This is a genomic window from Rahnella sp. PD12R (genome assembly GCF_019200965.1).
Classification (GTDB): domain Bacteria; phylum Pseudomonadota; class Gammaproteobacteria; order Enterobacterales; family Enterobacteriaceae; genus Rahnella; species Rahnella laticis.
This window is the reverse complement of record NZ_JAHTMS010000004.1, coordinates 1-230686: the sequence shown is the minus strand read 5'-3', so window position 1 is coordinate 230686 and position 230686 is coordinate 1. Positions and strand designations below refer to the sequence as shown.

The 230686-nt window shown below is 53.6% G+C and carries 204 protein-coding genes, 5 tRNA genes, 3 rRNA genes, 2 pseudogenes, 1 riboswitch and 1 other annotated feature (1 of these 216 cut by a window edge); of the genes and pseudogenes, 87 read left to right on the top strand and 127 right to left on the bottom strand.

Annotated features, from left to right (window positions below; all coding sequences use genetic code 11):
• From parC to ftsP, 3 genes are all read left to right on the top strand, one after another.
• Window positions 1-2124, top strand: partial view of a DNA topoisomerase IV subunit A gene (gene parC / locus KWG64_RS10340; RefSeq protein ID WP_218521843.1) — the 3' portion only. It extends 150 nt beyond the left edge of the window; 2124 of the gene's 2274 nt are visible here — the last part of the coding sequence; the start codon falls outside the window, past its left edge; the stop codon is at window positions 2122-2124.
• Between the two features lie 218 nt (window positions 2125-2342).
• Complete coding sequence (locus KWG64_RS10335) at window positions 2343-3080, top strand: 1-acylglycerol-3-phosphate O-acyltransferase (protein WP_195825681.1); 738 nt, start codon at window positions 2343-2345, stop codon at window positions 3078-3080.
• Window positions 3081-3225: 145 nt separating this feature from the next.
• Entirely contained in the window at window positions 3226-4641 is a 1416-nt protein-coding gene (gene ftsP / locus KWG64_RS10330) for a cell division protein FtsP (protein ID WP_152324043.1), read from the top strand.
• A 69-nt stretch (window positions 4642-4710) separates the two neighbouring features.
• Here the strand turns inward: ftsP and dkgA are convergent, their stop codons facing one another.
• Entirely contained in the window at window positions 4711-5535 is an 825-nt protein-coding gene (gene dkgA / locus KWG64_RS10325) for a 2,5-didehydrogluconate reductase DkgA (protein ID WP_195815648.1), read from the bottom strand.
• 135 nt (window positions 5536-5670) lie between these two features.
• Complete coding sequence (locus KWG64_RS10320; protein WP_218521842.1) at window positions 5671-6711, bottom strand: NAD(P)-dependent alcohol dehydrogenase; 1041 nt, start codon at window positions 6709-6711, stop codon at window positions 5671-5673.
• 294 nt (window positions 6712-7005) lie between these two features.
• On the opposite strand from KWG64_RS10320, the gene KWG64_RS10315 reads away from it, so the two are divergent.
• Window positions 7006-7941 carry an AraC family transcriptional regulator gene (locus tag KWG64_RS10315; RefSeq protein WP_218521841.1) on the top strand — a complete coding sequence of 312 codons (936 nt, stop codon included), beginning with the start codon at window positions 7006-7008 and terminating at the stop codon, window positions 7939-7941.
• 9 nt (window positions 7942-7950) lie between these two features.
• Here the strand turns inward: KWG64_RS10315 and KWG64_RS10310 are convergent, their stop codons facing one another.
• The 5 genes from KWG64_RS10310 to KWG64_RS10290 form a co-directional block, all read right to left on the bottom strand.
• Window positions 7951-8610 (bottom strand): DedA family protein, encoded by a 660-nt coding sequence (locus KWG64_RS10310; protein WP_195815650.1) that lies wholly within the window; start codon window positions 8608-8610, stop codon window positions 7951-7953.
• 215 nt (window positions 8611-8825) lie between these two features.
• Window positions 8826-10019 carry a cystathionine beta-lyase gene (gene metC, locus KWG64_RS10305; protein WP_218521840.1) on the bottom strand — a complete coding sequence of 398 codons (1194 nt, stop codon included), beginning with the start codon at window positions 10017-10019 and terminating at the stop codon, window positions 8826-8828.
• 167 nt (window positions 10020-10186) lie between these two features.
• Entirely contained in the window at window positions 10187-11479 is a 1293-nt protein-coding gene (locus KWG64_RS10300; protein ID WP_195815652.1) for a TRAP transporter large permease, read from the bottom strand.
• A 13-nt stretch (window positions 11480-11492) separates the two neighbouring features.
• A complete protein-coding gene (locus tag KWG64_RS10295; protein ID WP_195825676.1) occupies window positions 11493-12005 on the bottom strand; it encodes a TRAP transporter small permease in 513 nt (170 codons plus the stop codon).
• 57 nt (window positions 12006-12062) lie between these two features.
• Entirely contained in the window at window positions 12063-13040 is a 978-nt protein-coding gene (locus KWG64_RS10290) for a TRAP transporter substrate-binding protein (RefSeq protein ID WP_218521839.1), read from the bottom strand.
• Between the two features lie 525 nt (window positions 13041-13565).
• Here KWG64_RS10290 and exbB point away from each other — a divergent pair.
• Window positions 13566-14492: a tol-pal system-associated acyl-CoA thioesterase gene (gene exbB / locus KWG64_RS10285; protein ID WP_255562160.1), complete on the top strand. Its 927-nt coding sequence runs from the start codon at window positions 13566-13568 to the stop codon at window positions 14490-14492.
• 9 nt (window positions 14493-14501) lie between these two features.
• Window positions 14502-14933, top strand: a complete 432-nt coding sequence (exbD, locus tag KWG64_RS10280) for a TonB system transport protein ExbD (RefSeq protein WP_104924428.1) — start codon at window positions 14502-14504, stop codon at window positions 14931-14933.
• Window positions 14934-15083: 150 nt separating this feature from the next.
• On the opposite strand, the gene KWG64_RS25665 is transcribed toward exbD, so the two are convergent.
• The 12 genes and pseudogenes from KWG64_RS25665 to csrD all read right to left on the bottom strand — a co-directional run bounded on the left by KWG64_RS25665 (window position 15084) and on the right by csrD (window position 32451).
• Complete coding sequence (locus KWG64_RS25665; RefSeq protein ID WP_255562152.1) at window positions 15084-15482, bottom strand: type IV secretion protein Rhs; 399 nt, start codon at window positions 15480-15482, stop codon at window positions 15084-15086.
• Between the two features lie 386 nt (window positions 15483-15868).
• A complete protein-coding gene (locus tag KWG64_RS25885) occupies window positions 15869-17833 on the bottom strand; it encodes an RHS repeat-associated core domain-containing protein (protein WP_370628646.1) in 1965 nt (654 codons plus the stop codon).
• A gap of 2 nt (window positions 17834-17835) precedes the next feature.
• A pseudogene (locus KWG64_RS25880) lies at window positions 17836-18360 on the bottom strand (type IV secretion protein Rhs); the annotation flags it as partial.
• 105 nt (window positions 18361-18465) lie between these two features.
• Window positions 18466-19563 (bottom strand): annotated as a pseudogene (locus tag KWG64_RS25875) (DUF6531 domain-containing protein); the annotation flags it as partial.
• A gap of 249 nt (window positions 19564-19812) precedes the next feature.
• Window positions 19813-21258, bottom strand: a complete 1446-nt coding sequence (tldD, locus tag KWG64_RS10265; RefSeq protein WP_165061332.1) for a metalloprotease TldD — start codon at window positions 21256-21258, stop codon at window positions 19813-19815.
• Between the two features lie 139 nt (window positions 21259-21397).
• Window positions 21398-25225, bottom strand: a complete 3828-nt coding sequence (yhdP, locus tag KWG64_RS10260; RefSeq protein WP_218521837.1) for an AsmA2 domain-containing protein YhdP — start codon at window positions 25223-25225, stop codon at window positions 21398-21400.
• A 98-nt stretch (window positions 25226-25323) separates the two neighbouring features.
• Window positions 25324-26793: a ribonuclease G gene (rng, locus tag KWG64_RS10255; protein ID WP_013577287.1), complete on the bottom strand. Its 1470-nt coding sequence runs from the start codon at window positions 26791-26793 to the stop codon at window positions 25324-25326.
• Window positions 26783-27376 (bottom strand): nucleoside triphosphate pyrophosphatase, encoded by a 594-nt coding sequence (locus KWG64_RS10250; RefSeq protein ID WP_218521836.1) that lies wholly within the window; start codon window positions 27374-27376, stop codon window positions 26783-26785. The genes rng and KWG64_RS10250 overlap by 11 nt, the downstream gene beginning before the upstream one ends.
• A 7-nt stretch (window positions 27377-27383) precedes the next feature.
• Window positions 27384-27872, bottom strand: a complete 489-nt coding sequence (mreD, locus tag KWG64_RS10245; protein WP_218521835.1) for a rod shape-determining protein MreD — start codon at window positions 27870-27872, stop codon at window positions 27384-27386.
• Window positions 27869-28861: a rod shape-determining protein MreC gene (gene mreC, locus KWG64_RS10240; RefSeq protein WP_195816276.1), complete on the bottom strand. Its 993-nt coding sequence runs from the start codon at window positions 28859-28861 to the stop codon at window positions 27869-27871. The genes mreD and mreC overlap by 4 nt, the downstream gene beginning before the upstream one ends.
• A 256-nt stretch (window positions 28862-29117) precedes the next feature.
• Window positions 29118-30161: a rod shape-determining protein MreB gene (gene mreB, locus KWG64_RS10235; RefSeq protein WP_013577291.1), complete on the bottom strand. Its 1044-nt coding sequence runs from the start codon at window positions 30159-30161 to the stop codon at window positions 29118-29120.
• Window positions 30162-30516: 355 nt separating this feature from the next.
• On the bottom strand, window positions 30517-32451 hold the full coding sequence (csrD, locus tag KWG64_RS10230) for an RNase E specificity factor CsrD (RefSeq protein ID WP_218521834.1): 1935 nt from the start codon (window positions 32449-32451) through the stop codon (window positions 30517-30519).
• A gap of 397 nt (window positions 32452-32848) precedes the next feature.
• Between csrD and msrP the strand changes: the two genes are divergently transcribed.
• From msrP to fis, 11 genes are all read left to right on the top strand, one after another.
• The gene (msrP, locus tag KWG64_RS10225) at window positions 32849-33850 is read left to right on the top strand and encodes a protein-methionine-sulfoxide reductase catalytic subunit MsrP (RefSeq protein WP_195816278.1); all 1002 of its coding nucleotides are present in this window, start codon (window positions 32849-32851) and stop codon (window positions 33848-33850) included.
• Between the two features lie 16 nt (window positions 33851-33866).
• Window positions 33867-34469 carry a protein-methionine-sulfoxide reductase heme-binding subunit MsrQ gene (gene msrQ, locus KWG64_RS10220; RefSeq protein ID WP_218521833.1) on the top strand — a complete coding sequence of 201 codons (603 nt, stop codon included), beginning with the start codon at window positions 33867-33869 and terminating at the stop codon, window positions 34467-34469.
• Window positions 34470-34710: 241 nt separating this feature from the next.
• Window positions 34711-35163 carry a type II 3-dehydroquinate dehydratase gene (aroQ, locus tag KWG64_RS10215; RefSeq protein ID WP_013577295.1) on the top strand — a complete coding sequence of 151 codons (453 nt, stop codon included), beginning with the start codon at window positions 34711-34713 and terminating at the stop codon, window positions 35161-35163.
• Window positions 35164-35195: 32 nt separating this feature from the next.
• Window positions 35196-35660, top strand: coding sequence for an acetyl-CoA carboxylase biotin carboxyl carrier protein (gene accB / locus KWG64_RS10210; protein ID WP_104924226.1), 465 nt, complete (start codon window positions 35196-35198; stop codon window positions 35658-35660).
• An 11-nt stretch (window positions 35661-35671) separates the two neighbouring features.
• Window positions 35672-37021, top strand: a complete 1350-nt coding sequence (accC, locus tag KWG64_RS10205) for an acetyl-CoA carboxylase biotin carboxylase subunit (RefSeq protein WP_101074928.1) — start codon at window positions 35672-35674, stop codon at window positions 37019-37021.
• Window positions 37022-37096: 75 nt separating this feature from the next.
• The gene (locus KWG64_RS10200; RefSeq protein ID WP_104924224.1) at window positions 37097-37345 is read left to right on the top strand and encodes a YhdT family protein; all 249 of its coding nucleotides are present in this window, start codon (window positions 37097-37099) and stop codon (window positions 37343-37345) included.
• Window positions 37335-38780, top strand: a complete 1446-nt coding sequence (gene panF / locus KWG64_RS10195; protein WP_218521832.1) for a sodium/pantothenate symporter — start codon at window positions 37335-37337, stop codon at window positions 38778-38780. The genes KWG64_RS10200 and panF overlap by 11 nt, the downstream gene beginning before the upstream one ends.
• Window positions 38781-38824: 44 nt before the next feature.
• Entirely contained in the window at window positions 38825-39709 is an 885-nt protein-coding gene (gene prmA / locus KWG64_RS10190; protein WP_218521831.1) for a 50S ribosomal protein L11 methyltransferase, read from the top strand.
• A gap of 147 nt (window positions 39710-39856) precedes the next feature.
• Window positions 39857-40594 (top strand): carbonic anhydrase, encoded by a 738-nt coding sequence (locus KWG64_RS10185; RefSeq protein ID WP_218521830.1) that lies wholly within the window; start codon window positions 39857-39859, stop codon window positions 40592-40594.
• A 400-nt stretch (window positions 40595-40994) separates the two neighbouring features.
• Complete coding sequence (gene dusB / locus KWG64_RS10180) at window positions 40995-41960, top strand: tRNA dihydrouridine synthase DusB (protein WP_104924220.1); 966 nt, start codon at window positions 40995-40997, stop codon at window positions 41958-41960.
• Between the two features lie 21 nt (window positions 41961-41981).
• Complete coding sequence (gene fis / locus KWG64_RS10175; protein ID WP_004097144.1) at window positions 41982-42278, top strand: DNA-binding transcriptional regulator Fis; 297 nt, start codon at window positions 41982-41984, stop codon at window positions 42276-42278.
• Window positions 42279-42340: 62 nt separating this feature from the next.
• On the opposite strand, the gene KWG64_RS10170 is transcribed toward fis, so the two are convergent.
• Window positions 42341-43420: a GGDEF domain-containing protein gene (locus tag KWG64_RS10170; protein WP_218521829.1), complete on the bottom strand. Its 1080-nt coding sequence runs from the start codon at window positions 43418-43420 to the stop codon at window positions 42341-42343.
• Window positions 43421-43837: 417 nt separating this feature from the next.
• Here KWG64_RS10170 and KWG64_RS10165 point away from each other — a divergent pair, with 417 nt between their 5' ends.
• The 8 genes from KWG64_RS10165 to KWG64_RS10130 all read left to right on the top strand — a co-directional run bounded on the left by KWG64_RS10165 (window position 43838) and on the right by KWG64_RS10130 (window position 51300).
• Window positions 43838-44269 carry a DoxX family protein gene (locus KWG64_RS10165; RefSeq protein ID WP_370530280.1) on the top strand — a complete coding sequence of 144 codons (432 nt, stop codon included), beginning with the start codon at window positions 43838-43840 and terminating at the stop codon, window positions 44267-44269.
• A 420-nt stretch (window positions 44270-44689) separates the two neighbouring features.
• Complete coding sequence (gene lpxP, locus KWG64_RS10160; RefSeq protein ID WP_152327375.1) at window positions 44690-45610, top strand: kdo(2)-lipid IV(A) palmitoleoyltransferase; 921 nt, start codon at window positions 44690-44692, stop codon at window positions 45608-45610.
• A gap of 85 nt (window positions 45611-45695) precedes the next feature.
• The gene (locus tag KWG64_RS10155) at window positions 45696-45881 is read left to right on the top strand and encodes a hypothetical protein (RefSeq protein WP_195816284.1); all 186 of its coding nucleotides are present in this window, start codon (window positions 45696-45698) and stop codon (window positions 45879-45881) included.
• Window positions 45882-46026: 145 nt separating this feature from the next.
• On the top strand, window positions 46027-46713 hold the full coding sequence (locus KWG64_RS10150; RefSeq protein WP_218521828.1) for a CTP synthase: 687 nt from the start codon (window positions 46027-46029) through the stop codon (window positions 46711-46713).
• Window positions 46714-47085: 372 nt separating this feature from the next.
• On the top strand, window positions 47086-48111 hold the full coding sequence (locus tag KWG64_RS10145) for an amino acid ABC transporter substrate-binding protein (RefSeq protein WP_101074918.1): 1026 nt from the start codon (window positions 47086-47088) through the stop codon (window positions 48109-48111).
• A 121-nt stretch (window positions 48112-48232) separates the two neighbouring features.
• Window positions 48233-49411 (top strand): amino acid ABC transporter permease, encoded by a 1179-nt coding sequence (locus tag KWG64_RS10140; RefSeq protein WP_195816286.1) that lies wholly within the window; start codon window positions 48233-48235, stop codon window positions 49409-49411.
• Between the two features lie 9 nt (window positions 49412-49420).
• Entirely contained in the window at window positions 49421-50530 is a 1110-nt protein-coding gene (locus KWG64_RS10135; protein WP_370530281.1) for an amino acid ABC transporter permease, read from the top strand.
• Window positions 50531-50538: 8 nt separating this feature from the next.
• The gene (locus tag KWG64_RS10130; RefSeq protein WP_101074916.1) at window positions 50539-51300 is read left to right on the top strand and encodes an amino acid ABC transporter ATP-binding protein; all 762 of its coding nucleotides are present in this window, start codon (window positions 50539-50541) and stop codon (window positions 51298-51300) included.
• Window positions 51301-51622: 322 nt separating this feature from the next.
• On the opposite strand, the gene KWG64_RS10125 is transcribed toward KWG64_RS10130, so the two are convergent.
• From KWG64_RS10125 to KWG64_RS10115, 3 genes are all read right to left on the bottom strand, one after another.
• Window positions 51623-52417, bottom strand: coding sequence for a YaeF family permuted papain-like enzyme (locus KWG64_RS10125; protein WP_218521827.1), 795 nt, complete (start codon window positions 52415-52417; stop codon window positions 51623-51625).
• Between the two features lie 457 nt (window positions 52418-52874).
• Window positions 52875-53564, bottom strand: a complete 690-nt coding sequence (locus tag KWG64_RS10120) for an LrgB family protein (RefSeq protein ID WP_195816288.1) — start codon at window positions 53562-53564, stop codon at window positions 52875-52877.
• On the bottom strand, window positions 53557-53979 hold the full coding sequence (locus KWG64_RS10115; RefSeq protein WP_218521826.1) for a CidA/LrgA family protein: 423 nt from the start codon (window positions 53977-53979) through the stop codon (window positions 53557-53559). The genes KWG64_RS10120 and KWG64_RS10115 overlap by 8 nt, the downstream gene beginning before the upstream one ends.
• A gap of 142 nt (window positions 53980-54121) precedes the next feature.
• Between KWG64_RS10115 and KWG64_RS10110 the strand changes: the two genes are divergently transcribed.
• Complete coding sequence (locus KWG64_RS10110; protein ID WP_218521825.1) at window positions 54122-55006, top strand: LysR family transcriptional regulator; 885 nt, start codon at window positions 54122-54124, stop codon at window positions 55004-55006.
• A 195-nt stretch (window positions 55007-55201) separates the two neighbouring features.
• Entirely contained in the window at window positions 55202-56545 is a 1344-nt protein-coding gene (locus tag KWG64_RS10105; RefSeq protein ID WP_255562150.1) for a glutamine synthetase family protein, read from the top strand.
• A gap of 117 nt (window positions 56546-56662) precedes the next feature.
• Here KWG64_RS10105 and KWG64_RS10100 read toward each other — a convergent pair whose 3' ends face one another.
• The 3 genes from KWG64_RS10100 to KWG64_RS10090 form a co-directional block, all read right to left on the bottom strand.
• Window positions 56663-58312: a Na+/H+ antiporter gene (locus tag KWG64_RS10100; protein WP_104924212.1), complete on the bottom strand. Its 1650-nt coding sequence runs from the start codon at window positions 58310-58312 to the stop codon at window positions 56663-56665.
• Between the two features lie 806 nt (window positions 58313-59118).
• Window positions 59119-60486: an NCS2 family permease gene (locus tag KWG64_RS10095; RefSeq protein ID WP_195825247.1), complete on the bottom strand. Its 1368-nt coding sequence runs from the start codon at window positions 60484-60486 to the stop codon at window positions 59119-59121.
• A 427-nt stretch (window positions 60487-60913) separates the two neighbouring features.
• A complete protein-coding gene (locus KWG64_RS10090) occupies window positions 60914-61582 on the bottom strand; it encodes a glutathione S-transferase family protein (protein ID WP_218521823.1) in 669 nt (222 codons plus the stop codon).
• 266 nt (window positions 61583-61848) lie between these two features.
• On the opposite strand from KWG64_RS10090, the gene KWG64_RS10085 reads away from it, so the two are divergent.
• On the top strand, window positions 61849-63942 hold the full coding sequence (locus KWG64_RS10085) for a bifunctional diguanylate cyclase/phosphodiesterase (RefSeq protein ID WP_218521822.1): 2094 nt from the start codon (window positions 61849-61851) through the stop codon (window positions 63940-63942).
• A 19-nt stretch (window positions 63943-63961) separates the two neighbouring features.
• Here KWG64_RS10085 and KWG64_RS10080 read toward each other — a convergent pair whose 3' ends face one another.
• Window positions 63962-65530, bottom strand: a complete 1569-nt coding sequence (locus KWG64_RS10080) for a methyl-accepting chemotaxis protein (protein WP_195825250.1) — start codon at window positions 65528-65530, stop codon at window positions 63962-63964.
• 224 nt (window positions 65531-65754) lie between these two features.
• Window positions 65755-66561: an inositol monophosphatase family protein gene (locus KWG64_RS10075; protein WP_255562149.1), complete on the bottom strand. Its 807-nt coding sequence runs from the start codon at window positions 66559-66561 to the stop codon at window positions 65755-65757.
• A gap of 152 nt (window positions 66562-66713) precedes the next feature.
• Here KWG64_RS10075 and KWG64_RS10070 point away from each other — a divergent pair, with 152 nt between their 5' ends.
• From KWG64_RS10070 to modA, 3 genes are all read left to right on the top strand, one after another.
• Window positions 66714-67346 carry a LysE family translocator gene (locus tag KWG64_RS10070; RefSeq protein WP_104924206.1) on the top strand — a complete coding sequence of 211 codons (633 nt, stop codon included), beginning with the start codon at window positions 66714-66716 and terminating at the stop codon, window positions 67344-67346.
• Between the two features lie 111 nt (window positions 67347-67457).
• On the top strand, window positions 67458-68546 hold the full coding sequence (locus tag KWG64_RS10065) for an ABC transporter substrate-binding protein (protein ID WP_218521821.1): 1089 nt from the start codon (window positions 67458-67460) through the stop codon (window positions 68544-68546).
• A 49-nt stretch (window positions 68547-68595) separates the two neighbouring features.
• On the top strand, window positions 68596-69336 hold the full coding sequence (gene modA / locus KWG64_RS10060; RefSeq protein ID WP_218521820.1) for a molybdate ABC transporter substrate-binding protein: 741 nt from the start codon (window positions 68596-68598) through the stop codon (window positions 69334-69336).
• Between the two features lie 7 nt (window positions 69337-69343).
• Here the strand turns inward: modA and KWG64_RS10055 are convergent, their stop codons facing one another.
• Window positions 69344-70201, bottom strand: a complete 858-nt coding sequence (locus tag KWG64_RS10055; protein WP_195825253.1) for a PA4780 family RIO1-like protein kinase — start codon at window positions 70199-70201, stop codon at window positions 69344-69346.
• Between the two features lie 448 nt (window positions 70202-70649).
• Between KWG64_RS10055 and KWG64_RS10050 the strand changes: the two genes are divergently transcribed.
• Window positions 70650-71765: an SDR family oxidoreductase gene (locus tag KWG64_RS10050; RefSeq protein ID WP_218521819.1), complete on the top strand. Its 1116-nt coding sequence runs from the start codon at window positions 70650-70652 to the stop codon at window positions 71763-71765.
• A 133-nt stretch (window positions 71766-71898) separates the two neighbouring features.
• Here KWG64_RS10050 and KWG64_RS10045 read toward each other — a convergent pair whose 3' ends face one another.
• From KWG64_RS10045 to KWG64_RS10035, 3 genes are all read right to left on the bottom strand, one after another.
• A complete protein-coding gene (locus KWG64_RS10045; RefSeq protein WP_218521916.1) occupies window positions 71899-72522 on the bottom strand; it encodes a glutathione S-transferase family protein in 624 nt (207 codons plus the stop codon).
• Between the two features lie 24 nt (window positions 72523-72546).
• Complete coding sequence (locus KWG64_RS10040) at window positions 72547-73077, bottom strand: GNAT family N-acetyltransferase (protein ID WP_218521818.1); 531 nt, start codon at window positions 73075-73077, stop codon at window positions 72547-72549.
• Between the two features lie 97 nt (window positions 73078-73174).
• Window positions 73175-74053: an AraC family transcriptional regulator gene (locus KWG64_RS10035; RefSeq protein WP_195816302.1), complete on the bottom strand. Its 879-nt coding sequence runs from the start codon at window positions 74051-74053 to the stop codon at window positions 73175-73177.
• Window positions 74054-74241: 188 nt separating this feature from the next.
• Between KWG64_RS10035 and KWG64_RS10030 the strand changes: the two genes are divergently transcribed.
• Window positions 74242-75150 (top strand): DMT family transporter, encoded by a 909-nt coding sequence (locus KWG64_RS10030; protein ID WP_218521817.1) that lies wholly within the window; start codon window positions 74242-74244, stop codon window positions 75148-75150.
• Here the strand turns inward: KWG64_RS10030 and KWG64_RS10025 are convergent.
• Window positions 75147-76076, bottom strand: coding sequence for a LysR family transcriptional regulator (locus tag KWG64_RS10025; RefSeq protein WP_255562148.1), 930 nt, complete (start codon window positions 76074-76076; stop codon window positions 75147-75149). The two genes, KWG64_RS10030 and KWG64_RS10025, sit on opposite strands and share 4 nt — an antisense overlap.
• 74 nt (window positions 76077-76150) lie before the next feature.
• Between KWG64_RS10025 and KWG64_RS10020 the strand changes: the two genes are divergently transcribed.
• Window positions 76151-77077, top strand: coding sequence for a carbon-nitrogen hydrolase family protein (locus KWG64_RS10020; protein WP_218521816.1), 927 nt, complete (start codon window positions 76151-76153; stop codon window positions 77075-77077).
• Window positions 77078-77125: 48 nt separating this feature from the next.
• Here the strand turns inward: KWG64_RS10020 and KWG64_RS10015 are convergent, their stop codons facing one another.
• The 3 genes from KWG64_RS10015 to KWG64_RS10005 form a co-directional block, all read right to left on the bottom strand.
• Window positions 77126-77470 (bottom strand): type II toxin-antitoxin system PemK/MazF family toxin, encoded by a 345-nt coding sequence (locus KWG64_RS10015; RefSeq protein ID WP_101074892.1) that lies wholly within the window; start codon window positions 77468-77470, stop codon window positions 77126-77128.
• Window positions 77470-77718 carry a transcriptional regulator gene (locus KWG64_RS10010; protein ID WP_195825261.1) on the bottom strand — a complete coding sequence of 83 codons (249 nt, stop codon included), beginning with the start codon at window positions 77716-77718 and terminating at the stop codon, window positions 77470-77472. The genes KWG64_RS10015 and KWG64_RS10010 overlap by 1 nt, the downstream gene beginning before the upstream one ends.
• A 121-nt stretch (window positions 77719-77839) precedes the next feature.
• On the bottom strand, window positions 77840-78595 hold the full coding sequence (locus tag KWG64_RS10005) for an SDR family oxidoreductase (RefSeq protein WP_195825262.1): 756 nt from the start codon (window positions 78593-78595) through the stop codon (window positions 77840-77842).
• A 112-nt stretch (window positions 78596-78707) separates the two neighbouring features.
• On the opposite strand from KWG64_RS10005, the gene KWG64_RS10000 reads away from it, so the two are divergent.
• Entirely contained in the window at window positions 78708-79631 is a 924-nt protein-coding gene (locus KWG64_RS10000; protein WP_218521815.1) for a LysR family transcriptional regulator, read from the top strand.
• Here the strand turns inward: KWG64_RS10000 and KWG64_RS09995 are convergent.
• Both KWG64_RS09995 and KWG64_RS09990 read right to left on the bottom strand, forming a co-directional pair.
• Window positions 79606-80511: an AraC family transcriptional regulator gene (locus tag KWG64_RS09995; protein ID WP_255562147.1), complete on the bottom strand. Its 906-nt coding sequence runs from the start codon at window positions 80509-80511 to the stop codon at window positions 79606-79608. The genes KWG64_RS10000 and KWG64_RS09995 overlap by 26 nt on opposite strands.
• Before the next feature lie 7 nt (window positions 80512-80518).
• Entirely contained in the window at window positions 80519-81940 is a 1422-nt protein-coding gene (locus KWG64_RS09990; protein WP_218521813.1) for an aldehyde dehydrogenase family protein, read from the bottom strand.
• 130 nt (window positions 81941-82070) lie between these two features.
• Between KWG64_RS09990 and KWG64_RS09985 the strand changes: the two genes are divergently transcribed.
• Entirely contained in the window at window positions 82071-82556 is a 486-nt protein-coding gene (locus tag KWG64_RS09985) for a hypothetical protein (RefSeq protein WP_165061269.1), read from the top strand.
• Window positions 82557-82607: 51 nt separating this feature from the next.
• On the opposite strand, the gene KWG64_RS09980 is transcribed toward KWG64_RS09985, so the two are convergent.
• Both KWG64_RS09980 and hpxO read right to left on the bottom strand, forming a co-directional pair.
• A complete protein-coding gene (locus KWG64_RS09980) occupies window positions 82608-84179 on the bottom strand; it encodes a hypothetical protein (protein WP_218521812.1) in 1572 nt (523 codons plus the stop codon).
• A 142-nt stretch (window positions 84180-84321) separates the two neighbouring features.
• Window positions 84322-85479 carry an FAD-dependent urate hydroxylase HpxO gene (gene hpxO / locus KWG64_RS09975; protein WP_195816313.1) on the bottom strand — a complete coding sequence of 386 codons (1158 nt, stop codon included), beginning with the start codon at window positions 85477-85479 and terminating at the stop codon, window positions 84322-84324.
• A gap of 246 nt (window positions 85480-85725) precedes the next feature.
• On the opposite strand from hpxO, the gene KWG64_RS09970 reads away from it, so the two are divergent.
• Together KWG64_RS09970 and KWG64_RS09965 are read left to right on the top strand one after the other, a co-directional pair.
• Window positions 85726-86580 (top strand): LysR family transcriptional regulator, encoded by an 855-nt coding sequence (locus KWG64_RS09970; RefSeq protein ID WP_218521811.1) that lies wholly within the window; start codon window positions 85726-85728, stop codon window positions 86578-86580.
• Window positions 86581-86676: 96 nt separating this feature from the next.
• Window positions 86677-88095 (top strand): amidohydrolase family protein, encoded by a 1419-nt coding sequence (locus KWG64_RS09965; RefSeq protein ID WP_218521810.1) that lies wholly within the window; start codon window positions 86677-86679, stop codon window positions 88093-88095.
• Window positions 88096-88180: 85 nt separating this feature from the next.
• Here the strand turns inward: KWG64_RS09965 and ssb1 are convergent, their stop codons facing one another.
• On the bottom strand, window positions 88181-88726 hold the full coding sequence (ssb1, locus tag KWG64_RS09960; RefSeq protein ID WP_195825267.1) for a single-stranded DNA-binding protein SSB1: 546 nt from the start codon (window positions 88724-88726) through the stop codon (window positions 88181-88183).
• Window positions 88727-89073: 347 nt separating this feature from the next.
• Between ssb1 and uvrA the strand changes: the two genes are divergently transcribed.
• Window positions 89074-91929, top strand: a complete 2856-nt coding sequence (gene uvrA / locus KWG64_RS09955; RefSeq protein ID WP_152327413.1) for an excinuclease ABC subunit UvrA — start codon at window positions 89074-89076, stop codon at window positions 91927-91929.
• A gap of 77 nt (window positions 91930-92006) precedes the next feature.
• Here uvrA and KWG64_RS09950 read toward each other — a convergent pair whose 3' ends face one another.
• From KWG64_RS09950 to KWG64_RS09940, 3 genes are all read right to left on the bottom strand, one after another.
• Window positions 92007-92762: a hypothetical protein gene (locus tag KWG64_RS09950; protein ID WP_218521809.1), complete on the bottom strand. Its 756-nt coding sequence runs from the start codon at window positions 92760-92762 to the stop codon at window positions 92007-92009.
• Window positions 92741-93781, bottom strand: a complete 1041-nt coding sequence (locus KWG64_RS09945) for a hypothetical protein (protein ID WP_218521808.1) — start codon at window positions 93779-93781, stop codon at window positions 92741-92743. The genes KWG64_RS09950 and KWG64_RS09945 overlap by 22 nt, the downstream gene beginning before the upstream one ends.
• A gap of 96 nt (window positions 93782-93877) precedes the next feature.
• Window positions 93878-94798 (bottom strand): LysR family transcriptional regulator, encoded by a 921-nt coding sequence (locus tag KWG64_RS09940; protein WP_218521807.1) that lies wholly within the window; start codon window positions 94796-94798, stop codon window positions 93878-93880.
• Window positions 94799-94899: 101 nt separating this feature from the next.
• Here KWG64_RS09940 and KWG64_RS09935 point away from each other — a divergent pair, with 101 nt between their 5' ends.
• Window positions 94900-95520, top strand: coding sequence for a glutathione S-transferase family protein (locus KWG64_RS09935; protein ID WP_218521806.1), 621 nt, complete (start codon window positions 94900-94902; stop codon window positions 95518-95520).
• Window positions 95521-95526: 6 nt separating this feature from the next.
• Window positions 95527-96447, top strand: coding sequence for a pyridoxamine 5'-phosphate oxidase family protein (locus tag KWG64_RS09930; protein ID WP_218521805.1), 921 nt, complete (start codon window positions 95527-95529; stop codon window positions 96445-96447).
• On the opposite strand, the gene KWG64_RS09925 is transcribed toward KWG64_RS09930, so the two are convergent.
• Window positions 96429-96782, bottom strand: coding sequence for an MmcQ/YjbR family DNA-binding protein (locus KWG64_RS09925; protein ID WP_101074872.1), 354 nt, complete (start codon window positions 96780-96782; stop codon window positions 96429-96431). The genes KWG64_RS09930 and KWG64_RS09925 overlap by 19 nt on opposite strands.
• Window positions 96783-96932: 150 nt before the next feature.
• A complete protein-coding gene (locus KWG64_RS09920; protein WP_195816320.1) occupies window positions 96933-98126 on the bottom strand; it encodes an amino acid aminotransferase in 1194 nt (397 codons plus the stop codon).
• 227 nt (window positions 98127-98353) lie between these two features.
• Between KWG64_RS09920 and KWG64_RS09915 the strand changes: the two genes are divergently transcribed.
• Window positions 98354-99103 (top strand): 3-oxoacyl-ACP reductase family protein, encoded by a 750-nt coding sequence (locus KWG64_RS09915; RefSeq protein ID WP_218521804.1) that lies wholly within the window; start codon window positions 98354-98356, stop codon window positions 99101-99103.
• A gap of 66 nt (window positions 99104-99169) precedes the next feature.
• Here the strand turns inward: KWG64_RS09915 and KWG64_RS09910 are convergent, their stop codons facing one another.
• The gene (locus KWG64_RS09910; RefSeq protein WP_218521803.1) at window positions 99170-99802 is read right to left on the bottom strand and encodes a YitT family protein; all 633 of its coding nucleotides are present in this window, start codon (window positions 99800-99802) and stop codon (window positions 99170-99172) included.
• Window positions 99803-100066: 264 nt separating this feature from the next.
• Window positions 100067-100531: an Lrp/AsnC family transcriptional regulator gene (locus KWG64_RS09905; RefSeq protein WP_165061242.1), complete on the bottom strand. Its 465-nt coding sequence runs from the start codon at window positions 100529-100531 to the stop codon at window positions 100067-100069.
• Window positions 100532-100781: 250 nt separating this feature from the next.
• Between KWG64_RS09905 and KWG64_RS09900 the strand changes: the two genes are divergently transcribed.
• Window positions 100782-101561 (top strand): transporter substrate-binding domain-containing protein, encoded by a 780-nt coding sequence (locus tag KWG64_RS09900; protein WP_218521802.1) that lies wholly within the window; start codon window positions 100782-100784, stop codon window positions 101559-101561.
• 3 nt (window positions 101562-101564) lie between these two features.
• Here KWG64_RS09900 and alr read toward each other — a convergent pair whose 3' ends face one another.
• Complete coding sequence (gene alr / locus KWG64_RS09895; protein WP_218521801.1) at window positions 101565-102644, bottom strand: alanine racemase; 1080 nt, start codon at window positions 102642-102644, stop codon at window positions 101565-101567.
• A gap of 107 nt (window positions 102645-102751) precedes the next feature.
• Window positions 102752-104158 (bottom strand): replicative DNA helicase, encoded by a 1407-nt coding sequence (gene dnaB / locus KWG64_RS09890; protein ID WP_101074864.1) that lies wholly within the window; start codon window positions 104156-104158, stop codon window positions 102752-102754.
• Between the two features lie 193 nt (window positions 104159-104351).
• Here dnaB and KWG64_RS09885 point away from each other — a divergent pair, with 193 nt between their 5' ends.
• Window positions 104352-105341 (top strand): quinone oxidoreductase, encoded by a 990-nt coding sequence (locus KWG64_RS09885; protein WP_218521800.1) that lies wholly within the window; start codon window positions 104352-104354, stop codon window positions 105339-105341.
• Between the two features lie 528 nt (window positions 105342-105869).
• Here the strand turns inward: KWG64_RS09885 and pspG are convergent.
• Window positions 105870-106106 (bottom strand): envelope stress response protein PspG, encoded by a 237-nt coding sequence (pspG, locus tag KWG64_RS09880; protein ID WP_152327427.1) that lies wholly within the window; start codon window positions 106104-106106, stop codon window positions 105870-105872.
• A gap of 204 nt (window positions 106107-106310) precedes the next feature.
• A complete protein-coding gene (dusA, locus tag KWG64_RS09875) occupies window positions 106311-107354 on the bottom strand; it encodes a tRNA dihydrouridine(20/20a) synthase DusA (protein ID WP_370628640.1) in 1044 nt (347 codons plus the stop codon).
• A 242-nt stretch (window positions 107355-107596) separates the two neighbouring features.
• Here dusA and zur point away from each other — a divergent pair, with 242 nt between their 5' ends.
• Complete coding sequence (gene zur / locus KWG64_RS09870) at window positions 107597-108106, top strand: zinc uptake transcriptional repressor Zur (protein ID WP_152327434.1); 510 nt, start codon at window positions 107597-107599, stop codon at window positions 108104-108106.
• A 194-nt stretch (window positions 108107-108300) separates the two neighbouring features.
• Here zur and KWG64_RS09865 read toward each other — a convergent pair whose 3' ends face one another.
• From KWG64_RS09865 to KWG64_RS09855, 3 genes are all read right to left on the bottom strand, one after another.
• Window positions 108301-108510 carry a CsbD family protein gene (locus KWG64_RS09865; protein WP_101074856.1) on the bottom strand — a complete coding sequence of 70 codons (210 nt, stop codon included), beginning with the start codon at window positions 108508-108510 and terminating at the stop codon, window positions 108301-108303.
• Window positions 108511-108900: 390 nt separating this feature from the next.
• Window positions 108901-109509: a transcriptional repressor LexA gene (lexA, locus tag KWG64_RS09860; protein ID WP_047605531.1), complete on the bottom strand. Its 609-nt coding sequence runs from the start codon at window positions 109507-109509 to the stop codon at window positions 108901-108903.
• Window positions 109510-109628: 119 nt separating this feature from the next.
• Window positions 109629-109997 carry a diacylglycerol kinase gene (locus tag KWG64_RS09855; RefSeq protein ID WP_152327435.1) on the bottom strand — a complete coding sequence of 123 codons (369 nt, stop codon included), beginning with the start codon at window positions 109995-109997 and terminating at the stop codon, window positions 109629-109631.
• A 138-nt stretch (window positions 109998-110135) separates the two neighbouring features.
• On the opposite strand from KWG64_RS09855, the gene plsB reads away from it, so the two are divergent.
• The gene (gene plsB / locus KWG64_RS09850; protein ID WP_195816327.1) at window positions 110136-112616 is read left to right on the top strand and encodes a glycerol-3-phosphate 1-O-acyltransferase PlsB; all 2481 of its coding nucleotides are present in this window, start codon (window positions 110136-110138) and stop codon (window positions 112614-112616) included.
• Between the two features lie 86 nt (window positions 112617-112702).
• Here plsB and ubiA read toward each other — a convergent pair whose 3' ends face one another.
• The 4 genes from ubiA to pgi form a co-directional block, all read right to left on the bottom strand.
• Window positions 112703-113581, bottom strand: coding sequence for a 4-hydroxybenzoate octaprenyltransferase (ubiA, locus tag KWG64_RS09845; RefSeq protein WP_255562145.1), 879 nt, complete (start codon window positions 113579-113581; stop codon window positions 112703-112705).
• A gap of 29 nt (window positions 113582-113610) precedes the next feature.
• Complete coding sequence (gene ubiC / locus KWG64_RS09840; RefSeq protein ID WP_195816328.1) at window positions 113611-114150, bottom strand: chorismate lyase; 540 nt, start codon at window positions 114148-114150, stop codon at window positions 113611-113613.
• 89 nt (window positions 114151-114239) lie between these two features.
• Window positions 114240-114647: a phosphate-starvation-inducible protein PsiE gene (gene psiE / locus KWG64_RS09835; RefSeq protein ID WP_195816329.1), complete on the bottom strand. Its 408-nt coding sequence runs from the start codon at window positions 114645-114647 to the stop codon at window positions 114240-114242.
• Window positions 114648-114898: 251 nt separating this feature from the next.
• The gene (gene pgi, locus KWG64_RS09830) at window positions 114899-116545 is read right to left on the bottom strand and encodes a glucose-6-phosphate isomerase (protein ID WP_195816330.1); all 1647 of its coding nucleotides are present in this window, start codon (window positions 116543-116545) and stop codon (window positions 114899-114901) included.
• A 232-nt stretch (window positions 116546-116777) separates the two neighbouring features.
• Window positions 116778-116966: riboswitch (Lysine riboswitch) on the top strand.
• 112 nt (window positions 116967-117078) lie between these two features.
• Between pgi and lysC (KWG64_RS09825) the strand changes: the two genes are divergently transcribed.
• A complete protein-coding gene (gene lysC, locus KWG64_RS09825) occupies window positions 117079-118467 on the top strand; it encodes a lysine-sensitive aspartokinase 3 (protein WP_218521799.1) in 1389 nt (462 codons plus the stop codon).
• 95 nt (window positions 118468-118562) lie between these two features.
• A complete protein-coding gene (panS, locus tag KWG64_RS09820; protein WP_195816332.1) occupies window positions 118563-119480 on the top strand; it encodes a ketopantoate/pantoate/pantothenate transporter PanS in 918 nt (305 codons plus the stop codon).
• 66 nt (window positions 119481-119546) lie between these two features.
• Here panS and KWG64_RS09815 read toward each other — a convergent pair whose 3' ends face one another.
• The 7 genes from KWG64_RS09815 to KWG64_RS09785 form a co-directional block, all read right to left on the bottom strand.
• Window positions 119547-121199, bottom strand: coding sequence for a Na/Pi cotransporter family protein (locus KWG64_RS09815; RefSeq protein ID WP_195825283.1), 1653 nt, complete (start codon window positions 121197-121199; stop codon window positions 119547-119549).
• A 15-nt stretch (window positions 121200-121214) separates the two neighbouring features.
• Complete coding sequence (locus KWG64_RS09810; RefSeq protein WP_218521798.1) at window positions 121215-121871, bottom strand: HAD family phosphatase; 657 nt, start codon at window positions 121869-121871, stop codon at window positions 121215-121217.
• Window positions 121868-122860, bottom strand: a complete 993-nt coding sequence (locus tag KWG64_RS09805) for an ABC transporter ATP-binding protein (protein WP_218521797.1) — start codon at window positions 122858-122860, stop codon at window positions 121868-121870. Before KWG64_RS09805 ends, KWG64_RS09810 begins: the two co-directional genes overlap by 4 nt.
• 2 nt (window positions 122861-122862) lie before the next feature.
• On the bottom strand, window positions 122863-123648 hold the full coding sequence (locus KWG64_RS09800; RefSeq protein ID WP_195816337.1) for an ABC transporter permease: 786 nt from the start codon (window positions 123646-123648) through the stop codon (window positions 122863-122865).
• Window positions 123649-123669: 21 nt separating this feature from the next.
• Window positions 123670-124512: an ABC transporter permease subunit gene (locus KWG64_RS09795; RefSeq protein WP_104924160.1), complete on the bottom strand. Its 843-nt coding sequence runs from the start codon at window positions 124510-124512 to the stop codon at window positions 123670-123672.
• 26 nt (window positions 124513-124538) lie between these two features.
• On the bottom strand, window positions 124539-125336 hold the full coding sequence (locus KWG64_RS09790; RefSeq protein ID WP_218521796.1) for an alkaline phosphatase family protein: 798 nt from the start codon (window positions 125334-125336) through the stop codon (window positions 124539-124541).
• Window positions 125337-125416: 80 nt separating this feature from the next.
• On the bottom strand, window positions 125417-126475 hold the full coding sequence (locus KWG64_RS09785) for an ABC transporter substrate-binding protein (RefSeq protein ID WP_195816340.1): 1059 nt from the start codon (window positions 126473-126475) through the stop codon (window positions 125417-125419).
• A gap of 204 nt (window positions 126476-126679) precedes the next feature.
• Between KWG64_RS09785 and KWG64_RS09780 the strand changes: the two genes are divergently transcribed.
• On the top strand, window positions 126680-127390 hold the full coding sequence (locus tag KWG64_RS09780; RefSeq protein ID WP_218521795.1) for a UTRA domain-containing protein: 711 nt from the start codon (window positions 126680-126682) through the stop codon (window positions 127388-127390).
• A gap of 86 nt (window positions 127391-127476) precedes the next feature.
• Here the strand turns inward: KWG64_RS09780 and metH are convergent, their stop codons facing one another.
• Window positions 127477-131160, bottom strand: a complete 3684-nt coding sequence (gene metH, locus KWG64_RS09775; RefSeq protein WP_370628638.1) for a methionine synthase — start codon at window positions 131158-131160, stop codon at window positions 127477-127479.
• Window positions 131161-131425: 265 nt separating this feature from the next.
• Between metH and iclR the strand changes: the two genes are divergently transcribed.
• Window positions 131426-132268, top strand: coding sequence for a glyoxylate bypass operon transcriptional repressor IclR (gene iclR / locus KWG64_RS09770; protein WP_195825290.1), 843 nt, complete (start codon window positions 131426-131428; stop codon window positions 132266-132268).
• A gap of 40 nt (window positions 132269-132308) precedes the next feature.
• Here iclR and aceK read toward each other — a convergent pair whose 3' ends face one another.
• The 11 genes from aceK to rluD form a co-directional block, all read right to left on the bottom strand.
• A complete protein-coding gene (aceK, locus tag KWG64_RS09765; protein WP_218521793.1) occupies window positions 132309-134021 on the bottom strand; it encodes a bifunctional isocitrate dehydrogenase kinase/phosphatase in 1713 nt (570 codons plus the stop codon).
• 46 nt (window positions 134022-134067) lie between these two features.
• Window positions 134068-135390 carry an isocitrate lyase gene (aceA, locus tag KWG64_RS09760; protein ID WP_195816345.1) on the bottom strand — a complete coding sequence of 441 codons (1323 nt, stop codon included), beginning with the start codon at window positions 135388-135390 and terminating at the stop codon, window positions 134068-134070.
• 40 nt (window positions 135391-135430) lie between these two features.
• A complete protein-coding gene (aceB, locus tag KWG64_RS09755; RefSeq protein WP_218521792.1) occupies window positions 135431-137029 on the bottom strand; it encodes a malate synthase A in 1599 nt (532 codons plus the stop codon).
• 368 nt (window positions 137030-137397) lie between these two features.
• Window positions 137398-138327 carry a homoserine O-succinyltransferase gene (gene metA, locus KWG64_RS09750; protein WP_218521791.1) on the bottom strand — a complete coding sequence of 310 codons (930 nt, stop codon included), beginning with the start codon at window positions 138325-138327 and terminating at the stop codon, window positions 137398-137400.
• Window positions 138328-138595: 268 nt separating this feature from the next.
• Window positions 138596-138711 (bottom strand): 5S ribosomal RNA (rrf, locus tag KWG64_RS09745).
• A gap of 123 nt (window positions 138712-138834) precedes the next feature.
• Window positions 138835-141742 (bottom strand): 23S ribosomal RNA (locus KWG64_RS09740).
• Window positions 141743-141965: 223 nt separating this feature from the next.
• Window positions 141966-142041: transfer RNA gene (locus tag KWG64_RS09735), tRNA-Glu, on the bottom strand.
• 142 nt (window positions 142042-142183) lie between these two features.
• Window positions 142184-143726 (bottom strand): 16S ribosomal RNA (locus KWG64_RS09730).
• Together the 16S, 23S and 5S rRNA genes with 1 tRNA gene alongside form the textbook arrangement of a ribosomal RNA operon.
• Window positions 143727-144212: 486 nt before the next feature.
• A complete protein-coding gene (gene clpB / locus KWG64_RS09725) occupies window positions 144213-146786 on the bottom strand; it encodes an ATP-dependent chaperone ClpB (protein WP_218521790.1) in 2574 nt (857 codons plus the stop codon).
• A gap of 130 nt (window positions 146787-146916) precedes the next feature.
• On the bottom strand, window positions 146917-147654 hold the full coding sequence (yfiH, locus tag KWG64_RS09720) for a purine nucleoside phosphorylase YfiH (RefSeq protein ID WP_218521789.1): 738 nt from the start codon (window positions 147652-147654) through the stop codon (window positions 146917-146919).
• On the bottom strand, window positions 147654-148631 hold the full coding sequence (gene rluD, locus KWG64_RS09715; protein ID WP_152323970.1) for a 23S rRNA pseudouridine(1911/1915/1917) synthase RluD: 978 nt from the start codon (window positions 148629-148631) through the stop codon (window positions 147654-147656). The genes yfiH and rluD overlap by 1 nt, the downstream gene beginning before the upstream one ends.
• Before the next feature lie 130 nt (window positions 148632-148761).
• On the opposite strand from rluD, the gene bamD reads away from it, so the two are divergent.
• The 4 genes from bamD (at window position 148762) to pheA (ending at window position 151623) form a co-directional block, all read left to right on the top strand.
• A complete protein-coding gene (gene bamD, locus KWG64_RS09710) occupies window positions 148762-149496 on the top strand; it encodes an outer membrane protein assembly factor BamD (protein WP_195816484.1) in 735 nt (244 codons plus the stop codon).
• Window positions 149497-149809: 313 nt separating this feature from the next.
• A complete protein-coding gene (gene raiA, locus KWG64_RS09705) occupies window positions 149810-150154 on the top strand; it encodes a ribosome-associated translation inhibitor RaiA (RefSeq protein ID WP_152323971.1) in 345 nt (114 codons plus the stop codon).
• Window positions 150155-150289: 135 nt separating this feature from the next.
• Window positions 150290-150414 (top strand) — a sequence feature (Phe leader region).
• Complete coding sequence (locus tag KWG64_RS25870) at window positions 150291-150338, top strand: hypothetical protein (protein ID WP_369794779.1); 48 nt, start codon at window positions 150291-150293, stop codon at window positions 150336-150338. (Overlaps the previous feature by 48 nt.)
• Window positions 150415-150468: 54 nt before the next feature.
• On the top strand, window positions 150469-151623 hold the full coding sequence (gene pheA / locus KWG64_RS09700) for a bifunctional chorismate mutase/prephenate dehydratase (RefSeq protein WP_101078507.1): 1155 nt from the start codon (window positions 150469-150471) through the stop codon (window positions 151621-151623).
• A 72-nt stretch (window positions 151624-151695) separates the two neighbouring features.
• Here the strand turns inward: pheA and tyrA are convergent, their stop codons facing one another.
• From tyrA to KWG64_RS09685, 3 genes are all read right to left on the bottom strand, one after another.
• The gene (tyrA, locus tag KWG64_RS09695; protein ID WP_101078506.1) at window positions 151696-152817 is read right to left on the bottom strand and encodes a bifunctional chorismate mutase/prephenate dehydrogenase; all 1122 of its coding nucleotides are present in this window, start codon (window positions 152815-152817) and stop codon (window positions 151696-151698) included.
• Between the two features lie 6 nt (window positions 152818-152823).
• A complete protein-coding gene (locus KWG64_RS09690; RefSeq protein WP_195816483.1) occupies window positions 152824-153900 on the bottom strand; it encodes a 3-deoxy-7-phosphoheptulonate synthase in 1077 nt (358 codons plus the stop codon).
• A 297-nt stretch (window positions 153901-154197) separates the two neighbouring features.
• Complete coding sequence (locus KWG64_RS09685; protein ID WP_195816482.1) at window positions 154198-154788, bottom strand: phage repressor protein CI; 591 nt, start codon at window positions 154786-154788, stop codon at window positions 154198-154200.
• Between the two features lie 200 nt (window positions 154789-154988).
• Here KWG64_RS09685 and KWG64_RS09680 point away from each other — a divergent pair, with 200 nt between their 5' ends.
• The 24 genes from KWG64_RS09680 (at window position 154989) to KWG64_RS09570 (ending at window position 170262) form a co-directional block, all read left to right on the top strand.
• Window positions 154989-155264 carry a DUF5347 family protein gene (locus tag KWG64_RS09680; protein WP_218521788.1) on the top strand — a complete coding sequence of 92 codons (276 nt, stop codon included), beginning with the start codon at window positions 154989-154991 and terminating at the stop codon, window positions 155262-155264.
• On the top strand, window positions 155264-155485 hold the full coding sequence (locus KWG64_RS09675) for a TraR/DksA C4-type zinc finger protein (protein WP_218521787.1): 222 nt from the start codon (window positions 155264-155266) through the stop codon (window positions 155483-155485). Before KWG64_RS09680 ends, KWG64_RS09675 begins: the two co-directional genes overlap by 1 nt.
• A gap of 106 nt (window positions 155486-155591) precedes the next feature.
• Window positions 155592-157481, top strand: coding sequence for a replication endonuclease (locus tag KWG64_RS09670; protein ID WP_255562144.1), 1890 nt, complete (start codon window positions 155592-155594; stop codon window positions 157479-157481).
• Between the two features lie 139 nt (window positions 157482-157620).
• The gene (locus KWG64_RS09665; RefSeq protein WP_152323979.1) at window positions 157621-157815 is read left to right on the top strand and encodes a hypothetical protein; all 195 of its coding nucleotides are present in this window, start codon (window positions 157621-157623) and stop codon (window positions 157813-157815) included.
• Between the two features lie 201 nt (window positions 157816-158016).
• On the top strand, window positions 158017-158220 hold the full coding sequence (locus KWG64_RS09660) for a tail protein X (protein WP_195825636.1): 204 nt from the start codon (window positions 158017-158019) through the stop codon (window positions 158218-158220).
• Entirely contained in the window at window positions 158211-158432 is a 222-nt protein-coding gene (locus KWG64_RS09655) for an HP1 family phage holin (RefSeq protein WP_152323981.1), read from the top strand. The genes KWG64_RS09660 and KWG64_RS09655 overlap by 10 nt, the downstream gene beginning before the upstream one ends.
• Window positions 158413-158925, top strand: a complete 513-nt coding sequence (locus KWG64_RS09650; protein WP_195825637.1) for a lysozyme — start codon at window positions 158413-158415, stop codon at window positions 158923-158925. The genes KWG64_RS09655 and KWG64_RS09650 overlap by 20 nt, the downstream gene beginning before the upstream one ends.
• The gene (gene lysB, locus KWG64_RS25650) at window positions 158922-159347 is read left to right on the top strand and encodes an Rz-like lysis system protein LysB (protein WP_255562143.1); all 426 of its coding nucleotides are present in this window, start codon (window positions 158922-158924) and stop codon (window positions 159345-159347) included. Before KWG64_RS09650 ends, lysB begins: the two co-directional genes overlap by 4 nt.
• Window positions 159238-159480 (top strand): Rz1-like lysis system protein LysC, encoded by a 243-nt coding sequence (gene lysC / locus KWG64_RS09645; protein ID WP_255562142.1) that lies wholly within the window; start codon window positions 159238-159240, stop codon window positions 159478-159480. Before lysB ends, lysC (KWG64_RS09645) begins: the two co-directional genes overlap by 110 nt.
• Window positions 159443-159907, top strand: a complete 465-nt coding sequence (locus KWG64_RS09640; RefSeq protein ID WP_218521785.1) for a phage tail protein — start codon at window positions 159443-159445, stop codon at window positions 159905-159907. Before lysC (KWG64_RS09645) ends, KWG64_RS09640 begins: the two co-directional genes overlap by 38 nt.
• Window positions 159908-159988: 81 nt before the next feature.
• Window positions 159989-160630: a phage baseplate assembly protein V gene (locus KWG64_RS09635; protein ID WP_195816476.1), complete on the top strand. Its 642-nt coding sequence runs from the start codon at window positions 159989-159991 to the stop codon at window positions 160628-160630.
• Window positions 160627-160977, top strand: coding sequence for a GPW/gp25 family protein (locus KWG64_RS09630; RefSeq protein ID WP_218521784.1), 351 nt, complete (start codon window positions 160627-160629; stop codon window positions 160975-160977). Before KWG64_RS09635 ends, KWG64_RS09630 begins: the two co-directional genes overlap by 4 nt.
• Window positions 160978-160981: 4 nt before the next feature.
• The gene (locus tag KWG64_RS09625) at window positions 160982-161890 is read left to right on the top strand and encodes a baseplate assembly protein (RefSeq protein WP_218521783.1); all 909 of its coding nucleotides are present in this window, start codon (window positions 160982-160984) and stop codon (window positions 161888-161890) included.
• Entirely contained in the window at window positions 161883-162410 is a 528-nt protein-coding gene (locus KWG64_RS09620) for a phage tail protein I (RefSeq protein ID WP_218521782.1), read from the top strand. The genes KWG64_RS09625 and KWG64_RS09620 overlap by 8 nt, the downstream gene beginning before the upstream one ends.
• Window positions 162411-162421: 11 nt before the next feature.
• Window positions 162422-163942: a phage tail protein gene (locus tag KWG64_RS25645; RefSeq protein ID WP_255562141.1), complete on the top strand. Its 1521-nt coding sequence runs from the start codon at window positions 162422-162424 to the stop codon at window positions 163940-163942.
• Window positions 163939-164484, top strand: coding sequence for a tail fiber assembly protein (locus KWG64_RS09610; protein ID WP_218521781.1), 546 nt, complete (start codon window positions 163939-163941; stop codon window positions 164482-164484). The genes KWG64_RS25645 and KWG64_RS09610 overlap by 4 nt, the downstream gene beginning before the upstream one ends.
• Before the next feature lie 150 nt (window positions 164485-164634).
• Entirely contained in the window at window positions 164635-165804 is a 1170-nt protein-coding gene (locus tag KWG64_RS09605; RefSeq protein WP_218521780.1) for a phage tail sheath protein, read from the top strand.
• A gap of 14 nt (window positions 165805-165818) precedes the next feature.
• Window positions 165819-166328 (top strand): phage major tail tube protein, encoded by a 510-nt coding sequence (locus tag KWG64_RS09600; RefSeq protein ID WP_152323991.1) that lies wholly within the window; start codon window positions 165819-165821, stop codon window positions 166326-166328.
• Window positions 166329-166386: 58 nt separating this feature from the next.
• Window positions 166387-166668 (top strand): phage tail assembly protein, encoded by a 282-nt coding sequence (locus KWG64_RS09595; RefSeq protein ID WP_218521779.1) that lies wholly within the window; start codon window positions 166387-166389, stop codon window positions 166666-166668.
• Between the two features lie 32 nt (window positions 166669-166700).
• Window positions 166701-166823, top strand: coding sequence for a GpE family phage tail protein (locus KWG64_RS09590; protein ID WP_104924478.1), 123 nt, complete (start codon window positions 166701-166703; stop codon window positions 166821-166823).
• The gene (locus KWG64_RS09585; RefSeq protein WP_218521778.1) at window positions 166816-168447 is read left to right on the top strand and encodes a phage tail tape measure protein; all 1632 of its coding nucleotides are present in this window, start codon (window positions 166816-166818) and stop codon (window positions 168445-168447) included. The genes KWG64_RS09590 and KWG64_RS09585 overlap by 8 nt, the downstream gene beginning before the upstream one ends.
• Entirely contained in the window at window positions 168444-168914 is a 471-nt protein-coding gene (locus KWG64_RS09580; protein WP_218521777.1) for a phage tail protein, read from the top strand. The genes KWG64_RS09585 and KWG64_RS09580 overlap by 4 nt, the downstream gene beginning before the upstream one ends.
• Before the next feature lie 2 nt (window positions 168915-168916).
• Entirely contained in the window at window positions 168917-170011 is a 1095-nt protein-coding gene (locus KWG64_RS09575; RefSeq protein WP_218521776.1) for a contractile injection system protein, VgrG/Pvc8 family, read from the top strand.
• Window positions 170012-170082: 71 nt separating this feature from the next.
• Window positions 170083-170262 (top strand): ogr/Delta-like zinc finger family protein, encoded by a 180-nt coding sequence (locus KWG64_RS09570; RefSeq protein WP_104924474.1) that lies wholly within the window; start codon window positions 170083-170085, stop codon window positions 170260-170262.
• A 92-nt stretch (window positions 170263-170354) separates the two neighbouring features.
• Here KWG64_RS09570 and rplS read toward each other — a convergent pair whose 3' ends face one another.
• The 5 genes from rplS to ffh form a co-directional block, all read right to left on the bottom strand.
• Window positions 170355-170702, bottom strand: coding sequence for a 50S ribosomal protein L19 (rplS, locus tag KWG64_RS09565; RefSeq protein WP_013574038.1), 348 nt, complete (start codon window positions 170700-170702; stop codon window positions 170355-170357).
• A 54-nt stretch (window positions 170703-170756) separates the two neighbouring features.
• Window positions 170757-171524: a tRNA (guanosine(37)-N1)-methyltransferase TrmD gene (gene trmD, locus KWG64_RS09560; protein WP_104924473.1), complete on the bottom strand. Its 768-nt coding sequence runs from the start codon at window positions 171522-171524 to the stop codon at window positions 170757-170759.
• Window positions 171525-171591: 67 nt separating this feature from the next.
• On the bottom strand, window positions 171592-172140 hold the full coding sequence (gene rimM / locus KWG64_RS09555; protein ID WP_152323996.1) for a ribosome maturation factor RimM: 549 nt from the start codon (window positions 172138-172140) through the stop codon (window positions 171592-171594).
• 18 nt (window positions 172141-172158) lie between these two features.
• Window positions 172159-172407: a 30S ribosomal protein S16 gene (gene rpsP, locus KWG64_RS09550; RefSeq protein ID WP_152324071.1), complete on the bottom strand. Its 249-nt coding sequence runs from the start codon at window positions 172405-172407 to the stop codon at window positions 172159-172161.
• Window positions 172408-172585: 178 nt separating this feature from the next.
• Window positions 172586-173947: a signal recognition particle protein gene (gene ffh / locus KWG64_RS09545; protein WP_218521775.1), complete on the bottom strand. Its 1362-nt coding sequence runs from the start codon at window positions 173945-173947 to the stop codon at window positions 172586-172588.
• A gap of 164 nt (window positions 173948-174111) precedes the next feature.
• On the opposite strand from ffh, the gene KWG64_RS09540 reads away from it, so the two are divergent.
• Both KWG64_RS09540 and KWG64_RS09535 read left to right on the top strand, forming a co-directional pair.
• Window positions 174112-174903 carry an inner membrane protein YpjD gene (locus KWG64_RS09540; protein ID WP_195816464.1) on the top strand — a complete coding sequence of 264 codons (792 nt, stop codon included), beginning with the start codon at window positions 174112-174114 and terminating at the stop codon, window positions 174901-174903.
• Window positions 174904-174919: 16 nt separating this feature from the next.
• The gene (locus KWG64_RS09535) at window positions 174920-176209 is read left to right on the top strand and encodes an HlyC/CorC family transporter (protein WP_152323998.1); all 1290 of its coding nucleotides are present in this window, start codon (window positions 174920-174922) and stop codon (window positions 176207-176209) included.
• A 68-nt stretch (window positions 176210-176277) separates the two neighbouring features.
• On the opposite strand, the gene luxS is transcribed toward KWG64_RS09535, so the two are convergent.
• The 14 genes from luxS to mltB form a co-directional block, all read right to left on the bottom strand.
• A complete protein-coding gene (gene luxS, locus KWG64_RS09530) occupies window positions 176278-176793 on the bottom strand; it encodes an S-ribosylhomocysteine lyase (RefSeq protein ID WP_152323999.1) in 516 nt (171 codons plus the stop codon).
• Window positions 176794-176950: 157 nt separating this feature from the next.
• Window positions 176951-178525, bottom strand: a complete 1575-nt coding sequence (gene gshA / locus KWG64_RS09525) for a glutamate--cysteine ligase (RefSeq protein ID WP_218521774.1) — start codon at window positions 178523-178525, stop codon at window positions 176951-176953.
• 85 nt (window positions 178526-178610) lie between these two features.
• Window positions 178611-179039: a YqaA family protein gene (locus KWG64_RS09520; RefSeq protein WP_195825648.1), complete on the bottom strand. Its 429-nt coding sequence runs from the start codon at window positions 179037-179039 to the stop codon at window positions 178611-178613.
• On the bottom strand, window positions 179036-179602 hold the full coding sequence (gene yqaB / locus KWG64_RS09515; protein ID WP_218521773.1) for a fructose-1-phosphate/6-phosphogluconate phosphatase: 567 nt from the start codon (window positions 179600-179602) through the stop codon (window positions 179036-179038). Before yqaB ends, KWG64_RS09520 begins: the two co-directional genes overlap by 4 nt.
• A gap of 189 nt (window positions 179603-179791) precedes the next feature.
• Window positions 179792-179868: transfer RNA gene (locus KWG64_RS09510), tRNA-Arg, on the bottom strand.
• 180 nt (window positions 179869-180048) lie between these two features.
• Window positions 180049-180125: transfer RNA gene (locus KWG64_RS09505), tRNA-Arg, on the bottom strand.
• Window positions 180126-180235: 110 nt separating this feature from the next.
• A tRNA-Arg gene (locus KWG64_RS09500) sits at window positions 180236-180312 on the bottom strand.
• Between the two features lie 8 nt (window positions 180313-180320).
• Window positions 180321-180413: transfer RNA gene (locus KWG64_RS09495), tRNA-Ser, on the bottom strand.
• Between the two features lie 325 nt (window positions 180414-180738).
• Complete coding sequence (csrA, locus tag KWG64_RS09490) at window positions 180739-180924, bottom strand: carbon storage regulator CsrA (RefSeq protein WP_013574027.1); 186 nt, start codon at window positions 180922-180924, stop codon at window positions 180739-180741.
• Between the two features lie 254 nt (window positions 180925-181178).
• A complete protein-coding gene (gene alaS, locus KWG64_RS09485) occupies window positions 181179-183806 on the bottom strand; it encodes an alanine--tRNA ligase (RefSeq protein WP_218521772.1) in 2628 nt (875 codons plus the stop codon).
• Between the two features lie 138 nt (window positions 183807-183944).
• Window positions 183945-184511, bottom strand: a complete 567-nt coding sequence (gene recX, locus KWG64_RS09480) for a recombination regulator RecX (protein WP_218521913.1) — start codon at window positions 184509-184511, stop codon at window positions 183945-183947.
• Window positions 184512-184714: 203 nt separating this feature from the next.
• Window positions 184715-185779, bottom strand: a complete 1065-nt coding sequence (gene recA / locus KWG64_RS09475; protein ID WP_152324006.1) for a recombinase RecA — start codon at window positions 185777-185779, stop codon at window positions 184715-184717.
• Between the two features lie 107 nt (window positions 185780-185886).
• A complete protein-coding gene (gene pncC / locus KWG64_RS09470) occupies window positions 185887-186381 on the bottom strand; it encodes a nicotinamide-nucleotide amidase (RefSeq protein ID WP_218521771.1) in 495 nt (164 codons plus the stop codon).
• Window positions 186382-186544: 163 nt separating this feature from the next.
• The gene (gene mltB / locus KWG64_RS09465) at window positions 186545-187648 is read right to left on the bottom strand and encodes a lytic murein transglycosylase B (RefSeq protein ID WP_218521770.1); all 1104 of its coding nucleotides are present in this window, start codon (window positions 187646-187648) and stop codon (window positions 186545-186547) included.
• Window positions 187649-187910: 262 nt separating this feature from the next.
• Between mltB and mutS the strand changes: the two genes are divergently transcribed.
• Entirely contained in the window at window positions 187911-190457 is a 2547-nt protein-coding gene (mutS, locus tag KWG64_RS09460; RefSeq protein WP_218521769.1) for a DNA mismatch repair protein MutS, read from the top strand.
• A 104-nt stretch (window positions 190458-190561) separates the two neighbouring features.
• Here mutS and rpoS read toward each other — a convergent pair whose 3' ends face one another.
• The 13 genes from rpoS to cysG form a co-directional block, all read right to left on the bottom strand.
• Window positions 190562-191548 carry an RNA polymerase sigma factor RpoS gene (rpoS, locus tag KWG64_RS09455; RefSeq protein WP_095923512.1) on the bottom strand — a complete coding sequence of 329 codons (987 nt, stop codon included), beginning with the start codon at window positions 191546-191548 and terminating at the stop codon, window positions 190562-190564.
• A gap of 51 nt (window positions 191549-191599) precedes the next feature.
• A complete protein-coding gene (gene nlpD / locus KWG64_RS09450; protein ID WP_195816447.1) occupies window positions 191600-192619 on the bottom strand; it encodes a murein hydrolase activator NlpD in 1020 nt (339 codons plus the stop codon).
• Between the two features lie 233 nt (window positions 192620-192852).
• Window positions 192853-193479, bottom strand: a complete 627-nt coding sequence (locus KWG64_RS09445) for a protein-L-isoaspartate(D-aspartate) O-methyltransferase (RefSeq protein ID WP_195825652.1) — start codon at window positions 193477-193479, stop codon at window positions 192853-192855.
• Window positions 193469-194233, bottom strand: coding sequence for a 5'/3'-nucleotidase SurE (gene surE, locus KWG64_RS09440; RefSeq protein WP_218521768.1), 765 nt, complete (start codon window positions 194231-194233; stop codon window positions 193469-193471). The genes KWG64_RS09445 and surE overlap by 11 nt, the downstream gene beginning before the upstream one ends.
• Window positions 194214-195260, bottom strand: a complete 1047-nt coding sequence (gene truD / locus KWG64_RS09435; RefSeq protein ID WP_218521912.1) for a tRNA pseudouridine(13) synthase TruD — start codon at window positions 195258-195260, stop codon at window positions 194214-194216. Before truD ends, surE begins: the two co-directional genes overlap by 20 nt.
• Before the next feature lie 22 nt (window positions 195261-195282).
• Window positions 195283-195756, bottom strand: a complete 474-nt coding sequence (gene ispF, locus KWG64_RS09430) for a 2-C-methyl-D-erythritol 2,4-cyclodiphosphate synthase (RefSeq protein ID WP_101078465.1) — start codon at window positions 195754-195756, stop codon at window positions 195283-195285.
• The gene (gene ispD, locus KWG64_RS09425; protein WP_218521767.1) at window positions 195756-196475 is read right to left on the bottom strand and encodes a 2-C-methyl-D-erythritol 4-phosphate cytidylyltransferase; all 720 of its coding nucleotides are present in this window, start codon (window positions 196473-196475) and stop codon (window positions 195756-195758) included. Before ispD ends, ispF begins: the two co-directional genes overlap by 1 nt.
• 2 nt (window positions 196476-196477) lie before the next feature.
• Window positions 196478-196798 carry a cell division protein FtsB gene (gene ftsB / locus KWG64_RS09420; RefSeq protein ID WP_152324014.1) on the bottom strand — a complete coding sequence of 107 codons (321 nt, stop codon included), beginning with the start codon at window positions 196796-196798 and terminating at the stop codon, window positions 196478-196480.
• A gap of 224 nt (window positions 196799-197022) precedes the next feature.
• A complete protein-coding gene (locus tag KWG64_RS09415; protein WP_218521766.1) occupies window positions 197023-197388 on the bottom strand; it encodes a DUF3561 family protein in 366 nt (121 codons plus the stop codon).
• Window positions 197389-197447: 59 nt separating this feature from the next.
• Complete coding sequence (gene cysC, locus KWG64_RS09410) at window positions 197448-198071, bottom strand: adenylyl-sulfate kinase (RefSeq protein WP_218521765.1); 624 nt, start codon at window positions 198069-198071, stop codon at window positions 197448-197450.
• Between the two features lies 1 nt (window position 198072).
• Window positions 198073-199500, bottom strand: coding sequence for a sulfate adenylyltransferase subunit CysN (gene cysN / locus KWG64_RS09405; protein WP_165061531.1), 1428 nt, complete (start codon window positions 199498-199500; stop codon window positions 198073-198075).
• Between the two features lie 13 nt (window positions 199501-199513).
• On the bottom strand, window positions 199514-200422 hold the full coding sequence (gene cysD, locus KWG64_RS09400; protein WP_101078459.1) for a sulfate adenylyltransferase subunit CysD: 909 nt from the start codon (window positions 200420-200422) through the stop codon (window positions 199514-199516).
• Window positions 200423-200432: 10 nt separating this feature from the next.
• Window positions 200433-201857, bottom strand: a complete 1425-nt coding sequence (cysG, locus tag KWG64_RS09395; protein ID WP_218521764.1) for a siroheme synthase CysG — start codon at window positions 201855-201857, stop codon at window positions 200433-200435.
• A gap of 343 nt (window positions 201858-202200) precedes the next feature.
• Here cysG and KWG64_RS09390 point away from each other — a divergent pair, with 343 nt between their 5' ends.
• A complete protein-coding gene (locus tag KWG64_RS09390) occupies window positions 202201-203238 on the top strand; it encodes an aminopeptidase (RefSeq protein ID WP_218521763.1) in 1038 nt (345 codons plus the stop codon).
• A gap of 161 nt (window positions 203239-203399) precedes the next feature.
• Here KWG64_RS09390 and KWG64_RS09385 read toward each other — a convergent pair whose 3' ends face one another.
• The 4 genes from KWG64_RS09385 to KWG64_RS09370 all read right to left on the bottom strand — a co-directional run bounded on the left by KWG64_RS09385 (window position 203400) and on the right by KWG64_RS09370 (window position 209090).
• Complete coding sequence (locus KWG64_RS09385; protein ID WP_104924446.1) at window positions 203400-204137, bottom strand: phosphoadenylyl-sulfate reductase; 738 nt, start codon at window positions 204135-204137, stop codon at window positions 203400-203402.
• A gap of 24 nt (window positions 204138-204161) precedes the next feature.
• Window positions 204162-205898, bottom strand: coding sequence for an assimilatory sulfite reductase (NADPH) hemoprotein subunit (gene cysI / locus KWG64_RS09380; protein ID WP_218521762.1), 1737 nt, complete (start codon window positions 205896-205898; stop codon window positions 204162-204164).
• A 39-nt stretch (window positions 205899-205937) separates the two neighbouring features.
• On the bottom strand, window positions 205938-207740 hold the full coding sequence (cysJ, locus tag KWG64_RS09375) for an NADPH-dependent assimilatory sulfite reductase flavoprotein subunit (protein WP_218521911.1): 1803 nt from the start codon (window positions 207738-207740) through the stop codon (window positions 205938-205940).
• Between the two features lie 345 nt (window positions 207741-208085).
• A complete protein-coding gene (locus KWG64_RS09370; protein WP_218521761.1) occupies window positions 208086-209090 on the bottom strand; it encodes a hypothetical protein in 1005 nt (334 codons plus the stop codon).
• Window positions 209091-209258: 168 nt separating this feature from the next.
• On the opposite strand from KWG64_RS09370, the gene queD reads away from it, so the two are divergent.
• Window positions 209259-209618 carry a 6-carboxytetrahydropterin synthase QueD gene (gene queD / locus KWG64_RS09365; protein ID WP_218521760.1) on the top strand — a complete coding sequence of 120 codons (360 nt, stop codon included), beginning with the start codon at window positions 209259-209261 and terminating at the stop codon, window positions 209616-209618.
• Between the two features lie 136 nt (window positions 209619-209754).
• Here the strand turns inward: queD and queE are convergent, their stop codons facing one another.
• The 6 genes from queE to rlmD all read right to left on the bottom strand — a co-directional run bounded on the left by queE (window position 209755) and on the right by rlmD (window position 218462).
• Window positions 209755-210426: a 7-carboxy-7-deazaguanine synthase QueE gene (gene queE / locus KWG64_RS09360; protein ID WP_101078526.1), complete on the bottom strand. Its 672-nt coding sequence runs from the start codon at window positions 210424-210426 to the stop codon at window positions 209755-209757.
• Between the two features lie 165 nt (window positions 210427-210591).
• Window positions 210592-211896 carry a phosphopyruvate hydratase gene (gene eno / locus KWG64_RS09355; protein ID WP_101078452.1) on the bottom strand — a complete coding sequence of 435 codons (1305 nt, stop codon included), beginning with the start codon at window positions 211894-211896 and terminating at the stop codon, window positions 210592-210594.
• 75 nt (window positions 211897-211971) lie between these two features.
• On the bottom strand, window positions 211972-213609 hold the full coding sequence (gene pyrG / locus KWG64_RS09350; RefSeq protein WP_152324024.1) for a glutamine hydrolyzing CTP synthase: 1638 nt from the start codon (window positions 213607-213609) through the stop codon (window positions 211972-211974).
• A 349-nt stretch (window positions 213610-213958) separates the two neighbouring features.
• Entirely contained in the window at window positions 213959-214762 is an 804-nt protein-coding gene (gene mazG / locus KWG64_RS09345) for a nucleoside triphosphate pyrophosphohydrolase (RefSeq protein ID WP_218521759.1), read from the bottom strand.
• An 82-nt stretch (window positions 214763-214844) separates the two neighbouring features.
• A complete protein-coding gene (gene relA, locus KWG64_RS09340) occupies window positions 214845-217082 on the bottom strand; it encodes a GTP diphosphokinase (RefSeq protein ID WP_195816435.1) in 2238 nt (745 codons plus the stop codon).
• A gap of 9 nt (window positions 217083-217091) precedes the next feature.
• Window positions 217092-218462 carry a 23S rRNA (uracil(1939)-C(5))-methyltransferase RlmD gene (gene rlmD / locus KWG64_RS09335; RefSeq protein WP_218521758.1) on the bottom strand — a complete coding sequence of 457 codons (1371 nt, stop codon included), beginning with the start codon at window positions 218460-218462 and terminating at the stop codon, window positions 217092-217094.
• A 63-nt stretch (window positions 218463-218525) separates the two neighbouring features.
• Between rlmD and barA the strand changes: the two genes are divergently transcribed.
• Entirely contained in the window at window positions 218526-221276 is a 2751-nt protein-coding gene (gene barA, locus KWG64_RS09330) for a two-component sensor histidine kinase BarA (RefSeq protein ID WP_218521757.1), read from the top strand.
• 57 nt (window positions 221277-221333) lie between these two features.
• Here the strand turns inward: barA and KWG64_RS09325 are convergent, their stop codons facing one another.
• From KWG64_RS09325 to garL, 4 genes are all read right to left on the bottom strand, one after another.
• Entirely contained in the window at window positions 221334-222641 is a 1308-nt protein-coding gene (locus KWG64_RS09325) for an amino acid deaminase (RefSeq protein WP_218521756.1), read from the bottom strand.
• Window positions 222642-222758: 117 nt separating this feature from the next.
• The gene (locus tag KWG64_RS09320) at window positions 222759-223898 is read right to left on the bottom strand and encodes a glycerate kinase (protein ID WP_195825666.1); all 1140 of its coding nucleotides are present in this window, start codon (window positions 223896-223898) and stop codon (window positions 222759-222761) included.
• A 120-nt stretch (window positions 223899-224018) separates the two neighbouring features.
• A complete protein-coding gene (garR, locus tag KWG64_RS09315; protein ID WP_255562155.1) occupies window positions 224019-224957 on the bottom strand; it encodes a 2-hydroxy-3-oxopropionate reductase in 939 nt (312 codons plus the stop codon).
• Window positions 224941-225711: a 2-dehydro-3-deoxyglucarate aldolase gene (gene garL / locus KWG64_RS09310; protein WP_218521754.1), complete on the bottom strand. Its 771-nt coding sequence runs from the start codon at window positions 225709-225711 to the stop codon at window positions 224941-224943. The genes garR and garL overlap by 17 nt, the downstream gene beginning before the upstream one ends.
• Before the next feature lie 652 nt (window positions 225712-226363).
• Between garL and garD the strand changes: the two genes are divergently transcribed.
• From garD to KWG64_RS09295, 3 genes are all read left to right on the top strand, one after another.
• Window positions 226364-227935 (top strand): galactarate dehydratase, encoded by a 1572-nt coding sequence (gene garD, locus KWG64_RS09305; RefSeq protein ID WP_218521753.1) that lies wholly within the window; start codon window positions 226364-226366, stop codon window positions 227933-227935.
• A 247-nt stretch (window positions 227936-228182) separates the two neighbouring features.
• Window positions 228183-230348 (top strand): type VI secretion system tip protein VgrG, encoded by a 2166-nt coding sequence (gene tssI / locus KWG64_RS09300; RefSeq protein WP_218521752.1) that lies wholly within the window; start codon window positions 228183-228185, stop codon window positions 230346-230348.
• A gap of 20 nt (window positions 230349-230368) precedes the next feature.
• Window positions 230369-230686, top strand: a 318-nt coding sequence (locus tag KWG64_RS09295; protein ID WP_218521751.1) for a DUF6531 domain-containing protein, incomplete at its 3' end; no start/stop codon positions are given.

The window sequence follows — 230686 nt, the reverse complement described above, 5'->3', positions numbered from 1 at the left end:
TATGCGATGTCCGAGCTGGGCCTGAGCAATAACGCCAAATTCAAAAAATCAGCACGTACCGTCGGTGACGTGCTGGGTAAATACCATCCGCACGGCGACAGCGCCTGCTACGAAGCGATGGTGCTGATGGCGCAGCCGTTCTCTTACCGTTATCCGCTGGTTGACGGACAGGGGAACTGGGGTGCGCCGGATGACCCGAAATCCTTCGCCGCGATGCGTTATACCGAATCGCGTCTGTCGAAATATGCGGAAGTTCTGTTACGCGAATTAGGTCAGGGAACGGTCGACTACGTCCCGAACTTTGACGGCACCATGCAGGAGCCGAAAATGCTGCCTGCGCGTCTGCCGAACATTCTGCTTAACGGCACCACCGGTATTGCCGTGGGTATGGCGACAGATATTCCGCCGCACAACATCCGCGAAGTCGCCGCTGCGGCGGTCGCACTGCTGGAAAAACCGGACAGTTCTCTCGAAGATTTGCTGGAATTTGTTCAGGGGCCGGACTTCCCGACCGAAGCTGAAATCATCACGCCGCGCAGCGAAATCCGCAAAATGTACGAATCGGGCAAAGGCTCGGTGCGCATGCGCGCGGTCTGGCATAAAGAAGACGGCAGCGCGGTCATCACCGCATTGCCGCATCAGGTTTCCGGCGCAAAAGTGCTCGAGCAAATCGCCAGCCAGATGCGTGCCAAGAAACTGCCGATGGTGGAAGATCTGCGCGACGAATCGGATCACGAAAACCCGACGCGTCTGGTCGTGGTGCCGCGTTCCAACCGTATCGATCTTGATCAGGTCATGAACCATCTGTTCGCGACCACCGATCTGGAACGCAGCTACCGTATCAACATGAACATGATCGGCCTGGATCACCGTCCGCAGGTGAAAGGGCTGGTGGAAATCCTGACCGAATGGCTGGCGTATCGTCGTGATACCGTCCGTCGCCGTCTGAATTTCCGTCTCGATAAAGTGCTGAAACGCCTGCACATTCTCGAAGGTTTGCTGGTCGCTTTCCTCAATATCGACGAAGTGATCCACATCATCCGTACCGAAGATGAGCCGAAACCGGTGCTGATGCAGCGTTTCGAATTATCGGATACGCAGGCGGAAGCCATCCTTGAGTTGAAATTACGCCATTTGGCAAAACTCGAAGAAACCAAAATTCGCGGCGAGCAGGATGAACTGGCGAAAGAGCGCGATCAGCTTCAGGCGCTGCTGGCGTCCGAACGCAAACTCAGCACGCTGATCCGCAAAGAAATCCAGGCCGATGCCGAAGCCTTTGGTGACGAGCGTCGTTCGCCAATCACCGAGCGTGAAGAAGCCAAAGCCATGAGCGAGCACGACTTTGTGCCGTCTGAGCCGGTGACCATTGTGCTTTCCGAATCTGGCTGGGTGCGCAGTGCGAAAGGCCACGATATTGATGCGTCCGGCCTGAGCTACAAAGCGGGTGACAGTTTCCGCGCCGCAGCGAAAGGTAAGAGCAATCAGCCGGTGGTGTTTATGGATTCCACCGGACGCAGTTACGCGCTTGACCCGACGACGCTGCCTTCGGCACGCGGGCAGGGCGAGCCGCTGACCGGCAAACTCACGCCGCCGCCGGGTGCGACTATCGAACACGTTCTGATGGCGTCCGACGATCAGAAACTGCTGATGGCCTCCGATGCCGGTTACGGTTTCGTGTGTACCTTCAGTGATTTAGTGGCGCGTAACCGTGCCGGTAAAGCCATGATTACTCTGCCGGATAACGCCAAAGCGTTCGCGCCAATTGAAATTAACGGCAACGATGACATGCTGCTGTCGCTCACCGCTGCAGGCCGTATGTTGCTGTTCCCAGTGGCTGATTTGCCGCAATTGTCGAAAGGTAAAGGTAACAAAATTGTTTCCATTCCTTCGGCGCAGGCAGCGAGTGGCGAAGACAAACTGGCATGGCTGCTGGTTCTGCCGCCGCAAACGTCCATCACGCTGCACGTTGGTAAACGCAAACTGGTGATCCGTCCGGAAGAGTTACAGAAATTCCGTGCAGAACGCGGTCGCAAAGGCACGCTTCTGCCACGCGGCCTGCAACGGGTTGATCGCGTTGAAGTGGACGCGCCTGTCCGCGCTTCCGGCGGTGACAGCGAAGAATAAAACGGCTGTTGACCTTATCCAGTCAGGGCACATTTGTGCCCTGAACTCTTTTTAAGGGAATGCAGTGGCCTGAGACTGTTGTGCAGTGCAAAGATTTTACATTTGTATTAATAAAACCGTTGTGCGGCGTTGAATGAGGCTTGAGAATAGTTCTCCGCACAGGGAGCGAAACTGCACAGGTTTCTTACCGGCTTCGGCTGTAGTTTTAAGAGGATGTTATGTTATTTATTTTGCGTCTGATTATCGTGGTGGTTTACTCGATTCTGGTCTGTGTTTTTGGCTCCATATATTGTCTTTTCAGCCCGCGTAACCCGAAACATGTGGCGACGTTTGGTAAGCTGTTTGGTCGTCTGGCACCGGTCTTTGGTCTGACCGTAGAAAAGCGTATTCCGGCTGAAGCGGCAACAAATGGCAAATGCATCTACATTGCCAACCATCAGAACAACTACGACATGGTGACCGCGTCATCTGTTGTGATGCCGGGTACGGTGACCGTCGGCAAAAAAAGTCTGGCGTGGATCCCGTTCTTTGGCCAGTTGTACTGGCTGACCGGTAACCTGCTGATTGACCGTGATAACCGCGCAAAAGCGCACGGGACTATTGCTCAGGTCGTGGCGCAGATTAAGAAAAAGAACCTGTCGATCTGGATGTTCCCGGAAGGTACCCGCAGCCGGGGTCGTGGCCTGATGCCGTTTAAAACAGGGGCATTCCACGCCGCTATCGCCGCCGGTGTGCCGATCGTGCCGATTTGCGTATCGAACACCAGTAACAAGGTGAAGCTCAACCGCTGGTCTAACGGACTGGTGATTGTGGAAATGCTGCCACCTATCGATACCACCGGTTACACCAAAGATCGTCTGCGCGAACTGTCCGAACACTGCCGTCAGATCATGGCCGATAAAATCGCCGAGCTGGACGCCGAAGTCGCACAGCGCGAAGCCGCAGCAAAAAAATAATAGCGTTTTTTATTTACGCCCTGATGACGACGGGTTGCAGGTTTTTACTATCCCTGCGGCCCGGCGGCATCAGAGCAGAAATTCTGTTGCCATTGATGGCGATGGTTATTAACACAGCTCTTGATTTTGTTTTCATGGAGAAGATATGTCACTCAGTCGTCGCTCGTTCCTGCAAGCCTCCGGCGTGGCTCTTGCCGCAGGTGCTCTGCCATTTAAAGCAGAAGCGAGTGGTTCGCAACCGGCATTACCCGTTCCCCCGCTGCTGGAATCCCGCCGTGGACAACCTCTGTTTCTGACGTTACAGGCGGCTCACTGGTCATTCCTTGGTGGCGCTAAAGCGCCGGTGTGGGGCATCAATGGCATGTATCTTGGCCCGACGGTCAAAGTGCATAACGGTGATGACGTAAAACTTATCTACAGCAACCGCCTGGCTGAACCCGTTTCGATGACCATCAGCGGATTGATGGAGCCGGGAACGCTGACCGGCGGCGCGGCGCGCATGATGCAGCCTGGCGTTGACTGGTCGCCGGTATTGCCCATCCGTCAGGCGGCCGCTACCTGCTGGTATCACGCGAATACGCCCAACCGCATGGCGCCGCACGTCTATAACGGGCTGGCGGGGATGTGGATTGTTGAGGATGAAGTCAGTAAAAATCTGCCGTTGCCCAACCATTATGGTGTTGATGATTTCCCGCTGATCATTCAGGACAAACGTCTGGACGGTTTTGGCGTGCCGCAATATGACACCCCGGCTTCCGGCGGTTTCTTTGGCGATACCATGCTGGTCAACGGCGTACAAAGCCCGTATGTCGAAGTGTCCCGCGGCTGGGTACGTTTACGTTTGCTGAATGCGTCGAATGCACGCCGGTACGAACTGAGCATGACCGACAACCGTGCTTTTCACGTCGTGGCTTCCGATCTCGGTTTCCTGCCTGCGCCGCTGACGGTGAAACGTCTGTCGCTCGGGCCGGGTGAACGTCGCGAAGTGCTGGTGGATATGTCGCAGGGCGAAGAAGTGTCGATTACTGCGGGCGATGCGGCGGGCGTTATGGACAGACTGCGTGGCCTGTTTGAGCCCTCGAGCATTCTGGTTTCTACCATCGTCCTGACGCTCAAACCAACCGGCCTGTTGCCGCTGGTCACCGACAATCTTCCGATGCGTTTACTGGCCGATCAAATCATGACCGGCAATGTGGTTCGCAGCCGCGACCTGCGTCTTGGCGACAGCCAGCCGGGCATTAATGGCGCGATGTGGGACATCAACCGCCTCGACCTGACCGCGCAGCAAGGCACGTGGGAACGCTGGACCGTGCATGCGGATATGCCGCAGACCTTCCATGTCGAGGGCGTGTCTTTCCTGGTGAAAAGCGTGAACGGTGCGGCTCCGCTGGTGGAAGATGCCGGATTCAAAGACACCGTCTGGGTTGATGGCGACGTGGAATTGCTGGTGTTTTTCAATCAGCCTTCATATGACCATTTCCCGTTCACCTACCGCAGCGGAACGCTGGAGCTGGCCGATCGCGGTTCCGCAGGGAACATGCTGGTTCAGCCGTCGATGTAATGGCAGAACGCCTTCGCACCAAAAGAAAACCCGCCAGTGGCGGGTTTTTTGTTTACAGCAGCGGGAAAATTACAGGTCTTTCGCCGGATCCGGCCCCAGACGCTGCTCTTTATCCAGCTTGGTGACTTCCGCCAGTTCTTCTTTCTCCAGCCTGAAATCAAACACTTCGAAGTTTTCGCGGATGCGTTTTGGCGTCACGGATTTCGGGATAACAATCAGCCCGTTGTCCAGATGCCAGCGGATGACAATCTGCGCCGGCGTTTTGTTGTATTTCTCAGCCAGTTTCTGAATCAGTGGCTGATCAAACACACCTTCGCCGCCCTGTGCCAGCGGGCTCCAGGATTCGGTAGCGATAGTGTGCGTGGCGTTCCAGGCGTGCAGCTGGCGCTGTTGCATCAGCGGGTGCAGCTCAATCTGATTCACCACCGGAAAAATGCCGGTTTCATCTTTCAGTTTCTGCAAATGTTCCAGCGGAAAATTACAGACGCCGACGCTTTTCGCCAGCCCTTGTTCTTTCAGTTTCAGCAGCGCTTTCCACGCATCGACATAATGGCCCTGCGCTGGCTGCGGCCAGTGGATCAGATACAAATCGACGTAATCAGTTCTCAGCTTTTTAAGGCTGGTTTCCAGCGCTTTTGGCGCATTCAGTTGATCGTCATTCCACAGTTTGGTGGTAATAAACAGCTCTTCGCGGGGAACGAGATTGGCGGCAATCGCTTCGCCGACGCCTTCCTCGTTTTTGTAGATAGCGGCCGTATCGATATGACGATAGCCGGTTTCAATGGCCGTTTTCACCGCGCTGGTGGCTTCCTGATTACTGGCTTTCCATACGCCAAGCCCTAACTGCGGCATCAGGTTGCCATCGTGAAGTTTAATGATGGGTTGCGTTGCCATGAGGTTCTCCTTTCAGGGCAGAGTGCCCGCCGCAAAGCACGGGCACAGAGTAGTGAAGGCTTCAGCCTGACGTTAAGTCTAGTTAACGAAACGTCATCTTGCTGAGCAGGCTACTTATTTTATTGCGAACGCTTGTTACGCATTCATATCCAGAACGACGCGGTAACGCGCTTTTCCTTCGTGCAGATGTTCAACCGCATCGTTAATTTTGCTCAGCGGGAAGTGCTCAACCTGTGGCGTAATCTGGTGACGGGCGCAGAACGCCAGCATGTCTGCCAGACGGGAAGGCGCGCCGGTCGGTGAGCCGGAAACTTCAGCCTGTTTGCTGATTAACGCCATAACGTGCAGCGGTACGGCTTCCGGTACGACGCCTACAAAGTGCAGGCGGCCTTTCGGTGCCAGCGTGCCGATAAAGGCATCCCAGTCCAGGGAGGCGTTCGCCGTCACCATGATGAAATCCAGTTCACCGGCGATTTTCTTCAGTTCATCGCTGTCGCGGGTGGCGACAACACGGTGTGCGCCGAGTGACAGAGCTTCGTCACGTTTTGCCAGAGACGATGTAAACGCCGTAACTTCGCAGCCCCACGCATTCAGGAAGCGCAGCGCCATGTGGCCTAAACCGCCGATACCGACGACGCCCACGCGGTGCGTTGGCAGAACGCCAAACTGCAACAGCGGGTTAAACACGGTGATGCCGCCGCAAAACAGCGGGCCTGCGCTGGTGACGTCCACGCCTTCCGGAAGCGGGATCGCCCACGCCCAGTGACTGCGGATACGATCCGCGAAGCCGCCGTGATGACCGATAATCGTGGCTTCAACATCGTGGCAAAGATGCTGGTCGCCGGACATACAAGGGTGGCAGTGCATACAGCTGCCACGGTTCCAGCCCACGCCCACAATCTGGCCGACTTTCAGCCCTTTGTTGTGCGCATGGTCGCCGATTTTGACAATTTTACCGACCACTTCATGGCCCGGTACGAACGGATATTGGGTGATGCCCCAGTCGTTATTGAGCATCGAGAGATCGGAGTGGCAGACGCCGCAGTAATCAATGGCGACTTCAATTTCTTCGTCACCGATCGGACCAGCGTCGAATTGGAAAGCTTCAAGAGGCTGATTCGGACCGGCGGCGGCCCAGGCGTTAAACGTATTTTCGGCAGCGGTAGGTGCAGACATAATTCTCTCCTGACATTGAGTTTTTGAAAATTAGGGAGTTATTGAGAAATCGGGCCGGTGACAAAACGTTTGTCACGAACAGCGTATGAAAGGTGCGTTCATACAGACTAGCAGTTCACTGCATTTGTGCAGGAAGATGCGCCTGCGGAAAGAGGGATTAACTGTAAGAGAAAATCGCTGCAAGGAAGATGCACATTTCTGCCAGAGTCTTGCCTGATCCTGCAAGTCTGTGTAGAAAATGAAATGCCTGTGGCAAAATCGATGCCAGTTTATCGTCTATCCGGAGCAGGAATAATGGAAAATGTGGACAGCTTGTGCGCCCGTCTGGCGGCAAGAGTGGCGCATCTTAGCGGGAGTAACAAACTCAGTCCGTCGGCGGTGCCACAGGTTACGCTGATGTACACCACACGTTACCATCCGCGCCAGCCGGTTTTGTACAATCCTGGCGTGGTGATCCTCTTTCAGGGCCGCAAGGTTGGTTATCTGGGCAAGAAAACCTTCTCTTATGATCCGCATAATTACCTGATGCTGACCGTTCCGCTGCCGTTCGAATGTGAAACGTTCAGCAGCCCCGAAGAGCCGCTGGCAGGGATCCAGATCAGCATCGATACGCTGATGTTGCAGGATTTGCTGATGGACATGGGGGATGAATCCGTGGCGCGTCAGAAAGATTCTTCAACCGGCATCAATTCAGGCGTGCTGGACGATGATATTTTATGCGCGACCGAACGCCTGCTGAGCGTTCTGGATAAACCGCTTCACGCCCGCGTGCTGGGGCCGAAGATCATCCGCGAAATCCTGTTCTTTATCCTGACCAGTGAAAACGGCGGCGCACTTCAGGCGCTGGTTAACCGCCACACGCATTTTAGCCAGATTGCCAAATCCCTGCGCCGCATCGAAGCGCAGTATGCGGATAACCTCAGCGTGGAAGCGCTGGCGAGCGAAGTGAACATGAGTATTTCGGCATTTCACCACAACTTCAAAGCGGTGACCAGCACGTCACCTTTGCAGTATCTGAAAACCTACCGGCTGCACAAAGCGCGAATGCTGATGATTTATGACGGCGTGAAAGCCAGCGTGGCGGCGTTGCAGGTGGGATATGAAAGTGCATCGCAGTTTAGCCGCGAGTTTAAGCGCTATTTTGGGGTGACGCCGAGCGATGAAATGGCCCGCCTGCGCGAAGGCAGTTCGGGCGTTTTAGCGCTGGCGGATGTGGCCTTTAAAGCGTGATCTGCGTGTTCAGAAACGGCATTTACGTTTCTTCCACACCACCAGCAATCCACCGGCAAGCCCGATAACCAGCAGCAGGACCGGTAAAATCATCAGACCCGCCATGACCTGATCCTCATGGCGTTTCACGACCGGAATATGGCTCAGTGCAAAGCCCAGCGAAATCACCACGCCCACCCACAAAATCGCGCTCAGCCAGTTAAAGAACTGGAAGCGCGCATTGTTCAGGCCGGAGATACCGGCAATGGTCGGTAACAGCGTGCGGACAAACGCCAGAAAACGGCCAGCGAGCAGCGCCATCAGCCCGTGACGGGTGAACATCTGGTGCGCGCGCTGATGATAATGTGCGGGAAGCTGTAGCAGCCAGCCTTTGACCATCTTGGTGTGTCCGAGCCAGCGCCCCTGAATGTAGCTCAGCCAGCAGCCGAGACTGGCGGCGGTCACCAGAATAATCATCGTTGGAATGAAGCTCATCACGCCTTTGGCGATGAGCGCACCGGTCAGCAGCAGAAGGCTGTCGCCCGGCAGGAAAGAAGCGGGAAGAAGTCCGTTTTCAAGAAACAGCGTCGTGAACAGTACAGCGTAGATAACCCAGAGAAGATTCGGGTCGGCGAGCATACTGAAATCATGCCGCCAGAGTGCATGAAAAATGTCGCAAATAACTGCCATATTCTGTCCTGTTGCTAATCATTAAAAACTGTCACTTGCCAGTGTACCAAGGATCCCTTGTCCGTATGTTGATCTGAGGCGGCTGTAAAAAGACAGAACACTCCGGCGATAGTTCGCCGGAGCTATAGGTAGAGCTTACAGATTATTCTCATTTTGCGAATGAAAATCCGACAGATACCTTACCGATCTGCGCGGTGTGTCGCAATCTCTCCCGCTCAGGCTGCCGCAATTCTTTCAAATGCAGCAGAAAGGTCAGCGATCAGGTCATCGCTATTTTCCAGCCCGATGTGAAGGCGCACCAGTGTACCGGCAAAATCAACGGTTTCTGCCGGACGGATCGCCTGAATTTCTTCCGGCTGATTGGCCAGAACCAGCGATTCAAAACCGCCCCAGGAATACGCCATGCTGAAATGTTCGAAGTGATCGAGATAGTCGGAAAGCTGCTGTTTGCTCAGGCGCTGCTTGAGGATGAACGAGAACAAACCACAGCTGCCGGTGAAATCGCGCTTCCAGAATTCGTGGCCTTTACTGCCCGGTAACGCCGGATGATTCACGGTTTCCACTTCCGGGCGTTCCGCCAGCCATTGCGCAATACGAATGCTGCTTTCTTCATGCTGTTTCAGCCGCACGCCCATTGTCCGCAGCCCGCGGCTGGCGACGTACGCGGTGTCGGCGTCAACCATTTGCCCCATCAGATAAGAGTGCTCGCGCAACTGTTCCCAGCAACGTTCGTTGGATACCGCTGTACCAATCATGGCGTCGGAATGGCCGACGATATATTTGGTCCCGGCCTGAATGGAAATATCGATACCAAACTCCAGCGCTTTGAACAGAATGCCCGCCGCCCAGGTGTTGTCGATCATGATCACCACGTCCGGAGACACGGCGCGCACGGCTTTCACCATCGCCGGGATATCCGGCACTTCCATCGTGATGGAGCCCGGTGACTCGAGGAAAACGACTTTGGTGTTGGGCTGCATCAGCGAACCTAACTCCGCGCCAATGTCAGCGCGGAAATAGGTGGTAGAGACGCCGAGTTTTTTCAGCACTTTTTCGCAGAAATCTTGGGTGGGTTCGTAAGCGGAACCGGCCACCAGAATGTGGTCGCCAGTGCCGACAAACGACAACACCGCATTACTGACCGCCGCCGCCCCGCAGGGATAAAGCGCGCAACCCGCGCCGCCTTCAAGCTCAACCATGGCCTGTTGCAGGGAGAAATGCGTCAGGGTTCCGCGGCGTCCGTAAAACAGTTCGCCGTTGGCGCGGTTGGCGGTGGCGTGCTTTTTATCGGCCACGGTTTCAAACACCAGCGATGAAGCACGCTGGATCACGGCATTCACTGAACCTTGTGTGTACTTTTTGTCCCGTCCGGCGCTGACCAGCGCGGTTTCGATTTTTTTAGACGACATAATCCGCATTTCACCCTGTTTAGCCTTGTAGACCCGCGCTCTGTGGCAGCGGCTGATATGCAATTAACTTAACATGATGAATTTGACGGGTCAGGTTTTTGCCGGTTGGATGAGAAAATTTCAGCCAAAACAAAAGCCCGTCGCGAAAGACGGGCTGAAAGGAGCGGTTATCCGGTGTAAACACCGAAAAGTTTGGGCAGGAACAGCGAAATCGACGGAATGTACGTTACGACCATCAGCACCATAAACAGCACGCAGTAAAACGGCAGCATGGCTTTCACGACTTTCTCGATGCTCTGCTTGCTCACGGCGCTGGCAACAAACAGCACGGAGCCGACCGGTGGGGTGATCAGGCCGATCCCGAGGTTCACCAGCATAATCATCCCGAAATGTACCGGGTCGATGCCGAGCGATAAAATCACCGGCAGCAGCACTGGCGTGAGGATCAGAATGATCGGTGCCATGTCCATCAGCGTGCCAATCAGCAGAAGCATGATGTTGATCCACATAAGGATCACGTACTTATTATCTGAGATCGACGTGAAGAATTCGGTGATCCGCATCGGCAGCTGCATGTACGTCATGACCGCGCCAAAGCTGGCGGCGAAGCCAATCAGGATCATCACGATACTGACGGTTTTCACCGTGCGGTACATCAGTTTTGGCAGTTCGCTCCATTTATAGTCGCGGTAGATGAACATCGTCACGAAGAATGACCACAGGCAGGCGATGGCGGCGGATTCTGTGGCGGTGAAAATCCCGCTGAGGATCCCGCCCATGATGATGACCACCGTCATCAGCCCCCACAGCGTGTCGATGAAAATCTTCAGCGCCTGACGGAACGGCACCCGTTCGCCTTTCGGATAACCGCGTTTATGTGCAAATACCACACACATCACCATCAGCGTCAGGCTGAGCAGCAAGCCGGGCAGAATACCGGCGATAAACAGCGCCGCAATTGAAACCGTGCCGCCGGTGGCCAGCGAGTAAATCACCGAGTTATGGCTCGGCGGCGTCAGGATCGCCTGCACCGAACCGCTGGCGGTGACGGCGGCGGCGAAATCGCGCGGATAGCCCTTTTTCTCCATCTCCGGGATCATCACGGAACCAATCGATGCGGTATCTGCCACCGAAGAACCGGAAATCGCCCCGAAAAATGTTGATGCCACGATGTTCACCAGCGACAGGCCGCCGCGGATAAATCCGACAAAGATATACGCAAAACTCACCAGCCTGCGGGCAATGCCGCCTTCGGCCATAATCGCACCCGCCAGAATAAAGAACGGGATCGCCAGCAGCGAAAACTTGTTCACGCCGTTGGTCAGCTGAATCATGAGCGCTTCAAACGGCAGGTCAATCCACCAGGCACCGGCCAGCGCGCTGAGCCCGACGGCGTACGCCACCGGCACGCCGACAGCCAGCATGACGCCGAGCGTTAACAGTAAAATTAATGCATCCATAAAAGGCTCCGGCTCAGGCTTCAGAATTGCCCAGCATCACCACCGGCCGCTTGTGCTGCGGGCCTGAGATAATCTGCTCAATAATAAATAAGAGGGTCAGCGCCGAACCCACCGGCAGGGGAAGGTAGGTTTGCCCGGCGGTCAGCAGCGGGAATTCCGCCACGGGTTGCTGCCAGAGTTCGCTGCACAGTTGCAGGCTGTACCAGAAAATAAATATGCTGATAGCCAGCATCATCAGGTCAGAAAGCAGGGCAGAAAACTTTTGCAGGGCAGGCGGCAGGCGGTCCGTGACCATCGCCACCACAATATGCGAACCCGCGCGGTAGCTGACGGCGGCACCGATAAAGGTGAATGTCACCATGCACATAATCGCGATGGGTTCAGGCCAGGAGAGGGCGCTGTTCAGGACGTAGCGGGCGAAAATACCGATGGGAATGACCGCCACCATCAGCAATAAAGCCAGCCCGGCCAGCCACATTGCGCCGCGGTAAAAGATGTCCATTAGAGTGTGATAACCGGAAACCATAAGTTCCTCCGCTGAAGTGTCGGGAAAGAGGCAGCGGACGCTGCCCGGTTCAACGAATTACTGAACGTCAGCGATTTGCTGCATCAGTTCCTGATGGTCTTTACCGAATTCATCGCGCACGGATTGTGTGGCTTTCACGTAGGTGGACGGATCGATCTCCTGGAATTTCACGCCGCCCGCTTTCATCGTCGCCAGCGCTTTCTCGTTATAGGCTTTCCAGAGTTCGCGCTGCTCGTCCTGCGCTTCTTTGGCCAGTTTGAGGATCAGCTGCTGGTCTTCGGGTTTCAGCTTGTCCCACTTCACTTTTGAATACAGGAACAGCTCAGGAATGATGAAGTGGCGGCTGTAGGTGTAGTTTTTCACCACCGGCAGATAGTTGTGCGCGACAAACGTTGGCGGGTTGTTTTCCGTGCCGTCGATAACCCCGGTTTGCATCCCGCTGAACACCTCACTGACGCCCATCGCCACCGGGTTTGCGCCCATGGCTTTCAGCGTCGCCAGCGCAATCGGGCTGCCCTGAACGCGGATTTTCATGCCGTGCAAATCTTCCGGTTTCACCACCGGTTCTTTGGTGATCAGGTTTCGCGTTCCGCCGTCCATCCAGCCGAGAAACACCAGACGCGAGTTGGGATTGCTGGTGATCTTATCGCCGATGGATTTCCCAATCTGGCCGTCCAGCACCTTATGCATGTGGTCTTCATCGCGGAAAATATACGGCAGGGTGAAGACGTTGATTTCAGGGAGAATTGAGGCAACCGGCGTCATGGATACGCGGATGATATCCAGCGCGCCCAGCTGCGCCTGCTCGATTTCCTGTTTTTCATCGCCGAGCACGCCGCCGGGGAACGTTTTGATTTCCAGGCGCCCGTCGGTTTGTTGTTGCAGTTTTTCGCCCATGTGCTGAACGGCGACGACATTGGGATAGCCCTGCGGATGCACATCGGCGGCTTTCAGCGTTTGCGCGGCAAGAACAGGCGTAAATAACAGGGTGGCGGAACTCAGGCAAAGGCTGAGAAGTGCTTTCTGCATTTTCATCAGTTTGTCTCCAGGGTACTCGGTAAGGGAATGGAAAAATGACAGCAAAAGTGAACCGGTCTGACGCACGAGGTCGCGCCTGTTTTTTTATTAAAAAAGGGCAAATCACCTTGTAAATGAAACGGATAACAGCCGCGCCCTTTCAGGGTCTTCGTCTGTGGCAGGAACCTTATCCTATTTATAACTGTGCGGTATTTGAGCGTTATCACAATCTCGCAACAGATGTAAAATACTGTTACTTAATATTTAAAATATTGTTTTAACTTTAGTAATTGCGATTAGCTGATTGATTTACCGCGACATTTTTATGAAAAGTGTGACGGGGATTAAATTGTTCACGCTGTGTTCAAACGGGAAAAACCTTGTCATCCATCAAGGACTCTCGTGTCTTGAAGCGCGACAATGTAAATAATAATGAGAACGACTATCAATTAGGGCTTTTTCTTTGATATCATTCGGCGTTATTAATTCCTTCTACACACTGATTCTGGCTGGAGGCGACGCGTGAAAACGGCTCGCAATAAGATGAAAGAGGCGACTTCACTCCTGATGTCGTTAATGTTGGTTGCTGGCTTAAGTGGCAACGCGATGGCAGCACCTGCGACGCCTGCGGCACAAGCCGTGACTTCTGCGGCGACTCAACCTGCAACGGCTGACACCCCGGCACCGGCTTCGGCTGATGCGACGCCTGCCCCGGTAATGCAGCCTGCACCGACCGAAGCAACGCCTGTCATTCCGACCGATTTGTCTGTATTAGGCATGTATCACCACGCTGACGTGGTGGTGAAAACTGTGATGATTGGCCTGCTGCTGGCTTCCGTCGTCACCTGGGCGCTGTTGTTTAGCAAAGGCGCTGAAGTCTTCAGCGGTAAACGCCGCATGCGTCGCGAATTTGATGCGCTGTCTTCCGTACGTACGCTGGATGAAGCCGCTGAGCAGGCTGAAAGCTTTGCCGCCAGCAGCATCAGCGCGCAGATGATTCGCGATGCGCAGAACGAACTCGAGCTTTCCGCCGGTTCAGCTGACAACAACGGCATCAAAGAACGTACCGGTTTCCGCCTTGAGCGCCGCGTCGGTGCCGCTGGCCGTTATATGGGCCGTGGCAACGGCATACTCGCGACCATCGGGGCCATCTCCCCGTTCGTCGGCCTGTTCGGGACGGTCTGGGGCATCATGAACAGCTTCATCGGCATCGCGCAGACGCAGACCACCAACCTTGCAGTCGTCGCACCGGGTATCGCTGAAGCCTTGCTGGCAACGGCTGTCGGCCTGATTGCTGCGATCCCCGCCGTGGTTATTTACAACATTTTCGCCCGTACCATTACCTCTTACCGTCATCAGGTAGGCGATGTGGCGGCGCAGGTTATCCTGTTACAGGGCCGTGATCTGGACCTGGCTGCCAGCGAAGGCGATGCGCCACGCGGTCAGACGGGTCAGTTACGCGTAGGGTAAGAACAGATTATGGCTATTCGGTTAAACGACGATATCGACGAAAGCGGTGAAATGCATGACATCAACGTCACGCCTTTTATCGACGTCATGCTGGTGTTACTGATTATCTTCATGGTGGCAGCGCCGCTGGCCACCGTCGATGTGCGGGTAGACTTACCGGCCTCGACGGCAAAAGCGCAGCCACGTCCTGAGAAGCCGATCTTCCTGACGGTGAAATCTGACAAGCAGCTGTTCCTCGGCGATAACCCGGTAAACAGCGACAACCTGACGGCGATGCTCGACCAGCGCACGCAGGGCAACAAGCAGAGTACGATTTTCTTCCGTGCGGATAAGACGGTGGATTACGAAACACTGATGAGCGTAATGGATAACCTGCGCAAAGCCGGTTACCTGAAAGTCGGTCTGGTCGGTGCAGAACAGACCGGTGCTGCGGCGAAATAAATCCTGACGCCTCAGACGCACAAAAACAGAAAAGGCCAGCATATGCTGGCCTTTTGCTTTCCCGAAACCCTAAAACTCAGGTCACCGGTGCCGGGTTGAATACGGCGAGGGCAAGAGTCGCTGTAGCTTCAGCATCATCTGAAAATTAGCCTAATTGATGGAGGTGTAGTTATATCCTTTTAGTTTCAATTCACCATCTACTATAATGAACAAAAATGTTTCATTTACGTTTCTCTTCGAAAACTCAGAGGTATAAATCAATAGCACTTCGTTATCAGCTATTAGATGATAAATTTTCTTTTTAGAGATGAGTGTGTTTTTTTTGAAAACACCTAAGTCTTTATCCTTAGCCTCTGTTAATAATTTAATAAATCCTTCTTCTGAAATAGACTTCCTCAGAATTTCTGATGAGTCTACGTATATATTTGAGTATTTGTTTTCTTGATACATCTGATGAAAAGTATCAACATTATTTTGTGCTGCATCTATATCAATCGGACTGCAGGCGCAGAGTATTATTGCAACTATTACAATATAAATAAAACGCATAAATTCACCAGTTAGTTAACAACACATATTTGTGCAGTACCGCATATTAGTGTGTCTCCAAAGAGATTTATTCTAGTTTTTCTCACTGTTAAATATACCTTTTGGGGAATGTGCACCCTTTGCTTTCAGCCCAAAAGCTAATACCAATAACAATAAGCCCCAACAACGCGCCCCCATATATGCAAAGTAGCATTAAGATGGAAAATGCTTTATCTTTAAAAGAAAATACATATCCATACATTTCAAACATACCATCTACAGAATTGAAATTTATGTTGTTTTTTTTGCAAAATCTCCATCCTGAAAAAATGGCTATCGAGATAATTGCCACTGCAAAAAAGAAAAAAGAAATTCTGAGTATCTTTATACCTTCGCACATATAAACCTCAATAATTTATCGGTCCCGATACACTTGGTGTATATGGGATATTTATTTCAGGGCCAGCGCCAGCACCAAAACCAATGTATATTTCTGGCCACGTTGATGTTTGCACTGCTTCAATACTAAATTCCCCCAACCCCAGCGCAAACCCAGCGCCTACTTTTAAGTCCTTAGCGTCAGGGTCTCTAAACTTTAATCCACATGTTGCCGATGCTCTTAGGCCAACAGCTGCTATTGGTACACTCCATAAAGCAGAGGCACCTGATTTTTCATTAAGTGACGCAGTAGCTGACAAACCTGTACCCACTGCAACAGTTCCAGTAACTCGACATTCTCCCGTTGCAATTGGGCTGGTTGGAGCTGGTGCCATCGCAGTAGTAATATCTTCTGAAGATGCGCCATTTTGTGTCATTGATATACCTAACGAACCCTTTTCGCTAATTCCTGGCATATTTACCATCGAGCCCACACCATTCAGCCCTCGAGGGTCGAAGTATCGCCCTGGCTTGCTATAAACATACGCGTATAAATTCCACCCCCCTCTCAACCCAATCGGATCCTGCGTAATATATCGTCCCAGCGCCGGGTCATAATAACGGTGGCGGTTATAATGCAGCCCTGATTCCTCGTCGTCATGCTGGCCCTGCATTTTAATTGGCTGCCGCAGTTTGTACGGATTGAAAATATCTACCGCGTTGCCCCAGACGTCTGAAATCGCGTCCCATTCTACCTTGCCGGTTTTGTGATTAATCAGCGCCACCGGCGTGCCGAGGTGGTCGCAGTGGTACAGGTGCAGTTTGAGTTCACCGGCGTCCGGCAGCGGTTCGAGCCACGGCGCGAGGTTTTCGGTTTTCAGGCCCACGGAGTCCAGCCACTGCAGGTGCGCGTCGCTGACGTCGTTACGGCGGATTTCCTTTTCGATGTCGTTAAAGCGCTGATGAATGTCGGCGGGGAACGGGCTGCCGGCGTCTTCCTCGAGCTTTTCCGCCAGCGTGCGGTGGCTGTCTTCCATCCGCGCGTGCTCCGCGCGCAGCAGCGGGACAAAGCTGCCCGGGTGATAAACCGTGTGCAGCTGGGTGTCGCGGTTTTCAGTCAGCACCAGCCGGTCGCCGTCCCAGCCAAACCAGGTATTCTGCGTTTGCGTTTCGCCGGATTGCGGGTTTATCTGGCTGACGTGTTTGCCCACCCGCCGCCCGAGCGGGTCGTAGATATAGCGCGCCCGCGTCAGCGTCTGGCCGTCCTCTTCCGTCATCAGGCGCGTCAGGCGGTGCGCCTGGTCGTAAGCCATGTGGGTAACCGCTCCGCCGCCGTGCGGGGTGTGCATCCGGCCCGCGTGGAACGGACGTTTTTCGGTCATGTTGCCGAATTTATCGTATTCATAAAGGTAACATTCATCGCGCTGCACGCGGTTGTGGTACCAGACCGGCCGCGCATCTTCCGGCGGAACGTTCAGGTCGTGGTGCGTGACGTTGCGGTTGCCGGCGGGGTCGGTCAGGGTGGCGAGAAAGCCCTCCGGGGAGCTGACGCTTTGCAGGCGTCCGGCTGGCGTATAAGCGTAGTGATGGTCGCCAAGCCCGGTGGTCATCTTCGTCATCTGCCCGGCGTCGTTGTAGTCGTAGCGGCGCATCAGGTTCGGGTGCCCGACGTCCGGCGTTTGCTGGGCGGCGAGCTGCCCGGTCAGCGAATAGGCGTTTTCGCTCTGCCAGTTCTGGCTGAACCGGCGGATGGTTTCGCGGTGCAAACGGTCGCGGCCGAGTTCGAGCACCACGTCGTGCCCGAGCTTCACGCCCAGCAGGTGGCCGGGGCCGTAGGTCTGCCAGTGGATTTCCGGCAGGCCGTCGTAACGGGCCGAGACCTCAAAACCGCGCGGGTCGAACTGGTGGCGGACGGTGTGCTGCCACAGTAAGTCTGCGTGGACTGCGTGCCGTCCGGGCGGGTGACGGTGATGACGTCGCCCGCGGCGTTGTATTCCCAAAGCGTTTTGGCTCCACTGGCATCTTCCCGCGCAATCATTCGCCCGCGCACGTCGTACGCTAAACGGCTTTTCATCCCTTCTTCGTGCAGGATTTCAACCGGCTGCCCGTCGCGGTTGTAGCGGTATGACGTCTTAAACCCGGAGCAGTCGGTAAAACTCTCCAGCAAGCCGGCCGCGTTCCATTCCAGCGTCTGCCGTCCGCCTGCCGCGTCTTCGGTAGCGCACGGCTGCGCGCTCTTATCGTCCGCGTAGTGATAGCGGCGGGTCTGGTTCATGGCATCGGTCTCAGCCGTCAGGCGCCCCAAAATATCGTAGGTTTTCTCTACGCGGCGTCCGTCGGGCGCGGTGGCCGAAATCAGCTGCCCGGCGCGGTTATAGCTGAACCGGCTGCGCTTTTCGCCGCCGGGGTGGACGATTTCGGTCAGGTCGCCGCTGGCCGGATTGAGATGAAATTCGGTGGGGCGCCCGGCGGCATCGGTCTGCGATATTAACCCGCCACGGCTGTCGAAGGCGCTTTGCACACAACTGCCGTCGGCGTTGTCGAGCCTGACCACGCGGCGCAACCCCTTCTCGCCCTCAAAATGATACACGCGCAGCCGCCCGAGGCTGTCGGTGACGCGGGTCTGATTTTTACTGTATTCAAACTGGTAGCTCAGGCCGCCCGGGTTGACCTGCGAAATGACCYTGCCGGAYGCRTCGTAMACGTAGCGCGTGGCCGGRCGTCCGGCGTAGCGGTGCGCGACCATCAGGCCGGTGCCGGCAGGTTCCGGATGCCAGTCAAACTGGCGGACAATTTCACCGGCGCGGTCGTACACGGTTTTCAGCTCGCCGCGCGGGGTGTAGTCATAGCGGGCCAGCGGTTTTGACGGCAAATCMGGAAACGCCGCATCCTTCGTCAGCCAGACGGCGGAMAGSCGCACGCCACARTCAGAACCCCAGCCGGTATTCAGGGCGGGTTTGAAAYCCGGCAGCGTGACTAATTCAAGGCGRAAACGYCGCCCGCAGCTGTCGGTGACGCCGGTGATCTGCCCGGCGAATTCGCCTTCTGCGTCGCGGTGATAGTTAAGCTGATTGCCGAAACGGTCGGACAAACCCAAAAGCACGCGGGACGACGGCAACGGGCGCGGCAGCACGTCTTCAGCGGTTGCGGGTAACTGCACGCAGCCCAAAATCCACCAGGGGCCGGTGGCGTCATTGGCCACAAAATAATAATGCGGGCTGTTGCGCAGTGCTTCCGGCAGGGCCTGCCAGAGCGGACTGAGCGGATGGTTTTCAGGTTGTTTATCGGTGCCGCCGCGCGCCAGCCAGAGTTTTTCGCTGTGGCTGAAGGCAATCTGGCCGGGCGGAAGCAGGTGGAAATGAATGCTGCGCCCGGCATTRTCGTTAAGGATAAGTTCGTCWGCACGGATTTGCAGGCGGATATCCGCNGCCGCCGACCAGCCGGGGCCGAACATCCCGACCGGCGCGGGCGTATCCGTTTTATAGCTGCTGTAAGAACGCGAAAGTACAAAAGGCAAAGAAGCGGGCAGCGCGATATCGGTCTCGCCTGACTGAACTTTGGCGCCGAGCGAGGGGTTTACGGGGTTGCCGACCAGCACGCCGCCGGGGCAGACGGAACATGCCACGCCGGTAGGCGCACCAATCATTACGCCCAGCGAGCCCTGCACAACCGGGCCGCCAATGGCGGTCATATCATGCTGACGTGCAGCGGGAAATCCGGGCATGGGTAAAGTCCTTTTAGGGAAAGCGTCCGTGGAATAATTGATTTGAAGATGGGGTATTTATTGTTTTATTCATCAAATAAATACAACAAAATCAAAATGATGACAGAAGCTAAACCTTAAAAGGAGTGCGCGTTGTGAGGCGGTTCACAGGTATGAGGAATGCAGAATAAGTGAAGGAGAGCAGACAAAAAAATCCCCGGCACTTTGACCGGGGTAGATTAAATGGAGCACGAATGTATGGGGAAGGTATTAAGCCGTACCGCCCACCGTCAGATTGTCCAGTTTCAGGGTTGGCTGGCCGACGCCGACCGGAAGGCTCTGGCCTTCTTTACCGCACACGCCCACGCCTTTATCGATGGCCAGATCGTTACCGACCATGGAAATCTGCTGCATCGCTTCGATGCCGGAACCAATCAGCGTTGCGCCTTTCACCGGTTTGGTGATGCGGCCTTTTTCAATCAGATAGGCTTCAGAGGTGGAGAACACGAATTTGCCGGAGGTGATATCGACCTGACCGCCGCCGAAATTCGGTGCGTACAAGCCGTATTCCACGCTGCTGATAATATCTTCCGGGGTCGATTTCCCGGCCAGCATGTAGGTGTTGGTCATGCGCGGCATTGGCAGGTGCGCATAGGATTCGCGACGGCCATTACCGGTTGGCGCAACGCCCATCAGACGCGCGTTCAGTTTGTCCTGCATGTACCCTTTCAGCACGCCGTTTTCGATAAGCACGTTGTATTGCCCCGGCACGCCTTCATCGTCGATGGCCAGCGAGCCGCGCAGGCCTGGCATTGTGCCGTCATCAACAACCGTACACAGCTCAGAGGCCACGAGTTTACCCATCTGGCCACTGAAGACTGACGTCCCGCGACGGTTGAAATCGCCTTCGAGGCCATGCCCGACCGCTTCGTGCAACAGCACACCCGGCCAGCCCGCGCCGAGTACCACAGGCATGCCGCCCGCAGGTGCCGCAACGGCGGTCAGGTTCAGCAACGCCATACGCACTGCGTCACGCGCAAAAGCTTCTGCGCGCACTTCACCGTTGACGGTTTCGAGGAAATAATCATAACCGACGCGGCCACCGCCGCCGCTTGAACCACGCTCGCGACGACCGTCCTGCTCGACCAGCACGCTGACAGACAAGCGCACCAGCGGACGGATATCTGCCGCCAGCGTGCCATCGGTTGCGGCGACCAGTACGGTTTCGTAGACACCGGTAATGCTGGCGCTGACTTCCTGAACACGTTTATCGGCAGCGCGGGCAATTTTATCGACACGGTGCAGAAGCTCAATTTTCGCTTCACGCGGCAGGCTTTGCAGCGGATCCAGTGGCGTATAAAGGGATTTGTAAGCGATTTCGCCCAGCGTATGCGCTTTGCCATTTCCCTGCTCGCGGACGATGCTTCGCGCCGCCGTCGCGCTTTGATTCAGCGCGTTCAGCGTGATCTGATCAGCATAGGCAAAACCGGTTTTTTCACCACTGACTGCACGAACACCGACGCCCTGATCGATATTGTAAGAACCATCTTTGATGATGCTGTCTTCGATCACCCAGGCTTCGTGGAAGCTGGACTGGAAAAAGAGATCGGCATAATCGAGGCGACGTTCTGACAACTGGCCCAAAACGGAAAACAGATCCTGATGACTCAGATTATTGGCAGTTAGTAACTGCTCACTGACTAAGGCCAGACTCATAGATTCACTCTCTTTTAGACGAAAATCCGGCAGCGCTGACACTGAGATAATCAGTCAGCCTGCCGGACAATCCATTGTTACAAGGTTATTAACAGCCTAACACAGCCCGAACGAGCTTTCCTGCGCCGTCACGGAAACGTCACTGCGCGGTGGCCTCTTTTGGCGGTACAGCGGGTTTACGCAAAATTTCATTGATATGTGGTTCAGCAATCGTGCCGCTAATCTGGTAGCGGATCAGCGAGATTTTATTCCACAGCGGTGCCAGCACTTTACTGGCCGCAAAGACCGCCACGCCAACCACCGGGTTAATCACGAATGCCGTCGCCACGCCCACGGTGGCTGAAATTTCCGGTGCGATCACCGCTTCTAAATCCAGCTGCTGGTTCACGAAATTCACTTTACCTGTTATGGCGATATCCGCCGCCAGCCCGTCAACCAGCAGGTCATCGGTGTGCAGCGTGCCATCTTTAATCCACGCGGTGGATTTAATGGAATCAAAATAGAATCCCTGACCAAAGGTGTCGCTGAAATCCAGACGCAACTTGCGCAGCAGCGCGTCGAAGCTCACCAGACGAAGCAGCTGCCCGGCGCGACCGCCGCCGATGTCAGCAATTTCGCCTTTGCCCAGCTCGTTTTTCAGCGTGCCGTTCAGCGTGCTGATATCCGGCTTCCACGGCACCGATTTCCAGTGGAGATCGAAGTTCACATTAAAAGGCGCGTCTTTGAGCGGCGTAGTCACGCCAAAGAAGGACATCGCCTGTTCGATATTTTTGCCCGACAGTTTTCCTTTCAGGCCGGTATTTTCGCCCTGTTCGTCCTGCTTCCAGTCGCCCTGCACGTCCAGTTTCGCCACGCCGGTATCAATCAGGCCATTACGCAGCATCAGCAAATTGCCCTGCGGCGTCAGGTCAGCATTCACCTTGCGGAAGTTCTGCCCGAGGAACCAGCACGCTTCGCACCGGAGCTGCAATGCAGGCCAGTTCGCGAAAGAAATCTTACTCGTAGCAAACGGGTTCCCGCCCGGCTGGCCGCTGCTGGCCACGTCGTCCACGGTCCACTGCGGGTTGAAATACAGATAATGCAGATTCGCCAGCCACGGACCGTTGTCATTCATGTTCAGCGTGCCGTCGATTTCTTTACCTTTGGCGGTCACTTCCATGCCCTGATGGCTCTGAACCGACTGAATCGTCAGGTCATTCCAGACCTGCCCGCCCAGCGTCAGCGCCGGTGTGGTCAGGATAATCTGGTGCGGGAAACTGAAACCGGACAGTTTAGTACTGGCGCTTTGCGTCGCTTTGTCCGGCGACAACAGACCAAGCCAGTTTTCGCCATCCAGCGGTGGCAGATGCAGCGTCAGGCTGCTGTCATCCGGCAACGGCGGCGTTTTTTTGGTGTTTTCCTGCCACGAGGCGCGGTCCAGTTTCAGCTGTTTGCCCAGCAACCAGCGGCTGTTGAAATGGTTTTTACCCGCCAGCACACCTTCCAGATTAAAGCTGTGCAAATCCCCTTTGACGTTCACCACCAGCGGCATCGAATGACCCGGCTTTTTGTTCAGCGGATCAGGTAAGTGACTGCTTACATCTTTCAGGTCGGCATTCACGTCTACGGTATACGTCGGCGTACCTTTATGCGGAAGGGTAATATTGACGTTGCCTTTCCACGGCGTACCCCCGGAAATTTTGCTGGCTGCCGCGGCAGGCATGCCCGGAATTTTTGACAACTGCCAGTTAGCATCCAGACCGACCTGCACTTTGAAATCGTCCGGCAGTTCCTGCGTGCTGAACATCACGTTGATTGGTTGCCCGAACCAGTTACCGGTTAACTGATTGCTTTGAAGATTACCGTTGTCATAGCTGAACTGGCCGCTGAGATGGCTGATTTTGCTGTCCAGCGGTTTGATAAACAGGCTGTTGTCATTAAGCGTTACGCCACCGGATGCGCGCACCAGTTCCCCGTCCAGCGGGATATCCAGATGTAAGCGGCCATTCACTTCTCCGCCAATCTGGAGTTCCTGCAATGCAGAACCCAGCGTGTCGTGAAGCGGCGTATCCATGAAGTAATCGCCGATATCTTTACCCTGCCCGCGCAGGTCAGAATCGATGAACAGTTTTTCTTTCAGATAATCCGGAATATTGGCCACGACGTTGTTGCCATCGACATTGCCCAGTTTGGTGTGCGCGGCTTTCATAAACAGGCCGTCATTCAGGAAGTCGAGGTCAATATCCAGATCGGTCAGCGCAGGCCATTCCGGCTGGAACTGGAAGGTCGAATGGCGCAGCGGAACCCAAACCTGGAACTGCCCTTCGTTCTTTTTAAACGGGAAATCATGCGGATTGCCGTTAAAGGTCAGCGTCGCGTTATCCACTTGCCCGGCCTGAATCGCCCCACTCAGGTAATCCACCAGATGTTTGCCCATCAGCGGCTCAGGGAAATAGCGCCAGGCCTGACCGGCGTCATACAGGCGGATACCGGCCAGAATGTTCAGCCACGGCTGGCCTTCGGCAGGCTGCTGATAGCTGAAGTCACCTTTCGCCCACAGCGCGTTGGCTTTGACATCTACGTCTTTGCCCGACAGCGTCCAGCCGTCTTTGCCACTGGTCCAGCTGAACGTACCGGTTGCCGCGCTCACGTCCAGCGGGGCGCGGAACATTTCACCATATGGCAACAGGCTGTCCTGCAAATTAACGCTCAGTTGCCCGCCCGACACGCTGCCTTTCAGGCTGCCTTTAAAGTGGTTAATACCGGGCAGAAGTTCCCAGCGCTGCCAGCTGACATCATTCCAACTGGCATCAAAACGGGTCTGATCCGGCTGTTTAAGCGGGATATCCAGCGCAAGGCGATCGACATTCCCGGCCGGTTTCAGATCCTGCCAGCGCTCCAGCAGCGACGGCGTCAGGAAGGAAAACGTCGGGATAATCGGCCCTAAACGTTCGAGTTGCAGATTTGTACCGCGGATACGTAATTCTTCGCCCTGCGTGGGACCGAGGAAATCATTATTTTCAGGCAGATACAGCGCTTCGAGACGCCCTTTCGGCCACTCTACGCCGTCGGTTTTCAGGTTCAGCTGCTGCGTGCCAACCTGCCAGCCATTGCCCTGACGACTGCCGTGCAGAGCCAGGTTATCGACGTCCAGACGGTGTTCATCTGCGCCCGTTTTCCAGGTCGCCGAGCCGTTTTTCAGCAGCGCATCGCCTGCGTAAATATCGCCGTTGCGCACCGTCAGCCAGGCCGCGAGGCTGAAATTGGCATTTTCTAAACCAGTATTGCTGCGCAGCCAGCGGCTGAACCACGGCTTCATGTCAATGTCGTCGGCCTGCAAATAGATTTTGCCGTTATTGAGCAGACCATTGTTATCGTTCAGATCCATACGCACCTGCACAATACCGTGCTGCCCGTTGAAGCTGGATAAACTCAGCTGCCCTTCGGCGCGGTGGCGGTTGTGCGTGTTCAGCCAGGTCAGTTGCGGAATATCAAATTCAGCACGCGGGCCGGAAGGCGTCAGAAAAGAAATACGGCTGTTACGCAGATCGAAATGGTCGACCTGCCTGAGGAAGATGTCGCTGATGCGGTTTGGCTGAATGCCGTTACCTTTATTGGTATCGCCGCCCAGCGTGCTGTTCAGATCCAGCTGCAAATTATAGAAAGTGAGATCGCGGAACTGCCAGCGGAAATGGAGAAGGGATTGCCAGACGTCGAGCGCCATCGTGATGCGCTGAACCTGCCAGTCCGAATCCGGCAGGGTCACATGCAGACCACGGATTTCCATGACAGGGCCAAAAGTTTGCCAGCTGGCGCTGATCTGCGACAACTCGATCGGCACGCCCGTAACGGATTCTACTTTGCTGACCAGTTGTGTCTGAAAGCGGGTGAGCTGAGGCAATGCCAGACGCAAGCCACTGATCACCAAAGCCACTATCACGACAAGGGTAGCGCTGGTCGTTAATAAAATACCGGGCAGTCGCCTCAAACTTCTCTCCTTGTTTCCCATTCCATACGGGTTTTCACCCGTACAGACGGCAATGGAAACCTTTAACTTCTTGATGTTGCTGGCTTGGGGCCATCAAATCACATCATCACCACGTCAAACTGCTCCTGACTGTAGAGCGGTTCAATCTGCACTTTGACCTGCTTCCCGACGAAGATTTCCACTTCGGCCAGCGCATGGGATTCTTCGCCTTTCAGCGCTTCACCCACGGCCGCAGACGCGTAAACCAGGAAACGGTCAGAATCGTAGGCGTGATGCACGCGCACGATTTCACGCAGAATTTCATAGCACACCGTTTCGACCGTTTTCACCGTGCCACGCGCGTGACAGGTCGGGCAATCGCTGCACAGTACGTGCTCGACGCTTTCGCGGGTACGTTTTCGGGTCATTTCAACCAGACCGAGCGCGGAGAAACCGTGGATACCAGTTTTGACGCGGTCTTTGGATAATGCCTGCTCGAGGCTGTGCAAAACGCGACGCCGGTGATCTTCATTCGACATATCAATGAAGTCGATGATGATAATCCCACCAAGATTGCGCAACCGGAGCTGCCGGGCAATGGCCTGAGTCGCTTCGGTGTTGGTGTTGAAGATGGTGTCTTCCAGATTACGATGGCCGACAAACGCACCGGTGTTGATGTCTACGGTGGTCATGGCTTCGGTCTGATCGATGATCAGATAACCGCCAGATTTCAGCTCAACCTTGCGCTCGAGCGCACGCTGGATTTCATTTTCCACATCAAACAGGTCGAAAATCGGCTGTTTGCCGCTGTAATGCTCCAGCTTGCTGGTCATCTCCGGCATGTATTCGCTGGTAAACTCCACCAGCAATTCATAGGTCAGACGGGAGTCAACGCGGATCCTGTCCAGCGCTTCGCCGGCAAAATCACGCAGCACGCGGTGCGCCAGCGCCAGTTCGCCATACAGCTTGCACTTGGTTTTGTTACGACGCTTGCGTTCCATGACTTTGGTCCACAGGCGTTTTAAATACGCAGCATCCTGCTTAAGCTCTTCTTCGCCCACGCCTTCGGCCGCGGTACGAATAATATAGCCGCCGTGTTCGTCACAATATTCTGAAACGATGCGTTTGAGGCGGTCGCGTTCAGCTTCGCTTTCGATGCGCTGGGAGACACCAACGTGCGACGCTCCCGGCATAAACACCAGATAACGGGATGGCAACGTGATGTCGGTCGTCAGGCGCGCGCCTTTTGTGCCCAGCGGATCTTTCACCACCTGAACCATCAGATCCTGGCCCTGATGCACCAGCTCTGCGATGTCGCGCACATGGAAATTTTTCTGCTCATCGCGCGCCACACATTCGGTGTGAGGCATGATGTCTGAAGCGTGCAAAAACGCTGCTTTTTCAAGGCCGATATCCACAAATGCTGCCTGCATCCCAGGCAATACACGGCTGATACGTCCTTTATAAATGTTGCCGGCAATCCCGCGCTTGGTCTCACGCTCGATATGGATTTCCTGCAGAATGCCACCGTCAATGTAGGCCACGCGGGTCTCAGACGGGGTGACATTGACCAGTAATTCAGCTGTCATGCTTTCTCCTAAGCTCGCGTAAGGCAGAAAATTCATTTAGCAGTTCCTGAGTTTCCACCAGAGGAAGACCCACAACTGCATAGTAACTGCCGCGAATTTCACGGACGAAACAACCGCCCTTTCCCTGAATACCATAAGCGCCCGCTTTATCCATGGGCTCACCGCTCAGAATATAATGTGCAATGTCGTCGGAGGATAGTGAACGGAAGGTGACATCGGTCACAACCAGCGTACTGAGGCAATCCCGACGATCCGCAAAGGCGATGGCGGTCATCACCTGATGCTGTTTTCCGGACAATGCCTTAAGCATAACAGCGGCTTGCGCTTCGTCACGTGGCTTTTCCAACACTTTACCGTCAAGAACCACAATCGTATCGGCACCCAGCACCGGCAAATCTTCTGCTGCGACCGCCACGCCTGCCCTCGCTTTATCTTGCGCGAGCCGTAAAACGTAATCCTGCGGAGCTTCGTCAGGCTGACGCTCTTCTGCCACTTCAGTCACCAGGCGCTCAAAAGAAAGGTCGAGCATGGCCAGTAATTCACGGCGGCGCGGTGATCCGGAAGCGAGATAAAGTGCGGTCATAACATCCTCATTGCACAGCAAACTGACGACGAATTTTACGCATCAGCAGGAACAGCCAGGGCCACAGAACGCCATCAACCACACTACTCCAGAAGACTTCCGGCCGGAATGAAACATTCACAACCAGGAATTCCCCCCAGAACACCATGACGTCCACGGCCAGCGAAAGCACCATGACAATCAGAGCTTGCTGCCAGAGTGCCAGGTTACGGAATAACTGGAATTTAAAGGCGACCAGATAAGCAGTAATCGCAAATGCCAGTGCGCGGATCCCCAGCGTTGAGCCGAGGACTAAATCCATGATGAAGCCGACAACAAAACCGGTACCCACATTGACGCGGTGCGGCAAGGCCATCACCCAATAAATCAGGATCAGCATCAGCCATGAAGGCCTGAACATGTAAATCTGCTCAGGCCATGGCATCACTTGCAGCAACATGGCTATCAGGAAGGATAGCCAAATAATCCAGCGTCCGTGGCTCCGGTAACTGTTCATTGCGTGGCTCCCTGTACGGGCGCCGTCACCGTGCCTGTGGCGGGAGCGGGAACAGGTGCCGGAGGGCCCATATCACCCGGTGGCGGCAGAACCTGAGGCATCATTTGCATCAGACGCTCATTGGCGACACGATGCACTTCGTCCGGCGGAAGCGGATGCTCGCCATTACGGTCAGAGCCCCACAACAACAGAAGATAGCGCAGACGTTGCAGACCGGCTGTAGGACGAGCCTGAATCACGGTGTACGCGCGCTGGTTATCCACTTTGACAGAAGACACCACGCCCACCGGATAACCTTCAGGGAAACGCCCACCCAACCCGGAAGTCACCAGCACATCGCCAACACGAATATCGGTATTGCTTGGAAGATGCTCGAGTTGAAGGTCGTCAGCACAACCGCTGCCCGCCGCAATCACGCGGATATCGTTACGCAACACCTGAATCGGCAACGCATGGGAAGCATCGCAAATCAGCAGAACGCGGCTGGTCAGTGCGGCAACGGCCACAACCTGGCCGACTACGCCTTTATCGCTGATCACCGGCTGACCGATGTAAACGCCGTTGTTGCTGCCTTTATCAATGACAACCTGATCGCTGTACGGATCATTACTGGTAGAAAGTACCTGCGTCACCATTTTGTGCTCGTCCTGACGCAGTGGTGAGCCCAGCAATTCACGTAAACGGGCGTTTTCTTGTTTGTACTGGCCGAGCAACATCAGATCGCTATTTTTCAACAGCAATTCCTGACGCAGTGCGCGGTTTTCCAATTCAAGCTGGCCACGTGTCGCAAAAGTCGAGGAAACCTGATCTAAAAATTCACGCGGGGCGTTAGATAGGAAATAGAAGGGACTTACGGCAGTATCCATATAGGTGCGGATTTTAACAAACGTACCTATTTTACTGTCGGCAACAATCAGGACAATGGCCGTAAGAATAGCCAAAAAAAGTCGCAGTTGCAGGGAAGGCCCCCTGCTAAAAATTGGCTTCATAAAATATGCGAGTTCCTCGGCAACAGAAGGTTTCAGCCAGTCGAAGTCAGTGCTTCATCTGACAGAAAAGGCGGCAATCTCATGGGATAGCCAAAAACACCGCCTGAACAATTAAGCTCAGACAGTGTTTGCGCGGATCCACATTGAACACTGCACACTTCACGTTGCAGGTTTTACCTGACGGACAACCACCTTCCCGGGCAGACTATTCCTGCTTACAACGGGTCTTGTTAAAAACAACAAGTCTTCGCTGAGATTACTCTTCGCTGAATAAGTCGCCGCCGTGCATGTCGATCATTTCCAGTGCTTTACCACCGCCGCGTGCTACGCAAGTCAGTGGATCTTCTGCGACAACCACCGGAATACCGGTTTCTTCCATCAGAAGGCGATCGAGGTTACGCAGTAATGCGCCACCACCGGTCAGCACCATGCCGCGCTCGGAAATGTCGGAAGCCAGTTCTGGCGGGCACTGTTCCAGTGCAACCATCACAGCGCTAACGATACCGGTCAGCGGCTCTTGCAACGCTTCCAGGATTTCATTGGAGTTCAGCGTGAAACCACGAGGAACACCTTCAGCCAGGTTACGGCCACGCACTTCAATTTCATGCACTTCATCGCCCGGATACGCGGAACCGATGCTGTGCTTAATGCGTTCTGCGGTGGCTTCGCCGATCAATGAACCATAATTACGACGAACGTAATTGATGATGGCTTCATCGAAGCGGTCGCCGCCGATACGGACAGAAGAAGAGTACACGACGCCGTTCAGGGAAATCACGGCAACTTCCGTTGTACCACCACCGATATCCACAACCATGGAACCGGTAGCTTCTGAAACTGGCAGACCTGCACCGATTGCCGCAGCCATCGGTTCTTCAATCAGGAACACTTCACGCGCACCTGCACCTTGTGCAGATTCACGGATAGCGCGGCGTTCAACCTGAGTTGCGCCGACAGGCACACACACCAGCACGCGAGGGCTTGGGCGCATGAAGCTGTTGCTATGAACTTGCTTGATGAAGTGTTGCAGCATTTTTTCAGTCACGAAGAAGTCAGCGATAACGCCATCTTTCATCGGACGAATAGCCGCGATATTGCCAGGAGTACGACCCAGCATCTGTTTTGCGTCGTGACCTACAGCAGCAACGCTTTTAGGTGAACCAGCACGATCCTGACGAATAGCCACAACAGATGGCTCATTCAGCACGATGCCTTGTCCTTTTACATAGATAAGGGTATTGGCGGTACCCAGGTCGATGGACAAGTCGTTGGAAAACATGCCACGAAATTTCTTAAACATAACGAAAGGATAATCCTGCAAGCTGGGGGCGGAAAATAAAATCCGCCTACTTTACCAACCACGCGAAGCAGCGACAAGGCGCAAAAACGTCCTGCTTCCGTGAAAATTGTCCGCGATGTCGCCATTCACTGGTTGTTACTTTTTGAGGCTGATGGCACTGCGAAATAATTCTGTATCGCAGGCTTGGTTTACCTCGGGCAGGCCCCCAGGCGAAGTAGCAACACCGCACATAAATTCTTACACTTTCACCCACATATTCCGTCCACCTGCGGCCATAAAGCGTGCACCGGATGCCAGGTAAGGGTGTCGGTTAAAAGCTGGCTCATTCTACGTTAAATAAACCAATAACGGTCACTTAAACATCGCGGTTGTGTGAATATTTTTTACCGACCGGTTCAACAGGCTGTGGTCCGGCAAAAAAATCCCCCTGGCCGCCGTGGATCCCGCTTTTCTGCAAGGTGGTCCACTCTTCTTTTGTCCTTATGCCGGCGGCAAACACCAGCGCCTGAGTCCCTTCACATGCGCTGAGCAGACTTTGAACAAAGAGCTGATTTTCCACTCTTTTATCAATATCACGCACCAGTCCGGGGTGAAGCTTAACCCTTTCCACCGGAAAAGTTTTCAGATACGACGTGCTGACCACCGTCAGTCCGGCCTGTGAAACCGCCAGCCGACAGCCCAAACCTTGCAATAAACGGATCGCAGGGCGCAGCCGGTCGGTATGTTGACAGAGATCTGCCTCAGCAAGTTCAATCAAAATTCGGTTTCGCTGTTTTCTTTCGCACTGAAGCAGCGTGTCACGCAACCAGCGAACAAATGAGCGCTGCAATAATGAATCAACCGTCAGGTGAAATGCTAACGTTTCGTCCGGCCAGCGGTTAAGTAACGGAATAATCTGACTTAACATCACCCGATCGAAGCTCTGAGACAGCCCGAATTGCACGACAAGAGGAATGAATTCGGCCGCCAGCAGTTCCTGTTCACCGTCAAAGACGCGCCGCTGAATCTCGCGGTGATCGAGTTTTCCGTCTCTGCCAAACGCTGGTTTCTGGTACAAACGCGGGCCGCCGCGCGCCAGAGTGTTTTCCAGCAAAGTGCGCCAGCGCACGCTGCCACGCCCTTTTTCCGGCACGTTTTTATCGTAGATAAACCAGCTGTTGCTGCCCTGAAATGCCGCATGGCGCGTTGCCTGTTCGGCCATATCCATAGCCTGATCCGGCGTCTGGCCGAAACGGTACGCGGTGATCCCGATGTGCATCAGGGCGTCGCGGTCGATCAGAGAAGACGTCGGCAGTACGCCCAACGCATTGATTAACTGCGCGGCCATCACTTCGGCATCTTTCAGGGTGCGGTGAGGAAGAAGCACAGCAAAATCGCTGTGGAAGTAGCGCGCCAGCAGCGCATCCACATGTCGCATCACGAAAGTCGATAACAGGTTCACCATCGCCGACCGTAATTCTTCTACTACAGTCTGCCCATGGATTTCGCGCATCATGTCAAAATCGGGCAGCCGCAACAGCATCAGTACGCCATGCGCGCCCGCTTCTTCGAGTTGCGTCGCCAGCTGATTGTCGAAAAACAGCCGGTTGCTGAGCCCGGTTTGCGCATCCTGCTGGGCGTACGCGCGGATCAGCGTATCGACGCGGCTGCGCTGTTCGCGCGCTTCATTAAGATCGGTTAACAGGAGATCGATAGCGCTGCTGGCAGAATGCGGCCATTCGCCGACGGTGCCAGCCAGCCCTTCCCGCTCACCGCGCAAAATCCTGACAGCACGGTCTTCCAGTTTTTCCACACCGTCGGTTTCATTACGTAACCAGCGGAAACTCAGCATTAACATCGCGAGCATGACCACGATGGCCAGGCTGATAGCGAGCGTTGAACGCATGGAGCGGATATAGCTGCTGACGGGATCAATATAAGAAACACGCAGCGACATTGCGTGGTTTTGCATCAGGGGGATAACTACCGTGTCATATTCCGGCATCACGCTGTCCCACGAACGGTGCAAATCCGGGCGCTCGTGATATTCATAAACCGTAGAGTTATCGAGCTTTACCTCGATATCCGTGACGTCCAGCATGCGCATCGCCTGCGGCAGCCAGCGCTCGGCTTCTGCCGGGGTATGAGTCAGTAACGACTGATCATAAGTGGTCGCCAGCGCCTGTAAGTGCTGCTCGGTACTTTGCTTGTTGAGGTAGATAAAACTAAACGTCACGCCGAGCAACATTAACAACATTGCCAGCGCAACTAACATCGAAATGAGTGCCGATAGTCTGGTAGTAAATCGCATCCCTGTGCCTTACTCGCTACGGTGAGGTGGAAACAGCGCCCGTATTCTCTGAGCCTGCTACGAAAAAAACGCCGCTACTATAAAACAGAAAAACCCGCCCGCAGGAGAAATTTACCAAACAGACATGAAGGAATGTTACGGGCATTGGCGGGCGCAGGGCCTGATATTCGACAATATCTGACCATTTTGTACCCGGGAGAGTTGCATTTACATACATTCATAGCATAGCAACTCAAAAGTTAATCAATTTAGAATTCTTATGGTGGAAGGAGAAATGCGCCAAAACGGGGGATTAAAAATCGCTATTTTATTTGCCTGTCTCGCAAAACCCTGTGTTTCACGCCATGCTGTCTACATAACGATAAAAACATTAATAAGATGAATACCGGAGACTGCAATGTCCAAATTTCGCAAGCTGACGGAAGCTGATGTCACCCCCGAGGATATCTTTCAGGATCGCCGTAAAGTTTTGCAGGCGCTGGGGATCAGCGCAGCCGCACTGGCGATCCCGGCCAGTGCGCAGGCAGATATTCTTTCCTGGTTCAAAGGCCACGACCGCCCGCCCGCGCCTGCGGGCAAGCCGCTGGATTTCACCAAACCCGCTGCCTATCAGAATTCACTCGCGTTAACCCCGGAAGATAAAGTGGAAGGCTACAACAACTTCTACGAATTCGGGCTGGATAAAGCCGACCCGGCCGCGAATGCCGGGCAACTCGTGACGTCACCCTGGACGATAAAAATCGACGGTGAAGTGGCTAAACCGCTCACACTCGATATGGACGACATCATGAAGCGCTTCCCGCTGGAGGAGCGAATCTACCGCATGCGCTGCGTGGAAGCCTGGTCGATGGTGGTTCCATGGGTCGGATTCCCGCTGAGTTCCCTGCTCAAACTGGCCGAACCGACCAGCAATGCGCGCTATGTCGCGTTCACCACCCTTTATGATCCGGCACATATGCCGGGGCAGAAAGACCGGTTTATCGGCGGCGGGCTGGATTATCCGTATGTCGAAGGATTACGTATAGATGAGGCGATGCATCCGCTGACAATGCTTACCGTCGGCGTTTACGGCAAAGCATTGCCGCCGCAAAACGGTGCGCCTGTTCGCCTGACCGTGCCGTGGAAATACGGTTTCAAGGGGATTAAGTCGATCGTGAGCATCAAATTCACCCACGACGAACCACCGACGACCTGGAACCAGATTGCGAACAATGAATACGGTTTTTACGCCAACGTGAATCCGCATGTTGATCATCCGCGCTGGTCGCAGGCCACGGAACGATTTATCGGTTCAGGCGGATTGCTCGACGTTCAGCGCCAGCCGACGCTGCTCTTCAACGGTTATGCCGAACAGGTCGCCTCGCTGTATCACGGTATGGATTTACGGAAGTTCTATTAAGGAAGGCCACTTTATTATGCGTCGTTTAAGCCCTGCAAATATCACCTGGCTGAAAGTGGTCATCTACCTTGCCGCCATTTTGCCGTTTTTATGGCTCGTACTTTCTGTCGATCAGGGCTGGTTCAGCGCCGATCCGGCGAAAGATATTCAGCATTTTACCGGTAGGATGACTCTGAAATTTTTACTGGTGACACTGCTGGTCACGCCCGTCGCGCGCTATGGCAAACAGCCACTGCTTATCCGCACCCGCCGTTTGCTGGGTTTATGGTGTTTTGCGTGGGGAACTCTGCATCTTCTCAGCTATTCGTTCCTTGAGCTGGGCATCAGCAATATCCGTCTGCTTGGCAGCGAACTGATTTCGCGCCCGTACCTCACGCTGGGAATTATCTGCTGGATCTTGCTGCTGGCGCTGGCCTGCACCTCCACGCTTTGGGCACAGCGTAAAATGGGCGCATCCTGGCAAAAGCTGCATAACTTTATCTATCTGATCGCAATTCTTGCGCCGATCCACTACCTTTGGTCGGTGAAAGTGTTGTCGCCACAACCGATCATTTACGCAACACTTGCCGTCATCTTGCTGGCATTTCGCTATAAAAAATTCCGCCAGTGGCTGCGATAAGTGCCGGAACTTTTCTGTGTTCAGCCCCTCATAATTCGGGTAATTCCCCTCTCAATCTCAGGACGAGGGTTGATTATCTTCGCTGATAAGACCAGTATTTAGCTGCGAATTGCCACGATATCATTATAATGCCCGACCTCATGCCGAAGAGACGGGTCGATTTGCCGCGAAATAGGTGACAAATCGGTGACATCAGGGTATTTTCTACAATCTTTGTCTAATTGCCGGAGATAGGCTCACAATGGCGCATAAGTTTGACATTTTGCTACTTAACGGTCCTAACCTGAATTTGTTAGGCACCCGTGAGCCTGAAACGTACGGACACACCACGCTCAACGATATTGTTAAAGGTTTGGAAGTTCAGGCTGCTGCCGCTGATGTGGCACTGAGCCATCTGCAATCGAACGCAGAACATGTCCTGATTGAACGTATTCATCAGGCACGCGGAAATGTCGATTTTATATTGATCAATCCCGCGGCCTTTACCCATACCAGCGTGGCGCTGCGCGATGCATTACTGGGGGTGTCGATTCCGTTTATCGAGATCCATCTGTCGAATGTACATGCCCGTGAAGCGTTCCGGCATCATTCCTATCTTTCCGACATCGCAGTGGGCGTTATTTGCGGACTTGGCGCAGATGGCTACCACTTTGCATTACAGGCAGCGGTTAACCGCTTGTCAAAAACCCACTAATTTCTACGCAAAAAGAGTACGGAATCACACCCATGGATATTCGTAAAATTAAAAAACTGATCGAACTGGTTGAAGAATCAGGTATTTCTGAACTGGAAATTTCTGAAGGTGAAGAGTCAGTTCGTATCAGCCGTGCTGCACCTGTGCAGGCTTATCCTATGATGCAACAGGCTTACGCAATGCCTGCACAACCACAGCCTGGTCTGGCTGCTGCGGTTGCGCCAGCTGCTGCGCCTGTAGAAGCGGCTCCAGCTGCAATCAGTGGTCACATCGTTCGTTCTCCAATGGTGGGTACGTTCTACCGCACGCCAAGCCCTGACGCGAAAGCCTTCATCGAAGTGGGTCAGAAAGTCACCGCGGGCGATACCCTGTGTATCGTTGAAGCGATGAAAATGATGAACCAAATCGAAGCAGACAAATCCGGTGTTGTTAAAGCAATTCTGGTAGAAAGCGGCCAACCGGTTGAGTTCGACGAGCCGCTGGTCGTCATCGAATAACGAGGCGTACCATGGTAGATAAAATTGTTATCGCGAACCGCGGCGAAATTGCCCTGCGTATTTTGCGTGCCTGTAAAGAAATGGGCATCAAAACCGTTGCTGTGCACTCCACCGCTGACCGCGACCTGAAACACGTGCTGCTGGCAGACGAAACCGTCTGTATCGGCCCTGCACCTTCAGTAAAAAGCTATCTGAACATCCCTGCCATCATCGCGGCGGCGGAAATCACTGGCGCGGTGGCTATCCACCCTGGCTACGGTTTCCTGTCCGAGAATGCGGATTTCGCAGAGCAGGTTGAACGTTCTGGTTTTATCTTCATCGGCCCGAAAGCTGAAACTATCCGCCTGATGGGTGACAAAGTTTCTGCGATCCACGCGATGAAAGCAGCCGGCGTACCTTGCGTACCAGGCTCTGACGGCCCGCTGGGCGACGACATGGATTTAAACCGTGGCTTCGCTAAACGTATCGGCTATCCGGTCATCATCAAAGCCTCTGGCGGCGGCGGTGGTCGTGGTATGCGTGTTGTGCGCAGCGATAAAGATCTGGAACAGTCCATCAACATGACCCGTGCTGAAGCCAAAGCGGCTTTCAACAACGACATGGTTTACATGGAAAAATACCTGGAAAACCCACGTCACGTGGAAATTCAGGTACTGGCAGATGGTCAGGGCAACGCCGTTTATCTGGCTGAACGTGACTGCTCCATGCAGCGACGTCACCAGAAAGTGGTGGAAGAAGCGCCAGCACCAGGCATTACGGAAGAACTGCGTCGTTTCATCGGCGAACGTTGTTCCAAAGCTTGTGTGGATATCGGCTACCGCGGTGCGGGTACTTTCGAGTTCCTGTACGAAAACGGTGAGTTCTTCTTCATCGAAATGAACACCCGTATCCAGGTAGAGCATCCGGTTACCGAGATGATCACCGGTGTGGATTTGATTAAAGAGCAGCTACGCATTGCGTCCGGCCAACCTCTTTCAATTAAACAAAGCGATGTGCACGTCAAAGGCCATGCGGTGGAATGCCGTATTAACGCGGAAGATCCCAACACCTTCCTGCCAAGCCCGGGCAAAATCACTCGCTTCCACGCACCAGGCGGCTTCGGTGTTCGTTGGGAATCGCACATTTACGCAGGCTACACTGTGCCTCCGTACTACGATTCCATGATTGGTAAACTGATCACTTACGGCGAAACCCGTGAAGTGGCCATTGCCCGCATGAAAAATGCGCTGGCTGAGCTGATCATCGACGGCATCAAAACCAACATTGAACTGCAAATGCGTATCATGGATGACGAGAACTTCCAGCACGGTGGAACCAATATCCACTATCTGGAAAAGAAACTCGGTTTGCAGGAAAAATAAAAGACCGTACCGTTGCGTACTCTCTTATCAAGGCCGGATATTCCGGCCTTTTTTACGTTTTGGGGGGACAGGAAAATGATCACTGATAAGCGTTTTCTTCAAGCTAACCGCGAAGCCCGCTGGGCCTTTGGGCTGACGATTGCCTATCTACTGGCGTGGTGTTTCGCCGCCTATATTCCTGATGATAAACAGGGCATTACAGGGTTGCCGCACTGGTTCGAAATGGCCTGTCTGCTGGTGCCTCTGGTCTTCATTCTTTTAAGCTGGCTGATGGTTCGCGTGATTTACCGCGATATTCCGCTGGAGGATCAAGATGCAAATTGAAGTTTTATTGCCGCTGATCGCCTATTTGCTGCTGGTTTTCGGCCTGTCGGTATACGCCTATACCCGCCGCCAGCAGGGCAATTTTCTGACTGAATATTTCCTCGGTAACCGCTCCATGGGCGGCTTCGTTCTTGCCATGACCCTGACCGCCACCTACATCAGCGCCAGTTCCTTTATCGGCGGCCCCGGTGCGGCGTACAAATTTGGCCTCGGCTGGGTATTACTGGCGATGATCCAGTTGCCCGCCGTTTGGCTGTCGCTGGGCGTTCTGGGTAAGAAATTCGCAATTCTGGCGCGCCGCTACAATGCGGTTACGCTCAATGACATGCTGTTTGCACGTTACCAGAGCCGTTTACTGGTCTGGCTGGCGAGCCTGAGCCTGCTGGTGGCGTTTCTGGGTGCGATGACCGTGCAGTTTATCGGCGGCGCCCGCCTGCTGGAAACCGCTGCCGGAATTCCCTACGACACCGGTCTGCTGATTTTTGGCATCAGCATCGCGCTGTACACCGCATTTGGCGGCTTCCGTGCCAGCGTGCTCAACGATGCCATGCAAGGGCTGGTGATGTTGCTGGGCACCATTTTGCTGCTGTTTGCGGTGATCCACGCCGCCGGTGGCCTGCACACCGCTATCGATAAACTGCAACAAATCGACCCGAAACTGGTTTCCGTTCACGGCGGAGATGACGTTCTCTCGCTGCCGTTTATGGCATCGTTCTGGATACTGGTGTGTTTTGGGGTTATCGGCCTGCCGCATACCGCCGTCCGCTGTATTTCCTACAAAGACAGCAAAGCGGTGCATCGCGGGATTGTGCTCGGAACGATTGTCGTTGCGGTCCTGATGCTCGGTATGCATCTGGCCGGAGCGCTCGGACGCGCCGTGCTGCCGGATCTGAAAATTCCCGATCAGGTGATCCCGACGCTGATGATCACCGTGCTGCCGCCTTACGCCGCCGGGATTTTTCTCGCCGCACCGATGGCCGCCATTATGTCGACGATCAACGCACAGCTTTTACAGTCATCTGCGACTATCGTTAAAGACTTATACCTCGGCATCAAACCGGACCAGCTGGCGAACGAGCGCAAGCTAAAACGCTTCTCGAGCTGGGCGACGTTTGTGCTGGGTTTACTGGTTCTGCTGGCCGCATGGCGTCCGCCTGAAATGATTATTTGGTTGAATTTGCTGGCTTTCGGCGGGCTGGAAGCCGTGTTCCTGTGGCCACTGGTACTCGGCTTATATTGGGAACGCGCTAACGCGACGGGTGCGCTGAGCTCAATGATTGTTGGCGCGGTTTGTTATACCCTGCTCGCCAGTATCGACCTGCACATCGCCGGTCTGCATCCGATTGTGCCGTCGCTTTCGCTGAGTCTGCTGGCGTTTTATATCGGCAACAAATTTGGCTCACCGGCGCGCGAAACCGCACTGAAGCCGTCCTGACCGGGCGGCAGTGATTTTTACAGATTGTTAAGAAGAGAATGGCTATGCCTTGGATCCAACTGAAAATTAATACCACCGGTGAAAACGCGGAAACGCTGAGCGACGCGCTTATCGAAAGTGGCGCAGTGTCCGTCACTTTCCAGGATACGCACGACAATCCGGTGTTTGAACCGCTGCCAGGCGAAACCCTGCTGTGGGGCGATACCGACGCGATTGGCCTGTACGACGCCGAAACCGACATGGAAGAAGTAGTCGCCATGCTGGAAAACGAACCGCTGCTGGGCAAAGGTTTCGTGCATAAAATCGAACAGCTTGAAGACAAAGACTGGGAACGCGAGTGGATGGATAACTTCCACCCGATGCGTTTTGGCGAGCGTCTGTGGATTTGCCCGAGCTGGCGCGATGTGCCGGATCCGACGGCGGTTAACGTGATGCTGGATCCCGGTCTGGCGTTTGGTACCGGGACGCACCCGACAACCGCCATGTGTCTGCAATGGCTCGACAGTCTGGATCTGACCGATAAAACCGTGATCGACTTCGGTTGTGGTTCCGGCATTCTGGCGATCGCCGCGCTGAAATTAGGCGCTAAACACGTCGTAGGGATCGACATCGATCCGCAGGCGATCCAGGCCAGCCGTGATAACGCAGAACGTAACGGCGTTTCAGAGCGTCTGTCGCTGTATCTACCAAAAGACCAGCCGGAGAACCTGTCTGCCGACGTCGTCGTCGCAAACATTCTGGCAGGCCCGCTGCGCGAGCTGGCCCCGCTTATCAGTGTGCTGCCGGTTGCTGGCGGTCATCTGGGGCTTTCAGGCATTCTGGCCAGCCAGGCGCAAAGCGTCGCTGATGCTTACCGTGATAAGTTCGAACTGGATACGGTTGCCGAGAAAGAAGAATGGTGCCGTATTACAGGCGTTAAAAAAGCCTGATTTGTTGCCTGTAACCCTTTCTGTTTGTGCAGAAAGGGTTAGTTTTATCCGAAAATCCTCTCCGCCCTCCTGTCACTCTGTTCCCTTCCTGCTAAAACCCTTAATATCAGCACGGTTTTTTACTCAATGTTATGAAAGGGATATTTCATGAAACGCGCATTACTGTCAGTTGTGCTGGCCGCTTTAACATTTTCTGCTTACGCCAGCGAAACCCCGCACTGGTCTTACGATGGCGACGAAGCCCCGCAGAACTGGTCAAAACTCAGCCCGGATTTTCATCTTTGCGAACAGGGAAAAATGCAGTCTCCCGTCGATATCAAAGACGCCATGAAAGTGCATCCGCACCCGCTGGAACTCAGCTACACCTTACCGCCGGTGAACGTGGTCAATAACGGTCACAGCGTGCAGGTGAATGTCCGGGAAGGTGATTTTATTACCCTCGATGGTGAGAAGTTCGTGCTTCAGCAATTCCATTTCCATGCGCCAAGCGAAAACACCATCAACGGCAAATCCTTCCCGATGGAAGCGCATTTTGTACACATGGATGCAGACGGCGAGATTGCCGTGGTGGCCGTGATGTTTGAAACCGGTGCCGCCAATCCTGAGCTGGAAAAAATCTGGCAACAGATGCCGGAAAAGATGGGTGAAACGGTACCGCTGAAAAGCAAAGTCGCGCTGTCCGGCTTACTGCCGAAAGACCTGACGCATTACCGTTTTAGCGGATCGCTGACCACGCCACCTTGTACTGAAGGCGTTCGCTGGCTGGTCATTAAACAGCCTCTGACGCTCTCTGAGCAACAGTTAGAGAAATTCCAGCATGTTCTTCATCATGCGAATAACCGCCCTGTACAAAGCCTTCACGGCCGCGTGATCGTCGCGGAATAAAAACTTCAGAACATCAGGGCCACGGAACCGGCTTTTGTGGCCCTGAATCCTTTCTGAAAATAAGATGTCATCCGAACGTAAAATAAGTCACTTTCTGACCAAAAGACGATCTGCATCACGGATTTTTGTGGTTGTTGCTGCTTAAAACGGCAAATCAACCCTTAGAATCCGCTGTTATAACAGGATGTTTCAGAGAGATATTAGGAATTTGCCTAAGCGCACAATTTGACCGTCGTCACATAACTCAATGTAAAACCAAGATAAAAAACAAAACCATACTGCATTTTGCCGCTGGCAAGGCTATTTCTTATCAAATTGCTCAAAGTTTGGCCTTTCATATCGTAACGAAAATGCGTAATATACGCGCCCTTGCGGACATCAGTATGGTCATTCCTAGTTAATGCGCATCGGACACATCCAGCTTACAAATTGCCTGATTGCGGCCCCAATGGCCGGTATCACTGACCGACCATTTCGTGCCTTATGTCATGCGATGGGGGCTGGGATGGCAGTATCTGAAATGCTCTCCTCCAATCCGGAGGTGTGGCGTACGGATAAGTCACGTTTGCGTATGGTACATAACGATGAACCGGGGATCCGCGCCGTGCAAATTGCCGGTTGTGACCCCGAAGATATGGCGGCTGCTGCACGAATTAACGTGGAAAGCGGTGCGCAAATCATTGATATCAATATGGGCTGCCCGGCCAAGAAAGTGAACCGCAAACTGGCAGGATCTGCTTTGTTGCAGTATCCGGATTTGGTCAAACAAATCCTCACTACCGTTGTGAATGCGGTAGATGTGCCAGTCACGTTGAAAATCCGTACTGGATGGGCACCGGAACACCGTAACTGTGTACAAATTGCCCAATTGGCTGAAGACTGTGGAATTCAGGCCCTGACTATTCATGGCCGAACCCGTGCCTGCCTCTTCAATGGAGAAGCAGAGTACGACAGCATTCGGACAGTTAAGCAGAGTGTTTCCATTCCGATTATCGCGAATGGCGACATAACTGACCCGCATAAAGCCAGGGCGGTACTCGACTACACCGGAGCTGATGCTCTGATGATAGGACGTGCCGCTCAGGGGAGACCCTGGATCTTCCGGGAAATCCAGCATTATCTGGACACAGGGGAGCTGTTACCTCCACCGCCTATGGGTGAGGTTCAGCGCTTGTTAATAGGGCACGTACGGGAATTGCACGACTTTTATGGTCAAGGCAAGGGATTCCGTATCGCCCGTAAGCACGTTTCCTGGTATCTCCAGGAGCATGCCCCGAATGACCAGTTTCGGCGCTCCTTCAACGCCATAGAGGATGCCAGCGAACAGCTGGAGGCGTTGGAAGCATATTTCGAAAATCTTGCGTAACAAAAAAGAGCTGACAGAACTATGTTCGAACAACGCGTGAATTCTGACGTACTGACCGTTTCTACCGTAAACTCACAAGACCAGGTGACTCAAAAGCCCCTGCGTGACTCGGTAAAACAAGCACTTAAGGGCTACTTCGCTCAATTGAATGGTCAGGACGTGAATGACCTGTATGAGTTGGTATTGGCTGAAGTTGAACAGCCACTGTTGGACATGGTGATGCAGTACACCCGTGGCAACCAGACTCGTGCGGCCCTGATGATGGGTATCAACCGCGGTACGCTGCGTAAGAAACTGAAAAAATACGGCATGAACTGATACTAATCAGTCGTTGTCTTGAAAAGGCGCTTTTCCGCAAGGAGAGCGCCTTTTTTGTTACCTCAAAGATTCAGCGAGCAGCAGGAAACGCCGAACTCAACCCGGTCACGGCCGCCCTCTTTGGCTTTGTATAACGCCGCATCAGCACTGTTTATCACTGTGTCCGGCATACAGGTTTTTTCGCACAGTGCTACGCCCGCTGAGATGGTGAGGCTGAAAGTTGAATCGCCCTCAAAGCTGATGAATTCGTTACGGCGCACAGTACTAAGCAGCCTTTCCAGCGTGCTTTCCGCGGTTTTCATGTCGGGGGCATCTATGATCAGCATGAATTCTTCGCCGCCAAAACGCCCGAGGTAATCGCTGCCGCGAATGCTGTCGCCAATCAGCGCCGCGATCTCCACCAGGACCTTATCACCGGTGAGATGCCCGTAGGTGTCATTGACGGTTTTAAAAAAATCGACATCGATTAAAGAAAGATAAAACCGCTCCCTGCCAATTTTCATATGATTAATATGGTCGATAATGCCAAAACGGTTTGGCAGGCCGGTCAGCTGATCAGTTTGCGCACGTTTTTCCAGTGCATTTATATTCAGGAATATCTGAATGATTTTCGCGAAGAAAACATACAACAAAGATAAGAATACAATACTGAAAGGTGCCCGGATTATCGCCGTATTTAACATCCCTCTTTCGTGCAAAAACTGCCAGTTTAGCAGAATTGAAAATGTATCTGATATCGCAATAACCAGCAAAAATTTTGTATATTTCCTGCCTTTCCATATTTCTGAAATGAATGACAGCGCAATAAATGAGAGTAAAAATAACGTATAGTGCGGTGAATTATTCACAACCCTTAGCAGATGGACTAACCCGCCGAAGAACAATGCATACGGACCAAAAATCAGCGACGCCAGAACGATAGGGCATAGCGTCAGGCCCAGCAGAGCGTCGCTGCTAAGCAGCGTGTTCTTGTAGATGTAGTTCGCAATCAATCCGCTGAAAATACCAATGGCTATCTGGCAGACGCGAGAATCGACTTTCTTATGCGCCATCAGATACAAAGAAGGAATCGAAAGAGCGAAATAGACCACGCTGATGATATGAATTGAACTCGTTATCATAGGTAAAATATCGTTATTCATTGAATAATCCTTTACATGTTATTTATTTCATTCCGTTTTAAACACCAACTCATATAAAATAATAATTAGAACAGTGATAATTTTGGAACCCGGCATTAGACATCGATATTAATTGCAATGACAATAAATAGTTTAAATCCTGTCGATCGTTTTATTTAATAGTCCTGCTGTATTTTTGATACGCATTCCAAAAATAAATAAGTCGAAAGTCTAAAAATGTTTCTTAATAACCGGAAATCTCCGTCCGTGCTCAGTGCTCCAGCCCCACAAAATCCCAGCGGGTTCTGATGCCGGTTTATGCCTGCGGATTAACTGAACAAAACTTAACCCAGATCAACCCAAATGAGAATAATTCTCCACTCGTTTCGCGATTAGGAATTACTTTATAGAGACAAGAAAACGTCTCTGGGAGTGACAATGATGAAGCAACTTTATATCCGTTTTACCACTGCGCTGAACAAACCTGACCTGGCCATTTTACTGCTGAGGATCACCTATGGCCTGCTGATTTTTCATGGCTGGCATAAGTTACACGACGGGCTCGGCGGCATTCAGGGCATGCTGGCAGGCTACGGCATTCCGGCGTTCGTGGCATATGGCGTGATCATCGGGGAAGTGATTGCTCCGGTCATGATGATGCTGGGGATTTTCACCCGTCTTGCCGCGTTGTCAGCGGCGGCCACCATGATTGTTGCGTGGCTGATGGTCGGTATCCACCATACTTTTGCACTGTCACCGGTCGGTGCCTGGGCAATTGAAGACATCGTGTATTACTTCATGGCGGCCATAGTGATTGCGCTGTTCGGCAGTGGCCGTTATTCCGTGATGAGTAACCCGTTATACCGCTGATTGACACTCTCAGCGTGTTTCCTGATGAAGCACGCTGAGTTTTCCGAATAACGCGTTTTACGTTCCGAAATGCAGTTCATTCTTTCCACAGTCTTTTCATTGAAGTGTCCAATAATAGACGTAAATAAACGGTAAAGAGGGCGTTTATCGGACAACTCCCCTCTCCGGTTAAACAGTCCGTCATGCTATACTCACCTTAAGAGTCGTATTCGCCCCGCTCAACGCCTACGGATAGCCCTTCAGCATCGCGATCCCGCCTTTTAACAGTGTCTGTACAAAGTAAAAGTTGCGTCAACTTGTGTCGTTTCCAAAACGTTTTCGAACGCCAGTTGTCCCAATATTTGCCAGACAATCCGTACCGCGACTGAGCTATCTCGTTACGCGTTACCCCGGTTTTTTTATGCAGATGATTAGGCTTTTATGACTTCTCCTCGCTTTCGTGCATCGTTTTTACATCCGCGCTACTGGCTCACCTGGTTTGGGCTCGGTGTCCTGTTCCTGCTGGTTCAGCTTCCTTATCCGGTACTTTACCGTCTGGGTATCTGGCTTGGCCGCACGTCCATGCGCTTTCTGAAACGCCGCGTGTCGATTACCCGCCGCAACCTGCAACTGTGTTTCCCGGATTTGCCAGCCGATCAGGTTGAAGCCCGGATCATCAGTAACTTTGAATCTCTCGGCATGGGCTTGCTGGAAACCGGCATGGCCTGGTTCTGGTCTGACGCCCGCGTTAAACGCTGGTTTGACGTCAGCGGCCTGCACAACCTGAAAAAGGCGCAGGAGAACAACCAAGGCGTGCTGGTTATCGGCGTGCATTTTATGTCACTGGAACTCGGTGGCCGTGCGATGGGGTTATGTCAGCCTATGATGGCGATGTACCGCCCGCACAACAATAAAGCGATGGAATTCGTGCAGACCTGGGGTCGCATGCGTTCGAACAAAGCGATGCTGGATCGCAAGGATTTACGCGGTATGGTCCACGCGCTGAAAAAGGGCGAAGCCGTCTGGTTTGCACCGGATCAGGATTACGGCCCGCGCGGCAGCGTCTTCGCACCGTTGTTTGCCGTTGATCAGGCCGCAACGACCAGCGGAACTTTCATGCTGGCACGTCTGGCAAAACCTGCGCTGGTGACCGTGGTTCTGGTACGTAAAGCCGGCGGTAAAGGTTACGAACTGGTGATTCAGCCACAGTTAGAAGATTACCCGATTGACGACGAAATGGCCGCAGCGGCTTACATGAACCGCGTGATTGAAAAAGAAATCATGCGTGCGCCCGATCAGTATCTCTGGCTGCACCGCCGCTTCAAAACGCGACCGGCGGGAACGCCTTCGCTTTATCGATAGCCGCAAACGCAATAAGATATCAGGCCCGATGCCACCGCATCGGGCTTTTTCTTTGAAAAACCTTCAACGCGAGATACCTCTTCTTATGGCTAAAAAACCCGATGCGACACCTTCCATCTTTGATCACCTCAAAGATGACGACAGCTTCGATCTGTGGGGCCGTTCAGGCCTCAGCACCGCGCTCAATAAAGCCAAGCCGAAAGCACCGGACAATGAGCAGATTGCCGCCGCGCGTAAACTGATTAAAGGCAGTAAAACGCAGGCCGAATGAAGATGTAAAAACGCGCCCGATAAACCCACCTCGCGTGGGTTTTTTAATGCCTTTCGTACTGCGAAAATAGCTGATGAGAATTTTTCAAACGACAACGTAATGACATTTCTGTAACCTCTCTTTTTACCTGCCCTGGAGAGAAGTGATGAAAAACTCTGTACGTCTGGCGCTGGTCGGAGACTACCACTCCGCGATCACTGCCCATCAAGCCATTCCCCTTGCCATCGACCTCACAGCACAACACTTCAGCATTGAAATCCACGCCGACTGGCTCGCAACCGACACAATCACCCCTGAAATCCTCAAGAATTACGATGCCTTCTGGTGTGTGCCCGGCAGCCCGTACCGCTCAACCGAAGGTGCGCTGAGCGCCATCCGTTTTGCCCGGGAGAATCGCAAACCGTTTCTGGGAACCTGCGGCGGATTCCAGCACGCCATCATTGAATACGCGCGAAATGTGATGGACTGGCAGGATGCCGGACACGGCGAAACCGACACAGAGGGCCGTCTGGTCATCAGCGCGCTGTCGTGTGAAATGGTGGAAGTTAAAAGCGAAATTACGTTTGTGCCGGGCAGCATTCCGGCGCGCGCTTACGGCAAGCTGGAAGTGGAAGAAGGCTACCACTGCCGCTATGGCATCAATACAGAGTTTCAGGCTGCGCTGGAGGCTCAGCCGCTGAAAATGGTCGGCCATGATTCGAACGGTGAGGTTCGCGCCATTGAATTACCGGAACATCCGTTTTTTGTCGCCACCTTGTTCCAGCCGGAACGCGCCGCACTAAAAGGTCAGCTTCCGCCGCTGGTGGCTGCACTCATAAAGTCCCTTCTCTGAGTCACGCCATTTCAAAATGTCTCTCAGACCTTCGGGTCTGAGAGATTACCTCATCGTTTTGCCTCATTTTTTAACCAAATATGACGCCATATTTCCTCCTGCTGCAAAGACCGCGATCTGCACTCCAATATTGAAATATTCCGCACCGTTTTAAGGCGCTCACATTGACCGCGCACCTAAACGGGGCAATAAATTTTATAGCGTCCATCAATGTTACTGAGCAAATCCTCAAGGTGACTTGATTGATCGGGCGTTTTCCATGTTGGCACTCCCTTTGCAAAGACAGGTGCAGAGGGCGTTGCCCCATAAACAGACAGGGTGCTCCGGCACTCACACAATAATAATTTTCAGTTTTGTCTCACAGGACGCTTTATGAAAAAAATATTGCTCTCAACGCTGATTGCCGCAGCAAGCTTCGTGACACTGGCTGGTCAGGCTCATGCAGGTACCACTCTGGATGCTGTTAAAAAGAAAGGATTTGTTCAATGCGGTATCAGCGACGGCCTGCCAGGCTTCTCCTACGCTGACTCCAAAGGCAAATTCACCGGTATCGACGTTGACGTCTGTCGCGCGGTGGCTGCTGCCGTGTTTGGTGATTCTGAGAAAGTAAAATACACCCCGCTGACCGCAAAAGAGCGTTTCACCGCCCTGCAGTCTGGCGAAGTGGACATCCTGTCCCGTAATACCACCTGGACCTCTTCCCGCGATGCGGGCATGGGAATGATCTTCGCCGGCGTGAACTACTACGACGGCATCGGTTTCCTGACTCACCAGAAAGCCGGTCTGAAAAGTGCAAAAGAACTGGATGGCGCAACCGTCTGCCTGCAAGCCGGTACGGATACCGAGCTGAACGTAGCCGATTACTTCAAAGCCAACAAAATGACCTACACCCCGGTGACCTTCGACCGTTCAGACGAAAGTGCGAAAGCGCTGGACTCCGGCCGTTGCGATACCCTGGCTTCCGACCAGTCTCAGCTGTACGCACTGCGTATCAAACTGGGTAAACCGGACGAGTTCATCGTTCTGCCAGAAGTTATCTCTAAAGAACCCCTGGGCCCGGTCGTACGCCGTGGTGACGAAGACTGGCTGGCCGTTGTGCGCTGGTCACTGTTCGCCATGCTGAACGCCGAAGAAATGGGCGTGACGTCTAAAAACGTTGAGCAACTGGCCGCTAACCCGACAACACCAGACATGAGCAACCTGCTGGGCAAAACCGGGACTTACGGTGCTGACCTGAAAGTGCCAAATGACTGGGTTGTGAAAATCGTCAAACAAGTCGGCAACTACGGCGAAAGCTTTGAACGCAACGTCGGTCAGGGCAGCGAGCTGAAAATAAAACGTGGCCAGAACGCATTGTGGAATGCAGGCGGGATCCAATACGCACCACCAGTCCGCTAAATATCCTTCGTTTTTGAAGTCAGATATTCCCGTGATTGAAATGCTTTAAGGATGCTGATGCACCGGTCGTTCCCCGGTGCATCACTTCCACGGATTTACCGCATATTGAGGTTCACCCTATATGTCGCAACGCCCAACCGGAAAAGGATCGTTCTCGCTGACCAACCCAGCCGTACGAGCCTGGATTTACCAAATTTTCGCGGTGGTGTTGCTGGTAGCCTGTCTTGGTTACCTGCTCCACAACACCATTACCAATCTAACGACGCGAGGGATCACCTCGGGATTTGCGTTTCTTGAAAAAGGTGCCGGTTTCGGCATTGTTCAGCACCTTATCGACTACCAGGAAGGCGACACCTACGCACGCGTATTTGTTATCGGTCTGCTGAATACGCTGCTGGTTTCCGCGCTGTGTATCGTTTTCGCTTCGATTCTCGGGTTCATTATCGGGTTAGGACGTCTCTCCGATAACTGGCTGATCCGTAAAGTGTCGACGGTCTACATCGAGACTTTCCGTAATATTCCCCCACTGCTGCAAATCTTCTTCTGGTACTTCGCCGTATTGCGAAACCTGCCGGGACCGCGTCAGAGCCTGAACGCTTTTGACACGATTTTCGTCAGCAACCGCGGCCTGTATCTGCCGTCGCCGGAGCTGGCACCGGGCAGCCTCGCAGGCCTTATCGCGCTGCTGCTGGCGATAGCCGGAATTGTGGCGCTGCAACGCTATAACCATTTCCGTCAGATCCACACCGGACGCGTCTGGCGCATCTGGCCGTGGGCTGTCGTGATGCTTATCGTCCTGCCGGGGCTGGCGCACCTGATTTTCGGGCCCGCGCTGCACTGGGATATGCCTGCGCTGCGCGGATTTAACTTCCGCGGCGGCATGGTGCTCATTCCGGAACTGGCCGCGCTGACGCTGGCGCTGTCCGTGTACACCTCCACGTTTATCGCGGAAGTGATCCGCTCCGGTATTCAGTCGGTTTCGCACGGTCAGCATGAAGCCGCCCGTTCGCTCGGCCTGCCGAATCCGGTCACGCTGCGCCAGGTTATTTTACCACAGGCCATGCGGGTGATTATTCCGCCGCTGACCAGCCAGTATCTGAATATCGTGAAAAACTCCTCTCTGGCGGCCGCAATTGGCTATCCGGATATGGTGTCTCTGTTTGCCGGTACCGTGCTCAACCAGACCGGTCAGGCGATTGAAACCATTGCCATCACGATGTCCGTTTACCTGATTATCAGCCTGGTCATCTCCTTCCTGATGAATATTTATAACCGGCGTATTGCGCTGGTCGAGCGTTAAGGGAAATCCATGACGATGACAACACTTCCTCCCGGAGTCAGAGCCGTCAAGCCCGGTACGCCAGTCGGGACTGCCGTGCTGTGGGCACGCAAAAATCTGTTCTCCAGCTGGTTTAACAGCCTGCTGACGCTGTTTTGTTTATGGCTGATGTGGCTGGTGATCCCTCCCCTGCTGAACTGGGTGATTTTCCAGGCCAACTGGGTCGGAACCGCACGAACGGACTGCACCAAAGCCGGTGCCTGCTGGGTGTTTATCCACGCGCGTTTCGGGCAATTCATGTACGGGCTGTATCCGTTTGATCAACGCTGGCGTATTAACGTCACCCTGATTGTCGGTCTGCTGACGCTGGCACCGATTTTCTTCAAAGCGATGCCACGCCGCGGTCGTTACATCACGGCCTGGATTGTTCTGTTCCCGATTTTCACCTGGATCATGCTGTACGGCGGATTCTTTGGTCTGAGCCTTGTCGAAACCCGCCAGTGGGGCGGCCTGACGCTGACGCTGATCATCGCCGCAGTCGGCATCGCCGGTGCGTTACCGCTGGGGATTATGCTGGCGCTGGCACGACGTTCGCGTCTGCCGATCGTGCGTATTCTGTCGGTGATTTTCATCGAATTCTGGCGCGGCGTGCCGCTGATTACCGTGCTCTTCATGTCCTCGGTGATGCTGCCGCTGTTCATGACCGAAGGAACCAACATCGACAAACTGGTGCGCGCGCTGGTGGGTGTGGTGCTGTTCCAGTCGGCGTATGTCGCGGAAGTGGTGCGCGGCGGTTTGCAGGCGCTGCCGAAAGGCCAGACCGAAGCCGCCGAATCACTGGCGCTCGGCTACTGGAAAACGCAGGGTTTAGTCATTCTGCCGCAGGCGCTGAAAATGGTGATACCGGGTCTGGTCAACACTATCATCGCGCTGTTTAAAGACACCAGTCTGGTGATCATTATCGGCCTGTTCGACCTGTTCAGCAGCGTCCAGCAAGCCACCGTCGATCCTGAATGGCTCGGCATGTCGACCGAAGGCTACGTCTTCGCCGCTGCCGTCTACTGGATTTTCTGTTTTAGCATGTCGCGTTATAGCCAGCATTTGGAAAGACGCTTTCACACCGGGCGATCCGCACACTGAGGTAAACCATGAGCGACCATCAAGTCACTGAAAAACAAAATATGATGATCACGCTGGAAAACGTGAACAAGTGGTACGGACAGTTCCACGTATTGAAAGACATCAATCTGAACGTGAAACCGCGCGAACGTATCGTCCTGTGCGGCCCTTCCGGCTCCGGTAAATCAACGACCATTCGTTGCATTAACCATCTGGAAGAGCATCAGCAGGGGCGCATTGTGGTTGACGGCACCGAGCTGAATGATGATTTGCGTAACATCGAGCGCGTGCGTACCGAAGTCGGAATGGTATTCCAGCACTTCAACCTGTTCCCGCATCTTACCGTGCTGCAAAACTGCACGCTGGCCCCTTGCTGGGTGCGTAAGATGCCGAAGAAAGAGGCGGAAGAACTGGCGATGCATTACCTTAAACGCGTGCGTATCGCCGAACATGCCAACAAATTCCCCGGCCAGCTTTCCGGCGGACAACAGCAGCGCGTGGCGATCGCCCGTTCGCTGTGCATGAAACCGAAAATCATGCTGTTTGATGAACCGACGTCTGCGCTCGATCCGGAAATGGTGAAAGAGGTGCTCGACACCATGATCACGCTGGCCGAAGAAGGCATGACCATGTTGTGCGTTACGCATGAAATGGGTTTTGCCAGAACGGTAGCCGACCGGGTGATCTTTATGGATCGCGGGGAGATCGTCGAGGAAGCGCCACCGCTGGAGTTCTTCGCGAATCCTAAGTCCGCGAGGACGCGGGAGTTCTTATCGCAGGTTATACATTAAGCTGAGGCCGCAGCTTGAAGCGGCTTTTCAGGCTGGAAAGGTGAAAGTTTCGGTTTCTCAATAGCAGTGCTCACGTAGCCTTTCGAGCCGAAACCGACCAAAAGAGGGAAGTGCTTTCCCTCTTTTGGATTTCTCCCCGCTTTTTTACTCCGCGCTGTCGCGGGGACGACGGACGTATTCCGCGACACCCGCGTGTGGCGCAAATCTCGCCGCTGCGCGGTCCCTTCACTCGGTGTTCGAGACTCAGGTCTCGAAACGCTCAATCAGCAAGATTTTGAGCGCGCCATAGGGGCATTTTTGAAAAGCGTGGGTTCCGGCGTTTCTACCCAAATACGGCGTTATAGAGATTCCATTTTTTCAGATGACCGACGTATTGCAGGGGCTGGACGGGGGTGAACGAGGAAATATCGCCTTCACGCATGTGGAGTAAATCGGCGGGTGAAATCCATAATGCGTTTGAAACGGTAATCGGATTGCCGGCGTAATTGAATGCTTCAATCACAAACTGCGAACAGAAGAATGTCTCCTGCGCATCTGCCGAATCGCCAATCTGAACGGTAGCGAGCGTATCAAAACACTGACTGCGGCCTTTGCCAAAGAACACCGGTAAATCGCACACCCGGCGGGACAACGTATATGGCGCGATAATCACGATCCCTTTGTAGTTATATTTCTTCCCGCGTTTGCTTTGCGCAAAGAATCTTAACCGTTGCAGCTGTTCATCGCTAAATCCCGGGTGGCGCAAACTCACCATCGAGTTACTGTGAGACAACGCCTGTTCCAGAGAAACAATCTGCACGCCCTCACCCACCGCTTCGGCGACTTCGCCGTTCCCGAGATATACCGACGCATGGCTGACGCCCGAAAGGCTGAATAAACGGATCCCCAGCGACGTCACGCCCGTCGTTGACGAAAGCAGAATATCGCCAGGCTGAAGGTGCTCCGCGCCGATGGTCACCGCGTCATTACTCTCAAGCGTTGAAATACGCTGCATGTGTAACGCCGTCTTACTGGCCGAAGGCTGCAACGCCGCCTGCTGAGAAATATTCGTCTGCGTACTGCATCCCGACAGCCATAAAAGACCGCCGCAAACCGCCGCCCGGTTCAGATAAATCATTTTGCATCCTTGCCATGAATTATAGAAATTTCAAATGTTCTTTTTATTAAGATTTTTCCTGCATATACAATCACTTCACAGAAAATATATCCGCCGGCATTCTAGCAGAAAAAATAAACAAAACGTTGCTTACAAAATGGGGCGCGAAAACAAAAGGGCATAAAGACGAGGAGGAACGAAAAACTCAGGAGGCGCAATCAGAAAGCTTGCTGAACGGAGCGGCTTCGAGACCTGCGGCTCGAAGACCGAGAGAAGGCACCGCGCAGCGGCAAGTTTTCGCGCCAGGCGGCGGAGTACCAGAACATGTCCTTCGTCCCCGCGGCAGCGCGCAGTTAAAGAGCGCGGAGTCCAGAGGCCCGCGCGTTACCGGGTCTCTGGTCGGTGTGGGCCGACGCCCACGGTTTTGAATTTGAATTTGAATTTGAATTAAAAGTTTTCGATCTTTTTCAAAAGATCATCACCACATTACAATCCCAATCACCGGTGCCATCACTACAGTCACAACGCCCGCCAGCATCATCACCAGACTCGCCACCACGCCTTCTTCGGCGCCCAGTTCATAAGCCCGCGCGGTCCCCGCACCGTGCGACGCCGCACCAAACCCGGCACCTTTCGCCAGACCGCTTTTCACCGAAAGCCGCAGGAATAACATGTCGCCGACCGCCATACCGAATACACCAGTGATCACCACGAACAGCGCCACCAGATCCGGTTGCCCGCCCATTTGCTTCGCCGCCGCCAGCGCAAACGGCGTGGTGATGGACCGCACCGCCAGGCTGCGCTGCACTTCTTCCGGCAACGTCAGTATTTTTGCCAGCCAGACCGAACTGCTGACCGCCACCACAATCGCCGTCACCACGCCCGCACTCAGCGATAACCAGTGACGGCGGATGACCGCCATATTTTCATAAACCGGCACGGCAAATGCGATGGTTGACGGGCCAAGCAACCACAGCAGCCAGTGCGTTTCGCCGATGTAATCCTGATAAGACGTGTGCGTCACGACCAGTAAAATCACCAGCACGATGGGCGTAAATACCAGCGGCATCAGCAACAATGTGCGGCGCTGGCGGTAGAGTTTTTTGTTGGCGTAATACAGCCCGAGCGTGATCACAAAACATAAAACGCTGATAAGAAGATCAGTCACGCGATGCCTTCCTCGCCGCCAGACGCTGCTCCAGCCGGTACATTTTATCGACAACAACCGCCGTCGCGCCGAGTGTCAGAAGCGTACTGACGCCAATCACCACAAAGATTTTCCAGCCTTCGATCATCAGCAGCTGGGCGTAATTCACTACAGCCACCACCGCCGGAACGAAAAACAGCAGCATTTCAGCCAGCAACCAGCGGGAACCCGCCTTCACCCAGTTCAGCGGCAAAACGCGGAACATAATCAGCAGCAAAAGCATCAGCATACCAACGATATTGGCCGGTAAAGGCAGATGCAGCACAGTGACAAGACGATCGGCGATAACAAATAACACCGCATAAAGCACCACCTGAACGGGGATCTGACAGTGGGTCAGCAGGGACGGCGCTTTCGTGCGCAACGCCAGCAACATGGGAACGACCTCAGAGGACAAAAAAGGGACAAAATTCAGTATACGCTCGCAGGAAACCGGTAAAGAAATGAATTAAAATCATAAAAATGATTCCAATCTGGAATACTGTGTTACTTACCGATCTCAGCGGGGAAGTCAGTGAATGGACGTTCGTACATTACGCTATTTTGTCGAAGTGGTACGCCAGCAGAGCTTCACCCGCGCGGCGGAAAAATTATTCGTCACGCAGCCGACCATCAGCAAAATGCTGCGCCATCTGGAAGAAGAGCTGGAATGCACGCTGATCATCCGCGAAGGACGACGCCTTCGGCTCACCGACAGCGGTCAGGCGCTCTACCAGCGCGGGCTGAATATCCTGGAAGAGTTCCGCCAGCTCGAAGCCGAACTGGAAGACATTAATACGCTTAAGCTCGGGCATTTGCGATTGGGTATTCCGCCGATGGTGGGCACTCAAATTGCGCCGCTGATCGGCAGTTTCCGCCAGCAATATCCGGGTATCGAACTGATTATTTCTGAATTTGGCGGGCTGACCGTTCAGCAGGCGGTCATCTCAGGCGAGCTTGATCTGGCGCTCACCGCCCTACCCGCTGACGCCGTGCCGTCCATCGCTTCATTGCTGCTTTTCAGCCATCCGCTGTGCGTGGTGGTTCCGCGCACGCCGCACTGGCTGAACCGGACACGCATTGCCCTCAGCGAACTGGCGGAAGAAAGCATCCTGATTTACAACGAAGATTTCGCGCTATACCGCCAGCTGATGGACGCCTTTTCGGCACACGGTTTCACGCCCAAAATTGCCGCCCGCAGCGGCCAGTGGGATTTCTTAGCCGCCATGGTACAAACCGGCATGGGTGTGGCTATTTTGCCGGAACCTATCTGTCAGCGGCTGGACAAAAATACGCTGCTGTGGCTGCCGCTCGAGCCGCTGATGCCGTGGCAGCTGGGGCTGATCTGGCATCAGGGCAGTTATCTTTCACACAGCGCACAGGCGTGGATTGCGCTATGCCGGGATTACTGGCCGCAACCCTGAACGCGGTATTTATACTTTTTTTACGACGGCAACTTTAATCTTTATGTTGCCGATATATCCTTTCTTCTGCGCATAAATTAATCTCAATTTATCGCCGAAAGGTATGCGTGAAAGAAAAATATGAATCCGACATTCAAGCCTTCATTATTAAAACACTCACCTGCTTTATTCAGTTCTCCGGTAATTTCAAAGTTAGTGGCCAATGAAAGCCAGCTGACGCTTGAAAATACGACGCCGGGAAATAACAGTACTTTCCGTCAGGAAGCAGAACGTTATTTATTAAACAACCCGGACACGAAACATATTGATGTTTATCTTAACGACATCAACGGTTCATTCAGGGGGAAAAGGATGAATATCACCTCCCTGCTTTCACTGGAAAAAGGCGCATATTTTCCTCAGTCCGTTTATTCCATGGACAAAGAAGGCAAAGTGCAGAGTACGCTGAATGATGATCTGGCAATGAATGAGCCGGACAGAATATGTTTTCCTGTCGCAGGCACCCTGCGCCCGTGCGGCCATAATCCGGCTGAAAATGCACAAATATTACTGACGATGAAAAACGATCAGGGAAATCCTTATTCGCTTGAGCCGCGCGTTATCCTGGCAAACGTGCTGAGTAAATTCCATGAACATGGTTTATACCCGGTGATTGCGCCCGAAATTGAGTTTTATCTCGAAGACTCCCAAAACCGTCACATTCAGAATTCCGGATGTTTTCATTTAGCGGTTCCGTCTGAACATACCGCGTTTATTGAAGAGCTTGAGACGATGGCGACGCGGCAAAACCTGCCTTTAACGGGCATTGTTTGTGAGGCGGAAGCCGGTCAGTTTGAGTTAAACCTGCAACACTCCGGGCAGGTCGTCGACATCTGCGAGAGCGTGCTGGCGCTTCGCCGCTTAACCAGCACCGTCGCCCGCAGGTTTGGATTCAACGCCAATTTCATGGCTAAACCGTATTCGCAAATATCAGGCAGCGGCCTGCATTTTCATATCAGCCTGAACGACGAACAGGGCAATAATGTTTTTGCCTCCGGCGACAAAAACCTGAATGAAATGATGCGTCTGTGTCTCGCCGGCATGCTTAACCTGATGCCCGCTTCTATGGCGATCCTGGCACCCAACGTCAATTCATTCAGACGATTGAGGAAAAACCTGAATGAGCCCCTGTTCAGTTCCTGGGGCGTTAATCAGCGATCGGCGGCATTACGCATTCCCTGTTCAGGCGAAGCGCATCGCCGCATTGAATACCGTTTGACGGGGTCGGATGCCAACCCTTATCTGGCGATGGCCACCATACTGACAGGCATGCTTTACGGGCTGGAAAAAATAGAGGACGACCCGGTTGCTGATCTGACGGCCTGCTCGCCCGTTTTGCCTTTATTCCAGCAGCACGCCCTTGATGAATTCCGGCAATGCCCGTATTTAACCGCGGCGCTGGGCGAGGCATTTTCCCGACAGTGGATCCAAACCAAACTCTCTGAACTGACGTGGTTCGAAAGTATCGTCACGCCTGAGGAAAGTACATTTTCCTATTAAGTTATTTTCTTATTAAACAGTGATGCCGTACTGCTCTGTTTCCGGGTGAAAAAAAAGGCTTCCCGCAACGTTCGCGGGAAGCCTTTTATGGCAGATTAACGCCGGAAAACCGTTGCGTCAGACTTCTTTTTCGACCAGCAACGCTTCCAGCAAATCGAGGTCGTGCAGCAGTTTTTGCAGCGTTTCATTGCTGATTTTCTGGGTTGCGCGCAGATGATATAGCTCACCGCGCTCGGCCCGCAGCGCGGTCAGACGGAAGCGACGCTCTAAGTTTTCAAGCTTCAGCGCGGTTTCCATATCATCACGATTCGCCGTCCGCCGTCGCAGCGTGCCTATCACGCGGGAACTGATTTCCTTCAGCGTCTGTTCATCGATGTTTTCTTCGGTATCCGCCGCCAGACGTTCTTCCATCTTATGCAGGCTTTCAATCGCCACTTCGGCGGCCACGGATTTCGCCATGCGCTCTTCTTCGCGATACGTCGTTCCGTCGGCCACGACTACGCCTTTGAGCAGGAACGGCAAGGCAATCACACCGGCAATCAGGGAGAACAAAATGACGCCCGTCGCCAGGAACACCAGCTGATAACGCGACGGGAAGGCCGAACCGTCGGCGAGGAACAACGGAATCGACAGCACACCGGCGAGCGTAATCGCCCCGCGAACACCGGCAAACGACGCGACCCACAGCTCACGCGTGCTGTAGCTGCCGAACAGCAACGGTTTCTTTTTCAGGAAGCGATTGCTGAAGTTTTTCATCACCCACAGCCAGACGAAACGCAGGATAAGCAGCGCAAAATAGATGATCCCGACGTCCGCAAACAGGTGCCAGGTGACGATTGACGGATCATGAGTGGCCTGATCAATCGAGTTTTCCAGAATGCCCGGCAACTGCAAACCGAGCATGATGAACACCATGCCGTTGAACACGAATTCCAGCATCGCCCAGACGCTGTTCGCGCGCAGACGCATCGCCAGCGGCGCGTTACGGATAATGCCAGACTGGCTGATGGTCATCCCCGCGGCGACCGCGGCCAGAATGCCCGACACGCCGATGTGTTCAGCAATCAGGTAAGACGCGAACGGCAGCAGCAACAGGAAGACGATTTGTGTCGCCGGATCATCGCCGCTCCAGCGGCTCATGATGCGCAGCGATTTACTGTACAGCCACGTCACCGCGACACCCGCCATCAGGCCGCCGATGGCGACTTTGAGGAACTCAACGGTCGCGCCGCCGACGGTGAAAATCATGGTGCCCATCGCCACGGCGATCGCAAATTTGAGTGACACCAGGCCGGACGCGTCATTCATCAGCGCTTCACCTTCGAGCACGCCCATGATCGACTTCGGAATGCGGCCCTTGCCCACAATCCCACCCAATGCCACGGCATCGGTGGGTGACAGCACCGCCGCCAGCGCAAACGCCGCAACCAGCGGAATATCCGGCACCATCATATAAATCAGATAACCGATACCGACGACGGTGAGCAACACCAGCACCAGCGCCAGCCCGAGAATTTCGCGCCCGTGGTGGAGGAATTCACGGGTCGGGGTTTTCCAGCCATCAGCAAACAGCAGCGGCGGGATGAAGAGGACGAGAAACAGTTCCGGATCGAAATCCACATGCAGGCCAAAACTCGGCACAGCCAGCACCGCACCGACGGCGATCTGCATTAATGGAAGAGGAACCTGAAACGGCAACATTCTGGTGACGACACCGGAGAGCGACACCACCAGAATCAAAATCAGAATGGTAAAGAAGATTTCCATGCTTTCCTTAGACTCTTGTTTTTATGATTTCAATCAGACGGGGTCTGACACATACAGAGGGAATAGTAGATCAAAAGAGGACATGATTTAAATCGATGCGTGCGGTTGGGACGCAGTGACGTTTATGACAAGGTCAAATTCAAGGTCGTGGGTTGCCACTCACACTGGCTTTAAGGTCAAAACCTTGGGCTCGCCGCCCAAACCGGCCCAAAGGGTTTTAAACGAAACCCTTTGGAATCCTGCGTTTTTTTAACTGCGCGCTGTCGCTGGGTCGATGGACGTGTTCTGTTGCTTCCGCGTGTGGCGCAAATCCAGGCACTTCGTGCTGCCTTCACTCGGTCTTCGAGCCATAGGTCTCGAAGCCGCTTCGTTCAGCTGGATTTTGAGCGCGCCAGCTTACCCTTCTTAAAGATAAAACCAGTCTGCATTTGAATTTAGAGAAGCCAGTGGCCGCTTTCAAAACGACGTCGAGCGAGGAGTGAGAAACGGCAAGAGTCTTTTTTCGAGCAGGTTCGAACCCAAAGCGAGAGCACCGCGCAGCGGCGGCGTTTGCGGCACTAGCCAGAGTCGCTGAAACATAGCCAACCAGCGACAGCGCGCAGTAAAAAAAGCGAGGAGAGTGCAGAGAGGAAAAGCACTTTCCTCTCTGCTCGGTTTCGGCGCGAAAGGCCATGTGATAACCGCACATGAAAAACCGAAACTTACGCCAGCCTGTCTTAAAAATCGCTAATGGCGGCGTTCACCGCCATTGAAAAACCGAAACTTTCACCGTCAGAAATGGCCGCCCCGAATGCCCGGCCTGGCATTCAGATCGCCCATCCACCGGCATAAAACACCACTAACGCGACGGCGATAACCACCGTTCCGACGTTCAGCTTGCGCCATTCACCGGAGAAGATACGGCCAATGACCAGCGCGCTGAAGCCCAGCATGATGCCGGTGACGATGTTACAGGTCAGCACGATGAATACCGCGCACAGCAGGCCGGACATCGCGTCTACGAAGTCGTTGAAATCCAGTTTGGTCACGTTGCTGAGCATCAGCAGGCCGACGTACATCAGCGCTGGCGCGGTCGCGTAGGCCGGAACCAGATAGGATAACGGAGACAGAAACAACATCAGCAGGAACAGAACGCCGACGACGGTAGCCGTCAGGCCAGTTTTGCCGCCTGCCGCCGTACCCGCTGCGGATTCAATGTAAACCGCTGCCGGTGACGCGCCGACCAGAGAGGCAAAAATGCTGCTTACGGAGTCCGCCGTCAGGGCTTTGCCGCCGCTGATAATCTGACCGTTTTCGTCGAGCAGGTTTGCCTGCCCGGCGACGGCGCGGATGGTGCCGGTGGCATCAAAGACCGCCGTCATGACCAGTGCCAGAACGCTTGGCAGCACGGCGGCTTTCAGCGCGCCCATGATATCGAGATCGAAAATGACCGATTTGCCGTCTGCACCCGCCAGTGAAGGCATCGCGAACAGGCCCTGATATTTCACCGCAGGATCGAAAATCAGGCCAATAATGGAAATCGCGATGATCACCAGCAGAATGCCGCCGGGAACGCGCAGTTTCTCAAGGCCGAAAATCACCGCCAGACCGAGCAAGGTCATCACAACCGGGAAAGAGGTAAATGCGCCCAACGCGACCGGTAAACCATCCAGCGGGTTTTTCACCACCAGGCCGACGCCGTTGGCTGCGATTAACAACAGGAACAGGCCGATACCAATGCCGGTGCCGTGCGCAACGCCGGTCGGCAGGTTGCGCAAAATCCACGACCGGATGCCGGTGACCGAGATAATCGTGAACAGCACGCCCATCAGGAATACCGCGCCTAACGCCACCGGCACGCTGATGTGCTGGCCGAGTACCAGGCTGAATGCCGTGAACGCCGTCAGGGAAATCGCACAGCCAATCGCCAGCGGCAGATTCGCCCACAAGCCCATCAGCAGCGAGCCAAAACCGGCAACCAGACAGGTCGCGACAAACACCGCGCTCGGCGAAAATCCGGCTTTACCCAGCATGGACGGCACCACAATCACCGAATAAACCATCGCCAGAAACGTCGTTAAACCGGCGATCACTTCCTGACGGACGTTGCTGCCACGCGCACTGATTTTGAAAAATGCATCAAACGGGCCTTTTGGCGCAACAGCGCTGCCCGTCTGAGGGTGTTGACTCGACATGGAAAATCCTCTGAATGTCTTTACTGATTAGCCGGCGTGGTCATTATGAAATCGTTTCTGCACGTTCGCTTCCTTACCCGTAGCCTGAAACCGCCGAAATCAGCGTCAGATCTACAAGGCAAACGTTTAACTCGCATCGCGTATGGCGGGCCTGAAAAATTAAGCAAACGATTATCCGGCCTTTAAACCCCACATTTCAACTACGATCGACGACAATTTACCGTTGTCCGGTCAATAAAAACGCGGTTGTGATGTAAATTCAGCCGGCTGGCGATTTGCTGTGCGGTATCGGTTGCGCATCAGCGTTTTTGGCGGCGGTGAACGGCAAAAGCAAAACGGACAAGAACAGGATTATTTCTCAGGTTTATTATGTTGCGCTCATGACGACACTCGCTCTCCGTCCGGGCGCAACAAAATAACCGCCAACTTAACGCAATATCGTGAAAGGTCCGCCGCTTTCCAGCGCCTTCTGATAAGCCGGACGCGCGGTCACATTTGATAACCATGCATTTAAGTGTGGGTATTGTCCGAGTCCGGCGCGGGCATTTATGGCTTCTATCGGGAAGCTCATCTGAATATCCGCCGCGCTGAACTGATATCCGGCGAAATAAGGATGAGTGGCAAGATGTTTCTCCAGATAATCCATGTGGGTATAAATTTGTTTATCCAGATAGTTTTTCTGCACGCCCTGCCCGATTGCGCCTGCGAGCGGACGGATAAGCCACGGCATCGGCGGTTTGCCTAAGCGGCTGAAAATCAGTTTCATCACCAGCAACGGCATCAGCGAACCTTCCGCATAATGCATCCAGTAACGGTATTGCTGACGCTCAGCGAAGGCCGACGGTTTCAGCGCGCGGTCTTCATCATAAACTTCCTGCAAATATTCAATGATGGCGCCGGACTCCGCGAGGATCAGCCCGTTATCTTCCAGCACCGGCGACTTGCCCAGAGGATGTACTTTTTTCAGCGCAGCAGGCGCCAGCATCGACTTTTTATCCCGCTGATAATGCTGAATTTCATACGGAACGCTCAGTTCTTCAAGCATCCATAAGATTCGCTGCGAACGTGAATTATCCAAATGATGCACTGTGATCATAAATACCTTCCGCCCTGTTTCATTTAATTATTTGTTAACTATAGACAAGGCCTGAATAGCCGGATCATATTCATTTAAAAACCATGATGTTTCTCAGGTTTATTAGCAGGGAGATTATGCCGAAATTATTTTCATTTGATTAAAATCACTTACGGATTAATCTTAATTACACGAAAAAAATTATCGTAACTTCATTCGCCTTTAATAAATCTTAATGCCATTATCGCCGAATCTAAAATAGACCCCCTGCCTGTGTGGAGCCTTACATGTTTTCCAGTAATTACAACAATGTGCTTGTCATGTTTTCGTTCATTGTTGCAATGCTTGCCTCTTATACCGCGCTTGATATGGCTGGCCGGGTTGCCACGACAGAGGGAAAGGCTTCCCGTCTCTGGTTGAGCGGGGGCGCCATTGCGATGGGCATCGGTATCTGGTCCATGCATTTTATCGGCATGCTGGCCTTTAATTCCGCCATGCCAATGGGTTACGACCCGGTGATTACGCTGCTTTCCATGTTTATTGCCATTATCTCTTCCGCCTTTGCGCTGTGGCTGGTTTGCCTGCCGCATTTACCGACCGGGCGTTTGCTGGCCGGGGCATTGCTGATGGGCGGCGGGATTTCCGCCATGCATTACACCGGTATGGCCGCGATGCTGATGATGCCGCCGATTGTTTACGATTACTGGTGGGTTGCGCTGTCCGTTGCTGTGGCAATTGTCGCCTCGGGCGCGGCGCTGTGGATGGCGTTTCATTTGCGTCAGCAATCCCCGAACGTCCGGCTGTTGCGCATCAGCGCGGCGGTGATCATGGGTACAGCTATTGTCGGCATGCATTACATCGGCATGGCGGCAGCACAATTCCCGACGGACAGCCACAGTATGGCGGCGTTCAGCGGCGTCGATAACAACTGGCTGGCGCTGCTGGTGATCGTGGTAACGCTGGCGATTCTGGCAATCACGCTCATTATTTCGATTCTCGATGGCCGTATGCAGGCGCGCACCTCCATTCTGGCGTCGTCGCTGGCGCAGGCTAACCGCGAACTGACGCAGCTGGCGCTGCACGACAATCTCACCCGCCTGCCAAACCGTTTGTTGCTCGAAGACCGTCTCGGCCAGGCATTTCAGAAAGCGTCGCGCGGTGAATCTCAGTTTGCCGTGCTGTTTCTCGATCTCGACGGTTTTAAAGCGGTCAATGACGCGTTCGGCCACCATATCGGCGACCAGTTGCTGATCTCGGTGACGGAACGTCTGCAATCTCAGCTGCGCGCTACGGATACGCTGGCGCGTCTGGGTGGCGATGAATTTATCCTGCTGGTGGAAATCACCGATCCGACCGACGCCTCGCAGCTCGCCGACCGGCTGGTGCATCTGATTGCGCGTCCGTTTTACGTTTCCCGCTACGAGCTGCTGGTATCTGCCAGCGTCGGTATTGCGGTGTATCCGGGCGACGGCGAAAACGAGCGCGAACTGATGCTCAATGCCGATGCGGCGATGTACCACACCAAGAATTCAGGCCGTAACGGACACAGTTTCTTCCAGCCATCGATGAACGCCAACGCGCAAAATCAGTTACAGATGCTCAATGATTTGCGTCTGGCGATTGAACACCACGAGCTGCGTTTACATTATCAGCCGAAATTTATAGCGCCTTACGGGCCGGTCAGCGGGTTCGAAGCACTGCTGCGCTGGGAGCGCAACGGCACCACGCTCAGCCCGGATGTCTTCCTGCCGCTGGCGGAAAAAACCGGTCTGATCATTCCGATTGGCGAATGGGTGCTGAACGAAGCGTGCCGCCAGCTGCGTGAATGGCATCTAGCCGGACACACAAACTGGACCGTCGCCGTTAACCTTTCTACCTTGCAATTTGAGCAGGCTAATCTGGTGGAAATGGTGATTGATACCGTTGAGCGTCATCAGATCCCGCCGGAAATGCTGACGCTGGAAGTCACCGAAACGACGGCGATGCGCAACCCGGATGTCAGCGTGGAAATCCTCGAGCGCCTGACCAAATTCGGCGTCAAAGCGTCTATTGATGATTTCGGTACCGGCTATTCCAGCCTGCTGTATCTGAAACGTCTTCCGGCCAGCGAACTGAAAATCGACGGCGCGTTTATTAACGATCTGATTGCCGGAAGTGAAGACGCCAGCATTGTGTCGGCGATTATTGCGCTGGGCCAGACGCTGAATCTGAAGGTCGTGGCCGAAGGCGTGGAAACCATCCAGCAGCAGGATTTCCTGACGCAGCTGGGCTGCGACACCTTACAGGGCTATCTGCTGGGGCGTCCGATGACACCACAACAGATTGCCCAGCATCCCGATTCTGACTGGGAACCTCAGTTGAACATCATCGATAAAGTCTGAGGGTGTTCTGCCCTGACATTCAGCCCTGAAGCGCCGCCGTGCGGAAATAACGCACGGCATTGCGCAACTCGATGCTCTGTTCCGTCAGGGATTGCGCGGCGGCAGCGGCCTGTTCAACCAGCGCCGCATTCTGCTGCGTGACCTGATCCATCTGATCGACCGCAATTCCCACTTCATGAATGCCGGTATGCTGCTCCGAACTCGCGGTTGAAATTTCACTGACGATACCGGCGACTTTATTCACCGAGCTGACAATTTCCTGCATCGCTTTACTCGCGCGATCTGCCTGCTGCGACCCTTCAGCGATTTTGCTGACCGTCCCTTGGATCAGGTCTTTTATTTCTTTCGCCGCCTGCCCGCTTTTTTGCGCCAGCACGCGCACTTCGCTGGCGACCACGGCAAAACCTTTCCCCTGCGTCCCGGCGCGCGCGGCTTCCACGGCGGCATTCAGCGCCAGCAAGTTGGTCTGAAACGCGATGCCCTCAATCACGCTGATAATGTTGATAATCTCGCGGGAACTGCCCGAAACATCGCGCATATGTGCCTGCATACCGGTCACAATCGCGCCGCCCTGCGAGGCCGTTTTCGACGTTTCATGCGCCAGCGCACTGGCTTCGCGGGCGTTTTCGGCATTCTGACTGACGGTCGTCGTCAGGTTTTGCATGTTTGAACTGGTCTGCACCAGCGACGCCGCCTGCTCTTCCGTGCGCTGTGACAAATCAATATTGCCCTGCTCGATCTCACTCGCCGCATGATTGATGGATTCGCTGCCTTCCATAATCTGATTAATGGTTTTATTGAGCTGCTGATTCATGCCTTCCAGCGAGGCCAGCAGGCTGCCGGTATCGCCGGGTTTCAGCTCAATTTTCGCCGCCAGATTCCCGGCGGCGATTTCACGCATGATCGACGCCGCATACGCCGGTTCGCCGCCCAGTTGTTTCACCAGATTACGCGCCAGCAGTAACGCCATCGCCAGCGAAACCAGGAAAGCAAATCCCACCAGCGCCAGGAACATCATGCTGGCATTGTGATAACTGTTGCGGGCCTGCGCGGCAGCCTTTTCGCTGTTCGCCAGCTCGTCGCTGACCAGCGTCGCCAGATCGGCCATCAGTTGCGTGCGGTATTTACGTGAGTTATCGCCGCTGATTTGCGTCGCCTGCGCAATATCGTTGCGCTCAACGGCAGCAATCACGGCATCGTTCGCCAGCGAGAACTGCGCAAAGTTATTCACGATTTGCGTAAACAGCGCGGATTTACTGCCGCCGCTGTCCAGCTTCTGATAGGCGTTTTCGGCTTCTTTGAACGTCGCCACGGCCTGCATGATTTCACCCCGGTGGCCGTCGCGCGGCGCACCCTGGGGTGAGGCAATGTACTGCACCTGTTGCAGACGCAGTTCGGCCAGCGTGCCGCGCATTACCAGCGGGTACTGAACGCCGGGAAGCCGGTAGGCGCGGTAGCTTTCAATTTGCTGATTGCTGCTGTTGAGCAGCCAGGCGGACATCGCCGCGAGGATCAGCATCAGACCCAGAACGAGTGCAAACGCACCCAGTAAACGCGTCAGGACAGAGAGATTGGTTATTTTTTTCATTCGGACACTTCGTTAATTCAGTGACTTGAAACTCTGATAACGGCAAGTGAAGGGATAACTTTAGGATAAATGAAACTATATTTCAGTTTGTTAAACACTGACTTTCAAAATGTAATTCGGGGGTTACCGGACGAATTTTTCGTGTTACCTGCAGGGGCTGAAAACTTGATGTGGCAGGCATTTTTGGCGTTACGCTCATTTATGCTGAGAATAACGCCAGAAGGTTATTTCGGGGAGAGATCCGGCCATAACGGCTGAACCACGGACAGCAGATTTGCCGTGCCGGCGGCCACGGACATGTGGCGGTAATTATCGGTGCCGTCCGGCAACTGAGTGAAATTCACCACGGTTTCCAGCCCGGCTTCCTGACATATCACCGCGCCGCCGGCGATATCCCACAGCGTGGTGCGGCGTTGCAGATGCCCGTCGATAATCCCTTTGGCGGCAAACACCATACCGACGGTGGTGCAACGGTAACAATGCACCGACCATTCTGCCGCACGCAGCCCCTGATAAAACGCCGACGCCTCATCCAGTTTGTCGTCCGAACTGTCGCCCAGCGACACGATCTGGACATCACTAAAACGGTCGTCGCGGCGCAAAGGTTTGCCGTTATGGAAAATGCCCTTTCCGGATTCTGCGGCAAAAAGTTCATTCAGCACCGGCAGCGCAACCACGCCAATCACCGGTTTTTTTTGTTCGACCAGCCCGAGCGAAACGCCCCACAACGGCGAACCGCGCAGGAAATTCGACGTACCGTCGATCGGATCAATCACCCAGCAGGCCGCATCCGTCAGCACGCCGCCCAGCTCTTCGCCGATAATCGCGTCCTGCGGAAAATGCTGCGCCAGCTGTGCGCGGATAAACTGCTCTACCGCCACGTCGGCTTCCGAAACAAAATCCTGCGTCCGTTTACTGCTGACTTCGATACTGTCCCGGCGGTTGAAAAAACCCAGCGCCAGTTCTGCCGCCTGAGCCGCAATCTGACTGGCTAACGCCAGCTTTGCGGACATCGTAGTGTGAGTCATCATAAATCCTGATTTTTCAGTCTGAAGAAAAAATACGCGGTCATAGAATGCACCGGAATTGATGAATAAAAAATGACAACCTGCCGCTTGCCAAAACAGCGTAAAACCTTCTATATCTGTGTGCTTAACTTTTCAGCGTGATGCCGGAGAAAACCATGCCAGACGCCGCCCATTGGATCCCCTTCTTACTGATTTGTGTTGGCCTGGTGTTAACGCCCGGCCCGAACATGATTTACCTGATTTCGCGATCGCTTTGTCAGGGCCCGAAAGCCGGGCTGATCTCCCTTGGCGGCGTGGTGCTGGGTTTTCTGTTTTACATGTTGTTTGCCGCGCTCGGCATTACCGCGCTGCTGATGGCGGTGCCGTTTGCTTATGACGCCTTGCGGATCGGCGGTGCGGCGTACTTGCTGTATATGGCGTGGCAGGCGGTGAAACCCGGCGGGCGATCGCCGTTTCAGGTCAGAGATTTGCCGCGCGACAGCAACAGAAAGCTGTTTACCATGGGGCTGGTGACCAATTTACTGAATCCGAAAGCCGCAGTGTTGTACCTGACTTTATTGCCGCAATTTATCGTTCCGGAGCAAGGCCACGTCCTCACACAATCTCTGGTGCTGGGCATCACGCAAATCATCGTCAGTTTTACCTTCAATGCCCTGATCGCACTGTCGGCGGGATATATCGCCCTGTTTCTGGCCGGTCGCCCGTTGTGGATGGTGCTTCAGCGCTGGTTCATGGGCGCGGTGCTCGGCGGGCTGGCGGTACGTATGCTGCTCGACGGACGTAAATAGCGCCATAAAACAGATAAAGCCGTTTCTGAAAGCAGCTTTGTCTGTGGTCATATTCAGTCCTTTATTAACGCTATATAATCCTCTGCACAACGAAAACAGAGGAATTCCTTCGTGCGCGCATTTTCATCCAAACTACTGCCATCCGCTTTACTGCTCGGCCTTGCCCTAAGCTTCTCGTCGCAATCCGCTCTGGCCTCACGCCAGATCACCGATCAGCTCGGGCGTCAGGTGACGATCCCCGATCGGGTTGACCGCGTGGTTGTGCTGCAACACCAGACGCTCAATCTTCTGGTTCAGCTTGATGCGACCCAGGACATCGTCGGCGTGCTCAACAACTGGCAACAGCAGCTGGGCAGCGGTTATGTTCGCCTCGCGCCATCTCTGGAAAAAACGCCAGTGGTAGGCGATTTAACCAGCGTGAACCTGGAAAGCGTGGTCGCCCTGCATCCGCAGGTGGTATTCATCACCAACTATGCGCCGCAGGAAATGATCGACCAGATCAGCCAGACCGGCATTGCGGTCGTCGCCGTTTCTTTGCGCGATGATCCGAAAGGTGAGGAACATAAGATGAATCCGGTGCTGCCGGATGAAGATCAGGCGTATACCGAAGGTTTGAAAAAAGGGATCCAGCTGATCGGGGAAGTGGTCAACCGCCAGAAACAGGCGCAGTCATTGATCGACTATACTTTTGCTCAGCGCCAGTTAACCGGCACGCGGCTGAAAAGCGTTCCGGCTGACCAGCGCATTCGCACTTATATGGCCAATCCTGACCTGACCACTTACGGTTCCGGCAAGTATACCGGGCTGATGATGGCCCATGCCGGTGCCATGAACGTGGCCGCCGCGACCGTGAAAGGCTACAAACAGGTTTCGCTGGAGCAGGTGATCGCCTGGGATCCTCAGGTAATCTTCGTGCAGGACAGGTATCCGGAAGTCGTCGGTCAGATCAACCATGACCCGAAATGGCAGAGCATTGATGCGGTCAAAAATCACCGCGTTTATCTGATGCCGGAATACGCCAAAGCCTGGGGCTACCCGATGCCTGAAGCGCTGGCGATTGGTGAATTGTGGATGGCGAAAAAACTGTATCCGCAAAAATTCGCTGACATCGATATGCAAAAACAGGCTGACGCTTATTATCAGCGCTTCTACCGGACAGACTTCAAACCTGCCGCAGAAGCGACGCACGCGGGGAAATAACCTCATCCCGGTGCCGTACTTTTTTGGGGTAATGTGACAAGGAGCTCTGATGACAAACTCGATCAAAGTGCTGGCCGCAGGCAGCCTGCGCCGCGCATGGGCACCGCTGTGTGAGGCTTTTCAGGATAAAACCGGCGGCAAGGTGGTGACCGAATTCGGCCCCGCCGGGCTGCTGCGCGAAAGAATTGAACAGGGCGAAAAAGTCGACTTATTCGCCTCGGCCAATACCGCGCATCCGCTGGCGTTGCAGCAACACGGCAAGGCGCTGGAAGTGGACGTTTTCTGCGGAAACAGCCTGTGCGTGACAGCGCGCAAAGGGCCGGAGCTGGAAAAACTGAACTGGCTGAATGTGTTGCTCGACTCGCGTTTTCGTCTGGCGACCTCGACGCCGCAAAGCGATCCTTCCGGCGATTACACCTGGCAGATGTTTGAGCTGATTGAGCGGCGTCATCCGGGCGCGGGCGAGGCTTTGCGTAATAAAGCGCTGCGGCTGGTCGGTGGCGCGAAATCGGCCAAAGTCCCGGAGGGCAAACTGGCGGCAGAATGGCTGATTTGCAGCGGTCAGGCCGATGTCTTTATCGGCTACACCAGCTACGCGGCGTTGTTACGGGAAAATGATACGCTGGAAGTGTTCAACGTTCCGGCAGATTACAACGTGCGGGCGCGCTATGCGCTCGCGACGTGTACAGAAAAGGGCAAACCGCTGGCAGAATTTATTCTTTCAGAAACCGGCCAGCACATTTTGCAGAATGCCGGTTTTTGCGGAAAACATTCGGTGATGCAGGAATAACCACCGGTTAGTGGTCCATATCCCGTTCTTTCATTGCGCGCTGACGATCGTAATATTCATCTTCAGCGGCGATGATTTCATCGAGCAGGGAATCCACATCCGCTTTATGCGTATCTTCGGCGAACTGACCGGTCAGAGGCGTTTCCGGCGTCAGTTTGCCGTCTTCATACAACGCCCAGATTTCTTTCGCATAACGCGTTTCCAGCAGCTGCGGCGCGAACTGACCATAATATTCGGTCATATTATTCACATCGCGCTCAAACATCGATTCGGCATGGTTGTTCGCGGCGGCGTCCACGGCCTGCGGCAGGTCGATAATCACCGGCCCGTCGGCATCCATCAGCACGTTAAACTCTGACAAATCCCCGTGAACGATACCCGCGCACAGCATGCGCACAATATTGCGGATCATGGTTTCGAAATCCGCCACGGCTTCTTCTTCGGTCAGGATAACGTCGCTCAGACGCGGCGCGACCACGCCGTCAGCGTCAGTGATCAGCTCCATCAGCAACACGCCATCCAGACAAATGTAAGGCTGCGGCACGCGTACCCCGGCGTTTGCCAGACGGAACAGCGCATCCACTTCTGCCGTTTGCCAGGATTCTTCCTGCTGCTTGCGCCCGAACTTTGACCCTTTTTGCATCGCACGCGCGTTGCGGGTGTTCCGGACTTTTCGGCCTTCCTGATACTGCACGGCCTGCTTGAAGCTACGCTGTGTGGCTTCTTTATAAACTTTGGCGCAACGAATCTCTTCACCGCATAAAACGGTGTACACGTCGGCTTCTTTGCCACTTTTCAAACGACGGACCACATCGTCGATCAGGCCGTCATCCACCAGAGGTTGGATTCTATTTGGGATTTTCATGCAGCCTTGTACCTTATTTCAGCGCATGAGGGAATGACCTGCGCAATATTCCCTGCATTACACACCAGACACGCCGTTCGCGTCATCCTTTCTTAATCCTTCTTTCTCACTATACTCAAGGCTACAGTTTAACGTAGTGGCGCAGGAGTGGATACTTTCTGCGCACAGGTTCTTCTCATTCTGCGATGAAAATGCCCTCCGGCGCCCGCCGATATCGCATAAACACCCCGCGTGAATTTGACTTAATTATTTTGTTCACACCTGATAATTATTTCCCATTGTAAGTAATGATGCCCGATTATTTAATTTTCATGACAACGGAACTTTTTTAATATTTTAAGCTTTTCGTGCTGTTGAGGTTGCGTTTACTTGCGGCAAAATCTGGTATACGTTCCGTTTAGAATAGGGGTGATACTGTGCCGTTAATTTCCCGTTGCAGGTCATCGTTATGAACACCATTTTAATTACCGGCGCTACAGGTTTCGTGGGCGGAGCGGTTGTTGAATATATTCTTCGTCAACAATTAAGTTCTAAAAACAAATTATTACTTTTAGTCAGGGCTGACGATAATGCGACGGGACTCGCCAGAATTATCGATAATTTGAGAAAGTTTGAATTATCGGATGAACAACTTGCCGCTATTAATGAGCAATCAATATTAATCGGCGACCTTTCTGAACCTGAGAACTTTATTCAGGATCCGCGCCTGGATAATGTCACGCATGTTATTAACTGCGCAGCGATTGCGTCATTTGGTAATAACCCGGCGATGTGGCGTGTCAACGTTGAAGGTTCACTGATTTTCGCCAAACGCATGGCGCAGGTCAAAGGCCTGCAACGCTTTGTCCACGTCGGCACCGCGATGGCGTCCATGCCGGACAAAGACAGCGTCTTCTACGAAGGCATGCCGGACAACGAACACAACGAAGATCTGGTGCAGTACACGGCTTCCAAGCGTGCCATCGAAAACCTGGTTCGCACCGAATGCCCGAACCTGCCGTTTGTGGTCGCCCGTCCGTCAATCATTGTGGGTCACACGCAGTATGGTTGTCAGCCGTCGAGCAGCATTTTCTGGGTCTTCATGATGGCGATTAAACTGAAGAAATTTACCTGTACGCTCGACGATCAGGTGGATGTTATTCCGGTGGATTATTGCGCCATGGTGCTGGTGAAATTGTGCCTTGCGGCTGAACTGAACCACAGTTTCTATCATATTTCTTCCGGTGAAGAGATGTGTACGCCATTCCATGAAATAGATACGTCTGTGGCAAAAGCCAATAATACATCGCGTATTATCAGTGAATATCAGCAGATCAGTTATCAGGAATTTACCGGGATCCGTAAACAGTTTAAAGACGTGCTCGGCCCGTGTAATGATAAGATAATTTTGCGTGCGATTAAACTTTACGGCGGCTTTGCGCAATTAAATGTGAAATTTGATAATTCGCGCTTGCTGAATATGGGAATTCCTAAACCCGCCGCCTTCAAAAGTTATATTGATAAATGTGTTTCTTCCACCCGCGGCCAGACTATATCTGAACTGATGAGGGTTGATTTTAAATAAACCGATGCGTCTGTTTGAGTCATCAAACGGCCCTTTATCTTTTATCTCTGCCCGAAAGATAAAGGGGACGGTTTAAAATACAACGACGCCGCGAAGGACATTGCGGCGTCGTATTTTTCATGGTGTGAGCGGTTCAGACCAGACCGTTTCTTCCATAAAGCCGGAAACCTTCACGCTGGTTTAACCGGTCATAATAGGCGGCCACCGCAGGCAACGCCGGGCGCGACATCGGCGTCATCGACCAGCGGTTTACCGCCAGCCCGAGCGGAATATCTGCCAGCGTAAAATGATCACCCAGCACGTAATCACCGCTGCGCTGCAATTGTTCTTCGAGCATTTGCATGTGGCGGTTCCACTCGCTGACACCGGCATCAATCAGCGCAGGATCCTGATGCTGCGGGCTGTTGCGCGCCAGCGCAGGAAACGCATAACGCCACGAATTATTCAGCTCGCCCGCCTGCCAGTCCATCCACTGTTCCGTCAGCGCACGGCGCTTCGGGTCGGACGACAGCAAATCCTCACGCCCTTCCCGCGCAGCCAGATAACGGCAAATCACGTTGGATTCCCACAACACAAACTCACCGTCGAGCACCACCGGCACCATCGCATTCGGGTTCAGCGCCTTAAATTCCGGTGTCTGCGTGGAGTGAAATCCCGAGCCAAACTGCTCCTGTTCGAACTCCAGCCCCAGCTCAAAGCAGGTCCACAAGACTTTACGCACGTTGATTGACGGCGATTTACCCAGAATTTTCAGTATGACTTCCCCTCAATGTGGAAACGATTAACGGCGGATAAAAATCCGCGTTTTTGCATCGTGATACGTCGTGTCTGTTTGCGCGACAAAACCGCACTTCTCCGCCAGCCGGATTGACGCCTGATGTTCCGGCTCGATAATGCAGCACAGCTGGCGATCAAGGCTGGCACCGGCCCAGTTCAGCACCGCCTGCGCGGCCTCAGAAGCATAGCCTTTGCCGTGAAATTTTGGCGAAACCACCCAGCCCATTTCCGCCATGCCGTTCAGCGAAGGGGTGATATCGCGCTGATAATCTGCCAGACCAATTTCCCCGACAAACGCGCCTTCCGCACCGTTGTGCTTTTCAAACACAATCCAGTAGCCAAAACCGAGCATCTGCCAGTGGCCGGGATAACGCAGTAAACGGCTCCAGCTGGCCTCGCGGGTGGACGGCGTGCCGCCGATATATTTCACAACGGCCGGATCGGCCCACTGCGCGGCGATATCGTCGAAATCTTCCACGCGATGCCCGCGCAAAATCAAACGTTCGGTTTCAAGAACGGGTGCCTGAGTCAGCATAATTTTCCTTTGAGTTTTTCTGATTTGTTCCGATGGCCATTAACTTAGCATTGGAATTGTTCGGTCGGAAAGAGGGGTTTTTAGCCGGAAAAGGAAATCAGACAATAATGCCGCTGCGCAGCGCCGAAGGCGTCAAACCGCGCACCGATTTAAAGCGGTTACTGAAATGGCTGGCGGAGCTGAATCCGCATTCCAGCGCAATGGAAGTGATGTCCAGTGTACTGTTCTTTAACAGGTTTTCCGCCTGAATCAGCCGCGCATTCATCACATACTGGTGCGGCGCCATGCCCATGCTGAGCTTGAACATGCGGGCAAAATGAAACTCGCTGAGTTCCGCCAGCCGCGCCAGTTCCGGCAGCAATAACGGCTCCGCCAGATGCGCGTGGATATAGTCTTTTACACGGTTGAGAATGTACGGCGCGAGCCCGCCGCGCACTACCGGCAGCGCCCATTGCAGATGGGTGTAATTTTTGACCAGATGCGCCATCAGCAGATTTGCCGCACTGCTCAGCATCAGCTGATTGCTGTTTTCCTGCCACTGGCTGCTGAGCAAAAAGTGGCGATACAGCAACGTAATCTGCGGATCTTCCTCAAACGTGCGCTCTTCAACCTGAATCGACGCCGGACTGCGATCCCACGTTTGCTCCACCAGATGCCGCAGATGATCGTCAGAACAATACAGATGCACAAACGACAAGTCGTCGCGCACATCCCAGCTCGACATGCTGTGTTTTGGCATCAGGCAAAAACGGTCCGGCCCGCCGCCATTACGCCAGCCGCCGCGGGTTTTGTGATAACACTCATAACCGTCGGCGACGTAAAGACTCAGCGTGTGATGGTCCGGGCTTTCCTGCGTCACGATGTCGTTTTTGTTCGACCAGGCCGCCAGCTGAATGCCGCCGCCCAGCGCCACACTGTCGTGCAGAACCGCTTTGTGCTTACGCAGCGTTTCGAAAGCCTGATAAACCTTCGCCATGATGTGCACCGTGTGGAGGAAAGAGGAGATTCAGTTTACGTTTTCAGGCACTGGTTGAGCCAGATTTTGCTGCCACTGAACCGCAAAAAATGCGCAAGAATATGCAACTCACTGCAAGCCGCTGGAATCCCGCCTCGCCGTATTTCGTCAGAATCTCGTTCAATCAATACTTTGCGTGAGAGAAGTCCATGAATGTGTTTTTGTATATCTCGGTGATTATTATCTGGGGCACCACCTGGTTTGCCATTTATCTGCAACAGGGCACGGTGCCGGTGACGGTTTCGATTTTTTACCGCTTCCTGCTTTCCGCCGTGATTATGCTGGTGGCGCTGCTGGCCGCCCGCCGTTTACGCCGTCTGGCGCTGAAAGATCATCTGTTTTGCATGGTGCAGGGATGCTGTGTTTTTTGCTTCAACTTTTACTGCTTCTACCACGCCGCCGCGTACATCACCAGCGGGCTGGAATCGGTCATTTTCTCGATGGCGGTATTATTTAACGCCTTTAACGGGATGCTGTTCTTTCGCCAGAAACTGGCCCCGGCGGTCATTCCCGCCTCCCTCCTCGGACTGGCGGGCATTGTGACCCTGTTCTGGCACGACCTGAGCGCAGCTCATATCGCACCGGAATTACTCAAAGGCATCGGCCTCAGCCTGCTCGGCACTTACGGCTTCTCGCTCGGCAATATGATCAGCTCACGCCATCAGCGCCACGGTCTGGACGTACTTTCCACTAATACCTACGCGATGTTTTACGGTACGGCGGTGATGGGCGCGCTGAGTCTGGTTCAGGGCGCGTCCTTCGCCATCGACCTGAGGCCGCAATACATCGGTTCGCTGGTTTACCTTTCGGTATTTGGCTCGGTGCTGGCCTTTGGTATGTATTTCACGCTGGTCGGACGCATCGGCGCGAGTCAGGCGGCTTACAGCACGCTGCTGTTCCCGCTGGTTGCACTGACAGTTTCCACGTTCTATGAGGGTTATCAGTGGCATACCAACGCCGTCGTCGGGCTGGTGCTGATCCTGATGGGGAATCTGGTGATGTTCTGCCGCCCGTCCTGGCTGGAGATTTTTCGCCGGAAATCTGCTTTAACCGGCTAAGATACCTGCCAGTCGAACTGCCTCAGGATCCGGCTCACCACTTCTTTCATTTGCGCGATAGCCGGGTCCCGTAGGCCGTCGCGCCGCCAGCCAAGATTCACCGCATAGGCGGGCATTTCCAGCGGTGTTTCCAGCAAACGTAAAGGGTGGAACGCCGCCAGCCGTCGTGCAGCATGCAGAGGGATCGTGGCGACCGCATCGCTGCCCAGCAGCAAATACGGCAACGCGGCGAAATGCGTGGTGGACGCTTTCACATGCCGCTTCAGCCCTTTCGTCATCAGCACTTCATCCACCATGCCGATAAATCCCCCGGAGGAAATCAGCAAATGCGGGCGCTGAATAAAACCCTCCAGCGTGAGGAAATCCGGCGCGAACTTAACGTCCATCAGGCTGGCGTACTGCCCTTCACCGGCGCTCATCCTGCCCAGCGACGGCGAGGTAAAACCGCCCGACGCAACCGCCAGATCAATCTCGCGGTTCATCAGCATATCTTCCACAATCCGGCTGTGCGTCTGGCGAAACACCACCCGCAGGCCCGGCATTTCTTCCCCGAGCAGATCGATAATCTGCTTACCGACCGCCAGCTCAAAATCATCGGACAAACCGAGGCTCAGCGAACGACCGGCAAAACCGGCGCGATCGCCGGAAACCAGCGTCAGACTCTGGCGGCACTTATCCAGCGCCTCACTGATAATCGGTTTCAGCTCATTGGCGCGCAGCGTCGGCGCAAGGCCGCGCCCGGTGCGGACGAAAAGATGATCGTCATACAAACGCCGTAAACGTCCGAGCGCCGCGCTGGCCGCCGATTGCGTCAGCCCGAGACGTACCGCCGCCCGGCTGGCGCTGCCTTCCTCATGTAATGCTTCAAAGACTTTCAGCAGGTTGAGATCCCACTCTTCGATATGAATCTGGCGAATATCACTCATCAGTCAGGCCCGGTGGATTAATGTCGGAATTTGCCCAGAATAGAAATTCCTCCTTTCTGAGTCGAGAGTAATCTATGCCTGCTTCCATTGTTGCTGCACTTCAAATCGGTTCTTCGCCGTCGGGTAAAGCCGACACCCTGCAAAATATCCTGTCGTGGGAAGAAAAAATCACGGCCTCCGGCGCTTCACTGGTGGTGATGCCGGAAGCGCTGCTCGGCGGCTATCCGAAAGGGGAAATTTTCGGCACACGCCTGGGATATCGCCTGCCGGAAGGCCGCGAGGCGTTTGCCCGCTATTTTCACAACGCGATTGACGTGCCCGGCGCGGAAACCGATGCGATGGCTGAAATGGCGACACGCACCGGTGCGAGCATTGTGATTGGCGTAATCGAACGCAGCGGTTCAACGCTCTACTGCTCTTCACTGTTTATCGAACCGGAACACGGCCTGGTCGCGAAACACCGAAAACTGATGCCAACCGCCACCGAAAGACTGATCTGGGGACAAGGCGATGGCTCAACGTTACCGGTGGTCAGCGCCCGCGCAGGCCGCCTCGGCAGCGCCATCTGCTGGGAAAATCACATGCCGCTGCTGCGTATGGCGATGTATGGCAAAGGGGTGGAAATCTGGTGCGCGCCGACGGTGGATGAACGGGAAATCTGGCAATGCTCCATGCGCCATATTGCGCACGAAGGCCGCATGTTTGTGGTCAGCGCCTGTCAGGTTCAGCCGTCACCCAAAGCGCTGGGGCTTGAAGTCGAAAGCTGGCCGGAAGATCGCCCGCTGATTAACGGTGGCTCCGTTATCGTCAGCCCGCTGGGCGATATTCTCGCCGGACCGCTGACCGGTGAAACCGGATTGCTGACCGCCGAAATCAACACCGACGATCTGGTCGGCGCCCGCTACGACTTCGACCCCGTCGGCCACTACGCCCGCCCCGACGTCTTCACGCTGCACGTCGATACAAGAGCAAAAGACACGGTGAAGTTTTTGGGGGAATAAGGCTTCAGAATACAGTTACCCCCTTATGACTGGCCGGGAAGATAACCTTCAGGCCAGTAAACTCTCGCCACCAATCAGCGGGATAATTCGGGCAAGTACATCGTTAAAGACACCGTCTTCAGCAACAGCGATGAATTTAGCCTGCCGCTGACGCCAGTCCATCGTGTGGATAAGCGTTGTCGCCACCACGCACGGCGAGCTCAGGTTATTCACCGGCACCTCGGTCGGCGCACCTCTGACACTGGTACTGACAGGCATGCAAATCACCAGCCCGGTGACCTGATTGTAAGTCTCATGAGACAAAATCAGCGCCGGGCGATATTTGCCAATTTCCTTTCCCTTGGTAGGCTCAAAATCGAGCCAGCAAATATCCCCGCGCTTTGGTAAATACATTAATAATCAAGCTCCTTGTCAGTGGGTTCAGCTAATTCATCCGCGTGAGCAGTATACGCGCTCAAACCTGATAACAAGCTGGCCTCCGTGACCTTTTGCTTCTCGGCTTTTCGAATTTGCAGCCCTTCTTCAGAAACCTCGATGTCAACGACATCGCCTTCCTCAAATTGTGGAATTGACTTCAAATTTCCTGAAAGGCGCAACGCAATGCTGTTACCCCATTTCTGTAATGTTGCCTGAGTTCGCATGTTTCTTACCTCGCTGCATGTATCTACAAAGAGTATACATCCAAAAGTCTGCGGGTGTATTCCCCATGCAGACTTTTGCGAGCGGCCTTCCGGTTTTAGTGCTGCGTTTAAAGCCGCCTCTCTAAATAATCCCCCCGTTCACTTTCAGCGTCTGGCCGTTGACCCATGCGCCGTCGGGGCCGGCGAGGAAGGAGACGACGGATGCGATGTCTTCCGGCTGGCCGAGGCGTTCGAGAGGGGCGGCTTTGGCGATATTTTCAATAAGCTGATCGGATTTACCGTTGAGGAACAAATCCGTCGCCGTCGGGCCGGGCGCGACGGTGTTGACGGTGATCTGGCGGCCACGCATTTCTTTGGTCAGTACGCGGCTCAGCGCTTCGACGGCGGCTTTGGTCGCAGCGTAAACGCCGTAGGTTGGCTGATACAAACCCACCACGGTGGAGGAGAAATTGATAATGCGCCCGCCGTTGTTAAGGTGTTTTGCCGCTTCACGCAGGGTGTTAAACGTGCCTTTCAGGTTGATGTCGATCAGGCGGTCGAACGCCGCATCGTCGGTGTCGGCAACAGCGGAAAGCGTCATGATCCCGGCGTTATTCACCAGCACATCCACACCGCCAAAGGCCTGCTGTGCGCTTGCAAACATACGGCTGACCGCGGCGCCATCACTGACATCGGCCTGCGCAGCGATGGCCTTTCCACCTGCCTGTTCAATTTTACTCACCACCGCGTCGGCTTGTGCCTCTCCGCGTGAATAGTTCACGATAACCGTGAAACCGTCCAGCGCCAGACGTTCAGCGATGGCCGCGCCGATACCGCGTGATGCGCCGGTGACCAGCGCGACTTTATTTTGGGTCGGATTTTGAGTCGGAGAAGTCATGATGTTTTCCTCAGGGTCTGTTGAAGTAGGGCGACAGACAAAGAGTAGTGGATTGACGCTGCCGGATAATTACCCGATATTCGTTATCACTATCCGGAAAAGGCGAACAATCATGGATAAACTCGACAGTATGCGGTTGTTTACCCGCGTGGTAGAGCTGCGCAGTTTTACGCAGGCCGCGCAGGATCTGAACCTGAAACGTTCGACGGTGACCGACGCCATTAAGCTGCTCGAAGTGCGGCTGAAGGTTCGTTTGCTGCAACGCACCACCCGCCATGTCAGCCCGACGCTGGACGGCGAGGCGTATTATCAGCGCTGTCTGCGCATTCTGGCCGACGTGGAAGATGCCGAGATGGATTTCGCCGGTGCGCAGCCCAAAGGGTTGTTGCGGGTGGACGTCCACGGTTCACTGGCGCGGCATTTTCTTTTGCCCGGCCTGCCGGATTTTCTGGCGCAATATCCTGAGATCGAATTTTATCTGAGCGAAGGTGACCGGTTCGTCGATCTGGTTCGTGAAGGTATCGACTGCGTGATCCGCGCGGGCGAACTGAAAGACAGCGATATGGTGGCGCGACCGCTGGGAACGCTGTCGGAAATCACCTGCGCCAGCCCGGCGTATCTTGCGCGTTTTGGTACACCGGAAACGCCGGACGATCTCGGTAATCACCGGATGATTGGCTACCGTTCAAGCGCGACCGGCGGCCTGTTGCCGCTGGTTTTTCATCAGAACGGGAAAACGCGGGAAGTGATGTTGCCGACCAGTTTGTCGGTCAACGGTGCGGAAAGTATGAAGGAAGCGGCGCGGTGCGGAATGGGCATTATGCAGGTACCGCATTACGGGTTAACCGACGATCTGGCGCAGGGCACGCTGGTGCAAATTCTGGCGGATTTCCCGGTCGGTGCGTTGCCGGTTGCACTGCTTTATCCGCGTAACCGTCAGCTTTCGCCCCGCGTGCGGGTGTTTATTGACTGGATGGTGAAGGAGTTTGCGCGGCGCAGCCCACCGCACACTACAGCGTTACACCCTGCTGTCTGAGCTGGCCGATATCCTGCAACGGCGGCGCGCCAAACGAGCGGCGGTATTCCCGGTTAAACTGCGACGGGCTTTCATAACCCACGCGAAATGCCGCAGTAGCCGCGTCGATATTGCCGCTCAGCAGCAGGCGGCGCGCTTCCAGTAAACGGATCTGTTTCTGGTATTGCAGCGGGCTCATGACCGTCAGCGCCTTGAAACGGTGATGCAGATTCGAGACGCTCATTCCGACAATTTTTGCCAGTTCATCCATCCGCAGCGGGTGCGCGAAATTGGCTTTGATCCATACAATCGCCTCGCTCACGCCTTTCCCCTGATAATACGACAGCAAATGCTGATAAAAATGGCCGCCTTCCGGTGCGGTGATCAGCCGGTAGAAAATCTCTTTTTTCACCAGTTGCCCGAGCGCCTGTAAATCCTGCGGAATATCCAGCATAACGACCAGCCGCAAAAAGGCGTCGGCCAGACAGTCATCGGATTTTGCCACGTACGTGACGCCGCCGGATCGCGCAACCGGGAGCGGATCGAGCTGCATGTCGATCATCAGATCAGCCATTTCTTTCAGATCCAGATCAATACGGATCCCCAGATACGGCGTCTCTTCCGTCGCCTGCGTCACCTGCCCGGAAACCGGCATATCAATCGCCGAAAGCAGATAACTGCCCGCGCCGTATTCCACCACTTCCGCGCCGATCAGCACTTTTTTCTGGCCCTGTAAAATCAGGCACATCGATGGAGAAAGCATGCCTTTATTGAGCGCCGTCGGATGCGTGAAACGGATAAACGACAGCCACGGCAGCGCCGTCGGACAGGAATTTTCATCCGGCGGCAGGGCTGAAAAGGCGCGCAAAACGCGCGCACTCAGGGACGTCAGGGGGCTCATACCATCCTCACTCATCGTCGATCAGGGTCTTTGGCTCAAGATACGCTTCCAGCCCGTAAGTACCAAATTCACGGCCCAGACCGGACTGTTTGAAGCCGCCAAACGGCGCGTCCGGCACGTCGTACATGCCGTTGACGAACACCCGCCCGGCGATAATTTGCGACGCCACGCTGCGCGCCTGCTGGCGATCTTCGCCGCTGACATAAGCCTGCAAGCCGTAAACCGTGTCGTTCGCCATGCTGACCGCTTCCTCAATGCTGCGGTAGGTCAGCACCGAAATCACCGGCCCGAAAATCTCTTCGCGGGCGATGGTCATCTGCGGCGTGACGTTCGCAAACACCGTCGGTTTCACAAAATAACCGTGGCTCAACCCGTCCGGCCGCCCTTCGCCGCCGCACACCAGCTCTGCGCCTTCTTCAACGCCGAGACGGATATAATTCTGCACGCGGTCGTACTGTTTTGCCGTCACCAGCGGGCCGATTTGCGTATCCGCCTGCTGCGGGTCGCCCACTTTGACGTTCGCCACCGCGCGCACCAGATGCGCTTTCACTTCTTCCAGCCGTTCTTCCGGCACCAGCAAACGGGTGCCGGCGATGCATGCCTGGCCGTTATTCATCGTGCCAACCGCCAGCGCCAGCGGAATGGCTTTTTCGAGATCAACATCCGGCAGAAGAATGTTAGGAGATTTGCCGCCGAGTTCCAGCGTCACGCGTTTCAGGGTGTCCACCGCGCCACGGGCAATCGCTTTGCCCACCGCCGTCGAACCGGTAAAGGAGATTTTCGCGATATCAGGGTGACGGGTAATTTCTGCGCCGACCACGTCGCCGCGTCCGGTGACAATATTAAATACGCCCGCCGGTAAACCTGCGGCATGCAGGCACTCTGTCAGCAACTGTGTCTGGCCCGCGCTCAGCTCGCTGGGCTTGATCACCACCGTGCTGCCCGCCGCCAGCGCGGTCGCCATTTTGTTGCAGATGAAACCGTAGTTGGCGTTCCACGGCGTGATTAGCCCGACGACGCCCAGCGGTTCCATCACCACTTTCGCCCTGCCAATCTGGCGGACAAATTCATACTCGCTGAGCAGCTTTATCGCCTGCAAAAATGCGCCGGACGCCCGCGCTACGGTGCCGCGCACCATCGCCAGCGAGCCGCCATATTCGGCGCTCATCACTGCTTCCAGCGCGTCTGCCCGCGCCAGTACTGCGTCGTGCAGTTGCTGTAAATACTGAATGCGCTGCGCTTTGCTGGTCCGTGAGAAATCAACGTAAGCCGCTTTTGCGGCAGCAATCGCCTGGCGGGTATCAGTTTCATCGGCCAGACGAACCTGCGCCGCGACCTGTTCAGTCACCGGATTGATCAGGTCCATCACTTCGGTGCCGTGCGGGGTGACGAACTCGCCGTTAATATAGATTTGATTAATCTGTTTCATGAATGCCTCCGGTTTGTGAGTCTTCATGCTAAGACCGGCGGGCGAAAGGGAGATAGACCAATACTGCCTGAGGATTGCCTGATCCTGCTGGCCGGGAGTATGTTAGAAATCTATCGATTGGGAGAAACCGATGACCACACCCGCTGTATTACTGCATATCGGCCACGAAGAGACGCAAATTGTCGTCAGAAATTCCGCGGCTGAAGACAAGATTTTGCCGCTGACGCTGGGCTCACAGCTGACGTCTGTGGGCTATTTCCGCCACACGCCGCCCACGCCGGACGAAATGGAAACCGCCATTATGGTGGTGGAAGATGAAATTATTCGTATCCGGCACGACATTCCCGCTGGCGCGGCGCTGTTCAGCACGGACAACGATATCCGCGCGCTGGCACGCATTGCCGGTGTGGCAGAAAACGAGGTGATGACGCTGTCGCTCGACGCCGTCGAACGGACATTTGACCGGCTGGCGCTGGTGATTAACGGACGTCCTGCGCACTTTGAAGGGCTACCGGATGGCAATGATTTCGCGGCCACATTGCTGATTTTGCGCGAGTTCATGCACCATCTGCAATTTGCAGAAATCACCGTGCAGGGAACGAAATTTGAGATGTAAGCAGAAAGCGTAACAGCCTCCTGCGAGGCTGTTATTTTGAGTGACTCAGATTCAGGCCGACGTGTTTTTCAGCTGCACCGGGTCCGCTTCCAGCAACACCAGACCGCTGAGATCCGGCAGCGACTGATGCGCCAGATAATCCCGGAATGACATGCGTGGCGCATCGCTTTGCCACGCGGATTGCAGCTTGCCGAGCAAATCCGTGGTTTTTGACGTTTCCACCGGCGTCGTCGTGTCGGATTCCAGCCAGCCTTTCACATACTTCTGAATATGCGTTGAGGTGCTGGCCGACTGATCCACAGACGCGCTCACCAGCGCCCCTTTGTGGTACTGCACCGACGTCGTGCTTTCGGCTTTGTCATCAATCTGATAGTAGAGATAATTCTGCGAATCCCGGTCACTGGTCAGATTCAGCTTCAGCCCCGGCGTTAGTGACTGGTGGAAGCTCGCGACCAGATGCGACTGCTGCTTTTGCGTGATATTGCGGTTCTGCGTGCTGTCGCCGGTGACCGTGCTGGCCTGCGAAACCTGATAAGAGAAAGTATCCACTTCGTCAGGGCGCATCGGGTTGGTTTTATCCGTTGGCGTCTGCGTGACTGACGCCGTGAAATCGGCCAGCCCGGACATCATGTTTTTGTCGGTTTTGGTCAGTGAAAAGTGAACCGGTTCTGGTCCGCTGCTTTTGTACGTAGTCGCCGACGCGCCGTAATTGCTGTTAAGCGCAGTAAATGCATCTTTGAACATGTCCATCAGCGAAGAGTCGGCGTTGCCCCGCGTTCCCGCACTGCTGAACTGTTTCAGATACTGATTCAGCGCCTGTTTCTGCTGTGAGTCGGTACCGAGAAGCGCGCGTTTGCTCATGTCGACACTGATATCCACCGTGCCCAGCTCGCCGGTAGATTTCACCGAACGCGTGCTGGCGTCGGCGCGGAAATCCAGTGTCTGAACGTTGTTTTTGGTGCCCAGCGTGGCGTGCAAATCAACGGAAGACAGCACTGAGGTATCGAATTTTGTTAACCCGCTCAGATCAAGCTTTGGCGGTTGCGCGGTCAGCCCGTCGATGGCTTTCTGAAAACCGTCGGCCAGGCCGGCCAGCGCCGTGCGATCGGCATCACTGAGCGTGCCTTTGGTGACGTTCACCTGCACACCCAGACCGTCGGCATCGCTGCCCAGCGTAATATCCACCAAGGCACCGCTGGCCGTTTTTACGCTCAGGGTGATCTGGTTATCCGCTTTGGTATGAAGTTGCGATTGCGCGCTGCTGACGGAGGAAGCCGGACCCGCCGTCTGCTTTAAGACAGATTGCGAATAACTGCCCGCATCCGTGGTAAAGCGCTCCAGCAGCGCCGCACCCAGCCCGGCAAAACGCGCCGCATTGCCCGCAGAACTGAAATTTCCCGCCAGCTTTGACGAGATAAGATCGGCAGATGCATTTTCCCACACCAGCGCCGGTTTGGTGATGGCGTAAACCGGCGTGCTGCTGGTCGCCTGCCCGATCGTAACAGAAGTCGACTGCGTCGCCGCCGCTTGCTGGCTGGCAACGGCGGTCACGGTTGCCGTGGTTTTGGTGGCGGCCAGCAGCGTAGTGGCTGACTGATTGCCTGTCGCAGAAATGATTGTCATCCTGATAGTTCCCTTGTTTTGCGCCATAGCGCCAGTGGATACCCTGATCCTTCTGATGCTATTTTCGGCAAAACCACAGGAAACTTTAAGGATATGTAAAAGTTTGTTTCTGAAAAAACGGACAACGACGCCCGGCGTCAGGTCATTCCAGCGGGCCACCCAGAATGGTTTCGCACATGCCGGAAAGAATACGTTCGCCGGTTTCTGTTTTTAGATCCTCATACCACTGGCCGGTGACCGCCATGTCTTTACCGTGCGTCACGTCGCAGCGCTTACGTGCTTTCAGCACCAGATCTTTCACGCGATACGCCCGCTTTTCCTGATAGCGCAGCAGTGCGTCTTCAATACCTAACGAGTTGGTTTGCAATACATTGGCCAGCACCACGGCGTCTTCCATTGCCGCGCAGCCGCCCTGTCCGATATCTGGCGTTGTGCTGTGGCCGGAGTCGCCCAGCAGCGCAATCCGCCCTTTCACCAGTTGCATAAACGGTTCGATATCGTGGATTTCAATCCGGTTGGTGGTGTCAGGATTAATCAGGCTGATGAGTTTCTGCACCGGTTCTGCCCAGCCGGCAAAGTAGCGCTGTAAATCGTCGCGCACCGTGGCGCGATCTTCCGGCAGGCCTTTCGGCAGCGGAACGTCAAAGAAAAAGTAGAAACGGTTGTCGCTTACCGGCATCAGCGAAACGCGTTTGCCTTCGCCGACGAACGTCGTCCACTGATCGGCAGGCGCGATACTTTCATCAATTTCCACCAGCCCGTTCCAGTTAACGTAACCGGCATAACGGCGCTCGGTGGCGTAGCCCAGAACGTGCTGACGGATCACAGAATGCGTGCCATCGGCGGCAATCAGCACATCGCCTGTCGCTGATGACCCATCGTCAAACCAGGCAGTGACGCTGTCTGCGGATTCCTCAACGTGCGTAACGCGTTTGCCAAACTGCACCTCGTCGCGGCCATAGGTATCGAGCAGCATCGACTGAAGCTCCGCGCGCGCCACCGGATACGGCTGCTCGCCCACGCTCTGAATCAGCGGATCCATCGAGAAGCGCGTCATCGTCTGGCCCTGCTGATAATCTTTGTAGGCCATAAAACGCATCTGCCCGCCCAGCTTGCGCAACGGTTCTTTCATCCCGAGATAATTCAGACATTTCACGCCGTTCGGCCAGATAGAAATCGCCGCGCCCACCGGTTTGATCTCTTTCACCGCCTCGTATACCGCCGTTTCGATGCCAAAACGCTTGAGCGCAATCGCCGCACATGCTCCGCCAATACCGCCACCAATCACGATCGCTTTCATATTTTTCTCCTTGAAGTCTCACAAGGAAAAAGCAATTTCTGTACCAGAAAGCGGATTTGCGCAATAAGCCTTGTATACAATCTTAAGGCAAATAAATACCCGCCGAAATCCGGCCGGAATGCGCTAAAACAAGGCACTCTTTTAGCGCAAACGGAGCGCAACAAGCCAGTCTGGTGCGTGAGCGCGAAGGTTGATACTCTTCTGACTATTCAGATTTCAAATACCATAACCAGAAGTAGTGATGAAATGAATCGCTATCCCATGTTCAGCCCGCAACAGTTGCTCAGTTTTGTGGCCGTCTGCGAAACCGGCAGTTTTACCCGCGCCGCCGACCGCGTTTATCTTTCGCAATCGACGGTCAGCCAGCAGGTCCGGCGGCTTGAAGAAGCGCTAGGTAAACCCTTGCTCGAGCGCACGTCGCATCAGGTTCAGCTTACTGAAGAAGGCGAGCGGCTGCTCGGCTATGCGCGGCGGATTATCGCGCTTAACGGCGAGGCGCACGACGCGCTGAGCGATCAGTGGCCGGACGGCATTGTGCGTCTCGGCGTGCCGGAAGATTTTGCTGCCGCCACCACGTCTTTGCTGGCGCAGTTTTGCCGTGAACATCCGCATATCCGGCTGGATGTGACCAGCGGCCTGAGCCACGAACTGCGCCGCGCGTGGCAGCAGGACATGCTGGATATTATTCTGGTGAAACAGCTGACCGGCGAGAAAGCCAATGCGTCGCGCCCCGAGCCGATTCTGTGGCTCGACAGCGCCGGGTTTCCGGCTTTTGAGCGCGACCCGGTGCCGCTGGTGCTGTTCCCGCTCAACGGTTTGTATCGTGAAGAATTGTGCCAGGCGCTGGACGCCATCGGGCGCAGCTGGCGGATCAGCTACAGCAGCGCGAGCCTCGCCGCGCTGGTCGCCGCAAGCGCCGCCGGGCTGGGCATCACGCTTCTGCCCGCCAGCTGTGTCACGCCGGAACACCGTATTCTCAGCGCAGAAAGCGGCTTACCCACCGTGGATAACGTCGAGCTGGCGCTGTTTTACCGCCCGGACGCCACGGCGGCGCAAATCGCGCTGGCGGGAAAATTGCGCGAGTTTTGCCAGCTCAGCTGAGCATTGCGTTTCCCACTGACAGGCAGTGGGAAATATCGCAGCCGGAACCGGAGAGATCTTTTAGGGTGAAGAGAAAAGCAGCATCCTCTGAGCATCATGAATAAGGAATTCGACGTGCAAAACCCTCAGCAACAAAGCCGCAGAAACTTTCTCTCAAACAGCGCAAAAGTCACGGCCACCGGTGCCCTGCTGGCCTCCGGCATGGCGTCGGCGTCTGCCGTCCGCGCTGGTCAGAACATGGGAACCTGCGACGATCCCCGTCAGGCGACGACGATTTCTGCCACGCACTACCAGCTGCGCAATGTCCGGCTGGAAGAAGGTTTCGAGCGTGAAGGCGACATGGTGACTGGTACGCAAACCGGCCTGTACAATCTTGATATCAATAACGGCAAAATTGTGGCGATTCAGCCTGCAAAAGACGCCCCGGCCAGCACGTTACCGGCCTTTGACGCTAAAGGGCTGCTTCTTCTGCCTGCCACGCGCGACATGCACATCCACCTCGACAAAACCTTTTACGGCGGCAAATGGGAAGCGCCGCGTCCGCGTAAAGGCAAAACCATCATGGGTATGATTGCCCGCGAGCAGGTGCTGATCCCGAAACTGCTGCCGACGTCGGTAGAACACGCCGAAGCGATCATCGGGTTGCTGCATTCCAAAGGCACCACCGTGGCGCGCAGCCATTGCAATATCGACCCGGTCAGCGGCCTGAAAAGTCTTGAACACCTGAAAATCGCGCTGGAAAAACATCAGCAGGATTTCAGTTGTGAGATCGTGGCGTTTCCTCAACACGGTTTGCTGCATTCGAAAGTGGACGGCCTGATGCGCGAAGCGATGCAAATGGGTGTGCAGTACGTCGGCGGACTGGATCCGACCAACGTTGACGGCGCAATGGAAAAGTCGCTGGACGCGATGTTCCAGATTGCGCTCGACGCAAATAAAGGCGTGGATATTCATCTGCATGAAACGACGCCTGCCGGGATCGCCGCAGTGAAATACATGATTCAGACCGTGGAGAAAAACCCGCAGCTGAAAGGCAAAGTGACACTCAGCCACGGTTTTGCGCTGGCGATGATGCAGGGCGCGGAGCTGGATGAAGTCATCAACGGGCTGTCCGAACAGCAGTTCACCGTGGCCTCCACCATTCCGCTCGGCAAACTGAATATGCCGCTGCCGCAGCTGAGCCAGAAAGGCGTCTTCGTCATGACCGGCACCGACAGCGTGATCGACCACTGGTCACCGTTCGGCACCGGCAGCATGCTGGAAAAAGCCAGCCTGTACGCCCAGCTCTACGGTAATTCCGACGAATTCGGTCTGACCCGCTCCCTCGCCATCGCCACCGGCAATGTCCTGCCGCTCGATGATGCCGGGAAACGCCAGTGGCCCGCACTCAACGACAACGCTGAGATGATTCTGGTCGACGCCAGCTGTTCAGCCGAAGCTGTCGCGCGGGTGTCTGACGTCAAAGCGACATTCCATCAGGGAAGACTGGTGTTTGGCGCGGTAGAGAAGGTGTAAGGGTCAGAAATTGTCTGGTGCAGAAAAGCAAAAAGCCCCGTGAGGGGCTTTTTAGTTTCAGATTTTGACGCCCGAAGGCACAGAATCAGAACGGGATATCGTCGTCGAAATCCATTGGGGGTTCGTTGCTTTGTGCTGGCGCGTTGTTTTGCGCAGCCGGACGAGCCTGCTGGCCGCCGCTGAACTGGTTGCCGCCTTGTGGCTGCTGAGGCTGACCCCAACCGCCCTGCTGGCCGCCGCCTGCTGATGCCTGACCGCCACCTGCTGGTGCGCCGCCGCCGGTACGGCCGCCGAGCATCTGCATGGTGCCGCCCACGTTAACAACGATTTCGGTGGTGTATTTTTCTACGCCAGCCTGATCGGTCCATTTACGGGTTTGCAGTGCACCTTCGATATAAACCTGTGAACCCTTTTTCAGGTATTCACCGGCAACTTCGGCTAATTTGCCGAACAGCACAACGCGGTGCCATTCTGTTTTTTCTTTCTGCTCGCCGGTGGCTTTGTCACGCCAGCTTTCGGAGGTTGCCAGCGTCATGTTGGCAACGGCGCCGCCGTTTGGCATGTAGCGGATTTCTGGATCTTGTCCGAGATTACCGACGAGAATAACTTTGTTTACGCCTCTGCTGGCCATGTGGATTCTCCTGATGATGTATGTCGTGGCTGAAACCACAGTTTGAGATGTGAGAGACTCACTTCGTATCATTATAACCACAAAACGCCGCCGTCATAACCACAAAACACAGCCGGGCTCGAACGGATGTTCTTCGCCGGGACATTCATTCCATAATGCTCAGTAAATGATCGCCTGTTACATCGAGTACTGGATATACATTCAGGTTTTGGGGTGGCATGGGCTGTGATTTGTGTCATAATTGCGCGTTACGTTCTTCTCTGTGCCTGATTCGCTGGCCGGCGCGATGCCACACTTTCCGACGGTCACCGGCACGGTGAGCTATCAAGTTAATCCGGGAATGATGAATGGATAAGATCGAAGTTCGGGGCGCACGCACCCATAATCTCAAGAATATCAACCTGATTATCCCGCGCGACAAACTGATTGTTGTCACCGGCTTATCCGGTTCAGGCAAGTCCTCTCTGGCGTTCGATACGCTGTACGCCGAAGGCCAGCGCCGCTACGTCGAGTCGCTGTCTGCCTATGCACGCCAATTTTTATCCTTAATGGAAAAACCGGACGTCGACCATATTGAAGGTCTGTCTCCGGCGATTTCGATTGAGCAAAAATCAACATCACATAACCCGCGTTCCACCGTCGGGACGATTACCGAAATCCACGACTACCTGCGTCTGCTGTTTGCCCGCGTGGGCGAGCCGCGCTGCCCGGACCACAATATTCCGTTGTCCGCGCAGACCGTCAGCCAGATGGTGGATAACGTACTCGCGCAGCCGGAAGGCCAACGCCTGATGCTGCTCGCGACGATCGTGAAAGACCGTAAAGGCGAGCACACCAAAACGCTGGAAAATCTGGCATCACAAGGCTATATCCGTGCGCGTATCGACGGCGAAGTTTGTGATTTGTCGGATCCGCCGAAGCTGGAATTGCAGAAAAAACACACCATCGAAGTGGTCGTTGACCGCTTTAAAGTGCGTGATGATCTGGCGCAGCGCCTCGCGGAATCCTTCGAAACCGCGCTGGAATTGTCCGGCGGTACCGCAGTGGTCGCCGATATGGATGACCCGAAAGCCGATGAAATGCTGTTCTCTGCCAACTTCGCCTGTCCGGTGTGTGGCTACAGCATGCGCGAACTCGAACCGCGTATGTTCTCGTTCAACAACCCGGCCGGTGCCTGCCCGACCTGCGATGGTTTGGGCGTGCAGCAGTTCTTCGATCCGGAACGCGTGGTACAAAACCCTGAGCTTTCCCTGGCCGGTGGCGCAATCCGCGGCTGGGATCGCCGTAACTTCTATTATTTCCAGATGCTGCGCTCACTGGGCGAGCATTACGATTTCGATGTGGAAGCGCCGTTTAACGAACTGAGCAGCGACGTGCGCCATGCAATCCTGCACGGTTCCGGCAAAACCACCATTGAATTCAAATACATCAACGATCGCGGTGACACATCAATCCGTCGCCATCCGTTCGAAGGTGTGCTGCACAACATGGAACGCCGTTATAAAGAAACGGAATCCAGCGCCGTGCGCGAAGAGCTGTCTAAATACATCAGCAACCGCCCTTGTACATCCTGTAAAGGCACACGTCTGCGCGAAGAAGCGCGTAACGTGTTTGTCGAAGAAACCACGCTGCCGGAAATCTCTGATTTCAGCATCGGCCATGCGATGGATTTCTTCCGCAACATGAAACTCAGCGGCCAACGCGCAAAAATCGCTGAGAAAGTGCTGAAAGAAATCGGCGATCGCCTGAAATTCCTGGTGAACGTCGGCCTGAACTACCTCTCGCTGTCCCGTTCTGCCGAAACGCTGTCCGGCGGCGAAGCCCAGCGTATCCGTCTGGCGAGCCAGATTGGTGCCGGTCTGGTAGGCGTGATGTACGTGCTGGACGAACCGTCCATCGGCCTGCATCAGCGCGACAACGAACGCCTGCTGGAAACCCTGATCCACCTGCGTGATCTCGGCAATACGGTCATCGTGGTAGAACACGACGAAGACGCAATCCGCGCCGCCGACCATATTATCGATATCGGCCCTGGCGCTGGCGTCCACGGCGGTGAAGTGGTTGCAGAAGGCACCGCAGAAGACATCATGGCGAACGAAGAATCGCTGACCGGCCAGTTCCTCAGCGGTAAACGTGAAATTTCTGTGCCTGCGCAGCGTGTGCCTGCGGACGCAACGAAAGTGCTGAAACTGTCCGGCGCGAAAGGCAACAATCTGAAAGATGTCACGCTGACGCTGCCGGTGGGCCTGTTCACCTGCATCACCGGCGTGTCCGGCTCAGGCAAATCGACGCTCATTAACGACACGTTGTTCCCGCTGGCACAGCGCGAACTGAACGGCGCGACCATCGCCGAAGCTGCGCCATACCGTGAAATCGAAGGTCTGGGGCATTTCGATAAAGTGATCGACATCGACCAGAGCCCGATTGGCCGTACGCCGCGCTCTAACCCGGCGACGTACACCGGCATTTTCACGCCGGTTCGCGAACTGTTTGCCGGTGTGCCGGAATCACGTTCACGCGGCTATACGCCGGGGCGTTTCAGTTTCAACGTCAAAGGCGGCCGCTGCGAAGCCTGTCAGGGCGATGGCGTGATCAAAGTCGAAATGCACTTCCTGCCGGATATTTATGTGCCGTGCGATCAGTGCAAAGGCAAACGCTATAACCGCGAAACGCTGGAAATTAAATACAAGGGCAAGAGCATCCACGAAGTGCTGGAAATGACGATTGAAGAAGCCCGTGATTTCTTCGACGCCGTCCCTGCCCTTGCGCGTAAATTGCAGACGTTAATCGACGTCGGCCTGACGTATATCAGCCTCGGCCAGTCAGCGACCACGCTGTCCGGCGGTGAAGCGCAGCGTGTGAAACTGGCGCGTGAGCTTTCCAAACGCGGCACCGGCCAGACGCTGTATATTCTCGACGAACCGACCACCGGTCTGCACTTTGCCGACATCCAGCAATTACTGGAAGTGCTGCATCAGTTGCGCGATCAGGGCAATACCATTGTGGTGATTGAACACAATCTGGACGTGATTAAAACCGCGGACTGGATTGTCGATCTGGGGCCGGAAGGCGGCGCAGGCGGCGGCCAGATTCTGGTTGCCGGGACACCGGAAACCGTCGCGGAATGCAAAGAATCGCACACCGCACGCTTCCTGAAACCTCTGCTCGAACGCCACAGCCAGCAGGCGAAGAAAACGGCTTAATGTTATGCAAAAGGCCTTCCCGACGGGGAAGGCCTTTTTCTTACAGCAAGATGTCAGACGCGACGCCAGTTCCTCAACTACAGACCAAACCCAGTTCTGATTCGGTTAATGACGTCATCCATTGAACCGCGCTCATTCAGTGAACGAAGATCGACATTTTCATCAGGCAGTTTTGCAAGAAAACGCTCCATGTCCTCACGTATACTCACGGGGATAGCAACGGCGTCACTCGTTAGCTGACCAGACAGCCGGAGAACATCATTTCGATGCTTATTCACCACCCTCGAATCTATCTGCTCCCCAGATTTCCTACGGTTTGAAAGATCCAGCCACGCATTCATTTTGAAAGGAATTAACCGGTCTGCACCGATATACGAGAATAATTCAGTACGCTGAATTCCCTGTCTGAGAAACGCGTAATAATGTTCGTCGAGAAGAATGGCCGAAAGACTGGAAACACTTTCATTCTTTGGTACAGGCGTGATTTGAGCATCTTCCGGGATTTCCATTCCTTCTGGAGAGCGGGAGAAAAGCTCAATCTGAATGGGGAAGCTGGAGTTTGCCGGTTTCTGGAAGCGGTAGAAAATGGGCTTGCCTTCACTGGTCTGACGGATTTCGTAGTTGCCCGACTTTATGAATTCCCAAAACACGTTTACAAAATCAGGCGTCAGGGCCTCAATAATGAGCACGATATCCAGGTCTTTCGTCGCGCGAAATTCTTCCCCGGCTTCATCCATCGTGATCCAGGATGCGACGCCGCCGATAAGTACGTATTGATCCTGATGTTCTTTGAAATGCTCGCCAAACAGTGTTAATCCCCGAATTTCATCCATGGGTAATTCTCCCTGAACTCGCTGAGTGCAAGCTGCACGCGCTCGTCCGTGTTGTCTTTTTGGGTCAGATAGAGCGATATCTCATCAACGATATGCGTTGCTGCTTTAGGGCTCTGATAACGCCAGATTTCAACCGTCGCCCTTGCGCTGTCGATGTGCGTGGCTTCCTCAAATTCCCCACGTTTCAGGAGTGAGGTAAACACTTTTCGCGTCATCGCAAAGACCGGCTGCGCACTTTGGGAAAGCATTGTGTATTGCGCTAAAGCGCTGTCTCCGGCGTAACAAACGCCCTCTTCCAGAGACGGGATTTTGTTGACCCAAACGCGTTTGCTGACCGGATTGCGCATCACCCGCAACGCCTTTTCAAACGTTTCTGAGCGTGAATGCCTGAGTGAATAAAAACGGGTGGAGAAATCTTTCTCATGCGTTGAGACGAGAAGCCCGGATTTCTTCAGCTCAGAAATGGCTTTCGAGAGCGTCACCCGGCTGTACTGGTACGGGCCCATTAACCGCTCTGCCGTGCAGATAACGCCCGGTTGATAGATGGAGTCATCGAATAAAAGCGGGATCAGCATAGCCTGAGTCGCGGGGGAAAGATCGTTCCCGGTGTCTGATCCGGTGGTTTTTTTCCTGTTCCGGAAGGCTTCTCGCAAATCCATCGCCAGCTCAGGGACATAGAACTGGCTTTTGATCGCGATGAAATTGATGTGATGTTCAATCAGGCTCCGGCGTTCTGCCAGATTCATATTTTCGCTGACATACACCACGACCTTATTTGTCGCTTTCTCAATAACCGACAGCCTTTTTTTCAGTGCAACAATGCCCGGGTACTCGTCGTCGCGCTGCAAGGCAGCCAGCACCATCAGCGGGTTTTCGCCGGGCACACAAATTTCCAGCTCGCAGAAGCTGTAAAACGCCTGAACACTGAATGAGACGTTGAGCTTCACCTCGGTGGCTTTAGCGCGAAAACCTAAAATTGATTCAAGATACGCGACCAGTTTAGTTATTTTCGCTGTCATTTGCGGCTCCGTGAAAAGTCATTTTTATCAGTGTAAAGTGATGAACTTTTCATGTCAAAAATCACTTTACACCACAAGACTATCTGGAAACCTTGTTCAACCATTTCCCAAATCACTTTTCAGAGGATGCAACTGCGGCAGCACGCTCAGGCGCTGGAAGGCGAAATCCCAGAATGTCCGGACTTTGCGTGGCATTTGCTGCACCTGTTGCGCGACCAGCTGAACCGGCAGCGGCAGCGGTTCGAAATCCGTCAGCAGCCGGACCATGCTTCCGGCCTGCAAATCTTCGCTCACCTGATAAGACAATAACCGCGCAATCCCGCGCCCGCTTCGCACCGCCAGCAGCTGGGATTCGACATCATTGAGCAGCAAACGCGGAGAAAGCCGGACGCGCAGATCGTCTTCGTGCGGCCCGAACCGCCATTCACGGATTTGCGTGCGCAGCGTGCCCATGATGGTCTGATGCGTCGCGAGATCTGACGGATGCTGCGGCAGACCGTGTTGCGCCAGATACGCCGGGCTGGCGACCAGCACGCGGGTGACGTCAGCCACTTTACGCGCCACTTTGCCCGAATCTTCCTGATGCCCGATGCGCACCGCCAGATCCAGCCCTTCGTCGATTAAGTCCAGATTCCGGTCGCTGAGCATCATCTCAATCTGCATGTCCGGGTTCTGTTCGAGAAATTCCATCACCAGCGGCGCAACGTGTTTACGCCCGAACTGAACCGGCGCAGTCAGCCGCAACAGGCCGCTCAGCTGGGTTTCAGCGGTGTCTTCCACGGCGTCCTGATAGTGGCTGAGCAACAGCCTCGCTTTTTCAGCCAGACGTGCGCCCGCTTCTGTCGGCGCCAGGCTGCGGGTGGTGCGCTCGACCAGTCGCGCACCGAATCGGTGTTCCAGCGAGGCAATCGCGCGCGTGATTGCTGGCGGCGAACGGTGAAGTTTACGGGCGGCTTCCGCCAGGCTGCCATACTGAAGTACGGCGACAAAAATCGCCATTTCGTCCAAACGGTCCATAGATTCTTCCACAAAGTGAAACACTCAATTTCAATCTTCGTGGATCACAATCATTTCGCGCAAGAGTAATGTTTATACGACACAGACAAAGGAGACATTCCATGCCCGCTATCCAGCTTTTCGGCACGCCGCTATCCGGCCACTGCCACCGCGTCACCTTATTGCTTAAGATGCTCAATCTGCCTTTTGAGCTGAAAGAAGCTGGTGCCGCCGAACGCAAAACCGAAGAATTTGCTCACCTGAATCCGTTGCAACAGGTGCCTGTTTTAGTCGATGGCGAACACGTCATCACCGACAGCAACGCCATTCTAGTGTATCTGGTGAAACGCTACGCACCGGACAGCCACTGGCTGCCGGAAGATCCGCTGAAAGCAGCGGAAGTGCAGAAATGGTTGTCCCGCGCCGCCGGTGAAGTGCGTTTTGGCCCGGCTTCAACACGGATGGTGAAACAATTTTCTGCACCGGAACCTTATGACTACGCGCTGGAGCTGACGGCGAAATTTTTGCCGCAGCTGGAAAAGCATTTTGAAACGCATGAGTTTCTGGCGACCGATCGCACTACGATTGGCGATCTGGCCTGCTACAGCTACATCGCCGCGGCGCCGGAAGGCGGCGTTTCGCTGGAAGATTATCCGGCGATCCGCCGCTGGCTGAAACGGATTGAAAATCTGCCGGGCTTCACGCCGCTTCCTGCGTCGCCGTTGCCCGAAAGAGCGCTGTAAGCCGCCATGAACAGCGTATTTCATACCGATGAAATCCTGGCGCAGGATCTGGCGGGGTTCGATGTTTCTGCGCACGGAATACGCGAGGCGATGCCGGAACAGCACCGGTTGTTTTTTGCCGCGCTGCCTTATCTGTTTGTCGCCACGCTGGATGAAAATGATTGGCCGGTGGCGACGATCCTGACCGGTCCCGCCGGTTTTATTCGCGCGCCGGATGACAAACATCTGCGGGTGAATGCGCCACGGCGTCCAGACGATCCGGCGCAGGCCGCGCTGGAACCTGGGAAAGAGGTCGGTGCGCTGGGGATCGATTTCTCCAACCGCAGACGAAACCGGGCGAACGGCAGGATCGGCCGCATGGACAAAAACCGGATCGAGATCCTCATCGATCAGAGTTTTGGCAACTGTCCGAAGTATATTCAGATCCGCAAACTGACGGACGTTCCGGTACACCAACCGCTGCCCGCACGCGAAGACATGACGGAACCGGACGAAGACGCCCGCGCGCTGATTGCGCGTGCCGATACCTTTTTCATCGCCAGCCACGCGCATGGCGGAACCGATGTGTCGCATCGCGGTGGTCAGCCGGGGTTTGCGCATCTGGTGGGAAACCGGCTGTGGGTGCCGGACTACCGGGGAAATCAGTATATGAATACGCTGGGAAATCTGCTGGCTGAGCCCCGCGCCGCGCTGCTTTTTATCGATTTCGCCAGCGGCGATATTTTGCATTTACAGGGGCACACCAAAATTCACTGGCAGCCGGAGGAAATCCCCGGTCCTTCAGGTGCGGAACGTTACTGGAGCCTGGACATCACCCGCGTATGGCGCTTTCGCGCAGCGTTGCCGTGGCGCGGAGAAGCGCCTGATTATTCGCCTGCGACACTGGGCACCGGCCAGTGGCCCGGCGATCAGACGCCGAATTCCTGACGGGTGTTCTCCGGCAACGCGGAAACGACCATTTTGTAGGAACTGTCGATCAGGGAATAAAGCTGAGAGTTCGGCAAACTGCCGTCAAGCACGACGGTATTCCAGTGCGCTTTATTGAGGTTCTCGCCGGGAAGAATGCAGGTGTGTTCAGCCCGCAGCTTTCCGGCCATTTCGAGGCTGGTTTTCAGCGAAACCGCCTCAAATCCCTGACAATCGCAGAACATTGCGAACATCACGCCGCCCACTTTTATCTGATTCGCACCGTATTGGTTCTGCGTACTTTGCTCTGCTCCGGGTTTTCCCATGCAGTAGTCGAGCAATTCCAGACTGGTCATTTTTGCCTTTCTCCGTCTCTGAGGTGAACGATTCCATTACCGAAATCGTCTATTTAGTGTGCAGCAACATGGCGAAAAAGAAAGGGATGAGATCGCAAATACAAAAAAGGGCCGACATCGCTGTCAGCCCTTTTGGTGTAAAACGGGGAGTTATTGCACGGCAGCGAAGGCTTCGGCGACCTGTTTCACGTTATGGTGATTCAGGCCGGCCATGCACACGCGACCGCTGAGGATCAGGTAAACGCCGAATTCTTCACGCAGACGGACAACCTGTTCTTCGCTGAACCCGGTGTAGCTGAACATCCCACGCTGTTGCAGCAGGTAATTGAAATCACGACCCGGCAAGGCGACTTTCAGGCTGTCGACCAGCGTGTGACGCATTTCAAGAATACGGGTACGCATTTTCTCTACTTCGGCTTTCCACTGCGCGTTCAGCGCGCTGTCGCTCAGGACTTTCGCCACCACTTTCGCACCGAAATTCGGCGGGCTGGAGTAGTTGCGGCGCACGGTCGCTTTCAGCTGGCCCAGTACGCGGCCCGCGGCGTCGCTGTCTTCACACACCACGGACAACCCGCCGACGCGTTCACCGTACAGGGAGAAAATCTTCGAGAAGGAGTTGCTGACGAAGCAGTTCACACCGGCAGACGCCATCGCGCGGATCGCGTAAGCATCTTCATCAATGCCTGCACCAAAGCCCTGATAAGCAATGTCGAGGAATGGGATCAGCTCGCGCTGTTTCGTAATTTCGATCACCTGATCCCACTGGGCCGGCGTCAGGTCAGAACCTGTCGGGTTGTGGCAGCACGGATGCAGCAGCACGATGCTTTTCGCTGGCAGGGTTTTCAGGCGGTCAGTCATCGCCTCAAAGTTTACGCCCAGCGTTTCAGGGTCAAAGTACGGATAGGTGTGCACTTTGAAGCCTGCGCCACCAAAAATCGCCACGTGGTTTTCCCAGGTCGGGTCGCTCACGTAAACTTCTGAATTCGGGAAATAAAACTTCAGGAAGTCAGCGCCTACTTTCAGCGCGCCGGAACCGCCAACGGTCTGAATGGTGGCGATACGCTGTTGTTTCAGCGCCGGATGTTCTGCGCCAAACAGCAGTTCCTGAATGCCTGCGCGGTACGCTGGCAGGCCTTCCATCGGCAGATACACTGACGCGGCCTGTGGCCCGGCGTTCAGCTGTTGCTCTGCGTTTTCCACCGCAGCCAGTTGCGGGATAATACCCTGCTCGTCGTAATAGAGACCGATGCTCAGGTTCACTTTGTCTTGTCTTGGATCGGTCTTAAAGCTTTCCATCAGCGACAAAATCGGGTCACCGGCATAGGCATCAACATGTTGGAACACGGTATACATCTCCTTGGTTTGGTTGAGTGGCGCGGCAATCCACGCCAGTCATACCGGCGCATCGCTGCTCTTTCACAGACTATCAAAGTTCGTTAAAAAAGATGACAACATTGTTGTCAATTTTCGGGCACCCATTGCATATAAAACCGCCCGTTCGTCTGAGAAGCTAATCAGCCCAGATAGACTAGGATCTAACAGTCACCTCATTCGAACCGGAGCCATTTAAAATGACCACTCAGCAATCACTGCAAGGCAAAGCCGCTTTTGTTCAGGGCGGATCACGCGGCATCGGTGCCGCTATCGTTAAGCGCCTGGCCCACGACGGTGCCAGCGTCGCTTTCACCTACGTTTCTTCCGACGAAAAAGCGCAGGCACTGGTGAAATCCATCGAAGCCACCGGCGGTAAAGCCCTTGCGATTAAAGCCGACAGCGCCGATGAAAGCAGCGTGCGTTCCGCTATCGACAACGCCGCTCAGGCTTTCGGTAAAATCGATATTCTGGTCAACAACGCCGGTGTTCTGGCGTTCGGCGAGTTGGACGCGCTGACAATCGACGATTTCGACCGCACCATTGCGGTTAACGTGCGCAGCGTTTTTGTTGCCAGCCAGCAGGCCGCGCGCCATATGCCGGACGGCGGCCGCATCATCACCATCGGCAGCACCAACGCAGATCGCATTCCGTTCCAGGGCGGCGCGGTGTATGCCATGAGCAAATCCGCGATTGTCGGCCTGACAAAAGGCCTGGCGCGTGATTTAGGCCCGCGCGGCATAACCGTCAATAACGTGCAGCCCGGCCCGGTGGATACCGATATGAACCCGGCTGACGGCGAGATGGCAGAAGGGATGCTGAGCTTTATGGCACTGGATCGTTACGGTAAAGACAGTGAAATCGCCGGTTTCGTGGCGTATCTGGCAGGCCCTGAAGCGGGATATATCACCGGTTCCAGCCTGACCATCGACGGCGGTTTCGCTGCATAACAGGGCGACGACGGACATAAAAACAAGGCAAAAAACGGTGCAGAAATCTGCGCCGTTTTTTTTGCATCAGACGCTGTAACGCCCCGGCCGGTGGTTCATGGCGATAATCAGATTAACGATCACCGCGCCCAGAATGGAGGCGATCAGCATTTCAACGCTGACCACAAACAGCGACGCCAGCACGATGCAGCAGTCGACGCCCATCTGGAATTTACCGGCGCGGATGCCATATTTATCCTGAAGGAACAGCGCCAGAATATTCACGCCACCGAGGCTGGCTTTGTGGCGAAACAGGACGATAAAGCCAATCCCCATGATGACGTTGGCAAACAGCGTGGCGTAGAAAGGTTGGAGATGATCGAAGTGAACGAACAGCGGGTGCAAATCAGAGAACACCGAGACCAGCGCCACCGCCGCAAATGTTTTCAGCGTGAACTGCCAGCCCATGCGGCGGATGGATAAATAATAGAACGGTAAGTTGATAATAAAGAAAGCCGTACCGAATGAGACGTGCGAAATATAATGCGCCAGAAACGCCATCCCCGCCGTTCCGCCGGTCAGCGCGCCGACCTGACGTAGCATCACCACGCCAAACGAGACCATCAGCGTACCAATGATAATCGCCAGCGCATCTTCAACCAGCGTGTGCCCGCTGTGCGGTTGTTCAGCGGCGGGCTTAATATTGTCCAAACTTGCCATAATTCCCCTTTCCCCGGATAAAGATACTCAAAAGTCTTTTCGTGATAATTAAGGAGACGGGGAATTAAGGCAATATTTACGCACGCAATTTGCATTAAAAAACGAAAATAAGATTTTGTGACGCGTTAATTAATCTTTACATGCACAGATTGCGCATTTTAATTCATTTTCATGCACCAGAAACGGGAATTCGCACCAAAATAAGTCACCATAATAGTGCGTAATAAACAGAGGGTTTTATTTATTACGCTGGCGTTATTTTTATCAGGCTAAGGTTAAAAGACCGTTTTCTTTTAAACGGTTAAGCACAACCGAGGTTTTCACGTGCGCCACACTTTTGTGCACAGAGAGGATTTGGCTGATCAATGTGCTCAAACCGGCCAAATCTTTGACGGCGACTTTCAGCAGATAATCCGCATCACCGGTGGTTTTATAGGCGTCGATGATGGCATCGACTTCACCGAGCATGCTGTGGAAAGCGTCAACTTGTGCAGGTAAATGGTTGATAAGTCTGACTTCAATCAAACCTATCATACCCAGACCGAGCGCTTCCGGAGCCAGACGTGCATGATAACCGAGGATTAACTGCGCCTGTTCCAGACCAATGCGGCGACGTGAGCATTGTGATGCGGATAATCCTACCAGTTCGCTTAATTCCTGATTAGTCAGTCTTCCGTTAGCTTGTAATAAGGTCAGAATTTTCAGGTCGTAATCATCAACGCTGTACATAGCACCTTTCCTGTCGTTTTAATTTTTGTTTATAGTGATTTAACTTTGCAAAGACTATACCCAAAATAATTCAAGTTGTTTGAAGGCGGCAAAGCCGTGAATCCCCGGGAGCTTACTCGAGTAAGTGACTGGGGTGAGCGGGTGCAGCCAACGCATAAACAGCTTGAAGTATGACGGGTATATACCGGTTAATTACTTATCGGCTGTTTTTTCTTATACTTGCGCGTGATTTAAACTCAAGGAAAGAATAATGAAAAAAATCCTCTACCCTCTCGCATTTCTTGCCGTAATACCCGCACTGGCCCACGCAGACGCCACCTCATCCCGTCTTGAACGTGTATTACAGAAAGGTTCGCTGAACGTCTGTACCACTGGCGATTACAAACCGTACACCTTTTTGAAAGAAGACGGCCAGTACGAAGGCATTGATATTGCCATGGCGGAATCACTGGCGGCCAGTCTGGGCGTAAAACCGACCTGGGTGCCGGTCACCTGGAAATCGCTGCCGGATGAAATGAACGCCGGGCATTGTGATATCGCGATGGGCGGCATTTCCGTCACGCTGAAACGCCAGCAAAAAGCATGGTTTGCCAATGTGCTGGATCAGGACGGGAAAATTCCGCTGGTGCGTTGCGAAGATGTGCGGAAATACCAGACCGTTGAGCAGCTGAACAAATCCTCCGTTCGCCTGATTGAACCGGCGGGCGGCACCAATGAAGCGTTCGTTCACAGCCATCTGCCAAAAGGCACGCTGACGCTGAGCGATAACGTGACGATTTTCCAGAAGCTGGTGGATAAGAAAGCCGACGTGATGATTACCGATGCGTCTGAAGCGCTGTATCAGCAGAAACACTATCCAAAACTGTGTGCGGTAAACCCGAAAAAGCCGCTGCAATATGGCGAGAAAGCCTACATGCTGCCGCGTGATGATATTAGCTGGAAGATGTATGTCGACCAGTGGCTTCACCTGAGTAAAGCCACCGGCGAATATCAGCAAATTGTCAGCCAGTGGCTGGCGGTGAAGAAGTAAACGTCAGTCGCCAATATACTGGCGGCAAACCCTTTCGCTGAGCTGCGTGACCAGTTCATACGCACTGATGCCGGTTGCCTGCGCAACGCGTTCAACCGGCAGAGCTGGCCCCCAGAAGATGACTTCATCGCCAACTTTATCCGTCGCGTCCGGCCCTAAATCCACCGTGATCATGTCCATCGAAACGCGTCCGACCAGCGGCACGATGCGGCCATTGACCTGCACCGGCGTTCCGCTCGGCGCACTGCGCGGGTAACCGTCGCCATACCCCATCGCCACCACGCCCAGACGGGTGTCGCGATCGCTGGTCCAGGTGCTGCCGTAACCGACCGGTTCACCGGCGAAATGCTCGCGCACCGCAATCAGGCTGGAGGTCAGCGTCATCGCTGGTTGCAGACCAAAATCGCTGGCGTCTCCGGTTTCCAGCGGCGATACGCCGTAAAGGATTATCCCCGGACGCACCAGACTCATGTGCGACTGCGACCAGAGCAGGATCCCGCCGGAAGCGGCAATCGATTTTTGCCCCGGCTTACCGGCGGCAAACGCATTAAAACAGGCCAGCTGCTTCGGCGTAGCATCGCTTTCCGGCTCATCGGCACGGCAGAAATGACTCATTATATTGACCGGCTGAACAACATTTTTGCAGGCGCTCAGGCGCTGATAAAACGCCTCAGCCTGCGCCGGGTTCACGCCCAGACGGTGCATGCCGGTGTCGAGTTTCAGCCAGACATTCAGCGGGCGCGCCAGTTGCGCGTTTTCCAGCGCGTCGAGCTGTTCGATGCTGTGAACGGCGGTATCGAGCTGATGTTCCACCAGCAGCGGCAATTCATCCGGTGAGAAGAAACCTTCGAGCAGGAGAATGGGTTTAACAATGCCGGATTTACGCAGCGATAACGCCTCGCTGAGCCGGGACACGCCGTAATAATCGGCATCCTGCAAGCTGTGCACCGTTTCCAGTAAACCGTGCCCATAAGCGTTTGCTTTCACGACCGCAACGAGACGACTTTGTGGCGCCAGATGACGCACCCGTTGCAGATTGTGTCGCAGAGCGCGGCGATCAATGACAGCCGTAGCCGCTTTCATTTTGAGTCCTTTAATGAAATGGAGAGTTTCCGAAAGCGGGGTTGAGAACCAAACCCCACCTGACCTCCCCTTCTGAAAGGGGAGGGATAAAGTCAAAACCTGAGACGTTAGTCTTCGTCGTATTGCGGGCCGCCATAGTTATCAAACCGTGACCACTGCCCGTTAAACGTCAGGCGAACGGTCCCGATCGGGCCGTTACGTTGCTTACCGAGGATGATCTGCGCGATGCCTTTTTCTTCACTGTTATCGTGATAAACCTCGTCACGATAGATGAACATGATTAAGTCGGCGTCCTGCTCGATGGAGCCGGATTCACGCAAGTCGGAGTTGACCGGACGTTTGTCGGCGCGCTGCTCCAGGCTTCGGTTCAGCTGCGACAGCGCCACCACCGGCACCTGCAACTCTTTCGCCAGTGCTTTGAGCGAGCGGGAGATTTCGGCGATTTCCAGCGTACGGTTATCGGACAGCGCCGGAACACGCATCAGCTGTAAGTAGTCGATCATGATCAGGCTCAGACCGCCGTGTTCGCGGAAAATACGGCGTGCGCGGGAACGGACTTCGGTTGGCGTCAGGCCGGAGGAATCGTCGATATACATGTTACGTTTTTCGAGCAAAATCCCCATGGTGCTGGAAATACGCGCCCAGTCTTCATCGTCGAGCTGGCCGGTACGGATTTTGGTCTGGTCGACGCGGGAAAGCGACGCCAGCATACGCATCATGATCTGGTCGCCGGGCATCTCCAGACTGAAGATTAAGACCGGTTTATCCTGCATCATCGCGGCGTTTTCGGCGAGGTTCATCGCAAACGTGGTTTTACCCATCGACGGACGCGCCGCCACAATAATCAGGTCAGATTTTTGCAGACCGGCGGTTTTCTTATCGAGATCCGCATAACCGGTCGATACGCCCGTCACGCCATCGTGCGGGCGCTGGAACAGTTCTTCGATACGGGACACCGTGCTTTCCAGAATGCGGTCGATGCTTTTCGGGCCTTCGTCTTTACTGGCGCGGCTTTCGGCAATCTGGAATACGCGGGATTCGGCTAAATCGAGCAGGTCTTCGCTGCTGCGACCTTGCGGGTCATAACCGGCGTCGGCGATTTCGTTGGCGACGGAAATCATTTCACGCACAACGGCACGTTCGCGCACGATATCGGCATAAGCGCCGATGTTTGCCGCACTTGGGGTGTTTTTAGAGAGTTCTGCCAGATAAGCAAAACCGCCGACTGAGTCTAAATCGCCTTTTTGTTCGAGCGATTCGGACAGCGTAATCAGGTCGATCGGTTTGCTCATTTCCAGCAAACGCTGCATTTCGGTGAAAATCAGGCGATGCGGACGGCTGAAGAAGTCATTGCTGACCACGCGCTCCGCGACGTTATCCCAGCGTTCGTTGTCCAGCATCAGCCCGCCCAGAACGGATTGCTCAGCCTCCAGCGAATGCGGCGGAAGCTTCAGGCCTTCCATCTGACGATCGCGGGTTTCGTTCTGTTGATTGGTCGGTTTTTTTGCTGCCATCTGTGGATTTGTTCCTGCTGTAAGCGCCTGTTTTATGAGCGTCGGACTTCCGAAAATCAGAAGCGCAACGTGCGCGTTAGTATAGGTTGTCATGTCTCATTTCAAAAGGGTATTAACCGGCTGTGCCTAAAATCTGGATTGTCCCGGCCATTTAGCCTAGGGTTGAAATCAGACTCCATCACGAGGGAAAAACATGGCAAAGCGCATCCAGTTTTCTGAAACAGGTACACCTGACGTTCTGCAATACGTTGATTATCAGCCACAAGAACCCAAGGCCGGTGAAGTTCAGGTTGAGAACAAAGCCATTGGTATTAACTACATCGATACCTATGTGCGCAGCGGTTTGTATCCGCCAGCCAGTTTCCCGGCCGGTTTGGGCACCGAAGCGGCAGGCGTTGTCACCAGAATCGGCAGCGACGTGACCGGCATCAAACCGGGCGACCGCGTGGTGTATGCGCAGTCCGCGCTCGGCGCTTACAGCGAAATCCATAACGTACCGCAGGAGAAAATCGCCCTGCTGCCGGATGCCATCAGCTTTGAACAGGCGGCGGCGTCGTTCCTGAAAGGGCTGACGGTTTACTATTTACTGCGCCAGACACATGAAGTGCAGGCGGGCGAAACCATTTTGTTCCACGCTGCCGCAGGCGGTGTCGGGCTGATTGCCAGCCAGTGGGCAAAGGCGCTGGGTGTGAAACTGATCGGGACTGTTGGTTCTGATGAAAAAGCCGCCCGCGCCAAAGAAGCCGGTGCCTGGGCGACGATTAACTATCAGAAAGAAGATATCGCCACCCGCGTGGCCGAACTGACCAACGGCGAAAAAGTCGGGGTGGTTTACGATTCGGTTGGCAAAGACACCTTCGAAAAATCCCTGAACAGCCTGAAGCGCCGCGGTTTGCTGGTGAGCTTTGGGAATGCGTCCGGGCCGGTGAAAGGTGTGGATCTGGCGATCCTGAATCAGAAAGGTTCGCTGTTCGTCACGCGCCCTTCGCTTAATGGCTACGTAACCAATCGCGAAGAACTGGCGCAAGCCAGCGGCGAGCTGTTTTCACTTATCGCCAGCGGCGCGATAAAAGTCGACGTCAGCGACGCGCAGAAATTCCCGCTCTCCGAAGCTAAACGCGCCCACGAAACGCTGGAAAGCCGCATCACACAAGGCTCAAGCCTGCTGATCCCGGGCAAGTAATTAACAGGCATATCTGCCAAACGATCCCCAAAGTCATTGGCGTTACAGCAAGGCAGCAAACGAGAGAATCCCGATGAGCTTACTCCGGTAAGTGATTCGGGTTGTTGAGTGCGGCTAACGCAGCTGTGGCGTCAAGGACGACGGGGAAGCTAATGCAAAAAAGGCTTCCGGATGGAAGCCTTTTTTACTGCCTGATACAGACGACCTCTGAGTTCAGACGGGTACTGCTGTAGGGTACTGCCGGGTAAATCCGGAGGGCGGTGTCACTTGTGTGACTATTGTGTGCCTCACCGGACTTGATGAATTCAGTTTGCGGCCTGCTGACCACGTATGAATTCCATCCTAACAGTCACCCATGTTAAAAAATATGATTTATGCATTTCGACCGCACATTCTGATCCAGCTTGTGATCGCTAGCACATAAGTAAAAGTTATAGATGTAACGTTTACATTTTTTTGTGCTCAAAACGCCGCCATCAACTTTTTCTATTTCATGAAGTTATGAAAACCGCTCATCGTCCGGCTCTTTTATGGCAGGCGGCGACGGCGATATTTTGGTTCGTCAGGCCGGATAAATGTCCGGTAAATCCAGACGGCAGCGACCGCTAAAATTAGCCACGGCAACATTTTAATAACAATCACAAAGAAGCCGCCCAACATCATCAGACCAAATGCCACGATCAGCGCCGCCACCATGCCCAGCAGGGAAATGCCGGTCAGCATCAGCATAAAGAAAAAACCAAGCACGAAGAGAATTTCCAGCATCGGGTGCTCCTTAATAAGCCAGTGTGCAGTAAGACGTAATGTCAAAACACGATGAAGCTATTACAAGAAGTGTGCCAGAGTGACAGGGGGAAATAATTAACTGATTTAACAGGGGAAATTTTTTCGCAGGCGCAAACGGCCTGCGAAAAAATAGTGAATCTGACTAACTGGTAGTGAATTTACTCACGTCGATTTTGAAGACGCTTACGCCTGAACCGGCGCTTCCTGCGGCTGGCTGACCATCGAGAGCGCCTGTTCAACGACGTCAATGCCCGCGCCCGCTTTGTGTGCGTTTTCGCTGAGATGACGGCGGAACTGACGCGCACCCGGCACGCCCTGGAACAGACCCAGAATATGGCGGGTGATGTGGCCCAGATAAGTGCCTTTGCTCAGCTCGGCTTCGATGTAAGGATACAGCGCGCGGATGATCTCCGGCCCGGTTTTCACCGGTTCCTGAGAGCCGAACAGTGCCTGATCCACGCTCAGCAACATGCCCGGATTCTGATAGGCTTCGCGGCCTACCATCACGCCGTCCATGTGTTGCAGATGCGTTTTGGCTTCTTCCAGCGTTTTAATGCCGCCGTTAATTGCCATCGTCAGATGAGAGAAATCACGCTTGAGCTGATAAACACGCGGGTAATCCAGCGGCGGGATCTCACGGTTTTCTTTCGGGCTCAGGCCGGAAAGCCAGGCTTTACGGGCATGAATGATAAAGGTATCGCAGCCGCCGTTTTCAGACACCTGACGGATGAAATCGCAGAGGAATTCGTAGCTGTCCTGATCGTCAATCCCGATGCGGGTTTTGACGGTGACCGGAATCGACACCACATCGCGCATCGCTTTAATGCAATCCGCCACCAGCGACGCCTGCCCCATCAGGCAGGCACCGAACATACCGTTCTGCACGCGATCTGACGGGCAACCGACGTTCAGGTTGATCTCGTCATAGCCGCGTTCTTCTGCCAGCTTCGCGCAGTGCGCCAGATCGGCCGGATTGCTGCCGCCCAGCTGCAAAGACACCGGATGTTCTTCATTGCCAAAGCCCAGATAATCGCCTTTGCCATGAATAATCGCGCCGGTAGTGACCATTTCGGTATACAGCAACGTCTGGCCGGTCATCAGGCGATGGAAATGGCGACAGTGACGGTCGGTCCAGTCAAGCATCGGCGCAACGGAAAAACGCTGAGCGGAATATGGCGGGGTTGTGGACATGGCGTTTTGGGGCATTGCGTGTTGAGTTTCTGACATCGGCCTGACATTCGCTGAGGGGTTCGTGGCGCTCCCTCCGGCACGGCGGCCAGAGGGAAGTTAATCGCTGATTATACCACAGAACAAAGATTCGGCATCTTGCCCGGTTTAGCGGCTTTGCCCCCGTGCAACCTCACAACTGAGCGGCGCATAATTCGTCGATCTGGCTGAAGCATGATAAAATTAAGAATGGCTGCATGATGTGGCCTATTTATCCCAATCTGCGCTCAGAGAATGTTGCTATGACCCTGAATAATCCGGAAAAATTACTTTCACAAGCTGAAGAACTTTGCCAGCAGCGCAATGTTCGTCTTACACCGCAGCGGCTGGAAGTTTTGCGACTGATGGCGCAACAACCCGGTGCGATCAGCGCCTATGATTTGCTGGATCTGCTGCGCGTCAGCGAACCGCAGGCCAAACCGCCAACGGTTTACCGGGCGCTGGATTTCCTGCTGGAACAAGGGTTTATTCATCGGGTTGAATCAGCTAACAGCTATGTGCTTTGCCATCATTTCGAAGAACCGAGCCACACTTCTGCACTGTTTATCTGTGACCGCTGCGGGCTGGTCACGGAAAAAACCACAGACGGTATTGAAGAACGTCTGGCGAAACTGGCGCTTGAATCCGGCTTTGAGTTGCGTCATTCAGTCGTTGAAGCGCATGGCTTATGTGCCGAATGCAAAGTTGTTGAAACCTGCGACAGTCACGATCATTGCGAACACGACCACAGCATTGTGGTTAAAAAACGTTGATATATCAGGTGTTTTTGATGGATTTCAAAAGGCTTAAAGCGGAAGGGTTTTAACGCAGCATAACGGATAATTTAAGGTGTAGAAGGAAGATATTGAAGGTTGGGTACATCCTTGTACCCGTATCCTGAAAGTGTTCCGGGTAGGAGCAGCAATGACTCAGGATACGTCACTGATACGCGAGGGGGAGTCGCGTGTTACCAGTGATATTTGTTTTTCGATTCCCAATCCTTGAGCTCTTTCTCGGCCTGATCCTTCTGATAGCCATAACGCTCCTGAATCTTACCTACCAGCTGATCACGTTTACCTTCAACGACTGTCAGGTCATCATCAGTCAGCTTACCCCACTGTTCTTTCACTTTCCCTTTGAACTGCTTCCAGTTACCGTCGGCTTGGTCCTTATTCATAATAAATATCTCCTGTTACCTTGGGTTGTGGAGCTGCACGTTTGTTGGCAGCCCGTCCTTAACACTTCTAAGCTTAGTAGAGAATGCGGATTCGTCTTCCCAAAACAGGGATAAAAACCACTATTAGGATTAATCCAAAGCAGGAAATAACGTGGAATTGAAATCTGTCTGACTGAAAAAGGCCGGTAATTCAGGGCATAGAGGAAGCGAATACGACATTTGCTCTGAACAGGCAACGCAGCGGATAACACGTAAGAAAGAGGATTTTATCGAAAGAGTTTTTGAGCAATGCTTAAAACAACATCGCCCCAAAACGGGGCGATGAGATAGTGATTTTACAGGCGCGTCAGAGGCGGCCAACGCACCTGTAACGTAAAGCTTAAGCGCAGATTAGATCCAGTCGCCGTTGCGGATAACGCCAACCGCCAGACCTTCAATGCTGAAATTCTGTTCACGCAAATCAACCACAATCGGCTGGAATTCGCTGTTTTCAGGCAACAGCTGAACAACACTGCCCTGTTTCTTCAGGCGTTTGACCGTGACTTCATCATCAATACGCGCAACGACAACTTGCCCGTTACGGACGTCCTGCGTTTTATGTACTGCCAGCAGGTCGCCATCCAGAATACCGATATCACGCATCGACATCCCGCTGACACGCAGCAGGAAATCCGCACTCGGTTTAAACATGGCCGGATCGACCTGGTAATGTCCTTCGATGTGCTGCTGAGCCAGCAGCGGTTCACCGGCGGCAACGCGGCCAATCAGCGGTAAACCTTCTTCTTCTTCCATCAGCAGACGAATACCGCGCGAAGCACCGGAAACGATCTCGATAACGCCTTTACGCGCCAGCGCTTTAAGGTGTTCTTCCGCCGCGTTCGGGGAACGGAACCCCAGACGGGATGCAATCTCTGCGCGGGTCGGTGGCATACCGGTGGTGGAGATATGATCGCGAATAAGGTCGTAGACCTCTTGTTGTCTGGTCGTTAAAGCTTTCATTCCGCCCCCTGGTTGTTTATACAGTCTAGCTGTGAGTATATACAGCTAAACGGTCAATGAAAACCTAAGATTGAATAAAAACAGGGCATAACGACAATTCCTGGAATGCAGATTCCAAATCAGAACCATCGCGGCCAAAAGATGCTGACCCAGACAAAAATCGCCAATATGATGGTCAGAAGTACAGCGGCGGAGCCAATATCTTTCGCTCGTCCAGACAGGACGTGAAACTCAGGCCCGATGCGGTCAATCGCGGATTCAATGGCGCTGTTAAGCAGTTCAGTCACACACACCAGCACGACGGAGCCAATCAGCAGGATACGTTCTATACTGCTTACATCCAGCCAGAAAGATAATAAAATTAGCGGGATAGCAACGCTGGCCTCCTGCCGAAAAGCGGCTTCATTTTGCCATGCGGCCTTCAGGCCTTTCCAGGAATAGCCTGCGGCTTTATAGATGCGGGTAAATCCAGTGACTTGGTTCGCCATTCTGTTACTGATCCTTGAAATATTGTCCTGCGGGTTTTGCGCATTTTAGCGGTTTAATGGTATCTCATCACCACAGATCTCGTCTGAGCTTTCTGGTATCCTTGCGGCGAAATTGCTAACAAGAGGCTTCACGTTTTTATGTCAGGTTGGCGTAGACTTTATTACACATTATTGAATTTACCACTCTCATTGCTGGTAAAGAGCAAGGTCATACCTTCAGATCCGGTTACCGAGTTGCACTTAGACCCGACCCGGCCAATTCTGTACGTATTGCCTTATAACTCCAAAGCCGATTTGCTGACATTGCGCGCGCAGTGTCTGGCGCAAAATCTGCCTGATCCCCTTATTCCGCTGGAAATCGACGGAACGCTGCTGCCGAGCCATGTGTTTATTGCCGAAGGCCCGCGCGTTTTCTCTTATTACACGCCAAAGCAGGAATCGGTAAAGCTGTTCCACGATTACCTGGATTTGCACCGTAATAACCCGGATTTAGACATTCAGATGCTGCCCGTGTCGGTCATGTTTGGCCGTGCGCCAGGCCGCGAAGGCCACGATACGCCGCATCTGCGCGTGCTGAACGGGATCCAGAAATTCTTCGCCGTGCTGTGGCTGGGCCGCGACAGTTTTGTCCGTTTTTCCAATACCGTTTCGCTGCGTTATATGGCGACCGAGCATGGAACCGACAAAACCATCGCCCAGAAACTGGCACGTGTTGCGCGTATGCACTTCTCCCGCCAGCGTCTGGCGGCAGTTGGCCCGCGTTTGCCAGCGCGACAGGATTTATTCAATAAGCTGCTGGCGTCCAAGGCCATCGAAAAAGCCATTGAAGATGAAGCGCGCAGTAAGAAGATTTCACACGAAAAAGCCCAGCAAAACGCCATCGCGCTGATGGAAGAGATTGCGGCTAACTTCTCGTATGAAGCCGTGCGCCTTTCTGATCGCGTGCTGAGCTGGACGTGGAACCGCCTGTATAAAGGCATCAACGTCAATAATGCGGAACGTGTGCGTCAGCTGGCGCTGGACGGGCAGGAAATCGTTTATGTGCCCTGCCACCGCAGCCACATGGATTATCTGTTACTGTCCTACGTGCTTTATCATCAGGGGCTGGTTCCTCCGCACATTGCGGCCGGTATCAACCTGAATTTCTGGCCCGCTGGCCCGATTTTCCGCCGTCTGGGTGCGTTCTTCATCCGCCGTACGTTCAAAGGCAACAAGCTATATTCGACGGTATTCCGTGAGTATCTCGGCGAGCTGTTCAGCCGTGGTTATTCCGTGGAATATTTCGTGGAAGGTGGCCGTTCGCGTACCGGGCGTTTGCTGGAGCCGAAAACCGGCACGCTGGCGATGACTATTCAGGCCATGCTGCGCGGCGGTTCACGTCCGATTACGTTAGTGCCGATTTACATCGGTTACGAACACGTCATGGAAGTGGGCACCTACGCGAAAGAATTGCGCGGTGCGACCAAAGAGAAAGAAAGTCTGACCCAGATGCTCAATGGTTTACGCAAACTGCGTAACCTCGGCCAGGGTTATGTGAACTTTGGTGAACCGTTGCATCTGACCACGTATCTGAACCAGAACGTACCAACCTGGCGTGAAGCGATCGATCCTATCGAAGCGCAACGTCCGAGCTGGCTGACGCCAACGGTTCAGGATCTGGCAGAACAGATTATGGTGCGCATCAACAACTCAGCGGCGGCAAACGCCATGAACCTGTGTTGTACCGCGCTGCTGGCATCGCGTCAGCGTTCACTGACCCGCGAACAACTGACTGAGCAGATTGATTGTTATCTGCAATTGCTGCGCAACGTGCCGTATAACGCCGATTCGACGGTGCCGGATCTGACTGCCGACCAGTTGCTCGATCACGCCCTGAACATGAATAAGTTCCAGGTCGAGAAAGACAATATCGGCGACATCATCGTTCTGCCGCGCGAACAAGCGGTGCTGATGACGTATTACCGCAACAACATCCACCATATGCTGGTCCTGCCGTCGCTGATTTCAAGCATCGTGATGCACCACCGCCATGTGAGTCGTGCTGAATTGCTGCGTCAGGTCGAACTGATTTATCCGATGCTGAAAGCTGAACTGTTTATGCATTTCGATAAATCGGAACTTCCGCACGTGCTGGATATTCTGACGCTGGAACTGGCCCGTCAGCAGATCATTCATCTGGAAGACGACGAGCTGACGCTGAACCCGGCGCGTATCCGCACGCTGCAACTGCTGGCGGCGGGTGTCCGCGAAACGCTGCAACGCTACGCGATTACGTTCTCCCTGCTCACCAATAATCCAAGCATCAACCGCGGTGCGCTGGAAAAAGAGAGCCGGATTATGGCGCAGCGTTTATCCGTGCTGCACGGCATTAATGCCCCTGAATTCTTCGACAAAGCGGTGTTTTCCACGCTGGTCGGCACACTGCGCGCTGAAGGGTATATCAGCGACAGCGGCGATGCGATTCAGGAACAGACGCGTGAGATTTACAACATGCTCAGCGACCTGATGACGCCGGATATTAAACTCACCATCGAAAGCGCCGGTATGCCTTCTGAGCTGCCTCAGGCGACCGAACCTCCGGCTGAGCCGAAGATGGACGTGCGCGATACCGACCACTGATTGACGTTAAAATCATTGCGGTAACGCCATAAAGCAAAACGCCCGGGCTTATAAAAAGACCGGGCGTTTTTTATTGCCTGAAAGGCTCAGAAGCTGAAAGCAGATAAACTCATCAGGATGCCAAGGAACAGCACCAGCCCGACGTAGTTATTCTGGCGAAAAGCCAGGAAGCAGGCATCACGCTCACGTTTGGCAATCAGCTTTTGCTGGTGAACAAACAGCGCAGCGGCCAGCACTAATGACCACCAGAACGGCGCGCCAAGCTGAGAAAGGTGTCCGATAATGCCCATCAGAACCAGCGTTGCCAGCTGCAACAGGCCGATAATCAGCGTGTCAAAGCGACCAAATAAAATCGCCGTGGATTTCACGCCAATCTTTAAATCATCATCACGATCGACCATCGCGTATTGCGTGTCGTAAGCCACCGTCCAGCAAATGTTCGCGATGAACATCAGCCAGCAGCTCAAAGGCAACGTCCCGCTGACGGCGGCGTACCCCATCGGAATTGCCCAGCCAAACGCCGCGCCCAGCACAAACTGCGGCAGGTTGCTGACCCGCTTAATGAACGGGTAAACCCATGCCAGCGCCAGCCCCGCGAGGGACAGCAAAATGGTCATCCGGTTCAGCGTCAGAACCAGCAGAAAGGACACCAGCACCAGACCGACAAACAAGATTTTTGCCTGTTTCCCGGTGATCGCACCGCTTGGAAGCGGACGGTTGGCGGTGCGCTTTACGTGTCCGTCGAATTTACGGTCCGCGTAGTCATTCACCACACAACCCGCCGCGCGCATGAAGAAAACGCCCAGCACGAAGACCAGCAAAATTTTGGCAGAAGGCGTTCCCTCACCGGCCAGCCACAACGCCCAAAGCGTCGGCCACAACAGCAGCAAAGAACCTATCGGCTTATCAATGCGCATCAGGCGGCAGTAATCCCGCCAGGTGCCCTGAGTCATACTTCCTGACACTCTCTGTTCTCCTTGTGGATTAGTTTGACTCATGCCTGGCCCACTTTGCCCTCAGGGCGGTGAACCGGCGAGTCCGGCAGAAAAATTTCTGTCAGAAGCAGGGGCTTATCCGACAGACAAAGCCGTGAGCGACGCGCCCATAAACTGCCCTGCTCAGTATTTAATTGTCCCAGATGGATGTAATCACGGGTCAGATTGTTGCCGCTAAACAGATACCGACCCAGCGGCACCGTGCCCAAATCAACCAGCGCCAGATCCGGCCCGGTCAGCGTTTCTTCCGGGATCACGGTGCGTCCGAGCAGCCAGGGTTCGGCATCGCCAAACAGGATCACTTCGCGAACCCAATAACGGGCACTTTCCGGCAGCTGCTGCGCTTCGCTTTCACCCAGCTCATCACGACGCACAAAACATTCATTTTTCGGTTTCACGGTGACGGTAACACCCTGCTTTTCAAACCGGCGGGTCATGGATCCCATTTCCATCAGCCAGTCAGCAACATCCGCCGGCACGTCATTCGGATCTTGAAACCAATGGATCGGGAGTTGTTCAGGGGAATGGGAATCAGACATCAACGGCTCCATCATGGAGGTATTCATACCTCCAATTAATTATCTGCCTCGCATTCTAACGCATGAATGCAAGGCAGTAATCGCCTCATTTATTCGCGGCGCAGACGTTCGCCGTTGGCGAGGTAAAGTGTCACGACAAGGACAAGGATGGCGCAGGCGTAAACCAGCGTGTCGTAAGGACTTTTATGGTCGACGATAATCAGGCGGATAATCGCCGTGATGCCGATATAAATAAAGTAACGCAGCGGGAAGTGATATCCCGACGAAAAGTACTTAATGATCAGCGCAATAAATTCGAAATAGAGGAAGTAAATCACGATACCCTCTATCAGCAGATACGATGAAGACTGATCGTTATTAACGAACAAAACCATTGCCAGATGGTAGGTTTCACGCCCGATAAAGATCATCAGAATGACTGCCAGCCCCAATAAGAAAACGTTCAAAATTCGCTGCATGATGACGGAAACCATCGTCGCACGTTTTGATCCTGCCATGTGATCTACATCCCACTTTTGTTATGAATACCCGCAGAATACCACAGAGTCTGTGCCGGAAAAGCGGCATTAAAAAAGGGCCAGCCCGTTGAGGCTAACCCTTTTATTTAGAAATATTTCGACCTGTCCCTCTAAATCATTCGGGCTGGATCAAGGCGGCAAGGGAACGAAGCCCCGGGAGCTTACATAAGTAAGTGACCGGGGTGAGTTCACGCAGCCAACGCTGAAACAGCCTGAAGGATGACGAGGGATTAGCGCCAGTTTTTGAAGCGGTTAATCAGGCCATTGGTCGAGCTGTCGTGGCCGGTCACATCTTCGCTGCCTTCCAGTTCAGGAAGAATACGGTTCGCCAGCTGTTTACCCAGTTCCACACCCCATTGGTCGAAGGTATAGATGTTCAGGATAGCGCCCTGCGTGAAGATTTTGTGCTCGTACATCGCGATCAACGCACCCAGGCTGTATGGCGTGATTTCGCGCAGCAGGATGGAGTTGGTCGGACGGTTACCTTCGAACACTTTGAACGGCGCGACGTGTTTAACGTCTTCCGGTTTTTTACCCTGATCGGCGAATTCTTTCTCGACGACTTCCAGAGATTTACCGAATGCCAGCGCTTCAGTTTGTGCAAAGAAGTTAGACAGCAGTTTCGCGTGGTGATCGCTCAGCGCGTTGTGGCTGACCGCAGGCGCGATGAAGTCACAAGGAACGATTTTGGTGCCCTGGTGAATCAGCTGATAGAACGCGTGCTGGCCGTTGGTACCCGGCTCGCCCCAGATGATCGGGCCAGTCTGGTAATCCACCGGATTGCCGTTACGGTCAACGAATTTACCGTTGGATTCCATGTTGCCTTGCTGGAAGTACGCCGCAAAACGGTGCATGTACTGATCGTATGGCAGGATAGCTTCGGTTTCAGTGCCGTAGAAATCGTTGTACCAGATACCAATCAGCGCCAGAAGAACCGGCAGGTTTTTCTCAGCCGGGGTATTCGCGAAGTGTTTATCCATCGCGTGAGCGCCGCTCAGCAACTGTTCGAAGTTTTCGAAACCGATAGACAGCGCGATGGACAGGCCAATCGCGGACCACAGTGAATAACGGCCGCCGACCCAGTCCCAGAATTCGAACATGTTGTCGGTGTCGATACCAAATTCGCTGACCGCTTTACCGTTGGTAGACAGCGCAGCGAAGTGTTTCGCCACGTGCTTATTGTCGCCAGCGGTTTTCAGGAACCAGTCGCGCGCGCTGTGGGCGTTGGTCATGGTTTCCTGCGTGGTGAAGGTTTTTGATGCCACCAGGAACAACGTGGTTTCCGGAGACAGGTCTTTCAGCGTTTCGGCGATGTGCGTGCCATCAACGTTGGAGACGAAATGCATATTCAGGTGATTTTTGTACGGACGCAGCGCTTCGGTCACCATAAACGGGCCGAGGTCTGAACCGCCGATACCGATGTTCACCACATCCGTAATCGCTTTGCCGGTGTAACCTTTCCAGTCACCACCGATAACACGTTCGGTGAAACCTTTGATTTTCGCCAGAACGGCATTCACTTCCGGCATCACATCTTTGCCATCCACGACGATTGGCGTGTTGCTGCGGTTACGCAGGGCAACGTGCAGAACGGCGCGGTCTTCCGTGCGGTTGATCTTCTCGCCAGAGAACATCGATTTGATGGCGCCCTGAAGGTCAGTTTCTTTGGCCAGCGCCTGCAGTTTGTCCAGCGTCTCTGTCGTAATACGGTTTTTAGAGAAGTCGACCAGCATCTGGTCTTCAAAAGTGGCAGAGAACTTGGAGAAACGATCACCATCTTCAGCAAACAGATGGCTAATCTGCACATCTTTCATCGTGTCGAAATGCTGCTGCAGGGCTTGCCAGGCAGCGGTCTGAGTTGGATTGATATTTTTCATAGCAATGCTCTTAGGCTGAGAATAAATATGAGGTAACTGTCCCGATTGTAACCTGTAGTTCCCGAGATGAGATGCCTTTTCTTGCGATAGGTCAGATCTGTTGAATCACAATGACAGAGAACAATATTAGATGACAATCGTTCAAAATGTGGCGTTAGCGCCCTGTTGCCGTTGACAGAAAGGCGAGAACCCGTTATTCCTAAGCACCTAACTCACGCGCGCGTTTGACGCGTGAGCCAGAAGAGGCGCGTCGCCCAGGAAGTGTATCGGAGGAACCGAAATCCTGCGAGGGTACATCAGGGGGAGCGACGCCGAGGTCTGAAGCCTTCGGCAGGCATAAGATCGGCTACAGGGGCTGAATCCCCTGGGTTGTCACCGGGCATCCGTGAGGATGTCGACAAGGTGGAGCGCTTCTGGGTGTATCGTAGCATCTCTACGCCTGCTCCCGTTATCCGCCCTCCCCTTGTGCCAATTCTTATAGAATTATGGAATCGATGGCCGTCTGGTATGACGACCCTGACACGAGGTTTTACATGAATTACGCAGCATCCCGCAACGCCAGTCCGCAGCCTTTGGGCAACGTCATCGTCGCCAAATTTGGCGGTACCAGCGTCGCGGATTTCGACGCTATGAACCGCAGCGCAGACATCGTTCTTGCGCGCCCTGAAGTGCGTCTGGTCGTTCTCTCCGCCTCCGCGGGCGTCACCAATTTATTAGTCGAGCTGGCCACAGGCAAAGAAACCGAGCGCCGTGTGTTTCTGCTTGATGAAATCCGCCGCATTCAAAACGCCATTATTGACCGCCTCGATAATCCGGCTGTGATCCGTGAAGAAATCGGCCGCATGCTGGAAAATATCGCCATGCTGTCCGAAGCCGCGAGCCTCGCAACGTCCACGGCGCTGACCGACGAACTGGTGAGCCACGGCGAGCTGATGTCCACGCTTTTGTTTGTTGAAATCGTCCGCCAGCGCAATGTGCCGGTGGAATGGTTCGACGTGCGTAAAGTGATGCACACCAACGACCATTTTGGCCGTGCAGAGCCGGATACTCAGGCGCTGACAGACCTGACGCTTCAGCAATTGCAGCCGCGTTTACAGGACGCGCTGGTGATTACCCAGGGCTTTATCGGTTCGGAAGGAAAAGGCCGTACCACCACGCTGGGCCGTGGCGGCAGCGACTATACCGCGGCCTTGCTGGGCGAAGCGCTGGGCGCTGTCCGCGTGGATATCTGGACGGACGTACCGGGCATTTACACCACTGATCCGCGTCTGGTGCCTGCGGCGAAACGCATTGATCGCATTGCGTTTGAAGAAGCAGCCGAGATGGCGACGTTCGGTGCCAAAGTGCTGCATCCGGCAACATTACTGCCTGCGGTACGTCGCGGTATTCCGGTGTTTGTCGGCTCCAGCAAAGATCCGTCCGGCGGTGGCACGTTAGTGTGTGACAACACTGAAAACCCGCCATTGTTCCGCGCAATTGCACTGCGCCGTCGACAAACGCTGGTGACGCTGCACAGCCTGAGCATGCTCCATTCACGCGGTTTCCTCGCCGACGTGTTTGGCATTCTGGCGCGCCACAATATTTCTGTGGATCTGATCACCACATCAGAAGTCAGCGTAGCGCTGACGCTCGACACCACCGGTTCCACTTCGTCAGACGCCAGCCTGCTGACTACGTCACTGCTGACCGAGCTTTCCTCGCTGTGCCGCGTGGAAGTGGAAGAAAACCTGGCGCTGGTGGCGATTATCGGCAACAAATTATCGCAGGCCTGTGGCGTCGGCAAAGAAGTCTTCGGCGTGCTGGATCCGTTCAATATCCGCATGATTTGCTACGGCGCAAGCAGCTACAACCTGTGCTTCCTTGTGCCGGGCAGTGATGCCGATCAGGTCGTAAAAACTCTACACCGCAACCTATTCGAATAATATCGGGCGCGGTATCTGAGAAGACCGGGCCTTGTGCCCGGTCTTTTTTTTGTCTGTACTTTTGCAAAACAACAAAGACAAGGATCATCCTCAACATGTTAGCCAAAATAACCCGCCTGTTCCCGCTGTGGGCCGTGCTGTTGTCGGTCGCGGCGTACTATTCGCCCGGCACTTTCACCCCCATCGGGCCTCACGTTTCTACCCTGCTGATGCTGATTATGTTCGCGATGGGCGTCACGCTGGAATTCGGTGATTTCAAACGCGTGCTGGCCCGCCCCGCGCCGGTCGCAGCAGCAACATTCCTGCATTATCTGGTCATGCCGCTGGCGGCCTGGGTGCTGGCAAAACTGTTCCATATGCCGCCGGATCTATCTGCCGGTATGATTCTGGTCGGCAGCGTTGCCAGCGGAACCGCGTCCAATGTGATGATTTATCTGGCAAAAGGCGATGTCGCGCTTTCCGTGACCATTTCCGCCGTCTCCACGCTGGTCGGTGTTTTTGCCACGCCGCTGCTGACGCGTCTTTATGTCGATACGCACATTAAAGTGGATGTGGAAGGCATGCTGCTGAGCATCTTGCAGATTGTGGTGATCCCGATTTTAGCGGGCCTGATTATTCATCATCTGTTTACCAAAACGGTGAAACGCATTGAGCCGCTGCTGCCGCTGTTTTCCATGGTGTGTATCGTGGCAATCATCAGCGCCGTCGTCGCGGGCAGTCAGGGCTTTATCGGTTCTGTGGGGCTTATCGTGATTGTGGCGGTGATCCTGCACAACGGCATCGGCCTGCTGAGCGGTTACTGGGGCGGGAAATTGTTCGGGTTTGACGAGACCACCTGCCGCACGCTGGCGATGGAAGTCGGAATGCAAAACTCAGGTTTAGCCGCCACGCTGGGGAAAATTTACTTCACCCCGCTGGCGGCTTTGCCGGGCGCGCTGTTCTCGGTCTGGCACAATCTTTCCGGTTCTTTGCTGGCCGGTTACTGGTCCGGTAAACCGGTTAAAAAAGACTGATACGCCCAAAAAAAAACCGGGCGCATCGTTCGCGCCCGGTTCATTGTTTGTACCCGATTCAGAAACTCATACCCGCTTCATATCATCGTTATTTTCACGCTGTTCATCTTCCTGCTCGTCCTGATCCAGCACGTTATACGCCACCGCGCAGAACAACGAGTTAAGACGTTTCATATCGCCCAGCAACCCGAGATGCAGCGAACTGGTTTCGATACTTTGCACGTTATGCTGATGCAGACGGTCAACGTGTGCGTGCGCATACCGGCGGTCGAGAATGCGGAAACGATGCTTTGAACGACGTAAACGGCGCGCGCTGGTCAGGTCGTTCGACAGGAAAACGCCCAGACTCAGACGCAGGTTATCCAGTAATTTTTCATGGAGCGCTTCAAGTTCCACCAAACCTTCCGGCGAGAAAGCCCGGCGCGTGGCGTGGGATTTCGCGGTGATATCCCCGGTCATTCGCTCGATAATATCGCCCGCCTGTTCCAGGTTCAGTGCCATTTCGATGATTTCCGCCCAGCGGCGTGAATCGTCTTCGCCCAGCCCTTCTTTATTGATTTGCGCCAGATAAAGTTTGATGGCGGTATACAGCACATCCACGTCGTCATCGAGACGCCGAACCTCGCGATCCTGCGCCAGTTTCCCGTGCATCACTTCGCGGTTGAGGATCAGCATGTGTTCCACCACATCGCCCATCCGCAGCGTTTCACGGGCCGCATTCGCCAGCGCCAGCGTCGGCGTATCAATCGCGCTGACATCCAGATGGCGCGGACGCAGACGCGGATCGTCCTCCGGCACATCGGCAATCATCATCTGGCAAATTTTTGCCATCGGCGCCGTCAGCGGCACCATCGCCAGACAGCGGATCAGGTTGTAGAACATGTGGAAATAGATCACCAGCTCTTCGTCCGGGATGCCCAGACGCGCCAGTTGTGTCGAAAGCGGCCCGACGAAAGGCAGAACGATAACGCAGCCAATCAGCTTAAACAGCGTGCTGCCGAGCGCCACGCGACGCCCTGCGGCGTTCATTTTGCTGGCATTGATCATCGCCAGCAGGCCGCTGCCCAGATTGGCCCCGATGACCAGACATAGCGAGACTTTGAGAGAAATCACCCCGGTCGCGGCCAGGGTTGCCGTCAGCAAAACGGCGGCCAGACTGGAGTAACTGATAATGGCGAAAATCGCGCCGGTCAGGGCATCGAGCAGTACGTCGCCGGTCAGCGAGGAGAACAATACTTTAACGCCGGACGCCTGCATGATTGGCGTTGCCGCCGCCACAATCAGTTCCAGCGCCAGTAAAATCAGGCCAAGCCCGATACAGACGCGGCCCATTTGTCCGGCGCGGGTTTGTTTACGGCTGAGAAAAAAGGCCACGCCGACGAAAATCAGCAGCGGAGAAAGCCAGGAGAGATCGAAGGTCAGAATACGCGCCATCACGGCGGTCCCGACGTCGGCGCCGAGAATAATCACCAGCGCGGGCGCAAGCGCAACCAGCCCCTGAGAAACGAACGACGTCACCAGCAAGGCGGTGGCGTTACTGCTTTGCACCAGCGCGGTAACGCCAATACCTGCCACAAACGCCAGCGGTTTTTTCTCGACACTGTTGCTCAGAACGCGACGCAGATTGGCGCCGAAAACGCGCATGATGCCGGTACGCACAATGTGCGTACCCCAGACTAACAACGATATAGCAGACAACAAATGCAGAAGGGTTAACACGAAAAAACAGCTCCATTAACGCCAGGCATAAATCGGCCATCCTGCCTGCCGGGCGTGCTGGAGCAGGATAGTGTCCGGATTCACTGCCACCGGCTGCCCCACGCGGGTCAGTAACGGCAGGTCATTGTGAGAATCCGAATAGAAACTGGCTTCTTGTAACAGGGTTTCGTCCTGATTGATGAGATGCAGCAACCGCGAAACTTTGCCTTCGCGATAGGTCATCGTCCCCTGCGTGGCGCCGGTAAAGCGCCCGTCTTGTATTTCAACACCAATCGCCAGCGTTTCATCAACACCGAGGAAACGGGCAATCGGCCTTACCAGATGTTCGCCGGACGCGGAAATAATCACCGTCCGGTCGCCCTGAGCGCGATGAGCGGCCAGACACTCGCGCGCCTGCGTATAAATACGCGGGGCAATCACATCCTGAATGTAATTTGCGACCATTGCCGCAACGTCACTTTCACGGCGATCAATCAGCGGCACCAGAGTACAACGCATGTACTCCTGCATATCCATCTTGCCGATCGCGTATTGCTGCATCAGTGCGGCATCTTGTTGCAGGAAAGCCTGCTCATCAGCCACCCAGCCTTTTGCCACCATGTAGGCTGACCACAAGCTGGAACAGTCGCCGCTAATCAGGGTTTCATCGAGATCAAACAGCGCCAGTTTCATGCAACTTCCCGTAACGTAACAAGATCTAACTGTAGACCAATATCGCTGCCATCGGCGCGAAGTGAGGCCACAGAACGGTTTAAGACATCCACAGAAAGCTCGACGCCGTGCGCTAAAACGCGATACCGCACGACATTGCCCAGCAGGCTGTGGCTGAGAATTTTAGCCGGAATGCCCTGTTCAGCCGCGCAAATCGTCACGGACTCCGGACGAATGGCAACACGGCCAGTGTACGTCTCGCCTGTCAGCGCCAGCGCCTGTTCGGCACTCAGCAAATTATAGCTGCCAATAAAACCGGCGGCGAAAGCATCGACCGGCTCAGTATACAGGGTTTCGGCATCGGCATTTTGGACGATTTGTCCTTTGTTCATCAGCACAATCCGGTCTGACATAGTCAGGGCTTCTTCCTGATCGTGCGTCACGAAAATGGCGGTGAGGTTCATTTCGCGCTGGATCCGGCGGATTTGTTCGCGCAAATGCTTGCGGATACGGGCATCCAGCGCCGACAACGGTTCATCGAGCAATAGCAAACGCGGCTGTGTCACCAGCGAACGCGCCAGCGCCACACGCTGACACTGACCGCCTGAAAGCTGATGCGGATAACGTTTGGCGTAATCGTTCATTTCCACCAGTTCGAGCACTTCGCCCACGCGGCGATGCACTTCGGAAGCGGGTATCTTCTGCATTTTCAGGCCGAACGCGACGTTGGCTTCCACCGTCATATTAGGAAAAAGCGCATAGCTCTGAAAAACCATGCCGATACCGCGCTGTTGCGGTGGCAGGGGCACGATGTCCTGCCCCTGAATCAGAATTTTGCCACTGTCGACGGATGTCAGACCGGCCAGACAGCGCAGCAGCGTAGACTTCCCGCAGCCGCTTGGCCCCAGCAGCGTCACAAATTCCCCCTCTTTTGCGGAGAAATCGATGTTGTTGAAAATCTGAGTCGGACCGTAAGACTTGTTAAGTTGAGTGACCTGCAAATACGACATAATCAGCTCTTTCCTTTGTTCAGCATGTTTGCCACCCAGGTGAAAATCAGGACGACCATGAAATAGGAGATAACCAGTGCGCTGGTGAAATGGCCGCTGCCATTGCGCATGTTATAGAGATAAACCTGAACCGTTTCGTAACGGCTGCCCGCCAGCAGGTTGGCGAAAACGAATTCCCCAATCAGGAAGGAAAACGACAGCAATACGGCGATGGTTCCGCCCTTGCGTAAATTCGGTAACACCACCAGCAACGCGGCTTTCCAGGTGCTTGCGCCCAGCAGATGCGCGGCGTCCATCAGGTCACGCAGGTTTATCGCCTGCATGTTGTTGGAGATGGCGCGGTAGATAAACGGCAGCGCTATCGTGAAGTAACAGCCGATCAGGATCCACGGCGTGCCGGTCAGCGCGAGAGGCCCGCCAGAATAGAGCTGCATCAGGCCAACAGATGAGACGACCGGCGGCACGGCAAACGGCAGCAGGATGAGAATATTCATCAGCGCATCGAGCTTAGGGAAATAGTAAGCAATCACAAACATAAGCGGCAGGATCAGCACCAGCGACAGGAAAAGCGTGCCGAAACAGACCAGCAGCGAGTGCCAGAGCGCAATCAGGAAGCGCGGATCGCTCCACAACTCCACCAGCCATTTGAGCGTGAAACCGCTCGGCAAAATCGTGGCTCCCCATTCCAGCACCAGCGCATAAACCAGCGTCGCCAGCAGCGGCAGCATCAAAACAATCAACAAAATCCAGATCACCACACGGTGGTAAATCGCTTCAGATCGCGACATCTCACGTTCCTTTTTCAGCAATCAGCTACGCTGACTGAGATAACTTTTGCGCAATAACCACTGATGAATCAGCGTGATAAACGCCATCAGTACCACCAGCAACATCGCCAGTGCGCTCCCCATATTCGGGTCGAGGGAAATATCACCCGACACCAGCGCGGCGATACGAACCGGCACCACGTTGAAGTTACCGGTGGTCAGCGCGTACACCGTGGCGTAAGCGCCGAGGGCATTGGCCAGCAAAATAACGAAAGTGCCCAGCAGCGCCGGGAACAGAACCGGGATACCGATATGCCGCCAGTAACTCCAGCGCCCCGCGCCCAGCAATGCAGCCGATTCGCGCCAGTCTTCACGCAACGCATCAAAAGCCGGATACATCAGCAAAACGCCAAGCGGGATCTGGAAATAGGTGTAGAGCACAATCAGTCCGTCTTTCGAATACAGGTCGAAATGTTCCATCAGGCCATATTTACGCAGCAATAACGTCAGGCATCCGTTCAGGCCGAGCAGGATGACGAAGGCAAACGCCAGCGGCACGCCTGCAAAATTGCTGGTCATGTTAGTAAAGGACATGACGAAATCATGAAGCTTTGTCGGACCTAGCTGGCGAAGTGAGTAACTGCCCACTAACGCAATAATCAAACCGTACAAACTCGACCAGATTGAGATATCCAGCGAGAAGCGCATGGCCTGTAAATAAAACGGAGAGGTCAGAATGTCGGTGTAATTACCCAGCCCCCAGGCTTCATAGGTTTCGCTGTAAAAACTGCTCACCGCAATCCAGGCCAGCGGCGCCAGCTGGAAAGCGATGAAAAACACCAGAAACGGCAAAATAAACAGCGCCGCAATCCACTTACCTTTCATCGGGGATCCTTTAAAAGTGAGGGAGTTCAGGCCAGTAATGCCGCGCAGTGTGGCTTATCGTGGGCAATATTGAGGATCTGACAAACCGTGCCGCACAGCTCAGTTTGCAGGGGTTCGGCGTCTTTCAGGCTGAACGCACTACCGAAGACAAATAGCGGCACCTGACGCTCCTCCGGCAAAATCCCGCCGTGACTGCGGTCATCGTTCATTCCGTGGTCAGCGGTAACAATCACCTGATAACCTGCTTCCAGCCAGTCGCCCAAATAGTGCGAAAGAATGCCATCCGCTGTGCGCGCTTTGTTGCGGTATTGCGGCGTCGAAAGCCCGAATTTGTGGCCCGCATCATCAATGTTCATCGGGTGGATAAGCAGGAAATCCGGGTCGTGGCGACGGCGCAGACTTTCCGCATCGTCGAATAAATGCGAATCAGGATAAGCATCATCGTAATAAAAATGGCCGTGCTGAATAGCCAGGGATTCATCGCTGGTATGGCGGTCGCGCGGCGGATCAAACGGCGTGCGGTTATACAGCTCGCTGACCCAGTGATAGGCCGCGGCAGCCGTCGTCAGACCGGCGTCGCGGGCATAATGAAAAATACTGCGTTGAGTCGATAAACGGTCAACGTAGTTATGAACGATGCCGCTTTCTACCGGCGTGATGCCGGTGAGAATGCATTCGTAAAGCGGCCGGGACAGCGAAGGCAGTTCGCATTCCAGTTGATACAAACGCCCGCGCCCTGCGGCACATTGCGCCTGTAAATATCCCATTGCGTCTTGGGCGACCTGATAATTGAGGCCGTCGAGTACTACCAGAATGCTCTTCATTACACTTTTGCCTTTCTTGCAGGTGTTGTAATTAATCAATGCTTTCGCTGCCCGGTTTTTCTATTTTTTAGTTCAGGAAATTATTGCTGCATGTTGATCATGACGTTTTCCTGCCACAGGCGAGGCAGCGTTTTAGCGCTCTTATCCCATGCCGCCGGATCCGCAATCGGGTGAGCATTTTTGTATTCACTGGATGGCAGCAGTTTGGCTTTCACGTCGTCTGGCAGCGTGATGTGATCAGCACGGATAGGACGGGCATAGCCACGCGCCAGGTTGATCTGACCGGCATCGGAGAAGATGTATTCACGCGCCAGTTTGGCGGCGTTCGGGTGTTTGCCGAATTTGTTGATAATGGTGGTGTAACCCGAGGTGATAGAACCGTCAGAAGGGATAACCACGTCGAAGCGGGTTTTGTCGATTTTGTCACGATAGTTCAGACCGTTGAAGTCCCAGACCACGCCAACCTGCACTTCACCTTTTTCCAGAGAAGCGATAACCGGGTTAGTCAGGCTCAGACGCCCTGCTTTCGCCAGCTTCCCGAAGTATTCCAAACCCGGTTTCAGGTTCTGCTCATTACCGCCCATGGCGTATGTTGCGGCCAGAACACCGTTTGCTGCCTGCGCAGCGGTGCTGACATCACCGATGGTGACTTTGTATTTGCCCTTCAGCAAATCAGCCCAGCTATGTGGCGCATCTTTGACCTGAGACTTATCAATAATGAACGCGATGGTTCCGGTGTAAGCGAGTGCCCACATCCCGTCTTTGTCTTTGGCCCAGTCTGGCACCTGATCCCAGGTGGTCGGTTTATAAGGCTGTGTGACGCCTTTTTGAACCGCCACAGGGCCGAATGCAGCACCCACATCACCAATATCCGCACTGGCATTGTCTTTTTCAGCGAGGAATTTCGCGATTTCCTGCGCAGAACTCATATCGGTATCACTGTGTTTCAGGCCGTATTTGGTGCTCAAATCATTCCAGGTATCTTTCCAGTTAGCCCAGTCATCAGGCATACCGACGCTGTTTACCGTGCCTTCGGCTTGTGCCGCTTTCAGGAGTTCAGCAGGAGGTTCAGCGGCAAAAGCCGATGATGCGGAGAGGACAAGCGCGCTGGTTAACACAGAAGCGAACAACTGTTTCATAACGGATGCTCCAGATGATAGTGTGTGTGAAATGCTGGTCTAGTCCAGCAAGAACCAAGCCAATCTAACGATCAATTGTGATAATTATATGTCAGCGTGAAAAAGCAGCAGTTTTAAGCTTATCGCTGTTAACAAGCGCACATAATTTATGCAATGCGGAGTCGGATTGGTGCAAAAACGCACTGAAATGAGGCTTGCTGACCGATGAATGAATCGCAGACCACCCTTTCCGTTATCTGCAAGGCATTGAGCGAAAGTATTGCGGCCGGGGCATTTTCTGCCGAGGGAAGGCTGCCTTCTGAGCGCGCGTTGAGTGAACAGTTTTCCACGACCCGCATTACGCTGCGTGAAGCGTTAGGCCATCTGGAAGCGCAGGGGCTGATTTATCGTGAAGTGCGCCGGGGCTGGTTTGTTTCGCCACCGCGCATTATTTATAACCCGTTGCAGCGCAGCCATTTTCACGCAATGGCAAAAGATCAGGGGCGCAGCGCTCAGACGGAGGTCATCGACGCCAGACACTGCATCGCCAGCGATACTGTTTGCCAGAAATTATTGCTGCCCTCCGCCAGTAATGTGATCTGCATCCGCCGGTTACGCTATATCGATAAACGTCCGGTACTTTATGTCGAGCATTACCTCAACCCGTTGTATTTCAGTGACATTCTTGATGCAGATTTAACGTCTTCCCTGACCGATCTGTATGCATCGCGTTACGATATTCATTACGGGCGCGTACGGTTTGATATGGTGCCGACGCTGCTGACAAAAGAAGCGTCGCACGCGCTGAAAGTCGCCTCCGGCAGCCCGGCGTTATTTATCACGCGCACCAACCGGGACCAAAACGACCGGGTCATCGACTGCGATTTGGAATACTGGCGTTATGACGCGCTGCATATTGATGTGGAAGTGAATTGAAATAAATCCCGGCCACCTGATGAAGTCAGTGGTCGGGATTGATGAGAGCCGCCAGCGCAGAGTCAGCTGAAAGCATGACGGGGAAATTAGTCGGCGTCGTAACCTAAGTTAGGCGCCAGCCAGCGCTCGACTTCGGCGACGGGCATATTCTTACGAGTTGCGTAATCCTCGACCTGATCACGCTGGATTTGTGCGACGGCGAAATATTTGCTGTCGGGATGGCTGAAATACCAGCCCGAGACAGCCGCGCCCGGCCACATTGCAAAGGATTCGGTCAGTTGCATACCGGTGTTAGCCTCAACATCCAGCAGTTTCCAGATTTGCCCTTTTTCAGTGTGTTCAGGACACGCCGGATAACCCGGTGCCGGGCGGATCCCCTGATAATTTTCACGAATAAGTTCTTCGTTGCTCAGGTTCTCGTTGGCGGCAAAACCCCAGTAAACCTTACGCACTTTTTCATGCAGGTATTCTGCAAAGGCTTCTGCCAGACGGTCTGCCAGCGCTTTGATCATGATTTTGTTGTAATCGTCGTGCTGCCTGTCGTACGCCTCGGCCAGCGCGTCCTCCTCCAGCCCGCCAGTCACGGCAAATGCGCCCATGTAATCTTTTTTGCCGCTGGATTTCGGCGCAACAAAATCGGCCAGGCAATAGTTTGCGAAGTCCGTTTTTTCAGTTTGCTGACGCAAATGGTGGCTGACCACCAGCACTTCTTCACGACGTTCGTCGCTGTAAATTTCGATATCGTCGCCTTTGCGGTTCGCCGGGAATAAGCCGACTACGCCGCGCGGATTCAGTAATTTTTCAGCGGAAAGCTTATCGAGCAGATCGTTAGCATCCTTGAACAGGCGTTTGGCTTCTTCGCCAACGACTTCATCTTCCAGAATTCGCGGGTATTTGCCTGCCAGCGACCAGGTCATGAAGAATGGCGTCCAGTCGATGTAATTACGCAGCGTTTCGATGCTGGCTTCCACTTTCTGGATACCCAGACGATGCACGACCGGCGGCGTATAATTTTCCCAGTCAATCGTCGTGGCGTTGTCGCGCGCCACTTCAAGGCTGACCGGTGGTGTCCGGGGCTTTTTACGGCCATGCTGGATCCGCACAGTTTCGTATTCTTTGCGGGTTCGCCCGATAAAAGCGTCACGCTGTTCAGCGGATAACAGAGCCGAAACTACGCCGACAGAACGCGAGGCGTTTTGTACGTAACACGTCGCGCCGCTGTAGTTCTGCTCGATTTTAACCGCGGTATGCGCCTTAGATGTAGTGGCACCACCGATAAGCAGCGGCATCGTAAACCCGCGGCGCTCCATCTCTTTTGCCACGTTGACCATTTCGTCCAGCGACGGCGTGATGAGGCCGGAAAGGCCGATGATATCGACGTTTTCTTCGATGGCCGTTTTCAATATTTTGTCGGTCGGCACCATAACCCCGAGATCGATAATCTCGTAGTTATTACATTGCAGCACCACACCCACGATATTTTTGCCGATGTCATGAACATCACCTTTCACCGTCGCGAGCAGGATTTTGCCGTTTGTCTGGCCTTTCTCCTTGCTGGCTTCGATGTAAGGTTCGAGATAAGCCACCGCCTGCTTCATTACACGCGCGGATTTCACCACTTGCGGCAGGAACATTTTGCCGGCACCGAAAAGGTCCCCGACGACGTTCATACCATCCATCAGCGGCCCTTCAATCACTTCAATCGGGCGCGCGGCCTGCTGGCGGCACTCTTCGGTGTCCAGCTCGATGAATTCGGTAATGCCTTTGATCAGGGAATATTCGAGGCGTTTTTTAACATCCCAGCCACGCCATTCGGCCTGCTGTTTGTTGGCTTCGCCGTCGTCTTTGCTTCCACGGTATTTTTCCGCCAGCTCCAGCAGGCGTTCTGTGCCGTCTTCACGGCGGTTCAGAATCACATCTTCAACGGCATCGCGCAGTTCAGCCGGTAAGTCATCGTAAATAGCCAGCTGACCGGCATTAACAATGCCCATATCCATGCCGTTGCGGATCGCGTGATACAGGAATACGGCGTGGATGGCTTCGCGCACCGGCTCATTGCCGCGGAAGGAGAAGGAAACGTTGGAAACGCCGCCCGAGATCATCGCATGCGGCAATTCTGCTTTGATATCTGCACAGGCCTCGATGAAGTCGACGGCGTAGTTATTGTGCTCATCAATCCCCGTGGCGACCGCGAAGATATTCGGGTCAAAGATAATATCTTCCGGCGGGAAGCCGACTTTTTCTGTCAGTAGTTTATAGGCGCGGCGGCAGATTTCGATTTTACGGGCACGAGTATCTGCCTGTCCGGTTTCATCAAAAGCCATCACCACCACGGCCGCGCCGTAGCGCCGCACAATCCGGGCATGGTGAAGGAAAGCTTCTTCCCCTTCTTTCATCGAGATGGAGTTAACAATGCCTTTGCCCTGGATGCATTTCAGGCCTTTTTCGATGACATCCCACTTGGAGGAGTCAATCATGATCGGCACGCGGGCAATATCCGGTTCACCGGCAATCAGATTCAGGAAGCGCACCATCGCCGCTTCAGCGTCGAGCATCCCTTCATCCATGTTGATGTCGATAATCTGCGCGCCGCTTTCCACCTGCTGACGTGCCACTGCCAGCGCTTCGGCATATTTTTCTTCTTTAATCAGGCGTTTGAAACGCGCAGAACCGGTGACGTTGGTGCGCTCACCCACGTTCACAAAGAGGGTTTGTGCATCGATAGTCAGCGGCTCCAGCCCCGCCAGACGGCAGGCAACGGGAATAACCGGCAGCTGACGCGGGGGCACACCTTCAACCGCTTTCACCATCGCTGCAATGTGCGCCGGCGTGGTACCACAGCAGCCGCCGACGATATTGAGGAAGCCCGAGCGCGCCCATTCGCCGATGTGCTCCGCCATTTCTTTGGCTTCAAGATCGTACTCACCAAAGGCGTTCGGTAAGCCCGCATTCGGGTGCGCGGTGACATAACATTCAGCAATACGCGATAATTCGGCGACATACTGGCGTAATTCGTCCGGCCCCAGTGCGCAGTTCAGGCCGAATGTGAGCGGCTTAACGTGACGCAGCGAGTTATAAAACGCTTCGGTTGTCTGGCCTGACAACGTACGGCCAGAGGCGTCGGTGATCGTGCCGGAAACCATTACCGGTAGTACGATACCCAGCGCTTCAAATTCGGTTTCCACCGCAAACGTCGCGGCTTTGGCGTTGAGTGTGTCGAAAACGGTTTCGATCATGATCAGATCGGCACCGCCCTTAATCAGCGCCCGAGTGGATTCGCGGTACGCTTCGACCAGTTGGTCGAAAGAGACATTACGGAAAGCAGGATCGTTAACATCCGGAGAGATCGAAGCCGTGCGGTTGGTCGGGCCTAAAACACCGGCCACATAACGCGGTTTATCCGGCGTGCGTGCGGTCCATTCATCGGCGCAGATCCGCGCCAGACGAGCCGCTTCATAGTTAATTTCCGCGGAAAGCGACTCCATGTGGTAGTCAGCCATCGCGATGGTCGTGGAGTTAAAGGTGTTGGTTTCGAGAATATCTGCGCCAGCGGCAAGATAACCGTTATGGATCTCGATGATCACTTCGGGGTTGCTCAGGACCAGAAGATCGTTATTACCTTTAAGATCGCTTTCCCAGTCAGCAAAGCGCTCGCCGCGATAATCTTCTTCTTCAAGACGGTAGCTCTGGATCATGGTTCCCATGCCGCCGTCCAGCACCAAAATGCGCTGTGCCATTTGCTTATGTAGCGCTTCAACCCGATTAGTCACTTTCACCTCATCACCCACCACGCACACCCGGCAAATTGTTCATTCATACGCCGGAAATTATGGTCAACATCCTAGCATACCTTCAGAAGGCAAAAGGCCGCGGTGACATGAGACTTTTTCAATTCAGGAAGGCATCCCGCAAATGCTGTGCAACACATCGGATGAGCGCAAAGGCAGGTTGCGATCCATACTGTAAAAACGAAAACCAATTCCAAAAATGACTTTTCTTCGCCAGCGTTTGGCGCATCTTACAAGGAACAGGCTTATGGCAACGTCCGCATTGACTCCGGCCAAGCGTGCTAAGAAAACAAAAGCCGCTGCGACAACAGGCAGCGCCGCCACCGGACAGGTTCAGTCCCTCACGCGTGGCCTTAAGTTGCTGGAATATATCGCTGAAGCTCAGGGCAGTGTTGCGCTGACGGATCTGGCTCAGCAGGCAGGTTTACCGAATTCCACCACTCACCGTTTGCTGACCACGATGCAGCAACAGGGGTTTGTCCGGCAGGTCGGCGATTTGGGTCTGTGGACCATCGGCTCGCATGCGTTCGTGGTCGGCAGCAGTTTTCTGCAAAGCCGTAATTTGCTCGCGATGGTGCACCCGATGCTGCGTCGTCTGATGGAAGAATCGGGTGAAACCGTCAATCTGGCCGTACTGGATCACAGTGATTATCAGGCGATCATCATCGATCAGGTGCAGTGCAATGCGCTGATGCGGATGTCGGCGCCGATTGGCGGAAAACTGCCGATGCACGCTTCCGGCGCGGGTAAGGCATTTCTTTCCACCCTGCCGGAAGAGCGCCTGGCGAAGCTTCTGCACAAAATTGGTTTGCACAGCTACACACCGCTGACCAAGACGTCTCCGGCAAACCTGAAACAGGAGCTGGCCGATACGCGTAAACGCGGTTATGCCTTTGATGATGAAGAACATGCGCTAGGCCTGCGTTGCGTGGCGACCTGCATTTACGATGAGCATAACGATGCTTACGCCGCGATTTCCATTTCAGGCCCGGTTTCACGGATAACAGACGATCGCGTGACAGAACTGGGCGCGCTGGTGATCCATGCAGCAAAAGAAATTACGCAGGCTTATGGCGGCGGGAAACATTAATTGAGGAGCAGCTCCCGCACGGATGGCGGGAGCATAAGACTTAACGGCGGCTGAAACGCTGGCTGCGGCGATATGCGAAGACGTCCTCGACGTGCCCTTCGCGGATCCGTGTTTGCAAACCGCGCCAGTAAGCGGCAGAAAACAGGTCATTGTGTGCCGCTTCAAAGAACTGCCGGACACGCTTGTCGCTGCACAGGAAATGGCGAAATTCTTCAGGAAAAACATCCCCCGGTGCAATGCTGTACCAGGGCTCGCTGGCCAGTTCATCCTCAGGGTAACGCGCAGCAGGAATATCGCGGAAATTCACTTCCGTCATGTAACAGATTTCGTCGTAATCATAAAATACGACACGACCATGACGGGTTACGCCAAAGTTTTTAAACAACATATCGCCGGGAAAGATATTCGCTGCTGCAAGTTGTTTAATCGCGTTACCGTATTCTTCAATAACGTCATGCAGTTGCTGATCATCCGCCTGTTCCAGATATAAATTCAGCGGCGTCATACGCCGTTCGATATACAAATGCTTCAGGGCAATACTGTCGCCCAGATCTTCAATCTTCGCCGGGACTTCACGCTGTAGCTCTGCCATTAACTCCGGGCTTATATTTTTCTTAGCCAGAACAAAATGCTCAAACTCCTGGGTATCGGCCATCCGCCCTACGCGGTCGTGCTCTTTGACCAGCTGGTAGCAGGCCATAACCTGCGCTTCGGTCACCTCCTTTTGCGGGGCGAAACGGTCTTTAATGACTTTGAAAACGCGGTCACTTCCCGGCAAGGTAAAGACCAGCATGACCATACCTTTGACGCCCGGCGCAATAATAAAAGACTCGTCGGTTTGTGCCATAAAGTGTAAATGCTCACGATAACATTCGGTTTTCGCATGCTTCTGGCAGCCAATCGCGCTGTAAAGTTCAGCCGTCGTTTTGGCCGGTAATATCTCCCGTAACCATTCCACCAGCGCGCCCGGTTGCGGGGCGTAAACCATAAAATAGGAACGCGCGAAGCCGAAAACGATGCTGGCGTCATTCCCCTCAGTCAGACACGCATCTACAAACAATTCGCGCTGATGGCTCTGATGTACCGGTAATAACAGCGGGAAAACCTGCTGACCCAGCCTGATTTTTCCAATAATCCACGCCGCCTTATTGCGGTAGAAAACTTCAGTGGCGATCTCAATTACCGCCTCTGATATCGCATCACCGGGAAATCTCTGCTGCAACGCTGTACTGATGTAATCAATATCACGAGGCGCATTCTCCCATGCTAAGCGCATCGGCAGATCGTGGAGAACCCGGCTCAATGTGGCGACCAGATTTCCTTTCACAGAATATTGCCGGGCGAGTGGCCGGGCGCAGTTCTGTGGCCGGTGGACTGGCTGTTCGCTAAAAATAAAAAGTTTATCTGCAGTGAGTTCACGGTGTTTGAAAATCCGGCAATAGACTGAATTAAAGAAACTTTCGGCGATTTCTGCCCGGGGATAGTCAGGCAATAATCCGGCGTAACAGTTTTTTATGCGGACCAGAAATGCAGCATCGTAAAAGTGCTGACCCGTGATGCATTTGAGCTGAGAGACAACCAATCCGACATGGTGGTCGTAAAGATGAATTCGCTGTTTCATGGCCGCCTGCACCGCCGGCCAGTTGGCACGTTCGAAACGTTGCTGAGCTTCTGAAGTCACCTCCAGAAACCGGCCATACTGTGCATCGAACCCTTGCAAAATAGTCTGAGCAATCAACAGCTCGATGCGCATAATGTTGGCTCCGGCAGAGGAAAAACCCGGCTTGCGCCGGGTCAGATCAGTGGGATGTCGGGGAGAATTGCTGTTCTTCGGTCGAACCGGTTAACGCGGTTACCGATGAGCGCCCGCCCTGAATGATGTTCGTCACTTTGTCGAAATACCCGGTGCCCACTTCCTGCTGATGTGAAGCAAAAGTGTATCCGCGGCCAATCGCCGCAAATTCAGGTTCCTGCACTTTTTCGACGTAATGTTTCATCCCCTCGCCCTGCGCATACGCATGAGCAAGATCGAACATGTTGAACCACATACTGTGGATGCCCGCCAGCGTGATGAACTGGTACTGATAGCCCATCGCCGCCAGCTGATCCTGGAAGCTGGCAATCGTTTTATCATCCAGATTCTTCTTCCAGTTAAACGACGGTGAGCAGTTATAGGCCAGCAATTTGCCCGGGAATTTCGCGTGAATCGCCTCAGCAAAACGCTGTGCAAGTTTCAAATCCGGCGTCGATGTTTCGCACCAGACAACGTCAGCATACGGCGCGTAAGCCAGCCCGCGGCTGATCGCCTGTTCAATGCCGGCGTGTGTGCGGTAAAAACCTTCATGCGTTCTCTCGCCGGTAATGAACTGGCTATCATAAGGATCGCAATCGGATGTCAGCAAATCAGCGGCGTCGGCGTCGGTACGGGCCACCAGCAATGTCGGCACGCCAAGTACATCAGCAGCCAGACGGGCAGACACCAGCTTTTGAACTGCCTCCTGAGTGGGTACCAGCACCTTGCCTCCCATGTGTCCGCATTTTTTCACCGCAGCAAGCTGGTCCTCGAAATGCACCGCTGCCGCACCGGCTTCAATCATTGATTTCATCAGTTCAAACGCATTCAGCACGCCGCCAAAACCAGCCTCTGCGTCGGCAACTATCGGCAGGAAATAATCGGTATAGCCTTGCTGACCCGGTTCAATATTATTTGCCCATTGAATCTGATCTGCACGGCGGAAGGTATTGTTAATACGGGCCACCACTTCCGGTACAGAATTCACCGGATATAACGACTGATCGGGATACATACTGGATGCGGTATTCGCATCGGCGGCAACCTGCCAGCCAGACAAATAAATCGCCTCAATCCCGGCTTTTGCCTGCTGCAAGGCCTGCCCGCCGGTGAGCGCCCCCAGGCAATTCACATATCCCTTACGGGACGCGCCGTGCAGTAAATTCCACAGACGGGCAGCGCCGTGCTGAGCCAGAGTACATTCCGGGTTCACCGAGCCGCGCAGGCTGATGACTTCGGCGGCCGTATAAGGGCGGGTAATCCCCTTCCAGCGTGGCTGATTCCAGGTTTCTTCAAGCTGCTGAATTTGCTGAGTACGAGTTGTTTTCATGGCAAATACTCCGGTCTTTTTATGTGTAGGGTAAGAAGAATCAGGCCAGCAGCTGATAGCCCGGCAGGGTCAGGAAGTCGATTAACTCATCCTGCGTGGTAATTTTTTCCATTAATGTGGCGGCCTGTGTGAAGCGCCCGGCGCTGAAACGCTGTTCACCTAACTCCTGTTGGATCACCAGCATTTCTTCATTCAGCATGCGGCGGAACAAAGGCTTGGTGACCAGCTGACCGTCGCTGAGCGTTTTACCGTGATGGATCCATTGCCAGATTGAGGTTCGGGAAATCTCGGCGGTAGCGGCATCTTCCATCAGCCCGTAAATAGGTACGCAGCCATTACCGGAGATCCACGCTTCGATGTACTGCACGGCGACGCGGATATTGGCGCGCATACCCTCTTCAGTACGTTCGCCGGAACAAGGCTCCAGCAGTTGTGCCGCCGTAATATCGGCATCGTCTTCGCGTAATACGTCCAGCTGATTGGAGCGGGAACCGAGTGCTTTATCGAAGACTTCCAGTACGGTATCAGCCAGCCCCGGATGTGCTATCCAGGTGCCGTCATGCCCGTTGGTCGCTTCCAGCTCTTTGTCCGTTCTTACCTTGTTCAGCACCCATTCGTTGCGTTTAACATCTTTGCTCGGGATAAATGCCGCCATTCCCCCCATCGCAAATGCGCCGCGGCGGTGGCAGGTTTTGATGAGAAGCCGTGAATACGCGTTGAGGAATGGCTGCGTCATGGTAACTGACTGGCGATCGGGCAAAACGCGGTCAGCATGATTCTTCAACGTTTTGATATAGCTGAAGATGTAATCCCAGCGGCCACAATTCAGCCCGACGATATGGTCGCGCAGGTGGTAAAGAATTTCGTCCATCTGGAATACGGCAGGCAGAGTTTCAATCAGAACGGTGGCTTTGATGGTGCCACGGGATAATCCGGCGTAGTCCTCCGCAAAGCTGAAGACCTGACTCCACCAGTCCGCTTCCTGATAAGACTGCATTTTTGGCAGATAGAAATAAGGGCCGCTGCCTTTTGCCAGTAACGCGCGATGGTTATGGAAGAAATACATAGCAAAATCAAACAATGAACCGGGAACGGCTTCCCCCTGCCAGGTCACATGTTTTTCGGGCAAGTGCAGGCCACGGACGCGGCAGATCAACACGGCTGGATCAGGTTTGAGCTGGTAAATTTTGCCTGAGTCATTGGTGTAACTTATCGTACCGTTAACCGCATCACGTAAGTTGATCTGCCCTTCGATGACTTTTTGCCAGTCAGGAGCCAGGGAATCTTCAAAATCCGCCATAAAGACTTTCACATTGGCATTAAGCGCATTAATAACCATTTTGCGTTCTACGGGTCCGGTGATTTCTACGCGGCGATCTCTTAAATCTTCCGGAATACCCCGAATCGTCCACTGTGATTTTTTTATGGAATCAGTTTCCGAAATGAAATTAGGTAAAGTACCGTCATCAATTTTTCTCTGCACTGCGACACGTTCTGTCAGTAAGCGGTTACGCAGCGGGGTAAAGCGCACGACCAGCTCAGACAAGAAATCCACTGCTTCTTCAGTCAGAATATGTGTTTCGTTTTCACCAAAACGGCGTGTAAAACCAAGCTGACTGCGCGTAATTTGCTCTGACATCGCTAACTCTCCTGATTTTTCGACTTAAATCTGCCAGACCGCCTCACTAAGCAGATGCTGATACGGTAGAAAATAAACCAGCGATACCGGGAAAGACCCTGTGGGGATTTATCGATGGTCATTTATTGCCCGATAGATTTAAGCGTAATCAGGATTTACATAAAATCAAAAACGATTTCCATTTTATTTTTATTTAATGAATTAATATCTATTAATCAGTGAGATAGAAACGTAAAAAAATATCAGAAAACAAGAACCCATTTCGATTTTTTTGGGATTGAGGATTGGGTAGTCAGTTGCGAGGAAGACGTTAGAGGCAAACAGAAGCAGACGATCGCGTAGGGATCGTCTGCAAATCATGAAGGGAATTATTCCAGGGTTGGGTTCATCTGGCGCAGATCGAATGGCGTGATCTGATAAACATAGTAGTTAAGCCAGTTGGTAAACAGCAGATGCCCGTGACTACGCCAGGTCGCTTTAGGCGATAGCTCTGCATTATCTTGCGGGAAGTAATTATAAGGCATTTCAGGCGATAAACCGGCTGCGACATCACGTAGATATTCTCCGGCCAGCGTACCGGCATCATATTCCGGATGACCGGTAACGAAGGCCATACGCTTATCTTTCGTTGCGAACAAATAGGCACCAGCCTCGTCAGATTCAGCGAAAATATTAAGATCGGTATGCTGACGCAGGATGTCCGCAGGAAAATCAGCGTAGCGCGAATGAGGAGCCAGGAATGTTTCATCAAATCCACGGGTCAGCAAAGCCAGCGGCTGTGATGTCTGGTGAGGATAAACGCCTGAAAGCTTGGTTTCGCGCGTCATCTTCGGCAAATCATAAAGCACATTCAACGCAGCCTGCACCGCCCAACACACGAACAATGTCGACGTGACATGTTCTTTCGCCCAGTGGATAACGCGCTCTATCTCTGGCCAGTAGGCAACATCACAGAAATCCACTAAGCCCAAAGGAGCGCCGGTGACAATCAGGCCATCATAGTTGTCATGCTGGATGTCTTCGAAATCACAGTAAAAGTTATTCAGGTGTTCAGCCGGGGTGTTTTTAGATTCACGGCTATCAATGCGCAAAAGCTGCACATCAATCTGTAAAGGGGAGTTAGAAAGCAGCCGTAAAAACTGATTTTCGGTCTCAATTTTTTTTGGCATCAGGTTGAGTACCAGCACTTTCAAAGGACGAATTTCCTGAGTTTTTGCACGTGATGAAGTCATCACAAACACATTCTCATTGCGCAGGAAATTTACGGCTGGTAACTCATCTGGAACCCGGATCGGCATAGCTACTTCCTCACTACATCCATTTATACGTTTAGACTTCTAGATAGCCGAAGATAGCGGTTTTTATCTAAGATGTCGAGTCTGCAAACGGTAAGTGAAAATGTTTCAGCTTCGGTTATTAAATTAGACGATCTGGTTATATAACAGAGAAAACGCAAAGCAATGAGTGATAAAAAGGGCAAGAACAGGGGGTGTGGCTGAGAATCTCCCCAAATTCTCCATAGCAAAAAGCCCTGTACGTCAGTACAGGGCTTTCCACTTGTTTGATGCCTGGCAGTTCCCTACTCTCGCATGGGGAGACCCCACACTACCATCGGCGCTACGGCGTTTCACTTCTGAGTTCGGCATGGGGTCAGGTGGGACCACCGCGCTACTGCCGCCAGGCAAATTCTGTTTCATTCATAACGCTCACCCTACCTCAGGCTTGCACTACGAACCAATCTCGGAACAATCAGCTGAAAAATCTACGTTTATCACAGAGCCAATACAAAACACCTTTGGTGTTGTAAGGTTAAGCCTCTCGGGTCATTAGTACTGGTTAGCTCAATGCATCGCTGCACTTACACACCCAGCCTATCAACGTCTTAGTCTTAAACGTCCCTTCAGGTGGCTTAAAGCCACAGGGAAGACTCATCTCGAGGCAAGTTTCGCGCTTAGATGCTTTCAGCGCTTATCTTTTCCGCATTTAGCTACCGGGCAATGCCATTGGCATGACAACCCGAACACCAGTGATGCGTCCACTCCGGTCCTCTCGTACTAGGAGCAGCCCCTCTCAATCTTCCAACGCCCACGGCAGATAGGGACCGAACTGTCTCACGACGTTCTAAACCCAGCTCGCGTACCACTTTAAACGGCGAACAGCCGTACCCTTGGGACCTACTTCAGCCCCAGGATGTGATGAGCCGACATCGAGGTGCCAAACACCGCCGTCGATATGAACTCTTGGGCGGTATCAGCCTGTTATCCCCGGAGTACCTTTTATCCGTTGAGCGATGGCCCTTCCATTCAGAACCACCGGATCACTATGACCTACTTTCGTACCTGCTCGAGCCGTCACTCTCGCAGTCAAGCTAGCTTATGCCATTGCACTAACCTCACGATGTCCGACCGTGATTAGCTAACCTTCGTGCTCCTCCGTTACTCTTTAGGAGGAGACCGCCCCAGTCAAACTACCCACCAGACACTGTCCTCACCCCGGATCACGGGGCCGAGTTAGAACATCAAACATTAAAGGGTGGTATTTCAAGGTTGGCTCCACGCAGACTGGCGTCCACGCTTCAAAGCCTCCCACCTATCCTACACATCAAGGCTCAATGTTCAGTGTCAAGCTATAGTAAAGGTTCACGGGGTCTTTCCGTCTTGCCGCGGGTACACTGCATCTTCACAGCGAGTTCAATTTCACTGAGTCTCGGGTGGAGACAGCCTGGCCATCATTACGCCATTCGTGCAGGTCGGAACTTACCCGACAAGGAATTTCGCTACCTTAGGACCGTTATAGTTACGGCCGCCGTTTACCGGGGCTTCGATCAAGAGCTTCTCCTTGCGGATAACCCCATCAATTAACCTTCCGGCACCGGGCAGGCGTCACACCGTATACGTCCACTTTCGTGTTTGCACAGTGCTGTGTTTTTATTAAACAGTTGCAGCCAGCTGGTATCTTCGACTGGCTTCAGCTCCGGGAGCAAGTCCCTTCACCTACGCGCCAGCGTGCCTTCTCCCGAAGTTACGGCACCATTTTGCCTAGTTCCTTCACCCGAGTTCTCTCAAGCGCCTGAGTATTCTCTACCTGACCACCTGTGTCGGTTTGGGGTACGATTTCGTGTTACCTGGAGCTTAGAGGCTTTTCCTGGAAGCATGGCATCAACTACTTCACCACCGTAGTGGCTCGTTATCACGCCTCAGGGTTAAAGTAATCCGGATTTACCAGGACTACACCCCTACACGCTTGAACCGGGACAACCGTCGCCCGGCTAGCCTAGCCTTCTCCGTCCCCCCTTCGCAGTAACACCAAGTGCTGGAATATTAACCAGCTTCCCATCGACTACGCTTTTCAGCCTCGCCTTAGGGGTCGACTCACCCTGCCCCGATTAACGTTGGACAGGAACCCTTGGTCTTCCGGCGTGCGGGTTTTTCACCCGCATTATCGTTACTTATGTCAGCATTCGCACTTCTGATACCTCCAGCAGCCCTCACAGACCACCTTCGACGGCTTACAGAACGCTCCCCTACCCAACAACGCATAAGCGTCGCTGCCGCAGCTTCGGTGCATGGTTTAGCCCCGTTACATCTTCCGCGCAGGCCGACTCGACCAGTGAGCTATTACGCTTTCTTTAAATGATGGCTGCTTCTAAGCCAACATCCTGGCTGTCTATGCCTTCCCACATCGTTTCCCACTTAACCATGACTTTGGGACCTTAGCTGGCGGTCTGGGTTGTTTCCCTCTTCACGACGGACGTTAGCACCCGCCGTGTGTCTCCCGTGATAACATTCTTCGGTATTCGTAGTTTGCATCGAGTTGGTAAGCCGGGATGGCCCCCTAGTCGAAACAGTGCTCTACCCCCGAAGATGAGTTCACGAGGCGCTACCTAAATAGCTTTCGGGGAGAACCAGCTATCTCCCGGTTTGATTGGCCTTTCACCCCCAGCCACAAGTCATCCGCTAATTTTTCAACATTAGTCGGTTCGGTCCTCCAGTTAGTGTTACCCAACCTTCAACCTGCCCATGGCTAGATCACCGGGTTTCGGGTCTATACCTTGCAACTTGACGCCCAGTTAAGACTCGGTTTCCCTACGGCTCCCCTATACGGTTAACCTTGCTACAAAATATAAGTCGCTGACCCATTATACAAAAGGTACGCAGTCACCCCACAAAGGAGGCTCCCACTGCTTGTACGTACACGGTTTCAGGTTCTATTTCACTCCCCTCGCCGGGGTTCTTTTCGCCTTTCCCTCACGGTACTGGTTCACTATCGGTCAGTCAGGAGTATTTAGCCTTGGAGGATGGTCCCCCCATATTCAGACAGGATGTCACGTGTCCCGCCCTACTCATCGAACTCACAAYSTRTGCATTTTTGTGTACGGGACTATCACCCTATACTGTGCGACTTTCCAGACGCTTCCACTAACACACAMMCTGATTCAGGTTCTGGGCTCTTCCCCGTTCGCTCGCCGCTACTGGGGGAATCTCGGTTGATTTCTTTTCCTCGGGGTACTTAGATGTTTCAGTTCCCCCGGTTCGCCTCATTACACTATGTATTCATGTAATGATAATGTGTCGAAACACACTGGGTTTCCCCATTCGGGTATCGTCGGGTATAACGGTTCATATCACCTTACCGACGCTTTTCGCAGATTAGCACGCCCTTCATCGCCTCTGACTGCCTAGGCATCCACCGTGTACGCTTAGTCGCTTAACCTCACAACCCGAAGGTGTCTTAAAGACATCATCGCGCTGCGATTATTTGAGAGACTCTGTTACAGACTAATCATCACTCARTACTTCTACGGAGAGTGATGTTCAGCTGTAAACTTTCAATTTTTCAGCTTGTTCCAGATTGTTAAAGAGCAATATCTTAAACACGACTCGTTAAAGTCATCTTTAAGATATTCGTTGATAATGTCTTTCACACATTATCGGAGTGGCGTCCCCAAGGGGATTCGAACCCCTGTTACAGCCGTGAAAGGGCAGTGTCCTAGGCCTCTAGACGATGGGGACACGAAAAATCCGCACCAGACCGCATAACGGTGTGGCACTTTTCGCATCAGCGTAAGGTTGCCCTTACCGCATCAACAGGTGCTCTTGCTCATTAATTTCATCAGACAATCTGTGTGGACACTGCACAATGCGTATCTTGAGGTAAGGAGGTGATCCAACCGCAGGTTCCCCTACGGTTACCTTGTTACGACTTCACCCCAGTCATGAATCACAAAGTGGTAAGCGCCCTCCCGAAGGTTAAGCTACCTACTTCTTTTGCAACCCACTCCCATGGTGTGACGGGCGGTGTGTACAAGGCCCGGGAACGTATTCACCGTAGCATTCTGATCTACGATTACTAGCGATTCCGACTTCATGGAGTCGAGTTGCAGACTCCAATCCGGACTACGACATACTTTATGAGGTCCGCTTGCTCTCGCGAGTTCGCTTCTCTTTGTATATGCCATTGTAGCACGTGTGTAGCCCTACTCGTAAGGGCCATGATGACTTGACGTCATCCCCACCTTCCTCCGGTTTATCACCGGCAGTCTCCTTTGAGTTCCCGACATTACTCGCTGGCAACAAAGGATAAGGGTTGCGCTCGTTGCGGGACTTAACCCAACATTTCACAACACGAGCTGACGACAGCCATGCAGCACCTGTCTCAGAGTTCCCGAAGGCACTAAGCTATCTCTAGCGAATTCTCTGGATGTCAAGAGTAGGTAAGGTTCTTCGCGTTGCATCGAATTAAACCACATGCTCCACCGCTTGTGCGGGCCCCCGTCAATTCATTTGAGTTTTAACCTTGCGGCCGTACTCCCCAGGCGGTCGACTTAACGCGTTAGCTCCGGAAGCCACGCCTCAAGGGCACAACCTCCAAGTCGACATCGTTTACAGCGTGGACTACCAGGGTATCTAATCCTGTTTGCTCCCCACGCTTTCGCACCTGAGCGTCAGTCTTTGTCCAGGGGGCCGCCTTCGCCACCGGTATTCCTCCAGATCTCTACGCATTTCACCGCTACACCTGGAATTCTACCCCCCTCTACAAGACTCTAGCTTGCCAGTTTCAAATGCAGTTCCCAAGTTAAGCTCGGGGATTTCACATCTGACTTAACAAACCGCCTGCGTGCGCTTTACGCCCAGTAATTCCGATTAACGCTTGCACCCTCCGTATTACCGCGGCTGCTGGCACGGAGTTAGCCGGTGCTTCTTCTGCGAGTAACGTCAATGCAATGTGCTATTAACACACTACCCTTCCTCCTCGCTGAAAGTGCTTTACAACCCTAAGGCCTTCTTCACACACGCGGCATGGCTGCATCAGGCTTGCGCCCATTGTGCAATATTCCCCACTGCTGCCTCCCGTAGGAGTCTGGACCGTGTCTCAGTTCCAGTGTGGCTGGTCATCCTCTCAGACCAGCTAGGGATCGTCGCCTAGGTGAGCCATTACCTCACCTACTAGCTAATCCCATCTGGGCACATCCGATGGCGTGAGGCCCGAAGGTCCCCCACTTTGGTCTTGCGACRTCATGCGGTATTAGCTACCGTTTCCAGTAGTTATCCCCCTCCATCAGGCAGTTTCCCAGACATTACTCACCCGTCCGCCGCTCGTCACCCAGAGAGCAAGCTCTCCTGTGCTACCGCTCGACTTGCATGTGTTAGGCCTGCCGCCAGCGTTCAATCTGAGCCATGATCAAACTCTTCAATTAAAAGTTCGATTTGCTTAAACAAGTTAAGCGGTGCTCAAAGTTTACTTTCGTAATAATTCAACTAAATGAATTACTGCTTGGTCACTCTAAGACTTGATATTTTTTGCCACCGAGGTGGCTGATATCGTCTTGTGAGTGCCCACACAGATTGTCTGATAAATTGTTAAAGAGCAGTGAGTTACGCGCTTTCGCTTGCTAACTCGAGGTGGCGTATATTACGCTTTCCTCATTCAGTGTCAACCGTTTATTTTATCCGGTTGCCGCTGTTTTTAATCTTTCCGACCCGGTSACTTCGTGATGTTGTTCACGTTGTTCCCTGTCGATGGAGCGGCATTATAGGGAGTTCTCAGCAGGCCGCAACCCCTAATTTCAATTATTTTATCAACCGTTCAGAAAAACATCGAATGCGTTAATTACGCTCAATGAATGAATAAAAAACGGGCTCCAAATCGCTTTAGAGCCCGTAATTGGCTTTTAACCTACTGATTACTGTCTAGCGACAATGTGATCATCTTCTACATCAACAGTAATTGGCTTACCTGGAATCAGCTTACCTGACAAGATTTGCTGCGCCAGCGGGTTTTCAATCTCCTGCTGGATGGCACGTTTCAACGGACGCGCACCATAAACAGGGTCAAACCCGGTATTGCCAAGCAGTTCAAGCGCGGCATCAGTCAGCGTTGCTGAATAGCCGTGTTCTTCCAGACGTTTATACAAACGCTCCAGCTGAATCTTCGCGATATTCTTGATATGCGCATGACCCAGTGGATGGAACACAACTACTTCATCTATACGGTTGATGAATTCCGGACGGAAGCTGTGTGTCACCACTTCCATGACGGATTCTTTCATCTGCGCATAGCTGGCTTCGCCAAAATGCTGCTGGATAATGTCGGAACCCAGGTTAGACGTCATGATTACTACCGTATTACGGAAGTCGACCGTTCTGCCCTGCCCGTCGGTCAGACGACCATCGTCCAACACCTGTAATAAGATGTTGAAGACATCCGGGTGCGCCTTTTCCACTTCATCTAATAAGATGACGGAATAAGGACGGCGACGAACAGCTTCCGTCAGGTAGCCACCTTCTTCATAACCGACATATCCCGGAGGCGCACCGACAAGACGTGAAACTGAGTGTTTCTCCATAAACTCTGACATATCGATACGGACCATCGCGTCATCACTGTTAAACAGGAATGTCGCCAACGCCTTACACAGTTCCGTTTTACCGACACCGGTCGGCCCGAGGAACAGGAATGACCCGATCGGACGGTTTGGATCTGACAACCCGGCACGGCTACGACGGATAGCATTCGATACCGCTTCCACCGCTTCGTTCTGACCGATCACCCGGTTATGCAGCTCTTCTTCCATCCGCAGCAGTTTTTCACGTTCACTTTCCAGCATGCGTGCCACCGGAATCCCGGTCCAGCGCGCCAGTACGTCGGCGATTTCCACATCTGTTACACGGTTGCGCAGCAGCTTCATGGTTTTGCCTTCGGCCTGGGTCGCCGCAGCCAGCTGTTTTTCCAGCTCAGGAATTTTCCCGTACTGCAATTCTGACATCCGGCCCAGGTCACCAACACGTCGAGCCTGCTCAAGCGTAATTTTGGCCTGCTCAAGTTCGGCTTTAATATTCTGCGTACCAGTCAGTGACGCTTTTTCAGCTTTCCATTCTTCTTCAAGCTCAGAATATTCACGTTCTTTCTGGCTCAGTTCGGTTTCCAGCATTTCAAGGCGTTTAACACTGGCATCGTCAGACTCTTTCTTCAGCGCCTGCTGTTCCAGTTTAAGCTGGATGATACGGCGGTCGAGACGATCCAGAGACTCAGGTTTAGAGTCCATCTGCATACGAATACTGGACGCCGCTTCATCTATCAGGTCAATTGCTTTATCCGGCAACTGACGATCCGAGATGTAGCGGTGCGACAAAGTTGCCGCCGCAACGATCGCCGGATCGGTAATTTGCACATGGTGATGCAGCTCGTAGCGTTCTTTCAGCCCACGCAAAATCGCAATGGTGTCTTCGACTGAAGGTTCGGCCACAAACACTTTCTGGAAACGACGCTCTAACGCCGCATCCTTTTCAATGAACTGGCGATACTCATTTAACGTCGTGGCACCTACACAGTGAAGTTCACCACGCGCCAGCGCTGGTTTCAGCATGTTACCGGCATCCATCGCACCGTCCGCTTTACCTGCACCGACCATTGTGTGCAATTCATCGATGAACAGAATGACGTTCCCTTCCTGTTTTGCCAGATCGCTCAACAGGCCTTTCAGACGTTCTTCAAATTCACCGCGATATTTCGCCCCGGCGACTAACGCGCCCATATCCAGGGACAACACGCGTTTGTTTTTCAGCCCTTCCGGGACTTCACCATTAATGATGCGCTGTGCCAGGCCTTCCGCAATGGCGGTTTTACCGACACCAGGCTCACCAATCAGCACCGGGTTATTCTTGGTACGGCGTTGCAATACCTGAATAGTCCGGCGAATTTCTTCATCACGACCGATGACCGGGTCCAGTTTGCCCTGTTCGGCACGCTCGGTCAGATCGATAGTGAATTTCTTCAATGCCTGACGTTGGTCTTCGGCATTCTGATCATCCACTTTCTCACCTCCACGCATTTGATCGATAGCCGCAGTAATCTTCTCGGCCGTTGCGCCGCAGGCTTTCAACATATCAGTCAAAGAGCCACGGTCTTTCATGACGGCCAGAACGAAGAGTTCTGAGGAAATAAAGGTATCAGCGCGTTGCTGCGCCAATTTGTCACAAAGATTTAAAACACGTACCAGTTCGTGGGATGGTTGAACATCACCACCGGTACCTTCAACTTGCGGCAGACGCCCCAAAGCCTGATCAACATCCGTGCGCAGTTTCTGGGTATCAACCCCGGCTGCTGTTAATAAAGGACGCACGGTTCCGCCTTCCTGAGTGAGCAAAGCACTCATGAGATGGACGGGTTCGATAAATTGATTGTCGCGCCCGAGCGCGAGAGACTGAGCATCCGCGAGGGCAAGCTGGAATTTGCTGGTAAGACGATCCAGACGCATAACACCTCCAATACTGAACAAAATTGCTACTGGAGATTAGATGAGGTCAACCCTCACGTTTTCAAGGTTATCTTGGCAGTATATTCGGAGGACAGCTGCTATGCGCGATGGATCGTCTTGATTCGACAGGTTATATCAGCCAAATTAAACTTGCCAGCCGCCCGGTAATTCCGTCGCGCCGGTAAGAGTAAAATTGGGTACTATCTGACACGGTACAATACTCGCCACCATAAATAGCCGTGACGCCCGCAGCCTGTAGCCGTAGCCGGGCAAGCAGGAAAATATCCGCCATGAATTTCTCACCCGCAGGCACAAATGCGGCCGATGATGCGGAGTCAAAAGCCATAAAGGCTTCACGTACTTCGCCCCCGACTTCAAACTGCGACGGCCCGATAGCTGGCCCTAGCCACGCCATTATCTTGTCAGGAGATGATGCAAAACGGGATACCGTATTTTCCAGCACACCTGCGTACAATCCACGCCAGCCCGCATGCGCAGCTGCTACTTCATCACCGGCATGATTACAGAAAAGGACCGGCAGGCAGTCAGCTGTCATTGCGGCGCACACTACGCCCGGTTCACAGGTATAAGCCGCATCGGCAACTAAAGCAGGAAGTGAAGGCGTTTGATGCGTCAGGTTAACAACATCGGTGCCATGAACCTGCTCCAGCCAATGTGGCGCAGACGGCAATCCACCGAGTTCGACCAGACGCTGACGATTCGCCGCGACATGTTCAGGGTGATCTCCGACATGTCCGCCGAGATTGAGCGAGCCGTAAGGAGGCAAACTGATGCCTCCCTGGCGGGTTGTTGCACATGACCGCACCGATGCCGGTTGCGGCCATTGAGGCTGGATAAGCGTACTCATTACCAGTTCATCTGATCCTTGAACTCTTCAGTATCGGCTTTCAGCGCATTAATCAGATCGACCATATCCTGAGGAAGCGGTGCATGCCATTCCATCTGGATACCGGTGACCGGATGATAAAGACGCAGCATAGTCGCGTGAAGAGCCTGACGATCGAATCCGCGCAGCATATTAATGAACGACTCGGAGGCACCTTTTGGCAGGCGCGGACGACCACCATAAAGCTGATCGCCTAACAAAGGATGGTTGATGTGAGCCATATGTACGCGGATCTGGTGCGTACGTCCGGACTCCAGGCGCAGACGCAGACGCGTATGAGCACGGAAATGCTCCATGATGCGATAGTGCGTAGTGGCCGGTTTGCCTGTCGGATGGACTGCCATGTGCGTACGCTTGGTGGAATGGCGCGCAATCGGCTCATTCACTGTGCCGCCTGCCGTCATTGTACCAATCGCGACGGCTTCATATTCGCGGGTGATTTCGCGAGCCTGAAGTGCCGTCACCAGATGCGTTTGTGCCGGAACCGACTTCGCGACCACCATCAGACCGGTCGTATCTTTATCGAGACGGTGAACGATGCCACAGCGCGGAACGTCGATGATTGCAGGGTAATAATGAAGCAATGCATTGAGCACTGTTCCATCGGGATTCCCTGCACCCGGATGAACAACTAAATCGCGGGGTTTATTGATGACTAAAATATCAGTATCTTCATACACGATATCTAAAGCGATATCTTGTGGCAGCCAACGCGCTTCTTCTTCAATTTGCGCATCGATTGCGATAGCCTCGCCACCCAACACTTTTTCTTTTGGTTTGGTCACTTTTTTGCCATTGACCGTGACCCTGTCTTCAAGGATCCAATCTTTTATGCGAGATCTTGAATAATCAGGGAACAATTCGGCCAAAGCCTGATCTAACCGTTGACCGAGTTGAGATTCGGCCACCGTTGCGGTGAGTTGTACTTGTTGTGCCATATGCAGCTTCTTGGTTAACGTTGGGTTTTCACGGCGATGCCGTTTAAAATAATGTGCTATTGTAGCTGGTCTTTGTCGGGAGCTTAACGGACAGTCTCCCAGAATAACACCTGAGGATAATCAAAACGTCATGACGCGTGTGAAATATCTGGTGGCAGCAGCCACGTTGAGCCTGGCGCTGGTCGGTTGCTCCAGTTCCAAAGAAACGGTTCCCGATAATCCGCCTAACGTCCTTTATGCGACTGCCCAGCAAAAGCTGCAGGACGGTAACTTTAAAGGCGCGATTGCGCAATTAGAAGCGCTGGATAACCGCTATCCGTTTGGGCCTTACTCGCAGCAAGTTCAGTTAGATCTGATTTATGCCTATTACAAGTCTGCTGACTTGCCAATGGCTCAGGCTTCTATTGATCGCTTTATGCGCCTGAACCCAACCCATCCCAATATCGACTACGTCATGTACATGCGTGGTTTGACGGATATGGCGTTGGATGACAGTGCACTGCAAGGATTTTTCGGTGTTGATCGTTCAGACCGCGATCCACAGCATGCACGTGCAGCATTCCGTGATTTCAGCCAGCTGATCCACTCGTATCCAAACAGCCAGTACGCCACTGATGCGACGAAACGTTTGGTATTCCTGAAAGATCGTTTAGCGAAATACGAGCTGTCAGTGGTGCAATACTACACTAAACGTGGCGCTTACGTCGCTGTCGTTAACCGAGTAGAGCAAATGCTGAAAGATTATCCGGATACGAAAGCAACGCGCGACGCGCTGCCGTTGATGGAAAATGCCTACCGCGAACTGCAGCTGAACAACCAGGCTGACAAAGTCGCGAAAATTATTGCCGCCAATAGCGCAGCGTAATTTTACATGTCCGTACACAAACGGTAGCCCAGGCTGCCGTTTTTTTTGGCTCTTTTTTGAGGAAGTGAAAACAGAAAGGATAAAAAATGCGCGGCAAAATGCAGGGGAAAACTGAAACAATAGCGTACTGATCCCATCAATCATGCCTGCTCCGGCAGCAAGTCTCAAGACCTTTCCAGCCAGAAATTACCCTGGGTCACAGAATCTTCAAAGTTGACAAAAAGTGACAAAAAACCGTGGATTTGAGCACGCATTTCACAAAAAAGGCTGGTATGTTGGATTCATCGGAGACGGAAAAAGAGAGGTAAGTCATATGACAGTTAACATTACCAGTAAACAAATGGACATCACTCCCGCGATTCGTGAACACATCGAAGGACGTCTGAAAAAACTGGATAAATGGCAAACTCAGCTCATTAACCCGCACGTAATCCTGTCGAAAGGACCTCAGGGATTTGTCGCCGATGCGACCATCAGTACACCGAATGGCACACTGGTTGCCAGTGCCACGCATGATGATATGTATGCTGCCCTTAACGACATGACCACAAAACTTGAGCGTCAGCTCAACAAAGCGCAGCATAAGGGTGAAGCCCGCCGTGCAGAGTCCGGCGTCAAAGAACTCAATCTGGAACCGGTGCAGGAAGAAGAGGAATAACCGGGTTATCCGAAAGGCAGTTCACAACGCGCTCTCAGGAGCGCGTTTTTTGTGCCTGAAAGAAATCCTTATTGACATAGGGAAAACCCAGCGGTTACTTTAAGACTCAGTTCAACTCTATGGAAACAACACCTACATGAATACCCGTCTGTTTTTCTTCGCATTCTTTTTTACCTTCCCCTGATTGGGAGGCGTTTCGTCGCGAAAGAATGAATGCGAAGACGAACAACAAAGCCTCCTGAAAAGGGGGCTTTTTTTATACCTGCGTTTCACACAATTTTGCTGAAAGAAAGAACATCAAAAAGGGTAATAACATGACAGAGAATTCATTACTGGCACTGCGCGAGCGCATCAGTGCATTAGATCTGAAACTGCTGGCCCTGCTGGCAGAACGACGTTCGATGGCGATTGAAGTCGCGCAATCCAAGATGCACTCTCACCGCCCTATTCGCGATAAAGAGCGCGAGATAGAACTGATTAATGCACTGATTCAGGAAGGAAAAAAACAGGGGCTGGACGGACATTACATCACCCGCGTTTATCAGCTTATTATCGAAGATTCCGTTCTGACACAGCAGGCACTTCTTCAGCAGCATCTGAACAAAACCAGTTCCGACTCCGCACGTATCGCGTTTCTTGGCCCGAAAGGCTCCTATTCTCACCTCGCCGCCCGTCAGTTTGCTGCCCGTCATTTCGATCAGTTCATCGAATGCGGCTGCCAGAAATTCCAGGATATCTTCTCGCAGGTAGAAACCGGTCAGGCAGATTACGCAGTGTTGCCTATCGAAAACACCAGTTCCGGCTCAATCAATGACGTTTACGATTTGCTGCAACACACCAGCTTGTCGATTGTCGGCGAACTGACTAACCCTATCGATCACTGCGTTCTGGTCGCGACCGATACGGACCTTTCGCAGATCCAGACGGTTTACAGCCATCCGCAGCCGTTCCAGCAATGCAGCCAGTTCATCAACCGCTTCCCGCACTGGAAAATTGAATATTGCGAAAGCACCGCCGCTGCGATGGAAAAAGTGGCCGCCGCAAATTCCCCGCACGTTGCCGCACTCGGCAGCGAAGCCGGTGGCGCGCTGTATAAACTGCAAGTGCTTGAACACAATCTGGCGAATCAGAAGGAAAACATCACCCGCTTCATTATTCTGGCACGCAAAGCAATTGAAGTGACCGATCAGGTTCCTGCCAAAACCACGCTGATCATGGCGACTGGCCAGCAGGCAGGTGCGCTGGTGAATGCGCTGCTGGTTCTGCGCGATCAGGGCATCATCATGACGAAACTGGAATCTCGCCCGATTAACGGCAATCCGTGGGAAGAGATGTTTTATATCGACGTGCAGGCCAACCTGCGTTCGGAAGAGATGAAAAAAGCGCTGAAGGATCTGGCCCCGATCACACGTTCCCTGAAAGTGCTCGGTTGTTATCCCAGCGAAAACGTCGTGTCTGTCGATCTCTGACCGGTTATTTGAGCCAAAATAAAAGGGCGCTGCATCATGATGCGGCGCCCTTCTTTTTAACGGAATCAGCCGTTACTTACGGTTGTCGTTCGCCTGTCGCAATAACGCACCGCTTTCCTTCAGGAAGCGTGGCGCATAATCGCCGAACCAGTGCTCAACCTTTCTGAATTTGCTGATAAATGCGTCTTTATCACCGCTTTCCAGCAGCGCCAGCGCATCACCAAATCGCTGATAGTAACGCTTGATCAGTGCCAGATTACTTTCGGAGGACATAATAATGTCTGCATAAAGCTGAGGATCCTGTGCAAACAGTCGCCCGACCATCGCCAGCTCGAGGCGGTAAATCGGCGAAGACAGCGCCAGCAATTGCTCAATCTGAACATTCTCTTCCGACAGATGTAAGCCGTACGCGAATGTCGCGAAGTGGCGCAACGCCTGAATAAAGGCCATGTTCTGATCATGTTCAACCGCACTGATTTTATGCAACCGCGCGCCCCACACCTGCAACTGCTCCAGTAACCACTGGTATGCCTGCGGTTCGCGGCCATCGCAATACACCACAACCTGTTTTGCCAGGCTGCTGACATCCGGACCAAACATCGGATGCAGGCCAAGCACCGGGCCTTCGTGTACTGCCAGCATCGCCTGAAGCGGACGGTTTTTTACCGACGCCAGATCCACCAGAATGCAGTCATCAGGCAGTTTTGGCAGACGGGCAATCACCTCTTCGGTCAGATGAATTGGCACGCTGACAATCACCATTCCGGCATCCGCCAGTAATGTTTCCGCCTGTGGCCAGTCTTCCTGCTCCAGAACCTTGACCTGATAACCGGACAACTCCAGCAGACGGGTGAACAAACGCCCCATCTGCCCGTTTCCGCCGATAATCACTACCGGACGCAGCGCCGGATGCAACGTTTTGAAGCCTTTATCGTTTTCGCTTGAGTAGGACTCACGCATTACGCGGCGCAATACATCTTCAATCAGATCCGGCGGAACCCCGAGGTTCTGCGCTTCCTGACGGCGGGAGGCCAGCATTGCAGCTTCACGTTCAGGCACATAAATCGGCAAACCATAACGGCTTTTGACTTCACCGACTTCTGCCACCAGCGCCAGACGCCGTGATAAGAGATCTAACAACGCTTTATCGACGTCGTCGATCTGATCGCGCAACGCGTTAAGTTCTGCCACCATAAAAACTTACTCTCCTGCGATTCGTGCCGCCAGTGCGTCACCCAGTTCCTGATGCATGGTGCGTAACAGGTTTTCCGTGGTTTCCCAGTTGATACAGGCATCGGTTACCGACACACCGTATTTCATTTCTGAACGCGGTTGTTCAGAAGACTGGCTACCTTCGTTCAGATGGCTTTCCAGCATCAGGCCCGTAATAGAGCGGTTGCCGGCCTTAATCTGATCAATCACGGACTGAGCCACAACGGGCTGGCGACGATAGTCTTTGTTTGAGTTACCGTGACTGCAATCTATCATCAAGGAAGGATGGAGTCCCGCGTCGCTCATCTGTTTTTCACACGCCTGAACATCCTGCGCGCTGTAGTTTGGCGTTTTGCCGCCGCGTAAAATCACGTGGCCGTCCGGGTTACCCTGGGTCTGCAACAGACAAACCTGCCCGGCCTGATTGATACCAACAAAACGATGCGCCATTTCCGCTGCACGCATAGCATTGATTGCCGTGCCCAGGCTGCCGTCGGTACCGTTTTTGAAGCCTACAGGCATGGACAGACCTGACGCCATTTCGCGGTGAGTCTGAGATTCTGTCGTACGCGCACCGATTGCCGACCAGCTGAACAAATCGCCTAAGTACTGCGGGCTGTTTGGATCCAGCGCTTCGGTAGCCAGCGGTAATCCCATGCCAACCAGCTGCAACAGTAAATCACGCGCAATGTGCAAACCGGCTTCAACATCAAACGTGCCGTCCATGTGCGGGTCGTTGATCAAACCTTTCCAGCCTACTGTCGTGCGGGGCTTTTCGAAGTAAACACGCATCACGATGTACAGACGATCGCTCAGTTCCGCTGCCAGCGTTTTCAGGTGACGCGCGTAATCGAGCGCGGCGTCAACGTCATGAATGGAACAAGGACCACACACCACCAGCAGACGAGGATCACGACCATGCACAATATCAGCGATGGTTTTACGTGCTTCGGAAATGCTGGTTTCGTCACTGACGCTTAAAGGAAAGCGATTTTTCAATTCTTCCGGGGTGATCAGGATTTGTTCGGCAGTGATATGAACATTATTCAGGGCGTCTTTTTGCATGATGGTGTTCCGCTTATCAGGAAAATGGGCTGCCATTGAGGCATCTGCGGACAACATTAACACAGCGCGTAAACTTATCAAGCCTTAGTTGTAAACTTAAAATTACCATTACCAGCCATTAAACCGAAATACGGAAAGTTATGTTTACATAAAATCTTTAAGGGTTGAGCCTGCTGTACCGTGTAAATTACACACAGTGTGAAGGGATAAGGAAAAGTCAGATTGGGGAGTCAGAAAGATATGGGGAATTTTACGGGATTTCCCTCAGCATCCGGGGCGGTTGCTGAGGGTGAAGAATTACAGATTGCGATCCAGCGTAATAAAGACCTGGCCTAACGCCGTGACTTCTTCCACGCCACATTCGAAATGGCTGTCCTGCCGCGTTACTTTGATGCGATTTCCCGGGATACGCGCCACGTCATAGACATCCACATCACCATCGATATTCAAAAGCCAGCGCCCGTTGCCCGGAATTGTGCTGCCTAAATCGATGATCCAGGAGTGATTGCCTTTAACAATGTAAGCCGGTTCAGCCAGAGAACCGTCCAGTAAAGAAGGATCGGCTACCCATACGCCTTCCTCTTCCAGCGCACCACCTCGCAATCTCAACTTTTTAAGCTGAAGCACACTTGCAGAAGCGGATGATCCTGCGGAAGGCGCATCCTGCATATTCCCTTTGCCCGTTGCAAGCCAGCGCAGTGAAACACCGGTATCCAGCGCACAGGCGACAACCACATCACCGGGAAAATAATCTCTTCTTACCCAGGTACTTATCGTTCCAGAGGATAACCCATACAGATCACCAAGTTCTTTCTGCATGCTAAAGCCGTAAGCCTGAAGCATACGCGTCAGAACGGCTTTCCCACCTTCGAGTTCATCTAATTGCATCTGGCGAAAACCCCTGGGCCTGTAAATATCATCTTGACAACTCGCAAATGCAAGCTTAGATTGATTATGTAATGTACCAATAGAAAGCCATGATACCAAATTTACGGCGCAGTGGAGAATCCGCAATGCGTTCCTGAAGCAACAGGCGGCAAAGAGAGGAGGATCTCCTGCTCACGGAATGGGGTCATTGAGGAGGGGTTATGTTTTTAGGCACAGAGCAGCAGCGGCTGACAGGCTTGCGCCAGATCGCGCATTTAAAGGAAACCTATTTTTCTGACAGTAAAAATAAGCTGGAAACAATTTTTGATCAGGCTTCGGACAAATTGAAAACCACATTGTGTTTCCATGCCGGACTTAAGCGCCGTCATACCTTATTAACGTATTCAGAATTAAAACCCGAGGAGCAATTAAAAATTGCTCAGGCCATATTATCCCTGCGCCATTTTACCGCGCGATATACAGGAGAATTTTGCTGATGGCTGACTGGATGGATGAATCCCAGGAATATCAGTTAACTGTTTTACAGGAACAAATCGCCCGCGCAACCCGCACGACGCGCGCCCCGTCTGCAGACTTCTGTGAGGATTGCGAGTGTGTCATTCCGGAAAAGCGCAGAAAGATTATTCCGGGCGTTCAGCGTTGTATTGAGTGTCAGGAGATTAATGAGCTCAGGAAAAAGAATTACCGCCCTGTATAAGTCACTTTTCTTTTTCAGTTTTTAATAAGTTCATTCTGGAAATATTCCTTTTCCGGGAAGGCATGTTGCTGCCTTTTTTCTGCAAAACCGTTTGGGGAAATAGTTTATGAAAATTAATCTGCCGGAGATAACGTCATCTTCTGCGTTCGCTCCCCTGGCCGGAAAAAATGAGGCCGGTCCGTGGTGGTGGAATGCGCCGCGCCCGGCAATAAGCAGCCCGTTGGAAAAACCGCTGAGCCGTGATTTTTGTCAGCGCCAGCAGGCGGCACTTTCTCAGATTGCCGCCCTTCCGCGCTGCCTGCGTGCACCCCTGCATCAGCGGTATCAGTTTTTACTGGAGACAAAGGGCGTGCGTCCGGCATTTCATTTCCTGATGACCGTGTTTGTACAACGATTATGGCCGCGAATTCAGCGGGTCAGCGCGCGTCACAGGCTTTACCGCCAGTATTCGGAAAAACTGCTGACGGAAGAGGAAACCTTCAACCGCCTGCCCGATCTTAATGATGATGCGCTGAAGCGGCTGGCAAACACTCTGGCCATTCATATGCAGGATGCTTACGAACATCATTGCGAACGCTGGCTGGAACAGATGCCTGAACAGGACGTTTTACTGCAAGACAGCACGCAGCGTGAGATTTTCGGGCATCTGTCGGCGATGGCGCGTTCCGTTCGCGTTCAGCCACTGTACTGGAATGCATGGCAAAAAGGCCGGATGACCGCGCAGGCGGCGGTCGCCAGCATTTCCCGGCTGGTCAGCGGTGAATGGTGGGAAAGGCAACTGCGTTCACAGCAACGTCTGTGGCGCGAAGCGCTGATGATCGCCTGCGGTTATGTAAACCGGTCTGCTTCGCCTTATGCCAGCAAAAATGCCATCCGTGACGTGGTTTCCCGCCGCCTCTCCACGCTCAATTACCTGAAGCAGTGTGAGCTGGAAAACGTCGAATCCGGTGACAGACTGAGCCTGCTGGATACCGTTTTAGCCAGCGTTTCGAACCCTAAACTGCGGCGTATGGAATTGATGACGCTGATTGCCGGCGTCGAAGATGTTGCCTGTCAGCAGCAGGACCGGGGCCTGTTCATCACCCTGACGACACCGTCAAAATACCATCCGATGAAAACTTACAGCCCGTATTCAGCCCCGACGTTCAATCCCAAATGGAATCAGCACGCTTTTACACCTAAAAATGCGCAGAGATACCTGGTCGCCATCTGGGCAAAAATCCGCACCACGTTTAAAGATAAAGGCCTGAAAGTGTACGGTGTTCGCGTAGTTGAGCCCCATCACGACGGAACACCACACTGGCATATGATGTTGTTCACGCCGCCTGAACAGCAGCAAAAAGTGATCGACGTGATGCGGCGTTACGCGCTTGAAGAAGATCCCGACGAACCCGGCGCAGCGGAATCCCGCTTTCATTGCAAACCGCTCAACTGCGGAGGCGCTGCCGGGTACATCGCCAAATATGTCGCTAAAAATATCGATGGCTACGCGCTCGAAGGCGAAACCGATCATGATTCTGGCCGGTTGCTGACCGACGTCGCCACCGCTGTCACCGCCTGGGCATCGACCTGGCGGATCCCGCAGTTTCACGCCATTGGCATCCCTTCTGTCGGTGCCTGGCGCGAGTGCCGACGCATCAGAAACCAGAGCCTCGCCAGCCGGTTTGACGAACGCGTTGAAGAAGTTCGCAGCTCGGCGGATCAGGGAAGCTTTTCCCGTTACATTCAGGCGCAGGGCGGCATTCATATCCGGCGAAAAGATCAGACCGTGCGCGTTGCCCGCAAGATCAGTGAACAGCTCAACGCCTACGATGAACCGCGACAAAAAGTCATCGGCATTTATGCGCCGCATATCGGCGAGTCGCAGATATTCCTGACGCATACCGAACAATGGCGCATTGTCCGTTTGCGCCAGCCACGCCCTGAAATCCCGCCTTTTGCTCACCTTGGAGTTCTGTCAATAACTGTGGATCGGTTTCCCTGCCAGGATTGCTGAAATCCATACAAAAACCGCGCCAATAAAAATTTCCGCATTAATTCAATGAATTATATTTTTTAAAATGCTCTGAGTGTTGACGTATTAGATCAATTAAAGAATACTGTATATAAACACAGTATCTGGCGAGGGGGAGAAAATGGAAAACCTGACTAAACAACAGCTAACGTTGTCCAGGATACAATTGATCGCAGACATTTCGCAGACAGCGCAATGCAATCCAAAAGAATTTCTTGTCGTGATGTCACTGATTTCTGAACTGGCTGGCCAGGCTCTGACCGGTGAGGATCAGGACGCGCTCTGTTACCACGGGAGCGCAGACGAAGCACACTGAAAACCTGATCTGCGGGCGGTATTTTCCTGTTGTGGCGCTTACTCCTCCGGCTTCTGTTCGGGCTAAGCGCCCCGCCATTTCTCCCCCTTCAATTCCCTGTTGTGCCACACGTTTAACAACCCTCTCAGATTGCTGCCTCCGGCCATATTCCGCAGACTGATTTCACCTCCTGACGATTTCACTCACTTGCGGAGAAAACCGATGAAACTCTATGCAGAACAGGGCGATACCCTCGATTCCATGTGCTGGCGTTATTACGGCCGCACCGCGGTTGTCGTGGAAAAAGTGTACGCCGCCAATAAAGGCATTGCGGACTTAGGCCCGTTATTGCCACACGGCACCGCCGTTGAAATGCCTGATATCCCTGAACAACCGGTTCAGGAAGCGATCAAGTTATGGGACTGAATACTGAACGCATCAGCTCGGCCTGCGCCTATTTCATTGCCACGTCGCTGACCTGGCTGGCGGGCCTGACATCGCAGGATGTGGCCTTTTTAGTCGGATCCGGCGTGGGCGTCGGGACTTTTCTCGTCAACTGGTATTACCGGCGTAAAAGCTTCCAGCTTCTGGCGCGCAGCAACCTGAATCCGAACACCTATGAAGACCTCAACTCTTAAGCGGTGCAGCGCCGCCGCGGTTCTGGCGCTGATGGCGGCGCTGCCCGGTTATCACGCCTTACAGGTTTCAGATGAAGGGCTTCGGCTGATTACTGACTTTGAAGGCTGCCAGCTGCAACCCTATCAGTGTAGCGCGGGCGTCTGGACCAGCGGCATTGGCCATACGACAGGCGTGATCCCCGGAAAAGCGATCACCGAGCATCAGGCGGCTGAAAACCTGTTGCAGGATATCCAGCAAACCGAGCGCGCCGTCAAAAAGTGCATGCCCGCCGATATGCCGCAGCCAGTCTTTGATGCCGTGGTGTCATTTAGTTTTAACGTCGGTACCGGCGCGGCTTGCAAATCCACGCTGGCGTATTTCATCAACAAACAACAATGGCGGCAGGCCTGCGGACAACTTCCTCGCTGGGTTTATGTGAAAGGCCAGCGCAGCAGCGGGCTGGAACGCCGGAGAAACGCCGAATTCAGCGTTTGCATGAAGGGAATTGAATGAAAGCAATGCTGGCACTTCTGGCAGGAATGGCGCTGTTAATCGTCATCCTGCTGCTTTCCAACCGTTCACTACAGCACGACCTCAACAATGCCGTTCAGCAGCACGCCGCGCTGACCGCGAAATTACACCAGCGGGATCAACTGATTACAGAGCTGAATCAGCAAATGCAGCAACGCGCGGAAGCCGAACTGGCGTTACGTCAGGACCTGAGCACCGCCGCGCAGGTGATGCAGTCCCGGGAACAGGAACGGCAAAGGAGCCTTCATGACAATCCGCAATCGCGCCGGTGGGCTGACGCTGAGCTGCCTGCTGATGTTAGCCGGCTGCACGACCGGCCAGCCTTCAGCTCCGTCAGCGATTATTTACATTGGCTGTCCGGCGGTCAGTTCCTGCCCGGTTCCGTCCAGCCATCCGCGCACTAACGCGGCACTGAGCGCCGATATTCTCCAGCTGGAATCCGCCCTGCTGAGCTGCGGCCTGCAGATTGAGACCATCAAAAAGTGTCAGGAGGCACAACATGCAAAAACCACTACAGCTAAAACAACGGCTGATTGATCAAATCTCCTTTTTTCAATCCGCTCCTGAAAAGCTGGTGATGGCCACCGGCGCGGGAAATGTCGTCGCCACCTCGGCCTCTTCACTTTCTTTCGAATATCGCTATCCGCTGACGTTAAGCGTCAGCAGCGACAACGCGCCCGATGAAAGTCTGACTGACCAGATGGTGGTCGCCATCCTCGACTGGCTCCGGGTCAATCAGCCTGAGATTCTGGGCAACGCGACGCACCGGCTGACCGATTTTGCTTTTGTGCAGCCGGGCGCAGCACTGTCATTCACGCTGCAACTGACCGAGCGGGTTCAGGTCGCCGACGAAAATGGCGTACGGACGATCACTCACCTGCCGGAACCGCCGCTGCCGGAGAACGTCGCGCTGCCGCGCCAGGTTTATCTCAACGGAGCACTGATCAGCAGCTGGACCGAATAAACCGATAACAACTGTTGTGCCATCGGCTGACAGACGGCCATCAGTTGTCGCTCAACCCTGTGAAACGGCATCCTTTATCCCATGAATACAAACTTTCAACTCAACGACATCATGCGTCTGATTGGCAATCTGGTACGCATCGGAACGGTGTCAGAACTGGATTTACCCAACGCCCGCTGCCGCGTTACGACCGGAAGCAACGTGACGGCGTGGTTGCCGTGGATGACACACCGCGCTGGCCGCACCCGCAGCTGGTGGGCGCCCTCTCCGGGCGAACAGGTTTTACTGCTGTCGATGGGCGGCGAGCTCAATACCGCTTTCGTCTTACCGGCCGTGTTTTCCAATGCTTCACCAGCACCGTCAGCTTCGGCGGATGCCCTGCATCTGGCATTTCCGGACGGCGCGATTTTTGAGTACGAACCGGCGAACGGCGCCCTGAAAGTCAGCGGCATTAAAACGGCGGTGATCGACGCGTCGGAGCAGGTTGATGTCACCGCGCCGGAAATCCGCTGCACCGCTAGCACGCGCATCACGCTGGATACGCCGGAAGTTGTCTGCACCCGCAAACTGACCACCGGCTCTCTTGAAGTTAAACAAGGCGGCACGCTGACCGGCAATTTAACCCACAGCGGCGGAAGCCTGACGTCCAACGGCATCGTGGTACATACCCATCGCCACAGCGGCGTACAGACTGGCGGCGGTCAAACCGGAGGCCCGCAATGAGTAATCCAAAGTACCTGGGAATGAACAAAAACAGCGGCACGGCGATTGAAGATTTCGATCATATCCGCCAGTCCGTCAGCGATATTTTGAACACACCGGCCGGTTCCAGAGTGATGCGCCGGAACTACGGTTCGCTGCTTTCATCGTTCATCGATCAGCCGCAAAACGACGCACTGCGCCTGCAAATGATGGCGATCTGCTACACCGCTTTGTTGCACTGGGAACCGCGTATTTCACTCTCGGCCATTACTTTTGACACCGGTTACACCGGCAAAATGGTCGTGGAACTGACCGGAAACCGTAGCGATACGGCAACCGATTTCTCTCTCAATATTCCTGTGAGCTGACACTATGGCAACGATCGATTTGAGCCAGTTACCGGCCCCCGATGTGGTCGAAAAACTGGATTATGAAAGCCTGTTTGAAGAACGTAAAACCACGCTGATTTCGCTGTATCCCGCCGATCAGCAGGAAGCCATCAGCCGTACGCTGACGCTGGAATCCGAGCCGCTGGTCAAACTCCTACAGGAGAATGCCTATCGCGAACTGATCCTGCGCCAGCGGGTAAACGAAGCCGCCCGCGCGGTGATGGTAGCTTATGCCACGGGCAGCGATCTGGATCAGCTGGCGGCGAACAACGGTGTCCAGAGGCTGGTTCTGACCCCGGCAGATAATACGGCGCTACCGCCGACACCCGCAGTAATGGAAAGCGATGCCGATTTTCGCAGCCGCATTCCGCAAGCATTTGAAGGAATGAGCGTCGCAGGCCCGTCCGGATCTTACGAGTTTCACGGGCTTTCCGCTGACGGCCGCGTCGCCGACATTTCTGTCATCAGTCCGTCTCCGGCCAATGTGACGATTTCCGTTTTGTCGCGGGAGGCGGATGGGATTGCCCCTGAGGACTTGCTGGCGAAAGTCCGTATTGCGCTCAACGACGAAAATGTGCGGCCGATTGCGGACCGTGTTCTGGTGCAGTCTGCCAGCGTCGTCCCTTATGAAATTGACGCAACACTGTTCCTCTACCCCGGCCCTGAATCAGAACCGATTACCCTGGCAGCGGAAGAAAAACTGAAAGCCTATATCAGCGATCAGCACCGTTTAGGCCGGGATATCCGCTTATCCGCCATTTATGCGGCCTTACACGTTGAAGGCGTTCAGCGCGTCGAACTCGCCCAGCCGCCTGCTGATATCGTGCTCGATAAAACCCAGGCGTCCTATTGCAACCACTATTCCATCACGGTCGGAGGCTCCGATGAGTGACAGGTTACTTCCCAGCGGATCTTCGCCGCTGGAACTGGCCGCCGCACAAGCCTGTGCTGAACTCGCGCAGATCAGCGTTCCCCTGAAAACGTTGTGGAACCCGCAGACCTGCCCGACCAAATTTCTGCCTTATCTTGCCTGGGCGCTTTCCGTTGACAGTTGGGACAGCGAATGGCCAGCGGCGACCAAACGCAGCGTCATCCAGTCGGCGTGGTTCATCCATCAACACAAAGGCACGATCAGCGCGATAAAGCGCGTTGTCGAGCCGCTCGGCTACGTCATTAATGTCAGCGAATGGTGGCAGACCGGTGATCCACCGGGCACGTTTAAGCTCGATATCGGCGTCCTCGAATCCGGCATTGATGAAGCGATGTATGAAGAAATGGAGCGGTTGATTGATGACGCCAAACCCGCCAGCCGCCATCTGATTGGGCTGACAATTACACAAGATGTTCCCGGCACGATTTACCTGGGATCAGCCGCCTGTGACGCAGAAATACTCACCGTTTACCCGAACTGATAAGGAATTTTATGAGCAAATTTAAATCAGTCGTCACCGCTCTCGGACAGGCGCGGATTGCGTCAGCCATCGAGAGCGGAAAAGACGTCAATATTACCCAGCTTGCTGTGGGCGACGGCAATGGCAACGCAACGACGCCTTCCGCAAGCCAGACGGCACTGGTGCACGAAACGTATCGTCTGCCACTTAACTCCATCAAGACCGACAACAAAAATGCTAACTGGATCATCGCCGAAGCGATTATTCCCGCCAGCGTCGGCGGCTTCTGGATGCGCGAGATGGGCCTGTTCTCATCCGAAGGAGAGCTGATCGCGGTCAGCAATATGGCGGACAGCTATAAACCGACACTCGAGGAAGGCTCCGGTCGCACCCAGACATTGCGCATGGTGATAACGGTCACCGACACCGATGCGGTAACCCTGACGATCGACGATACACTGGTCATCGCCACCGAAGAATACGTCAATAACCTGCTGGCCGAACACGAAGCATCACGTCGACACCCGGACGGAACGCTGACGGATAAAGGTTTCGTTCAGCTCAGCAGTGCGGTCGACAGCGCCAGTGAAGTTCTGGCAGCAACACCGAAAGCGGTGAAAACGTCCTATGACCTGGCGAAATCTGCAAATGATAATGCCAACGGCCGCCTCCCCTCAGGCGGGACTGCTGTTGCAGCGACTAAGCTGGCGACAGCAAGAAAAATTGCGGGAGTGGCGTTTGATGGTACGGCGGATATCGGAATCACAGCCGCTAATGTCGGGGCTGTGCAACAGGGTGGCGGTCAGGACATGACGTCAAACAAAATTATGCTCGGCTGGAATGGTGGCAAGCTAATTGCGCAGGTGGATAACACCCCAATGGGCGCGCTTTACAGTGAGACAAACAAACCCACCGCCAAAGACACCGGAGCAGTACCCATAGCGGGCGGTGATGTCGGGTATTTGAATAACGCGTCTCATTACGGCATTAAGGCCGGCATATGGGAGGGGGTGGGAAGCTTTGCCAACCAATACAAACAACCCTTCGCCCCCTTCCTCGTCCCTTACGGGTATATCGCCCCACAAAACGCAAGCTCATATGCGCCGATTATTAAAGGCGTGATTCAAACCGCCACCTATGGTTACGGCACAGCAATTAGCTTCGGCGCTTACACTACAGGTGAGCCGCACTTTGCCAAGGGTGCCGTAAATATTGTTAGTGACAGCGGTGCATCGTTAACATGGTTTTTTGATTCGATTGATGGCACGTTCGGAAGTCCTGGTGGTATATCAGCCAATGGAAATATTTATTCATCACTGGGAATTTACGAACAAGGGCAGCGTGTTTACAGCCCTAATAATCCTCAGCCCAACATTGTTCAGGATATGCGTTTCGCAGCCTCTGCGGAGTACCAAGAACGTTCTAACAATGAGCGCATTGATGGTGGCGTTATGACATCTTTCAAGGATGCGGGGAGTTCAAACTATTGGATCCGAATTCGTCAGCTTCAAAAATTAATCAATAATAACTGGTATACGGTGGGCTACTCATGAAAGCTAAAGTTTATGGCACGTTCTCGAAGCGAGAAAATCTCACCGAGGCGGAAACAGAGCTATCAACTTCTCACGGCGTTTCATTTATTTGTGATAAGCAGGGTAATGATTGGTACGATCTGCAAAAAGATTTCAAAAGCAACACGTTAAAAGTCGTTTTTGATCTTGATGGAATAATCACCACTGCAAGTTATGACGTTTCCACACTTTGGCCCATGTCTGCCAGCGTGGCGGAGGTTGACGCCGTTCCTGACACCTTCGATGTATCGTCTCTCGCTGGCCGCTGGGTATTTAAGAACGGTGAAATTTCTGAGCGAATTTACACTCCAGCCGAACTGATAACTCAGGCGAACGCCATCCTCTTTGGCTTAATGGCAGATGCGATGTTAAAAATTGCTCCCTTGCAAGACGCCTTAGATATTGGCGATGCAACTGAAGAGGAACTTACTCTTCTCAAAGCCTGGAAAACTTACCGGGTGCAGCTCAACCGGCTTGATTTATCCACCGCCCCCGACATCACCTGGCCCGAAATACCGGCCTGACCTCAGCCCCTTCGGGGGCTTTTTTATTTTTTTGGTTCAAACAAATACCCCGCTCTGTTGTGCCACTCCTCCCACGCCTGCCATCGAATGCGCTTTCTTTTGTGAACCGGCATCCTTGCTTCACCACCCACAACAGAGAGAGTCGACCTGATGGCTGATTATCATCACGGCGTACGCGTCGTCGAAATCAACGACGGCACCCGCGTTATTTCCACCGTTTCAACAGCAATTATCGGCATGGTGTGTACCGCAGAAGATGCGGATGCCACTGTATTTCCCCTCAACACGCCGGTTCTGATCACCGACGTTTTGGCCGCCAGCGGTAAAGCGGGCACTTCCGGTACGCTGCGTGCAGCACTGCTGGCGATTGCCGATCAATGTAAACCGGTCACCGTCGTGGTTCGCGTCGCGACAGGTGAAAACGAAGCAGAAACAACCACCAATATTATCGGCGGTTCCGATGCCAACGGCCGCTACACCGGCATGAAAGCGCTGCTTTCCGCACAGGCAGAACTCGGCGTGAAGCCGCGTATTTTGGGCGTTCCGGGGCTGGATAATCAGGCCGTTGCCACGGCACTGGCAGGCGTTTGCCAGCAGCTGCGCGCTTTCGGCTATGTCGGCGTGTATGGCGCAAAAACTATTTCCGATGCCATCAAGTATCGCGACAACTTCAGCCAGCGCGAGCTGATGCTGATCTGGCCTGATTTCGTAAACTGGAATACTGCCACCAGCCAGTCTGACGTTGCTTATGCCACCGCCAGAGCCCTGGGCCTGCGCGCCAAAATTGACCAGGAAACCGGCTGGCACAAAACGTTATCCAACGTGGGCGTCAACGGTGTTACCGGCCTTTCTGCCAGCGTCTTCTGGGATTTGCAGGCTAGCGGCACTGATGCCGATCTGCTGAACGAAGCCTGCGTCACCACTCTGGTGCGCAAAGACGGCTTCCGTTTCTGGGGCAACCGTACCTGTAGCGATGACACCCTGTTCCTGTTCGAAAACTACACCCGCACTGCGCAGGTTCTGGCCGATACCATGGCCGAAGCGCACATGTGGGCAGTCGATAAACCGATGACCCCGACGCTGGTCCGCGACATGATCGATGGCATCAAAGCCAAAATGCGGGAAATGAAATCAGCGGGTTACATCATCGACGGCGACTGCTGGTACGACGAAACGGCAAACACCGCTGAAACCCTGAAAGCCGGCAAATTGTATATCGATTACGACTACACCCCGGTTCCTCCACTGGAAGATCTGACCCTGCGCCAGCGCATCACCGACTCTTATCTGGTGAATTTCGCCGCGTCCGTAAACAGCTAAGGAGACAATAACTCATGGCACTTCCTAAGAAATTGAAATACCTGAACCTGTTCAACGACGGGAACAGCTATCTGGGCCTGGTCTCTTCCCTGACCCTGCCGAAACTGACCCGCAAGCTGGAGAATTATCGCGGCGGCGGCATGAGCGGTTCGGTCGCCGTGGACTTCGGTCTGGACGACGACGCGCTGACGCTGGAATGGTCTATCGGCGGACTGGATGAACTGGTTTTACAGCAATGGGGCAGCACGTCGGATATCCCGCTGCGCTTTGCCGGTTCCCTGCAACGTGACGACACCGGCGACGTTTCGGCGGTTGAAGTGATGATGCGTGGCCGCCACAAAGAGTTTGATTTCGGCGAATACAAACAGGGCGAAGACACTGAAACCAAAGTCACCACGCAGTGTACTTACTTCAAGCTGACCATCGACGGCAAAGAGCTGATTGAGATCGACACCGTCAATATGGTGGAAATCGTCAATGGCGTTGACCGTCTGGCGGAACACCGCACCGCGCTCGGCCTGTAATTCCCTTCCCTGCGCCGGCAGAACCTTGCCGGCTTCCTCTCCTTCAACAGGAAAACTCATGAGCCAGACTGAAAACAACACCGTCATTTTGGATGTTCCGCTAAAACGCGGTGAAACCGAAATCACCGAAATCAAGGTCACTAAACCGAACGCGGGCAGCCTGCGCGGCATCGGCCTTGCGGCACTGGCCAATGCGGATGTTGACGCGTTAATCACTATTTTGCCGCGCATCACGATGCCCAATCTGACCAAAGAAGAGTGCGCGCGCCTTGAATTGCCGGACCTGATTGCGCTGGCAGGCAAGGTGATTGGTTTTTTATCACCGAAACCGGAGGCGTAAAAATCGCGCCCCGTCTCACCGTCGATGACCTGATGGCAGACATCGCGGTGATCTTCCACTGGCCGCCGTCCGAAATGGGCGGCATGTCGCTGACGGAGCTCCTGAACTGGCGGCATAAGGCTTTGCAACGCAGCGGAGTAAAAACTGATGAGTAATCTCGAACAATTACCCACGACGCTGGGAAAAATGAACGACGAGCTGGCGTCGCTGCGCAAGGCGACGGCCAATGTCTGGCAGACCTACACGACCGTGCCCGACAAGAATTTATTCACCACGATGTCGCAAGATATCACTGGTGCTTCTTTATCGCTCCGCGAGTCGGTTTTCGCACCGGATAAAGCCACGGAAAAACAGGCCTATCGCGGCGTAAAAACAGCTGCAAAAGAACAGTTAAGGGAGCAACGCCGACAGCAACGACCAATGTTGATCGAACAAAAAGGGCTGGAAATCGGGCAGCAATACAAGAAGCGTGAACAGCAAACCGGGCAGCTCAAAAACGCGGCTTCGTCGGCGCTCGCATTTGCACAGCCGAAGCTCGAGCTGGCTAAAAGCGTTCTCAAACCCGGCGCAGATTTTGAGGCCGGGCTTTCTGAAGTGCAGTCTCTCCTCCGGCTGAAAAATGGCGATCCGCGCATTGCTGCGTTGCGCCAGCAGGGGCTTTCCATGGCGGTTTCCGGCCATGCGCCTTCTGAAGTCGTGGCGAAACAAAAAGATCTGGCTGCAAAAGGCATGAATGCCGATCAGGTTCTGGCACAAACGCCTGGCGAACTGAATGGCGCCACGCCTGAGGCAAAAATGGCCGTGACGGTGAAAGGCGACAATCTGGATGGCGACGTCAAAAAGCTGTTCGCAGGCTGGGATACGCTGCGCATCAACCTGTTCGAAGGTCAGAACTCTGCATTGCGCGAGCTGACGCAGACGGCTGCCGGATGGCTAACCACGCTCAATACCTGGATCACTGATAATCCGCAGCTGGTGAGTTCACTTCTCGGGCTGGCATTAGGGGTCACCGGAATTATCGGCGGATTAGGCTCACTGGGTGCGATCATTGCGCCGGTTCTGAGTGGTGTAAATATGCTGATCGCCGGTGCCGGTCTGTTGGGCACCATTTTTACCGGCACGGGCGGCGCGATTGCCGCGGCTTTCGCCGCCATCGGGCTTCCACTTCTGCCCGTCATCGCGCTGATAGCCGGTATTGGCATTGCTGTCGTGAAACTCTGGGAGCCGATCAGTGCCGTTGTTGGCGGCATAATTGAAGGCTTCAGTTCCGTGATGGGGCCGGTCAGTGAAGCGTTTGCACCTTTCAAAAGCGCGCTGGGCTGGATCACCGATTTGTTCGAACCGATAAAATTCAGTCAGGACGAACTGAGCCGCTACACCAATATAGGCAAAGATGTCGGCATTGCCATCGGTGAAGTTTTTGTCACGCTGAACAAGGCGGTTTCCCAGATCGGCGAAATCTTTAGCTGGGCTAAAAAAGGGTGGGATTCCATTTTCGGCGGCGACGAACCGGGCGCAGCCCCGGATATTTCAACGCCACCGGTGGAAAGCATTTCCCCTACGGGCGGCGTTCTGGGCATGTATCAGCCCGCAAAAAACAGCGTGGCGAATAATCTGACCGACAACCGCGCAACTACCGTCAATGTCAGTTTCACCGCTACGCCGGACACCGATCAGAATCAAATTCGCGAGCTTATCGCAAACACCATGAACGAGCGGGAATGGAACGCCACCAACGCCGGATACAGCCAGTTTACTAATGGAGGGTTTTACGGATGATGATGTCACTGGGTTTGTTCGTTTTTAAATTAAACACCCTTCCCTATCAGACGCTTGGCCGGATTGTGAATTACAACTGGCAGGAAAATACCCGTATCGGACAACGTCCGGTGTCCCAGTTTCTGGGGCTGGGGAAGGAGTCGATGAAACTCAGCGGGCTGCTTTTGCCGGAAGTCACCGGTGGAATAAGCTATTTGCAAACTTTAGAAGCCATGGCCGAGTCCGGGCGGGCATGGCCTTTAATCGAAGGCAGCGGAACCATATACGGCATGTTTATCATCGAGAGCATGACACACGATAACACCCAGATTAATTCGAACGGCCAGGCACGGAGCATCAATTTTTCGGTTAATTTAAAACGCGTCGATGAATCCCAGGCGGCCATGTTTGGCGATCTGCTGGCTCAGGCCGAAGGGCTTTTTAACAAGGCCAGTTCATCAGTCAGCAACTTCATTCACGGAGCCTGACTATGATTACCGATTATCAGTTACCGGCTGGCGCGCGCATTGCGCCGGCGTTTACCCTGACAGTAAAAAATAAAGTCCTGGAAGAGAATATCTCCAGCCGCATCATCAGGTTATCGGTGAAGGATAACAGCGGTTTTGAGGCAGATACTCTGGACCTGACTTTCGACGACAGCGATGGCCGATTGCAGATGCCAGCACGGGGAACCGTTTTGCATTTGCATCTGGGGTGGTCGAAGCTGGCGTTATACGACTGCGGCTATTTTATTGTCGACACGGTGAAGTATTCCGGCGCGCCGGACATCATCACTGTAACCGCTCGCAGTGCGGATTTTCGGGGTTCTTTTTCGACCAAACTCAGCCAGTCTTATGACGATTACACGCTGGGGGCAATTGTCCGCATCATTTCCGCACGCAATCAATACCCTCTTCCGGTGATCCCGGCGGATCTTGATAGCATCAAAATTTCGCACATCGATCAGACTAACGAAGCCGACAGCTATTTCCTGACAAGACTGGCGCAAAGCTACGGTGCTGAGGTGACAGTCAAGAACGGCGCAATCATTTTCTATAAAGCCAGCGTCGGACGTACCGCGTCCGGCCAGGCTTTGCCGTGGAGAACCATTGAGCGCAGCGACGGGGATAAATACCTCTTTTCCCTGCCGGATAAACAGGCCTATGACGGCGTGAAGGCGCAATGGCATGACGTCAAAACAGCGACCACCAGCAACGTCGGCCTCAAACGTAAAGCCAGTCAGGATAAAGAAACCGCCGGGGCTAGTTATACGGCTGGCTCAGGGCAAAATATTCTCCAACTGGATAAAATTTACCCTGACAAGGAAACCGCAAAACGGGCTGCAGATTCTGTGTTTAACCAAATCCAGAATGACGCTGCGACCTTCACTATCCGCCTGGCGCTTGGACGTGCAGATCTGAGCGCACAAACGCCGGTTAATGTGAAAGGTTTCAAGGATGTGATTGATGGTACGCGTTGGATTATTGATTCAGCACAGCATGAAATCAATACCAACGGATTTACCACAACATTGAATTTGAAGTTATATATTGCAGATATCACTTACCAATCTTCAATATCATAATTATAACTTGCATTTGCGAGTTAAGGATTTCATAATGACCTCATCGCTTACCTGTCATGCCGGAGGTTTTTATGATGCATTGCCCGCTGTGTGGAAAAGTCGCTCATACCCGTTCTAGCCGCTACCTGAGTGAATCAACCAAGGAACGTTATCATCAGTGCCAGAATATTGAATGCAGCTGCACGTTTGCCACCCACGAATCCGTCGCCCGGGTCATCTCAAAACCCGGCAGCCAGCGCCCTGCTGCGTAGTCAATTTGCCGCCACTGAACACAAAAAAAGGGGTTAGCCGATGGCTAACCCCTTGTTCTCTATTAACTAGTCGATGTCGCGTTAGCGATACCTTAGTTAAGACGCTCTTTGATACGAGCTGACTTACCAGTACGCTCACGCAGGTAGTACAGTTTAGCTTTACGAACGGCACCACGACGTTTAACAGTAATGCTGTCGATTACTGGGGAGTGAGTCTGGAATACACGCTCAACACCTTCGCCGTTAGAAATTTTGCGAACAGTGAATGCAGAGTGCAGACCGCGGTTACGAATAGCGATAACCACGCCCTCGAATGCCTGCAGACGCTTTTTAGAACCTTCAACGACCCATACCTTAATTTCCAGGGAATCACCTGGACGGAATGCAGGTACGTCTTGCTTCATCTGCTCTTGTTCGATTTGTTTAATGATATTGCTCATAATATGTCTCTTACCCTAGGTAAACTGATATATCGGGAGGGCTCAGCGTAACGCTTAAGCGTTCCCTTCATAGTTTTGTTGACTGAGTCGATGTTCCTTTTGGAACTCTCTCAGCAACACCTCTTGCTCGTCAGTCAGAGCTAGGTTTTCCAGAAGTTCAGGTCTTCTAAGCCAGGTTCGACCCAGCGACTGTTTCAGGCGCCAGCGACGTATATCAGCGTGGTTTCCCGACAGTAAAACTGGCGGAACTTCCATGCCTTCCAACACTTCAGGGCGGGTATAGTGGGGGCAATCGAGCAATCCGTCAGCGAAAGAATCTTCTTCTGCTGAAGCCTGACGACCCAGAACGCCCGGTATAAAGCGGGAAACTGAATCAATCAGAGTCATTGCCGGTAACTCTCCACCGCTGAGAACATAATCGCCAATTGACCATTCTTCATCAATTTCGGTTTTGATTACGCGCTCATCAATCCCTTCGTAACGACCACAAACCAGAATAATTTTCTGATGAGCCGCCAGTTCACACACACCGGTTTGATCCAGTTTGCGTCCCTGAGGTGAAAGATAAATCACTTTCACACCTTCGCCTGCCGCTGCTTTTGCTGCATGAATAGCTTCCCGTAAAGGTTGCACCATCATCAGCATGCCGGGACCACCGCCGTAAGGGCGCTCGTCCACGGTACGATGTCGGTCGTATGCGAAGTCGCGAGGACTCCAGCAATTTACGCTCAACAGGCCATTTTTAACTGCCCGGCCAGTTACCCCGTAATCGGTGATTGCGCGGAACATCTCAGGAAACAGGCTAATTATACCAATCCACATAGCCTACCCCTTTCGAATGCTTTATCGCTCAACCCATCGTTGTTTACATCAGTAAACGTTACGGAGGTCAAAAACCAGGATCCCAATCTACTTCAACAGTGCGAGTAGTGAGATCGACTTTCTTGATAACCTGCCCATCGAGGAACGGAATCAACCGCTCCTTGAGTCCGAAGGCATCTTTCAGGTTGGCTTTGACTACCATCACATCGTTAGAACCGGTTTCCATCATATCGATGATTTTGCCCAGTTCGTAACCGGAAGTTGTCACTACCTGGCAACCAAAAAGGTCTTTCCAGTAATAGTCACCGTCTTCCAGTGGAGGTAGCTGCTTTGAATCAACAACAATTTCGCAATTGGTCAGAAGATTCGCTGCATCCCTGTCATCAACGCCTTTGACTTTGATAATCAGGTCCTGAGTGTGGCGTTTCCAGCCTTCCAGCTCGACAACTTGCCACTTACCGGCACGCTGGATAAACCATGGCTGGTATTCGAAGATGCTTTCAGCGTCTTCGGTGGATGAAAACACTCTGAGCCAACCACGAATGCCGTATGTTGAACCCATTTTGCCGAGTACTAACGGCTCAGCGGGTACCACTGGATTGGATTGCTTGCTCATTGCCACCACCGCGACAGATTAAGCTGCTTTCTTAGCGTCTTTGATCAGCGAAGAAACGCGATCAGAAACGGTTGCACCCAGTTCTACCCAATGGGTAATACGATCCAGGTCCAGACGCAGTGCTTCAGCCTGGCCAGAAGCCAATGGGTTGAAGAAACCTACGCGTTCGATGAAACGACCGTCACGAGCGTTGCGGCTGTCGGTCACTACTACTTGATAAAACGGACGCTTTTTTGCGCCGCCACGTGCTAAACGAATTGTTACCATAACATCCTCTTTAGTTAATAAAACAACCAGACCCCATCGGGGAACGGGGTCTGGTTGCAATATAAAAAGCCCGAAAATTTTACTCATTTTGGCGCAAAAAGCAATCTAAAGCGTAAAGAGCCCAGACCGCATTTTGCATGAGCCGCCTATGTGGCTGATATATAGACAGTGATGTCGATTAACGGCCCGGGAAACCTGGTGGCATCATACCCTTCATGCCACGCATCATTTTCGCCATGCCGCCATTCTTCATTTTCTTCATCATGCGCTGCATATCGTCGAACTGCTTGAGTAAGCGGTTAACGTCCTGCACCTGCATGCCGGAACCCAGCGCGATACGGCGCTTGCGGGAACCTTTAATAATTTCTGGTTTAGCGCGTTCTTTCATCGTCATCGAGTTGATGATCGCTTCCATACGCACCAGAACCTTGTCATCCATCTGAGATTTGACGTTGTCAGGCAACTGACCCACGCCCGGCAATTTGCTCATCATGCTCGCCATGCCGCCCATATTACGCATTTGCTTGAGCTGCTCGAGGAAGTCGGTCAGGTCAAAGCCATCGCCTTTCTTAAGCTTGTTGGCCAGTTTCTCAGCCTGTGCGCGGTCAACTTTGCTCTCAATATCTTCGATAAGAGAAAGCACGTCGCCCATGCCCAAAATGCGGGACGCGATACGATCCGGGTGGAACGGCTCCAGCGCATCGGTTTTTTCACCCATACCCAGGAATTTAATCGGTTTGCCGGTGATGTGGCGAATCGACAGTGCAGCACCGCCACGGGCGTCACCGTCGACTTTCGTCAGGATCACACCGGTCAGCGGCAGCGCTTCGTTAAACGCTTTAGCGGTATTCGCCGCATCCTGGCCGGTCATGGCATCGACCACAAACAGCGTTTCTACCGGATTAATCGCGGCATGAACCTGTTTGATTTCGTCCATCATCGCTTCGTCGACGTGTAAACGGCCGGCGGTATCGACAATCAGAACGTCGTAGAATTTCAGTTTCGCCTGTTGCAGGGCGCGGGTGACGATATCCACCGGCTTTTCCTGCGCATCGGATGCGAAGAAATCCACTTCAACTTGCTGCGCCAGGGTTTCCAGCTGTTTGATCGCCGCAGGGCGGTAAACGTCGGCGGAGACCACCAGCACTTTTTTCTTTTTCTTCTCTTTCAGGAATTTCGCCAGTTTACCGACGCTGGTAGTTTTACCAGCACCTTGTAAACCCGCCATCAAAACGACAGCCGGTGGCTGCGCCGCTAAGTTGAGCTCGGCATTAGCCTCGCCCATCGCGGTTTCCAGTTCTTTCTGGACAATTTTGACGAATTCCTGACCCGGCGTCAGACTCTTGTTGACCTCATGGCCAACAGCGCTCTCTTTCACCCGGTTGATGAAGTCGCGAACGACCGGCAGCGCAACGTCCGCTTCCAGTAACGCCATACGCACTTCACGTAATGTCTCTTTGATATTTTCTTCGGTCAGCCGCCCGCGGCCGCTGATATTGCGCAGTGTGCGCGACAATCGATCGCTTAAATTCTCAAACATCGTCTCTTGCTCAACGTAATGACAGGCCGCTTTTGCGACGTAATTGCGGGATTATAACACGAAGCGCGGACGATCTCTGCTTTGGCATCTCAGATAGGTTGGAGCGTGACGCGGGTAACGTTATACTGCGGTTCTCATTCACTTTTCGATGCTACCGAAACGCTATGTCAGTTTTTGCTCTCGTCGCCATGTTGGCCTATCTGCTCAGCCTTGCACTGATCATTCCGAGCATTATCCGGAAGAACAGCGCATACCGGCGGTTAGCCTTGGTTTCTGTTGTCGTGGCACTGGTTTGCCACGCGGTCGCATTGCAGGAACGCATCTTCGACGTCAGCACCGGGCAGAACCTGAGTCTGGTGAACATCGGTTCGGTCGTGAGTTTAATCATCGGCACCGTGATGACCATTGTTGCGTCACGCAACCGTGGCTGGTTTATTTTGCCGATTGTTTACAGTTTCTCGCTGATCAACCTGGCGTTTGTCACTTTCCTTCCGGGCGAATTCATCACGCATCTGGAAGAAAGCAAAGGCTTGCTGGTGCACATCGGCCTGGCACTGTTCTCTTACGCCACGCTGATGATTGCCGCATTGTACGCGCTTCAGCTGGCGTGGCTCGATTATCAGCTGAAGAACAAACGGCTGACGTTCACGGCGGATATGCCTCCGCTGATGACCATCGAGCGTAAATTATTTCACATCACCCAGATTGGCGTCATTTTACTGACGCTGACGCTGTGCACCGGATTACTGTATCTGAACAACCTGTTCAGCCCGGAGAATATCGACAAGGCCGTCTTATCGATACTGGCATGGTTCGTTTATATCGTCCTGCTGTGGGGTCATTATCACGAAGGCTGGCGTGGCCGCCGCGTGGTATGGTTCAGCATGGCAGGCGCCATCTTACTGACACTTGCCTATTTCGGCAGCCGCCTGATCCAGCAAATCATGGTTCACTAATCAAAAGGAATACCCGTTGGAGCACGTCTCGACAACAACCCTGATCATCACATTGATCATCATGGTGGTGGTTTCGGCTTATTTTTCAGCCTCCGAAACCGGTATGATGACACTCAACCGTTACCGGTTACGTCACCTGGCCAAACAGGGTAACCGTGCGGCGCGTCGCGTCGAAAAGCTGTTAAAACGCCCTGACCAGCTGATCAGCCTCGTGCTCATCGGCAACAACCTGGTCAACATTCTTGCTTCCGCTCTGGCAACCATTGTGGGTATCCGCCTGTATGGCGATGCCGGCGTCGCGATTGCGACCGGCGTGCTGACTTTCGTGGTTCTGCTGTTTGCCGAAGTTTTGCCGAAAACCTTCGCAGCGCTCAATCCTGAACGCATTGCTTTTCCGAGCAGCATTTTGTTGCGCCCGCTGCAAAAAATCATGATGCCACTGGTGTGGATCCTGAACAGTCTCTCACGACTGCTGATGCGTATGTTTGGTATCAAAACCACGGCCAGCCTGAGTGATGCCGTGAGCAAAGAAGAGCTGCGTACTATCGTGAATGAATCGCGCTCGCAAATCTCACGCCGCAATCAGGACATGCTGCTTTCCGTTCTGGACCTCGAAAAAGTGTCCGTTGATGACATCATGGTGCCGCGAAATGAAATCGTCGGCATCGACATTAACGACGACTGGAAGTCCATCATCCGCCAGCTCACGCACTCACCGCATGGCCGCATTGTGCTGTACCGCGACTCGCTTGATGATGCGATCGGCATGCTGCGTTTACGCGAAGCGTATCGCCTGATGACCGAGAAGAAAGAATTCACCAAAGAAAACCTGCTGCGCGCTGCGGACGAGATTTACTACATTCCGGAAGGTACGCCGCTGAACATTCAGCTGGTGAAATTCCAGCGCAATAAAAAGAAAGTGGGCATTGTGGTCGATGAATATGGTGATATTCAGGGGCTGGTGACCGTCGAAGATATTCTTGAAGAGATCGTCGGTGATTTCACAACGTCGATGTCGCCTACGCTGGCTGAAGAAGTCACCCCCCAAAGCGACGGCTCTGTACTGATTGAAGGCAGCGCGAACGTCCGTGAGCTGAACAAAGCGTTTAACTGGCATCTGCCTGCCGACGGGCCGCGAACCATCAACGGCATGCTTCTGGAAGTGCTGGAAGATATTCCGACTATCGGCACCAGTTTGCGCATTGAAGATTACGAAGTCGAAATTCTCGATGTGCAGGACAATATGATCAAACAGGTGCAGGTTCGCCCGTTACAGCCCTTGCAAACCAGCGTAAATCAACGCTAATCCGCTGAATAAAAGACATAAAAAAGACGCGAACATCGCGTCTTTTTTTTACCTGCAACACGCTAAAGCTAGATGTGCAGTTCGGACAGTTTTTCTTTTGGCAGAGCCAGATCGTCGTTACGGTTCACAACTACGTCGTGATCGAGAATGTGTTGCGCAATTTCCTGAGCTTCTTTCAGGGAATGCATCTCGTAAGTACCGCACTGATATTCATTCAGCTCAGGGATTTGACGCTGTTCTTTCACTTTCAGAACATCTGCCATCGCCGCTTTCCAGGCATCAGCAACAAATTGCTCTTCCGGCACACCGATCAGGCTCATATAGAAACCCGTACGGCAGCCCATTGGAGAAATATCAATGATCTCCACGCCGTTGCCATTCAGGTGGTTACGCATGAACCCCGCGAACAGGTGCTCCAGCGTATGAATACCACGTTCAGGCATCACTTCAATATTCGGGCGGCAAAAGCGCAGATCGAACACAGTGATGGTATCCCCGTGCGGGGTTTTCATGGTTTTTGCGACGCGAACAGCAGGTGCTGCCATACGGGTATGGTCTACGGTAAAGCTATCCAACAGTGGCATATCGTCACCTCTCCTAAATAAATTAATTTTTTTTACGAACTCAGGAAACCTTTTCCCAGCATGCGGGTCTTAATTAGTGAAAGACGCGCATTTGTTATCATCATCCCTGTAAACAGAGATGTTTATTTGGCCACATTGATTGTGGCCTTTTTCTTTTCTACTCTTCAGCACTGCCTGCGTTCGCAGCCAGATATTCTTCAAAGCTTAGCGTATCACTCGCTTCGAGTTTGCGCTGACGCTGCCATGAACCGTCCTGCTCTGCCATTAATGCACTGGCATCTAAAACTTCCAGCGGTTCACTCACCAGCATCTGACGATACTTTTCTGCCAGTTCCAGCCCAAGACTGCCCACGCCGCCCTGCTGTTTCAGATCTTTAAGGATCCGCGCAGAATACGTCAGTTCAGGATCATCAAACGCAGCAACCAGTTCTTTGCAGACGTCCTGATAAAGGTGATCGCCGTTCTGCTCGTCCATAACCTGTGCCACCCGGCTCAAATCAGCAAACAACGCATTCCCGACGCTGACCAGCGGCTTGCGCTCATCGTTGCAACCAATACCAATTGTCTGACCCGGTTTACGTCCTTCGAGGATGACGCGGTTCCAGTTTTTGCGCGTACAAAGCAGCTCATCACTGTTCATTTCCGGTGCGTCCGCTAAGGCACACCATACCAAAAACAGATCGAGGAAACGCGCCTGGGTCGCATCGATGCCCACTGGAGAGAACGGATTGACGTCCAGCGAACGGACTTCAATGTATTCGATCCCGCTGCGCATCAGCGCGTCAGAAGGGGTTTCACCTGATTTGGTGACCCGCTTAGGACGGATTGGCGCATAAAGTTCGTTCTCAATCTGTAACACATTGGTGTTCAGTTGCAGGTATTTACCGTCTTTCTTCACACCCATTTCCGCGTATTCCGCAGAAGGGGTACGAATCGCTTTCTTCACGCCCTGAACGTACGTTTCCAGATCGTTAAACGTGATCCCCAGATTGCTCTGTGATTTGTTGGTATAGCCCAAATCACTCAGACGCAACGAGGTGGCGTACGGCAGATAGCACAATCCGGAATCGGTATATTCAAATGGCAGATCTGTTTCACGCCCTTTCAGGAAAGATTTACAGATCGCAGGTGACGCACCAAACAGATACGGGATCACCCAGCCAAAGCGGTAATAATTGCGGATCAGCTTAAAGTAGCCCGCTGAAATCGCTTCTTTCCCGCTTTCAACATCTGTAACACCCAGACGTTCCTGCCAGAAAGACAGCGGCAGCGAGAAATTATAGTGGATGCCGGAAATCACCTGCATCAGCGCGCCGTAACGATTCTTCAGGCCTTCGCGATACAAGGTTTTGAAACGCCCGACATTAGACGAACCGTACTGCGCCAGCTCGATATCCTGCCCGGATTCAATAAAGCACGGCATGCTGAACGGCCACATGCGTTCATCACCCAATTCACGGGCAACGTGACGGTGAATGTCACGCAGAAACGCCATCAGATGCTCAATATTGTCATCGACGGGAGTAATAAATTCTAATAAGGCTTCTGCAAAATCGGTCGTGATCCAGCGATGCGTCAAAGCCGCACCCAGGGACTCAGGGTGTCCCGTTGTCGCCAGTGAACCATCAGCGTTAACACGAAGCGTTTCACGCTCGATACCGCGACGAATACCTTTTAATGCCTGAGGATGGGCTTCCAACCAGGAAAGCGCCTGAGATACATCCGGGATCAAATTGACCTCCCGCTCGGTGAAACCATTAATTTGCAAGCATACTGAATCTGCATAGATGTGACCATAATTGATAACTGATGCCAATCTAACCGAACCATGAAAGCCCCTGTAACGTCACAACAGCCAAAACGATGTAACGCACTGCTTTTCCAATCAACATGAAAAAGACCACCGGGCCCCATGGCATTCGCAGCCAACCTGCTAACACGCACAACACATCGCCAATCACCGGCAGCCAGCTCAGCAATAACGCCGCCGGTCCAAAACGCTTCAGCCAGTTTTGTGCAACATCAAGTCCACGTTGCGGTTTGAGCTGCGGCACAAAGCGTCCGATGATGACGTTGGTTATGCCACCTAAGGTATTGCCAACAGTTGCAGACAAAACCAGTGCCGCTGGCATTGCGCTGCCAGCTGACAATAAAGCGACTAATAAGACTTCTGAATTTCCGGGCAATAATGTCGCGCTGAGAAAACTGCTGCCAAATAATGAAGCCAGCGCCACAACACTGCTCACAGCGTACGCACGTCCACAAAATCCATATTGGCGCGCCGGGCCGCCTCAATACCGAAATCTGCGTCTTCAAACACAACGCATTTTTCAGGAGGCACGCCGATTAACTCAGCGCAGCGCAAAAAGGTGTCGGGTGCCGGTTTGTGGTTTTGCACATCATTTGCACCCACGATCGCATCAAAACAATCGCGCAGCCCTAAATGACGTAACAACTCATCCGCCATCCAGTGTTCACTGCCTGTCCCTACCGCCATTGGCCGGCGGCCATAATAAGCCTTCACAACATCAATTAATGGCAAAGGACGCACGGTATCAAGCAACATTTCCTGCACGGCAGCAGTCTTTTCTGCGGCAAGAAGATGGGGATCCATTTCGACGTTATTGCTGTCGATAACAAACCGGGCAATATGCCAGGTTGGAGAACCATTCAGAGCGACCATGGATTCGACATCATAATGCATACTGTATTTGGTCAATACCTGATGCCATGCCTTACGGTGCGTAGGTTCGGTATCCAATATGGTGCCATCCATATCAAATATTAGCCCTTCGTATCGATCGTACATCGAATGCTCCATGATCACGAAAAAACAGGAAAACTACTTTATCGCAAAGTCTGGCGAAAGTCGCATTTTGTCCACACCTACAGCACATCCGAACACGTCAGAAAAATCAGGGAAATGAAAAAGAAGAGAGGGAAATCAGAGAGGAAAAGCAGAAAGCAAAAAACCCGCCGGAGCGGGTTTTTCTAAATATGGTGCACCCAGGAAGATTCGAACTTCCGACCGCTCGGTTCGTAGCCGAGTACTCTATCCAGCTGAGCTATGGGTGCATTGGGGTCGTGCTGAGTTTTTTCGGAAAATACTAAGAGGAAGAATGGTGCACCCAGGAAGATTACTCGGCTATCGCCTCGCCCTACGGGCCGTTGCTGAAGCAACGTTATCATCCTTCGTGCTACTGCATGTTAAGTGCGATTTAATTTGATTCTCGTCGCTTCAACATACACAAAATATGGTGCACCCAGGAAGATTCGAACTTCCGACCGCTCGGTTCGTAGCCGAGTACTCTATCCAGCTGAGCTATGGGTGCATTTTGATTCTTACTGCAGATTTACCTGACCATTTTTCCGCACTACATCAGCTTTCGCCTTTGCCCGTCACGCTCATTTGATTGCAAATCAACATACGCTCTGGAAAGTATGGTGCACCCAGGAAGATTCGAACTTCCGACCGCTCGGTTCGTAGCCGAGTACTCTATCCAGCTGAGCTATGGGTGCATTTTAAATGGCGGTGAGGCGGGGATTCGAACCCCGGATGCAGCTTTTGACCGCATACTCCCTTAGCAGGGGAGCGCCTTCAGCCTCTCGGCCACCTCACCATACGCCTCTTGCGAGTGTGCTGACTAACTTTGTTTAAGCTCATCGGCACTGCGTGGCGCACATATTACTTTCTGGCCCTTATAAGTCAAACCCTTTTTTCCTAACAATCACCCGTTTGGACATTTCACGCGCAACCTGAGCAGTTTGAAGGCAATATAGGGGTTCAATGGTCAGAAAAAAGACTTAGTTTTTAAAGAATGACAGGTTTGGAAGAAGTCGCAGAAGAAAAATAAAAACCGGGGAGGCAGTAAATTAAGGGGAGAAAAATCAAAAACGGGCAGAAAGGAAGTTCAGCGCCTCGTCATCGACGAGACGCCTCGTAAATCAGTAACTCGTCTGTTGAGACTTTTCAGCCTGGATACGCTGATAAATCTCTTCACGGTGAACAGAAACCTCTTTCGGCGCATTCACACCAATACGCACCTGATTACCTTTAACACCTAAAACGGTAACAGTAACCTCATCGCCAATCATGAGGGTTTCACCAACTCGGCGAGTTAGAATAAGCATTCTTTGCTCCTTGAATAATTAAAAGAGTCGGGTCTCTCAGTTTCCCGGCCATTATCTATCATAAGCAGGTAAAACGTAAGCCATGACCCCTACGTAAACTGTAAGCGGCCCGCAACTCAAGCCATAGTACTTTAAGTTTAGCCGATATCATCATTGTCGCGACTTTTATCGCGAGGCCCACCCTGCCATTAAGACCGAAAACGCCATATTGCACAACACATTATGGCGCTTCCTGGTTAGCTATTTATTTCTTATTACAGCCGGGATTCAACCCAGGCTTCTACTGTTGCCAGTGCAGCCGGTAATGCCTGAACGTCACTTCCCCCTGCCTGCGCCATATCAGGACGACCACCGCCTTTACCGCCCACCTGCTGGGCGACAGAAGCAATCAGATCCCCTGCTTTGACGCGATCGGTCAGATCTTTCGTGACGCCCGCAATCAGGCTGACTTTATCGTCAGCGATGGTTGCCAGAACAATAATCACTGAACCCAACTGATTTTTCAGGTCATCAACCATCGTACGCAGAATTTTAGGCTCTACATTATCCAGCTGACGAACCAACAGCTTAACGCCTTTCACTTCTTTCGCCTGGCTGGAAAGTGAAGCACTCTCCTGCGCAGCTTGTTGCCCTTTCACCTGCTGAAGTTCTTTTTCCAGCACGCGGGAACGTTCAATCAGAGTACGGATTTTATCAGTAATGCTGTTCACATCACCTTTCACCATGTGCGCAACATCTTGCAGCAAATCACTTTGCTGATGCAGTGCATTAATGGCGTTTTCACCGGTAATCGCTTCGATACGGCGAACACCTGCCGCCGTGCCTGACTCGCTCTGAATACGGAACAGGCCGATATCACCCGTACGGCTGGCGTGAGTACCCCCACACAGCTCGGTGGAAAAATCACCCATAGTCAGCACGCGCACGCTGTCTTCGTATTTTTCACCAAAGAGCGCCATCGCACCTTTTTCTTTCGCTTCATCCAGATCCATGATGGTGGTCTGAATTGGCAGGTTACGACGGATTTGCATATTCACCAGATCTTCGACCTGACGAATCTCTTCCGGTTTCATCGCTTCGAAATGCGAGAAGTCGAAACGCAGATAGTTATCGTTTACCAGCGAGCCTTTCTGAGCCACATGCTTGCCCAGCACCTGACGCAGTGCGGCGTGCAGCAAGTGGGTCGCGGAGTGGTTCAGACGAATACGTTCGCGACGCTCAACGTCAACTTCGGCTTCAACGCTGTCACCAACGCTCAGTTTACCAGCGTTCAGTGAGCCCTGATGACCAATGGCTTTGCCATATTTTTGAGTATCAGAAACCGCGAAAGTGCCGGCAGCCGTTTTCAGAATGCCTTTATCGCCAACCTGTCCGCCAGACTCACCGTAGAATGGTGTGTCATCCAGAACGACGATAGCGTTATCGCCCACCTGAATTTCATTCACTGGCTGACCATTGATGAACAGCGCCACAACGTTTGAATGACGTTGCAGATGCTCATAACCGGAGAACTGCGTAACACCGTCAACACGCACCATGCTGTTGTAGTCCGCGCTGAAACCGCTGGACTCACGCGCACGACGACGCTGAACTTCCATCGCTTTTTCAAAACCGACTTCGTCAACTTTCAGATTACGCTCGCGGCACACGTCCGCAGTCAGATCCAGCGGGAAACCGAAGGTGTCGTACAGACGGAAAGCAATCTCACCGTCCAGCGTATCGCCTTTCAGAGAAGATAATTCGTCGTCCAGCAGCGCCAGACCGCGCTCCAGAGTACGGGCAAACTGCTCTTCTTCAGTTTTCAGCAACTGCTCAACCATGGCTTGCTGTTCTTTCAGCTCAGCCGCCGCCGGGCCCATCACGTCAATTAACGGAGCAACCAGTTTGTAGAAGAAAGTCTCTTTCGCACCCAGCATGTTGCCGTGACGGATTGCACGACGAATGATACGACGCAGCACGTAGCCACGGTTTTCATTCGATGGGATCACGCCGTCTGCAATCAGGAATGCGCAAGAACGGATATGGTCAGCGATAACGCGCAGAGATTTGCTGGTCAGATCGGTCGCGCCAGTCACGTCAGCAACCGCGGCGATCAGTTTCTGGAACAGGTCGATGTCATAGTTTGAGTTCACATGCTGCATAACAGCGGTGATACGCTCAAGCCCCATGCCGGTATCGACGGAAGGTTTAGGCAGTGGCAGCATGGTGCCGTCAGACTGACGGTTGAACTGCATGAACACGATGTTCCAGATTTCGATGTAACGGTCGCCGTCTTCTTCAGCAGAACCCGGAGGGCCGCCCCAGATATGGTCGCCATGATCGTAAAAAATTTCGGTGCAAGGACCGCAAGGACCGGTATCACCCATCTGCCAGAAGTTGTCAGAAGCGTAAGCGCCGCCTTTATTATCGCCAATGCGGATAATACGTTCTTTTGGAACGCCGACTTCCTTTTCCCAGATTTCAAACGCTTCGTCGTCAGTCTCATAGACGGTGACCCAAAGCTTTTCTTTCGGCAGATTAAACCAGTTTTCGCCGGTCAGTAATTCCCAGGCGTAGTTGATTGCGTCGTGCTTGAAGTAATCGCCGAAGCTGAAGTTGCCCAGCATTTCGAAAAAGGTGTGGTGACGGGCGGTATAGCCGACGTTTTCGAGGTCGTTGTGTTTACCACCTGCACGCACACAACGTTGAGATGTGGTGGCACGGCTGTAGTCGCGTTTATCCAGACCGAGGAAAACGTCTTTAAATTGGTTCATCCCGGCATTGGTAAACAACAGTGTCGGATCGTTTGTCGGGACAAGCGAACTGCTTGAAACAACGTTGTGTCCCTTACTATGGAAGAAATCGAGAAACGCTTGACGGATCTCAGCGGTGCTCTTGCTCATAAATATCCCGGAATCATGCTGGAAGAACGGCTCTTGAGCCGGATAACGCTGCATATGGCAGCAATCTGTACAGCTCACGAACGAAAAAGTGCGGATAAGATAAAATTTCTGCGCAGGGAAGTAAAATACCGTATGCGGTCAATCGTCAAAATCGCGATAAATCGACTGTATTTCTTCCTGAAAGAAGCCTCGGTAAAGCAAATAACGCAGAACTTTCGATTTTTCTTTCCAGTCTTTCGGTAAATTTTCTCCAAACTTTCTGTCGGCAATATCCCGCGCCAGAACACACCAGTCAACCTCCGTTTCCTCCAGCGCTGTCGATATGATTTCTTTATCGACACCTTTTTGCAGTAATTCCGAACGAATGCGTTGTGCACCGTAGCCTTTGTTGCTGCGACCGGAAATATAGCGACTTGCAAATTTGGCATCATCAAGCCAGTGATGCTGGTAGCAATAGTCGATAACTGCCTGTACATGTTCCTCCGGGATCTCTTCCGGCACAGGGCGTGGTTCCGGGCGCACTTTTACCGCATTATCTTCATCTAAGGCATTTTCGTCTGGTCGTTTACGTGAAGACCAGCGACTTTGTTTATTCTGGGGTTTTACAAAAGGGACCGGCGGGATAAGCAGTTTACGGCGAAGTTCAGCTTCACCGTGATCACGCTGAGACAGCAGACGCATCGCGCGGCTAAGCAGTGTATTAATTTTCGCCGCATTGGCGTCTTTTTCCTGAGGCGCAAACAGTGTGGATTCACTGTTTTGTTCAACTTCTTCAAGAAGTCGTTTCAGATCGATGACATTTTGATTCGGTGCTTTTTCAGTGGACATCGGAGTCCCTCAGATATGCAAAATGCCAGCCTGAAACCAGGCTGGCATTTTATCGACTGTGACGTCAGACAACCGCGAAATTAAAACTCTTCGCTGGTTTCCATGTTGTCGTCAGCGTCTTCAGCTGTCGTGGCAACGCTCAGTTCGCCGGTGCCGCTCAGCAGCAGGTCACGCAGTTTTTTATCCAGCTCGGCAGCTACTTTCGGGTTTTCTTTCAGGAAGTTGCAGGAGTTTGCTTTACCCTGACCAATCTTCTCACCGTTGTAGCTGTACCATGCGCCGGCTTTCTCGATCATCTTGTGCTTAACGCCAAGGTCGATCAGCTCGCCGTTGATGTTGATGCCTTCGCCGTACATGATCTGAAATTCAGCTTGTTTGAATGGTGCAGCAATTTTGTTCTTCACCACTTTCACGCGCGTTTCGCTACCGACAACGACATCGCCTTCTTTGATAGCGCCGATACGACGGATATCCAGACGAACAGAAGCATAGAATTTCAGTGCGTTACCGCCGGTTGTGGTTTCCGGGTTACCGAACATCACACCGATTTTCATACGGATCTGGTTGATGAAGATCAGCAAGGTGTTGGCGTTTTTCAGGTTACCCGCGAGTTTACGCATTGCCTGGCTCATCATACGTGCCGCGAGGCCCATGTGAGAGTCGCCGATTTCGCCTTCAATTTCAGCTTTCGGTGTCAGAGCCGCGACGGAGTCAACGATGATAACGTCAACCGCACCTGAACGGGTCAGTGCATCACAAATTTCCAGCGCCTGCTCACCGGTATCCGGCTGAGAACACAGCAGGTTATCGATATCTACGCCCAATTTCTTAGCGTAGATAGGATCCAGTGCGTGTTCCGCATCGATGAACGCACAGGTTTTGCCTTCACGTTGTGCAGCAGCGATAACCTGCAAGGTCAGCGTCGTTTTACCGGAAGATTCCGGCCCGTAGATTTCCACGATACGGCCCATTGGCAAACCGCCAGCGCCTAACGCGATATCCAGAGACAAAGAGCCGGTAGAGATCGTTTCCACGTCCATAGAGCGATCTTCACCCAGACGCATGATGGAGCCTTTACCGAATTGCTTTTCAATCTGGCCCAGTGCTGCAGCTAACGCCTTTTGCTTGTTCTCATCAATAGCCATTTTTACTCCTCGTCTGATACAGGGGAACATCCAACCTGCATCACTGAATATAATTTATGTACAGGTAATTGGCAGTAATTATACTGTATGCTCATACAGTATCAAGCCTAATTTTGCAGAAACTCAGATAACGCAGTTTGTAGCGAAAAAACAGCAGCTTGCAAACGCACTGCTTCACGATCGCCAGAAAATTGTTGTTTTACCGTCACGACACGCCCGTCTTTGCCGGCGAAACCAAACCAGACGGTTCCCACGGGTTTTTCTTCAGAACCCCCGTCAGGCCCGGCAATACCGCTGACGGACACCGCAATATCTGCTCCCGCCGCATGTAACACGCCCTGCGCCATTTCATGGACGACCTGCTCGCTTACCGCGCCGTGCTGTTCCAATGTCGCCTCGGAAACGCCCAGCAATTCATGCTTGGATGCGTTGCTGTAGGTGACAAAACCGCGATCAAACCAGGCCGAGCTTCCGGCGATGTCCGTAATAGCCTTGGCAATTAATCCGCCGGTACAAGATTCAGCGCAGGTGATCCACAATCCCTGAGATTTCAGTTCAGTGCCGATTTCTGCACTCAATTCACGTAAACGTTTTTCGTCCATATTCCATCCTGGCGGGTCAGCTGAATTCAACCTGATGTTAGCATTTCTCTTTCGCTGTGTGAGGCCTGTCGGTGCGTTTTGCGCGATGTATTCAGAATTGGAATGAAAGGCAAAAAGAAGGGCCACAACAAGCGGCCCTCCATGATAAAGCAGAAAATCAGGCTCAGCGCGCCGCTTTTACTGCCTCACCCAACTGCCAGACCGCCATCGCATAATGTACGCTGTGGTTGTAACGGGTGATGGTGTAGAAGTTTGGCAGCCCGTACCAGTACTGGTAACTGGTGCCCATATCCAGCCGCAACAGGCTGGCTTCCTGATAACCGCCCAGAGAGCCCAGCGGGCTAAGACCCGCCGCCGTCAGCGTGTAAAGCGGATATTTTGTCTTGAAGCCATTCTCCAGCAATGGTGCCTGTCCGGCCGCTGGCACCGCAATCGGTGCGCCTTTCGTCCATCCGTGCGCCTTGAAGTAGTTGGCTACACTGCCGATAGCATCAATCGGATCCCACAGATTGGCATGGCCATCGCCGCTAAAGTCCACGGCATAATCTTTATAAGAAGATGGCATGAACTGACCGTAACCCATCGCGCCCGCAAACGAACCGCGCAGGCTCAGCGGATCATCCCCTTCACGGCGGGACATCAGCAGGAAGGTTTCCAGCTCGCCGGAGAAATAATCAGCCCGGCGCGGATAGGCAAAGGATAAGGTCGCCAGCGCATCGATAATGCGGGTTTTACCCATTACGCGGCCCCAGCGGGTTTCGACGCCGATAATGCCGACAATGATTTCCGGCGGCACACCGTAAACCTGCTCCGCACGCTGCAATGCATCCTGATACTGATTCCAGAACACAACGCCATTCTGGACGTTATCCGGCGTAATAAATTTGCTGCGATAGCGGTTCCACGCACCGTTTGGCACGGTTGACGGCGGGCCGGACGGCGCCTGCTGATCCATCAGGCGTAAAACAAAGCCCAGACGTTTCGTTTGCGCCAGTACATCATGCAACTGCTGTCGGTCGAATCCGTGTTCGCGAACCATTTTATCGACAAACTGATTCATGGCCGGATCGTAAGCAAAGTCTCCGGTCTGCACTGCGCCAGTGTGTTCGGGCTGCAACAGAAAGCCCCCGCTGGGAACCGAATTGCCGCTGGCATTTCTTCCGTCAGAGAAAGGATTGCGCGGGCCTTCAGGCTGAGCCGGAGGCTTATTACTGCTACAAGCAGAAAGTGTTAAAACCAGGGGAAGAATGACTGCCAGGAGGCGCATCGGATATCCGTAACCATGCAATAAAAGAGGTGGGGATATGGTAGAGCATTATCAGGGCCGAAAAAACTGAAAATCAACGTCTTTACAACGATGCACGAAGATCTTGATCCCCGGCGAATTGCGGGACATTACGCAACTTCAAAACGCTTCGTGGTTTTTTACCTCTACTCACGTTAGGATCCGTTGTAAAGTCGTTGCCCCGGGCGGTACGAGCCAACAGGATGATTTAAAATTGAATGAAATCAAGAATAAAGGTAGTGATATGAGCGGGCTGGATGCTCACACCCCGATGATGCAGCAGTACCTGCGTCTTAAAGCAGAGAACCCGGAAGTTCTGCTGTTTTATCGTATGGGAGACTTCTACGAACTGTTTTATGACGACGCAAAACGTGCGTCTCAGCTGATGGATATTTCCCTGACCAAACGCGGCGCTTCGGCAGGCGAACCGATTCCGATGGCCGGTGTGCCTTATCACGCCGTTGAAGGCTATCTGGCCAAGCTGGTACAACTGGGCGAATCCGTCGCTATCGCTGAACAGATTGGCGATCCGGCGCTGAGCAAAGGGCCGGTTGAGCGCAAAATTGTGCGGATCGTAACGCCCGGCACGGTCAGTGATGAAGCCTTGCTGAGTGAGCGTCATGACAATCTGCTGGCGGCCATCTGGCAGGACGGACGTGGCTTTGGCTATGCGACGCTGGATATCAGCTCCGGTCGTTTTCGTGTCGCCCAGCCAGACGATCTGGAAACCATGGCCGCTGAATTACAGCGTACAAATCCGGCAGAACTTCTGTATCCGGAAAGCTTTGAAGCCATGCCGCTTATCGCCTCCCGCCGCGGCCTGCGCCGTCGTCCGATGTGGGAATTTGAGCTCGAAACCGCAAAGCAACAGCTGAATCTCCAGTTCGGTACCCGTGATCTGAGCGGGTTTGGCGTGGAACAGGCCACTCAGGCTCTGCGCGCCGCCGGTTGCCTGCTGCAATATGTGAAAGATACCCAGCGCACCGCCCTGCCGCATATTCGTGGCGTGACCATGGAGCGCCAGCAAGATGGCATCATTATGGATGCGGCGACGCGCCGTAATCTGGAACTGACACAAAATCTGGCCGGTGGCGTGGAAAATACGCTGGCAGCAGTCCTGGATCAGGCCGTCACGCCGATGGGTAGCCGTATGCTCAAACGCTGGATCCACATGCCAAGCCGCGACATCAAAATGCTGACCCATCGTCAGCAGGCAATCGGAGCATTACAGGATCTGACCGCAGACTTGCAGCCCGTGCTGCGTCAGGTCGGCGATCTCGAACGTATTCTGGCGCGCCTTGCCCTGCGCAGCGCCCGGCCACGCGATCTTGCCCGCATGCGTCATGCATTACAGCAACTGCCGGAAATCCGTGGGATTTTGCAGGACGCTGACGCCGCGCATGTCGCTACGCTGGTGGAACAAACCGGTGAATTTACAGAGCTGGTCGAACTGCTTGAACGTGCGGTTGTTGAAGCCCCGCCGGTTCTGGTGCGTGACGGCGGTGTGATTTCGCCAGGCTATAACGCGGAGCTGGACGAATGGCGCGCACTGGCTGACGGTGCCACAGACTATCTTGACCGCTTAGAAATTCGCGAACGCGAAAAGCTGGGGCTGGAAACACTGAAGGTCGGGTTTAACGGTGTACATGGTTATTACATCGAAGTGAGCCGCCGCCAGAGCCATCTTGTTCCTATTCATTATGTCCGCCGCCAGACGCTCAAAAACGCCGAACGTTACATCATTCCGGAACTGAAAGAGTATGAAGATAAGGTTCTGACGTCCAAAGGCAAAGCCCTGTCGCTGGAGAAAGCGCTGTACGAAGAGTTGTTTGATTTGCTGATGCCGCATCTGTCAGCTTTGCAGCAAAGCGCCAGCGCGCTGGCCGAGCTGGATGTTCTGAGTAATCTGGCAGAACGTGCCTACACGCTCAGTTACATCTGCCCGACGATGAGCGAGAAACCCGGAATCAACATTACCGGTGGCCGCCATCCGGTGGTGGAACAGGTACTGAAAGAACCGTTTATTTCCAACCCGCTGAACATGTCTCCGGTGCGCCGGATGCTGATCATCACCGGCCCCAATATGGGCGGTAAAAGTACCTATATGCGTCAGGCGGCACTGATTGTCCTGATGGCGCATATTGGCAGCTACGTTCCTGCGGAGACCGCTGTTATCGGCCCCGTAGACCGTATATTCACCCGCGTCGGCGCGGCAGATGATCTGGCTTCTGGCCGTTCAACCTTCATGGTGGAAATGACCGAAACCGCGAACATCCTGCATAACGCCACGGAAAATAGCCTGGTGCTGATGGATGAAATCGGCCGCGGCACATCCACTTACGACGGTTTGTCCCTTGCCTGGGCGTGCGCCGAGAATCTGGCCAGCCGCATTAAAGCCATGACGCTGTTCGCGACCCATTATTTCGAGCTGACGACGCTGCCGGAGAAAATGGAAGGTACGGTCAACGTTCACCTTGATGCCATTGAACACGGCGATACCATTGCGTTTATGCACAGCGTGCAGGATGGCGCAGCCAGCAAAAGTTATGGTCTGGCCGTCGCAGCGCTTGCGGGTGTCCCGCGTGATGTCATTAAACGTGCGCGCCAGAAACTGAAAGAGCTGGAAACGTTGTCCAACAGCGCCGCCGCCAGCAAAGTGGATGGCCCACAACTGACGCTGCTGGCAGAAGAAGTGTCGCCTGCGGTAGAAGCGCTGGAATCTCTGGACGCAGATTCTCTCTCGCCACGTCAGGCACTGGAATGGATTTATCGTCTGAAAGACATGGTATAAAACGGCGGCCACTGGCGGCAGAAATGAAAAACGGTGGGGATTAACCCACCGTTTTTTTTGATACCGAACTGTCTTTCCAGTGAACAGTTTTTCTTAACGAAAAGTTATTCGCGGAACAGTGCTTCGATGCTCAGCCCTTGTCCTTGCAGGATTTCACGCAGGCGACGCAGACCTTCTACCTGAATCTGACGAACACGTTCACGTGTCAGGCCAATCTCACGACCTACATCTTCCAGCGTCGCAGCTTCATAACCTAACAGGCCGAAACGACGCGCCAGAACTTCACGCTGTTTTGCATTCAACTCGAATAACCACTTCACGATACTCTGTTTCATATCGTCGTCTTGCGTGGTGTCTTCCGGGCCGTTGTCTTTTTCATCCGCCAGAATATCTAACAGCGCTTTCTCTGAGTCACCGCCCAACGGGGTATCTACAGAGGTAATACGCTCATTCAGGCGCAACATACGGCTGACGTCATGCACCGGTTTGTCGAGTTGCTCAGCAATCTCTTCAGCACTCGGCTCATGGTCCAGTTTATGTGCAAGTTCGCGTGCGGTACGCAGATAAACGTTCAGTTCTTTAACGATGTGAATTGGCAAACGAATGGTACGGGTTTGATTCATGATCGCCCGTTCAATCGTCTGACGGATCCACCATGTTGCATAGGTAGAGAAACGGAAGCCGCGCTCAGGGTCAAATTTTTCAACCGCACGGATCAGACCCAGGTTACCTTCCTCGATCAAATCCAGCAGTGCCAGACCGCGATTACTGTAGCGGCGGGCAATTTTAACCACCAAACGCAGGTTACTTTCAATCATACGGCGGCGGGAAGGAACATCTCCCCGCAACGCGCGTCGTGCAAAATAAACTTCCTCTTCTGCGGTCAGCAGAGGGGAATAACCGATTTCACCGAGATACAGTTGAGTTGCGTCCAGCACTCGTTGGCTTACAGCCTGCGACAACAATTCTTCTTCAGCATCGTTGTCGGCAGTCTCTTCGACTATTGCTTTCTCGTCAAAGGCTTCAGCGCTGTTCTCATCGAAATCTACATCATCATGTAACTCGTTAACTTTCAGCGTATTCTGACTCATAAGCTGCTCCTACCCGTGGTCCCGAGGGCAGAATCGATGCTCTGCCCGGATTTATCGCTGCGGAAGATAACGCAGCGGGTTTACGGATTTCCCCTTGTAACGAATTTCAAAATGCAATCTTACTGAACTGGTTCCGGTGCTACCCATCGTCGCTATTTTTTGTCCCGCCTGCACTTCTTGTTGTTCCCGGACCAGCATTGTATCGTTATGTGCGTAGGCGCTCAGGTAATCATCATTGTGTTTGATGATGATTAGATTACCGTAACCGCGAAGAGCATTACCGGCATAAACAACACGCCCCGAGGCAGTTGCTACGACAGCTTGTCCACGCGAACCAGCGATATCGATCCCCTTATTTCCCCCTTCAGCAGCAGAGAAATTATCGATAATTTTCCCGTCAGTCGGCCATTTCCATGTGGAAACCGGACCGCCATTATTCGTTGAGGTGGCGACGGGAGTGCTGGCTACAGCAACAGGTGTTGTGGTGGTGACTGCACCTGATGTAGGCAACATCTTACCTACATTCTGTTTACCAGAAGATTCAGAATACGTGGTAGTTGGTTGAGATGCAACCACAGAACCTGTGAGCATTCCCCCAGTTGGAACTTTCGGAACACCGCTATTTGTGGCGTCTGTGACGGCCGTCGTACTGCTCGTGCTGGCGGCAGACGAAACGTTATTTATCTGGACTGTCTGACCCACTTCGAGGCTGTACGGAGCAGGGATATTATTGCGCGCAGCAAGGTCCCGGAAGTCATTGCCGGTGATCCACGCGATGTAGAATAAGGTGTCTCCGCGCTTCACCTGATAGGTGCTGCCGCTGTAACTTCCCTTAGGGATTGAGTTATAGCTGCGGTTGTACACAATGTGTCCGCCAGGGCCGACGGCAGGTGCCATTTGCGGAGGGGAATTCAGAGTATTCTGACTGCTGCTGCCGCTGTTTCCGCCGCCATTAACGCTGCTGATCGGCGCGGATGTGTTGGAATTGTTCGAACATCCCGCCATCCAGGCACTGATAAATGTACACACTGCAATGCGGCTTAGTGTTTTTATTGGGCTTCCCGTGCTCATATTTTCCCCCGTTACGGCAATCTCAGAATATCTCTTTATCCGCGCACACCGCGCCAACTGGCGCTTTTCGTGTCATCTGACACTGTACGCGCAGGCGACATGCCCGTTCAGGTTTTCACCCGGAACAGACCGTGCCATAAAAAACTGTAGTGGATGCTATCAACATCGCCAGTACAGCACCATATAACAGTTGTATTTAAATTTTAAGGGGTTAGTCCTGCGCGCGTCAGGGTTCAGGCCAGTTCGCCTTTCACCAGCGGCACAAAACGGACAGCTTCGACGGTCTCCGCAACGAAATCGTCACCACGCCGGGTCACGCGCTGGAGAGTCTGGCTTTCTTCGCCGACGGGCAACACCATCACGCCGCCCTCGTCGAGCTGTTGCAGTAAATCTTGAGGTATTTCAGGCGGTGCAGCGGTAACAATTATGGCATCAAAGGGGCCACGTGAAGGCCAGCCCTGCCATCCATCGCCGTGACGCGTGGAGACGTTATGCAAATCGAGCTGCTTGAGACGCCTTTTGGCCTGCCACTGCAACCCTTTGATACGCTCAACCGAGTACACATGTTCAACCAGATGCGCCAGAATGGCCGTCTGGTAGCCCGATCCGGTGCCGATCTCCAGCACGCGGGATGTCGGCGTCAGGCGCAGTAATTCCGTCATTCTCGCCACGGTATAAGGCTGAGAAATGGTCTGGCCTGAGCCAATCGGCAACGCGGTATTTTCATAAGCTTTATGCTGAAACGCCTCATCCACAAAGCGCTCACGCGGTACGGACTCGATGGCATGCAGCAGTTTTTCATCATGAATGCCCTGCAGCCGGAGTTGCTCCAGCAGGTTATACATCGGCTTATTCACCATTCGCGCTCACCCCGGCCTTTTCCAACCATGAGACCACGACATCCTGCGCCACGTAGGCGGTCAAATCCACCTGCAATGGCGTCACGGAAACATAACCTTGCGCGACCGCCGCAAAATCGGTGTCAGGTGCGACGTCAAACTTATCGCCCGGCGGACCAATCCAGTACAAGTCTTGCCCGCGCGGGTCCTGCTGACAAAATACCTGCTCAGCAGGATGGCGGCTACCGCAACGCGTCACCTTAATCCCTTTGATTTCGGAAAGTGGCAGGTCCGGAACGTTAATATTCAGAATTTTGCCAGTACGAAGAGGTTCGCGCGCCAGCGCCCTGAGCAGCCGGCAGGTAATAATCGCTGCGGTGTCATAATGCTGATGGCCGTCGAGTGAAACCGCCAGCGCAGGAAATCCCAGATGACGCCCTTCCATGGCCGCCGCGACGGTGCCGGAATAAATCACATCGTCGCCCAGATTCGGGCCTGCATTGATGCCGGAAACGACAATATCCGGCTTCGGGCGCATCAGCGAATTGACGCCGAGATACACACAATCCGTCGGCGTGCCGTTGATGACCGCGGTATCGCCGTTCGGATAGGACTGAATACGTAACGGACCGTCGAGCGTCAGCGCGTTTGAGGCGCCGCTGCGGTTACGGTCAGGGGCGACCAGCTTTACATCCGCGAATTCACGTAGCGCGCAGGCCAGTGCCTGAATGCCGGGAGCCAGTACGCCGTCGTCGTTACTCAGTAATATCCGCATTCATTTCATCCAGATGCATCAGTTCACGCACTACGCTGGTGGCGTAACTGCCCGCCGGTAGCCAGAATTTAAGTTCCAGAGTGACGTCATCCCAGCGCTGCCATTTCATCTGCAAAGGCTGGAGCATAATGGCGCGACGCGCAGGTTCTACACGCTCGCGTTTGAGCAGTGAAAGCAAATCTTCCTGCCCGGCCAGACAAGCCAGCTCAAAGGCTTCGGCCTCTTCTGCCGTGCCTAACGCTCCGTCTCCCGGCAAGGGCGCAGTCACCAGCAGTTCGCCGCTTTCGACACGCGGTTGCAGCGATTCAAACTCTTCCGCTTTCGCCACAAACCAGCTGCCGCGGCCACTGAGTTGTAACGCATCGCCCAGTATTGCCTGACGGACGGTGCCTTCTGCCAGGCGCTGGCTGGCGACAATGTTAAACATCGCACTGCGGCTGGCGGATAAATAGAAACTGCGTTTGGCGCGCTCTTTAGGGCGTGCTTCATTGGTGGCCCAGCGTTTTGCCTGCACCAGATTATTGCCGCCGCGGCCAAAACGCTGCGTGCCGAAGTAGTTCGGTACGCCCTGCTCAACAATTTTCGCCAGACGTGCTTCGACATTATCGATATCACTTATCTGTCGCAAAACCAGCGTAAATTCATTGCCTTTCAGGGTGCCGATACGCATTTTCTTGCGATGGCGCGAGGCGCGGATCACTTCGCACCCTTCGAGATTGAACTGGCTCAAATCAGGATCTGCCTTGCCGGGCAGATGCAGGCAAAACCACTGTTCTGTTACCGCGTGCCGGTCTTTAAGCCCGGCGTAGCTGACATCGCGCGGATGCACTTTGGCAAAACGCGCCAGCTGCTCGGCAACAAACTGCGTGTTGCAGCCATTTTTACGGATCCGCACTAAGAGATGTTCACCTTCGCCATCCGGTTCAAACCCCAAATCCTCTTCGACGATAAAGTCTTCCGGATTGGCTTTCAGCAGGCCGGTAGCAGTGGGTTCACCCAGCAACCAGGTGAGACGCGACATATCTATCATGCGGTAATCTTCCACAACATCATTCCTTAATCAGCAGTGCAACGGCTTCGCAGGCAATACCTTCGCCACGGCCGGTGAAGCCCAGTTGTTCAGTTGTGGTCGCCTTAACGTTGACGTCGTCCATATGGCACTGCAAATCTTCGGCCAGGAATACGCGCATTTGCGGGATGTGCGGTGCCATTTTCGGTGCCTGAGCGATGATCGTGATATCGAGATTGCCCAGTTTGTAGCCTTTTGCACGAATGCGACGATAGGCTTCGCGCAGCAGTTCACGGCTGTCCGCGCCTTTGTAGGCCGGGTCGGTGTCAGGGAAAAGCTTGCCGATATCACCCAGCGCCGCCGCGCCAAGCAGTGCGTCAGTGGCTGCATGGAGCGCAACGTCGCCGTCGGAGTGCGCCAGTAACCCCTGCGGATAAGGAATACGCACACCACCGATCACCAGCGGGCCTTCGCCGCCAAACTTATGTACATCAAAACCGTGACCGATACGCATTATGCGTTCTCCTCCTGATACAAGCGGGTTAAGTAGAATTCAGCCAGCGCCAGATCTTCTGGTCTGGTGACTTTAATATTATCGGCCCGCGCCGGGATCAGCATAGGATGAAAACCACAATATTCCATTGCGGAAGCTTCATCAGTGACCACAGCGCCTTCATTCAGTGCGCGGCGCAGGCAGGTTTTCAATAATTCGAGAGGGAAGAATTGCGGCGTGAGCGCATGCCAGAGTTCCTGACGATCTACCGTATGGGCGATCGCATGCGCGCCGGGCTCACCGCGTTTCATGGTGTCACGAACCGGCGCGGCGAGGATCCCGCCAATTTTGCTGATCGCAGAAATAGCCAGAAGGTTTGTCAGATCATCGGGATGCAGACAAGGACGCGCAGCGTCATGCACCAGCACCCAGCCATGATCGCCCGCGGCCTCAAGGCCTGCCATCACAGATTCGGCGCGCTCATTTCCACCGGTAACCAGCTGGATCCGGGGATCACTGGCGACGGGCAACTGCCGGAACTGCGTGTCATGCGGGCTCAGCGCCACAATAACTTTGGTGACGTTGCTGCTGTGCAACAAGGCGCGAATCGAGTGTTCTATCAGCGTCTTACCGCCGATAGTCAGATATTGCTTGGGACATTCTGCCTGCATACGGCTGCCGATTCCGGCAGCAGGTAACACGGCAATGACCTCTGGAAGGGAAACTGCAGTATGGCTCATGGCTATTGATTCGGGTTGCTTTGCGATACGGTGCTGCCCGGCGCACGTTTGTTGTCAGGCACCAGGCGATAGAAAGTCTCACCGGGCTTGATCATGCTCAGTTCGTTGCGTGCGCGTTCTTCGATCGCTTCCTGACCGCCGTTCAAATCGTCGATTTCTGCGAAAAGTTGATCATTACGTGATTTCAGTTTGCCGTTATTAACTTGTTGCACCTGAACGTCATCGTTTACACGAACGTAATCGTGAATACCATTCTTGCCCAGCCACAGTGAATACTGAAGCCAGCCAAGTAAAATCAGTAAAAGCAGTGTTAGTTTGCCCATCCCCGCCCCCTAAAAAAGCCGGACAATCATCCCACAACTTTCCTTCTGACTCCACTGTGGCAGGGTAAATGCCTGCGAGAATCAGACTTACGCACTCAATTATGGGTGAGAATGACACAATGGGTTACATCGTGAAGGAGAATTGCAGGGAAAACCGCCGGAAAAACGCAGGGCCGCCGGACGACATCCCTGAAGAAAAGGAACCGGAAAAGAGTCAGCCTGACTCACCAGCCCGATAGAAATGAGAAGACCGTCCAGAACATGCTGATCACGCAGATTGCGCTGGTCACCGACGTTTTAAACCAGCTGCCGCGAAAGAACATGCTGAGCGCAATGCCAATCAGAACGGATACAGGCATGAGCGCCAGAAAGAAAGGCCAAGTGTAGAGCAGGAAAAACAGGGTGTTGGATCCGTAGACCAGGAAAGGGATCGCAAAGGCCAGCCAGTAAAAGACGAAGCCAATGAATCCGCCCTGCATAGAGTAGGACGGCTCGTCGTTGTCTGCACTGTCTGTGACCTGCGCCAGCCTCTGATAGCGGGTGTTTTCGACCCGGATCCGGCTGACAAGTCTGCTGAGTAAAGCCTGCATAGATGATCCCTGTATTCAGTGTAAACCGGCACGCTCTCTGGCGTTTGGCCGGCAAACATTCAGGGATTGATAATAGCGCGCTGACGCATCACATCTAATAATTGGGGAACCAAATGTGTTACCAATTGTTCACCCTTAAGATGCACATCCGGCACTTCCGGCGGCTGATATTCAGAGTCAATTCCGGTGAAATTCTTCAGTTCACCCGCGCGCGCTTTCTTGTATAAACCTTTAGGATCACGCGCCTCGCAAATCGCCAGCGGTGTATCAACGAACACTTCAATAAACTGCCCTTCCCCGAGCAAATTACGCACCATGTCCCGCTCAGCGCGATGAGGAGAAATGAAGGCGGTCAGCACGACCAGACCGGCATCCACCATCAGTTTTGCCACTTCACCGACGCGGCGGATGTTTTCGCGACGGTCGTCATCCGTAAACCCTAAATCACGGCAAAGCCCGTGGCGGACGTTGTCGCCATCAAGCAGATACGTGCTGATGCCCTGCGCATGCAGCGCCTGCTCCAGCGCGCCCGCTACCGTGGATTTCCCCGAGCCCGAAAGCCCGGTGAACCACAGAACTGCGCCGCGATGACCATGCTGTTTCTCGCGATCCGCGCGCGTCACCGCGTGCGGATGCCAGACAACATTGTCGTCTTTTAAGAAAGAGCCGTTTTGCAACGTCATCTTATTTTCCACCCAGCAAATCGCGCGCGCCCCAGTGCGGGAAGTGGCGGCGAACCAGGCTGTTCAGTTCCAGCTCAAACGCGCTGTATTTATCCGCTTCCTGATAAACTTCTTCCAGCGCTTCGCGAACCAGACCAGCGCCCACGGTCACGTTCGTCAGGCGATCGATAAAGATCATCCCGCCGGTCACCGCGTTACTCTGGTAATTATCCAGCACCAGCGGTTCGTCAAAGGTCAGTTCGACCAGGCCGATACCGTTGAGCGGGAGGTTTTCCACCACACGCTGAGTCAGTGAGTTGATCTCGACCTGATACTCGATGTTTTCCACGCGCGCACGGGCTTTCTTGCCACCGACTTTGATGTCATAGCTTTGGCCGACGCTCAGCGGTTGCTCCGCCATCCACACCACGTCCACTTTCGCATTCTGCACCGGTTTAACGGTTTCATCCGCGTCCACCAGCGTATCGCCGCGGCTGATATCACGTTCGTCGGCCAGCACCAGCGTGATCGCTTCGCCTGCCCAGGCTTCCTGCAAATCACCGTCAAAGGTCACGATGCGTGCCACGGTAGATTCCACACCAGACGGCAGAACTTTCACTTTCTGGCCGACGCGGACAGAACCGGACGCCAGCGTTCCGGCATAACCGCGGAAATCGAGGTTTGGACGGTTCACATACTGCACCGGGAAACGCATCGGTTGCTGTTCGCGAATGTTAATAATGTTGACCGTTTCCAGCACGTCGAGCAGCGTTGGTCCGGTATACCAGCCCATTTTCTCGCTTGGCGTCGCCACGTTATCGCCTTCCAGCGCGGAAAGCGGAACAAATTTGATGTCCAGATCGGTCGGCAGTTGCTGTGCGAAATCCAGATAATCCTGTTTAAATTGCTCGTACACAGACTCGCTGAAATCGACCAGATCCATTTTATTCACAGCCACAACCAGATGGCGGATCCCCAGCAGAGTGGCGATAAAGCTGTGGCGACGGGTTTGATCCAGCACGCCTTTACGGGCATCGATCAGCAGGATCGCCAGATCGCAGGTCGATGCGCCGGTCGCCATATTACGGGTGTACTGTTCGTGTCCCGGCGTATCCGCGATGATGAACTTACGCTTTTCAGTGGAAAAATAACGATAAGCCACATCGATGGTAATACCCTGTTCGCGTTCCGCTTGCAGGCCATCAACCAGTAAAGCCAGATCCAGTTTTTCGCCCTGCGTGCCGTGACGTTTGCTGTCATTGTGCAGCGAGGACAGCTGGTCTTCGTAAATCTGGCGGGTGTCGTGCAGAAGACGCCCGATCAGCGTACTTTTGCCGTCATCGACGCTGCCACAGGTCAGGAAGCGCAGCAGGCTTTTGTGTTGCTGAGCGTGCAGGTAAGCTTCGACGCCGCCCTGCTCCGCGATTTGTTGTGCAATTGCATTATTCATTAGCTGCGGCTCCTCAGAAGTACCCTTGACGCTTTTTCAGTTCCATCGAACCGGCCTGATCGCGGTCGATCGCCCGCCCCTGACGCTCACTGGTCGTGGAAACCAGCATCTCTTCGATGATTTCCGGCAGCGTTTGCGCTTCGGATTCCACGGCGCCGGTCAGCGGCCAGCAACCCAGCGTACGGAAGCGCACCATTTTCTTCTCGATCACTTCGCCCGGCTGGAGATCAATACGATCGTCATCCACCATCAGCAGCATACCGTCGCGCTCGAGAACCGGACGCGGCGCGGCCAGATAGAGCGGAACGATTTCAATATTTTCCAGATAGATGTACTGCCAGATATCCAGCTCGGTCCAGTTGGAGAGCGGGAACACGCGGATGCTTTCGCCTTTGTTAATCTGGCCGTTGTAGTTGTGCCACAACTCAGGACGCTGGTTTTTCGGATCCCAGCGGTGGAAACGATCACGGAACGAGTAAATGCGTTCTTTTGCACGGGATTTTTCTTCGTCACGGCGTGCGCCGCCGAAAGCTGCGTCAAAACCGTATTTGTTCAGCGCCTGTTTCAGCCCTTCGGTTTTCATGATGTCAGTGTGTTTGGCACTGCCGTGAACGAACGGGTTGATACCCATCGCCACGCCTTCCGGGTTTTTATGTACCAGCAGCTCGAAACCGTAGTTTTTCGCTGTGCGGTCACGGAACTCGTACATTTCGCGGAATTTCCAGCCGGTGTCCACATGCAACAGCGGGAACGGCAGCGTGCCCGGGAAGAAGGCTTTGCGAGCCAGATGCAGCATCACCGAGGAGTCTTTCCCGATGGAATACATCATCACCGGGTTGGCGAATTCAGCAGCCACTTCACGGATGATATGGATACTCTCCGCCTCCAGTTGCCGCAAATGAGTCAGTCGTTTTTCGTCCATAACAGATCCTTTAAGCCAAATTCACAACCGACGGACGTTGAGTCCCGTCAGTCTCAGGATGATGCCCAAACCACGCCAGTTGCTGATGAAGTGCCACCACTTCACCAATCACCAGCAGCGCCGGTGCAGGCGCCTGTTGAGCCAGATGTTCAAGATTATCGAGCGTGCCGGTCAGCACCTGCTGATCGGCTCGCGTTCCCCGTCCGATGACCGCGACAGGAGTCGTTGCTGCACGTCCATGAGCGATCAGCTGCTGGCTGATTTCAGCCGCTTTGAGCGTCCCCATGTAAATCGCCAGCGTTTGTTTTCCTTTGGCGAGCGTCTCCCACTGCACGCCGTTATCATCAGAGCGGCAATGCCCTGTCACGAACATCACGCTCTGCGCATAATCACGGTGCGTCAGCGGGATGCCGGCATACGCCGTTGCGCCAGCGGCAGCGGTGACACCCGGAACGACCTGGAAAGGAATTCCGGCCGCTTTCACTGCCTGTAGTTCTTCACCGCCACGTCCGAAGATGAACGGGTCGCCGCCTTTCAGGCGCACAACTTTTTTCCCCTGCTGCGCCAGTTCGACCAGCAGACGGTTGGTTTCTTCCTGCGACACCGAGTGGCTACCCGCCCGTTTGCCGACACAAATTCGGTCCGCGTCACGGCGGACTAAATCCAGCACGTCACCGCTGACCAGATAGTCATACAACACCACATCAGCCTGCTGCATAACCTGCAAACCGCGTAAGGTGAGCAATCCTGCATCACCCGGCCCGGCGCCGACCAGCGTGACATTGCCGTTTTGCGCGATGTCTTCCGCACTTTCTAACTGTTCTTGCAACGCTTGCTCCGCCTGTGCGAGTTTCCCCGCAGAAGCCAGGCTGGCAAAGCGCCCGGAAAACGCCTGCTCCCAGAAGCGGCGGCGTGCGCGCAGGGAACTGAACTGCGCTTTGACTTTTCCGCGCCAGCGACCGGCGATATCCGCCATTTGCCCCAGGCTGTTCGGCAGCAATGTTTCGAGTTTTTCACGCAACATTCTTGCCAGCACCGGCGCTTTACCCCCGGAGGACACCGCAACCACAATCGGCGAGCGGTCAACTATCGAAGGAAAGATAAAGGAACACTTAGGCTGATCGTCAACGACGTTCGCCAGAAGATGACGCTGAGTGGCCTGTTCAAACACTTCCGCATTCAGCGCGGCGTCATCAGTGGCGGCAATCACCAGAAACACATCGTCGAGCTGCTCTGGCAGAAATGCCTGCGCCAGCCAGCTGACTTCATTGGCATGTTCACGTTGTTCCAGCTCGGGGGAAAGTGCCTGTGCAACTATCCGAACTTGTGCGCCCGCCCGCAGGAGAAGATCTATTTTGCGGGCAGCGACTTCGCCACCACCAACAACCAGCACCGGGCGTTGTTTGAGGTCGGCAAATATTGGTAGATAGTCCACAAAGGCCTTTATTGATTGTCAGGATTAATCATCAAACTATACGTGCAGGCAATAATTGATCTGAAATGACGAAAAGGAATGATTAGTTACTAAATGGAATATAGCGCGCCGTCAGGGGGCTGCTTTTTTTATACTCCTGTCAGTCTGAATATTTTTCATGACCTCTTCCGGCTATTCCGGGCACAAAAAGAGCGGTTTGAGATAACGGGAAATTGTCTATTGGCGCGGACAATCGCATACTATATCGCCTGCAAATATATCGCCCACAAAGACCGCCACACGCGGCCTGTCAGGTGTAGTGCCCTTTCCGGTCATTTTGACCCGCAAACAAGGATTTTTGGCTATGTTCTCTTTTTTACGCATGAAGCGGACGCTGCTCGCCATCGGGCTGAGCGGCGTCTTAATGGGTCATGCGGTGGCTGCCTCGTCGCCACTTCCGGCGATGGGTGAAATCGCCAGTCAGCAAATTCGTCATATCGCGACCTATTTTCCGGGACGCATGGCAGGCAGCCCTGCTGAACTTATCGCGGCAGATTACCTGAATCAGCAATTCAATAAATTAGGTTATAAAAGCGATCTGCGCGGATTCGATACCCGCTATCTGTACACCAGCAACGACGGCAAAAAGAACTGGCAGAATATTCACGCCACGTCCGTTATTGCCGCCCGCACCGGCGACGTGCCGCAACAGATTATTGTGATGGCGCATTTTGATACTTATGTGCCGCAAAGCGACAGCGATACCAACCATAATCTCGGCGGCCTGACCTTGCAGGGCGTGGATGATAACGCCTCAGGCGTCGGTGTGATGCTTGAACTGGCCGAACGCATGCAGGCCATTCCCACGCATTACAGCCTGCGATTTGTGGCGCTGAGTGCCGAAGAAACCGGTGCGAAAGGGGCAGAAGATTTTGTGAAGCGCATGAGCGCCGAAGAGAAGAAAAACACACTGCTGGTGATCAACCTGAATTCACTGATTACCGGCGACAGGCTGTATTTCAACAGCGGCGTGAATACGTCGGCGGCGGTGGCAAAACTAACCCGCGTCCGCGCCATGAAGATTGCGCACAGTCTGGGGATCCCGGCGGAAAGCCATGATAATACGCATTGCTGCGACGGCATCGGCGCGCTGGATGAAGCGCGATTACCGCTGCTGAACGTGACCGCCACGAATTATGCATTAGGCAAGAAAGATGGCGAGCAACAACGCGCCGTCAGCAGCCACTTCCCCCTGGGCACAACACGCTATCAGAGCCAGTTCGATAACCTGCAATATCTTGATACCGCGCTGCCGGGCCGCATTGAAAAACGTTCGCGGGATACCGTGAAAGTGTTATTCCCGCTGCTCAGGGATCTGGCGAAACCGGCGAAACACGCCTGATTTAAATAAGAGTCGTAGAGACGCTAATAACAGGAATCCCCTAAATAATTCGGGTTGCAGGAAGGCGGCAAGTAAACGCATCCCCGGGAGCATAGATAACTATGTGACCGGGGTAAGTGCACGCAGCCAACGCATCTGCAACCCGAAGTATGACGGGGATTTTATTCGTGCAGGCCGCACTCTCTTTTCAGTCCAAAAAAGCGAGTGTCTTCTTCCTTCATCCCTTCTTCCCACTTTTTCGTGGTGTGGGTATCGCCGACGGAAAGATAGCCCTGGTCCCACAGCGGATGGTAGCTGAGGCCATGTTCTTTCAGGTACTGGAAGACCTGACGGTTATCCCAGTCAATGATCGGCAGGATTTTAAACACACCACGCTGAACCGCCAGCACCGGCAGATGCGCACGGCTGCCGGACTGTTCGCGCCGCAGACCGGCGAACCAGGTCTGCACGCCGAGCGTTTGAATCGCACGATTCATCGGCTCAACTTTATTGATGTGATTGTACTTCTCAATGCCTTCAACGCCCTGCTCCCACAGTTTGCCGTAACGCGCTTCCTGCCAGGCAGGCGATTGCTCCGCACGGAAGATCTGCAAGTTCAGACCGAGCTGTTCGGTTAACGAATCAATGAACTGATAGGTTTCCGGGAACAGATAACCGGTATCCGTGAGGATCACCGGAATGTCCGGTTTCTGCTGCGTCACCAGATGCAGGCTCACTGCGGCCTGGATACCAAAGCTGGAAGACAACGCAAATTCACCGGGCATATTCTCCAGCGCCCACTGCACACGCTCTTGGGCAGACAGCTTTTCAAGGCTGACGTTAATTTCCGCCAGCGCCATGGCCTGTCCGGACTTCGGCATGTCGTTCAGTTCGGCCAGAGTCAGATTCAATGAACTCATGGTGCCTCCTGTCAGTCGTAACGGTTAATCGTAGAAATCACGGGCCGGATCAAGCACCGGCCGGATGATCCCCGCGCGGATCACGTAATCACCAAAACCTTCCCCGGTTTCGCGCTCTTTTGCCCAGCGCCCTACCAGTTCGTCGATGATCGTCAGGATCTCTGCGTCTGAAATATTTTCGCGGTACATCCGCGGAATGCGCGTCCCGGCGCGGTTACCGCCGAGGTGCAGGTTGTAACGGTTAAGGGCTTTGCCCACCAGACCGATTTCCGCCAGCAGCGCGCGGCCACAGCCGTTCGGGCAGCCGGTCACACGCAGAACGATGTGTTCATCACCCACGCCATGACCGTGCATAATGCCTTCCACTTTGGTCACAAACTCCGGGAGGAAACGTTCGGCTTCCGCCATCGCCAGCGGACACGTCGGGTAAGACACGCAGGCCATTGAGTTTTTACGCTGCTCGGTCACACCGTCGTCGATCAGGCCGTGATTACGCGCCAGCGTTTCGATCGCGTCTTTGTCTTTTTCGGCGACACCGGCCACGATCAGGTTCTGGTTAGCAGTTAGCCTGAAATCGCCTTTGTGGATCTTAGCAATTTCTGCCAGACCGGTTTTCAGCGGCTTGCCCGGATAATCCAGAATACGGCCATTTTCGATAAACAGGGTAAGGTGCCACTGTTTGTCGATGCCTTTCACCCAGCCGATACGATCGCCGCGGCCGGTGAATTCGTAAGGGCGGACTTCAGCGAACTGAATTCCCGCGCGCTTTTCCACTTCGGCTTTAAATACCGGCACGCCAACGCGTTCCAGCGTGTATTTCGTTTTGGCGTTTTTACGGTTGGTACGGTTACCCCAGTCCCGCTGCGTGGTCACCACGGCTTCGGCCACGGCCAGCGTTTTCTCCAGCGGGATAAAGCCCAGCTCGCTGGCGGTACGGGCGTAAGTCGCTTTATCGCCGTGTGCGATAGAAAGACCGCCGCCGACCAGTACGTTAAAACCGATCAGTTTGCCGTTATCTGCAATCGCCACGAAGTTCAGATCGTTCGCATGAAGATCAACATCGTTCTGCGGCGGGATCACCACGGTGGTTTTGAATTTACGTGGCAGATAAGTTGCGCCCAGAATCGGCTCTTCGTCGGTGGTTTCGACTTTTTCCTGATCCAGCCAGACTTCGGCGTAAGCACGGGTGCGCGGCAGCAGATGTTCGGAGAGCTTTTTCGCCCATTCATAGGCTTCGCGATGCAGCTCAGATTCCACCGGATTCGACGTACAAAGTACGTTACGGTTAACGTCGTTGGCGGTCGCCAGCGCATCCAGACCGAGTTTATTCAGCAACTGATGCACCGGTTTTACGTTCGGTTTCAGAATGCCGTGGAACTGGAATGTCTGACGGTTAGTAATACGGATGCTGCCGTAGAGCGTGCTGTCTTCGGCAAATTTGTCGATGCCAAGCCATTGCGCAGGCGTCATCACTCCACCCGGCAGACGGCAACGCAGCATCATGGCGTGACGCGGCTCCAGCTTTTGCTCAGCACGTTCAGCACGAATATCGCGGTCGTCCTGCTGGTACATGCCGTGAAAACGGATCAACAGGAAATTGTCACCGTTGAAACCGCCGGTCAGGCCGTCTTTTAAATCATCGGCAATGGTTCCGCGCAGGAAATCACTTTCCTTTTTCAGGCGTTCGGCGTCGGCCAGAGGCGCATCGACAATCAGCGGACCGGGGCCGGGATTGAGTTCACTCCACAACTTTTTGCTCATAAGTTTTTACTCATCGCTCTAATTTTTATAAACGCCAGATCAGTAGACGTCACGCTGATAGCGGCGATCCAGACGCAACTCGCTGAGATATTCGTCGGCGGTTTCCAGATCCATCACGCCATATTCGGCAATGATCTCCAGCAGCGCCTGCTCTACGTCTTTCGCCATACGGTTGGCGTCGCCGCAAACATAGACGTGCGCGCCTTCCTGCAACCATTGCCAGACTTCAGCGCCGCTCTCGCGCAGCTTGTCCTGTACGTAAACTTTTTCCGCCTGGTCACGCGACCACGCCAGACTGATGTTGGTCAGCAGGCCGTCTTTCACGTAGCGCTGCCATTCCACCTGATAAAGGAAATCGTCGGTGAAGTGCGGATTGCCGAAGAACAGCCAGTTTTTGCCGCTGGCTCCGTCGTTATCACGCTGCTGGATGAACGCGCGGAACGGCGCAATCCCGGTGCCCGGCCCGATCATAATGACCGGCGTTTCAGGATTAGCCGGCAGACGGAAGTTGTCGTTATGCTCAATGAAGACTTTCACTTCGCCGTCTTCTTCCAGACGGTCGGCCAGATAACCTGACGCGCCACCGGAACGCGGGCGGCCATCAATGTCATAACGCACAACGCCGACGGTGATATGCACTTCGGATTCGGTTTCGGCCTGCGACGAGGCAATCGAATACAGGCGCGGCGTCAGCGGACGCAGTAAATCCACCAGCTGCTGAGCGTCGAGTTCAGTCGGTGCGCGGCGCACCATGTCAACGAACGGCACGGTTTGCGCGTATTGCAAAAGCGCAGGTTTGTCGGCCAGCAACCCGGTCAGATGTTCGTCGCGGCAAAGCGCGGCGTATTTCTCAATGATTGGCGTGGTGTTTTGCGTCAGCTCGATATGATGCTGAAGGGCTTCAGACAGCGGCAATGATTTGCCATTGATGTCGACCGTCTCATCGCCTTTCAGCCACAGCAGTTCCACGACTTCCTGCACCAGTTGCGGATCGTTTTCAAACCAGATCCCCAGCGCATCGCCCGGCTGGTAACGCAGACCAGAATCACCGAGCTCGATTTCCAGATGACGCACATCTTTATCTGAATCGCGGCCGGTGATTTTCTGGTTCACCGCCAGCGTCGCCGTCAGCGGTGCTTCTTTCGTATACGGGCTGCTGTCGACCTGATTCACACTGCCCGCCAGCGTTGGCGCGGCTTGCGCGGAAGTGTCAGCTGGCACGCGCTGTTTCAGCACTTCAACAATGCGCTTGCGCCATTCGGCGGCAACCTCTTTATATTCAACGTCTGCATCCACACGGTCTGTCAGACGCTCCGCGCCCAGTTCGCCCAGACGCGTATCGAAGTCTTTACCCGCCTGGCAGAAGAATTCATAAGAGGTATCGCCAAGCGCGAACACCGCAAAGGCCGTGTCCGTGAATTTCGGGGCTTTTTTGGATTGCAGGAATTTATGCAACGCGACGGCTTCTTCCGCCTGCTCGCCTTCGCCCTGCGTCGACGCCACAATCAGCAGCAGTTTTTCCTGCGCGATTTGCTTGAATTTGTAATCACCGGCATTCACCAGATTCACATTCAGTTTTGCGGCAATCAGGTCATCACGTAACTGTTCGGCCACGCGGCGGGCATTGCCGGTTTGCGAGGCAGAAATCAGGGTAATGGATGCGGCTGCCTGCACTGGTGCCGGCGTGGTGACAGTGCCCGATTGCTGGTTAACCATCCCCCAGAAATAACCTGAAAGCCAGGCCATCTGAGTCGGTGAATAATCACTCGTTGCCGATTGAAGTCGTGCCAGTTGCTCGGGGGTCAGCGGGAGCAGTGAAATTGGAGGAGCCTGAGTCGTCATCGCAGTACGAATTCCCTTATGCATAAGCCAGTCATCAATCCGGCCTTCAGCGGCTTTCAGGGGATACCTTCGCGCGGAAAAGACCTTCAGAAAGTGTAAGGTTAACGAGCCGGATAATAACAATTAAAGAAGTGATGGAAATAATAAATAACCAAAATGACTAAGAGGATTTAGCGGTAAGTTCTATCTGAAATAGTGGTAAAGGGCGTTTTTTATCGTACTGAAATCGCTATAAAATTTCCCACACAGTTCGCGGGCATTTTCAAAGTGACGGAAAGTAAAAGAAAAACCCCGCCGGAGCGGGGTGATGAAATTTTTTCAGGACACGGCTTTTACGCTCAAGTCTCAGAGATGGAAGGCGTTATGCTGCTCGAACCACGCAAACTGACCGGCGGCAAAGACCGACATTTTACTGCCACTGTGGCCAATGTCAGACAGGTCCATAAAGTGCCAGTTGAAAGGCGTGTTGTTCTGTTCGGCACGCTGCTGGGATGTGGTGAAATAGCTTTCTGCACGTTCCAGCCGGTTAGTCCCCTGCGCCATCGCCTGTTTGGATTTACGCAGCAGATGATTTTCCGGATCGTCATCTTCAGCGCCCACGGCAATCAGCACCGGTTTCGCAAAATAATCATTGAGCTGTTGCTGGTTTACCGCCACCGGCGCTTCACGCAAACCATACGGCCAGCGCTGATCGGTGTCCGGCAATGTCCACCAGCCTGCCGCCGCGCAGACGGCAGCTTTGACATTCGGCTCAGGCAATAACGTCAGCATGCGGTGAACAAACTGGCAGCCTGCGCTGTTCCCGAACAGATAGTATTGCTTCTGGCCGGTCACGCCCTGCTTTTGCAACGTCGTAAACAGATTATCGACCATGCTGAACGTCCACTGAGATTTTGGCAGACGGCGGTGCGTTTTGCTGTCCACCAGATTTCCGAGGTTATACCCCGCCGCACCCGGGAATTCCTGTTCGCTGAAATGCGGCACGATGACGCGCAAATGGTACTGATCCGCGACGGTTATCCAGTCATTACGGTAGGTTGCCGCGTTGCGGTCAACGCCGGTCATGACCATCACTACCGGCGTATTTTCATCAGCCCCTGCTGGCTGGTAGGTGAAGACTTCCAGCATCTTTTTACTCTGAGCCAGAGGAACATGCATGACCCCGGCACCCGGCGGGAATATCAGCGGAGCTTTGGGCATTGCCGTTTTGGCGACCGGTGGCACTTTTGCCGCAGGCTGAACGGTTTTAGCCGCGGCGGGCGCGACTTCCTGTGCGGGAGCCGTGGTTTCTGCCTGCACGCTGGCAGAGAACAACAGCGCCAGAACAGCGCAACGAAGCACAGTAATCATTCACTATCTCAACAGGTTAGTTTCTACCGGCTCACTGTAAGCCAGCAATGTGGGCGGAGTAAAGAGAGTAAAAGTCAGGATTTGGTGAAGAAAAGCGCAGTTAAGTCATGGCACGTAAGCCGGTATTCCGGTACTATGCCGCGTTTTTTCGAGCAACGAGACAGCCTCATGACCACCACATTATTTAAAGATTTTCAGTTCGAAGCCGCACACCATTTACCGCATGTCCCTACCGGGCACAAATGCGGCCGGTTGCATGGCCACTCTTTTACCGTTCGTATAGAAATCACCGGTGAAGTGGATCCGCACACAGGCTGGGTAATGGATTTCGCCGATCTGAAAGCAGCATTCAACCCGACGCTGGACCGCCTCGATCATTATAATCTGAATGATATTCCGGGCCTGGAAAACCCAACCAGCGAAGTGCTGGCGGAATGGATCTGGAATGAGATGAAGCCGAAGCTGCCTCTGCTTTCCGCCGTGCGCGTGAAAGAAACTTGCACAGCGGGTTGCGTCTATAAAGGCTGAACTATCCCATCCGATCCCCAAAATCATTCGTGTTGCATCAAGGCGGCAAACGAATGATCCCCGGGAGCTTACATCAGTAAGTGACCGGGGTGAATAAGAGCAGCCAACGCAGAGGCAGCGCGAAGGATGCAGGGGATCAGGCGATGTTGAGATATTTATGGGTCTGCATCGACAGCCGCCAGTTCTTTGCAATGCAGGTCGCAATGCAAAGTTTGGTGGCTTCTTCTTTTTGGCTGATAGGCTGCAACGCGATAATGCGTGATTTGCTGTCGGTCAGCGTTTCCAGCAACGCTTCCAGTGCGTCGATATCACGCTGACGCGCCACCGGATGTTTCACTTCATCAGCACGTTTCAGCGCCTGCGGCAGAATGTCGTATCCACCACGCATATTCACTTTAGGTGAAACGGTGACCCAGGTATTCACTGAACAACGCACTTCATGCGTGCCGCTGGTTTCAATCTGACAACTGAAGCCGTTTTTCTCGAGCAAAGAGGTCAGCTCGGTCAGGTCATAAATACACGGCTCACCGCCGGTAATCACCACGTGACGGGCGGTGTAACCCTGTTGTGCGATGACGTCCAGCAACTGTTCTGACGTCGCGTTACCCCAGGCATCACTCTCTTCGGTTTTGACCAGAATGCGCTGCATATCGACTTCCCGATCGGCAATTTTATCCCAGGTGTGTTTGGTGTCGCACCAGCTGCAACCCACCGGGCAGCCTTGCAGGCGCACAAAAATCGCCGGCACGCCGGTAAAATAACCTTCCCCTTGCAGGGTTTCGAACATCTCATTAATCGGGTACTGCATCGTTTTCTCAGTCATCTCTAAAAAATCAGCGCGCATTATCACAGATAAGACGGGTGAGGCCAAACTTGTGCTGTAAATGAGTATGGCAGATTTGCCCGTCGCCATTTTTCGGGCATAAAAAAACCCGCCGGAGCGGGTTTTTAAGAAAGCGTTACGGGGCAGTAATTACTGACCTTTAACTTCTTTCAGACCGTTGAACGGAGCAGGAGTACCCTGTGCCGCCAGCGCTTCTTCGATACGGATCAGCTGGTTGTATTTAGCAACACGGTCAGAACGGCTCATAGAACCGGTTTTGATCTGGCCAGCAGCAGTACCGACCGCCAGGTCAGCGATGGTTGCATCTTCAGTTTCGCCTGAACGGTGAGAGATAACGGCAGTGTAGCCAGCATCTTTAGCCATTTTGATCGCAGCCAGAGTTTCGGTCAGTGAACCGATCTGGTTGAATTTGATCAGGATGGAGTTAACGATGCCTTTGTCGATACCTTCTTTCAGGATCTTGGTGTTGGTTACGAACAGATCGTCACCCACCAGCTGGATTTTGTCGCCCAGAACTTTAGTCTGGTAAGCGAAGCCAGCCCAGTCAGATTCGTCCAGACCGTCTTCGATAGAAACGATTGGGTACTGCTTGGTCAGGTCTTCCAGGAAGTGAGTGAACTCTTCAGAAGTGAAAGCTTTGTTGCCTTCGCCAGCCAGAACGTATTTACCGTCTTTGTAGAATTCAGATGCTGCACAGTCCATCGCCAGGGTGATGTCTTTACCCAGCTCGTAGCCTGCTGCTTTCACTGCTTCTGCGATAACAGCCAGAGCTTCTGCGTTAGAACCCAGGTTTGGCGCGTAGCCACCTTCGTCACCAACAGCAGTACCCATGCCTTTAGATTTCAGAACTTTAGCCAGGGTGTGGAAAACTTCAGAACCCATACGGATGGCTTCTTTCAGAGTTTTCGCGCCAACAGGCTGAATCATGAACTCTTGAATATCAACGTTGTTATCCGCGTGTTCGCCGCCGTTGATGATGTTCATCATAGGCAGTGGCATAGAGTATTTGCCTGGGGTGCCGTTCAGTTCTGCGATGTGAGCGTACAGTGGCAGACCTTTAGAAGCAGCAGCCGCTTTAGCAGCAGCCAGGGAAACAGCCAGAATCGCGTTAGCACCGAAGTTAGATTTGTTTTCGGTACCGTCCAGGTCGATCATGATTTTATCGATGTTAGCCTGGTCTTTCGCGTCTTTGCCCAATACAGCCTGAGCAATTGGACCGTTAACAGCAGCAACGGCTTTCAGAACGCCTTTGCCCAGGAAACGGGATTTGTCACCGTCACGCAGTTCCAGCGCTTCGCGGGAACCGGTAGAAGCACCTGATGGCGCAGCAGCCAGACCAACAAAACCACCTTCCAGATGAACTTCAGCTTCTACAGTCGGGTTACCACGTGAATCGATGATTTCGCGACCGATGACTTTAACGATTTTGGACATTAGGATTTCCTCAGTACAAGTTAACTAAAGCTTCAGACAAACGACGCATCTGCGACACGTCGTTTCCCCTGTATTTTATTTTACCTGACGCTTCTGATACTCACCGGCAGCCTTCACGAAGCCTGCAAACAACGGATGACCATCACGCGGCGTAGACGTAAATTCTGGATGGAACTGGCAAGCAACAAACCACGGATGGTTTGGCAGCTCGATAATTTCCACCAGTTGCTTATCGCCAGAGCGACCGGCTACGCGTAAACCTGCGGCTTCGATTTGTTTCAGCAGCATATTGTTCACTTCGTAACGGTGACGATGGCGTTCAACTATTGTCGGCTCGCCGTACATCTCGCGAACCAGGCTACCCTCGTTCAGGTGACATTGCTGACCACCTACACGCATGGTTCCGCCTAAATCACTGTCTTCGGAACGTACTTCGACGTTACCTTCTTCATCGCGCCATTCAGTGATGAGGGCGACTACCGGGAACTTACAGTCTGGCACAAATTCCGTTGAGTTGGCGTTATCCATACCCGCAACGTTACGGGCAAACTCAATCAACGCAACCTGCATACCCAGACAAATACCCAGATAAGGAATGTTGTTTTCACGCGCATAACGGGCTGTCGCGACTTTCCCTTCCACACCGCGGTAACCGAAGCCACCCGGGATAAGGATTGCGTCCAGGCCTTTCAGCACTTCGACGCCACGGGTTTCGACATCCTGTGAATCGATAAGTTTAATGTTCACGGTCAGGCGATTTTTCAGGCCACCGTGTTTGAGCGCTTCAATCACAGACTTATAGGCGTCTGGCAGCTCAATGTACTTACCGACCATACCAATGGTGACTTCACCGCCCGGATTAGCTTCTTCGTAAACAACCTGTTCCCACTCGGACAGATTGGCTTCCGGCGCGTTGATGCTGAAACGTTTACAAATATAGTCGTCCAGCCCCTGAGATTTCAATAGGGCCGGGATTTTATAAATGGAATCAACATCTTTAAGTGAGATAACCGCTTTTTCCGGCACGTTACAGAACAGCGCAATTTTTGCACGTTCGTTAGCAGGAACAGCGCGGTCAGAACGACAGATCAGCACGTCTGGCTGGATACCGATAGACAGCAGTTCTTTAACAGAATGCTGAGTCGGTTTTGTTTTCACTTCACCGGCAGCGGCCATGTACGGCACCAGCGTCAGGTGCATGTACAGCGTATGTTCACGGCCCACTTCAACCGCCATCTGACGAATCGCTTCCAGGAATGGCAGGGATTCGATATCACCGACAGTACCGCCAATTTCAACCAGCACGACATCATGGCCTTCGCCGCCTTCAATGATGCGTTCTTTGATGTTGTTGGTGATGTGCGGGATAACCTGAATGGTCGCGCCGAGATAATCGCCGCGGCGCTCTTTGCGCAGCACGTCAGAATAGATACGGCCAGTGGTGAAGTTATTACGGCGGGTCATCTTGGTGCGGATGAAACGCTCATAGTGACCCAGATCGAGATCGGTTTCAGCGCCATCTTCGGTAACGAAGACTTCGCCGTGTTGAGTTGGGCTCATCGTACCCGGATCCACGTTGATATACGGGTCCAGTTTCATGATGGTCACGTTGAGGCCACGGGCTTCGAGAATAGCCGCCAGAGAGGCTGCGGCAATGCCTTTACCCAGAGAGGATACGACCCCGCCGGTCACAAAAATATAATTAGTTGTCATGCTGAACCTGAGAGGTTAGGTTTAAAGATGATGGAATAACCAAGACGGGAAAACAGTATACCGGAACCTTGTGTGCGCCACAAATAATCGTTTTGCTGTCCATCATCGTTTCCTTGCCGTCAGTTCAGAAGGGTTTTGCCTTTCGGCCCTTTCCTCTCAGTCTTTCAAAAACAAACAGTTAGCTGATAAAACGTGCATTACTGTTCGCATAACTCACTAAAACATCTTAGATTTCAATTTGTTGGACTTTAATGCTCACAGATCAGCGTTTTAGCCCCTGAATGACACTGAGCTTAACCGTTTCAGCATCTTAAGATCTTGTCGCCGATCAAAGTCGCATTCGCCGATCTCAGCCTTCCTGCTTTTTCACCTGCTGCCAGGCAGCTTCCATCTGTTCGAGCGTGGCGTCTTCCATATTTAACCCTTGGCTGCGAATAATCTCCTCAACCTGCCGGAAGCGGCGCTCAAACTTGCGGTTTGCGGCCTGCAATGCATCTTCCGCTTTATGGCCGAGATGACGTGAAAGATTAACGGTCGCGAACAGCAGATCGCCAATTTCCTCACCGAGTTTTTCTTCATCGATGACCGCCTGACGCGCTTCGAACATGACTTCGTCAATTTCTTCATAGACTTTGTCGAGCACCGGTCCGAGCGTCGTCCAGTCAAAACCGACATTCGAACAGCGTTTCTGAATTTTATGCGCCTTCATCAGCGCGGGCAGCGCAGAAGGAATATCATCGAGCGCGGAATGCAGCGATTTATCCGCACGCTCAAGCGCTTTGCGCGCTTCCCACTTCACCAGCACGTCTTTGCTGCTCGCGCATTCCGACCACGCCGCTTCATCACCAAAAATTTGCGGATGGCGGCGCTCCAGTTTGTCGGCAATTGCATTGCAGATATCGTCGAATTCAAACAACCCCTGCTCGCTGCCCATCTGGGCATAAAAGACCACCTGAAACAGCAGGTCACCCAGTTCGTCACGCACATCGGCGTAATCTTTACGGGCAATCGCGTCCAGCACTTCGTAGGTTTCTTCCAGCGTATACGGCGCGATGGTCTCAAAAGTCTGCTCTTTGTCCCACGGGCAACCGGCTTGCGGGTCGCGCAGAGTTTTCATGATGGTGAGCAAACGTTGCAAAGGAGTTTCAGTCATAGCGCCTGTCCGTTTTTTAAAATTTTTTCTGGCGGAATAAAAATAGAAAAGGCCCGACTGGCGGGCCTTCAGATAACAATAATCAACTGCCGTGCAGTCGCTTCGCTTCAATAACGTCCGGAAGCTGATTCAGTTTGGCAATTACGCGCCCCAGAACCTGAGGGTTGTAGATCTCGATATCCATATCGATGGTGGCCAGCTGCTGTTTGGTATCACTGCGGCTGGCAACGCCCAGTACGTTCACTTTTTCGTTGGCCAGGATGGTCGTGATATCACGCAGCAGCCCGCTCCGGTCGTTCGCGACGACACGCACCACCAGCGAATAGCCGCTGGAATAGCTTTCGCCCCACACGGCGTCCACCACACGTTCCGGCGCATTCGAGCGCAAATCTTCCAGCTGATCACAATCAGCGCGGTGGATGGAAATCCCGCGCCCCTGCGTGATGTAGCCGACGATTTCATCGCCCGGAATTGGCTGGCAACAACGCGCAATGTGGTGCATCAGATTGCCCACGCCTTCGACCACGACGCGGCCATTGTCTTTGCTGCGCGCTGGCGGCGGTGTGGTTTTCTGCGTCAGCTGGCGCAGCGCTTCTTTATCCAGTTCTTCCGCGCTCGGCTTTTTCAGCTGCGATTGCAGGAAGTTAACCATCTGGTTGATGCGGATATCGCCGTTACCGATCGCGGCCAGAACCTCGTCGAGCGAGTTCACGTTGTAGCGCGGCAGCAGCAGTTTCTCGGCATCTTTGATGCTGATATCCAGCCGGTCCAGTTCATCGTCGAGGATCTGCTTACCGGCAATGATGTTCTTGTCGCGATCCTGCTTACGGAACCAGTTCTGGATTTTAGAACGCCCGCGGCTGGTAGTGACATAACCAAGGCTCGGGTTCAGCCAGTCGCGGCTTGGGTTCGCATGCTTCTGGGTGATGATTTCAATCTGATCCCCCATCTGCAACTGATAGGTGAACGGCACGATGCGCCCGCCAATTTTGGCACCGATACAACGGTGACCGACATCGCTGTGGATGTGGTAAGCAAAATCGAGCGGCGTTGAGCCCATCGGCAGGTCGATAACGTCGCCTTTTGGCGTAAACACGTAAACGCGATCGTCGAAGACCTGGCTGCGGACTTCGTCGAGCATTTCGCCCGAATCGGCCATCTCTTCCTGCCACGCGATCAGTTTACGCAGCCATGCAATACGGCCTTCGTAACCCCCGCTGCGGCCACCGACCACGGCGGTACCTTCTTTGTATTTCCAGTGCGCGGCGACGCCCAGTTCGGCGTCTTCGTGCATCTGGCGGGTACGGATCTGCACTTCCAGGGTTTTACCGCGCGGGCCCAAAACCACGGTATGAATCGACTGATAACCGTTTGGTTTCGGGTTGGCCACGTAGTCGTCAAACTCGTCCGGCAGATGGCGGAAATGCGTGTGCACAATCCCTAATGCGGCGTAACAATCCTGTAAGCGTTCCACCACGATACGCACGGCGCGCACGTCGAAAAGCTCGTCAAAGGACAGGGATTTTTTCTGCATCTTGCGCCAGATGCTGTAGATATGTTTCGGACGGCCATAGACATCAACTTTGATGCCTTCTTCCAGCATGGCGTTTTTCACCGTCGACACGAAATCGTCGATGTACTGCTCGCGGTCGATACGGCGCTCATGCAGCAGTTTGGCAATGCGTTTGTATTCGTCGGGGTGCAGATAGCGGAAGCAGAAATCTTCCAGTTCCCATTTGAGCTGGCCGATACCCAGGCGGTTCGCCAGTGGCGCATAGATATTGGTACATTCTTTTGCGGCCAGAACGCGCTCTTCTTCCGGCGCGTCTTTGACTTCACGCAGATGCGCGATACGTTCGGCGAGCTTGAGCACCACGCAGCGGAAATCTTCCACCATCGCCAGCAACATGCGGCGGACGTTATCCACCTGCTCGGAACCCATCGAATCGTTTTGTGTGGCTTTCAGCTGGCGGATGGCGTCCATATCACGGACACCGTGAACCAGATCCGTGATGCCTTTGCCGAATTGCTGCGTGAGGGTTTCTTCGTCGATGATGCCGTCATCGACCAGCGGGAACAGCAGCGCGGCGCGCATACTGTCGTTATCCATGCTGAGGGTCGAGAGGATTTCAACCATTTCCAGACCGCGCCACAGCAGAAGCGACGCGTCAGGATGGCCCTGCGTTTGTTGTTCGCAGTAGCGCCAGGTTTCGGCTAAACGCTCACATGATTGCTGGCTGGACAGCCCTAAACTGTTGATCCAGTCGTCGAGCGCAAACTCGCCAGCCGTATTCAGATGTGCACTTCTTACCGCAACCATACCCTCTCCCTACGTTTCTGATACAACGCCTGTATCAGACGGGTTGATAAACAGAGCCATCGATTCAAGGTGCCCGGTGTGCGGGAACATATCCAGCATACGAACCTGAGCTAAGCGATAACCCGCCTCCAACAAAATTTTACTGTCCCGGGCCAAAGTCGTGGGATTACAGGACACATACACCACGCGCCTCGGGGCAAGCTTAATAATATGCATCATTACGCCAGCAGCGCCGCCCCGGGCCGGATCCAGCAGGACTTTCGTGAAGCCTTGCGCCGCCCAGGGTTGTTTACTGACATCGTCTTCCAGATTTTCGTGGAAGAACGACACATTATCTAATCCATTATTCCGGGCATTATCTTGCCCATTCGCCACCAGTGTAGCAACACCTTCGACGCCGACAACCTGCTTAGCTCTTTTTGCCAGCGGCAGGGTGAAATTTCCCATCCCGCAAAACAAATCCAGCACGCGATCTTCGGGTGTCAGCGCCAGCCATTCCAGCGCCTGCGCCACCATTTGCTGATTTACGGCGTCATTAACCTGAATAAAGTCGCGCGGGCCGAATTTCAGATTCAGGCCATCGATGTGGTAATACGGCGTCTCGCCGCACAATAGTTCCAGCGATTCGCTGTCCGCCGCCAGAAAAAGGGTTAACTGATGTCGGGCACCGAAAGCCATCAGGCGCGCGCGATCGGCTTCGCTGAGCGGATCCAGATGACGCAGCACCATCACCGCGCCGTTATCGGCCAGCACCAGTTCCAGATGCCCTAAACGTTTTACCGCCGACAACGATGCCAGGCATTCCTGCACCGGCACCAGCAGCGTTTCCAGTTCCGGCCGAAGCACCGGGCAACGCGTAATAGCAACCAGATCGTTCGACCCTTCCTGACGGAACCCCATCACCAGCGGGCCGTTTGCAGAACCCGGTTTACGGCCAGGTTTAACGCCTGCGATTTGTAATCCCAGACGCGCACGACGGCGGTAGCCATATTGCGGCCCGGCAATCACCGGCTGTTCCTGCGCCTGCACGCCGGTTTCGCGGGAGATCAGGCGCAACAGTGACGCCGCTTTACTGCGCTGTTGCAGCGCCTCGCTGGCGTGCTGCTGCTGACACCCTCCGCACGTCGAATAATGCGGGCACTGCGGTTTTACGCGCTCTTCACTGGTATTCAGCAAACGTTTCAGACGCCCTTTGGCGTACTTGCTTTTATCTTCTGTTAAAGTGACTTCCGCCTGTTCGTCAGGCAGTAAACCACTGACAAATACGGCTTTGCCGTTGTGACGCGCAACCCCCTGCCCGAAAGCATCAAGGTCGGTGGCAGTCACAGTTATCGTTTGCCGGGTCGTCACGCGGCGGTTCGGAGAGTAGAATTGAGCCATTATTGTCGATTGCACGCTGGTTTATTAAGCTTACTTTAGGTAATTCTCCCACATTGGAACCTCATGACCAAATATAGCCTTCGCGCACGGATGATGATCTTGATTCTGGCACCGACGTTAATGATCGGTTTGCTGCTCAGCACCTTCTTTGTGGTGCACCGCTACAACGAGTTGCAGAACCAGCTGACAGACGCCGGAGCCAGCATTATCGAACCTCTGGCGGTCGCGAGCGAATACGGTATGACGTTCCGCGAACGCGAACCGGTGAAGCGCCTGATCAGCCGCCTGCACCGCAATCATTCAGATATTGTCCGCAGCATCAGCGTTTTCGACGGCGACAACAAACTGTTCGCCACCTCCAACTCGCTGCGCGAAGGCAGCCCGTTGCAGGTGAAAAGTGTCGACGATATTCCGCGCAGTCTGACCAAAGTTCGCGCCGGCGATATGTTAATCCTGCGCACGCCGATTCAGGCCGAAAACCACACGGAAACGGATGATGAAGCGTTCAGGATGTCGCAGGAACACATGCTGGGCTATATCGCCATTGAGCTGGATTTACGTTCCGTACGCCTTGCGCAATATCAGGAAGCGTTCGTTTCCACCATGCTGCTGTTGCTGTGTCTCGGGATCGCCACCCTGTTTGCTTACCGTCTGATGCGCGACGTCACCGGCCCCATCCGCAATATGGTCAATACGGTTGACCGGATCCGCCGTGGCCAGCTCGACAGCCGCGTGGAAGGCAATATGCCGGGCGAGCTGAGCATGCTGAAAAACGGCATCAACTCGATGGCGATGTCGCTGACGGCGTATCACGAAGAAGTGCAGCAGAACATCGATCAGGCCACGTCTGATTTGCGTGAAACGCTTGAGCAGATGGAAATCCAGAACGTCGAGCTGGATCTCGCGAAAAAACGTGCGCAGGAAGCCGCGCGTATTAAATCTGAATTCCTGGCCAATATGTCCCACGAGCTTCGTACGCCGCTGAACGGCGTGATTGGCTTCACCCGTCAGACGCTGAAAACGCCGCTCTCGCCAACGCAGGCGGATTACCTGCAAACCATCGAGCGTTCCGCGAACCACCTGCTGACCATCATTAATGATGTTCTGGACTTCTCGAAGCTGGAAGCCGGCAAGCTGGTGCTCGAACATATTCCCTTCGCCCTGCGTGAAATGCTCGACGAAGTGGTGATTCTGCTCGCCCACACCGCGCATGATAAGGGGCTGGAGCTGACGCTGAACGTCCACAACAACGTGCCGGAAAACGTTCTCGGCGACCCGATGCGAATGCAGCAAGTGGTCACTAACCTGCTGGGAAATGCGATTAAATTCACTGAAAGCGGCAACATTGATATCAATGTGGAATTGCGCTCGCAGAATAATTTGCAGGTGGAACTGGAAGTGCAGATCCACGATACCGGCATCGGGATTTCCGAGCGCCAGCAGTCGCAGCTTTTCCAGGCCTTCCGTCAGGCAGACGCCAGCATTTCACGCCGTCACGGCGGCACCGGTCTGGGGCTGGTCATCACCCAACGTCTGGTCAAAGAAATGGGCGGCGACATCAGCTTCTACAGCCAGATCAACCGCGGTTCGACGTTCTGGTTCCACGTCACGCTGGAACTCAATGAAAACCGCCACGTGACGCCGGTTTCCATGAGCGGCCTTGAAGGCAAACGTCTGGCGTACGTCGAAGCCAACCCGGCGGCGGCGAAAGCCACGATGGAAATTCTGCAAGCCACACCGCTTGATATCACTCACCGCACCACGCTGGCGGCGCTGCCGGATGCGTATTACGACATGATGCTGTGCAGCATTCCGGTCAAACCGGATCAGACGCTCTCCGATTACGACGGCAAACTGAAAAAAGTGCTGAGCATGACGCGCCACCTTCTGCTGGCGTTGCCGAGCCAGTTCCAGGTCGATGCCGAAGAACTGAAACGACGCGGCGTGCAGGCTTGCCTGATTAAACCGATGTCCAGCATCCGTCTGCTGCCTTTGTTGCTTAAAGAACAACAGACCTCGGTCAGGGTGATCAACAACGAAGAAGGCCGGACCTCGCGCCTGCCGCTGACCGCGATGGCTGTCGACGATAACCCGGCGAACCTCAAACTGATTGGCGCGTTGCTCGAAGAACTGGTGGAAACCACCGTGCTGTGCCACAGCGGTGAGGAAGCGATTGAAGTCGCGCGCCATACGGATCTGGATATTATTCTGATGGATATTCAGATGCCGGATATCGACGGTATCCGCGCCAGCGAAATCATTCACCAGATGGCGCGGCACGCTAATACGCCGGTCGTTGCGGTCACCGCGCACTCGCTGAGCGGCGAACGCGAGCAGTTGCTGAAACTTGGCATGGATGATTATCTGGCGAAACCCATCGACGAAAGCATGCTGAAAAATGTGCTTTCGCGTCATCATTCTCATCAAACGCAGCTGAATTCGCCGTTACAAACCGAAGAAAAACTCGCGCCAATCAGCACGCTCGACTGGCAGCTGGCGCTGAGCCAGTCCGCCAATAAAGTCGCGCTGGCCCAGGATTTACTGCAAATGCTGGTGGAATTCCTGCCGCAGGTGGCCGAGAGGGTGGAAGCCGTTACGCGTAACGAGCCGGATAACGACATTCTTGCGCTTATCCATAAACTGCACGGCAGTTGCAGCTACAGCGGCGTGCCGCGCCTGAAACAGCTGTGTTTCTACATCGAACAACAACTGCGTCAGGGCGTGAGCGTCGATGCGCTGGAGCCGGAATGGTTCGAGCTGCTCGACGAAATCGAAAATGTGAAACAGGCTGCGGTGGCATATTTGCCGAGGTAAAACCGCAAAAGAAAACGCCCGGTCATGCCGGGCGTTTTGGTTTCCGCAATCAGCGCATCAGAACCAGGTTTTCACCGCGCCGGTGACATCCCATTGTTCATTGACCAGCAATAACTGACGCCATTTGTCGAACGTGAGGCACGGATGGCAGATATCAAACACCAGCATATCGCCGACTTTCAGATCCGCATTTTCCGGAATCGACATAAACGCATGCTGATCCATCATCGCGTAAACCTTCCAGTCGTCAGGTGCAGGCACCACCGTGGTGTAACCGGCCTGCGTGGCACTGCGCGGACGGAAATGCCCGGCGGCCTTCGGATAACCGGCGTCATAACCTGCATCGCGCTTACCTAAGGCGATAATCGCCCTGCCCGGTTCCGGCAAAGACTGCACCGCCGCCCAGACCTGCAACGCGGGCTGTAAACTGCTGTTCATTTCACGCGCCACCGGATTGCTGGTTTGCATACGTTCCAGCGCCGCCTGATACGCGCCTACGTCGTGGGTGACGTAACAACCCGAACGCAAAATGATATCCAGCGTATAACGCTTTTGCGCATCCAGATGCGGATCTTCCCGCGTGAGTTCTTCCGCCACTACGTCAAACCAGGCCGAACCGGCACCGGTCAGAATCACCGTCGGTTCAGCGAATTCCCCGGCCTGCGCCAGCACTTCGGTGCGTGCCAGAACATGACGCAGAAAAGTGCGGATCACCGCTTCGTCGTTGCTGACTCCTTCATAAAGTTCGACGCCCACCAGCGCCAGCGATTGCGGCCAGCGCTTCACGGCGGCAAGTACATCGGCTTCCTGCTGATCTGTGCGGATCCCGGTGCGGCCGCCAGCAATCCCGTATTCAAACATGATCCGCAATCTGAGCTGCTGCCCCGCAAAATAGTGCCCGAGCGCGTCCACATTTTCGGCAGAATCCACAATGCAGGTGAAATCAAAATCAGGATCTTCGCGCAGCAGTCCGGCGATCATCGCCATATTACCTTTGCCGACCAGCTGATTCGCCATAATCACTTTGCGGACGCCGTGCTGAAATGCCGCGTTGACCTGCGGCGCGGTTGCCAGCGTGATGCCCCACGCGCCGTATTCCATTTGCAGCTGATACAGCTCGGGGCTCATGGTCGTTTTGCCGTGCGGCGCCAGTTTCAGGCGGTAGCGCTGGATAAATTCATGCATCCAGGAAAGATTGTGTTCGATTCTTTCTTCAAGCAGAACGGCGACCGGCAGGCTGACGTCTTCACGCAGAATATTCCAGCCCTGCGCACGGATATCGCCCGTCAGCGCACCGGCTTTCAGCGTTCCTAATCCTTTGGTTTGAGTTTCTACCGGCTGCGTCGAAAAATCAGTCTCTGACATGCGTGTTTTCTCATTGGCGAATGTCTCTAAAACCTAACGTAAAATCGCCGCAAATAAAATACAAAAACCGGCGCAGGCCAGGCCTGAACACCGGTTTTTTATACTGACTGTTTCAGCTCAGAGTTTTTGCGATAACTTAATGGTGGCGGCAATATTGCGTGCCGACTTGCGCAGATTGTCTGCGGCATTTTTCAGGGCCTCTTCCAGCGTACACACGCTGTAAAGCACGCTGAAAACGGCGTCCAGTCCGTGGCTGTAAACAACATCCACATCTTTGGTCAGGCTGCCTGCGATACCAATGACAGGTTTGTTATAACGCTTGGCGACCCGCGCGACGCCAATCGGCACTTTACCGTTGATGCTCTGACTGTCGATACGCCCTTCGCCGGTGATAACCAGCGTGGCGTCTTTCACCAGCGCATCAAGACCCAGCGCGTCCGTGACAATCTCAATGCCCTGACGAAGTTCAGCATGGCAGAATCCGAACAACGCCGCGCCCATTCCGCCCGCCGCGCCGGCCCCCGGAACATGTTCAACGTCAATGCCCAGATCCTGTTTGATCACCCGCGCATAATGATGCAGATAGCCATCGAGCTGTTCGATCATTTCCGGCGTCGCGCCTTTTTGCGGCCCGAAGATCGCAGAGGCGCCGTCTTTTCCGGTCAGCGGATTGGTGACGTCACAGGCCACTTCGAAGCGGCATTTTTTAATTCTGGGATCCAGTTCGCTGATATCGATATGGTGCAGTTTTTCTAGCTCGCCACCACCCTGACCAATTTGCTTGCCGTCTTTGGTCAGCAGTTTTGCGCCCAGCGCCTGCATCATGCCTGCCCCGCCATCATTGGTGGCGCTGCCGCCGATGCCAATAATGCAATGCTTCACGCCATGATCGAGCGCGGAATGGATCAGCTCGCCCGTGCCGAAAGAGGTGGTTTTCAGGGGATTACGCTGCGCGGCAGGCACACTTTCCAGCCCGCTGGCGGCCGCCATCTCAATGAAAGCGATTTTTTCATCCCCGGATAGCCCGAAGAAGGCTTCAAGCGGCGTGCCCAGCGGCCCGGTGACAGTCACCTTAACGACGCGGCCCCCGGTCGCCGCCACCATCGCTTCGACGGTGCCTTCGCCGCCATCAGCAACCGGCAGTTTGACGTACTCCGCCTCGGGGAAAATCTCACGGAAACCACTCTCGATGGCTTTTGCCACATCCAAAGCAGACAAACTTTCTTTGTATGAATCCGGTGCGATCACTATTTTCATAAAGTCATTACCTTCATAAACTGCACGCGCCGATGTGGAAAAGCGTCCTGTCAGTTTTGCATCCTGCCTGAAGGGAAACGCGGCCTGTTTGACGATTTTCGGCCACGTTGCCACCGCAGACTAACGGGTAACTTCAACCTTCGCTAAGGTTTCATAATAGCGTGCAATGGCGCTATGGTCAGATTGCCCGTGACCATCCGCTTTCAGTGCCTGCATCATTTCCATGACCAGCGAGGTCAGAGGCAACTGCGCGCCGACGCCATGAGAAGTGTCCAGCGCATTGGCTAAATCTTTGATATGCAAATCGATGCGGAACCCCGGTTTGAAGTTGCGATCCATCACCATCGGCGCTTTTGCTTCCAGAACTGTACTTCCCGCCAGACCGCCGCGAATCGCCTGGAAAACTAAATCAGGATCCACGCCCGCTTTGGTCGCCAGAACCAGCGCTTCGGACATTGCCGCAATGTTCAGCGCCACAATGACCTGATTCGCCAGTTTGGTGACGTTGCCTGCGCCGATATCACCGGTATGCACCACGGAACCGGCCATGGATTTCATGATTTCATAACATTTGTCGAAGACCGCTTTATCACCGCCGACCATGACAGACATAGTGCCGTCGATGGCTTTCGGTTCGCCGCCGGATACCGGCGCATCGAGCATCGCGATTTCTTTCGCGGCCAGCGCCTGGCTGATTTCACGGCTGGCCAGCGGTGCGATAGAACTCATGTCGATGAAAATCGTGCCCGGACGCGCGCCCTCAATCAGGCCATTTTCACCCAGCGCCACTTCTCTGACCTGCGGTGAATTCGGCAGCATGGTGATGATGACGTCAGAGAGCGCTGCGACGGCTTTCGGTGTTTCCGCGGACGTTGCGCCCAGTTTCACCACTTCGCCGACCGCGTCCTGATTACGGTCCATCACGACAACCTCATAACCTGCTTTCAGCAGGTTTTTGCTCATAGGCTTGCCCATGATGCCTAAACCAATAAAGCCAATTTTCATTCGGGTATCCTCTTTATATTGATGTGATGAGACCGGTTCACTTGGTGAAGCGATCGCACAGCGCCTGCGTACCAGCGCGGAAAACGCCTAAATCACTGCCGACGGCAACAAAGGTTGCGCCCCAGTCCAGATAGCGACGTGCGTCCGCTTCGACCGGTGCCAGAATGCCGCTGGCCTTGCCGTATGCTTTTGCACGTTCAAAAATGTGACGGATTGCCGCCTGAACTTCCGGGTGCCCGGCATTACCGAGATGTCCCATGGCCGCTGCCAGATCGCTCGGGCCGACAAAGATGCCGTCGATGCCGTCGACGGCCGCAATCGCATCAAGGTTGTCGACGCCTTGCTGACTTTCGATCTGCACCATCACCGCGATGTTGTCGTTAATACTGGTGAAATAATCCGGCACGGTGCCGAACATATTGCTGCGGTGAGAAACCGAAACGCCGCGGATCCCCGCTGGCGGATAACGGGTAGAGGCCACGGCGCGTTCAGCCTGTTCCTGCGTTTCAACGAACGGGATCAGGAAGTTGTAGAAACCGATATCCAGCAGGCGTTTGATGACGACCGGATCATTAAATTGCGGGCGCACAACCGGCGCACTGCGGCTGCCTTTCAGCGCCATCAGCTGCGGAACAAACGTCGTGACATCATTCGGCGCGTGTTCGCCATCAAGCAGCAGCCAGTCGAAACCCGCCACACCGAGCACTTCTGTGGAGATCGGGTTGCACAGTGCTGACCAGCAGCCAATCAGGGTTTTCCCTTGCAATAAGTCCTGGCGGAACCGGTTTGGAATCATTTGATTACTCATCTCTAACCTCGTTATGGAGCGGGAGCCGGAGTGCCCGGAAAACCCGCCATCGCAATTTACTGTTTTCGAGTTTCAGACGTTTAGGTTCAGCCGCATCGGGCCGGAGCTGAACTCTCATGTTGTACATCACACTATTTATGCAGAATTCTTCGCAGGAAAAAATTCAGTTTTGGAATACTGTTTTATTTTTATACTTTCTATTATTCCCTGCGAAAAAAACTTATATCGCACCCGCATTTCGTGCATTTATCCTTGCGTAAAATTAACTCCCAAGGTGTTCCAAAATGCTTCCGGAGAGCCAATACAGTATAAAAAACAGGGCTCAAAATAACACTGTGCAATCGCACAAGAATGAACGATGTTATTGTGACTATTCTTTTGCATCCACACATCAGCGTGGGAGGAGAATCACAGATTGTGAAAACCTGATATCCCTGCAAAACAAAGGGTGATGTTCATCACATTTAATCTGTCACCTGCCCCACAGAATGACGCTCTGCGGGCAAAAAGCTAGTCAGTTGCACAATGAGCTTCCGCCATCAGTCCTTTATAATGAACTCCCTCTTCCGTACGGACAGCAAGAGTGTCAGCGTAACGTTCAGAGAATTACCTGAAGCCTTCTTTCGGGATATTTAATAAAGCGGAGACAGTTATGTCACGTAATAAAGATAAAGAACATGCTACCGAAGCGCTTTTTATAAAGGTTCACGAAAGCGATAACGTCGCTATTATTGTTAATGACAATGGTTTAAAGGCCGGCACCCGATTTTCTAACGGTCTGGAATTAATTGAGCATATCCCGCAAGGCCACAAAGTGGCTTTAACCCCTATTGCGAAAGGCGGCGATATAATTCGTTATGGTGAAGTCATTGGATATGCCGTTCGGGATATTGCGCAAGGCGGCTGGATTGATGAATCCCTGGTAGAGCTGCCGGTTGCGCCGGAACTCAACAGCCTCCCGCTGGCGACACGCGTCCCGCAACCGTTGCCGCCGCTGGAAGGTTACACCTTTGAAGGTTATCGCAATGCCGACGGCAGCGTCGGCACGAAGAACCTTCTGGGGATCACCACCAGCGTTCACTGCGTGGCGGGCGTGGTGGATTACGTGGTGAAAATCATCGAGCGTGATTTATTGCCCAAATTCCCCAATGTTGACGGCGTTGTCGCGCTCAATCACCTTTACGGCTGCGGCGTGGCAATCAACGCGCCTGCGGCCATTGTGCCGATCCGCACTATCCACAATCTGGCGCTGAACCCGAATTTTGGTGGGGAAGTGATGGTGGTCGGGCTGGGTTGCGAAAAATTGCAGCCGGAACGGCTGCTGGAAGGTACGCCGGACGTGCAGGCGATTTCGCTCGATGACACCCACATCGTGCGTTTGCAGGATGAACAGCACGTCGGCTTCCAGTCGATGGTGGACGATATTCTCACCGTCGCGCAGTTCCATCTGGAACGCCTGAACCGCCGCCAGCGCGAAACCTGCCCGGCATCAGATCTGGTCGTCGGCACACAATGTGGCGGCAGCGACGCGTTCTCCGGCGTCACGGCGAATCCGGCAGTCGGTTTTGCATCTGACCTGCTGGTGCGCTGCGGTGCAACCGTGATGTTCTCCGAAGTCACCGAAGTCCGCGACGCCATTCATCTGCTGACACCGCGCGCGGCTGACGGGGATGTCGGTAAACGCCTGCTGGAAGAAATGGCCTGGTACGATAATTACCTGTCGATGGGCCAGACCGATCGCAGCGCCAACCCGTCGCCGGGCAACAAAAAAGGCGGTCTGGCGAACGTGGTCGAAAAAGCGCTCGGCTCGATTGCCAAATCCGGCACCAGCGCTATCTCGGAAGTTCTGTCACCCGGACAGCGTCCGACGAAAAAAGGCCTGATCTACGCCGCCACACCTGCCAGCGATTTTGTTTGCGGGACGCAGCAAGTGGCGTCAGGTATTACCGTGCAGGTGTTCACCACCGGTCGCGGTACGCCCTACGGCCTGCTGGCGGTTCCGGTCATTAAGATGGCAACGCGCACCACGCTGGCAAACCGCTGGCATGACCTGATGGACATCAACGCAGGCACGATTGCCACCGGTGATGCCACCATCGAAGACGTCGGCTGGGAGTTGTTCCGCTTTATTCTGGATATCGCCAGCGGCCATAAGAAAACCTGGTCAGACACCTGGGGTATCCACAATGCCCTCGCCGTATTCAACCCGGCACCGGTAACCTGAGTTTTAGGGTTTCGGGAAGATTTTACCCATCAGTTTTCTGGTGGGTAAAATTTTATTGCCTTTCAAAACATCAATTCTTATTAAGTGTTTATCCCTTTGTGATCTTCCTCTCGGTTACTTCTGCCAGACAAGTTTACCTTTGCCTGAATTTTAATAATCAATTGATTTAATTGTATTTATTTCAATTATGAGTATTTAAAAACTCTATCATTCTATCAATGATTCCATCAGTTAAAGGACTAACATCATGCCGGTCAATGGCACTCGTTTTACCTTCACTGCGGGCAGTACGCCTGAGAATACCTTCGCCGTAGTGAACTTTGAACTCTCCCAGTCTTATTCAGAGCTTTTCACCCTGCGCCTCACACTTGCCAGCACCGATCCGGCTATCGGGTTCGAAAAGGTGCTGGACGAGAAAGCAACGCTCACCATCTGGCAGGGCGAAGAAATAAAACGACGGGTACGCGGGATCGTTGTGTTTTGCGAGCAAGGCGATACCGGTAAACATCAGACACTTTATCGAATGATTCTTCGCCCGGAGTTCTGGCGCAGTTCGCATCGCCGTAACTGCCGGAGTTTTCAAAATGAAGATATCGCGAACATAATCCGGCCGTTGCTCGAAGAAATGGGCATCCACAAGCACGACACTCTTTTCGGATCAGTACATGGTCGTCGCGAATTTTGCGTTCAGTTTATGGAGAGTGATTTCGATTTCATTTCCCGCCTGGTCGCAGAAGAAGGCATATTTTTTTACGAAGAAGAATCTCTGGAGTCCGGCACTCAGAAACTCACCTTTGCGGATAACTGTAGCGTACTGAGTAGTCAGGGAAGCCTGCCGTACAACCCAAATGCGGCCTCCGAGGCTGAAACTTATTGCATCAACAATTTCCGACGCAGTGCGCAGATCAGGCCTTCTCAGGTCACTACTCAGGATTACACCTTTACCGCCCCCAATTGGGCGGCCCGTTATCAGGAGCAACCTTCAGCGCTTAAGTATCAGCGGGGTATGTATGAGATTTTTGATTACCCGGGACGTTTCAAGGATGAGCAGCACGGTGAAGACTTTTCCCGTTATCAGATTGAAGGCTGGCGTAACAATGCTGATGTGGTCGTTGGCAGCAGCAACACCCCACAATTACAACCCGGGGTTTGCTTCTCCCTGACCGATCATCCCCGCGAAGATCTGAATGCAAAATGGCAGGTCGTTAGCACCGAAATGCGAGGCAATCAGCCGCAGGCTCTTATTGGCAGCGAAGGCCAGGGAACCAGCCTGAGTAATACATTTGAAGTGATCCCCGCCTCGACAGCATGGCGGCCCGCCCCTCTTCCAAAACCAAGCATCGATGGCCCTCAGATTGCCATCGTCACCGGCCCGCCAGGAGAAGAAATTTTTTGTGACGAGCATGGCCGCGTTAGGGTGAAATTTGCCTGGGATCGCTATAACAAAGCTGATGATGGCAGCTCATGCTGGATACGTGTTTCACAAGCATGGGCAGGTACTGGATTTGGCAATATCGCCATCCCCCGTATCGGGCAGGAGGTGATTGTTGACTTCCTCAACGGCGATCCCGATCAGCCAATCATCACCGGCCGCACCTACCATGCCAGCAACCGTTCACCGGGTAGCTTACCTGGAACAAAAACGCAGATGGCGATCCGCTCCCAGACCTATAAGGGCAGTGGCTACAATGAGCTGATGTTTGAGGATGCCACAGGTAACGAATTGTTGTCGATGCACGCACAGAAGGACATGAAAACCAAAGTGCTGAACAACCGTAAAACTGATGTGGTGGCAAACCATACAGAAAACGTCGGCGGCAATCAGATGGTGACTATTACGAAAAACCAGATCCAAAATATCGGAGCAAATCAGGTTGAAACCATCACAGCTAATCAGATTGTGAAGATTGATAAAAACCAGTCCGAAACCATTAAATTCTTTAAAACAGAAAACGTAGGGCTTATCAGTGCCTTAACGGTTGGCATGGCCTATCAGGTCAGCGTGACTGGCGTCATGAACACCACGGTAGGGGTCACACAAACCTCTCAAATCGGCGTCGCTAAAACATTGCTGGTAGGTTCGAATTACAGCGTCACTGCTGGAAAGAAAATGACAGTGAATGTGGGCAAAAGGAAAACCGAAAACGTGGGCAGCGTCTCACTTTATTCCGCCGGTGATCATCTTGAGCTGGGCTGCGGGGCTGCAAAAATCGTACTGACCAAAGAGGGGAAAGTATTTATCTCTGGTCTGGAAATTAATCTTCAGGGCACAAAGTTTGTCAACGCGGATTCTCTGCTGATAAACCTCAACTGCGGTGCATCAGCACCTGCGCCGACACCCCCGGCTGACACAGATACCGACAGTGACACTAATCAAAAAGACTCACTTCCTCCATTAGCTATGGATTTTTAACCCCCAAAAGGATTTTACCCATGCCCGGATTTCCCGCTGCACGTCAGCATGATATGACCGCCATTGGCGGCCCGGTTGTGCAGGGCTCGCTGGGCGTAATGATTGGTGCGCCTACCGGCGTGGCATGTTCCGTCTGCCCCGGCGGCGTGCTGGTCGGCAACCCCGTAAACCCCTCGCTCGGCGCCAAAGTTCAGTCAGGCGAGACCGATATCGCGCTGCCCGCTTCTTTGCCTTTTGTACTTTCGCGTTCTTACAGCAGCTATAAAACGGATACGCCCGCGCCGGTCGGGATGTTCGGCCCCGGCTGGTCGGCGGCAGCGGATATCCGCCTGCAAATC

Excerpts from the sequence above, each read along its gene's own strand:
- KWG64_RS10335 (WP_195825681.1), top strand. The coding sequence starts at position 2,343 with ATGTTATTTATTTTGCGTCTGATTATCGTGGTGGTTTACTCGATTCTG.
- ftsP (WP_152324043.1), top strand. The coding sequence starts at position 3,226 with ATGTCACTCAGTCGTCGCTCGTTCCTGCAAGCCTCCGGCGTGGCTCTT.
- dkgA (WP_195815648.1), bottom strand. The coding sequence starts at position 5,535 with ATGGCAACGCAACCCATCATTAAACTTCACGATGGCAACCTGATGCCG.
- KWG64_RS10320 (WP_218521842.1), bottom strand. The coding sequence starts at position 6,711 with ATGTCTGCACCTACCGCTGCCGAAAATACGTTTAACGCCTGGGCCGCC.
- KWG64_RS10315 (WP_218521841.1), top strand. The coding sequence starts at position 7,006 with ATGGAAAATGTGGACAGCTTGTGCGCCCGTCTGGCGGCAAGAGTGGCG.
- KWG64_RS10310 (WP_195815650.1), bottom strand. The coding sequence starts at position 8,610 with ATGGCAGTTATTTGCGACATTTTTCATGCACTCTGGCGGCATGATTTC.
- metC (WP_218521840.1), bottom strand. The coding sequence starts at position 10,019 with ATGTCGTCTAAAAAAATCGAAACCGCGCTGGTCAGCGCCGGACGGGAC.
- KWG64_RS10300 (WP_195815652.1), bottom strand. The coding sequence starts at position 11,479 with ATGGATGCATTAATTTTACTGTTAACGCTCGGCGTCATGCTGGCTGTC.
- KWG64_RS10295 (WP_195825676.1), bottom strand. The coding sequence starts at position 12,005 with ATGGTTTCCGGTTATCACACTCTAATGGACATCTTTTACCGCGGCGCA.
- KWG64_RS10290 (WP_218521839.1), bottom strand. The coding sequence starts at position 13,040 with ATGAAAATGCAGAAAGCACTTCTCAGCCTTTGCCTGAGTTCCGCCACC.
- exbB (WP_255562160.1), top strand. The coding sequence starts at position 13,566 with ATGAAAGAGGCGACTTCACTCCTGATGTCGTTAATGTTGGTTGCTGGC.
- exbD (WP_104924428.1), top strand. The coding sequence starts at position 14,502 with ATGGCTATTCGGTTAAACGACGATATCGACGAAAGCGGTGAAATGCAT.
- KWG64_RS25665 (WP_255562152.1), bottom strand. The coding sequence starts at position 15,482 with ATGCGTTTTATTTATATTGTAATAGTTGCAATAATACTCTGCGCCTGC.
- tldD (WP_165061332.1), bottom strand. The coding sequence starts at position 21,258 with ATGAGTCTGGCCTTAGTCAGTGAGCAGTTACTAACTGCCAATAATCTG.
- rng (WP_013577287.1), bottom strand. The coding sequence starts at position 26,793 with ATGACAGCTGAATTACTGGTCAATGTCACCCCGTCTGAGACCCGCGTG.
- KWG64_RS10250 (WP_218521836.1), bottom strand. The coding sequence starts at position 27,376 with ATGACCGCACTTTATCTCGCTTCCGGATCACCGCGCCGCCGTGAATTA.
- mreD (WP_218521835.1), bottom strand. The coding sequence starts at position 27,872 with ATGAACAGTTACCGGAGCCACGGACGCTGGATTATTTGGCTATCCTTC.
- mreC (WP_195816276.1), bottom strand. The coding sequence starts at position 28,861 with ATGAAGCCAATTTTTAGCAGGGGGCCTTCCCTGCAACTGCGACTTTTT.
- mreB (WP_013577291.1), bottom strand. The coding sequence starts at position 30,161 with ATGTTTAAGAAATTTCGTGGCATGTTTTCCAACGACTTGTCCATCGAC.
- csrD (WP_218521834.1), bottom strand. The coding sequence starts at position 32,451 with ATGCGATTTACTACCAGACTATCGGCACTCATTTCGATGTTAGTTGCG.
- msrP (WP_195816278.1), top strand. The coding sequence starts at position 32,849 with ATGTCCAAATTTCGCAAGCTGACGGAAGCTGATGTCACCCCCGAGGAT.
- msrQ (WP_218521833.1), top strand. The coding sequence starts at position 33,867 with ATGCGTCGTTTAAGCCCTGCAAATATCACCTGGCTGAAAGTGGTCATC.
- aroQ (WP_013577295.1), top strand. The coding sequence starts at position 34,711 with ATGGCGCATAAGTTTGACATTTTGCTACTTAACGGTCCTAACCTGAAT.
- accB (WP_104924226.1), top strand. The coding sequence starts at position 35,196 with ATGGATATTCGTAAAATTAAAAAACTGATCGAACTGGTTGAAGAATCA.
- accC (WP_101074928.1), top strand. The coding sequence starts at position 35,672 with ATGGTAGATAAAATTGTTATCGCGAACCGCGGCGAAATTGCCCTGCGT.
- KWG64_RS10200 (WP_104924224.1), top strand. The coding sequence starts at position 37,097 with ATGATCACTGATAAGCGTTTTCTTCAAGCTAACCGCGAAGCCCGCTGG.
- panF (WP_218521832.1), top strand. The coding sequence starts at position 37,335 with ATGCAAATTGAAGTTTTATTGCCGCTGATCGCCTATTTGCTGCTGGTT.
- prmA (WP_218521831.1), top strand. The coding sequence starts at position 38,825 with ATGCCTTGGATCCAACTGAAAATTAATACCACCGGTGAAAACGCGGAA.
- KWG64_RS10185 (WP_218521830.1), top strand. The coding sequence starts at position 39,857 with ATGAAACGCGCATTACTGTCAGTTGTGCTGGCCGCTTTAACATTTTCT.
- dusB (WP_104924220.1), top strand. The coding sequence starts at position 40,995 with ATGCGCATCGGACACATCCAGCTTACAAATTGCCTGATTGCGGCCCCA.
- fis (WP_004097144.1), top strand. The coding sequence starts at position 41,982 with ATGTTCGAACAACGCGTGAATTCTGACGTACTGACCGTTTCTACCGTA.
- KWG64_RS10170 (WP_218521829.1), bottom strand. The coding sequence starts at position 43,420 with ATGAATAACGATATTTTACCTATGATAACGAGTTCAATTCATATCATC.
- KWG64_RS10165 (WP_370530280.1), top strand. The coding sequence starts at position 43,838 with ATGATGAAGCAACTTTATATCCGTTTTACCACTGCGCTGAACAAACCT.
- lpxP (WP_152327375.1), top strand. The coding sequence starts at position 44,690 with ATGACTTCTCCTCGCTTTCGTGCATCGTTTTTACATCCGCGCTACTGG.
- KWG64_RS10155 (WP_195816284.1), top strand. The coding sequence starts at position 45,696 with ATGGCTAAAAAACCCGATGCGACACCTTCCATCTTTGATCACCTCAAA.
- KWG64_RS10150 (WP_218521828.1), top strand. The coding sequence starts at position 46,027 with ATGAAAAACTCTGTACGTCTGGCGCTGGTCGGAGACTACCACTCCGCG.
- KWG64_RS10145 (WP_101074918.1), top strand. The coding sequence starts at position 47,086 with ATGAAAAAAATATTGCTCTCAACGCTGATTGCCGCAGCAAGCTTCGTG.
- KWG64_RS10140 (WP_195816286.1), top strand. The coding sequence starts at position 48,233 with ATGTCGCAACGCCCAACCGGAAAAGGATCGTTCTCGCTGACCAACCCA.
- KWG64_RS10135 (WP_370530281.1), top strand. The coding sequence starts at position 49,421 with ATGACGATGACAACACTTCCTCCCGGAGTCAGAGCCGTCAAGCCCGGT.
- KWG64_RS10130 (WP_101074916.1), top strand. The coding sequence starts at position 50,539 with ATGAGCGACCATCAAGTCACTGAAAAACAAAATATGATGATCACGCTG.
- KWG64_RS10125 (WP_218521827.1), bottom strand. The coding sequence starts at position 52,417 with ATGATTTATCTGAACCGGGCGGCGGTTTGCGGCGGTCTTTTATGGCTG.
- KWG64_RS10115 (WP_218521826.1), bottom strand. The coding sequence starts at position 53,979 with ATGTTGCTGGCGTTGCGCACGAAAGCGCCGTCCCTGCTGACCCACTGT.
- KWG64_RS10110 (WP_218521825.1), top strand. The coding sequence starts at position 54,122 with ATGGACGTTCGTACATTACGCTATTTTGTCGAAGTGGTACGCCAGCAG.
- KWG64_RS10100 (WP_104924212.1), bottom strand. The coding sequence starts at position 58,312 with ATGGAAATCTTCTTTACCATTCTGATTTTGATTCTGGTGGTGTCGCTC.
- KWG64_RS10095 (WP_195825247.1), bottom strand. The coding sequence starts at position 60,486 with ATGTCGAGTCAACACCCTCAGACGGGCAGCGCTGTTGCGCCAAAAGGC.
- KWG64_RS10090 (WP_218521823.1), bottom strand. The coding sequence starts at position 61,582 with ATGATCACAGTGCATCATTTGGATAATTCACGTTCGCAGCGAATCTTA.
- KWG64_RS10085 (WP_218521822.1), top strand. The coding sequence starts at position 61,849 with ATGTTTTCCAGTAATTACAACAATGTGCTTGTCATGTTTTCGTTCATT.
- KWG64_RS10080 (WP_195825250.1), bottom strand. The coding sequence starts at position 65,530 with ATGAAAAAAATAACCAATCTCTCTGTCCTGACGCGTTTACTGGGTGCG.
- KWG64_RS10075 (WP_255562149.1), bottom strand. The coding sequence starts at position 66,561 with ATGATGACTCACACTACGATGTCCGCAAAGCTGGCGTTAGCCAGTCAG.
- KWG64_RS10070 (WP_104924206.1), top strand. The coding sequence starts at position 66,714 with ATGCCAGACGCCGCCCATTGGATCCCCTTCTTACTGATTTGTGTTGGC.
- modA (WP_218521820.1), top strand. The coding sequence starts at position 68,596 with ATGACAAACTCGATCAAAGTGCTGGCCGCAGGCAGCCTGCGCCGCGCA.
- KWG64_RS10055 (WP_195825253.1), bottom strand. The coding sequence starts at position 70,201 with ATGAAAATCCCAAATAGAATCCAACCTCTGGTGGATGACGGCCTGATC.
- KWG64_RS10050 (WP_218521819.1), top strand. The coding sequence starts at position 70,650 with ATGAACACCATTTTAATTACCGGCGCTACAGGTTTCGTGGGCGGAGCG.
- KWG64_RS10040 (WP_218521818.1), bottom strand. The coding sequence starts at position 73,077 with ATGCTGACTCAGGCACCCGTTCTTGAAACCGAACGTTTGATTTTGCGC.
- KWG64_RS10035 (WP_195816302.1), bottom strand. The coding sequence starts at position 74,053 with ATGGCGAAGGTTTATCAGGCTTTCGAAACGCTGCGTAAGCACAAAGCG.
- KWG64_RS10030 (WP_218521817.1), top strand. The coding sequence starts at position 74,242 with ATGAATGTGTTTTTGTATATCTCGGTGATTATTATCTGGGGCACCACC.
- KWG64_RS10025 (WP_255562148.1), bottom strand. The coding sequence starts at position 76,076 with ATGAGTGATATTCGCCAGATTCATATCGAAGAGTGGGATCTCAACCTG.
- KWG64_RS10020 (WP_218521816.1), top strand. The coding sequence starts at position 76,151 with ATGCCTGCTTCCATTGTTGCTGCACTTCAAATCGGTTCTTCGCCGTCG.
- KWG64_RS10015 (WP_101074892.1), bottom strand. The coding sequence starts at position 77,470 with ATGTATTTACCAAAGCGCGGGGATATTTGCTGGCTCGATTTTGAGCCT.
- KWG64_RS10010 (WP_195825261.1), bottom strand. The coding sequence starts at position 77,718 with ATGCGAACTCAGGCAACATTACAGAAATGGGGTAACAGCATTGCGTTG.
- KWG64_RS10005 (WP_195825262.1), bottom strand. The coding sequence starts at position 78,595 with ATGACTTCTCCGACTCAAAATCCGACCCAAAATAAAGTCGCGCTGGTC.
- KWG64_RS10000 (WP_218521815.1), top strand. The coding sequence starts at position 78,708 with ATGGATAAACTCGACAGTATGCGGTTGTTTACCCGCGTGGTAGAGCTG.
- KWG64_RS09995 (WP_255562147.1), bottom strand. The coding sequence starts at position 80,511 with ATGAGCCCCCTGACGTCCCTGAGTGCGCGCGTTTTGCGCGCCTTTTCA.
- KWG64_RS09990 (WP_218521813.1), bottom strand. The coding sequence starts at position 81,940 with ATGAAACAGATTAATCAAATCTATATTAACGGCGAGTTCGTCACCCCG.
- KWG64_RS09985 (WP_165061269.1), top strand. The coding sequence starts at position 82,071 with ATGACCACACCCGCTGTATTACTGCATATCGGCCACGAAGAGACGCAA.
- KWG64_RS09980 (WP_218521812.1), bottom strand. The coding sequence starts at position 84,179 with ATGACAATCATTTCTGCGACAGGCAATCAGTCAGCCACTACGCTGCTG.
- hpxO (WP_195816313.1), bottom strand. The coding sequence starts at position 85,479 with ATGAAAGCGATCGTGATTGGTGGCGGTATTGGCGGAGCATGTGCGGCG.
- KWG64_RS09970 (WP_218521811.1), top strand. The coding sequence starts at position 85,726 with ATGAATCGCTATCCCATGTTCAGCCCGCAACAGTTGCTCAGTTTTGTG.
- KWG64_RS09965 (WP_218521810.1), top strand. The coding sequence starts at position 86,677 with ATGAATAAGGAATTCGACGTGCAAAACCCTCAGCAACAAAGCCGCAGA.
- ssb1 (WP_195825267.1), bottom strand. The coding sequence starts at position 88,726 with ATGGCCAGCAGAGGCGTAAACAAAGTTATTCTCGTCGGTAATCTCGGA.
- uvrA (WP_152327413.1), top strand. The coding sequence starts at position 89,074 with ATGGATAAGATCGAAGTTCGGGGCGCACGCACCCATAATCTCAAGAAT.
- KWG64_RS09950 (WP_218521809.1), bottom strand. The coding sequence starts at position 92,762 with ATGGATGAAATTCGGGGATTAACACTGTTTGGCGAGCATTTCAAAGAA.
- KWG64_RS09945 (WP_218521808.1), bottom strand. The coding sequence starts at position 93,781 with ATGACAGCGAAAATAACTAAACTGGTCGCGTATCTTGAATCAATTTTA.
- KWG64_RS09940 (WP_218521807.1), bottom strand. The coding sequence starts at position 94,798 with ATGGACCGTTTGGACGAAATGGCGATTTTTGTCGCCGTACTTCAGTAT.
- KWG64_RS09935 (WP_218521806.1), top strand. The coding sequence starts at position 94,900 with ATGCCCGCTATCCAGCTTTTCGGCACGCCGCTATCCGGCCACTGCCAC.
- KWG64_RS09930 (WP_218521805.1), top strand. The coding sequence starts at position 95,527 with ATGAACAGCGTATTTCATACCGATGAAATCCTGGCGCAGGATCTGGCG.
- KWG64_RS09925 (WP_101074872.1), bottom strand. The coding sequence starts at position 96,782 with ATGACCAGTCTGGAATTGCTCGACTACTGCATGGGAAAACCCGGAGCA.
- KWG64_RS09915 (WP_218521804.1), top strand. The coding sequence starts at position 98,354 with ATGACCACTCAGCAATCACTGCAAGGCAAAGCCGCTTTTGTTCAGGGC.
- KWG64_RS09910 (WP_218521803.1), bottom strand. The coding sequence starts at position 99,802 with ATGGCAAGTTTGGACAATATTAAGCCCGCCGCTGAACAACCGCACAGC.
- KWG64_RS09905 (WP_165061242.1), bottom strand. The coding sequence starts at position 100,531 with ATGTACAGCGTTGATGATTACGACCTGAAAATTCTGACCTTATTACAA.
- KWG64_RS09900 (WP_218521802.1), top strand. The coding sequence starts at position 100,782 with ATGAAAAAAATCCTCTACCCTCTCGCATTTCTTGCCGTAATACCCGCA.
- alr (WP_218521801.1), bottom strand. The coding sequence starts at position 102,644 with ATGAAAGCGGCTACGGCTGTCATTGATCGCCGCGCTCTGCGACACAAT.
- dnaB (WP_101074864.1), bottom strand. The coding sequence starts at position 104,158 with ATGGCAGCAAAAAAACCGACCAATCAACAGAACGAAACCCGCGATCGT.
- KWG64_RS09885 (WP_218521800.1), top strand. The coding sequence starts at position 104,352 with ATGGCAAAGCGCATCCAGTTTTCTGAAACAGGTACACCTGACGTTCTG.
- pspG (WP_152327427.1), bottom strand. The coding sequence starts at position 106,106 with ATGCTGGAAATTCTCTTCGTGCTTGGTTTTTTCTTTATGCTGATGCTG.
- dusA (WP_370628640.1), bottom strand. The coding sequence starts at position 107,354 with ATGTCAGAAACTCAACACGCAATGCCCCAAAACGCCATGTCCACAACC.
- zur (WP_152327434.1), top strand. The coding sequence starts at position 107,597 with ATGACCCTGAATAATCCGGAAAAATTACTTTCACAAGCTGAAGAACTT.
- KWG64_RS09865 (WP_101074856.1), bottom strand. The coding sequence starts at position 108,510 with ATGAATAAGGACCAAGCCGACGGTAACTGGAAGCAGTTCAAAGGGAAA.
- lexA (WP_047605531.1), bottom strand. The coding sequence starts at position 109,509 with ATGAAAGCTTTAACGACCAGACAACAAGAGGTCTACGACCTTATTCGC.
- KWG64_RS09855 (WP_152327435.1), bottom strand. The coding sequence starts at position 109,997 with ATGGCGAACCAAGTCACTGGATTTACCCGCATCTATAAAGCCGCAGGC.
- plsB (WP_195816327.1), top strand. The coding sequence starts at position 110,136 with ATGTCAGGTTGGCGTAGACTTTATTACACATTATTGAATTTACCACTC.
- ubiC (WP_195816328.1), bottom strand. The coding sequence starts at position 114,150 with ATGTCTGATTCCCATTCCCCTGAACAACTCCCGATCCATTGGTTTCAA.
- psiE (WP_195816329.1), bottom strand. The coding sequence starts at position 114,647 with ATGGCAGGATCAAAACGTGCGACGATGGTTTCCGTCATCATGCAGCGA.
- pgi (WP_195816330.1), bottom strand. The coding sequence starts at position 116,545 with ATGAAAAATATCAATCCAACTCAGACCGCTGCCTGGCAAGCCCTGCAG.
- lysC (WP_218521799.1), top strand. The coding sequence starts at position 117,079 with ATGAATTACGCAGCATCCCGCAACGCCAGTCCGCAGCCTTTGGGCAAC.
- panS (WP_195816332.1), top strand. The coding sequence starts at position 118,563 with ATGTTAGCCAAAATAACCCGCCTGTTCCCGCTGTGGGCCGTGCTGTTG.
- KWG64_RS09810 (WP_218521798.1), bottom strand. The coding sequence starts at position 121,871 with ATGAAACTGGCGCTGTTTGATCTCGATGAAACCCTGATTAGCGGCGAC.
- KWG64_RS09805 (WP_218521797.1), bottom strand. The coding sequence starts at position 122,860 with ATGTCGTATTTGCAGGTCACTCAACTTAACAAGTCTTACGGTCCGACT.
- KWG64_RS09800 (WP_195816337.1), bottom strand. The coding sequence starts at position 123,648 with ATGTCGCGATCTGAAGCGATTTACCACCGTGTGGTGATCTGGATTTTG.
- KWG64_RS09795 (WP_104924160.1), bottom strand. The coding sequence starts at position 124,512 with ATGAAAGGTAAGTGGATTGCGGCGCTGTTTATTTTGCCGTTTCTGGTG.
- KWG64_RS09790 (WP_218521796.1), bottom strand. The coding sequence starts at position 125,336 with ATGAAGAGCATTCTGGTAGTACTCGACGGCCTCAATTATCAGGTCGCC.
- KWG64_RS09785 (WP_195816340.1), bottom strand. The coding sequence starts at position 126,475 with ATGAAACAGTTGTTCGCTTCTGTGTTAACCAGCGCGCTTGTCCTCTCC.
- KWG64_RS09780 (WP_218521795.1), top strand. The coding sequence starts at position 126,680 with ATGAATGAATCGCAGACCACCCTTTCCGTTATCTGCAAGGCATTGAGC.
- iclR (WP_195825290.1), top strand. The coding sequence starts at position 131,426 with ATGGCAACGTCCGCATTGACTCCGGCCAAGCGTGCTAAGAAAACAAAA.
- aceK (WP_218521793.1), bottom strand. The coding sequence starts at position 134,021 with ATGCGCATCGAGCTGTTGATTGCTCAGACTATTTTGCAAGGGTTCGAT.
- aceA (WP_195816345.1), bottom strand. The coding sequence starts at position 135,390 with ATGAAAACAACTCGTACTCAGCAAATTCAGCAGCTTGAAGAAACCTGG.
- aceB (WP_218521792.1), bottom strand. The coding sequence starts at position 137,029 with ATGTCAGAGCAAATTACGCGCAGTCAGCTTGGTTTTACACGCCGTTTT.
- metA (WP_218521791.1), bottom strand. The coding sequence starts at position 138,327 with ATGCCGATCCGGGTTCCAGATGAGTTACCAGCCGTAAATTTCCTGCGC.
- clpB (WP_218521790.1), bottom strand. The coding sequence starts at position 146,786 with ATGCGTCTGGATCGTCTTACCAGCAAATTCCAGCTTGCCCTCGCGGAT.
- yfiH (WP_218521789.1), bottom strand. The coding sequence starts at position 147,654 with ATGAGTACGCTTATCCAGCCTCAATGGCCGCAACCGGCATCGGTGCGG.
- rluD (WP_152323970.1), bottom strand. The coding sequence starts at position 148,631 with ATGGCACAACAAGTACAACTCACCGCAACGGTGGCCGAATCTCAACTC.
- bamD (WP_195816484.1), top strand. The coding sequence starts at position 148,762 with ATGACGCGTGTGAAATATCTGGTGGCAGCAGCCACGTTGAGCCTGGCG.
- raiA (WP_152323971.1), top strand. The coding sequence starts at position 149,810 with ATGACAGTTAACATTACCAGTAAACAAATGGACATCACTCCCGCGATT.
- pheA (WP_101078507.1), top strand. The coding sequence starts at position 150,469 with ATGACAGAGAATTCATTACTGGCACTGCGCGAGCGCATCAGTGCATTA.
- tyrA (WP_101078506.1), bottom strand. The coding sequence starts at position 152,817 with ATGGTGGCAGAACTTAACGCGTTGCGCGATCAGATCGACGACGTCGAT.
- KWG64_RS09690 (WP_195816483.1), bottom strand. The coding sequence starts at position 153,900 with ATGCAAAAAGACGCCCTGAATAATGTTCATATCACTGCCGAACAAATC.
- KWG64_RS09685 (WP_195816482.1), bottom strand. The coding sequence starts at position 154,788 with ATGCAATTAGATGAACTCGAAGGTGGGAAAGCCGTTCTGACGCGTATG.
- KWG64_RS09680 (WP_218521788.1), top strand. The coding sequence starts at position 154,989 with ATGTTTTTAGGCACAGAGCAGCAGCGGCTGACAGGCTTGCGCCAGATC.
- KWG64_RS09675 (WP_218521787.1), top strand. The coding sequence starts at position 155,264 with ATGGCTGACTGGATGGATGAATCCCAGGAATATCAGTTAACTGTTTTA.
- KWG64_RS09670 (WP_255562144.1), top strand. The coding sequence starts at position 155,592 with ATGAAAATTAATCTGCCGGAGATAACGTCATCTTCTGCGTTCGCTCCC.
- KWG64_RS09665 (WP_152323979.1), top strand. The coding sequence starts at position 157,621 with ATGGAAAACCTGACTAAACAACAGCTAACGTTGTCCAGGATACAATTG.
- KWG64_RS09660 (WP_195825636.1), top strand. The coding sequence starts at position 158,017 with ATGAAACTCTATGCAGAACAGGGCGATACCCTCGATTCCATGTGCTGG.
- KWG64_RS09655 (WP_152323981.1), top strand. The coding sequence starts at position 158,211 with ATGGGACTGAATACTGAACGCATCAGCTCGGCCTGCGCCTATTTCATT.
- KWG64_RS09650 (WP_195825637.1), top strand. The coding sequence starts at position 158,413 with ATGAAGACCTCAACTCTTAAGCGGTGCAGCGCCGCCGCGGTTCTGGCG.
- lysB (WP_255562143.1), top strand. The coding sequence starts at position 158,922 with ATGAAAGCAATGCTGGCACTTCTGGCAGGAATGGCGCTGTTAATCGTC.
- lysC (WP_255562142.1), top strand. The coding sequence starts at position 159,238 with ATGTTAGCCGGCTGCACGACCGGCCAGCCTTCAGCTCCGTCAGCGATT.
- KWG64_RS09640 (WP_218521785.1), top strand. The coding sequence starts at position 159,443 with ATGCAAAAACCACTACAGCTAAAACAACGGCTGATTGATCAAATCTCC.
- KWG64_RS09635 (WP_195816476.1), top strand. The coding sequence starts at position 159,989 with ATGAATACAAACTTTCAACTCAACGACATCATGCGTCTGATTGGCAAT.
- KWG64_RS09630 (WP_218521784.1), top strand. The coding sequence starts at position 160,627 with ATGAGTAATCCAAAGTACCTGGGAATGAACAAAAACAGCGGCACGGCG.
- KWG64_RS09625 (WP_218521783.1), top strand. The coding sequence starts at position 160,982 with ATGGCAACGATCGATTTGAGCCAGTTACCGGCCCCCGATGTGGTCGAA.
- KWG64_RS09620 (WP_218521782.1), top strand. The coding sequence starts at position 161,883 with ATGAGTGACAGGTTACTTCCCAGCGGATCTTCGCCGCTGGAACTGGCC.
- KWG64_RS25645 (WP_255562141.1), top strand. The coding sequence starts at position 162,422 with ATGAGCAAATTTAAATCAGTCGTCACCGCTCTCGGACAGGCGCGGATT.
- KWG64_RS09610 (WP_218521781.1), top strand. The coding sequence starts at position 163,939 with ATGAAAGCTAAAGTTTATGGCACGTTCTCGAAGCGAGAAAATCTCACC.
- KWG64_RS09605 (WP_218521780.1), top strand. The coding sequence starts at position 164,635 with ATGGCTGATTATCATCACGGCGTACGCGTCGTCGAAATCAACGACGGC.
- KWG64_RS09600 (WP_152323991.1), top strand. The coding sequence starts at position 165,819 with ATGGCACTTCCTAAGAAATTGAAATACCTGAACCTGTTCAACGACGGG.
- KWG64_RS09595 (WP_218521779.1), top strand. The coding sequence starts at position 166,387 with ATGAGCCAGACTGAAAACAACACCGTCATTTTGGATGTTCCGCTAAAA.
- KWG64_RS09590 (WP_104924478.1), top strand. The coding sequence starts at position 166,701 with ATGGCAGACATCGCGGTGATCTTCCACTGGCCGCCGTCCGAAATGGGC.
- KWG64_RS09585 (WP_218521778.1), top strand. The coding sequence starts at position 166,816 with ATGAGTAATCTCGAACAATTACCCACGACGCTGGGAAAAATGAACGAC.
- KWG64_RS09580 (WP_218521777.1), top strand. The coding sequence starts at position 168,444 with ATGATGATGTCACTGGGTTTGTTCGTTTTTAAATTAAACACCCTTCCC.
- KWG64_RS09575 (WP_218521776.1), top strand. The coding sequence starts at position 168,917 with ATGATTACCGATTATCAGTTACCGGCTGGCGCGCGCATTGCGCCGGCG.
- KWG64_RS09570 (WP_104924474.1), top strand. The coding sequence starts at position 170,083 with ATGATGCATTGCCCGCTGTGTGGAAAAGTCGCTCATACCCGTTCTAGC.
- rplS (WP_013574038.1), bottom strand. The coding sequence starts at position 170,702 with ATGAGCAATATCATTAAACAAATCGAACAAGAGCAGATGAAGCAAGAC.
- trmD (WP_104924473.1), bottom strand. The coding sequence starts at position 171,524 with ATGTGGATTGGTATAATTAGCCTGTTTCCTGAGATGTTCCGCGCAATC.
- rimM (WP_152323996.1), bottom strand. The coding sequence starts at position 172,140 with ATGAGCAAGCAATCCAATCCAGTGGTACCCGCTGAGCCGTTAGTACTC.
- rpsP (WP_152324071.1), bottom strand. The coding sequence starts at position 172,407 with ATGGTAACAATTCGTTTAGCACGTGGCGGCGCAAAAAAGCGTCCGTTT.
- ffh (WP_218521775.1), bottom strand. The coding sequence starts at position 173,947 with ATGTTTGAGAATTTAAGCGATCGATTGTCGCGCACACTGCGCAATATC.
- KWG64_RS09540 (WP_195816464.1), top strand. The coding sequence starts at position 174,112 with ATGTCAGTTTTTGCTCTCGTCGCCATGTTGGCCTATCTGCTCAGCCTT.
- luxS (WP_152323999.1), bottom strand. The coding sequence starts at position 176,793 with ATGCCACTGTTGGATAGCTTTACCGTAGACCATACCCGTATGGCAGCA.
- yqaB (WP_218521773.1), bottom strand. The coding sequence starts at position 179,602 with ATGTACGATCGATACGAAGGGCTAATATTTGATATGGATGGCACCATA.
- csrA (WP_013574027.1), bottom strand. The coding sequence starts at position 180,924 with ATGCTTATTCTAACTCGCCGAGTTGGTGAAACCCTCATGATTGGCGAT.
- alaS (WP_218521772.1), bottom strand. The coding sequence starts at position 183,806 with ATGAGCAAGAGCACCGCTGAGATCCGTCAAGCGTTTCTCGATTTCTTC.
- recA (WP_152324006.1), bottom strand. The coding sequence starts at position 185,779 with ATGGCTATTGATGAGAACAAGCAAAAGGCGTTAGCTGCAGCACTGGGC.
- pncC (WP_218521771.1), bottom strand. The coding sequence starts at position 186,381 with ATGGACGAAAAACGTTTACGTGAATTGAGTGCAGAAATCGGCACTGAA.
- mltB (WP_218521770.1), bottom strand. The coding sequence starts at position 187,648 with ATGCGCCTCCTGGCAGTCATTCTTCCCCTGGTTTTAACACTTTCTGCT.
- mutS (WP_218521769.1), top strand. The coding sequence starts at position 187,911 with ATGAGCGGGCTGGATGCTCACACCCCGATGATGCAGCAGTACCTGCGT.
- rpoS (WP_095923512.1), bottom strand. The coding sequence starts at position 191,548 with ATGAGTCAGAATACGCTGAAAGTTAACGAGTTACATGATGATGTAGAT.
- nlpD (WP_195816447.1), bottom strand. The coding sequence starts at position 192,619 with ATGAGCACGGGAAGCCCAATAAAAACACTAAGCCGCATTGCAGTGTGT.
- KWG64_RS09445 (WP_195825652.1), bottom strand. The coding sequence starts at position 193,479 with ATGGTGAATAAGCCGATGTATAACCTGCTGGAGCAACTCCGGCTGCAG.
- surE (WP_218521768.1), bottom strand. The coding sequence starts at position 194,233 with ATGCGGATATTACTGAGTAACGACGACGGCGTACTGGCTCCCGGCATT.
- ispF (WP_101078465.1), bottom strand. The coding sequence starts at position 195,756 with ATGCGTATCGGTCACGGTTTTGATGTACATAAGTTTGGCGGCGAAGGC.
- ispD (WP_218521767.1), bottom strand. The coding sequence starts at position 196,475 with ATGAGCCATACTGCAGTTTCCCTTCCAGAGGTCATTGCCGTGTTACCT.
- ftsB (WP_152324014.1), bottom strand. The coding sequence starts at position 196,798 with ATGGGCAAACTAACACTGCTTTTACTGATTTTACTTGGCTGGCTTCAG.
- KWG64_RS09415 (WP_218521766.1), bottom strand. The coding sequence starts at position 197,388 with ATGCAGGCTTTACTCAGCAGACTTGTCAGCCGGATCCGGGTCGAAAAC.
- cysC (WP_218521765.1), bottom strand. The coding sequence starts at position 198,071 with ATGACGTTGCAAAACGGCTCTTTCTTAAAAGACGACAATGTTGTCTGG.
- cysN (WP_165061531.1), bottom strand. The coding sequence starts at position 199,500 with ATGAATAATGCAATTGCACAACAAATCGCGGAGCAGGGCGGCGTCGAA.
- cysD (WP_101078459.1), bottom strand. The coding sequence starts at position 200,422 with ATGGACGAAAAACGACTGACTCATTTGCGGCAACTGGAGGCGGAGAGT.
- KWG64_RS09390 (WP_218521763.1), top strand. The coding sequence starts at position 202,201 with ATGTTCTCTTTTTTACGCATGAAGCGGACGCTGCTCGCCATCGGGCTG.
- KWG64_RS09385 (WP_104924446.1), bottom strand. The coding sequence starts at position 204,137 with ATGAGTTCATTGAATCTGACTCTGGCCGAACTGAACGACATGCCGAAG.
- cysI (WP_218521762.1), bottom strand. The coding sequence starts at position 205,898 with ATGAGCAAAAAGTTGTGGAGTGAACTCAATCCCGGCCCCGGTCCGCTG.
- cysJ (WP_218521911.1), bottom strand. The coding sequence starts at position 207,740 with ATGACGACTCAGGCTCCTCCAATTTCACTGCTCCCGCTGACCCCCGAG.
- KWG64_RS09370 (WP_218521761.1), bottom strand. The coding sequence starts at position 209,090 with ATGATTACTGTGCTTCGTTGCGCTGTTCTGGCGCTGTTGTTCTCTGCC.
- queD (WP_218521760.1), top strand. The coding sequence starts at position 209,259 with ATGACCACCACATTATTTAAAGATTTTCAGTTCGAAGCCGCACACCAT.
- queE (WP_101078526.1), bottom strand. The coding sequence starts at position 210,426 with ATGCAGTACCCGATTAATGAGATGTTCGAAACCCTGCAAGGGGAAGGT.
- eno (WP_101078452.1), bottom strand. The coding sequence starts at position 211,896 with ATGTCCAAAATCGTTAAAGTCATCGGTCGCGAAATCATCGATTCACGT.
- pyrG (WP_152324024.1), bottom strand. The coding sequence starts at position 213,609 with ATGACAACTAATTATATTTTTGTGACCGGCGGGGTCGTATCCTCTCTG.
- mazG (WP_218521759.1), bottom strand. The coding sequence starts at position 214,762 with ATGACTGAAACTCCTTTGCAACGTTTGCTCACCATCATGAAAACTCTG.
- relA (WP_195816435.1), bottom strand. The coding sequence starts at position 217,082 with ATGGTTGCGGTAAGAAGTGCACATCTGAATACGGCTGGCGAGTTTGCG.
- rlmD (WP_218521758.1), bottom strand. The coding sequence starts at position 218,462 with ATGGCTCAATTCTACTCTCCGAACCGCCGCGTGACGACCCGGCAAACG.
- barA (WP_218521757.1), top strand. The coding sequence starts at position 218,526 with ATGACCAAATATAGCCTTCGCGCACGGATGATGATCTTGATTCTGGCA.
- KWG64_RS09325 (WP_218521756.1), bottom strand. The coding sequence starts at position 222,641 with ATGTCAGAGACTGATTTTTCGACGCAGCCGGTAGAAACTCAAACCAAA.
- KWG64_RS09320 (WP_195825666.1), bottom strand. The coding sequence starts at position 223,898 with ATGAAAATAGTGATCGCACCGGATTCATACAAAGAAAGTTTGTCTGCT.
- garL (WP_218521754.1), bottom strand. The coding sequence starts at position 225,711 with ATGAGTAATCAAATGATTCCAAACCGGTTCCGCCAGGACTTATTGCAA.
- garD (WP_218521753.1), top strand. The coding sequence starts at position 226,364 with ATGTCACGTAATAAAGATAAAGAACATGCTACCGAAGCGCTTTTTATA.
- tssI (WP_218521752.1), top strand. The coding sequence starts at position 228,183 with ATGCCGGTCAATGGCACTCGTTTTACCTTCACTGCGGGCAGTACGCCT.